The organism is Helicobacter japonicus (genome assembly GCF_000762845.2).
GTDB lineage: Bacteria > Campylobacterota > Campylobacteria > Campylobacterales > Helicobacteraceae > Helicobacter_C > Helicobacter_C japonicus.
Map to the genome: position 1 here is coordinate 115,344 of NZ_JRMQ02000001.1, position 223,097 is coordinate 338,440.

217 protein-coding genes, 9 tRNA genes, 2 pseudogenes and 1 CRISPR repeat array (1 of these 229 only partly in view) are annotated in these 223,097 nt (G+C 35.9%); of the genes and pseudogenes, 122 read left to right on the forward strand and 106 right to left on the reverse strand.

The genetic code is table 11. The features are described from left to right. The 6 genes from uvrB to cas2 all read left to right on the forward strand — a co-directional run. Nucleotides 1–884, forward strand: the 3' portion of a protein-coding gene (gene uvrB, locus LS65_RS00520; protein ID WP_034363056.1) for an excinuclease ABC subunit UvrB. The gene continues 1,093 nt to the left of window position 1, outside the view; the window shows 884 of its 1,977 coding nt (coding positions 1,094–1,977); the start codon falls outside the window, past its left edge; the stop codon is at nt 882–884. Nucleotides 885–1,001: 117 nt separating this feature from the next. Beyond that, on the forward strand, nt 1,002–1,154 hold the full coding sequence (locus tag LS65_RS09755) for a hypothetical protein (protein WP_161976251.1): 153 nt from the start codon (nt 1,002–1,004) through the stop codon (nt 1,152–1,154). A 220-nt stretch (nt 1,155–1,374) separates the two neighbouring features. Next, on the forward strand, nt 1,375–3,498 hold the full coding sequence (locus LS65_RS00525) for a phosphoethanolamine transferase (protein ID WP_236096577.1): 2,124 nt from the start codon (nt 1,375–1,377) through the stop codon (nt 3,496–3,498). 74 nt (nt 3,499–3,572) lie between these two features. Then, on the forward strand, nt 3,573–6,653 hold the full coding sequence (gene cas9 / locus LS65_RS00530) for a type II CRISPR RNA-guided endonuclease Cas9 (protein ID WP_201274299.1): 3,081 nt from the start codon (nt 3,573–3,575) through the stop codon (nt 6,651–6,653). Between the two features lie 21 nt (nt 6,654–6,674). Further along, nucleotides 6,675–7,640: a type II CRISPR-associated endonuclease Cas1 gene (gene cas1, locus LS65_RS00535; RefSeq protein ID WP_052061137.1), complete on the forward strand. Its 966-nt coding sequence runs from the start codon at nt 6,675–6,677 to the stop codon at nt 7,638–7,640. Further along, nucleotides 7,603–7,926, forward strand: coding sequence for a CRISPR-associated endonuclease Cas2 (gene cas2, locus LS65_RS00540; RefSeq protein WP_034327912.1), 324 nt, complete (start codon nt 7,603–7,605; stop codon nt 7,924–7,926). Before cas1 ends, cas2 begins: the two co-directional genes overlap by 38 nt. Nucleotides 7,927–8,185: 259 nt before the next feature. Further along, nucleotides 8,186–10,202: direct repeats of the CRISPR family, unit length 36 nt; unit sequence ATTTTACCATAAAAGAATTTAACAAGCGGCTAAAAC. Nucleotides 10,203–10,217: 15 nt separating this feature from the next. Here the strand turns inward: cas2 and LS65_RS09760 are convergent. Further along, nucleotides 10,218–10,394, reverse strand: coding sequence for a hypothetical protein (locus LS65_RS09760; RefSeq protein WP_161976252.1), 177 nt, complete (start codon nt 10,392–10,394; stop codon nt 10,218–10,220). Nucleotides 10,395–10,599: 205 nt separating this feature from the next. Here LS65_RS09760 and LS65_RS00545 point away from each other — a divergent pair, with 205 nt between their 5' ends. Then, complete coding sequence (locus LS65_RS00545) at nt 10,600–12,768, forward strand: TonB-dependent receptor domain-containing protein (protein ID WP_138129723.1); 2,169 nt, start codon at nt 10,600–10,602, stop codon at nt 12,766–12,768. A gap of 12 nt (nt 12,769–12,780) precedes the next feature. Here the strand turns inward: LS65_RS00545 and LS65_RS00550 are convergent, their stop codons facing one another. Genes LS65_RS00550 through LS65_RS00575 form a run of 6 tightly spaced genes read right to left on the reverse strand, consistent with a single transcriptional unit; the run spans nt 12,781 to nt 19,158 of the window. Beyond that, a complete protein-coding gene (locus LS65_RS00550) occupies nt 12,781–13,437 on the reverse strand; it encodes an energy transducer TonB (protein ID WP_034363726.1) in 657 nt (218 codons plus the stop codon). Then, entirely contained in the window at nt 13,422–14,198 is a 777-nt protein-coding gene (locus tag LS65_RS00555; protein ID WP_052061175.1) for an ABC transporter ATP-binding protein, read from the reverse strand. Before LS65_RS00555 ends, LS65_RS00550 begins: the two co-directional genes overlap by 16 nt. After that, nucleotides 14,188–15,189: a FecCD family ABC transporter permease gene (locus LS65_RS00560; RefSeq protein WP_034363729.1), complete on the reverse strand. Its 1,002-nt coding sequence runs from the start codon at nt 15,187–15,189 to the stop codon at nt 14,188–14,190. The genes LS65_RS00555 and LS65_RS00560 overlap by 11 nt, the downstream gene beginning before the upstream one ends. Nucleotides 15,190–15,232: 43 nt before the next feature. Further along, a complete protein-coding gene (locus tag LS65_RS00565; protein ID WP_052061176.1) occupies nt 15,233–15,976 on the reverse strand; it encodes a class I SAM-dependent methyltransferase in 744 nt (247 codons plus the stop codon). Between the two features lie 28 nt (nt 15,977–16,004). After that, nucleotides 16,005–17,093, reverse strand: coding sequence for an ABC transporter substrate-binding protein (locus LS65_RS00570; protein WP_138129724.1), 1,089 nt, complete (start codon nt 17,091–17,093; stop codon nt 16,005–16,007). A 31-nt stretch (nt 17,094–17,124) separates the two neighbouring features. Then, nucleotides 17,125–19,158, reverse strand: coding sequence for a TonB-dependent receptor (locus tag LS65_RS00575; protein WP_034363731.1), 2,034 nt, complete (start codon nt 19,156–19,158; stop codon nt 17,125–17,127). Nucleotides 19,159–19,391: 233 nt separating this feature from the next. Here LS65_RS00575 and LS65_RS00580 point away from each other — a divergent pair, with 233 nt between their 5' ends. Continuing rightward, a complete protein-coding gene (locus tag LS65_RS00580; RefSeq protein WP_034363734.1) occupies nt 19,392–20,960 on the forward strand; it encodes a glycosyltransferase family 2 protein in 1,569 nt (522 codons plus the stop codon). Nucleotides 20,961–20,968: 8 nt separating this feature from the next. On the opposite strand, the gene LS65_RS00585 is transcribed toward LS65_RS00580, so the two are convergent. The 5 genes from LS65_RS00585 to rpsU form a co-directional block, all read right to left on the reverse strand. Further along, a complete protein-coding gene (locus LS65_RS00585) occupies nt 20,969–21,139 on the reverse strand; it encodes a helix-turn-helix domain-containing protein (protein WP_138129725.1) in 171 nt (56 codons plus the stop codon). Beyond that, entirely contained in the window at nt 21,115–22,971 is a 1,857-nt protein-coding gene (locus tag LS65_RS00590) for a phosphoethanolamine transferase (RefSeq protein ID WP_138129726.1), read from the reverse strand. The genes LS65_RS00585 and LS65_RS00590 overlap by 25 nt, the downstream gene beginning before the upstream one ends. Further along, complete coding sequence (locus tag LS65_RS00595; RefSeq protein WP_034363044.1) at nt 22,968–23,681, reverse strand: hypothetical protein; 714 nt, start codon at nt 23,679–23,681, stop codon at nt 22,968–22,970. Before LS65_RS00595 ends, LS65_RS00590 begins: the two co-directional genes overlap by 4 nt. Further along, nucleotides 23,678–24,421 (reverse strand): ABC transporter ATP-binding protein, encoded by a 744-nt coding sequence (locus LS65_RS00600; RefSeq protein WP_034363041.1) that lies wholly within the window; start codon nt 24,419–24,421, stop codon nt 23,678–23,680. Before LS65_RS00600 ends, LS65_RS00595 begins: the two co-directional genes overlap by 4 nt. Before the next feature lie 90 nt (nt 24,422–24,511). Then, nucleotides 24,512–24,724, reverse strand: coding sequence for a 30S ribosomal protein S21 (gene rpsU, locus LS65_RS00605; RefSeq protein WP_011115619.1), 213 nt, complete (start codon nt 24,722–24,724; stop codon nt 24,512–24,514). A 134-nt stretch (nt 24,725–24,858) separates the two neighbouring features. Between rpsU and LS65_RS00610 the strand changes: the two genes are divergently transcribed. Beyond that, a tRNA-Arg gene (locus tag LS65_RS00610) sits at nt 24,859–24,935 on the forward strand. 209 nt (nt 24,936–25,144) lie between these two features. Here the strand turns inward: LS65_RS00610 and ftsZ are convergent. The 5 genes from ftsZ to LS65_RS00635 all read right to left on the reverse strand — a co-directional run bounded on the left by ftsZ (nt 25,145) and on the right by LS65_RS00635 (nt 30,550). Beyond that, complete coding sequence (gene ftsZ, locus LS65_RS00615) at nt 25,145–26,299, reverse strand: cell division protein FtsZ (RefSeq protein WP_034363038.1); 1,155 nt, start codon at nt 26,297–26,299, stop codon at nt 25,145–25,147. A 16-nt stretch (nt 26,300–26,315) separates the two neighbouring features. Continuing rightward, the gene (ftsA, locus tag LS65_RS00620; protein ID WP_034363036.1) at nt 26,316–27,686 is read right to left on the reverse strand and encodes a cell division protein FtsA; all 1,371 of its coding nucleotides are present in this window, start codon (nt 27,684–27,686) and stop codon (nt 26,316–26,318) included. Nucleotides 27,687–27,694: 8 nt separating this feature from the next. Next, nucleotides 27,695–29,203 carry a peptidylprolyl isomerase gene (locus LS65_RS00625; protein WP_034363031.1) on the reverse strand — a complete coding sequence of 503 codons (1,509 nt, stop codon included), beginning with the start codon at nt 29,201–29,203 and terminating at the stop codon, nt 27,695–27,697. Nucleotides 29,204–29,369: 166 nt separating this feature from the next. Further along, a tRNA-Ile gene (locus LS65_RS00630) sits at nt 29,370–29,446 on the reverse strand. After that, on the reverse strand, nt 29,408–30,550 hold the full coding sequence (locus tag LS65_RS00635) for an FtsW/RodA/SpoVE family cell cycle protein (protein ID WP_201274300.1): 1,143 nt from the start codon (nt 30,548–30,550) through the stop codon (nt 29,408–29,410). Before LS65_RS00635 ends, LS65_RS00630 begins: the two co-directional genes overlap by 39 nt. Nucleotides 30,551–30,605: 55 nt before the next feature. Between LS65_RS00635 and LS65_RS00640 the strand changes: the two genes are divergently transcribed. The 11 genes from LS65_RS00640 (at nt 30,606) to LS65_RS00690 (ending at nt 40,371) form a co-directional block, all read left to right on the forward strand. Then, entirely contained in the window at nt 30,606–31,697 is a 1,092-nt protein-coding gene (locus LS65_RS00640; protein ID WP_034363030.1) for an RluA family pseudouridine synthase, read from the forward strand. Beyond that, nucleotides 31,627–32,886 (forward strand): fibronectin type III domain-containing protein, encoded by a 1,260-nt coding sequence (locus tag LS65_RS00645; protein WP_034363028.1) that lies wholly within the window; start codon nt 31,627–31,629, stop codon nt 32,884–32,886. The genes LS65_RS00640 and LS65_RS00645 overlap by 71 nt, the downstream gene beginning before the upstream one ends. After that, complete coding sequence (trmB, locus tag LS65_RS00650; protein ID WP_034363026.1) at nt 32,886–34,073, forward strand: tRNA (guanosine(46)-N7)-methyltransferase TrmB; 1,188 nt, start codon at nt 32,886–32,888, stop codon at nt 34,071–34,073. Before LS65_RS00645 ends, trmB begins: the two co-directional genes overlap by 1 nt. A gap of 3 nt (nt 34,074–34,076) precedes the next feature. Continuing rightward, nucleotides 34,077–34,745, forward strand: coding sequence for a cell division ATP-binding protein FtsE (locus LS65_RS00655; protein ID WP_034363024.1), 669 nt, complete (start codon nt 34,077–34,079; stop codon nt 34,743–34,745). Continuing rightward, nucleotides 34,732–35,541 carry a hypothetical protein gene (locus LS65_RS00660; RefSeq protein ID WP_034363023.1) on the forward strand — a complete coding sequence of 270 codons (810 nt, stop codon included), beginning with the start codon at nt 34,732–34,734 and terminating at the stop codon, nt 35,539–35,541. The genes LS65_RS00655 and LS65_RS00660 overlap by 14 nt, the downstream gene beginning before the upstream one ends. A 7-nt stretch (nt 35,542–35,548) precedes the next feature. Further along, nucleotides 35,549–36,754 carry a murein hydrolase activator EnvC family protein gene (locus LS65_RS00665; RefSeq protein ID WP_034363021.1) on the forward strand — a complete coding sequence of 402 codons (1,206 nt, stop codon included), beginning with the start codon at nt 35,549–35,551 and terminating at the stop codon, nt 36,752–36,754. Between the two features lie 58 nt (nt 36,755–36,812). After that, on the forward strand, nt 36,813–37,202 hold the full coding sequence (locus tag LS65_RS00670; protein ID WP_034363020.1) for a FlaG family protein: 390 nt from the start codon (nt 36,813–36,815) through the stop codon (nt 37,200–37,202). A 71-nt stretch (nt 37,203–37,273) separates the two neighbouring features. Beyond that, a complete protein-coding gene (fliD, locus tag LS65_RS00675; protein ID WP_034363017.1) occupies nt 37,274–39,322 on the forward strand; it encodes a flagellar filament capping protein FliD in 2,049 nt (682 codons plus the stop codon). 10 nt (nt 39,323–39,332) lie between these two features. Beyond that, on the forward strand, nt 39,333–39,716 hold the full coding sequence (gene fliS / locus LS65_RS00680) for a flagellar export chaperone FliS (protein ID WP_034363014.1): 384 nt from the start codon (nt 39,333–39,335) through the stop codon (nt 39,714–39,716). Further along, entirely contained in the window at nt 39,700–39,933 is a 234-nt protein-coding gene (locus LS65_RS00685; protein WP_034363013.1) for a hypothetical protein, read from the forward strand. Before fliS ends, LS65_RS00685 begins: the two co-directional genes overlap by 17 nt. 150 nt (nt 39,934–40,083) lie before the next feature. After that, nucleotides 40,084–40,371: an HU family DNA-binding protein gene (locus LS65_RS00690; RefSeq protein WP_034363011.1), complete on the forward strand. Its 288-nt coding sequence runs from the start codon at nt 40,084–40,086 to the stop codon at nt 40,369–40,371. 32 nt (nt 40,372–40,403) lie between these two features. Here LS65_RS00690 and LS65_RS00695 read toward each other — a convergent pair whose 3' ends face one another. Both LS65_RS00695 and LS65_RS00700 read right to left on the reverse strand, forming a co-directional pair. Further along, nucleotides 40,404–41,339, reverse strand: coding sequence for an NAD(P)H-dependent glycerol-3-phosphate dehydrogenase (locus LS65_RS00695; protein ID WP_034363010.1), 936 nt, complete (start codon nt 41,337–41,339; stop codon nt 40,404–40,406). A gap of 38 nt (nt 41,340–41,377) precedes the next feature. After that, complete coding sequence (locus tag LS65_RS00700) at nt 41,378–42,046, reverse strand: hypothetical protein (protein WP_034363007.1); 669 nt, start codon at nt 42,044–42,046, stop codon at nt 41,378–41,380. A 225-nt stretch (nt 42,047–42,271) separates the two neighbouring features. On the opposite strand from LS65_RS00700, the gene gatB reads away from it, so the two are divergent. The 7 genes from gatB to LS65_RS00735 all read left to right on the forward strand — a co-directional run bounded on the left by gatB (nt 42,272) and on the right by LS65_RS00735 (nt 53,727). Beyond that, nucleotides 42,272–43,696, forward strand: coding sequence for an Asp-tRNA(Asn)/Glu-tRNA(Gln) amidotransferase subunit GatB (gatB, locus tag LS65_RS00705; protein ID WP_034363005.1), 1,425 nt, complete (start codon nt 42,272–42,274; stop codon nt 43,694–43,696). 417 nt (nt 43,697–44,113) lie between these two features. Beyond that, nucleotides 44,114–47,119: a helicase-related protein gene (locus LS65_RS00710; protein WP_268903694.1), complete on the forward strand. Its 3,006-nt coding sequence runs from the start codon at nt 44,114–44,116 to the stop codon at nt 47,117–47,119. Next, nucleotides 47,116–48,318, forward strand: a complete 1,203-nt coding sequence (locus LS65_RS00715; protein WP_034363002.1) for a hypothetical protein — start codon at nt 47,116–47,118, stop codon at nt 48,316–48,318. Before LS65_RS00710 ends, LS65_RS00715 begins: the two co-directional genes overlap by 4 nt. Further along, complete coding sequence (locus tag LS65_RS00720; RefSeq protein ID WP_034363000.1) at nt 48,216–50,426, forward strand: Eco57I restriction-modification methylase domain-containing protein; 2,211 nt, start codon at nt 48,216–48,218, stop codon at nt 50,424–50,426. The genes LS65_RS00715 and LS65_RS00720 overlap by 103 nt, the downstream gene beginning before the upstream one ends. Nucleotides 50,427–50,681: 255 nt before the next feature. Then, entirely contained in the window at nt 50,682–51,983 is a 1,302-nt protein-coding gene (locus LS65_RS00725) for a pentapeptide repeat-containing protein (protein ID WP_138129727.1), read from the forward strand. Between the two features lie 117 nt (nt 51,984–52,100). Then, the gene (locus LS65_RS00730; protein WP_034360831.1) at nt 52,101–53,168 is read left to right on the forward strand and encodes an AAA family ATPase; all 1,068 of its coding nucleotides are present in this window, start codon (nt 52,101–52,103) and stop codon (nt 53,166–53,168) included. 1 nt (nt 53,169) lies between these two features. After that, complete coding sequence (locus tag LS65_RS00735; RefSeq protein ID WP_034360833.1) at nt 53,170–53,727, forward strand: DUF3226 domain-containing protein; 558 nt, start codon at nt 53,170–53,172, stop codon at nt 53,725–53,727. A gap of 484 nt (nt 53,728–54,211) precedes the next feature. On the opposite strand, the gene LS65_RS00740 is transcribed toward LS65_RS00735, so the two are convergent. Both LS65_RS00740 and ispG read right to left on the reverse strand, forming a co-directional pair. Beyond that, the gene (locus tag LS65_RS00740; RefSeq protein ID WP_236096578.1) at nt 54,212–55,468 is read right to left on the reverse strand and encodes a glutamate-5-semialdehyde dehydrogenase; all 1,257 of its coding nucleotides are present in this window, start codon (nt 55,466–55,468) and stop codon (nt 54,212–54,214) included. Continuing rightward, nucleotides 55,468–56,532, reverse strand: a complete 1,065-nt coding sequence (ispG, locus tag LS65_RS00745) for a flavodoxin-dependent (E)-4-hydroxy-3-methylbut-2-enyl-diphosphate synthase (RefSeq protein WP_034360835.1) — start codon at nt 56,530–56,532, stop codon at nt 55,468–55,470. Before ispG ends, LS65_RS00740 begins: the two co-directional genes overlap by 1 nt. Before the next feature lie 88 nt (nt 56,533–56,620). Here ispG and hypA point away from each other — a divergent pair, with 88 nt between their 5' ends. From hypA to LS65_RS00785, 8 genes are all read left to right on the forward strand, one after another. Continuing rightward, nucleotides 56,621–57,025, forward strand: coding sequence for a hydrogenase/urease nickel incorporation protein HypA (gene hypA / locus LS65_RS00750; RefSeq protein WP_052060994.1), 405 nt, complete (start codon nt 56,621–56,623; stop codon nt 57,023–57,025). A gap of 16 nt (nt 57,026–57,041) precedes the next feature. After that, complete coding sequence (locus LS65_RS00755; RefSeq protein WP_236096579.1) at nt 57,042–57,500, forward strand: coiled-coil domain-containing protein; 459 nt, start codon at nt 57,042–57,044, stop codon at nt 57,498–57,500. Between the two features lie 2 nt (nt 57,501–57,502). After that, nucleotides 57,503–58,636: a lipid-A-disaccharide synthase gene (lpxB, locus tag LS65_RS00760; RefSeq protein WP_034360837.1), complete on the forward strand. Its 1,134-nt coding sequence runs from the start codon at nt 57,503–57,505 to the stop codon at nt 58,634–58,636. A gap of 133 nt (nt 58,637–58,769) precedes the next feature. After that, entirely contained in the window at nt 58,770–59,483 is a 714-nt protein-coding gene (locus LS65_RS00765; protein WP_420537000.1) for a glycosyltransferase family 2 protein, read from the forward strand. Between the two features lie 2 nt (nt 59,484–59,485). Further along, entirely contained in the window at nt 59,486–61,330 is a 1,845-nt protein-coding gene (locus LS65_RS00770; protein ID WP_034360841.1) for an LIC_10190 family membrane protein, read from the forward strand. A gap of 28 nt (nt 61,331–61,358) precedes the next feature. Further along, nucleotides 61,359–61,688: a hypothetical protein gene (locus LS65_RS00775; RefSeq protein ID WP_034360844.1), complete on the forward strand. Its 330-nt coding sequence runs from the start codon at nt 61,359–61,361 to the stop codon at nt 61,686–61,688. Beyond that, nucleotides 61,682–61,993, forward strand: coding sequence for a class I SAM-dependent methyltransferase (locus tag LS65_RS00780; RefSeq protein ID WP_034360845.1), 312 nt, complete (start codon nt 61,682–61,684; stop codon nt 61,991–61,993). Before LS65_RS00775 ends, LS65_RS00780 begins: the two co-directional genes overlap by 7 nt. 9 nt (nt 61,994–62,002) lie before the next feature. Next, nucleotides 62,003–63,427 (forward strand): hypothetical protein, encoded by a 1,425-nt coding sequence (locus LS65_RS00785; RefSeq protein ID WP_034360847.1) that lies wholly within the window; start codon nt 62,003–62,005, stop codon nt 63,425–63,427. A gap of 23 nt (nt 63,428–63,450) precedes the next feature. Here the strand turns inward: LS65_RS00785 and LS65_RS00790 are convergent, their stop codons facing one another. Then, a complete protein-coding gene (locus LS65_RS00790; protein ID WP_052060996.1) occupies nt 63,451–65,469 on the reverse strand; it encodes a BspA family leucine-rich repeat surface protein in 2,019 nt (672 codons plus the stop codon). 1 nt (nt 65,470) lies between these two features. Continuing rightward, nucleotides 65,471–66,400, reverse strand: a complete 930-nt coding sequence (locus LS65_RS00795; RefSeq protein WP_138129728.1) for a BspA family leucine-rich repeat surface protein — start codon at nt 66,398–66,400, stop codon at nt 65,471–65,473. 157 nt (nt 66,401–66,557) lie between these two features. Here LS65_RS00795 and LS65_RS00800 point away from each other — a divergent pair, with 157 nt between their 5' ends. The 11 genes from LS65_RS00800 (at nt 66,558) to LS65_RS00855 (ending at nt 74,398) form a co-directional block, all read left to right on the forward strand. Further along, nucleotides 66,558–66,938 carry a GtrA family protein gene (locus tag LS65_RS00800; protein WP_052061109.1) on the forward strand — a complete coding sequence of 127 codons (381 nt, stop codon included), beginning with the start codon at nt 66,558–66,560 and terminating at the stop codon, nt 66,936–66,938. Nucleotides 66,939–67,030: 92 nt separating this feature from the next. Then, complete coding sequence (locus LS65_RS00805; RefSeq protein WP_236096584.1) at nt 67,031–68,422, forward strand: sodium-dependent transporter; 1,392 nt, start codon at nt 67,031–67,033, stop codon at nt 68,420–68,422. Between the two features lie 25 nt (nt 68,423–68,447). Then, the gene (gene ilvD, locus LS65_RS09995; protein ID WP_034362446.1) at nt 68,448–70,280 is read left to right on the forward strand and encodes a dihydroxy-acid dehydratase; all 1,833 of its coding nucleotides are present in this window, start codon (nt 68,448–68,450) and stop codon (nt 70,278–70,280) included. A 98-nt stretch (nt 70,281–70,378) separates the two neighbouring features. Beyond that, complete coding sequence (locus tag LS65_RS00820; RefSeq protein WP_052061108.1) at nt 70,379–70,564, forward strand: hypothetical protein; 186 nt, start codon at nt 70,379–70,381, stop codon at nt 70,562–70,564. After that, nucleotides 70,548–70,898 (forward strand): hypothetical protein, encoded by a 351-nt coding sequence (locus tag LS65_RS00825; protein WP_052061107.1) that lies wholly within the window; start codon nt 70,548–70,550, stop codon nt 70,896–70,898. The genes LS65_RS00820 and LS65_RS00825 overlap by 17 nt, the downstream gene beginning before the upstream one ends. Beyond that, the gene (locus tag LS65_RS00830; protein WP_138129729.1) at nt 70,852–71,220 is read left to right on the forward strand and encodes a hypothetical protein; all 369 of its coding nucleotides are present in this window, start codon (nt 70,852–70,854) and stop codon (nt 71,218–71,220) included. Before LS65_RS00825 ends, LS65_RS00830 begins: the two co-directional genes overlap by 47 nt. Before the next feature lie 52 nt (nt 71,221–71,272). Next, a complete protein-coding gene (locus LS65_RS00835; protein WP_034362444.1) occupies nt 71,273–71,701 on the forward strand; it encodes a GNAT family N-acetyltransferase in 429 nt (142 codons plus the stop codon). Then, nucleotides 71,698–72,069: a hypothetical protein gene (locus tag LS65_RS00840; RefSeq protein WP_034362442.1), complete on the forward strand. Its 372-nt coding sequence runs from the start codon at nt 71,698–71,700 to the stop codon at nt 72,067–72,069. Before LS65_RS00835 ends, LS65_RS00840 begins: the two co-directional genes overlap by 4 nt. Continuing rightward, nucleotides 71,996–72,649, forward strand: coding sequence for a hypothetical protein (locus tag LS65_RS00845; protein WP_138129730.1), 654 nt, complete (start codon nt 71,996–71,998; stop codon nt 72,647–72,649). Before LS65_RS00840 ends, LS65_RS00845 begins: the two co-directional genes overlap by 74 nt. A gap of 366 nt (nt 72,650–73,015) precedes the next feature. Beyond that, nucleotides 73,016–73,924: an SPFH domain-containing protein gene (locus LS65_RS00850; RefSeq protein WP_034362438.1), complete on the forward strand. Its 909-nt coding sequence runs from the start codon at nt 73,016–73,018 to the stop codon at nt 73,922–73,924. 57 nt (nt 73,925–73,981) lie between these two features. Beyond that, nucleotides 73,982–74,398: an NfeD family protein gene (locus tag LS65_RS00855; RefSeq protein ID WP_034362436.1), complete on the forward strand. Its 417-nt coding sequence runs from the start codon at nt 73,982–73,984 to the stop codon at nt 74,396–74,398. A 24-nt stretch (nt 74,399–74,422) separates the two neighbouring features. Here the strand turns inward: LS65_RS00855 and LS65_RS00860 are convergent, their stop codons facing one another. From LS65_RS00860 to fliW (LS65_RS00895), 8 genes are read right to left on the reverse strand one after another with little or no spacing between them, the layout of a single operon-like run. After that, on the reverse strand, nt 74,423–75,850 hold the full coding sequence (locus LS65_RS00860) for a hypothetical protein (RefSeq protein WP_034362434.1): 1,428 nt from the start codon (nt 75,848–75,850) through the stop codon (nt 74,423–74,425). Nucleotides 75,851–75,887: 37 nt separating this feature from the next. Beyond that, entirely contained in the window at nt 75,888–76,643 is a 756-nt protein-coding gene (locus LS65_RS00865) for a tRNA1(Val) (adenine(37)-N6)-methyltransferase (RefSeq protein ID WP_034362432.1), read from the reverse strand. Continuing rightward, on the reverse strand, nt 76,631–77,659 hold the full coding sequence (ribD, locus tag LS65_RS00870) for a bifunctional diaminohydroxyphosphoribosylaminopyrimidine deaminase/5-amino-6-(5-phosphoribosylamino)uracil reductase RibD (RefSeq protein ID WP_034362431.1): 1,029 nt from the start codon (nt 77,657–77,659) through the stop codon (nt 76,631–76,633). Before ribD ends, LS65_RS00865 begins: the two co-directional genes overlap by 13 nt. Beyond that, on the reverse strand, nt 77,646–78,119 hold the full coding sequence (locus LS65_RS00875; RefSeq protein WP_034362430.1) for a ribosome maturation factor RimP: 474 nt from the start codon (nt 78,117–78,119) through the stop codon (nt 77,646–77,648). The genes ribD and LS65_RS00875 overlap by 14 nt, the downstream gene beginning before the upstream one ends. A 9-nt stretch (nt 78,120–78,128) precedes the next feature. Continuing rightward, nucleotides 78,129–78,476, reverse strand: a complete 348-nt coding sequence (gene rbfA, locus LS65_RS00880; protein WP_034362428.1) for a 30S ribosome-binding factor RbfA — start codon at nt 78,474–78,476, stop codon at nt 78,129–78,131. Then, the gene (gene tgt, locus LS65_RS00885; RefSeq protein ID WP_034362427.1) at nt 78,466–79,608 is read right to left on the reverse strand and encodes a tRNA guanosine(34) transglycosylase Tgt; all 1,143 of its coding nucleotides are present in this window, start codon (nt 79,606–79,608) and stop codon (nt 78,466–78,468) included. The genes rbfA and tgt overlap by 11 nt, the downstream gene beginning before the upstream one ends. 10 nt (nt 79,609–79,618) lie before the next feature. Beyond that, entirely contained in the window at nt 79,619–80,485 is an 867-nt protein-coding gene (locus LS65_RS00890; RefSeq protein ID WP_052061105.1) for a pyrroline-5-carboxylate reductase, read from the reverse strand. A 9-nt stretch (nt 80,486–80,494) separates the two neighbouring features. Then, a complete protein-coding gene (gene fliW / locus LS65_RS00895; RefSeq protein ID WP_034362426.1) occupies nt 80,495–80,938 on the reverse strand; it encodes a flagellar assembly protein FliW in 444 nt (147 codons plus the stop codon). A 154-nt stretch (nt 80,939–81,092) separates the two neighbouring features. Between fliW (LS65_RS00895) and LS65_RS00900 the strand changes: the two genes are divergently transcribed. From LS65_RS00900 to LS65_RS00910, 3 genes are read left to right on the forward strand one after another with little or no spacing between them, the layout of a single operon-like run. Continuing rightward, nucleotides 81,093–81,734 carry an outer membrane protein assembly factor BamD gene (locus LS65_RS00900; RefSeq protein ID WP_052061104.1) on the forward strand — a complete coding sequence of 214 codons (642 nt, stop codon included), beginning with the start codon at nt 81,093–81,095 and terminating at the stop codon, nt 81,732–81,734. A gap of 8 nt (nt 81,735–81,742) precedes the next feature. Then, nucleotides 81,743–84,148 (forward strand): endopeptidase La, encoded by a 2,406-nt coding sequence (gene lon, locus LS65_RS00905; RefSeq protein ID WP_034362425.1) that lies wholly within the window; start codon nt 81,743–81,745, stop codon nt 84,146–84,148. Between the two features lie 23 nt (nt 84,149–84,171). Beyond that, on the forward strand, nt 84,172–84,366 hold the full coding sequence (locus tag LS65_RS00910; protein WP_094777079.1) for a hypothetical protein: 195 nt from the start codon (nt 84,172–84,174) through the stop codon (nt 84,364–84,366). On the opposite strand, the gene LS65_RS00915 is transcribed toward LS65_RS00910, so the two are convergent. Continuing rightward, a complete protein-coding gene (locus tag LS65_RS00915; protein WP_034362422.1) occupies nt 84,331–85,521 on the reverse strand; it encodes a glycosyltransferase family protein in 1,191 nt (396 codons plus the stop codon). The genes LS65_RS00910 and LS65_RS00915 overlap by 36 nt on opposite strands. A 182-nt stretch (nt 85,522–85,703) precedes the next feature. Between LS65_RS00915 and LS65_RS00920 the strand changes: the two genes are divergently transcribed. Further along, nucleotides 85,704–85,778 (forward strand) — tRNA-Asn (locus tag LS65_RS00920). Between the two features lie 96 nt (nt 85,779–85,874). Here LS65_RS00920 and cysK read toward each other — a convergent pair. After that, the gene (cysK, locus tag LS65_RS00925) at nt 85,875–86,777 is read right to left on the reverse strand and encodes a cysteine synthase A (protein WP_034362421.1); all 903 of its coding nucleotides are present in this window, start codon (nt 86,775–86,777) and stop codon (nt 85,875–85,877) included. A gap of 87 nt (nt 86,778–86,864) precedes the next feature. On the opposite strand from cysK, the gene LS65_RS00930 reads away from it, so the two are divergent. The 3 genes from LS65_RS00930 (at nt 86,865) to LS65_RS00940 (ending at nt 89,311) form a co-directional block, all read left to right on the forward strand. Next, nucleotides 86,865–87,302: an energy transducer TonB gene (locus LS65_RS00930; RefSeq protein ID WP_034362420.1), complete on the forward strand. Its 438-nt coding sequence runs from the start codon at nt 86,865–86,867 to the stop codon at nt 87,300–87,302. 142 nt (nt 87,303–87,444) lie between these two features. Beyond that, entirely contained in the window at nt 87,445–88,983 is a 1,539-nt protein-coding gene (locus LS65_RS00935; protein WP_034362418.1) for an ankyrin repeat domain-containing protein, read from the forward strand. Between the two features lie 19 nt (nt 88,984–89,002). Next, the gene (locus LS65_RS00940; protein ID WP_337954978.1) at nt 89,003–89,311 is read left to right on the forward strand and encodes a BspA family leucine-rich repeat surface protein; all 309 of its coding nucleotides are present in this window, start codon (nt 89,003–89,005) and stop codon (nt 89,309–89,311) included. A 117-nt stretch (nt 89,312–89,428) separates the two neighbouring features. Here the strand turns inward: LS65_RS00940 and alaS are convergent, their stop codons facing one another. The 8 genes from alaS to LS65_RS00980 all read right to left on the reverse strand — a co-directional run bounded on the left by alaS (nt 89,429) and on the right by LS65_RS00980 (nt 98,759). Then, nucleotides 89,429–92,107: an alanine--tRNA ligase gene (gene alaS / locus LS65_RS00945; RefSeq protein ID WP_034362413.1), complete on the reverse strand. Its 2,679-nt coding sequence runs from the start codon at nt 92,105–92,107 to the stop codon at nt 89,429–89,431. Between the two features lie 54 nt (nt 92,108–92,161). Then, a complete protein-coding gene (locus LS65_RS00950) occupies nt 92,162–92,737 on the reverse strand; it encodes a phosphatase PAP2 family protein (RefSeq protein WP_052061152.1) in 576 nt (191 codons plus the stop codon). 67 nt (nt 92,738–92,804) lie between these two features. After that, nucleotides 92,805–93,749 (reverse strand): 4-hydroxythreonine-4-phosphate dehydrogenase, encoded by a 945-nt coding sequence (gene pdxA / locus LS65_RS00955; RefSeq protein WP_034362412.1) that lies wholly within the window; start codon nt 93,747–93,749, stop codon nt 92,805–92,807. After that, nucleotides 93,737–94,534 (reverse strand): pyridoxine 5'-phosphate synthase, encoded by a 798-nt coding sequence (locus tag LS65_RS00960; RefSeq protein WP_034363289.1) that lies wholly within the window; start codon nt 94,532–94,534, stop codon nt 93,737–93,739. The genes pdxA and LS65_RS00960 overlap by 13 nt, the downstream gene beginning before the upstream one ends. Before the next feature lie 56 nt (nt 94,535–94,590). Further along, nucleotides 94,591–95,073 carry an acetolactate synthase small subunit gene (gene ilvN / locus LS65_RS00965; RefSeq protein WP_034362410.1) on the reverse strand — a complete coding sequence of 161 codons (483 nt, stop codon included), beginning with the start codon at nt 95,071–95,073 and terminating at the stop codon, nt 94,591–94,593. Further along, the gene (locus LS65_RS00970) at nt 95,073–96,788 is read right to left on the reverse strand and encodes an acetolactate synthase large subunit (RefSeq protein ID WP_034362408.1); all 1,716 of its coding nucleotides are present in this window, start codon (nt 96,786–96,788) and stop codon (nt 95,073–95,075) included. Before LS65_RS00970 ends, ilvN begins: the two co-directional genes overlap by 1 nt. 223 nt (nt 96,789–97,011) lie before the next feature. Continuing rightward, nucleotides 97,012–97,707: a formate dehydrogenase subunit gamma gene (locus tag LS65_RS00975; protein WP_034362406.1), complete on the reverse strand. Its 696-nt coding sequence runs from the start codon at nt 97,705–97,707 to the stop codon at nt 97,012–97,014. Next, a complete protein-coding gene (locus LS65_RS00980) occupies nt 97,704–98,759 on the reverse strand; it encodes a 4Fe-4S dicluster domain-containing protein (RefSeq protein ID WP_034362404.1) in 1,056 nt (351 codons plus the stop codon). The genes LS65_RS00975 and LS65_RS00980 overlap by 4 nt, the downstream gene beginning before the upstream one ends. Before the next feature lie 212 nt (nt 98,760–98,971). Between LS65_RS00980 and LS65_RS00985 the strand changes: the two genes are divergently transcribed. The 3 genes from LS65_RS00985 to LS65_RS00995 all read left to right on the forward strand — a co-directional run bounded on the left by LS65_RS00985 (nt 98,972) and on the right by LS65_RS00995 (nt 101,806). Beyond that, nucleotides 98,972–100,849: a DUF262 domain-containing protein gene (locus tag LS65_RS00985; RefSeq protein ID WP_034362403.1), complete on the forward strand. Its 1,878-nt coding sequence runs from the start codon at nt 98,972–98,974 to the stop codon at nt 100,847–100,849. 39 nt (nt 100,850–100,888) lie between these two features. After that, entirely contained in the window at nt 100,889–101,374 is a 486-nt protein-coding gene (locus LS65_RS00990; RefSeq protein WP_034362402.1) for a hypothetical protein, read from the forward strand. Between the two features lie 174 nt (nt 101,375–101,548). Then, complete coding sequence (locus LS65_RS00995; protein ID WP_034362400.1) at nt 101,549–101,806, forward strand: zinc ribbon domain-containing protein; 258 nt, start codon at nt 101,549–101,551, stop codon at nt 101,804–101,806. 16 nt (nt 101,807–101,822) lie between these two features. Here LS65_RS00995 and LS65_RS01000 read toward each other — a convergent pair whose 3' ends face one another. Continuing rightward, nucleotides 101,823–102,338, reverse strand: a complete 516-nt coding sequence (locus LS65_RS01000; RefSeq protein ID WP_034362397.1) for a DinB family protein — start codon at nt 102,336–102,338, stop codon at nt 101,823–101,825. A 189-nt stretch (nt 102,339–102,527) separates the two neighbouring features. Here LS65_RS01000 and LS65_RS01005 point away from each other — a divergent pair, with 189 nt between their 5' ends. Next, nucleotides 102,528–102,920 (forward strand): DUF4878 domain-containing protein, encoded by a 393-nt coding sequence (locus LS65_RS01005; RefSeq protein WP_034362395.1) that lies wholly within the window; start codon nt 102,528–102,530, stop codon nt 102,918–102,920. Further along, the gene (locus LS65_RS01010; RefSeq protein ID WP_084707935.1) at nt 102,889–103,536 is read left to right on the forward strand and encodes a YiiX/YebB-like N1pC/P60 family cysteine hydrolase; all 648 of its coding nucleotides are present in this window, start codon (nt 102,889–102,891) and stop codon (nt 103,534–103,536) included. The genes LS65_RS01005 and LS65_RS01010 overlap by 32 nt, the downstream gene beginning before the upstream one ends. A gap of 3 nt (nt 103,537–103,539) precedes the next feature. On the opposite strand, the gene LS65_RS01015 is transcribed toward LS65_RS01010, so the two are convergent. Genes LS65_RS01015 through LS65_RS01030 form a run of 4 tightly spaced genes read right to left on the reverse strand, consistent with a single transcriptional unit; the run spans nt 103,540 to nt 107,624 of the window. Beyond that, nucleotides 103,540–104,943, reverse strand: a complete 1,404-nt coding sequence (locus tag LS65_RS01015; protein WP_034362393.1) for an FAD-linked oxidase C-terminal domain-containing protein — start codon at nt 104,941–104,943, stop codon at nt 103,540–103,542. Nucleotides 104,944–104,956: 13 nt separating this feature from the next. Further along, on the reverse strand, nt 104,957–105,733 hold the full coding sequence (locus LS65_RS01020; protein WP_034362390.1) for a plasminogen-binding N-terminal domain-containing protein: 777 nt from the start codon (nt 105,731–105,733) through the stop codon (nt 104,957–104,959). Nucleotides 105,734–105,762: 29 nt separating this feature from the next. After that, a complete protein-coding gene (locus LS65_RS01025; RefSeq protein ID WP_034362388.1) occupies nt 105,763–106,407 on the reverse strand; it encodes an NUDIX hydrolase in 645 nt (214 codons plus the stop codon). After that, the gene (locus tag LS65_RS01030) at nt 106,404–107,624 is read right to left on the reverse strand and encodes a peptidoglycan DD-metalloendopeptidase family protein (protein ID WP_052061102.1); all 1,221 of its coding nucleotides are present in this window, start codon (nt 107,622–107,624) and stop codon (nt 106,404–106,406) included. The genes LS65_RS01025 and LS65_RS01030 overlap by 4 nt, the downstream gene beginning before the upstream one ends. A 207-nt stretch (nt 107,625–107,831) precedes the next feature. Here LS65_RS01030 and LS65_RS01035 point away from each other — a divergent pair, with 207 nt between their 5' ends. The 5 genes from LS65_RS01035 to LS65_RS01055 all read left to right on the forward strand — a co-directional run bounded on the left by LS65_RS01035 (nt 107,832) and on the right by LS65_RS01055 (nt 111,342). Continuing rightward, nucleotides 107,832–108,023 (forward strand): hypothetical protein, encoded by a 192-nt coding sequence (locus LS65_RS01035; protein ID WP_034362387.1) that lies wholly within the window; start codon nt 107,832–107,834, stop codon nt 108,021–108,023. A gap of 72 nt (nt 108,024–108,095) precedes the next feature. Next, the gene (locus tag LS65_RS01040) at nt 108,096–108,308 is read left to right on the forward strand and encodes a flagellar biosynthesis anti-sigma factor FlgM (RefSeq protein WP_034362384.1); all 213 of its coding nucleotides are present in this window, start codon (nt 108,096–108,098) and stop codon (nt 108,306–108,308) included. A gap of 66 nt (nt 108,309–108,374) precedes the next feature. Next, on the forward strand, nt 108,375–108,800 hold the full coding sequence (locus tag LS65_RS01045; RefSeq protein ID WP_034362383.1) for a hypothetical protein: 426 nt from the start codon (nt 108,375–108,377) through the stop codon (nt 108,798–108,800). 9 nt (nt 108,801–108,809) lie between these two features. Continuing rightward, nucleotides 108,810–110,630, forward strand: coding sequence for a flagellar hook-associated protein FlgK (gene flgK, locus LS65_RS01050; protein ID WP_034362380.1), 1,821 nt, complete (start codon nt 108,810–108,812; stop codon nt 110,628–110,630). Nucleotide 110,631: 1 nt separating this feature from the next. Continuing rightward, on the forward strand, nt 110,632–111,342 hold the full coding sequence (locus LS65_RS01055) for an EI24 domain-containing protein (RefSeq protein WP_034362378.1): 711 nt from the start codon (nt 110,632–110,634) through the stop codon (nt 111,340–111,342). 12 nt (nt 111,343–111,354) lie between these two features. Here LS65_RS01055 and LS65_RS01060 read toward each other — a convergent pair whose 3' ends face one another. Together LS65_RS01060 and serS are read right to left on the reverse strand one after the other, a co-directional pair. Beyond that, entirely contained in the window at nt 111,355–113,886 is a 2,532-nt protein-coding gene (locus LS65_RS01060) for a tetratricopeptide repeat protein (RefSeq protein ID WP_034362376.1), read from the reverse strand. A 10-nt stretch (nt 113,887–113,896) separates the two neighbouring features. Then, on the reverse strand, nt 113,897–115,165 hold the full coding sequence (gene serS / locus LS65_RS01065; RefSeq protein WP_034362374.1) for a serine--tRNA ligase: 1,269 nt from the start codon (nt 115,163–115,165) through the stop codon (nt 113,897–113,899). A 180-nt stretch (nt 115,166–115,345) separates the two neighbouring features. Here serS and tatB point away from each other — a divergent pair, with 180 nt between their 5' ends. From tatB to LS65_RS01100, 7 genes are all read left to right on the forward strand, one after another. Continuing rightward, complete coding sequence (tatB, locus tag LS65_RS01070; RefSeq protein WP_084707934.1) at nt 115,346–115,897, forward strand: Sec-independent protein translocase protein TatB; 552 nt, start codon at nt 115,346–115,348, stop codon at nt 115,895–115,897. After that, the gene (gene tatC / locus LS65_RS01075; protein WP_034362373.1) at nt 115,890–116,663 is read left to right on the forward strand and encodes a twin-arginine translocase subunit TatC; all 774 of its coding nucleotides are present in this window, start codon (nt 115,890–115,892) and stop codon (nt 116,661–116,663) included. Before tatB ends, tatC begins: the two co-directional genes overlap by 8 nt. Next, nucleotides 116,660–117,751 (forward strand): tRNA preQ1(34) S-adenosylmethionine ribosyltransferase-isomerase QueA, encoded by a 1,092-nt coding sequence (gene queA, locus LS65_RS01080; protein WP_034362372.1) that lies wholly within the window; start codon nt 116,660–116,662, stop codon nt 117,749–117,751. Before tatC ends, queA begins: the two co-directional genes overlap by 4 nt. Next, nucleotides 117,748–118,344 (forward strand): 16S rRNA (guanine(527)-N(7))-methyltransferase RsmG, encoded by a 597-nt coding sequence (gene rsmG, locus LS65_RS01085; RefSeq protein WP_034362369.1) that lies wholly within the window; start codon nt 117,748–117,750, stop codon nt 118,342–118,344. Before queA ends, rsmG begins: the two co-directional genes overlap by 4 nt. Nucleotides 118,345–118,383: 39 nt before the next feature. Beyond that, nucleotides 118,384–118,620: a PP0621 family protein gene (locus tag LS65_RS01090; protein WP_034362368.1), complete on the forward strand. Its 237-nt coding sequence runs from the start codon at nt 118,384–118,386 to the stop codon at nt 118,618–118,620. Next, nucleotides 118,617–119,033, forward strand: a complete 417-nt coding sequence (locus LS65_RS01095) for a hypothetical protein (RefSeq protein ID WP_034362366.1) — start codon at nt 118,617–118,619, stop codon at nt 119,031–119,033. Before LS65_RS01090 ends, LS65_RS01095 begins: the two co-directional genes overlap by 4 nt. A gap of 7 nt (nt 119,034–119,040) precedes the next feature. Further along, nucleotides 119,041–119,128 (forward strand) — tRNA-Ser (locus LS65_RS01100). 33 nt (nt 119,129–119,161) lie between these two features. Here LS65_RS01100 and LS65_RS01105 read toward each other — a convergent pair. Continuing rightward, on the reverse strand, nt 119,162–119,812 hold the full coding sequence (locus LS65_RS01105; protein ID WP_034362365.1) for a PoNe immunity protein domain-containing protein: 651 nt from the start codon (nt 119,810–119,812) through the stop codon (nt 119,162–119,164). Nucleotides 119,813–120,059: 247 nt separating this feature from the next. Here LS65_RS01105 and LS65_RS01110 point away from each other — a divergent pair, with 247 nt between their 5' ends. Continuing rightward, nucleotides 120,060–120,683: an HAD family hydrolase gene (locus LS65_RS01110; RefSeq protein WP_034362364.1), complete on the forward strand. Its 624-nt coding sequence runs from the start codon at nt 120,060–120,062 to the stop codon at nt 120,681–120,683. A 30-nt stretch (nt 120,684–120,713) separates the two neighbouring features. On the opposite strand, the gene LS65_RS01115 is transcribed toward LS65_RS01110, so the two are convergent. The 5 genes from LS65_RS01115 to purB are packed head-to-tail and all read right to left on the reverse strand — an operon-like array spanning nt 120,714 to nt 125,112. After that, nucleotides 120,714–121,373 carry a DNA-methyltransferase gene (locus tag LS65_RS01115; protein ID WP_034362363.1) on the reverse strand — a complete coding sequence of 220 codons (660 nt, stop codon included), beginning with the start codon at nt 121,371–121,373 and terminating at the stop codon, nt 120,714–120,716. Nucleotides 121,374–121,386: 13 nt separating this feature from the next. After that, nucleotides 121,387–122,337, reverse strand: a complete 951-nt coding sequence (locus LS65_RS01120) for an HTH domain-containing protein (RefSeq protein WP_034362361.1) — start codon at nt 122,335–122,337, stop codon at nt 121,387–121,389. A 40-nt stretch (nt 122,338–122,377) separates the two neighbouring features. Continuing rightward, a complete protein-coding gene (locus LS65_RS01125) occupies nt 122,378–123,223 on the reverse strand; it encodes a DNA-methyltransferase (protein ID WP_034362360.1) in 846 nt (281 codons plus the stop codon). Further along, nucleotides 123,220–123,762, reverse strand: a complete 543-nt coding sequence (locus tag LS65_RS01130; RefSeq protein ID WP_034362358.1) for a PD-(D/E)XK nuclease superfamily protein — start codon at nt 123,760–123,762, stop codon at nt 123,220–123,222. The genes LS65_RS01125 and LS65_RS01130 overlap by 4 nt, the downstream gene beginning before the upstream one ends. A gap of 21 nt (nt 123,763–123,783) precedes the next feature. Further along, complete coding sequence (gene purB / locus LS65_RS01135; RefSeq protein WP_034362357.1) at nt 123,784–125,112, reverse strand: adenylosuccinate lyase; 1,329 nt, start codon at nt 125,110–125,112, stop codon at nt 123,784–123,786. A gap of 172 nt (nt 125,113–125,284) precedes the next feature. On the opposite strand from purB, the gene LS65_RS01140 reads away from it, so the two are divergent. Next, nucleotides 125,285–126,223: a UDP-glucuronic acid decarboxylase family protein gene (locus LS65_RS01140; protein ID WP_034362355.1), complete on the forward strand. Its 939-nt coding sequence runs from the start codon at nt 125,285–125,287 to the stop codon at nt 126,221–126,223. A gap of 8 nt (nt 126,224–126,231) precedes the next feature. Further along, nucleotides 126,232–127,236, forward strand: coding sequence for a glycosyl transferase family 90 (locus LS65_RS01145; protein WP_034362353.1), 1,005 nt, complete (start codon nt 126,232–126,234; stop codon nt 127,234–127,236). A gap of 74 nt (nt 127,237–127,310) precedes the next feature. Here LS65_RS01145 and LS65_RS01150 read toward each other — a convergent pair whose 3' ends face one another. Continuing rightward, complete coding sequence (locus LS65_RS01150) at nt 127,311–129,074, reverse strand: L-lactate permease (RefSeq protein WP_034362352.1); 1,764 nt, start codon at nt 129,072–129,074, stop codon at nt 127,311–127,313. Between the two features lie 354 nt (nt 129,075–129,428). Between LS65_RS01150 and LS65_RS01155 the strand changes: the two genes are divergently transcribed. The 10 genes from LS65_RS01155 to LS65_RS01200 all read left to right on the forward strand — a co-directional run bounded on the left by LS65_RS01155 (nt 129,429) and on the right by LS65_RS01200 (nt 141,107). Then, nucleotides 129,429–130,160, forward strand: coding sequence for a (Fe-S)-binding protein (locus tag LS65_RS01155; RefSeq protein ID WP_034362351.1), 732 nt, complete (start codon nt 129,429–129,431; stop codon nt 130,158–130,160). A gap of 1 nt (nt 130,161) precedes the next feature. After that, entirely contained in the window at nt 130,162–131,601 is a 1,440-nt protein-coding gene (locus tag LS65_RS01160; protein ID WP_034362349.1) for a LutB/LldF family L-lactate oxidation iron-sulfur protein, read from the forward strand. Then, a complete protein-coding gene (locus LS65_RS01165) occupies nt 131,594–132,253 on the forward strand; it encodes a LutC/YkgG family protein (RefSeq protein ID WP_034362346.1) in 660 nt (219 codons plus the stop codon). Before LS65_RS01160 ends, LS65_RS01165 begins: the two co-directional genes overlap by 8 nt. A gap of 17 nt (nt 132,254–132,270) precedes the next feature. Beyond that, entirely contained in the window at nt 132,271–132,660 is a 390-nt protein-coding gene (locus LS65_RS01170) for a winged helix-turn-helix domain-containing protein (RefSeq protein ID WP_034362343.1), read from the forward strand. A gap of 52 nt (nt 132,661–132,712) precedes the next feature. Then, a complete protein-coding gene (locus LS65_RS01175) occupies nt 132,713–136,537 on the forward strand; it encodes a type IIG restriction enzyme/methyltransferase (protein WP_034362340.1) in 3,825 nt (1,274 codons plus the stop codon). Between the two features lie 55 nt (nt 136,538–136,592). Next, nucleotides 136,593–137,363 (forward strand): molybdate ABC transporter substrate-binding protein, encoded by a 771-nt coding sequence (gene modA, locus LS65_RS01180; protein ID WP_052061101.1) that lies wholly within the window; start codon nt 136,593–136,595, stop codon nt 137,361–137,363. Between the two features lie 91 nt (nt 137,364–137,454). Next, nucleotides 137,455–138,114, forward strand: coding sequence for a molybdate ABC transporter permease subunit (gene modB, locus LS65_RS01185; RefSeq protein WP_084707966.1), 660 nt, complete (start codon nt 137,455–137,457; stop codon nt 138,112–138,114). Then, the gene (locus tag LS65_RS01190; RefSeq protein WP_034362335.1) at nt 138,111–139,001 is read left to right on the forward strand and encodes an ATP-binding cassette domain-containing protein; all 891 of its coding nucleotides are present in this window, start codon (nt 138,111–138,113) and stop codon (nt 138,999–139,001) included. The genes modB and LS65_RS01190 overlap by 4 nt, the downstream gene beginning before the upstream one ends. 73 nt (nt 139,002–139,074) lie before the next feature. Beyond that, entirely contained in the window at nt 139,075–139,758 is a 684-nt protein-coding gene (locus LS65_RS01195) for a hypothetical protein (RefSeq protein WP_034362332.1), read from the forward strand. 17 nt (nt 139,759–139,775) lie between these two features. Continuing rightward, the gene (locus LS65_RS01200; RefSeq protein WP_034362329.1) at nt 139,776–141,107 is read left to right on the forward strand and encodes a peptidase U32 family protein; all 1,332 of its coding nucleotides are present in this window, start codon (nt 139,776–139,778) and stop codon (nt 141,105–141,107) included. A gap of 34 nt (nt 141,108–141,141) precedes the next feature. Here the strand turns inward: LS65_RS01200 and LS65_RS01205 are convergent, their stop codons facing one another. From LS65_RS01205 to LS65_RS01215, 3 genes are all read right to left on the reverse strand, one after another. Continuing rightward, nucleotides 141,142–141,429 carry a hypothetical protein gene (locus tag LS65_RS01205; protein ID WP_138129731.1) on the reverse strand — a complete coding sequence of 96 codons (288 nt, stop codon included), beginning with the start codon at nt 141,427–141,429 and terminating at the stop codon, nt 141,142–141,144. A 156-nt stretch (nt 141,430–141,585) separates the two neighbouring features. Continuing rightward, nucleotides 141,586–142,167, reverse strand: a complete 582-nt coding sequence (locus LS65_RS01210) for a hypothetical protein (protein WP_034362323.1) — start codon at nt 142,165–142,167, stop codon at nt 141,586–141,588. Between the two features lie 74 nt (nt 142,168–142,241). Next, nucleotides 142,242–142,673 (reverse strand): hypothetical protein, encoded by a 432-nt coding sequence (locus tag LS65_RS01215; protein WP_034362320.1) that lies wholly within the window; start codon nt 142,671–142,673, stop codon nt 142,242–142,244. 160 nt (nt 142,674–142,833) lie between these two features. Here LS65_RS01215 and LS65_RS01220 point away from each other — a divergent pair, with 160 nt between their 5' ends. The 5 genes from LS65_RS01220 to miaA all read left to right on the forward strand — a co-directional run bounded on the left by LS65_RS01220 (nt 142,834) and on the right by miaA (nt 147,828). Then, nucleotides 142,834–143,043 carry a hypothetical protein gene (locus tag LS65_RS01220; protein ID WP_034362319.1) on the forward strand — a complete coding sequence of 70 codons (210 nt, stop codon included), beginning with the start codon at nt 142,834–142,836 and terminating at the stop codon, nt 143,041–143,043. 109 nt (nt 143,044–143,152) lie between these two features. Beyond that, entirely contained in the window at nt 143,153–144,730 is a 1,578-nt protein-coding gene (gene pseH / locus LS65_RS01225) for a UDP-4-amino-4,6-dideoxy-N-acetyl-beta-L-altrosamine N-acetyltransferase (protein ID WP_034362318.1), read from the forward strand. Then, nucleotides 144,727–145,755, forward strand: a complete 1,029-nt coding sequence (gene pseI, locus LS65_RS01230) for a pseudaminic acid synthase (protein ID WP_034362316.1) — start codon at nt 144,727–144,729, stop codon at nt 145,753–145,755. Before pseH ends, pseI begins: the two co-directional genes overlap by 4 nt. Nucleotides 145,756–145,813: 58 nt before the next feature. Beyond that, nucleotides 145,814–146,929, forward strand: a complete 1,116-nt coding sequence (locus LS65_RS01235) for a pyridoxal-phosphate-dependent aminotransferase family protein (protein WP_034362314.1) — start codon at nt 145,814–145,816, stop codon at nt 146,927–146,929. Continuing rightward, nucleotides 146,926–147,828, forward strand: coding sequence for a tRNA (adenosine(37)-N6)-dimethylallyltransferase MiaA (miaA, locus tag LS65_RS01240; RefSeq protein ID WP_034362313.1), 903 nt, complete (start codon nt 146,926–146,928; stop codon nt 147,826–147,828). Before LS65_RS01235 ends, miaA begins: the two co-directional genes overlap by 4 nt. A gap of 83 nt (nt 147,829–147,911) precedes the next feature. On the opposite strand, the gene LS65_RS01245 is transcribed toward miaA, so the two are convergent. From LS65_RS01245 to LS65_RS01260, 4 genes are all read right to left on the reverse strand, one after another. Continuing rightward, nucleotides 147,912–148,604 carry a Bax inhibitor-1/YccA family protein gene (locus tag LS65_RS01245; RefSeq protein WP_034362311.1) on the reverse strand — a complete coding sequence of 231 codons (693 nt, stop codon included), beginning with the start codon at nt 148,602–148,604 and terminating at the stop codon, nt 147,912–147,914. 123 nt (nt 148,605–148,727) lie between these two features. Beyond that, nucleotides 148,728–149,630, reverse strand: coding sequence for a methylenetetrahydrofolate reductase (locus LS65_RS01250; RefSeq protein WP_034362309.1), 903 nt, complete (start codon nt 149,628–149,630; stop codon nt 148,728–148,730). A gap of 45 nt (nt 149,631–149,675) precedes the next feature. Further along, nucleotides 149,676–151,943, reverse strand: a complete 2,268-nt coding sequence (metE, locus tag LS65_RS01255; protein WP_034362307.1) for a 5-methyltetrahydropteroyltriglutamate--homocysteine S-methyltransferase — start codon at nt 151,941–151,943, stop codon at nt 149,676–149,678. 231 nt (nt 151,944–152,174) lie between these two features. Beyond that, nucleotides 152,175–153,017, reverse strand: a complete 843-nt coding sequence (locus tag LS65_RS01260; protein ID WP_034362305.1) for a phospholipase A — start codon at nt 153,015–153,017, stop codon at nt 152,175–152,177. Nucleotides 153,018–153,121: 104 nt separating this feature from the next. Between LS65_RS01260 and glmS the strand changes: the two genes are divergently transcribed. The 4 genes from glmS (at nt 153,122) to LS65_RS01280 (ending at nt 157,172) form a co-directional block, all read left to right on the forward strand. Further along, nucleotides 153,122–154,918 carry a glutamine--fructose-6-phosphate transaminase (isomerizing) gene (gene glmS, locus LS65_RS01265; RefSeq protein WP_034362303.1) on the forward strand — a complete coding sequence of 599 codons (1,797 nt, stop codon included), beginning with the start codon at nt 153,122–153,124 and terminating at the stop codon, nt 154,916–154,918. Between the two features lie 114 nt (nt 154,919–155,032). Next, the gene (locus LS65_RS01270) at nt 155,033–156,061 is read left to right on the forward strand and encodes a cytochrome-c peroxidase (protein ID WP_138129732.1); all 1,029 of its coding nucleotides are present in this window, start codon (nt 155,033–155,035) and stop codon (nt 156,059–156,061) included. 93 nt (nt 156,062–156,154) lie between these two features. Further along, nucleotides 156,155–156,370: a hypothetical protein gene (locus tag LS65_RS10000; protein ID WP_034362299.1), complete on the forward strand. Its 216-nt coding sequence runs from the start codon at nt 156,155–156,157 to the stop codon at nt 156,368–156,370. Between the two features lie 124 nt (nt 156,371–156,494). Beyond that, the gene (locus LS65_RS01280; RefSeq protein ID WP_268903697.1) at nt 156,495–157,172 is read left to right on the forward strand and encodes an alpha-1,2-fucosyltransferase; all 678 of its coding nucleotides are present in this window, start codon (nt 156,495–156,497) and stop codon (nt 157,170–157,172) included. Nucleotides 157,173–157,177: 5 nt separating this feature from the next. Here the strand turns inward: LS65_RS01280 and LS65_RS01285 are convergent, their stop codons facing one another. The 18 genes from LS65_RS01285 to LS65_RS01370 form a co-directional block, all read right to left on the reverse strand. After that, nucleotides 157,178–157,903, reverse strand: a complete 726-nt coding sequence (locus LS65_RS01285) for a tetratricopeptide repeat protein (RefSeq protein WP_034362297.1) — start codon at nt 157,901–157,903, stop codon at nt 157,178–157,180. Further along, nucleotides 157,903–158,889: a tRNA dihydrouridine synthase gene (locus LS65_RS01290; protein WP_034362296.1), complete on the reverse strand. Its 987-nt coding sequence runs from the start codon at nt 158,887–158,889 to the stop codon at nt 157,903–157,905. The genes LS65_RS01285 and LS65_RS01290 overlap by 1 nt, the downstream gene beginning before the upstream one ends. Continuing rightward, the gene (gene nspC, locus LS65_RS01295; RefSeq protein WP_034362294.1) at nt 158,890–160,110 is read right to left on the reverse strand and encodes a carboxynorspermidine decarboxylase; all 1,221 of its coding nucleotides are present in this window, start codon (nt 160,108–160,110) and stop codon (nt 158,890–158,892) included. It lies immediately after the preceding gene. Between the two features lies 1 nt (nt 160,111). Continuing rightward, on the reverse strand, nt 160,112–161,083 hold the full coding sequence (locus tag LS65_RS01300) for a chemotaxis protein (protein ID WP_034362292.1): 972 nt from the start codon (nt 161,081–161,083) through the stop codon (nt 160,112–160,114). A gap of 56 nt (nt 161,084–161,139) precedes the next feature. Continuing rightward, nucleotides 161,140–161,868 carry a CDP-diacylglycerol--serine O-phosphatidyltransferase gene (gene pssA, locus LS65_RS01305; RefSeq protein ID WP_034362291.1) on the reverse strand — a complete coding sequence of 243 codons (729 nt, stop codon included), beginning with the start codon at nt 161,866–161,868 and terminating at the stop codon, nt 161,140–161,142. Beyond that, nucleotides 161,858–162,511, reverse strand: a complete 654-nt coding sequence (locus LS65_RS01310) for a phosphatidylserine decarboxylase (RefSeq protein WP_034362289.1) — start codon at nt 162,509–162,511, stop codon at nt 161,858–161,860. The genes pssA and LS65_RS01310 overlap by 11 nt, the downstream gene beginning before the upstream one ends. 9 nt (nt 162,512–162,520) lie before the next feature. Further along, nucleotides 162,521–164,422, reverse strand: coding sequence for an ATP-dependent zinc metalloprotease FtsH (gene ftsH, locus LS65_RS01315; protein WP_138129733.1), 1,902 nt, complete (start codon nt 164,420–164,422; stop codon nt 162,521–162,523). 19 nt (nt 164,423–164,441) lie between these two features. After that, nucleotides 164,442–165,419, reverse strand: coding sequence for a 50S ribosomal protein L11 methyltransferase (locus LS65_RS01320; protein WP_034361305.1), 978 nt, complete (start codon nt 165,417–165,419; stop codon nt 164,442–164,444). A 13-nt stretch (nt 165,420–165,432) separates the two neighbouring features. Further along, nucleotides 165,433–165,807, reverse strand: a complete 375-nt coding sequence (locus LS65_RS01325; protein ID WP_034361306.1) for a chemotaxis response regulator CheY — start codon at nt 165,805–165,807, stop codon at nt 165,433–165,435. Nucleotides 165,808–165,913: 106 nt separating this feature from the next. Further along, a complete protein-coding gene (gene hisA, locus LS65_RS01330) occupies nt 165,914–166,630 on the reverse strand; it encodes a 1-(5-phosphoribosyl)-5-[(5-phosphoribosylamino)methylideneamino]imidazole-4-carboxamide isomerase (protein WP_034361308.1) in 717 nt (238 codons plus the stop codon). Further along, nucleotides 166,630–167,487, reverse strand: coding sequence for a hypothetical protein (locus LS65_RS01335; protein WP_034361310.1), 858 nt, complete (start codon nt 167,485–167,487; stop codon nt 166,630–166,632). The genes hisA and LS65_RS01335 overlap by 1 nt, the downstream gene beginning before the upstream one ends. 16 nt (nt 167,488–167,503) lie before the next feature. Next, nucleotides 167,504–168,658 carry an N-acetylmuramoyl-L-alanine amidase family protein gene (locus LS65_RS01340; protein WP_201274296.1) on the reverse strand — a complete coding sequence of 385 codons (1,155 nt, stop codon included), beginning with the start codon at nt 168,656–168,658 and terminating at the stop codon, nt 167,504–167,506. Nucleotides 168,659–168,666: 8 nt separating this feature from the next. Continuing rightward, nucleotides 168,667–169,752, reverse strand: a complete 1,086-nt coding sequence (locus tag LS65_RS01345) for a nitronate monooxygenase (RefSeq protein ID WP_034361311.1) — start codon at nt 169,750–169,752, stop codon at nt 168,667–168,669. A gap of 12 nt (nt 169,753–169,764) precedes the next feature. Beyond that, a complete protein-coding gene (gene tyrS / locus LS65_RS01350) occupies nt 169,765–170,973 on the reverse strand; it encodes a tyrosine--tRNA ligase (protein ID WP_034361313.1) in 1,209 nt (402 codons plus the stop codon). 13 nt (nt 170,974–170,986) lie between these two features. Beyond that, entirely contained in the window at nt 170,987–173,137 is a 2,151-nt protein-coding gene (locus tag LS65_RS01355; RefSeq protein WP_034361314.1) for a RelA/SpoT family protein, read from the reverse strand. A gap of 9 nt (nt 173,138–173,146) precedes the next feature. Next, the gene (locus LS65_RS01360; protein ID WP_034361316.1) at nt 173,147–173,380 is read right to left on the reverse strand and encodes a DNA-directed RNA polymerase subunit omega; all 234 of its coding nucleotides are present in this window, start codon (nt 173,378–173,380) and stop codon (nt 173,147–173,149) included. Between the two features lie 63 nt (nt 173,381–173,443). Then, complete coding sequence (pyrH, locus tag LS65_RS01365; RefSeq protein ID WP_034361317.1) at nt 173,444–174,154, reverse strand: UMP kinase; 711 nt, start codon at nt 174,152–174,154, stop codon at nt 173,444–173,446. 190 nt (nt 174,155–174,344) lie between these two features. Beyond that, complete coding sequence (locus LS65_RS01370) at nt 174,345–175,136, reverse strand: hypothetical protein (protein ID WP_034361319.1); 792 nt, start codon at nt 175,134–175,136, stop codon at nt 174,345–174,347. A 184-nt stretch (nt 175,137–175,320) separates the two neighbouring features. Between LS65_RS01370 and LS65_RS01375 the strand changes: the two genes are divergently transcribed. After that, nucleotides 175,321–175,728 carry a helix-turn-helix domain-containing protein gene (locus LS65_RS01375; protein ID WP_034361320.1) on the forward strand — a complete coding sequence of 136 codons (408 nt, stop codon included), beginning with the start codon at nt 175,321–175,323 and terminating at the stop codon, nt 175,726–175,728. Nucleotides 175,729–175,869: 141 nt separating this feature from the next. On the opposite strand, the gene LS65_RS01380 is transcribed toward LS65_RS01375, so the two are convergent. The 5 genes from LS65_RS01380 to LS65_RS01400 all read right to left on the reverse strand — a co-directional run bounded on the left by LS65_RS01380 (nt 175,870) and on the right by LS65_RS01400 (nt 176,867). Beyond that, nucleotides 175,870–175,946, reverse strand: a tRNA-Asp gene (locus LS65_RS01380). Between the two features lie 56 nt (nt 175,947–176,002). Further along, a tRNA-Val gene (locus LS65_RS01385) sits at nt 176,003–176,078 on the reverse strand. A 35-nt stretch (nt 176,079–176,113) separates the two neighbouring features. Then, nucleotides 176,114–176,188, reverse strand: a tRNA-Glu gene (locus LS65_RS01390). A gap of 14 nt (nt 176,189–176,202) precedes the next feature. Then, nucleotides 176,203–176,278, reverse strand: a tRNA-Lys gene (locus LS65_RS01395). Nucleotides 176,279–176,342: 64 nt separating this feature from the next. Beyond that, nucleotides 176,343–176,867 (reverse strand): CinA family protein, encoded by a 525-nt coding sequence (locus LS65_RS01400; protein WP_034361322.1) that lies wholly within the window; start codon nt 176,865–176,867, stop codon nt 176,343–176,345. A 99-nt stretch (nt 176,868–176,966) separates the two neighbouring features. On the opposite strand from LS65_RS01400, the gene ppk2 reads away from it, so the two are divergent. Continuing rightward, nucleotides 176,967–178,064, forward strand: a complete 1,098-nt coding sequence (gene ppk2 / locus LS65_RS01405) for a polyphosphate kinase 2 (protein ID WP_034361324.1) — start codon at nt 176,967–176,969, stop codon at nt 178,062–178,064. Nucleotides 178,065–178,177: 113 nt separating this feature from the next. On the opposite strand, the gene LS65_RS09915 is transcribed toward ppk2, so the two are convergent. Both LS65_RS09915 and LS65_RS01410 read right to left on the reverse strand, forming a co-directional pair. Further along, complete coding sequence (locus LS65_RS09915) at nt 178,178–178,324, reverse strand: hypothetical protein (protein WP_162549573.1); 147 nt, start codon at nt 178,322–178,324, stop codon at nt 178,178–178,180. Between the two features lie 162 nt (nt 178,325–178,486). Beyond that, complete coding sequence (locus tag LS65_RS01410) at nt 178,487–178,678, reverse strand: hypothetical protein (RefSeq protein WP_034361326.1); 192 nt, start codon at nt 178,676–178,678, stop codon at nt 178,487–178,489. 73 nt (nt 178,679–178,751) lie between these two features. Between LS65_RS01410 and LS65_RS01415 the strand changes: the two genes are divergently transcribed. The 3 genes from LS65_RS01415 to LS65_RS01425 are packed head-to-tail and all read left to right on the forward strand — an operon-like array spanning nt 178,752 to nt 180,135. Beyond that, a complete protein-coding gene (locus LS65_RS01415; RefSeq protein WP_034361328.1) occupies nt 178,752–179,081 on the forward strand; it encodes a rhodanese-like domain-containing protein in 330 nt (109 codons plus the stop codon). A 38-nt stretch (nt 179,082–179,119) separates the two neighbouring features. Then, nucleotides 179,120–179,794 (forward strand): glycerol-3-phosphate 1-O-acyltransferase PlsY, encoded by a 675-nt coding sequence (plsY, locus tag LS65_RS01420; RefSeq protein ID WP_034361330.1) that lies wholly within the window; start codon nt 179,120–179,122, stop codon nt 179,792–179,794. Then, nucleotides 179,791–180,135 carry a dihydroneopterin aldolase gene (locus tag LS65_RS01425; protein WP_034361332.1) on the forward strand — a complete coding sequence of 115 codons (345 nt, stop codon included), beginning with the start codon at nt 179,791–179,793 and terminating at the stop codon, nt 180,133–180,135. Before plsY ends, LS65_RS01425 begins: the two co-directional genes overlap by 4 nt. A gap of 19 nt (nt 180,136–180,154) precedes the next feature. Here LS65_RS01425 and LS65_RS01430 read toward each other — a convergent pair whose 3' ends face one another. After that, the gene (locus tag LS65_RS01430) at nt 180,155–181,195 is read right to left on the reverse strand and encodes an MBL fold metallo-hydrolase (protein WP_052061035.1); all 1,041 of its coding nucleotides are present in this window, start codon (nt 181,193–181,195) and stop codon (nt 180,155–180,157) included. 196 nt (nt 181,196–181,391) lie between these two features. Between LS65_RS01430 and LS65_RS01435 the strand changes: the two genes are divergently transcribed. Together LS65_RS01435 and LS65_RS01440 are read left to right on the forward strand one after the other, a co-directional pair. Further along, entirely contained in the window at nt 181,392–181,985 is a 594-nt protein-coding gene (locus LS65_RS01435; RefSeq protein WP_034361333.1) for a heme-binding protein, read from the forward strand. Nucleotides 181,986–181,990: 5 nt separating this feature from the next. Beyond that, on the forward strand, nt 181,991–184,471 hold the full coding sequence (locus LS65_RS01440; RefSeq protein WP_236096585.1) for a molybdopterin guanine dinucleotide-containing S/N-oxide reductase: 2,481 nt from the start codon (nt 181,991–181,993) through the stop codon (nt 184,469–184,471). Between the two features lie 128 nt (nt 184,472–184,599). Here the strand turns inward: LS65_RS01440 and LS65_RS01445 are convergent, their stop codons facing one another. Next, on the reverse strand, nt 184,600–184,845 hold the full coding sequence (locus tag LS65_RS01445; protein WP_034361337.1) for a helix-turn-helix domain-containing protein: 246 nt from the start codon (nt 184,843–184,845) through the stop codon (nt 184,600–184,602). Nucleotides 184,846–184,947: 102 nt separating this feature from the next. Between LS65_RS01445 and LS65_RS01450 the strand changes: the two genes are divergently transcribed. The 8 genes from LS65_RS01450 to LS65_RS01485 all read left to right on the forward strand — a co-directional run bounded on the left by LS65_RS01450 (nt 184,948) and on the right by LS65_RS01485 (nt 193,168). Further along, complete coding sequence (locus LS65_RS01450) at nt 184,948–185,223, forward strand: YkgJ family cysteine cluster protein (protein WP_034361339.1); 276 nt, start codon at nt 184,948–184,950, stop codon at nt 185,221–185,223. A 58-nt stretch (nt 185,224–185,281) separates the two neighbouring features. Beyond that, nucleotides 185,282–186,301, forward strand: a complete 1,020-nt coding sequence (locus LS65_RS01455; RefSeq protein WP_034361341.1) for an ATP synthase subunit B family protein — start codon at nt 185,282–185,284, stop codon at nt 186,299–186,301. Nucleotides 186,302–186,324: 23 nt separating this feature from the next. After that, nucleotides 186,325–186,834, forward strand: coding sequence for a hypothetical protein (locus tag LS65_RS01460; protein ID WP_034361343.1), 510 nt, complete (start codon nt 186,325–186,327; stop codon nt 186,832–186,834). Between the two features lie 57 nt (nt 186,835–186,891). Further along, nucleotides 186,892–188,547 carry a hypothetical protein gene (locus tag LS65_RS01465; protein WP_052061036.1) on the forward strand — a complete coding sequence of 552 codons (1,656 nt, stop codon included), beginning with the start codon at nt 186,892–186,894 and terminating at the stop codon, nt 188,545–188,547. An 81-nt stretch (nt 188,548–188,628) separates the two neighbouring features. Then, nucleotides 188,629–189,498, forward strand: coding sequence for a class I SAM-dependent methyltransferase (locus tag LS65_RS01470; protein WP_084707891.1), 870 nt, complete (start codon nt 188,629–188,631; stop codon nt 189,496–189,498). A gap of 121 nt (nt 189,499–189,619) precedes the next feature. Further along, complete coding sequence (gene aroQ / locus LS65_RS01475; RefSeq protein ID WP_034361345.1) at nt 189,620–190,096, forward strand: type II 3-dehydroquinate dehydratase; 477 nt, start codon at nt 189,620–189,622, stop codon at nt 190,094–190,096. A 3-nt stretch (nt 190,097–190,099) separates the two neighbouring features. Further along, nucleotides 190,100–191,158 carry a M24 family metallopeptidase gene (locus LS65_RS01480; RefSeq protein WP_034361346.1) on the forward strand — a complete coding sequence of 353 codons (1,059 nt, stop codon included), beginning with the start codon at nt 190,100–190,102 and terminating at the stop codon, nt 191,156–191,158. A gap of 15 nt (nt 191,159–191,173) precedes the next feature. Further along, nucleotides 191,174–193,168 carry a motility associated factor glycosyltransferase family protein gene (locus LS65_RS01485; protein WP_052061037.1) on the forward strand — a complete coding sequence of 665 codons (1,995 nt, stop codon included), beginning with the start codon at nt 191,174–191,176 and terminating at the stop codon, nt 193,166–193,168. 4 nt (nt 193,169–193,172) lie between these two features. Here LS65_RS01485 and LS65_RS01490 read toward each other — a convergent pair whose 3' ends face one another. From LS65_RS01490 to ffh, 7 genes are all read right to left on the reverse strand, one after another. Further along, nucleotides 193,173–193,730 carry a hypothetical protein gene (locus LS65_RS01490; RefSeq protein WP_034361348.1) on the reverse strand — a complete coding sequence of 186 codons (558 nt, stop codon included), beginning with the start codon at nt 193,728–193,730 and terminating at the stop codon, nt 193,173–193,175. A 60-nt stretch (nt 193,731–193,790) separates the two neighbouring features. Then, a complete protein-coding gene (rplS, locus tag LS65_RS01495) occupies nt 193,791–194,147 on the reverse strand; it encodes a 50S ribosomal protein L19 (protein WP_034361350.1) in 357 nt (118 codons plus the stop codon). Beyond that, nucleotides 194,144–194,848 carry a tRNA (guanosine(37)-N1)-methyltransferase TrmD gene (gene trmD / locus LS65_RS01500; RefSeq protein ID WP_034362000.1) on the reverse strand — a complete coding sequence of 235 codons (705 nt, stop codon included), beginning with the start codon at nt 194,846–194,848 and terminating at the stop codon, nt 194,144–194,146. Before trmD ends, rplS begins: the two co-directional genes overlap by 4 nt. Before the next feature lie 3 nt (nt 194,849–194,851). Beyond that, nucleotides 194,852–195,391: a ribosome maturation factor RimM gene (gene rimM, locus LS65_RS01505; RefSeq protein ID WP_034361352.1), complete on the reverse strand. Its 540-nt coding sequence runs from the start codon at nt 195,389–195,391 to the stop codon at nt 194,852–194,854. A gap of 34 nt (nt 195,392–195,425) precedes the next feature. Beyond that, nucleotides 195,426–195,665 carry a KH domain-containing protein gene (locus LS65_RS01510; protein ID WP_034361354.1) on the reverse strand — a complete coding sequence of 80 codons (240 nt, stop codon included), beginning with the start codon at nt 195,663–195,665 and terminating at the stop codon, nt 195,426–195,428. A gap of 33 nt (nt 195,666–195,698) precedes the next feature. Continuing rightward, nucleotides 195,699–195,929: a 30S ribosomal protein S16 gene (gene rpsP / locus LS65_RS01515; RefSeq protein WP_034361356.1), complete on the reverse strand. Its 231-nt coding sequence runs from the start codon at nt 195,927–195,929 to the stop codon at nt 195,699–195,701. A 63-nt stretch (nt 195,930–195,992) separates the two neighbouring features. Beyond that, on the reverse strand, nt 195,993–197,336 hold the full coding sequence (gene ffh / locus LS65_RS01520) for a signal recognition particle protein (protein ID WP_034361359.1): 1,344 nt from the start codon (nt 197,334–197,336) through the stop codon (nt 195,993–195,995). Nucleotides 197,337–197,501: 165 nt separating this feature from the next. Here ffh and LS65_RS01525 point away from each other — a divergent pair, with 165 nt between their 5' ends. Continuing rightward, nucleotides 197,502–197,915 (forward strand): Fur family transcriptional regulator, encoded by a 414-nt coding sequence (locus tag LS65_RS01525; RefSeq protein WP_034361361.1) that lies wholly within the window; start codon nt 197,502–197,504, stop codon nt 197,913–197,915. A gap of 61 nt (nt 197,916–197,976) precedes the next feature. On the opposite strand, the gene LS65_RS01530 is transcribed toward LS65_RS01525, so the two are convergent. Both LS65_RS01530 and LS65_RS01535 read right to left on the reverse strand, forming a co-directional pair. Beyond that, nucleotides 197,977–198,645, reverse strand: coding sequence for a rhodanese-like domain-containing protein (locus tag LS65_RS01530; RefSeq protein WP_094777057.1), 669 nt, complete (start codon nt 198,643–198,645; stop codon nt 197,977–197,979). Nucleotides 198,646–198,664: 19 nt separating this feature from the next. Next, nucleotides 198,665–201,406, reverse strand: coding sequence for a valine--tRNA ligase (locus tag LS65_RS01535; RefSeq protein ID WP_052061038.1), 2,742 nt, complete (start codon nt 201,404–201,406; stop codon nt 198,665–198,667). A 76-nt stretch (nt 201,407–201,482) separates the two neighbouring features. On the opposite strand from LS65_RS01535, the gene fliW (LS65_RS01540) reads away from it, so the two are divergent. Both fliW (LS65_RS01540) and LS65_RS01545 read left to right on the forward strand, forming a co-directional pair. Next, on the forward strand, nt 201,483–201,905 hold the full coding sequence (fliW, locus tag LS65_RS01540) for a flagellar assembly protein FliW (protein ID WP_034361362.1): 423 nt from the start codon (nt 201,483–201,485) through the stop codon (nt 201,903–201,905). Nucleotides 201,906–201,923: 18 nt separating this feature from the next. Further along, nucleotides 201,924–203,954 (forward strand): ATP-dependent helicase, encoded by a 2,031-nt coding sequence (locus tag LS65_RS01545; RefSeq protein ID WP_034361364.1) that lies wholly within the window; start codon nt 201,924–201,926, stop codon nt 203,952–203,954. A 30-nt stretch (nt 203,955–203,984) separates the two neighbouring features. On the opposite strand, the gene LS65_RS01550 is transcribed toward LS65_RS01545, so the two are convergent. From LS65_RS01550 to LS65_RS09745, 6 genes are all read right to left on the reverse strand, one after another. Then, nucleotides 203,985–205,271, reverse strand: a complete 1,287-nt coding sequence (locus tag LS65_RS01550) for a tetratricopeptide repeat protein (RefSeq protein ID WP_034361366.1) — start codon at nt 205,269–205,271, stop codon at nt 203,985–203,987. Beyond that, nucleotides 205,268–205,660, reverse strand: a complete 393-nt coding sequence (locus tag LS65_RS01555; RefSeq protein ID WP_034361368.1) for a YkgJ family cysteine cluster protein — start codon at nt 205,658–205,660, stop codon at nt 205,268–205,270. The genes LS65_RS01550 and LS65_RS01555 overlap by 4 nt, the downstream gene beginning before the upstream one ends. Further along, complete coding sequence (locus LS65_RS01560) at nt 205,650–206,885, reverse strand: type 1 periplasmic-binding domain-containing protein (protein ID WP_034361370.1); 1,236 nt, start codon at nt 206,883–206,885, stop codon at nt 205,650–205,652. Before LS65_RS01560 ends, LS65_RS01555 begins: the two co-directional genes overlap by 11 nt. Then, the gene (locus LS65_RS01565) at nt 206,882–207,511 is read right to left on the reverse strand and encodes a uracil-DNA glycosylase family protein (RefSeq protein ID WP_236096580.1); all 630 of its coding nucleotides are present in this window, start codon (nt 207,509–207,511) and stop codon (nt 206,882–206,884) included. The genes LS65_RS01560 and LS65_RS01565 overlap by 4 nt, the downstream gene beginning before the upstream one ends. 10 nt (nt 207,512–207,521) lie before the next feature. Then, complete coding sequence (locus LS65_RS01570; protein WP_034361372.1) at nt 207,522–208,277, reverse strand: exodeoxyribonuclease III; 756 nt, start codon at nt 208,275–208,277, stop codon at nt 207,522–207,524. A 38-nt stretch (nt 208,278–208,315) separates the two neighbouring features. After that, nucleotides 208,316–208,391, reverse strand: a tRNA-Glu gene (locus LS65_RS09745). 103 nt (nt 208,392–208,494) lie between these two features. On the opposite strand from LS65_RS09745, the gene LS65_RS01575 reads away from it, so the two are divergent. Both LS65_RS01575 and LS65_RS01580 read left to right on the forward strand, forming a co-directional pair. Then, the gene (locus tag LS65_RS01575) at nt 208,495–209,598 is read left to right on the forward strand and encodes a CapA family protein (protein ID WP_138129734.1); all 1,104 of its coding nucleotides are present in this window, start codon (nt 208,495–208,497) and stop codon (nt 209,596–209,598) included. Nucleotides 209,599–209,615: 17 nt separating this feature from the next. Beyond that, complete coding sequence (locus tag LS65_RS01580; RefSeq protein WP_034361374.1) at nt 209,616–210,227, forward strand: LysE/ArgO family amino acid transporter; 612 nt, start codon at nt 209,616–209,618, stop codon at nt 210,225–210,227. Here the strand turns inward: LS65_RS01580 and murG are convergent. Then, nucleotides 210,202–211,251 carry an undecaprenyldiphospho-muramoylpentapeptide beta-N-acetylglucosaminyltransferase gene (gene murG, locus LS65_RS01585; protein ID WP_034361376.1) on the reverse strand — a complete coding sequence of 350 codons (1,050 nt, stop codon included), beginning with the start codon at nt 211,249–211,251 and terminating at the stop codon, nt 210,202–210,204. The genes LS65_RS01580 and murG overlap by 26 nt on opposite strands. A gap of 130 nt (nt 211,252–211,381) precedes the next feature. On the opposite strand from murG, the gene gltX reads away from it, so the two are divergent. Next, the gene (gene gltX, locus LS65_RS01590) at nt 211,382–212,773 is read left to right on the forward strand and encodes a glutamate--tRNA ligase (protein ID WP_034361378.1); all 1,392 of its coding nucleotides are present in this window, start codon (nt 211,382–211,384) and stop codon (nt 212,771–212,773) included. Nucleotides 212,774–212,816: 43 nt separating this feature from the next. Continuing rightward, complete coding sequence (locus LS65_RS01595; protein WP_034361380.1) at nt 212,817–213,782, forward strand: ankyrin repeat domain-containing protein; 966 nt, start codon at nt 212,817–212,819, stop codon at nt 213,780–213,782. A gap of 7 nt (nt 213,783–213,789) precedes the next feature. Here LS65_RS01595 and mnmA read toward each other — a convergent pair whose 3' ends face one another. Then, entirely contained in the window at nt 213,790–214,824 is a 1,035-nt protein-coding gene (gene mnmA / locus LS65_RS01600) for a tRNA 2-thiouridine(34) synthase MnmA (protein WP_236096581.1), read from the reverse strand. Between the two features lie 152 nt (nt 214,825–214,976). On the opposite strand from mnmA, the gene LS65_RS01605 reads away from it, so the two are divergent. The 8 genes and pseudogenes from LS65_RS01605 to LS65_RS01635 all read left to right on the forward strand — a co-directional run. After that, the gene (locus LS65_RS01605) at nt 214,977–215,852 is read left to right on the forward strand and encodes an ATP phosphoribosyltransferase regulatory subunit (protein ID WP_034361382.1); all 876 of its coding nucleotides are present in this window, start codon (nt 214,977–214,979) and stop codon (nt 215,850–215,852) included. Between the two features lie 11 nt (nt 215,853–215,863). Further along, nucleotides 215,864–217,108: an adenylosuccinate synthase gene (locus tag LS65_RS01610; RefSeq protein WP_034361384.1), complete on the forward strand. Its 1,245-nt coding sequence runs from the start codon at nt 215,864–215,866 to the stop codon at nt 217,106–217,108. Next, nucleotides 217,109–217,540, forward strand: a complete 432-nt coding sequence (locus tag LS65_RS01615; protein ID WP_236096582.1) for a flagellar export protein FliJ — start codon at nt 217,109–217,111, stop codon at nt 217,538–217,540. It begins immediately after the preceding gene. Continuing rightward, nucleotides 217,537–218,310 (forward strand): MotE family protein, encoded by a 774-nt coding sequence (locus tag LS65_RS01620; protein ID WP_052061041.1) that lies wholly within the window; start codon nt 217,537–217,539, stop codon nt 218,308–218,310. The genes LS65_RS01615 and LS65_RS01620 overlap by 4 nt, the downstream gene beginning before the upstream one ends. A 157-nt stretch (nt 218,311–218,467) precedes the next feature. Then, nucleotides 218,468–219,898: an aspartate ammonia-lyase gene (gene aspA, locus LS65_RS01625; RefSeq protein ID WP_034361385.1), complete on the forward strand. Its 1,431-nt coding sequence runs from the start codon at nt 218,468–218,470 to the stop codon at nt 219,896–219,898. A 15-nt stretch (nt 219,899–219,913) separates the two neighbouring features. Next, nucleotides 219,914–220,678: pseudogene (locus tag LS65_RS10435) on the forward strand (anaerobic C4-dicarboxylate transporter family protein); the annotation flags it as partial. 363 nt (nt 220,679–221,041) lie between these two features. Next, nucleotides 221,042–221,638, forward strand: a pseudogene (locus LS65_RS10440) (anaerobic C4-dicarboxylate transporter family protein); the annotation flags it as partial. 227 nt (nt 221,639–221,865) lie between these two features. Beyond that, the coding region (locus tag LS65_RS01635) for a cache domain-containing protein (RefSeq protein ID WP_138129735.1) at nt 221,866–223,097 on the forward strand (1,232 nt) is incomplete at its 3' end.

Genomic DNA, 223,097 nt, shown 5'->3' on the forward strand with positions numbered 1-223,097 from the left:
AGTATGGTTTTAGACTACCAAGTGCGCTTGATAATCGCCCATTACGATTTGATGAATTTATTAATAAAGCCCCACATTTTCTTTTTGTCTCTGCAACTCCCGCCCAAAAAGAATTAGAGCTAAGTCAAAAACATATTGCCGAGCAGATTATCCGCCCTACAGGATTACTTGACCCACTCTATGAAGTGCGGGATTCTGATAATGCAGTGCTTAATTTATATGATGAGATTAAACTTAGAATCTCAAAAAATCAACGCGTGCTTATCACTACACTTACAAAAAAAATGGCAGAAGAGCTCAGCAAATACTATGCAGAGCTTGGCATTAAAGTGCGCTATATGCATAGCGATATTGACGCTATTGAACGCAATCATCTTATTCGTTCCTTGCGATTGGGAGAATTTGATGTGCTTATAGGTATAAATCTCTTGCGTGAAGGGCTTGACTTACCTGAAGTGAGCCTCATTGCCATTATGGACGCAGATAAAGAGGGATTTTTACGCAGTGAAACAAGCCTTATACAAACGATGGGAAGGGCGGCGCGTAATGTCGAGGGAAAAGTTATTTTATATGCCAAAAAAATCACAGGTTCAATGCAAAGGGCATTTGAGATTACAGATTATCGCCGAAAAAAGCAAGAAGAATTTAATCGTTTGCATAACATTACACCCACATCGGTGCAAAGAAATGTAGAACAAGAGCTTAAAATAGAATCAAGCGGACTAAGCAAACTCTATGAAAAAAATGCTAAGAAGATTCCAAAAGGTGAGCGCAATGCGATTATAAAAGAGCTAAGCCTCAAAATGCACCAAGCTGCTAAATCTTTAGAGTTTGAAGAAGCTGCTAGAATCCGCGATGAAATCGCTAGAATCCGCAATATGTAGATTTATTGAGAGGCGACAACAGCAAGGTTTATTTTAAGAGAAACACAAAAAGATTTACTATACAATACTTAAGCTATTTTGCAAATCTTTATAAAACTTAAAATATAAGGAGAGATAATGATTTTTTCTCTAGATTCTTTCTTGCGCATACTGCGATTTTTACCTTTAATAGAATCTGTGCTTAATAGGCGATTTTGGTATGTGATTTGTGTCAATACTCTTGTTTGGAGTATCGGTTTTTGGCTTCTAACGGGGGGGGGGGCAGTATGAAACAGATTCTATCAGTTATTACACAATCAAAAATATCCTCGCTAATTTTATGCTATGGTATTGCGTTTTTTATGTTATTCAATTTATTCCCTTTAGTGTTATTTTAGAGTATTTTCTTGTTACTTGTTTTTTCCTCATAGGTCTTTGTGATATTTTTTTAAGTCTTGCTTTTAATGCCCAGCTTAATACTATATTTTTTACCATAGTCCTTTCAAGCAATTTGTTAGAGGCAAAGGAATTTTTACAATTTTATGCTTCGTCAAAGGTAATTTTTGCCCTTAGTGGATTTATTCTTGCAAGTTTTATTTTTTTATATCCTCAATACACATTACGCTTTATTCAATACAAACCTAAGCCCTATATTCATCGCATATACGGTGCATTGCTGTTTCTTGTATGTCTTTTTCTTTTTACATCTAAACTTTATTCCGTAGATTCACAAAATGCGTGGCTTGAAGAAAAAAATGCACTCTTTCGTTATGCTAATATTATTATAGAATCTATCACAGAGCATACCTCATATATCACTCAATACAAAAATCTCACCCAAACCTTAGACCAAAATCTTACACTAAGACAAGAAGATGAGATTCTAGACAACACACTTCATCTTCCTACCATTGTGCTCATTATTGGAGAATCTACCCAGCGCAACTATATGTCGCTTTATAATTATGCTCTGCCAACCACTCCTCAACTTGATGCACTTTTACAAAGTGGCAATCTTATTGTATTTAGCGATGTAGTATCTCCTCACTCACATACAAACGAATCCTTGCAAAAAATACTTACTTTTAGCAACTATGAAAATGCTCAAACTCCGTGGTTTATGCAACAAAACCTTATTGATATCTTAAATCTTGCAGGATATAAAACCCATTGGTTAAGCAATCAAGAAGCCATTTCTATTTATGGAAATGTCCCTGAAGTCTTATCGCAAAGAGCTAAATATACTCATTTTAGCTCCATAAACGATAGTTATAATGCAGGCAAAGCAGCTGATGGTATATTAATTCCTCTATTAGAGCAAACTTTGATGTCATTTAACCAGAAAGAAAAAAACTTTTACACCATTCATCTTATGGGAACACATTTAGACTATAAGCATCGTTACCCAAAAGCATTTTCACACTTTTCTCCACAAGATTTAAAAACACATCAACTTGATACTTTTTTTCACTCACAAGAGAAGCTTAATAATTCTCAACTTGAAACAAAATCTCACTATCTCAACGCAATTTTATACAATGATTATGTCGTAAGATCTATCATAGAATCTTTTGCAGACAAAGAAGCTTTGGTAATTTATCTAAGCGACCACGGCGATGAAGTTTATGACTTTCGCGATTTTGTCGGGCATACTGAAACAATGGGTTCGCGCTTTATGATAGAAGTGCCTTTTATGGTGTATATGAGTGAATCTTTCAAGAAAAAATATCCTGATATTTTTGCAAAAGTGCATCAAGCAAAAGATAAACCCTTTATGAGTGATGATTTTATTCACTCTTTCCTTGATTTACTCGGCATTGTAAGCAAAGATTCTATAAGTTCCCGCTCTATTTTTAGCCCAAGCTATAATCAAAATCGAGCGAGAATCTTTAGTGGAAGAGATTATGATAAAGATTTAAAATTTGAACACTATAAACCCTTTGTCCCATCTCGCTTATGGCTTCATCGTGTCGATGAGGTGGAAAAATTTGAGGATTTCAAAGAAAAATATCGTGGTTTTGAAATTGATGTGCATTTTTTATTGAATCCTAGCCCACATTTTGATGTCGGACACGATGGCGTAGATTCAAGCATAGGGCTTAATCTTGCAGATATGTTCTCTCTCGTGCAAAAGCAGAATATGGAGCATTTAATGGGGGGGGGGGATATAATAAAACTTTGGATTGATTTTAAGAATCTCAGTGAAGAAAACAAACACCTTGCCCTTACACAAATGCAACATCTTTGCTTAACTTATGACATCTCACCTTCAAATCTTATCATTGAAAGCCATAATTACAAATCTCTTGATGTTTTTAAACAACAAGGATTCTTTACAAGTTATTATGTGCCTTATTATGAACCTAAACATTTAAAATCTCAAGCCCAAACAATCCGTGATGAAATTAATACAATTATTCAAAGTGGCAATGTGAGTGCTTTAAGCTTCCCCTTTTATCTCTATGACTTTATTATAGATTCGCATTTTCAATATTATCAAGATAATGAATGGATAGATATGCCATTACTCACTTGGAATGAGGGAGCAAATTGGAAAGAAAATATACAAACAAAAGCTTTCTTCAATCCCCAAATAAAAGCTATTCTTGTGGGAGAAAAAGGCTCATATAGATAATATTGCTGGAATTGTTATAAATTTTTAGGTTTTTTATATTAATATTGAAGACAATTGCAAAATTGGGGGAGCAAATAATGAAAATTTTAAGTTTTGATATAGGCATTACAAGCATTGGTTGGGCTTTTGTAGAGGGAGAGGAGCTAAGAGATTGTGGGGTGAGAATCTTTACCAAAGCAGAGAATCCAAAAAATGGCGATTCACTTGCTGCACCGCGCAGAGAAGCACGAAGCACAAGGCGCAGACTAGCAAGGAGAAAGGCTAGGCTGAATGCGATTAAAAGATTGCTTTGTAAAGAGTTTGGGCTAAATTTAAGTGATTATTTTGCAAATGATGGGGAATTACCAAAGGCATATGAGACAACCAAAGATACCAAAAGCCCCTATGAATTGCGCACTTTAGCTTTGGAGCAAAAGTTAGAGCCTAAAGAGTTAGCAAGAGTGATTTTACACATTGCCAAGCATCGTGGCTATGGGAACAAACACGCAAAAACAGGAGGCGATAAAGATTCTGGCAAGGTGTTAAGCGCGATTAAAACCAATGAAGCAACGATGAATGCGAAGAATTATAAAAGTGTGGGCGAATATCTCTATAAAGAATTTTATCAAAAGCTAAGATTAGAAAGTGAGAAAAAAGGTAACAATACTACAAAAGAATTTAAAAATGTGCGCAATAAGGGCGAAAATTATGAGCATTGCGTGGCACAAGAACAGGTAAGGGCAGAGTTAGAGCTGATTTTTAAAAAGCAAAAAGACTTTGGGGCAACTTTTAGCGAAAATTTTGAATCCCAAATTTTGGAAACAGCCTTTTACCAAAGAGATTTAAAGAGTTTTGAAGATAAAGTCGGCAAATGTGTGTTTTATGAAAATGAAAATCGCGCACCCAAAGATTCCTTAAGTGCTATGGAGTTTGTCGCACTCACGCGCATTATCAACACCTTAAAAAACCTTGAGGAAAAAAGTAAGAATCTTGGTATTGGTGAAACCTATGGCAAAGATAAGATTCAAGAGATTCTAAAAATCGTGCTAGATAAAGGTGAGATGAGTTATAAAAAATTGCGTGATATTTTGCGCCTTGATATGCTATCGTCTGCGGATTCTAAGCTTGATGAGAAGGTAAAGTTTATTGAGCCAAAAAGGCTAAAGAATCTTAAAGATTTTAGAAAAGCAATGGGTGGAGACTTTAGCAAGTTTGATCGTGAAGAGCTAGATAAAATCGCTACCGATATTACCCTCATTAAAAGCAAAGAAAGTTTAGCTAAAAAATTGCAAGATTATCCCGCATTAAGCAAGGAGCAAGTAGAAGCCCTAAGCAATCTTAGCTTCTCTCAACATATCAACTTAAGCCTTAAAGCACTCTACGAGATTCTACCCTTTATGCGTGAGGGGTTGCGCTATGATGAGGCGGTGCAAAAGGCAGGATTGCAAGAGCATAGAAAGTATAAGCAAAAGGGCGAGTTTTTAATCCCACTAAAAGAGTATGAACCCTATTTGGCAAATCCGGTTGTGGCAAGGGCATTAAGCGAATATCGCAAGGTGCTCAACGCGCTTTTAAAAAAATATGGAGCAGTGCATAAGATTCATTTAGAATTTACGCGTGAGGCAAAACTAAGCGCAAAAGAGAGGCAAAAGTATGAAAAAGAACAAAAAGAGCATTTTGAGGCGAATGAAGAGGCAAGAAAAAGATGTGAAGACTTTGGGTTAGAAGCAAATGGGACAAATATCCTTAAATTAAAACTTTGGCAAGAGCAAAAAGGTGTTTGTGTTTATAGTGAGCAAAACATCACAAGAGGACATTTGCTAGATTCCAATGCCTTACAAATTGACCATATTTACCCTTACTCACGCAGTTTTGATGATAGCTATATGAATAAGGTGCTTGTTTTTTCAAAAGAAAATCAAAACAAGCTTAATAAAACACCCTTTGAAGCCTTTGGAAGCAATAAAGAGAAATGGGATAGGATTCTAAGCTTTAGTGCAAAACTTCCCAAGCAAAAGCAACGCAGAATCAGCAATACAAACTTTAAGGATAAAGAGGGCGGATTTCTTGCAAGGAATCTTAATGACACAGGTTATATTGCACGACTTGCTAGTCAATGGAGCAAGGATTGTTTGGAGTTTTTGCCACTAAGCGAAAATGAAGTAAGCATTGCAGGAGAAAAAGGTAGCAAGAAGCATATAGAGGTAATAAGCGGAAGCTTGACTGCAACTTTGCGGCATTATTGGGGCTTAGGTGATAAGGATAGAAACAATCACCTCCACCACGCAGTTGATGCAATCATCTTAGCCTACGCGAATGCAAAAACTATTCAAGCGTTTGCGGATTTTAGGAAAAATCAAGAACAAAATAAAGCAAAATTCTATGCTAAGCAAATTGCAGAATCGGAATACAAGGCTAAAAGAGCATTTTTTGAGCCTTGTAAGAATTTTAGGCAAAGAGTTGAAGAAAAAATTAAAGAAATCTTTGTCTCCAAGCCTCCTAGAAAAAGGGTTAGAGGGGCTTTGCACCAAGAAACTTTTTATCCTTTTGAAAAATTATGCAACGATAAAGAATATTCTGAAAAATTAAAAATGGATTATGGCGGGGAAAAGGGTATGCAAAAGGCGATTGCTCTTGGGAAAATCCGCCAAATTGGCACAAAGATTGTGAAAAATGGTGCAATGGTGCGCGTAGATATTTTTAAAGACAAAAAAGGCAAATTCTATGGTGTGCCAATCTATACAATGGATTTTGCGCTGGGAATCCTGCCTAATAAGGCAGTAGCCACAGGCAAGGATAAAGACGGAGTGATTAAGGATTGGATAGAAATGGATTCCAATTATGACTTTTGCTTCTCACTTTTTAAAGATGATTTAATCTTGGTGCGGAAAAAAGAAATGAAAGAACCGGAGTTGTGCTATTTTGTAAGTTTTGGTGTTTCAACCGCAAGTATTCAAGTAGAAAAGCACAACAATAAATTTGAAGGCTTAAGTGAGAATGAAAAGATTCTCTATTCTAATGCTACACAAAAAGAGGTAGCGGGCAAAAGCATAGGAATCCAAAATCTCAAAATCTTTGAAAAATGGCAAGTCTCGCCTTTAGGAGAAAAGCAAAAGGCAGAGTTTGAAACCCGCCAAGAGATTAAACTCAAAAGCAGTCCTAAAAGAAAAGGCTAAGATTTTATAAGGAGGGTAGGAATGTTTGATGCTGCCTTTCGCACCTTATTTTTAAGCACACCTGCTTACTTAAGCCTACAAGACAAACATCTTTGCATAGCCCAAAAGGACAAAGAAAGCGTAAAGATTCCACTTGTGGATATTCTCTGCGTGATGTTAGAATCTCATCAAATCACGCTTACTAATGCGCTGCTAAATGCGTTTGCTCTGCATAAAATCGTTGTTTTTACCTGCGATGAATCCCACCTACCAAGTGGGCTATTTATGCCATTTTTGGGGCATTTTAGAAGTTTTAGTGTGCTGCAATCCCAAATTAACTTAAGCAAACAAAGAAAGGCGATTTTGTGGCAGCAAATAGTGAAAGCAAAAATTCACAACCAAGCCCTTTTGCTAAAAATGCTGCATAAAAAAGAAAGTGAAGAATTAGAAACTTTAGCTAAAAGTGTGAATTTAGGAGATTTAAGCAATAACGAAGCTAAAGCCGCAGCAATTTATTTCAAAGCTCTTTTTGGTAAAAACTTCTCCCGCAAAGTGCAAATCTTTGAAAATGGCAAAATGGGAACGATAAATGCTGCACTAAATTACGCTTATGCAATTATGCGAGGAGTGATTACAAGAAGCCTTTGTGTGAGCGGACTAAATCCTGCACTTGGGGTAAATCATAAAAATCAGTTTAATGCTTTTAATCTAGCAGATGATTTGATAGAACCTTATAGAATCTTTGCGGATTCTGTTGTCGTGCAGATGGTTGAAGTTGGGGAATTAGAGGAGAGCTTAAGTTTGCAAAACCGCGTGAAGCTCGTAAGTATTTTGCAGAGTGCGGTTATCGTAGAAAATAAGCTTTATCCACTTACTCGCGCGGGTGTGGTGAGTGCGCAAAGTGTAGTGAAATGCCTTGAGAGAGAAAATCTTAAGCTTAAACTGCCGCTATTTTGCGAGGAAAAGAGTAATGGAAGAGAAATTTATGAGAGTGTTAGTGATGTTTGATATGCCAACTTGCAGCAAAAAAGAGCGTAAAGATTATGCGAGATTTCGTAAGAATCTTATCAAAGATGGCTTTATGATGTTGCAATATAGCGTGTATATGAGAATCTGCAAAGGTGTAGCAAGTGCCAATAATTATTTGGATAAGGTGGGTTTGATTGTGCCTCCCAAAGGGCATATTCGGGCATTAATCCTTACTGAAAAACAATTTGATAATATGCGATTATTGCTAGGCAGTAGAAGTGAGAATGAAAAAGCTAATGCGCCAAGACAACTTACGCTTTTTTAGAGTATCGCCAAGCTATAAGAACAAAGATTCTAAAGATTCAATCGTTAAAATGTTTGAAAATGTTTGTTAGAAAAGGTTTAAGTAGATTCGGTTTTGAGGGATTGTAACCCTGCGGAGACCGAAAACTCCTTATTTTAGCCGCTTGTTAAATTCCTTAAATGGGATTATATCTTAGATTTTCTTAAAAATCACTCATTTAGGATATTTTACGCCCTTAAAGCCTTTCAAATACCGCAAAATACGATAATTTGGAAAGTGGATTTTACCATAAAAGAATTTAACAAGCGGCTAAAACCGGTCATTACAACAATACTCTCTAATGTCCATTTTACCATAAAAGAATTTAACAAGCGGCTAAAACCAACAAGAAGCTTTAGAAGGTGCTCGTTTGATTTTACCATAAAAGAATTTAACAAGCGGCTAAAACTTTCATAAGATTAAAGAGACTTGCGCGACTATTTTACCATAAAAGAATTTAACAAGCGGCTAAAACCCCCTCAGTCAAGCAGTGGTTTTGGACTTGATTTTACCATAAAAGAATTTAACAAGCGGCTAAAACCTTTTGTGAATAACAACCCTACTGCGTTTTATTTTACCATAAAAGAATTTAACAAGCGGCTAAAACTCATCCGCAAACCTAATCTTAATCAAATTTATTTTACCATAAAAGAATTTAACAAGCGGCTAAAACCTCGCAAGTCTCTTTAATCTTAATCTTATGATTTTACCATAAAAGAATTTAACAAGCGGCTAAAACTTGTATTCTGAGGATAATCGTATTCTTTGCATTTTACCATAAAAGAATTTAACAAGCGGCTAAAACAAGTATGCGCTCCGGGCAATACCAATATTGATTTTACCATAAAAGAATTTAACAAGCGGCTAAAACTTGGATGAGAATGATGCTACTGGTAAAAATATTTTACCATAAAAGAATTTAACAAGCGGCTAAAACTTCATAAGCATCAATGATACCTTTATTTAAATTTTACCATAAAAGAATTTAACAAGCGGCTAAAACCTTGGTAGCTGGTTTGGCTCAAAAGAGCAAATTTTACCATAAAAGAATTTAACAAGCGGCTAAAACCTCCCCAATCTAGTAGTGGTTTTGGACTTGATTTTACCATAAAAGAATTTAACAAGCGGCTAAAACGCGCCCGGAGTTTCATTAGAGCTCAACCTAATTTTACCATAAAAGAATTTAACAAGCGGCTAAAACATTGCGTTGCAAATGCTACACATAATAATGATTTTACCATAAAAGAATTTAACAAGCGGCTAAAACAGCTGCGTGAGCCGCCTTTTCATCGATGCTATTTTACCATAAAAGAATTTAACAAGCGGCTAAAACTAAAAATAAGATGACACAAGATGAAATGAAATTTTACCATAAAAGAATTTAACAAGCGGCTAAAACTTCAACATTAGGAACTTCCAGGCGAGGCTTAATTTTACCATAAAAGAATTTAACAAGCGGCTAAAACAATGAAGCGCTTGAGGAGATTATGCTTAAAATTTTACCATAAAAGAATTTAACAAGCGGCTAAAACAATCTTTCTCAAGCCACGCATATGCAACGTATTTTACCATAAAAGAATTTAACAAGCGGCTAAAACCAAGCTAGTGGCGATGAGGCTCAATATTATATTTTACCATAAAAGAATTTAACAAGCGGCTAAAACTTGCGCCGCTATATGCGCGGAATTGACATAATTTTACCATAAAAGAATTTAACAAGCGGCTAAAACTGGAATATGGTTCAAAAGTTTAGCTCTCCGATTTTACCATAAAAGAATTTAACAAGCGGCTAAAACACCTCTAACAATGATAATATTCTTTTTGGTATTTTACCATAAAAGAATTTAACAAGCGGCTAAAACCAGCTGGTTACTCTAATACCGCGCTCTCTCATTTTACCATAAAAGAATTTAACAAGCGGCTAAAACCGACACATTCTACATTAGTGCTAGGAGTTTATTTTACCATAAAAGAATTTAACAAGCGGCTAAAACCTGGGTATGTCGGCAAGAAGCTCCCTCCTAATTTTACCATAAAAGAATTTAACAAGCGGCTAAAACTATTCACTAGGTCTAAGTTTCAATTCTTGCATTTTACCATAAAAGAATTTAACAAGCGGCTAAAACGAATTGTTTTTCTCCCTTTTTTGCACGTGTATTTTACCATAAAAGAATTTAACAAGCGGCTAAAACAAGGAATTGACAGAGCTTGGTCGCGTGAAAATTTTACCATAAAAGAATTTAACAAGCCTAAATTGCTATTGATGCTTGAGCTTACCTCTTCTCATACCCTGCTCTATTCCGTGAGCCAAACGCATTGTTATAGGGTGCGTCCTGCCAATTACAAAAATCAAGTGAATGATTCATTCTACAATCCGCATAGGGCTCTTTAGTAGGGCTTAACCCACAAGCACAAAACAAAAGAGAAACAAAAAAGATAAATATCCTCATTGCTTATCTCCCAAAATTAAAGATTATGCTATCAATCTTACATCACAAATCATAAAAATAACTTAAAGAAAAAACTATGCTTAAACTCTTAATTCTCAAATAATTATTTATATTTTAGTAATTATTCCTATAATAAATTTTATTTTAAGTTTTATTTATCTATAATCCCATTTCACACATAATTCACACTTAAAAAGGAAACAAAATGAGAACAATAAGTAGAATACTAATGGGGGGGGGGATTACTTGCTGTTTATCTCTTCTCGGATATGCTGATGAAACACAAAAAAATGAGGATATTCAAAGCCAAAATGTTACGCGCAATGTAAAATTACAGGCTTCAGTCGTTACTGCCGCTTCAGGCAGTGAAAAAAATGTAGTTGATGCTCCTGCTTCTGTTAATATTGTTACCAAAGAAGAATTAGAGCAAAAACCTTTTAGGGATTTGGGCGAGGCACTCAAAGAAGTGCCCGGGGTTAGCCTTGATGAAACTTCTAACAAACTCGGTGCTTCTGCTATTTCTATTCGCGGTATGCCATCAGGTTATACACTTTTTTTGGTTGATGGCTTAAGGCAAAACCCTAGTGGCGATGTCGCCACTGCAAATTTAGGTGCTGGTGTATATAATACTTTTATCCCTCCTATGGGTGCGATTGAGCGTATAGAGGTTATTAAAGGACCTATGAGCACACTCTATGGAAGTGATGCGATAGGTGGTGTTGTCAATATCGTTACTAAACCTATCACAGATAAATGGCATACCTCATTTCAATCTCAAATCATTGTGCCTGAATCTTCTACTTTTGGCAACACTTATCAAAACTCACTTTGGACGCAAGGCAAACTTACAGAACATTTAGGATTGACTTTAAGAATGCGTCAGATTCATAGAAACCCAAGTGATAGACCTAAAAATGACTTAGGGCAAGATGTCAATACTTTTTTTGGCACAAAATTTGACTTACTCAATGTAGGCACAAGGCTCACTTGGTTGCCTAATAGTAAAAATATGCTCTATGCCGATGTAGATTATACAACCTCAACTTATGATAATCGCAAAGCAGAAATAGGCACACTTGGTGTAGATCTTAATGGAAGAGGAGGATATGAAAAAGATGTAGGTGTAGATAAGATTCTTGGGGCTATTGGGCATAAGGGTTCTTATGATTTTGGGACTTGGAAAAATACCTTGCAATTTATGCGAACAAATAATACAGGACGACTTGTAGCAGGGAATATTGCTTCCCCAAATCTTGGTAAAAATAGAGATATTGCTTCTAATGATGTCATTGCTGATACGCGACTTTTACTTCCTTTGGGTGATAGCAATATTCTCAATATAGGCGCAGAATATCGCTTTGAAAATTATCACGACTTAGCTGCAACTCCGGCAAGTCATAATCGCAACACTTTCGCACTCTTTGCTGAAGATGAATACAATATCTTTGAACCACTTACATTCACTCTTGGGGCAAGATATAATTATAATGATAAATTTGGTTCAAATGTAAGTCCTCGCGCATATCTTGTATATGAGATTCTTGATGGCTTTGCTTTAAAAGGCGGAGTAGCCACAGGATACAAAGCCCCTTATGCTAATCAACTCATTGATGCTGTCTATGGCTACGGAAGTCAAGGCACACTTGCCTTTCTAGGAAATCCAAATCTTAAACCAGAAACTTCAGTAAGCTATGAAATAGGCACAATCTTTGATGGGCAATATATTGATTTTTCTTTAATGTTTTTCCGCTCAAATTTTAAAGACAAAATTGAAAGCACAAGGGTGAGCAAAACTAACACTGACCCAAATTATAGCTATACTTGTGCCACCTATGGAGGGAGTAATCCTCAATGTAGTCTCGCTATTAATGCAAATACTGCATTTTCTCAAGGTATAGAATCTAGCTTTGGTATAAAACCAATTTATGGCGTAGGCTTTGATGTGGCTTATACCTTTATAGATTCTGAAATTACTTCAGGAAGTAATAAAGGCAGACCGCTTTCAAGTGTAGCAAAGCATAATGTTGTCTCTAAACTCTCTTACACACATAAGAAATTCCATATTTACTTGCAAGGGCAACACAAAGCAGGTTTATTAAATACAAGTGCATTAGGCGATACTGCCGCCGCAGTAGCCATTAGAAATACGCTTGGAGGCACATATTATAAACCATACACGATTATCAATCTTGGTTTAGGTTATAAAATTACAGAATCTATCCGCTTAAATGGTGGTGTGTATAATCTCTTTGATACAAATTTTATTGATTTTAGAAATTATACATATGGTAATCAAAATGGCAATGTCAATATGCACGGAGCGCATATTCAAGAGGGACGCAGATATTGGGCAAATATCACACTTGATTTTTAATGGCTTAAATTCTTATCTATGTTTCCTCTCTCCCACGCCAAGTGTTACACTCATTGTGTATTCCTTGCTTGGCTTTTTTAGCTCTTTTTCTATGCTTTTTATCGTGGATATTGCCACTTCATCAATCTGTGAATTTTGAGAACTTTTGCGTATGTAAATATTCTTTATCATTCCTTGCGTATCAATGCTAAAGATAAGGCTCACTTCTCCCTTTATTGTCGCATTTTTTAAAGCACTTTGGCGCATAGAAGCTTGAGTTATAAGCGTATAGACATATTTCATATAGGAATCTACCTCCGCCACATTACTTGAGCGAGATTGCACACTTTGAGTTTGATTGATAGCAGATTCTTGCGCACTCTCTAGCAAAGTCTCATCTTTGCTTTCAAGTTTCTTTGATAGAGTTTTGCTCTGTGCCTTTTTGGTATCTAATGCTTTGCTTTTGTCTTTTTGCTTTTTATCTACTGCCTTAGAATCCTCGCCTGCGTCATTATTAAAATATTGTAAGGAGAGTAAATACATCTTTTGCACCTCTCCAGCAGCATTAAAATACGCACGCGCATAGTTATACCCTAGAAACATAAGTGCATAAAGCACACTGCAAAAGCAAAAGCTTACAATCATAGAAAAGCGATTTGAGGGGATTTGTTTCTCTATATTTTTGGGCAAAAATATACTCCGCCATTAGGCAAAGGCACCTTTAAAGATTCTATGCCATATAATGCCTTGATACCACTTTCATTTAGCACATCTGCATAATCCCCATAAGATAAAAGTCGCGCGTCTTTTAGCAGCGCAATTTTATCGGCGATATAGCACTGCTCTGGGTGATGAGAAGTGAGGATAATGCTCTTTTTAAGATTTTTTATTACATTCAGTAACGCAAAGCTATGCGACATATCAAGCGCACTTGTCATCTCATCAAGTAAAATTATCTCACTTTTTTGTGCAAGAGCTCTTGCTATAAGCACAAGCTGCTTTTGTCCGCCACTTAGCTCACTATAAGACTTTTGGCTTAAATACTCTATGTCAAGAAGCGCTAAAGATTCTAACGCCTTTTGCTTATCATCTTTTGAATAAAAAAACCGATGATGTGCAAATCTCCCCATAAGCACCACTTCAAGCACACTAAAAGGAAAACTAATGTGATAATTTTGCGGGACATAACTACATATTTTTGCCCGATGTCGCACACTAAGATTCTTTGCATTTTGCCCCTCTAAATAGAGCTCCCCGCTATAATCAAAATAGCCTAAAATCATTTTGAGTAATGTGCTTTTGCCACTGCCATTTGGACCCAAAACACACAAAATCTCGCCCTTTGCCATTTCAAAGCTTATATCTTGAAGTAATGGTAGCAAAGGTGGCTTAGGAAAGTGCAAGGTGATATTTTTACAACTAAGAATAATTGAGGAGTTTTTAAGAGACACTTTTTGCCCTTTTGATTAAAAGTGCGGCAAATATAGGAATACCAATAACCGCACTCACAATGCCTAGCGGAATTTCCACATTAAAACTACTTCGTGCTATACTATCGCACACAAGCAAAAAGAATGCACCAAATATCACACAAAAAGGCAGCATAAGGCGATGATTTGCTCCCATCACAAAACGCGCAATATGCGGCACTACAAGACCTACCCAGCCTATAAGTCCGCCCACAGCCACAGAAGCACTTGCTAAAAGTGTGGCTACAAGCACAAAAAAAAGACGCATATATTTAATGTGAATCCCAAGCGATTGCGCACTTTCCTCATCAAGATTGAGCACATCAATATAAGAAGACAAAAGCACAGAGACAATAGCACTTAACACAAAAATCACACAAAGCAATGCTAAAGGTGCATCTTGCGTGAAAGCAAGAGAACCCATAAGCCAAAAAACAATATTTGGCAAGGTATTATAAGGGTCTGCTAAAAGCTTTAAGCAACTCACAAGCGCACCAAAAAGAGCTGCACTTATCATACCACCAAGGATAAGCATTAAGATACTCATTCTCTTATCAAACGCATAGGCTAAGGCTATGGAAACGCCCATAGCGATGATTCCAAAGATAAAACATAAGCCTTCAATGCCTAAGATAGATAAACCTAGCACCATTCCAAGAGCTGCGCCAAAACTCGCTCCATTTAACACGCCAAGTATGCTAGGGCTTACTAAAGGATTGCCGATAATGCCTTGATACAAGCCACCACTTAGTGCTAATGCCCCACCCACACATAGAGCTGCGATAATACGCTTTAGTCGCTCCTCTACAAAAATGATAGAATCTATGCTTTTACTCACACTATTAAAATATTCATTCACAAGGGCAAACATATCGCTATAGGCAATATCAAATCGCCCAAGCCCTAAAGCAATGATAAAAGCACACACAAGAAGTGCAAATACGCCACAAAGAAAAAATATCTTTTTTCTCATTTTACACCCACATCACTTAAGTCATCACCTAAATATGTATGCTTTAAATGCGTGGGATAAAGCAAATCCCTACTTCGCGCTTTTGCTCATAGCTCACATATCCATTGACTTGCTTTTTATCCACATAGGCTTTGATTTTCTCCTCATCTGGCTCACCTTGATGCATACTAATATGCCATTTTATGTCATTTATGGCTTTTTGTATGTCTGATTTATAGGTATATCCTGCCTCTTTATAACAATATGTAGGCTCTTTATATCCTAGCTCTTTAAGCCATTGCAAAGCTTGAGGCAACCCCACAGGAAGCTCAACCTTGATATTGTGTGCTGCAAAAATCTCATCTAAAAACGAGCTTTCTCTCACTCTGCCCCAGCCTATATAGCATAGCCCCTCTTTGCCTACACCTAAAGCCTTTTTGAATCCTGCAAGATTATTGAGTGCGGGAGTCATAGAAGCAAAGGCAATATCAATCTCTCCCAAAGATTCTATATTGAACTCTTCCCACGAGCTTACAAATGTAGTGATATTCTCTAATCCCAAACCTCTTGCATCTTCTTGCAAATGTGAAAGCATTGTTTGGGAAATATCTGTGGCATAAATGTGCTTTGTTTCAAAAGCAAGTTGCAAGGCAAATCGCCCATTTCCTGCACCAATATCAAGCAAAGTTTTATCCTTAAATGCCACATTTTGGGCACGAAAGAAATCTAAGATTTCTAAAGTATCCTCTGTATCTTTTTGAAAGCGCGGAAAAGTCTGTGCCTTTTTATCCCATAGCTGCTTACTCAATTGTTGCTCCTTTTTGCAAAATCTAAACTCATAAACCTTGCAATCTGTAATACTCCTCATCACTTAATGGCTCAAGAAATATCTCATAAAATTTTTGTGCGTGTGTCTTTGCCACCTCATCACTAATAAGTTCAGGGTGAATCTTGCTATACGCCCACACTAAACCCACACTTTGCATTATACTTGGCGGACGCATAAGCCAATTACTCGGCGTTGAAGGCGCATAAAATACCTTCTTATTTTGCAACGCGTTTAAGGCTTGCCATTTTTCATTTGGATTTTCAAGCAATTCCTTAAATAATGGAATCTCACGTACAAAAATCACTTGTAGATTGACTTTAGCCAAAAGCTCAAAATCAATTTGAGTTTGTTGCTCTGTGCTTATCATATCACAGCTTATAGCATTTACCCCGCCGATTTGATAGGCTAAGTCTTTTTTATCTTCACTTGCACTACATTGTGTTTTAAGCCCATCAAAGCCTTGTGCAAAATATATACTCGGGCGCACAGAATGAGAATCTTGTGTTGAATGTGCTTCTTGTGTTTCATTAGATTCTAAAGCGTGTTGCGCATTATGCAAAAGCTCATTGCTTTGTGCTAGAAAATCGAGTAATCTTTCACCTCTTGGCTTGATAAGCTCACTACAAGCTTCATTTTTACTTAAAGATTGTGTAATTGCTTCAATCGCATTTTTAGATTCCTCATAAGAAAAAAGTGGGACTTTCACAGCTTCTATACCGATTTTTGTATAAGGTTCAATTACAGAATCTAAAGTATTATCAGCAAAAAATATCACATCAGGCTTTAGTGATGCAATTTCCTCAAAATTGAGATTCTTGCCTGTGTGTCCTAAAATAGGTAACTCTGCTGTGCCCTCTGGCATAAAAGGTATATCTTCAGGGTATGGCTTATAGTTAAGCCCTATCAAACCTTCTGGATAAAGTATCTCTAACATCACAGTAAGAGCAGGGTTTGCACCAAAAACTTTTAACTCACATTGTTTTTGTTCCTGCTCTTGTTTTTCTACTTCTTGTGTTACCTCTTTGGACTGCTCTTGTTTATCGCCACAAGCTACAAATACTAATGCCGCACATACTATCATAAACAACTTACGCATATTTTTCTCCTTAATCACTACATTTAAGAATCTAAAACTTATATTCCACACTTGCCATTACCCTACGTCCTGCCATATAATAGCCACTGCCATAGAAGTAATTTTTATCAAGCAAGTTAAACGCCCCAAGTGAGAGTTGCAAAGGCTCAATCGGACGATAATTTGCCTTTACATCAAGGAGAAAAATATCGTTATTTTGCCCATAGGCTGTAGGTGGGCTGTTTCTACTTCCACCAACGCTATAATATTGCTTACTTTGAAATGTCGCTAAACCTATCAAATCAATCTGTTTTATAGGTGAAATCACCAAAGTCGCATTGGCAATATGATTTGGATAATCTAAAATGCGTGAGCCATCAACCCCATAGCTTGTTCCTGCAGTATTTGTTGCCTTACGCTCCACATAAGAATAATTTATGCCAAAGTTTATTTTATCCTCTAAGAATCCTTGCTTTAAGCTCACTTCTGCTCCATAAGAATAGCCCTCTTTGGCATTTTCTAAACGCATACACTCGCTTCCTATAATACAACTACTATCAGGTGCGCTAACAGATAAAAGCATATTATTTAAATCATTATAAAAAGTAGCAAAAGATATTTGTGTAGATTCATAGTTAAAATCTACTCCTACTTCATAGTTTATAGCACTCTCATTTTGTAAGCTAGGATTTGGCGCACGATTGCCCCACATCGTAGAATATCGCTCTTTTAGAGTTAAAAGTTTGCTTTTTCGCCCAATATTAAGATGCAAAGTCGTGTAGTCATTTAAACTTGCATATCCAATACCTTGCAATGTCCAACCATAAATGCTATAAGTTTTATCTTCCACATCTGCAATTTTTACTTTAAGCATATCATTTCTATCATAGCTACCATTGATAGCAAAGCGGAATATACTATTTAAAGTTTGAGCGTATTCGGCAAAGATTGAAGTAGAAATATCTTTGAGTTTATCATCACTTCGAGTAAAAGTAGAGTTATTGCTTGTCCAACGCGTAAGCGTGTTGTTGTGATTATCTTGTCTAACATTAAGCCCAACTTTGAGATTCTTATATTCATCAAAATCAAAATTGAGTGTCTCTATAAGCCCTAAAGTAAAATCATCATAAACTGATGTGTAAGGCTGAGTAAGAGATACACTTGAACCTGCCCAATTTGTTTGAGAGATACTACTACCATTGTAACTTCCAATTACCTGAAGTTTATTATCAAAGCTATCATAATATAACTTTGAATTAAGAGAAAGGACATCATTAAACTTAGAATTTCCTAGTATATATGCGGTTATCTTGTCATAATTAGGCCAATTCCACCAATTCGTGCTCGTGTCATTAGCATTCATCATACCGCCTTTTTCACCCTTTTGATAAACAAGATTCAAAGAATATTCGTGATTCTCATTTGGTTCAAAGCCTACTTTTGCGCGCAAAGTATGATTTTTGTAATTTGAATTTACTTTGTCTTTGGTAGGTTGTAGCTGTGTTGGAGTAAATTTAGCTGAAAGTGGCAAAGAATCCCTATCGGTATAAGCATAGCTTAGCTGATAATACACCTTGCCTAAATTACTTCCTATGGATAAAGCAGCCTGATTTTCATTGTTACTTACAAAGCCATATTTAGCACTCACTTCTAGCTTGTCCTTAGGTTTAGAAGTTACTATATTTACTGCTCCACCGAGTGTATTCACTCCATAAATAGGGCTTGTATAGCCTTTGCTGACATTAATTTCAGAGATACCAAAAGAACTAAATTGACTCCAATCACTTTGTCTATCATAAATACTATGCACAGGGATTCCATCAATAAACAACCCTATATGAATCGTGCTAAATCCTCGTATGCCAAGCATTGGCTCACCTCTACCTGCTGCTGGTGGCTGATAAAACACTCCGGGTGTATAGCGCAAAGCACTTGCAACATCGTTTGAAGCAGTATTTGCAATATCCTTGCTTGTGATAATTCCTAAAGTGGCATTAGTATCCGCTTTTTTACTTGTTGTTATCTCAATGCGCCCCAAATCATAGACATCTTCTGCGACAGAGAGCTCACACAAGCAAGTAAGCAACAGCCCCCCCCTAAACTTAGTCTAGTATATTGAGACAATAATACATTCTGCATACTCTTTCCCCCTGTATTAAAAAATATATTTCGATAATTCTAAAAGATAAGAACTTAAATATATATTAAAATTATATAAAGAGCATAGGTTGAAAATCAAAATAGAGAAAATGACAAAAAAACATAAAATGTGCTACAATATTGCACTTTATGAGCTTAAACTTACACAAAAGAGAGAGAATGAATACACTTCCCATAAGCGTAACAATCTTAGTCAAAAATGCACAAGAAACATTGCAAGAATGTTTAGAATCTCTAAAGCGATTTGATGAGGTGATTTTACTTGATAATGGTAGCACTGATAAAACTTTAGAAATAGCACGCAACTTCTCTAATGTGCGGATTTTTGAGAGTGAATTTATCGGCTTTGGTGCGTTGAAAAACTTAGCGATAAGCTATACCAAGCACGATTGGATTTTGAGTATTGATTCTGATGAAGTGCTTGAATCTAGCACACTTGCTCTCATTGAATCTTTAGAACTCAATTCCCATACAATTTACGCACTGCCGCGTAAAAATCTCTATAATGGAGAGTGGATAAAGGCGTGTGGGTGGTATCCAGACTATGTGTGGCGACTTTTTAATAAAACTTTCACGCGCTTTAATGATAATTTTGTTCATGAAAGTGTGATAATCCCCAAAGATGCACACACACTCAAACTCTCAAGCGGAATAAAACATTATGCTTATGATAATATCGCTCATCTGCTTGAAAAACTCCAACGATACTCAAGCCTTTGGGCAGAGCAAAATACACATAAAAAATCAAGTCCATTGAAAGCAATCACGCACGGATTTTGGACATTTTTTAGAGATTATTTTTTCAAAAAAGGTATTTTTTATGGATATAAAGGCTTTGTGATTGCTACTTGCAATGGATTAGGCACTTTTTTTAAATATATGAAGCTTTATGAGCTTCAAAGCACGACCCCCCCCCAACTATCTTCGCTTATCATCACTACTTATAATCAAAAAGAAAGACTAGCCTTAGTGCTAGATTCTGTAAAAAATCTTGCGCTTTTGCCAAGTGAAGTGCTTATTGCCGATGATGGCAGCACAGAGGATACAAAAGCATTGATAGAATCTTATGCAAAAGACTTTCCTTGTCCTTTAAGACATATTTGGCAAGAGGATAAGGGCTTTCGCTTAAGTGAGATTCGTAATCGTGCCATAAATGCGGCAAATGGAGAATATATCATTATTATTGATGGCGATATGATTTTAGATTCTCATTTTATAAAAGAACATCTACACTTTGCAAAAAAAGGTGTATTTTTGCAAGGCTCTCGTGTGATTTTAGATAAAAGCACCACACAGAACATTATGGATTCTCACGCAAAAGACGCATTTACTTTGGCTTACGCACGAGGTGGATTCAAAGCAAGGAGATGTGCTTTGCTCTCATCATTTGTTTTCAACACTTCACGCATTAGGGCGGATTTTTTTGACAAAAAAGACTTTATCAAAGGCATTCGCGGGTGTAATATGAGCTTTTATAAGGCTGATTGTGTAAGCATCAATGGCTTTAATGAATCATTTATTGGCTGGGGGAGGGAAGATTCTGAATTTGTAGCAAGATTTTTATTTAATGGCGGAGAGATGAGGCGGCTAAAATTTGCTGGCATTGCCTATCATCTCTATCACCCTGAAAATCCCCGCACGATGCTAGAATCTAATCATAATATCTACCTACAAACCCTAGCAAATAAAAATCGCTATTGTGAAAAGGGCATAGAAAGCAACGAGTAGGATAATATTTAGACATTTTGTGTATTTTCAAAGCGTGCTACTGCACTTTGTGCTACATTCATCTTTTGCGCTATTTCTTTTTGTGTCAATTTAGAATCTATTCTCGCCTTTATGAGTTGCTCTTGAATATTAGAATTTTTAACTTTAGCTCCTCTTAGTTGTTTCCTTGTATGCTGCATTTACCTTGCTCAAGATAGCTTTTTTGTGTTTTTAGCTCTTTATCATAATCTTTTACATTACTCTTATCTCCCACTTTACGCATTCTACTCTTAAGAAAGGCTTTGTTTGTAGCAAGGAGACTTCTTTGGGATTCATAGCCATTAAGGCTAATCCCTGCAATATCTAAAAGTGTGTGCATTAAATCATCATTCATATATTTTTGATTTTGTGCTTTTTGTATTCTTTTATAAAGTTGTGGGTGCTTTTGTATAAAACTATCACTTACATAAATAATAAAAGGAATCTCCACCATAAAACGCGAGATTTTAGAATCTGAATGTCCTATGAAATTTCTAAAGTCATAGATTTCTTCTCCGTGGTCGCTAAAATAAATCACTATGCTATCGCTTCTTTCAAATCTTTTGATAATCTCACTTAAGATAAAATCACCATAGAGGGTGGCGTTATCATAGTGCATATTTTCCTCTATATTTGCACTTTTTTGAGGTGAATTATCCTCTTGGCAAAGCATATCTTTTGGCGTAAAATGTGCGAAATTGGTTGGATAGCGGTTATAATATTTGGCGTGATTTCCCATTAAATGCAGGGCATAAAATATAGGCTTTGTGTGAGTTAGGCTAGATTCTAATTTTTGCTCTGTATTTTCATCTGCACCTTGTTGCAAACCTTCTTGCTCTAGCTGCTCATTTTTAAGAATCTCTAGAATACTCTCATCAAATTTTGTCGTGCTCATCTTATCATTGACATTGACAAATATTGCCTCATCTGCGCGTTTTAATATCGTAGCTGCCGCATTGCCAAAGAGACTTACAGGCTCTTGATTTGATATGCTAATGGTGTGATAGCCCCCTAGCTTAAAAGCATCAATGATGTTTAAAAACTCATACCATTGCTTTTTTGAAAATTTTTTATGTATTGTTTGAATGCCTTGTGAATCTTGATTTGCCAATGTTAGACTAAGTGAAAGGCTTTCGTGAGTTTGGGCGTGAGGAGAAATAACATCACTAAACACAAAAAGATTATTTGGTTTAGAATCTTTAAGATTATCTAAAAGTGGTGTGGTAGGTAATGGATATCCATAAAGGCTTAATTTACCTCTTTGGGTAGATTCTCCAATGACAAGCACAATATTATCAATATTGTTCTTTGCTTTTTTGACTTGCAAGGATTGAGCAAGATTATCAAAATTGGCGTTTAGTTTTTTATATTCCTTTATGAATCCTCGAGTGTTTTCAATGGCACGATAGATTTGCTTTGTGTAGTTATATATCATATCACTCCAATCCTCATTGAGCGGCTTTGTGTGTGTGAAAATCATCGCCAAAACAGCGCAGAGGAGACATACAAATACAGCGTAGATTCTGTATAGAATCTTTTTGCTCGGGCTAAATGGCTTTATCTTACGCCACAATAGGATAATCATTAGCCCAAAAAACGCATAAAGCACACAAAGCGAAAAAGTGATATAATTATGTAAAAATTCCGCACTCTCCTGTGGGTTTGTCTCTAGAGCAACTATGACGAGGTAAGAATTGAGATTGCTATCAAAAGTGTAAAGCAAAAATACATCGATGATAAAAAAAAGTAGGCTAAGCACAAAAATTGTGTAGGCGATAATGCGTGAGAAACTATGAGGGAGCAAAGAGAGTAGAGAAAAAATGAGAAAATAGCTTACGCAAAGCAAACTTTCTCGGTAAAAAAACGAGCTAAACCAATATAAATCCCAATGCTTTGTATAAACATAATACTGTGAGCCTAGCAACACAATGGTGTTGAGCACAATGAGAATGACAAAGATTCTAAAAAGTGTGATGTTGGCAAAAAGCTTCATTCAAGTTCCAGTTTATACATAATCAAATACCGCGCGGCAAAGTAAAATATGATACTAAGAAACAATTTATCTATATTTAAAAAACTAAAAAAAGGGGTTAAAATTGCAAATGGAATCCATATAAGATGAATAACAAGTGCGATTCCAAAGCCTTTAAATAGCACAAAAGTGCGCACTTTGAGAGCATTAAGCAAAGCCGTAATAAAGAGTATAAGCGTTATATAAAATATAACTATAGTCAATGTATGAAAAAATATTATCAAGACTTCTTGTGTGTATATAACTGATAAGAGTCTTACAAAAGATTCTGGGTCATAAAGTATTTTCATAGAGACGGGGGCAAAATAAATTCCAAATACCGCCCAAAAGGCAAGAACGATAATCTTAGAGAGCAAAATAGCATCAAGACTAAGAGGCAAAGTAAGTGTCAAATATCCCCTACTTCCAAAAATCTCTACCCAAAAGCTCTGAAATGCACGCACTATAAGTAATGCACCAAAAGCAATAAAACTGCCTACTATAAGAGTAATAAGCAACACTTTCATCACATCATTAGCCAAAAACAATTCATAAAAAAACCATTTTCTTGAAAATGATATTTCACAAAATTCTAATAATAATAGGGCAAGTATTCCTATCCCATAAGTAAAGGCAAGAGGCATAGCACTTGATAAAAATTCATATTTAAAAAATGTGAAAAATCCTTTCATTTGCCTTCTCCATTTATGAAATCTCCTGCAAGAGTATCTAAACGTGATATTTCAGCTTTAAATGCTACTTGGAGATTTTCATATTTATCTGTGAGCGATTCCACACTTTCATAGTGTAACACACGCCCTTGATATAAAAATATCACATCATCTAAAATAGGTTGCACATCATTGACAAGATGCGTAGCAAGAATCACACTTGAATGCTTTGGAACATAACTTTTAAGTAATTCAAAAACTTTCTCTCTTGAGTAAGGATCAACTCCGGCAATAGGCTCATCAAGAATATAAATCTTCGCTTGACGCGCAAGGGCAAGGATAAGATGTAATTTTTCAATATTCCCTTTGGAGAGGCTTTTAATAGAAGATTCTAAAGGAATATGTAAAATCTCACACATTTGCCTTGCCTTATTTTCATCAAAATCAGCAAAAAAATCTGTAAAATATCTCATACATTGCACTGCATTCATTCTTGGATTTAAGATATTTCTATCAGGCAAATATGCAGTGATTTGTTTAGTATAGAGGCTTGGTTTATGTCCATCAAGTAAAACTTCACCTTGATATTGACGCAAAAGCCCTACAAGAATCTTAATCAAAGTGCTTTTGCCGCTACCATTTGGTCCAAGCAAACCAACGATTTTACCTTGAGGAATGTTGAGATTCACATCGCACAAAGCATTGATGTGAGTATAAGTTTTGCTTAAATGTGTGATTTGGACAAGATTAGATTCATTCATCTCTCACTCCATTTTTGTGTATGAGAATAATAAGGAAACAAGACTAGCTCTCCTTGCTCTTTAAAAGAGAAGAAGAGTAGATATTACGCATTAGAGTTTAGACTCGTAACGGCGGAGCATATAAAGTCGTTTAAGCATTTTTTTCTTTGCATTGATTTTTTGTTTTTTACGCTTTTCAGTTTTAGATTCAAAAAATCTCCTTGCACGCACTTCAGTTACGACAAGGTTGCGGTCGGTTTGTTTTTTGAACTTTCTGTATGCTTCTTCAAAAGATTCGCTTTCTTTCACTTTAATACCAGGCATTACCTTTCACCTACTTTCTTTTAAGATTAAGGCGGTATTTTACTTTGATTTTGTTGTAAATTTTCTTAAAGATGCAAACTCATAAAGTGAGTTTTAAGAAAATTTCGCTAGAATGCCAAGCTTACTTCACATTTGTGCTCGTAGCTCAGCTGAATAGAGCAACAGGTTGCGGTCCTGTAGGTCGGGGGTTTGAATCCCTCCGAGCACGCCATTCTTCAACATAAAAACAATACTTTTTAAGACTTATTTTCTCACACTATGCTTTTTTGTATATAGCTAGAAAGATTGCAATAATTTGGAAAATTTTAAAGTAAAAATAGTCAAGGGGAAAAACGCATTAGAGAAATGCAAAATGTTTAGTTCAAACCTTTTAACCAAACTTTTTGCATTATATTTGATATTTGGCTCTGTTTAAAAAGATTAATCTCTTGCTGCACGCAAATATGTAGGGACTTCTAGCTCATCTCCAAACAAGCCATTTTCTTCTTTAAAGTTTCGAGAGACAATACGGAAACTCTCATTGATTTTTTGAATCCCCTCTTCTTGTGCTGTTTTAGTCTGTGCTTGTGAATTGCTACTTGTAACAATTTCTTTTTCAAAGCCTGTAGCAATCACGGTAACACGCACATAATTTTCATCTACATCTGTGCGAGTATGTGTGCCATAAATCACATCTGCATACTCATCAGCAACAGAATGGATAATCTCCATTGCTTCATTTACACCAAGAAGTGGATGATTTTCGTGAAATTCAAAGCTTACAAGCACACCTTTTGCACCCTTAATAGAGATATTATCAAGCAAAGGAGATTCTGTTGCTTCACGCATAGCATCAATAGCCGCATTATCACTTGTAGCCTCACCAATACCCATAAGTGCCAAGCCTTTATAACTCATAACTGTTCTTGCATCAGCAAAATCCACATTAATGTCTTTTGGTCCATGGTTTAATATCATATTTGACATACCATTTACAGCACGAGCAAGCACATCATCAACAATTTCTAAAGATTCTTTATAGCCAAGTCGAGGGGGGATAATAGAGAGCAATCTTTCATTTGGAATCACTACAATACAATCACTTTCTGCCTTAAGATTCTGTAAGCCTTCTTCGGCAAATTTTGCACGTTTATTTCCCTCCGATTTAAAAGGTTTAGTAACAACAGAAATTGTGAGCGCACCTATTTCTTTTGCAGCTTTAGCAATTACAGGTGCTGCACCTGTGCCTGTGCCTCCACCAAGTCCTGCGGAAACAAACACGATATGTGAGCCACTTAATGCTGCTTTAATCTCTTCATAAGTCTCTAGTGCTGCTTTTTCACCAACTTCTGGTCGCATACCTGCACCCAAGCCACCTGTAAGCTTCTCGCCAAGAATCATTTTCACATCTGCATTAGCCGTATATAAATCTTGCATATCTGTATTAGCCGCAATAAGCTTAACTGCCTTATGTGGATTTGTATTTGCAAGATGACTTATCATATGAGAGCCACCGCCACCTACACCAATCGTTGTAATCACTACGCCTTGTGGTCGTGGCTGAATTTCTTGAATGTCAATAACATTATTATTCATTTATGTTCCCTCTCTTTCAGAATAATTGGCTAAGCCATTTATAGAATCTTACGAGATAATTCCCGTGTTTATCTTCACTAGAAGTCCTAATTTCTGACAAATCATCAATTTGTGTAATTCTTGAAGTCAATGTTTGCTCCTCAATAGCATTTTTAGGCAATTCGATATTATGTATGCTTGTATTGTCTGTAGTGATACTATTCTTTTTATAAAGAAGTCTCCTCTCACAATCCATTTCATAATTCGTATGCATACCTGCACCATAGAGTATTAATCCCACTGCTGTGGCACCATCTGTGCCCCTTAAGCGGTCAAAAAGCCCATCTACAGCTATGGGTTTTGAGATTCTCACAGGTTTGCGGAAAATACTTGATGCACACTCTTGCATACCCTCAAGGTTTGCCATACCACCTGTAAGCGTAATACCTGCACCAATTTTATCTTTTAATCCACTTTTTTCAATACTTTTTGCCAAAAGTTTCAAAGTCTCCTCAACACGTGCAAAAATAACTGCGTGGATAATTTCTAGGGTTACAGGCTTTGCTACATTTTCGCCTGTCATTATTGATACCTTAATTGATTTTGTCTTATCTTCATCACTTAAAATAAGCTTACCACATTCTATTTTAATCTCTTCGGCTATGCTTGGGTGAGTATTAAGTGCTATAGTTAAATCCATAGTAATATTATGTGAGCCCACACTCAAAAAATCACAATAACGCATAGAGTATCCACTATAAATCATCAAATCACAAGTTTGTCCGCCCATATCCAAACACGCTACACCAAGCTCTTTTTCTTCGTTGCTTAAAACTGCTATTGATGAAGCATAGGCACTTAAAACAATATTTTCAATCTCTAATCCCGCCTCTTGCACAGCGCGTTTAAGATTCTCTAACGCTGTCTTTTTAGCCGTAACAATATGCACAAAAGCTTCGAGGCGCGAGGCACTCATACCCATAGGATCTTCAGCATAACTTTGTCCATCAAGCCTAAACTCATAAGGTAAAGCGTGAATAAGTGTGTGATCTTCAGGGATAGCTGCATTATAAATTGCTGTTTGCATAACGCGGTGAATCTCTTTTAACCCAATTTCATTATTTGGGGCATTCACAATAGCAGACTCACGAATACTTTTTGTGTAAGCCCCAGAAAGTGAAATAATGGCTTTATCAATTTGTTCGCCAGAAACCATTTTAGCATCATTCACAGCATTACGTATCGCTGTTGAAGCCTGCTCAATATTAGTAATAGAGCCTTTACGCACACCTTCGGCTTTGTGCATACCAGTCCCAACAATATGTGGAACACCATCATCTTTGATTTCAGCGATAATAGCACAAATCTTTGTGCTGCCAATATCAATACCTAAAATAATTCGACTCAACTTTTGCCTCACTTGCTTACATCAATGTAAATGGTGGTTTTATAAGTTTTTTCAAGATATTCCGCTAATGCATAAGAAATAGCTTGAAACTTTGCACCTTTAGCCGCTAACTTTATTTCATTAGCATTTTGATTTTGACTAAGCGGCTTTATACTCTGCTCTAGCACACGATATAATACCACTTTATCATCAAACAATACATAGCCTTCTGATTCTTGTGAATCAAAAACACGCGCAAGCAAACGCATTTTTTGGCTTTCTTCAAGTGTAGGTATAGTATGAGGATAGAATCTACTTACAAAGCCAATATCTATGCCACTAAAATTTTTTAGATTCTCTTTTGCAAGGCTTAGAAGGGTTTCTTTTATTTTTTGTGCTTTAAACATTTTTTCTGCTTCTATCTTAGCCTCATCAAAGCTTTGATTAACACTCTCTTTTTTGTGCAAGATTTTCAAAGTTACAAAACCATCATCAACTTCAATAGGCTTCAAAACCTGACCTTCTTGGGCTACTTTCAAATCTTCCACAACTAAATCTAAGCCATTTTGTATCAAAAATCGCTCATTTTCTCTAAACTTACGCACAATACCGCTTTTGTTACCATTTTTTAAGTCCCGATATTCTCTTTTGGCGATACTTTCTGCTTCGACTTTTTGCACATCGTGTATGAGTTTATCCATACTTTGCTCCATACTCATCAAATGCCCATTCTCGTCCAAATAATCACTTTTAAAATTTTCATAATGCTCACTTAATGCTTCTTGTGTAGGGTTACGCTCACTAAAAGGAACTAAAATATATTCAATTTCAAACTCCATAGGTGTTTTCCAATTATCTGCATTAAGTTCCCAAAAAGCCTTCAATTCACTCTCATCAATACTTACCTTTACTTGCGTAGCTGGAATGCTCTTAATCATCAATCTATCATTTATGCTATATGCCATTTCTATCGCATTCTTTTCTGCGCGTGTAGCAGACCATAAAGAAACAGAATCCTCTCTTATATTCATTAAATCTAGCATTTTCCGCGTAAGAAGCATATTGCGTATATCTTCTTCAAATTCACTCGTGCTAAGCTGCATTTCACGCAAGGCTGCTCTATAGATATCTTGACTGAAGCGTCCATTTTCATCGACATATACATTTGCATCAATAATTTCTTGCCCTATCTCTTCATCACTCACTACTAAGCCCAAATCTCGAGCAAAGTTCCGAATCTGCGCTTGTTGCACAATCTGCTGAAGTGCAACTTGAGGTATTCCGAGCTGCTTAGCTTGAGCTTCATCAAGTATGCCTCCAAGCTGTGGAATCTGTGAATATTCTCTAAAGATTCTGCTATATACCCTTTGATATTCAGGCAGACGAATATCAATATCTCCAACTCGTGCCACTTTATCATTATTTAAGCCAAATCCATAAGAACCCCAATTTACCATTCCAGCACCAATAAAAGCAATAGCACTAATCCAAATAGTAATAACAAGCCATTTCTTATGTTTCTGCATCCAAGTAATCATTAATTTATGTAACCTTTAACTTTGTGTGGCAATCTATATTCGTAATTATATCATAAAATAAATGCACTAATCAATTTACAACAAGCATTTTTCATAAGTTTTAATCATAAAATTTACTTATAGGATAAATATTCATACATTGCTTATAAAAAACAATCAAATCAAGTGGTGGACCTTGCAGGATTCGAACCTGCGACCAATCGGTTATGAGCCGAGTGCTCTGACCAGCTGAGCTAAAGGTCCGGATTTGGAGGTGGTATTATACTCAAAAACAAATCTAAAGGCAAGGACACTCTCAAGGATTGTAAAAAGTGTCATAAAAGTAAAAAAACTTGTCCCACCATAACTCATTAATGGCAGGGGAATCCCAACCACAGGAGCTAAACCTATCGTCATACACACATTAATCCCCACATACAAAAAAAGCAATATGGCAATATAGCCCGCCACAACGCGTAAAAAATAATCCTGTGCATAAGCAAAACCTAAACTCAAAATATGCACAACTAGGGCGAAAAAGAATGCCAAAAGTCCAAATGCACCCACTAAGCCAAATCTCTCTACAAAATAAGCAAAAATAAAATCTGTATTGGCATAAGGTAAAAATTTTAATTGAGATTGTGTGGCTTTTTCTTTGGAGTTCCCAAATAAACCGCTTGAACCAATGGCAATGAGAGACTGATTCACTTGGTAGGGGGATTTATCTGATATAAAATCTACAATGCGCTTTTTTTGATAGTCTTTTAGTGGATCTATCACATAAGCAACAGGTGCAAGAATGACAACAACAAGCCCTAATGTAATCCAAATTTTTTTATTCACTCCAATAAAAAAAAGTGTGCCAAATCCAGTGAGTAAAATTACCATTGCTGTGCCTAAATCAGGTTCTTTAAGAATAATAACAAAAGGCAAGAGAATGAAAGAGCTAATAACACAAAATTCTCTTGTGCCATAGCCATTTTTTGGCGGTGGATTCACCGTAATATATGATGCTAGAAACAACATAAGGGCAATTTTCATAATTTCACTTGGCTGAATCGAAAAACTTGTAAAGGGAATATCTACCCAACGTTGCGCTCCTAACTTTTGTGTCCCAATAAAATGCACAAGGATAAGCAAAACAATACATACACTATAAATAATTACAATAAAGCCGTGAATTTGTCTAAAAGGCACAAAAAAAACAAAAAACATCAAAACACAACTTAAAACGATATATTTCACTTGTTTCGCAAACAAAACAGAATCTAGCTCATTCATCAAAAAAAGAGAAAACCCAATAAGTGGAATAAGAAAAATAAATAAAATATAGTCAAAATGTGCTAGAATCCGTCTATCAATCACAATTTTTCCTTAAAATATAGAAATTAAAGTTCTCTTTACATTATGAGGCATAAATAAAATGCAAAAATTTATTATATCAGAGATTGACTTAAATAATGACAAGCTTCGACTTGATTCATTTCTTAGTGTCAAACTTCGTAGCAGTAAAAATCAGATTCAGTCTCTTATCAAAAATAAGAAAGTATATTTTAATGGCACACTTTGCACTAAAAATGGCATATTACTTAAGGCTAAAGATTGTATTGAATTAGACATCTATGAGGATTCTCATATACAAGGTTTGGATACAAAGTCCCAACTTATAGAATCTGCAAACAAACCGCAATTACCTTTTAACCCACAAGATAAGTCTTTTGACATTGCTATTCTCTACCAAGATGAAGATATTTTGATTATTAACAAACCTCCTCATCTTGTAGTTCATCAAGCACCAAGCTTAAAAGAAGCTACACTAACAGATTGGCTTAAAGCTAATGCGCATATTCTGCATACACTAAGCGGAGAAGAGCGATATGGTATTATTCATCGCCTCGATAGACAAACAAGTGGGGCTTTGGCTATTGCTAAGTCTCGCCTTGCTTATACTCTCTTGCCTCAAGAATTAAAAAGCCGTGAAATGGGGCGATACTACCTTGCCGTTATCGATATGCCACTTAAATCCAATCAGCAGGTGCATTGCTTTATGGGACGCAATCCACACAATCGCCTTAAAATGAGTAAGATTCATATTAAAGAAAACGCACCTATCCCTAAAGGAATCCGAGATTCTAAAAGCTCTTTTATAAAGCTTGCCACTGCAGATAATGGTAGGTGTGAGCTTATTGCTGCAAAACTCCATACAGGGCGCACTCATCAAATCCGCACACATCTTGAAACGCTCTCTCGCCATATTCTTGGCGATACACTCTATGGTTACAAAAGCCACGCTCAAACTTATCATTACCAAAATAGAATCTTGCTTCATTCATATATACTCTATCTTAAACACCCAAAAAGTGGAGAAAATTGCACTTTTAAAGCCCCGATTTTAAGAGATATGCTAGAATTTCTCCAAACACACTTTACAAAGGATTTACCTAATGACTGCCAAAATATTATGGACTTACTTGAAGTTAATAGGATTATACGCGCCTTTGAGCATTTTTCTTAACGCGTGTGTTGCCTCTTTAAACAATACACCATTACAAGAAGATACCTCCTTGCCACCTCTTAATTCTGTAAAAACAATTCCTGATGTCTCATCTATAGCTTTTGAATGGAAATTTATTCAAAATGATAATATTACAGGCTTTGTGATTTACCGCGCTAAAGCAAATGAAACAAATTTGCAAAAAATAGCTACGATTAAAAATCGCTTTGCAACACATTATTTTGATACAAATCTCACACCACAGACAAAATATACTTATGCCTTTGCAACCTTAGGAGAAAACAATACCATTTCTCCTAAAAGCAAAATCTCTGTCCAAACATCATTTATTGACCCAGTAGAAAGTGTTTTTGCGCTCAACAATCAACCACGCACTATTAAACTTATTTGGTCGCCACACCCCAATCCGAGCATAGATTCTTATCTTATTCAACGCCTTAATAAAGCAGGTGAATTTAAAACAATCAAAACAATCCCTCATCGCTTAAGTGTAGAATATTTTGATGATAATCTACAAGATGGGGAATCTTATACTTATCGTATCATCGCCCAAAATTATGAAGGCACTAAAAGCAAACCTTCAGAAAGCATAAGTATTAAGACAATTCCTCAACCCGCGCCTATCGAAGATATTCGAGCAAGCACAGACTTGCCACGCGCAATTTCTATCACTTGGCAAGAAGCACCAGATACGCAAGGTGTAAGTAAAAAGCAATACAAAATTCTCTATTCACAAAATGGTAAAAATTACAAAAAACTTGCCATAACCAACCAAACACAATATTTACATAAACTCAAGGACAAAGAAGATGGCATAAACTATTATTATCAAGTCGTGCTTTTAGGCGACAATGATTTACAAGGGCATTTTAGTAGCCACCCAGCTAAAGGTTTTAGCCTACCACCACCAAGCAAGCCCACACATTTTGAAGGTAAAATGCTTGATAATAAAGCAACGCTCTCGTGGCAAATCCCAAGCGATGATCGCATCGTGAGTTTTATTGTTTATCGTAAGGAAAATGGATTATGGACACAAAGTATGCGCTTTGTGGATATACATAATGGTAGCTTTATTGACAAGGAGATGGAGGAAGGCAAAGTTTATACTTATAGTGTGGTAAGTGTAGATAAAAATGGTATAGAATCTGCCCACACAGCAGAAATTACTCTTCAAAAAGAAAAAAAATAATGCCTCACTTTCTTGCTTCAGAGATCACTTTGCCACCCTTGCCTTTTATACAAGGGGAATTTACCTTTGTCTATGAAGCCACACAATACAATAACAAAAATCAATCACTTATTCTTGTGAAGTATAATCAACAAGAATTTTTCCTTCGAAAACAGCATAGAGAAACAAAAAACAATAGTATTCTTAAATGTGAAAAAAATAGTGCCAAAGGACATAGCGGAGTCATTAAAGATGCGCTTAAGATTCTATGTCAAAACCAAGATTCACTTATTAGTCATAATCTTAGTGATAACTCACCTAGACAAAAACTTCAGTCTCCTTATTTAAAAAATATAGACTTTTTTTTGGATTTTACACAGCCCTATCTTATGGAAATAGGATTTGGCTCAGGGCGACATCTTTTGCATTTAGCACAAAGCAACCCTCATCTTATCTGCGTTGGTGTAGAGATTCACACGCCTTCTATTGAGCAGATTCTAAGACAAATTGAACTTTTAAATTTGCAGAATCTTTTTATCGTCAAGGCTGATGCACGCACTCTACTTGAAATCCTCCCCTCGCATACAGCACGAGGCATTTATTTGCACTTTCCTGTGCCGTGGAATAAAAAACCTCATAGACGCGTATTTTCACAAAAATTTTTAGAGGAATCTTTACGCGTTTTAGATGAAGGTGGGATTTTACATTTACGAAGCGATGATGAGATTTATTTTAAAGATGCTCTAAATCTTGCCCTTAATGCACCAAAAATAACACTCGAGGTGCATAAAAATTCCAAAATACCTATTATAAGCAAGTATGAAGCACGTTGGGAAAGGGCGCAAAAAGATATATATGATATGAAAATTTTTCAGCAAAAAGTGCAAAATATCACAAAAAATACACAAAAACACCAAAAATATTTCACTTTTGATAAAATTCTAAGAAAAAATGTGGATAATTATAAACATTTTCTATATAAAAAAATTGCTAAAGATTGGTTTTTACATATTGACAACTTATATTGTGCGGGAGATGTATATGTATTGGCATTGTGTTTTGGAGACTTTTTTCAGCCTCAAAATGCGTTTTTACAGATTGCATTTTACCCTACACAATCCGCACATTATGTCGGTGGCAATCCTATCCCTACACAAGCGGCTATCAAAGCACATACGCATTTGATGCAAATTTTAACACAGGAGTAAAACTTGAGTGCAATTATCGAAGCAAAGAATCTTAATCTTGGTTACAATGATGATCTTGTCATCAAAGATGCTACTTTCAATATCAATGCCAAAGAATTTGTGTTTATTACAGGAGCTTCAGGTAGTGGAAAAAGCACAATTTTAAGTTCATTTTTTGGGCATTTAGGAGTAAAAAGCGGGCATTTAAATGTATTTGGCGTAAGTATGCAAAAGGCTTCAAAAAATCGCATCAATCATTTGCGCCGCAATATTGGTATTGTATTTCAAGACTATAAGCTCATCAAAGAATGGAATATCGAACGCAATGTAATGCTCCCTATGGTGATTAATGGATATAAAAAAGAAGTATGCAAGTCTCAAGTAGAAAAACTTCTCGTGCATATCAAACTTTCACATAAAGCAAATAAATTTCCCCTTGAACTTAGTGGTGGTGAGCAGCAACGCGTAGCAATGGCACGCGCACTTGCACATAACCCAACCATTATACTTGCTGATGAGCCAACAGGTAACCTTGATGACTATTCAAGTGAATTGATTTGGAATCTCCTTAAGGGCGTAAATGAACAGCTTGGTATCACAGTAGTTGTCGTAACGCACAGAATGCCAGATAGGCTCAATATCCCATACAGACGATTACATATTGAAGAAGGAGTCGTTTATGAATTTGCTTAGGAGACATTTAGCACTCATCATTCCGCTTTTGGCACTTCTTTTTAGTCTTGAAAGCATTATGCTCGTCAATCGCGCAGTTAGTAAGCACGAGAATAAGCTTTCTGATAGTTATTCTATTGTCATTGCATCTCAAAATGCACTCACACTTGATAAGATTCAAAGTTTTATCCGTGAAGCAAAGGAGCTAAAAGCTATTACACCTGATTATTTAATGAATGAACTTAAAAAAGATCTTAGTCGTGAAAGTCTTGAAACATTGCAGAGAGAATTACCATTTTTTTATTCCCTCAAGCTCTCAAATTTTCCAGATGAAGAGCGATTACAAAAAATCAATACTATACTTTCAAAACTTAATGGCGTAACTAAAGTTGAATCTTTTACCAAAAGTCACTCACAAGTCTATAAACTCCTCCTTATCATCAAAAGCTCTATTGTAGTGTTTGCTTCACTTATTGCAATTCTAAGCTATATTTTGATGATTAAACAAATTGAGATTTGGAAATTTGAACATAGTGATAGAATGGAAATTATGGCGTTTTTGGGTGCTCCAGCGTGGATGAGAAATGGTATTTTATTCCGCCTTGCTTTCATAGATTCTATCATTTCCACAATCGCCATTGTTGTAGGTATGACCTATATCATTAACCATAGTAAAATGCAAGAAGTAATGCACACGCTTGAAGTAACAAGCGATATATTTCGTATAGGAAGTGATTTTATCATTCTTCTTTTTACCTCAATACTCGTATCGATCATTTCGGTGGTTTTTGTTATCATCAAACAAAAAGATTTGTGATAGATAAATGAAGGGTTTTGGCTACCTTACACTCTGTGTTGTTGTCAATATATGTATGGCGAATATTGACCCAAATACCACAAAAAATAAGCTTGAAAATGCCAAATCCCAAGAAGCAGCCATCAGTAAAAAACTTGATGTTTTGGGCAAAGCAATCAATACCAAGAATCTTGAACTTACCCAGCTTGGCAAACAAATTAGCTCTTTAGAAAAAGACATTACACAAAATCAAGGCAAATCTCTCACTCAAGAAAAAACACTCAAAGATTCTCAAAAAAAACAAAATATGCTTTTAGAGCAAAAGAAAAAAAGTGAAGCCCAACTTGTCAAACTTGTAACACAAAATATCGCTTTTAGTATGATTATTGCTCGCTCTGCAGAAGTGGATTCTGTTGATGGAGTAATAGAGCATTATATTTATCAGACTTTACATAAGAACACAAAAGATGCGATAAAAATTCTTAATGCAAAGCAAAATATCCTCGATAATGAAATCAAAAAAATCACAAACACAATCTCACAGATTCAAAACTCTATCAAAACACAAACTAATAAAAAAGAAAGTCTAGAGCGTGCTAAAGAACAGCAAAAAATAACTCTCAATAAAATGCAAGCTGAACTCAAAGTATATGATCAGCAACTCAAAGATATAGTCAAAGAGCGTAAAAATCTTGATGAGATTCTCTCAAATCTTAATATTGTTAAAGAACAAAAAACTAAGAATACTAATCAACAAGCCTTTATCAATAATCAAAAGAATCCAAATAACATCAAAGCACCCAAACAATTTGGCACCTCATACCGTGATGTGCCTACTATTGCCTATAAAGGGGCAAAGACTTTTCCACCACTTGAACATTATGTGATTGAAAAAAAATTTGGACCTTATTTTGACCCTGTATATAAATTTAAAATTTTTAACGCTGCAATTATGTTTAATCCCAAATCACCAAATGCAAATGTTAAAAGCGTGCTTGATGGCAAAATAGTCTATGCTAAAGAAGCACCCGGACTTAAAAAAGTAGTCATTATAGAACATCATAACGCTATTCACACTATTTATGCTTATATGGATAAAATAGAATCTTCAATCAAAACAGGTATTACTATCAAAAAAGGCACAATTATCGGCAAAGTCAATGAACGCCTAAGTTTTGAAATCACACAAAAAGATAAACATATAAATCCTGCAGATTTTATTAAATTACATTAAAAAAAATCTTCTTAAGTCGATATTGTTTTACTTTATTTTGAACTTTAAGGAGGAAGTTATGATTAACACTCGCGATAAGATTGATAATACCGATGCAATCAGAACACAACTTGTTAATATGGTTAATTCTAGTGGAAGGATAGCTGTAGAAGACACTCGTCCATCCGAAGTGCGTAGGCAAGAAGAAACTGCTCAATACCAAGACAAAGAAAACAAAAAACAGCTCGAAAATGAATTGCGAGAACTAAGCAAAAAGCTTAATGATGAAATGAAGCGCGTTGGCACAGACCTTAATTTTTCATATAATGAAAATATTCCGGGTTTAAAAGTAACAGTGAAAGAAAGTAATAGCGAAAAAGTGATACGCGAGATTCCCTCAAAAGAAGCTATTGAGCTTATGAAAAGAATGCGAGAAGTTATTGGTGTGATTTTTGATAAACAAGGCTAGTTGCAAATCTTTACATAAGCATAAATATCAATTTTTGCTAAAATTTTAATTTTTAAAGAAAGGAGGTGGTTATGGCACTTGGCACATTAAGTTCGCTTGGGCTTGGAAGTAAAGTTTTAAATCACGATGTGATTGATAAACTAAGAGAAGCTGATGAAAATGCACAAATCAAGCCTATTGACAAAAAAATTGAACAAAATGTTGAAAAACAAACCGAGCTTGTTGCCATCACTTCTTCTTTGCGTGGATTAAAATCAAGCACAAGCATACTTGCAGATTATTCTACCTATTTGGGACGCTCAAGCAATGTCATTGGAGATGCACTTAAAGCCACTATTTCATCAGGTGTGCCTACACAAGATATTAAAATTGATATAGATTCTATCGCAACTTCAGACATTAATGAAATAGGCTCAAAATATGAAAGTAGAGAATCTGTATTTAGCCAAAAAGATTCTGTGTTGAAGTTTTATCACAAGGGAAAAGATTATAAAATTGATATTAAAGCTGGTATGGAGCTAGGTGAAGTGGCACAACTTATCACTGATACAACAAAAGGTGAAGTAATGGGGATTGTTATGAAAACAGGTGGCTCAAATCCCTACCAACTTATGGTTAATTCAAAAGATACAGGTGAATCTTCACGCATTTATTTTGGCTCAACCACAAGTGGTTCTGCTATGCCTTCTGGGGCTTTTACGCTAGGTGATGGGGACTTCAATATTATACTTAAAGATAAGAAAGGTATTGAAAAAACTCTTTCTATCAAACTCCCTAAAACTGCCACAGAATCTAAATCCCAAGATAATGCAGAAGCTCTTAAAGAAGCAGTAATTACTGCTATCAAAAATGATTCAGATTTTGATGGAATGCTTGATAATGACATTAATATTGGTATAGGTGGAGCAAATAGTGATATGCTTACTCTTAATGATAGACGCGGGTATAGCGTTAAAATCGAAGGTGCAAAATCTCAAATATTAGGTTTTGATGCAGATAATAAAAATGCCGATAAAGAAGATTTAATAGTAGCAACCAAGAGTATAGGAGCAGGTAAGCTCAAAGGAACTATTAATATAAGTAATATTCCGCTTGATTTAGCAACACTCACAAAAGAGAAAAATACAGCTGCTCAAAATGCGCAGGCTATTGCCGAAGCGATTGATAATATTGCTGGAATCCACGCTTCTGTCAATAAAGATGGTAAGCTTGTAATCAACTCTGATACAGGAGAGGTAAATATTTTTGCCGATAATGACCCTGAAAGCAAGAAAGCACTTGAAGATTTAGGGCTAAAATCTGGCACAATAATGGATTATACTAAAACACAAGAAGAGCTCTTTAAGATACGCAAAGTGCAAAATGCCCAAGATGCAAAGTTTTCATACAACAATATTTCAATGAAGCGTCCTACCAACAATATTGATGATATTGTTAGCGGTGTGAATATCGAGCTTCTCACAACTACCGAGCCGGGAAAACCTGCGGTCATCAATATTACACGCAATGATGAAGAAATTGTAGAAAATATCAAGAAATTTGTAGAGACTTACAATGAGCTTGCTTTGAAGCTTGATGAAGTTACGCGCTATGATGAAGATTCTAAAGTTGCTGGTATATTTAATGGTAATAGTGATATTCGTATGATACGACCTAGTCTTAATCGTATTTTTTCTACAACTATTGCAACAGAAACAGAACTAAAAGGACTTGCAAAATATGGGCTTTCTCTTGATGAAAAAGGTGTGATGAGTCTTGATGTGAGTAAGCTTCAAATGGCTTTAAACTCTGACCCACAAGGCACACAAGATTTTTTTTACGGAAGTGTAAAAACAACAGAATTTAGGGAGGTGCGGACAGATGGTGTGTTTAAAAAATTTGACCAAGAACTTGATAGGCTCTTAAATGGTCAAAATGCAAGACTTAAGGTGCTTGAAGAAAATCTCACAAGAGATGATAAAAAATTGCGTGAAGACCGAAAAAAGGCAGTTGAACAGCTCAACACACGTTATGACATTATGGCGCAGAGATTTGCAGCTTATGATTCTCAAATCTCTAAAACCAATAATGCTTTCAGCAGTGTGCAGTTGATGATTGACCAATCTGTAGCTAAAAAATAAGGAGTAACCTATGTATGGAAATAATGCTTATAACCTCTACCAACAAAATTCAGTTTCTGTAGAATCCCCTGTAAAGCTCGTAGAAATGCTCTATGAGGGAATTTTAAGATTCTGTGCTCAAGCTAAGCGACATATGGAAACAGAAGACATTGAGAAAAAAATCTACTATATCAATCGCACGACTGATATTTTCACTGAACTTCTTAACACACTTGATTACGATAAAGGTGGTGATGTGGCAGTATATCTCACAGGACTTTACACCCATCAAATCAAGCTCCTTACTCAAGCCAATGTCGCTAATGATACAGCCAAAATTGATATAGTGATGAATGTAGCAAGAGGACTTCTAGAAGCTTGGAGAGAAATTAATCAAGATGAATTGGTTAAATAATCTTAAAGTTGCTCTTTTGAACGAAGATGACCAAGCGGCTTTTCTCCTTGTTGATAATCTCCCACAAGAGCTTGAAAATGAATCACTTGAAATAAAACTTCAAGCCCTTGAACTTATCAAACAAACCAAAACTCTCTTAGAATCTAAACAATTTAAAATCAGAATCAATATGGAACAAATCAAGGCAGCAAAACAATTTCTTGAAAATGCTAATTAAGTAGCTATTAATGGGGGGGGGGGTATAATAATAATACTTAATATTCCATTTTGTAATAAATTTATGCAAAACTATCCGCGTATTATTGACTTAAAGATAAAAAATATATAGAATAGCTCTGTTCAAAATTTTTAAAACGAGGAGTTTGCAATGAACAAAGCGGAATTCGTAGAGTTGGTTAAAAAAGTAGGAGACTACAACACAAAAAAAGAAGCTGAGCAAGCAGTAAGTGCTTTTACAAGTGCAATTTCTAATGCTCTTTCTAAGAAAAAAAGTGTAGAGCTTGTTGGTTTTGGTAAGTTTGAAACAGCTATCCAAAAAGCTAAAACAGGCAAAGTTCCAGGCACAAACAAAACATATAAGACACAGGAAAAATCTGTACCTAAATTTAGACCAGGAAAAGCCTTGAAAGATCAAGTAGCAAAAGCTAAAAAATAAGTTTTTCTATGTAACAATTCCCTATGGAATTGTTACGCCATTAATGACTTTAGACTTTCTTTCACACTCTTACCTTCAAGAATTAAACTAATCTCTTTTGCAATTGGTGTATAAATATGTTCTCTTTGCCCTATCTCTGTGATAGCTTTTGCAGTAATCACACCTTCGGCAACTTCACCAAGCTCTTTTAGAATCTCATCTATTTTTTTTCCACCTGCCAACCCAAGTCCTACACGATAATTGCGCGACATTGTAGAATTTGAAGTCAAAAACAAATCCCCAGCCCCTGATAATCCTAAAAATGTCTCCATTTTAGCACCAAAATGTTCCCCAAATCGGCTCATTTCCACAAGCCCACGAGCAAGAAGAGAGGCTTTTGCATTCATACCAAATGCTAAACCATCACAAATCCCACCTGCAATAGCGATGACATTTTTATAAGCCCCAGCAACTTCTCCACCTACTACATCGGGACTTGCATAAGTTTTAATAAAGTGTGGCATCAAAGCTCCAAATTCGCGACTTAGATTCAGATTGCGGGAATGAATAACAAGCGCACAGGGCAAAGAACACACCACTTCAGAAGCAAAACTAGGACCACACAAATAAGCAATACTTTTATGTGGAATATACTCCTCCATAATATCACTTACAAAAGCTCCACTGCCAGATTCTATACCCTTGCTTGCACAAAGAATTTTTATTTTCTGTGGCAAATGAGCTGTTTTTAGCCACTCTCGCAATGCACTTGTAGCTATTGCCATAACAAAGTATTGCGAGTTAAGTGCTTGGTGGTGAGCAACTTGCTGGATTGGTGTGTGATTATTAGCTATAATTTTTTCATTAAGTGGTGCAAGAAGTGAAGTGATATCACGCCTTGAAACAATATATACTTCATTTTTTTCAGCTAATGCAAAAGCTAATGCTCTTCCCCAAGCTCCACCGCCAAATACACTCACTCTACTCATTGTGGTAACACCTCACTTATTGTTTAATGAGTATCATATCAAAATACATAGCTATATGTTAAAAAAATCTGTGTAGTAATTGCATAAAGATTATAATTATTTGGAACTACTTGAGAAACATTACTCATAATAGGTATTCCTATACCCTGCGGATTCATTGCTAACAGCATATCATTAGTTGAAAGCTGGGTTTGTTTTAATGTAAATACAATACGATGCGCATTCAGTATTGTAATTGCCATACCAATGCTATTTGCCCATACAGGATACATCACTTTACTACCATAATCATAGGTATTTTCTTCATATCGTTGTGTGTCATCATAAGCCTTAACCTTGCCTCCACGTCTTTGAGTATTTATCTCCAAAGCATTTGATAGAAAAAAATTTAGCTTCACGCGTGAATCGGGCTTGAAAGAATAATCAAATTTTATACCTGCACCATATCGGGACATTGACGCTTCAAACTCATTTAAGTTTGCCTTACCTGTCTCAAGCTCAAACTCTGAATATCCTTCATTTGCAATTGTATTAACTTTAATTGAGAAATTTTTACTCGCCTGCACATTTGCTACAGAATCTTTATGAGACTCGTTACTTATATTTTTTGTATCAGAAAGAGTCTTATGTGCCTCCAATGATTCTAATTGATGAAGCTGTGAATCTTCAGCCCATATTAAGCCTAAAACAAAACTTAATAATAGCATTATCACCTTTATACTTTTCACTTGCCTCACCCCTAAAATCTCTTTGAAAACCTCGATAAAATTACTTAAAATATCGGTATTTTCTATTTTCTGTAAAAAGATTGTTTTAAAAACCTTAAACTATAATTTTATATTAAATATTGTTAAAAATTTATAAATATTTTATCGGATTTAGCCTATACTAGCATTTTGTATTCCATATTTTCTATATAAAAGGCTATGAAAATGTCAGCTTACGAAACAATTATCGGTTTAGAAGTCCATGTCCAACTTAATACTAAAACAAAAATTTTTTGCTCTTGTGCAACAAGTTTTGGCGATGAGCCTAATAAAAATGTTTGCCCTACTTGCTTAGGATTACCCGGTGCGCTTCCTGTGCTAAACATTGAAGCGGTAAAAAAAGCCATATCATTTGGCACAGCAATTAATGCCACAATCAACCAAAACTCTGTCTTTGCACGCAAAAACTATTTTTACCCAGACTTGCCAAAAGCATATCAAATCAGTCAATTTGAGATTCCTATCGTAGGACAAGGACGCATTGATATTGAAGTCAATGAGCAGACAAAGAGCATAGGCGTTACACGTGCGCACCTTGAAGAAGATGCGGGCAAAAATATCCACGAAAATAATTACTCAAAGGTAGATTTAAACCGCGCTTGCACGCCATTATTAGAGATTGTGAGCGAGCCTGATATGAGAAGTTCCGATGAGGCAGTGGCTTATCTTAAAAAGTTACATTCTATTGTGCGATTTTTGGGCATAAGCGATGCAAATATGCAAGAAGGAAGCTTTAGATGTGATGCGAATGTCTCCATTCGCCCTAAAGGAGATTCTAATCTTTACACACGCGTGGAGATTAAGAATCTTAACTCCTTTAAATTTATCCAAAAAGCCATTGAATATGAGGTAGAGAGACAAATTGAAGCGTGGGAAAATGGCACATACAAAGATGAAGTCGTGCAAGAAACAAGACTTTTTGATACAGCCAAAGGCTCTACACGCTCAATGCGTGGCAAAGAAGAGGCAGCAGATTATCGCTATTTTCCTGACCCTGACCTTTTGCCTGTATTTATTGATGAGAATCTTATGCGTGAGGGAGCGAAGATTCCAGAAATGCCCGATGAAAAAAAGGAGCGATATATCAATACCTTAGGGCTTAAACCTTATGACGCAGGCGTGCTTACAGGTAGCCTTGAGCTTGCACTTTATTTTGAATCTATGCTTGAAGAGGGTGCAAGTGCTAAAGGTGCGCTTACTTGGCTTACTACAGAGCTTTTAGGGCGATTAAAGGGAGAGAACACATTGCAAACTTGTGGGGTGGATTCTAAAACTTTAGCTACACTTGTTAAACGCATTGAAGAGGGTAAAATCAGCGGAAAAAGTGGCAAAGAGATTTTAGATGTGCTTATAGAAAAAGTAGGTGATGTCGATAACCTTATAGATTCTATGGGATTAGCCCAAATTAATGATGATGGTGCAATTATTGCAGTTATAGAATCTGTGTTAAGTGCTAATACCGATAAAGTCGCGGAATACAAAAGTGGCAAAGACAAACTCTTTGGATTCTTTGTCGGGCAAGTGATGAAAAACTCTAAAGGCGCGAATCCAGCAAGAGTAAATGAGCTTTTAAAAGAAAAATTAGGATAGTATCAACAATGAAAGAGAATATTATAGCTTTTAGCGGGGGGGGGGGATAGAGAAAATTCTTCTACATACCCGCAAAATCTCAAATTCACCACAAATCAAGGTCAAAATACACTTTTAAATCAATTCAAAAACGCTCTAAGTGATAACAACACACAGAATCTAAGCTTTCTTATTGGGTTTTTTCGCATAAGTGGCTTTATCCATTTACATAAACTTTTACAAGAAAATGAAAACTATGCAAGATTCAAAAGTATTCGCATTTTAGTTGGACTTAATGTAGATTCTCTCATTTATGAACTTTCACAAAAGGATTTAGATTGTGTTTATCAAGAGGATAAATTCCGCAATCTCTTTAAAAAGAATCAAAAAAAAGCATTAGAGAAAGAAAACTACGATAAAGAAGTAGATGATTCTATTATTTGCTTACAAAATGCTTTAGAACTAGAACAACTACAAATTCGTATAGTGCGCGATAAAAATTGCCACGCTAAATTTTATCTCTTCACCTCAATGCCAAAGACAAATCACGCACACAATATGCAATTTTGTGAAGGCTCTCTCATCGTAGGTAGCTCAAATCTCACGCATAATGGCTTAGAGAAAAATTATGAAGTCAATCTCCTTACTAAAGAAAGCGCAGATATTAACTACGCATTAAAAGAATTTAACAAACTTTGGGAAGATTCCATAGAGATTACAAAAAATGATATTGATGAATGTGTAAAACAAAGCTATCTAGAAATTTTAAGCCCAAAAGATATTTATTACAAGCTCCTTTTAACGCATTTTGGCAAAGACTTTTTGGTGAAAGATAATGAAATTCCCGCTCTTTTTAAGGACTATATCGCGTATGATTATCAAATACACGCCGTGCAAGAAGGATTGCAAAAGCTTAAAAAATACAATGGATTCTTTCTTGCAGATGTTGTTGGGCTCGGCAAAACACTCATTGCGTCTGTTATCGCTAAAAAATGCCGCATAGACAATCTTAAGGGCAAGATTCTCATTGTTGCTCCACCGAGCGTTAAGAAATCGTGGAAAAAACATTTTGATGATATAAATATTGCAAATTATGAAATTTACACTCACGATAGCTTGCATAAAATCCCAAAAGAAACAAGAGAGGATATAGAGCTTATAATTATTGATGAAAGTCATAATTTTCGCTCCAGCACTTCAAACCGCTATAAAGAGCTTGAAAATATTTGCAAGATTCCATTTAATGGCGCACATAAAAAAATTATTCTCCTCTCCGCTACTCCTCAAAATAACTCTCCAAAAGACTTAGCAAATCAAGTCTATCTCTTTTGTAATAGGCGAAATTCTCTCATTGAAGGCTTAAACAACTTAGAAAAATTTTTTAGCGACCTTCAAGCAAAATTTGAAAACTCAATGAAAGAGCTAAAAATCATCAACCAAAACACAAATTTATCCATACAAGAAAAAGAATCTGCACAAAATAAAGAAAAGAAAAAGCTAGAAAATATTGCCAACACCTTACGTGATAAGCTTTTATCTCATATTATGATTCGCCGCACTAGAGGTGATATAGAGCTACTCTACAAAGATGATATGAAAAAGCAAAATCTCACTTTTCCAAAAATTGAACCCCCTAAAGATTTGCTTTATGATTTAGATTCTAACTCGCATAATCTTGCAAAAGAAACAATTGCTTTTCTCTCAAAGAAATACAACAATATAGGCACTTTTTCCTATGTGCGCTATCTCATATTCCCAAATCTCACCCAAGATGGACAAGAGGAGTTTTTATCGCAATATGGTGAAGATGAAAAAAGCAAAGGTTTTTATAATGACACAGCAGAGCGTTTGAGTGTGCTTATTCAAAAGATTCTATTCAAACGATTTGATTCAAGCATAGACGCATTTAAAGCCACACTTTCAAATCAAATCACATCTCACGATGCCCTTATCGCAATGTTTAGCAAGGGCACTATCACACTCCCAAAGGGTTATAATTCAAGAGAAAAGCTATATGAGGCTATATTGTCTAATGATAATGAGGATTTTCTCAACTTCTTAGAGAGCAAGGGAGATAAACTTATACATTTACAGCCTCATCATTTTAAGAGCGATTTTTACCAAAAGCTACAAAATGATAGAGATGCTCTAGAAAAATTACTCAATGCGTGGGAGAGCATACAAGGAGATTCTAAACTTGATAAACTCAAAGATTCTTTAGATAAATATCTACCACAATCACAAAAAATAGTGATTTTCACAGAAGCAGCGACAACCGCAAAATATCTTGCTAAAGAGCTTGTTGCATATACAATTTTGCAAATTGATGCAAGTAATCGTGAAGAAAACGAGCAAAAGATTAAAGAAAACTTTGACGCAAACTATCCTCAAGAGAAACAAAAAGATGAGTTTAACATCATCATTACAACCGATACATTAGCAGAAGGAATTAACCTTCATCGTGCAAATATTATCATCAATTATGACACGCCTTATAATTCTACAAGGCTAATGCAAAGAATAGGGCGCATTAATCGTATAGGCACGAGCTTTGAAAAAATCCATATTTATAATTTCAAGCCTACGCATTTAGCCGATGAGATTATCAATATAAACTCTATCGCCTCGGGCAAACTGCAAAGCTTTCACTATACATTAGGGGAAGATTCGGCAATTTATGATGATGAAGAGATTGTAGGGAGCAAAAATCTCTATTCTCAAATCGATAAAAACAATCAAGAAACAAGCAAAGATTCACAATACAAAAAAGCATTACAAGATTTCTACAAAAATCACAAAGATGAATTTGATAGGATAGAGCATCTCCCACTTAAATCACGCACGATAATACAATCTCATCAAACTCAAAGTTTTGCTTATATTCGCCACATTTCTAGCCACAATCACGCACACTTTTATCCATATCATATTACGCCAAGCCAAAACTTACTCCAAGAGCCACAAACACAAGAATGTGATTTTTATGAAATGGCAGACTTTTTGAAAGCACATTTAGAATCTCAACCTCTCAAAAAGGCAGATATGAGTGTGCATTATACGCATATCCAAAGTGCAATGCAATCCTACAAGCAATCTCTAAAATCCAGCAATACGCCTAATCCAACAAAAAAAGAGCTTAAACCACAAGAAACAACAGCTATAAGCAAAATCAACTCTTGCCAAGAGTTAGATTCACAAGTAAAGAAAAGCCTTAGTGATTTGATAAAAAACGGACACCCCAAGCTTACCCAAGAAATCAATGCGTTAAAGGCTAAAAATAGTGCGGATTTTGCAAGAGAAGTCCTTGTCATCAAAGAAAAATTTGCTCCAAATGCAGATTCACAACTTATCAAAGGGCAAGATTCTAACACAATAGATTCTGCCACCCACACAGAGCCTCAAATCCAAATTAGCATTACAACAATTTCAAAGGAGATAAAATGAGTGCAGTAGAATCTTCAAAGACTTTAGATATTTTTCTTAAGAATCCCTATAAGCACGAATATTTTAAAAACTTCATCATAGAATCTTTTGGGAAAAATATTGACATAAAAACCGAGCAACGCACTCCTTATGATAAGCATAATAGCATTATCACTTCCTATTCACAAATGTGTGAAAATATCGCCCTAGATTCACAAATCTTAAGCATTTATGCCTTTGAAACAACATCAATTAATGCCAAAATCACCCTCCATAAAGAAATTGCTGAAATCATCAAAAATCAACCAGAAACAAACGCAATGCTTGCAGTTTTTTATGATAAAAGCAAAGAATTTAGACTAAGCCTTGTAACACAAGGTTTTGATTATGAAAAAAATAAAACAACCTTTTCAAATCTCCGCCGACAAAGCTTCACACTAGGGGAAAATACAAAGACAAAAACAGCCAAATTACAACTTCAAGGATTTTTAGATAAAGAAAAAACTTTAAAAAATCTCCAAGAAGCTTTTAGCACAGAGCCTATAAGTAAAGAATTTTATGGACATTATGAAAGGCTTTATAAAGATTTATCGCAAAAATTATGTCAAAACCAAGCCACTTTCAATGTTTTAGACAATTATGAAGGCTTAAATGGAGAAAAAGCAGTCAATGCCTTTGTCAAAAAACTTCTAGGGCGCATTGTGTTTTTATACTTTTTGCAAAAAAAGGGTTGGTTAGGTGTAGCGCACAATGATTCTTATGGCACAGGCGATAAAAACTTTTTGTTTTCACTTTTTAGCAAAGCCACGCAAAATAATGAATCTTTTTATACAAAATACCTTTGTCCTTTATTTTTTGAGACACTTAATACAGAGCGCAAAGACCCCCAATTTGGTGAAGGCTATTCACCCCACTTTGATTGCAAGATTCCATTCCTTAATGGTGGGCTTTTTGAAGAGTGTAAAGACAAGCAGGGTAAGGGCATAGAGACAAACTTTATCCTTACACAAAGCCTAGAAAATACTGATTTTAAAGAAATTTTTGATGTATTTGAAAACTATAATTTTACGATTGAAGAATCCACCCAGATAATCAAGAAATCGGTATTGACCCTGAAATGCTTGGCAAAGTGTTTGAAAACCTCATTGATTATAATAAATCAAGTGGGGCTTTTTACACGCCTAGAGAAATTGTGCATTTTATGTGTAAAAATGTCCTAACCCGCACATTACAGGAGAGAATCTTGCACGATGAATCTCACCTCACACAAGATACAGAATCTCCACACGCACACAAAGATTCACTCTATAACTTTATTTTTTATAAACAAAGCGATGATTTTATTGCACAAAATGCCACTACCATCACGCACACGATTACAAGCCTTAAGATTTTAGACCCAGCTATTGGCAGTGGTGCTTTCCCAATGGGAATGCTAAGCGAGATACTAGAGGCTCTACACACGCTCAATCCCTCTTTATCAAGGCAAGACATCGCAAGGCTCAAGCGCGAGATTATCGAGCAACAAATCTATGGAATCGACATTGATGCTGATGCGATTGAGATAGCAAAACTCCGCTTTTGGCTCTCAATCGCCGTAGATGAGGACACACCTAGCCCACTTCCAAACCTTGACTTTAAATTTATGCAGGGCAATGCTCTTATAGAAAGCATTAATAGCATTGAAATTATGCCAAGTGATTTGAATGCGCCACAACATCAAAAAGACCTTTGGGGCAAAACGAGCAATGCCAATGCGTCTTTATTTGACAAATCACAAACCAATAAGCTAGAAGCACTTTTTTTGCAATACTATGAGCCAAATGCACAAAAAGCACAACTCAAAGCAGAGATTTTAAGCATAATGAAAGAAGCCTTTGATGAGCGTATCAAGCAAATTGATGAGAATATTCAAAGCATAAAGGCAAATCCAAAATCTAAGCCAAAAGAAAGAGCTAAACAGCAAGAAGAAATACTTTTATACGAATCTTTTAAGCACGATTTAGACACACTCCTTAAAGACTATAAAGAGCATAACTTCCACACCGACAAGCTTTTTTTATATCGCTTCTTTTTTGCACCTGTCTTTCAAAATGGTGGCTTTGATATAGTCATTGGTAATCCGCCGTATATTTCAGCAGAAAATATGCCCCAAATCATTAAAGATAATCGCCATTTATTTGATACTACCCACAAGAAAACAGATATTTATGTGTATTTTTATGAGCTTGCATTAAAGATTCTAAAAAATAAGGGCATAGTAAGCTACATCACCTCAAATAAATTTTTATCCCAAGAATATGGACTAAAACTAAGAGAGCTGTTACTACGCAATCACATACATAGTATTGTAAATTTTTATATCAATATTTTTGAAAGTGCGAGTGTGGATACTTGCATTTGCCTTGTGAGCAAACAACACACGCAAGATAATGTTATAAAGGTGCAAAATATACAATCCTTTGAGGATTATTGGCGTTTTGAAAAAAGGGTGTTTGAAAAGATTAAACAAGACATATTTTATAGCCTAGAGCATTATAACTTTAGACTAACCCTAAATGAAAGCAAAATATCGCTTTTAGAATCTATTCAGCGTAAATCACATCGCTTAAGTGATATATGCCTTGTGAGCTATGGTGTCCGCCCTTGTGGCAATAGCAAATATCCCAATCTTAAGAAAAAGGATTTTATCCACAAGATTCCAATAGGCAATGCCAAGCCTTATATCGAAGCAAAAAGTGAATATATCGCTCCCTACACTATCCACCACCACGATTATTTAGACTATCAACAAGATAAAATGTATAACGCAATGTTTGAAGCCCTTTTCACTCCGCCTAAGCTTATGGCAGGTTGCACCCTAGCCGATGTGAAACATATTAATTTTGTCTATGATGATAAGGGTAGATTCTGTAATCATTCTATGTGTGCTATCGTGCTATGGCAGGATTTAGAGAGTGCCACACACCCAAGCCCCAAAAAGCATATTAATAAAGATAAAATTACTTTATCTAAACAATATTCTTTGAAATTTTTGCAAGGTATTTTAAACTCTAACCTAATAAGATTCTATGTCAAAGAGCTTTTACACGATGGATTGCATTTCTACCCCGAACATCAAAAGCAACTCCCTATCCCCCAAATCACAGATTCTAATCGCCACATCGCCGATAGGATTATCGCTTTAGTTGATGAGATTCTAAATCTCAAGATAAAAGATTCTCATTGCAATACTTCGCATTTAGAAGCTCAAATTGATACTTTGGTGTATAAGTTGTATAATTTAAATAATGAAGAGATAAAAATCATAAATGGAGGCGTGAGATAGATAATTTACACAAAAACATACTGATTGGCATTAGCGGTAATTGGCTTAATTGGATTGGCAACAATGGATATTATGAAATAAAAACGGAAGAGAATATGAAATTCCTTGAACAGCTTTTTAAGCTACAAGCAGAAGGGTATATCAAGATTGAATACGAGCACTTAAATATGCTATCAAATATCGCTATAAGATTTACAAATATGCAGCTTACACAAGAGGGTAGGAACACTATCAAATCTTTGAAAGGAGAATAATTTGAATACAATAGAAATTATCGCTAAAGAATTGAATATTGAGGCGGATAAAATAACTTATGATAAGAAGAATAAACTTTACATAGTGCAAGATGTATCTTTGATATTAAATGCTTTTAATTGGAATTTTGACATACATTTTAAGCAATGTAATTTTACAGAATCAATAATATATGAAAACAAAACATTTCAGTATAAAATTAGATTTGAAGCGTGTAATTTTCAAAAACAAGTTATATTTGACGATGCACATTTCCAACAGGACATTAGCTTTGGTGGTGTAGTCTTTGAAGCTGGTGTAGATTTTTTGAAAACAAACTTTGGCAAAGAGGTATCGTTTCACGAATCGGAGTTTAAAGATGATACATTTTTTACAAGCAATATTTTTAACAACAAAACAAACTTCGTATCCACTCATTTCTTTAAAAAAATAAGTTTTGAGGGAAGCATATTTAAGCAAGAATCATTATTTCTTAAATGTGTTGCGAATGATTTTCTCTCTTTGTTTCAATGTAAGTTTAACATACTTCCCAACTTTTCTGGAGCAATGATAGATAAAATCAATCTAGTCAATGCTGACTTTAACCTGCAAAAAATAACTTATTCTAATACTATCAAAAATATACAGAGATATTATATCCTCACAAACAAAGAGCAGACATTTACAGAAAACACAATAATATTTCGCGATTCTTTTCGGCTTTTTAAAAACGCACTGATTAAAGAAAATAATCTTTTAGACGCTTCGCAATGGCATAAACTAGAGCTATACACTAAAGAAATAGAGTTAGATTCTAAAAAACCTAAAATATTTAGCAAGGATTGGATAGATAAATGGGTATTAAGATTTTACCGCCACACCTCCGACCACCACACTGATTTGGTGAGAATTATACATTGGGTTATAATTTTAATTGGGTATTTTTCTCTTACTTTGTTTTTAGGTAAATACAATTGTCATTTAGAGATTTTTTTCAATAATCACTCAAACAATATGCCTATAAACTTAACAAATGACTTTATCAATACTATGGTGGAATCAAAATTAATTTATTTAATTTCATTTATCGCCTATATTGGAATATGTTTAAAGCCAATAAGGCTATTAATAGGCTATATAGGAACTTTCCTTATCATTACAATAAACCCAAAATATATTTTTGGTATAGCAAATATATTTAGTAACAAATGTCATTTTACTTATATAGAAAATATTATTATTGCAATTTACAGCATTTTAATGTTTTTACTCCTTTTCTCCTTGCAAAAAACCGCGCGTAAGAACTCTATTGTGCCGCACTAAATAAGTATTATGAGATAAACTGAAGTGATTAAGGTTTATTAATAAAAATTTCTTATACTTTACCTATAAGGAACTTTTTTTGCTACTTCTTAAAAAATCAATACCTAAAGGCTCAATGTGATAGAAAGTATAGAGATTAAAAACTATAAAGTATTGGATTCAATAGAGGTTGAAAACCTAGCACAAATAAATATTTTTGTAGGTAAAAATAATTGCGGTAAAACCTCTTTGCTTGAGGCTATATTTCTTAATTTTCAGCCAAGCAATCCTATGAATATCGTATCGGTTGTGTCTAATTTTATAAGACAAATACAAGTGAGCCACGATAATTTGGATTATTTTTTTAATCAGCTTGATATGACTAAACCTATTAAAATCACATCATCTTATAATCATCAAAAAATGCACTTGCAAATCACACCAAAGACAACAAATGATTTTACCCAAATACTGCCAAATGATATAAATCCAAATGATATAAATATGGATATCGATAAGGTTTTAGATAAAAAAACAGGTGCTTATATCACAGGCTTAAATTTTGATATACAATTTAATGGAAGTCCTGCAGTAAGAAGTAGCTTTGATATTCGCAGAAACAATATTAATAATGTTATCCAAGTAGATTATCCCTCATTTTCAGGTATGATTTTTCCAAGCCATATGGCACTTATGGACGCAGCCTCAATTTTAGCTAGATTACGAATACTTAAAAAAGAGCAAGAATTATTAGCCTATCTCCAAATCTTTGATGAGAAGATTCAGGGGATAGAAGTAATCAATGGTGAAATAATGATAGATTTAGCAGATATGCCTAAAAAAATTAGCCTTAATACTATGGGGGAAGGCTTAAAAAAATATCTAGCCATTTTGGCAAGTGTCATTGTGGGGGAATATAAATATATCTGCATTGATGAAATTGAAAATGGACTTCATTTTGAATCAATGCACAAATTGCTTGAATCTGTCATTAAACTAGCTCAAAAAACCGATATACAACTCTTTGTCTCCACCCATAGCTATGAATTTTTAGAAATTCTTAATGCAATCTCTAGTGAGAATCAATACGAACAAATTGCTATTTTTAATATTGCAAGAACCAAACTTAAAGGTTTGCAAACTTATAAGTATGATATGAAAGATTTAGAGAATTTACTCAAAACTAAAACAGAATTTAGGGATTAAAATGACTTTATTTGTTGTAGAGGGTAAAAGTGATAAGGTATTTTTAGAGCAGTATATATATTGCAAAAACTCTACTTTTGAATATGAAATTATAGAAAACGGTAACAATAATCTTCAAGATTCGACATTAACACAGATTAAAAAAGCATTAGATAAGAACAATAGAGTTTGTATTATTTTTGATGCCGATTTAGATTGTAATCAAACACGACAGAGCATTGAAAATAAAATCAGAAATTATAAAGATATGGTAGAAATCTTTTTATTTCCAGATAATAAGAATAAAGGTAATCTTGAAACTTTGCTTTCTGATATTGCTAAATATAAAGAAATAATAGAATGTTTTGAAAAGTATGTTAAATGTTTAGAATCTCATTCTAAACATTTTGCAGATAATATTTACAAAAAGTCAAAAATGTATGCCTATCGTGAAGCAAGTGGTTTAGAAAAAAATATGAAATCAAATAAAAATGCACTTAATAAGGATATATTTAGTCAATATTTTGATTTTGATTCACCCTATCTCCAACCTCTCCATAGTTTTATATTTAACCTATAAATTCTTTAAAATTCTAAACTCTACTATCTTGTTTTAGCCAAATAATCTCTTTTGCTCAAGCTCCTACAAATCTCATTAAGCAGATATAATTTTAGAATCAAAACCCACAGATTCTCATTTTGACACTTCTGCTTTGCAATCCCACATTGATACATTGGTGTATGCGTTGTATAATCTCACCCAAGCAGATGCACATCATAAATATAAATAATGTGCTATAACATTCAATGTAAAGGAGCAAATAATGAATCCAAAATGCGCGATTATTTCTCACTAACACACTTCTTAAAATTGATTTTTTAAGGAGGATACAATGGTTTTGCATACATAAATAAATAGATAACTTCTACTTTTAAAATATCAAAGCTAAAGGAATGCGTCAAACCTGTCTTTTAAGACAGGTTGTCCTATCAAAACATACCATAATACAAAGCAGAGTAAAATTAAGCCACAAAATATTCCATTGCTTTTTTAAGATTCTTATTTATCTCACTTGTCCATTGCCTTGAATGCAATATTTATAGCTTAATAGAGATTCTATACCCATAGGACCTCTAGCGTGAAGTTTAGAAGTAGAAATACCCACCTCTGCTCCAAAGCCAAATTCTCCACCATCACTAAATCGTGTAGAAGCATTGACATACACACACGCCGCATCGACCTCACGCATAAAAGTTTGTGCCACTTCCTCATCTTGTGTGATAATACATTCAGAATGTGAAGAACCATATTTTGCAATATGCTCTAGCGCGTCCTCAAGTCCGCTCACTACCTTAAGATTCACAATTTTATCGCCCCACTCTTTGCTAAAATCAGCTAAACCCTCATTAGCAATGCCCCATTTTTTGAGCCATACTCCATTTTCAAACATCACACGCACATCTGCCTCTCTTAATTTTGTAAGCAATGTCGGCAAAAATGATTCTACAAGCACCCAATCAAGCAAGATACACTCACACGCATTACACGCAGCAGGATAGCTTATTTTTGCATTGAGCGCAATACGAAGTGCTATATCTAAATTGGCATTTTTATGGATATAAGTATGGCACACGCCTTTATCGTGCTTGATGATAGGAATTGTTGCATTATGTTTGACAAATTCTATTAATCCCTCGCCTCCTCGTGGTATAAGCAAATCCACATATTTATCCATTTTGACAAACTCTAAAATACCCTCTTTAGAGGTATCATTGAGCATACTTACACACTCTTTGGGGAGATTATGTTTCTGCAATGCCTTATGCAAGGCTTTATGTATAGCTACATTTGAAGCAAACGCCTCCTTGCCACCTTTAAGCACACATACATTTCCACTTTTAAAGCATAATGCACTTACATCGCTTGTAACATTAGGACGAGATTCATAAATGACACCAATGACACCAAGTGGCACACTCACTTGCGCAATCTCTAATCCTGCCTTATTTTTCCAGCTTTTTATCACCTGCCCTACACTGCAAGGAATCTTTGCAATATCGCGGATAGAATCTGCCATAGAGCGCACTTTTGCTTCATTTAATTCTAATCTTTTACGCATTGCAAGGGGGAGATTCTCTGCTGCACTCATATCTTTAGCATTTGCCTCACAGATAAAAGCGCATTGGGATTCTATCTCATCTGCCATAGATATAAGCACTGCACTTCTCTCCTCATTACTTAATCGCTCTAATATCCTTGCACTTTTTTTTGCACAAAGGAGTAAATCTATCATATCTTGTTTTAATTGCATCTGCTGCATTATGCTTCCTCTCTTTGCTTAGCAAGTTCCTCTACTTCTGCGATAAATCGTTCAAGCAATTCATCTTCTTTGAGTTTGCAGAGAATTTTCCCTTCTTTGATAATCAATCCATCTTTATTTCCAAAAGCAATCGCAATATCTGCGTGTTTGGCTTCACCCAGAGCATTGACAGCACAACCCATTACACTCACTTGTAAAGGCGTTTTAATGTGTTTAATGCGAGATTCTACCTCCTGCACCATTTGCACAAGATTTGCTTCAATCCGCCCACAAGTAGGGCAAGATACGATGGTAACTCCGCTTTTTTGTCGCCCACTATATTGCAATATCATACGCGCGACCTTAATTTCTTCTTCAAGCTCACCTGTAATAGAAACCCTCATCGTATCGCCAATACCCTCCATAAGTAGCCCACCAAGTGCCATAGCACTTTTTACCATAGAATGAGGTAAAGTCCCAGCCTCTGTAACGCCCAAATGAAAAGGATAATCCACCAATGGACGAAGCATTCTATATGCCTCCATTGTGCGTAACACATCACTTGCTTTGAGCGAAACTTTAATGTTTGTAAATCCAAAATCCTCTAAAAGATTTATGTTATACAATGCAGATTCCACCATACCTTTAGGAGTTGCACCATATTTTTCCTCAAATTGCTTCTCTAAACTCCCACCATTTACACCAATACGAATAGGTATGCCTCGTGCATTACACGCATCTGCCACAGCTTTAACCCTATCTTTTGAGCCAATATTGCCCGGATTAATGCGGATACAATCTACGCATTCAGCTGCAATAAGTGCAAATTTATATCGAAAATGAATATCAGCGATAAGTGGCAAGGGCGAGATTTTTTTCAAATTTTTAAGTGCTGCTGCATCTTTTGGGTCGCTCACTGCTACACGCACCATATCAGCCCCAGCAAAATATAATCTGTCAAGTTGTGCTTTGGTTGCTTCTATATCGCAAGTTTTGCTAAAAGTCATACTTTGCACACTAATAGGCGCATCACCGCCTACTGCCACATCTCCTACGAAAATTTGTTTTGTTTTTACTCTTTGCACTTCAAATTCCTTTATGAATTTTTGCTTATTTTATCACTTCTTGGGTAAAATTCTACCTAAATAACTTTATAGAATCTCAAGGATAAAAATGCACGAATACTCTATTGTTTCTTCACTTATACAAATGTGTGAATCTCACGCAAAGCAATATAATGCTACTTCTGTTGCTAAAGTCTGTATTGCCATTGGTGAGCGAAGTGGAGTAGATAGTGCGCTTATAAAAAGTGTCTTTGAGACTTTTAGATTAGAATCTCCACTTTGTAAAAATGCAAAGATTGATATAGAATATCAACCTGTTGTTTTACATTGTCAATCTTGCGGACACGACTTTAATGGAGAAAATCTCACATATAGCACTTGTCCTTTCTGTCAAAGTCAGCAAGTAGTCATCACGCAAGGTAGAGAATTACATCTTCTTAACCTTGAACTTGATATAGAAGATTCACAAGATTGCACACAAACTCAAGAATCTTGTATAATGTCATCATCTTAGAGAATAAAGGATTTTTATGCACACACAAGATAAGCCATTAGCTCAAAAAATTGATGAACAAGCATTTGAAAAACTTCTCAAATACAATCCGCAAACGCAAAATCTTTGGGATATTGTAGGATTTTTTGAAAACGAGCGAGAGAAAATGCGCCTTGAAGTTGCGCAATATCACGAAGAAATCAAAACTTCCAAAGCCAAGCTCAAAGAATTAAGAGAGCATATTACCCTAGCACAAAATGCAATCAAAGCATTAGAGCAAAAACACGCTCAAATGCCACAAGATTCTCTAAAAAATGAAGTGCAAGATGAACTCAAAGCACAAATTAATGAACTTGAATTAGAAAACTCCAAATTACGCGTGGAATTAAGAGATTTAAAAAGTGAATATCAACTTGAAGAAAATCTCTCTCACATCGCATATAATCACTTAAACAATGAGAATCCTGCTCAAAATCCAGAAGAAACAAAAGAATAGCTATGTTCAAATCTAAAAGACTTTTTGTGAGTGCGTGTGAGCCAAGCGCAAACATTCATTTGCAGTTTCTTGCCAAAAATCTTGACTCCTCTGTGCAAGTTTGCGGTATTTTTGAACCAAATGTATTTGCTCATTTTCCCAATGCAAAAGCCTCATATACCCTAGAAAATTTTGCAGTTATGGGGTTTTTTGATGTTATAAAAAAAATTAATTTTTTTAAAGAAGCTATCAATAAAATGATTAAACTTGCAGAAGAAAGTGATGTCGTATTGCTTATGGATAGCTCAAGTTTTAATCTCCCTATCGCAAAGGCTTTAAAGAAAAATGGCTCAAAAGTGCCTATTGTATATTATATTTTGCCACAAGTGTGGGCGTGGAAGCCTTGGAGAGCAAAACAAATAGAATCTATATGTGATTATCTCTGTGCGATTTTACCATTTGAGCTTGCTATGTATCCACGAGCACAAAAAGAAAAAAGGATTCAATATGTAGGACACCCTTTGCTTGATGAGATTCCTGCACTTAAAGAACAACCTTTGCCCCTTGAAAATGGCAAGATTGCCTTTATGCCCGGCAGTCGTAAAAGCGAGATTCAGAGAATCTTCCCCGTTTTTGTCAAAGTAGCAAAACAACTACCAAACAAAAAAGTTCTTATTATTCCCGAACATTTTAAGAAACTTGAATCTTATGAATTAGCTCAAATATATGGAAATGATATAGAAATGTTTGAGATAAGCTATGATGCAAATACGGCACTTTATGAAAGTAGTTTTGCCTTTATTTGCTCTGGCACTGCCACACTTCAAGCTACGCTTATTGGCACACCTCTTGTGCTTGGCTACAAAACGCGTAACACCGATATATTGTTTGCTCGTATCTTTGTGAGGCTTAATCACATAGGACTTGCCAATATTCTCTACAATGCCCTACATTTAGGTAATTCACATATTGGCACTAAGCAAATTCACCCTGAATTAATACAAAGCAATCTCACTGCAATCAATCTTCTTAAAGCCTACAATGATACGCGTCCAGAATTATTTTTCTCTCAAGTAAAAGAACTTAGAGATTATCTTCAACACGGCAGCGCAGAGAAAGTAGCAACTCTCCTCACCAAGCTTTTACATAAAAATTAAGATGAAATTACAAGAAACTTTGTTAGAATCGCGCATTTTTATGTTAAAAACTAAGGAGTTTTTATGTCTTCACTTTTAGGCAATAAAATAATAGGGGGGGGGGCAATATAATTCTTATATTCCTACACTCTCAATTATTATCCCTTGTTTTAATGAATCTCAGACTATCACACATATTGTAGAATGTGTAAAAAATGTTGCTATTACTTATCACAAAGAAATTATCATTGTTGATGATTTTAGCACTGATGGCACAAGAGCAATACTTCAAGATTTAGAATCTATTGAATCTAAGCAAGAGAATACCCCCTATACTACAACTTTAAAAATCTTTTATCACTCACATAATCAAGGTAAAGGTGCAGCCCTACGCACAGGTATTGCAAGAGTAAGTGGCGATATTGTGCTTATCCAAGATGCGGATTTAGAATATGACCCTAATGAATATCCAAAACTTTTGACACCATTTGAAAAAGGTGTGGCTGATGTGGTTTTTGGCTCACGTTTTGTAAGCGGAGATTCTCATCGTGTGCTATATTTTTGGCATAGAATGGCAAATGGCTTACTTACACTTTTATCAAATATGATGACAAATTTAAACCTCACAGATATGGAGACTTGCTACAAAGTGTTTAAAAGAGAGATTATCCAAAATATTCATATAGAAGAAAATCGCTTTGGCTTTGAGCCAGAAATTACTGCAAAAATCGCTAAAATCAAACATATTAGAATCTATGAAGTGGGTATCTCTTATTATGGTAGAACTTATGATGAGGGCAAAAAAATTGGTGTCAAAGATGGGTTTAGGGCTTTATGGGCAATTATAAAATATAGATTCAAGGGGTAAAAATGGAGTGGATAATCACGAATGGACAAATTGCCTTTGTGCTTTTATTGTGGATTTTAGCAACCTTTGGCTATGGTGGAGCTATGTTTTATTTGTATGAGAAAACATGCGCTCCTGCTGTATCTCTACAAGATGGGTTAAAATTTTTTACTCAACTCATTTTAGGAATGTTGTTTTTATGTTTTATCACTCAAGTAATAAATATTTTTCTCCCTATTCATAGCTTTTTTGCATATTTTTTCTTAACTCTCGGTATTATTTTTTGCCCATATTTTTGCAAAGATTTTTTTAGAGACAAGATTTTCCTCACTGCTGCTTTACTTGCTTTTTGTATAATCGCACCCCTTAGTTTCTTAAGCGATTCGATAGGTGATAGCATTAATTATCATATACAAATCGTTACTTGGATACAGCAATCTCCTCTTATTTTTGGACTCGCAAATATTCACGGCAGGCTAGGCTTCAATGGACTGATTTATAACTTTTATGCCTTAAGTGATGTAAGCCTTATTTTTCCACATTTACGAAGCTTTATTGGTAATGAAATTGTATATTTCGGTTTCTTAGCAGGTGCGTTTTATATGCTTTTAAAGCGACAATTTGCACCTTTTTACGCACTTTTTATTATTTGCTCCCTCCTTCCCTTTCCATTTATCATTTTATGGGCAGAACTTCAAGCCCTGCATTGTGAGGGCATAGGTGCAGTGCTTGGCATACTTGTCTTTGCGCTTTTACTCTACACTATCACTTATAAAGAAGTAAAAGTGCTTATTCTTTGCCTCTTTGTAAGCCTTTTTGCAGTGATGATAAAAATTGCTAATTTCGCCCTTGTGCTAAGTGTATTCTTGGTATATTGTATTATATTTAAAGAATATATCTTTAAACAATCCATAAAAACCTATCTTACACTTGCTTTACTCTGCTTTATTTGCGTTTTGCCTTGGGCGGTAAAAGGCATAATGACAAGCGGAATGCTTGCTTATCCTGCAAATGTTTTTTATATAGAATCTTTACCTTGGGCGGTAAGTGATACTCAAAGACAAAATGAAGTGTGTTGGATTATGAGCTGGGCTAGAGCACCGGGTAAAAATTGTGTAGAAGTGCTATCAAATTATGCGTGGATGAGTGATTGGTTTGCGATGAAAACGCGTTATTTTGGGTGGTATTTTAAATATTTTGTATATAGCTTTTTTGCTTGTATTAGTATTGCTCTTATGCTTATACTATTGCATAAAAAGCAAAAGATTAGCCTCTCGCAAAGCCTTACACAACTCCCATCACAAAAAGGATTCATAAGCATAACTCTTGCTTTACTTTGTGGCATTATTTTTTGGTTTGTAAGCGGTCCTGACCCTCGCTTTGGTATGGTATATATTGTGCCTTTACTTGGATTCTTATTTGCATTTAATCTCACTTTTATTTGGAATATTAGCCATAATAATATGCGCATTATCTTTCTTGGGCTTTTTGTATTAAGTGTATTACCTATGTTTTTGAATATGCGTCCAGCTTTTATAATTATATGGCTTATATGCTTACTTTTACCGCTAAGGTATAAAAGATTCTATATGCCTTTTGTGATTATTGCATCACTCCTTTGTGTGCCTAATCTCTATCGCAAATATATTGATGCAATGAAAGAAGTGCCAAAGATTCGACCTATTTTTATTGAAGAAAAACTCACACATTTTGGTGTAAAAATCTTTGTGCGTAAAGACAATGCAAATAAATCCACACAACCTTTTGCCTATGAGCCACTCCCTAGCGGTCCATACTTCAACGAAAGTGTTGCAAACATCAAAGAAGAAACAATTTTTGGACGCAAGGCTTATATAATCAATAAATAGGTATATATTTTATTCAGAGGGAAGAAAAATGAAAGAAGCCATATTGGAACCACTTTTACGCAAAATGCGGTTAAGTCGGGTATTGCCAACTATCAAAAGCTTTAATAAGCCTAATGTGCTTGATGTAGGTTGTGGTTGGGAAGCAAAGCTTATTCAAGAAATCGAGCCTTTTATTGCTAAAGGTGTGGGCGTTGATTTCAAAGCCCCAAGCATACGAACAGACAAGATTCATACCTTTTCTTACTTTTTTGAATCCAAAGATTCTGTGGCTTTTAGCGGGGGGGGGGATATGACACAAATTCTCAAACCTCAAAAAATTGCCACCTACCTTTTGAAAATGAGAGTTTTGAAGTGGTAACCTTGCTTGCAGTTTTAGAACATCTCAACTATCCACTTGATATGCTTAGAGAAATTGCTCGTGTATTAAAACCAAATGGTATTCTACTCTTAACTGTGCCTAGTCATCTAGCAAAACCTGTGCTTGAGTTTCTTGCATATAAACTAAAAATTGTGAGTGAAGACGAAATAAGGGATCACAAAACTTACTACAATAAAAAAGATTTAACAAATCTTATTCAACAAACTCCTAACCTCTGCCTACACAAGCACAACTACTTTCAATTAGGAATGAATAATTTTGCCATTATTCGCAAAATTCTTTAAGGAGAGGGAATGAAAAAAGTGCGGATTTACTTTGGTGCTGTCTTTGTATTATTTATGTTATTTTTTGGCTGTGCTTATCCTATTGTGCCATTTTGGGGAGATGATTGGCAAATAATGAGTGCATATGGCTCTTTAAAACCTATTGCGAGCTCTTGGATTCCTGCTCGATTACTTCCACCCATAATACAAACAGCTATGGGAATTGTGAGTGCCTATATCGTAATGCCTTTAAGTGGTTTAGACTTTGTCGATTCAATCACACTCACAAGTGCAGTTACTTTAAGCAGTGTCTTTACGACACTGAGCTATGCGATTTATCGTTTAATGCTTACTCTTACGCAAACCATATCGCTTGCGCTTTTCATCACAAGCATTTTTATTATGGGTGGATTTTGTGCGACAAAAACACAGGTAATGCCCTTATTTTTACCCGCCGACCTCCAAGCCGAAGGTATGGGCTATATTTTCACACTTATTAGCTTTTATATTATTCCTAACGCACTGAATCTTGCCTTACTTTGTGGGTTGTTTTACTATCAATACACACATTCACTATTGATAAGAAAACCCTACATAAAAGAAATATGGCTTTTAGCGGGGGGGGGGGTAATAATACTTTATCTTGCACAATTTTCTATGACAAGTGCAAGTTTAATCCTTTCTAGTTATTGTGGAGTAAGCTTATTTGTGGAATTATTTTATTTTTTTATACTCCATAAAAATAGAATCCTTTTTCATTTTATCAGAAATAATTTTGCTTATATAGTCGGACTTGTGCTTTGTGTAACATTCTGGTGTATTGCTGCAATATTTGATATGCACTCTGGCAGGGCACAATATTGTGGCGATTTTAACCTCTCCTTTGGTGCTTCTTATACATATTCAAGTCTCAAATTTATGCGAAGCGGATTCTATACACTTTTTGTGCTTACACTCATTGGTATTGTGATAAAAGCTTACAAAGACAAATCGTTAAGAAAATGGTTATTCATACACATTCTTTGGCTTATATGCCTCATTGTTGCTTATGTTTTACTCGTATCAAAATGCGGTGCGAAATATTATCTTATGAGCGGACTTTTAATGTGTATATTATGGATAATGTGTGTATGGATAGCCCTCATTTTTAAAGATTGCAAAAAACTTCTTGGGATTCTTAGTTTTGTAGCATTTGTAGCATTTTTGCACCCTTTTGAGCCATACAAAGAGCGTCCTAGGGAATCTTATCTTTTTCATAGAGAATATGCAAAATTATGGGTAAAAACAGCACAAAAAGCGAGTCAAGATGGCTTAGATTCTGTAACCATTCAAGTGCCACGCACTTTTCCTCATTGGCAATGGGAAGGGTGGTTTTTTGAGGGATTTGCGCATACTTTAAAACATTATGGCATTATTCAAAAACCTATCAAAGTGCGATTTGAGCCAGATTCATAAATGAATATTAAATGCTGTTTGAGTTAAGAATCTTCACCCTCGCATTCTCCAATATGCGTCTGATAACGCATATCTTTAAAATGCAGTGTCATTGTCTTAGCTTGAGGCACTTTTATAGAATCTAAACACACAGAGATACTTTTATAAATATCTTTTGTGCGCTTTTCATCGCTATATTCCGCATAAGGCAAACATATATGTGTAAAACCACCTTGTTTATCCCCCTTAAAGAACTTTATGTTGTTCTCCTTAAAAGGTAGTTCAAATCTCACTTTATCTGCCTCACACCCTAGCCCAAATTTAAAGCAAGAAGAAACTTCTGCTATCAACTCCTCATCATTTATAGTATCCTCTCCATACCATTTTGGCAAAAAAGGAGATTCTGGAGAAAACGCATCTGCGGTTTTTACTTGAGTTCTATCAATTTCCCAACTATCAATATTTTGCAAAAAGCTCTCACTAAACATTCCTTGCATATTTTTAAGACTTTTTACCTGCCATTTATCAAGAGGCTGATTAAAAACTCGCGAGTGAAACATTTTGCTCATATCTTCCACCTTTTGCACATTCCAATTATTGATAGGTTGATTAAAGGCTGAATCTGCAAACATCGCACCCATATCTTCTACATTACTCGTATCCCAAGAATCTAAGGGCTGATTGAAAGATTGAGCATAAGAAAACATATAACTCATATCTTTAACTTGAGAGACATTCCAACTATTAAGCGGTTGATTGAAAGATATTGCTTCTTTAAACATACCCGACATATTTTCTACACTGCTTGTATCCCATTTATCTAAGGGTTGATTAAAATCATACAACCAAGCAAACATTCCACTCATATCACGCACCCTAGAAACATTCCACGCATTTAAAGGTTGATTAAAACCTGAAGTAGAATCTACCGCACACAAACCTCCAAAAAGATGTCTCATATTCTCTACATTACCCACATTCCACGATTGTATATTTTGATTAAAGCTAAGTGCGCAGTAAAACATCTCTGCCATATTTTTCACACGACTTGTATTCCACTTATCTAAAGGTTGATTGAAGCGAAAATTATGGGCAAACATCGCCTCCATATTTTCCACTCTGCCGACATTCCACGCATTAATATCTTTATTAAAATTACTCATAAAAAACATATAGCTCATATCTGTGACCTGAGAGACATTAAGATGTGTAACCCACTCTTGTATTTCCTCACTCAACGCGTAATTTTCAAAAAACATTCCTTGCATATTCTCTACATTGCTTGTATCCCAATGTAGCTCTGCCTTAGTTTCAGCTTCTTGCCCATAATCATTGCCTAACAATTCCCACGCAAAACCTTTGGCAAAAGTAAAGCTCATATCCTTAACATTTTTCGTGTTCCAATGCACGATAGTCCCTAACCTCTCTAATAAATGGCTTAACTGACCTTCCAAATCGACCTTTTGCACCTCAAGCGAGGGGATACGCTCTCCATCGTCTGCATTTTCCAAAAAAATGCACGATTTATTTTCTTTGATAACCTCATTGCGCACTTGCGCTCTCTCTTTATCATTTAAAGTTTTTCTTTTGACATATTCTCTACTATGCTCATCAAAAAATCCCTCTTTACTTTGAATCCGCCATTGTATTCTAGGTGCGATAAAAGCCTCAAAATCATTCTTGCACTGCTCCTCTTTTTTCAGTGCAGATTCTATATTGTAAATCTGCAAAGTAATGTCTGAAATTTGTTTCTTAATTGCGTGAATTTTATCCAATCGTTTTATGCCTGTATTTTTACATTTTTCTAAATATGGAGTAAGTAAATCCTCTTTATGCCACCCCAATGTATCATCGCATTCCTCTCCCAAATGCGCAAAAAGAAAGCTAAAATCCCTAACCTTACTTGTATCAATTTCACTTAGATTCACATTTTCATCATTAATAAGATTGACTAGCTCTGTCCTATCCTTTGGCTGATAGGTGTAATTTTTAGAATCTTCGCACCCATTTAGTGCAAATATACCTATGAGCACAAAAATCCATACAAAAAAAATAGTTTTCATCTCATTCCATTATTTGCTTGTGAAATCGAGTTATTTTAAAATCTAGCTCCTTATACCATTTGGGCGGATTAGATTCTAGAAGTGAATCTTTGAACATTAAATGTGTTTGAACTTGAGGATTAAGCCTCTGCCCCCAACTCTCAAGATTTTGCTTAAAACTTTTAGCATTTTGAAACATAAAATTCATATCTACAACCTGTGAAATATCCCAATCATTCAAAGGCTGATTAAAATGTGTGCTTTCATAAAACATAAGTGTCATATTCTTTACTTTACTCACATTCCAAGTGTTAAGTGGTTGATTAAACGCGCTCTTACCAAACATCGCACCCATATCCTCCACATTACTCGTATCCCAAGCATCTAAAGGCTGATTAAATGCAGTTCCTATAAATATACCATTCATATTTTGCACAGAAGAGACATTCCAAGTGTTAAGTGGTTGATTAAACTCCTCCACACCGCCAAACATATAGCTCATATCTTTTACTTTGCTCGTATCCCAAGAATCTATCCCGCTAAAATCTATTCGCTCCCTCGCATTATAAATACACTTTTGCTTCCTTGTTTCCCATTGCGCTATGAAGTTATTTTTTATATTTTCTCTGTCTGTATCTGTGGGAGCATAACTCTCTCCTTTTTGTGCTGCTTGCTCCTCAATAGCAAGAATCACAAAAGATTCTATATGTTTAAAAAACTCTGCAAATACGTCGTGGCATTCCTCTGTGCTAAAATGAGCAAAAAGATAGCTCATATCTGTGATAGCACTCGTATCGATTTCATTAAGTTTTATACTCTCATCACGCACAAGTTCTACTAGCTCATCTCTATCCTTTGGGTGATAGGTATATTTTTGAGAATCTGTGCAACTAGTGAGCGCAAATGCCCCCAAACATATTGCGAAAATACACATAATCTTACATATTTTCATTTTACCCTCCTAGTTGGTAATTGCGCACCACTTTTATACTCGATTATATAAAAATTATATCAAAAAAATAGTTTTGACACAAACTTTAACCTCAAGTGTGCTTGAAGCGAGATTCATAAATAAATGCTAAAATGATATTTTTATTATGAGGATAGCAATGAATCAATATATGAATAATTTTTTCAAATATCTCCTTGTTGGTGGAAGTGCAGCACTTATAAATTGGCTAGTATTTTTTCTGTGCTTTTATCACTTTGGCATATATTATCTTTTTGCAGGAGTGATAAGTTTTATTATCGCTACCCTATGGAATTTTCTTTTTGCCAAAAAATTTATTTTTCGCTCCTATAATCAATCTATCTTTAAAGAAAGTGTGCTGATATATTTAGTCAGCTTTGGAGGCTTACTCATTGATATAGCTATGCTTTATGTATGTGTGCAATGGCTTGGATTATATGAAATAATAAGCAAGATTCTAGCCACAGGTGTGGCATTTGTATTTAATTTTGGTATGCGGCAATTTGTTATTTATCGCTGATTTTAACCCTCATTCAACCATATTTAACCAAAAACAAGTAGAATACATTATGCAACAAACATTAACTTGTATAAGCAAAGCAACAAAGGTTTATAATGAATAATTTTAGCAAAATTGGTTTTATCCTCGCCGCACTCGGAAGTTCTATCGGCTTAGGACACATTTGGCGTTTTCCTTACATCGCAGGGACAAATGGGGGGGGGGCATTTGTTTTGCTCTATTTATTTTTGGCACTCTCACTTGGTATTGCAATGCTTGTTGGTGAAATGCTTATCGGAAACAAAGGTGGGGGTGCAAATGCTGTCAAAAGCTATGAAAACCTTGATGTGAGCCCAAGTAAAAAATGGCGTTTGGCTGGATTTACACTTATTGGTGGTCCTATTATCTTATCCTTTTATGCTATCGTGCTAGGCTGGGTGTTTTACTATCTTTTTATGGTAAGTTTTAATCTCCCTGAAAATATGCAAGATTCCCAAACAATTTTTAATACTCTCTATACAAATGGATTTGTGCCTCAAACACTTGGTTTGCTTTTTGTTATGGGAATTACAGCGTGGGTTATTTCACGTGGTGTGAAAAAAGGCATTGAAGCTTTGAATCTTATCCTCACACCACTTCTTTTCATTATATTTTTTGGCTTACTACTCTATGCAATGAGTATGGATTCTTTTAGTAAGGCGTTACATTTTATGTTGAGCTTTGATATAAATGAAGCAAAAAAAGCACTCTCTCTTAATGTATTTATTGATTCTCTAGGGCAAGTATTTTTCTCCCTCTCACTTGGAGTGGGTATCATCATTACTTATGCCGCCTCATCACAAAGCAATCAAAATCTCTTTAAAAGTGCGCTTTGGGTAGTGTTATCTGGAATTTTAATCGCTATTATGGCTGGACTTATGATTTTTACATTTGTATATGAATATAATGGCGAAGTAGGTGGAGGTGCTGGACTTATCTTTATAACTCTACCTGTTATGCTCTCTCACCTTGGAATCTTAGGCAATATCATCGCTTGTTTATTCCTTGTAGCCTTTAGTTTTGCGGGGATTACTTCTGCAATTTCACTCCTTGAACCCGCCGTTATGTATGTATGCGAAACTTATCATTGGAGCAGAGCAAAAGCAACTTGGAGTATTGCTGGAGCAATTATCGCACTTGGTATGCTTATCATTTGCTCCATTTGCACACCTATGGCGGATTATCTTACTATTGGTGGTAAAACGCTTATGGATAGCATTGAATTTCTCTCTGCAAATGTTATTATGACACTTGGGGGACTTTTGGCAGTTATTTTTATTGGTTGGGCTGTGCCAAAAAATCAATTACAAGCATATACTGCGCATTTTTTTAATAAACTAACATTTACTCTTTGGTATATCATTATGCGCTACATTGCTCCACTTATTACTATTATGATACTTATAGCTGTAAGTGTGGAATTTTTCACAGGGGAAAATATTGCAACCTTTCTCTTTGGCGAGTAATTTACATCAAACATAAAGGAATCTTATGCGAAGCGACACCATTAAAAAAGGCTATCAAAGAGCTCCACACAGAAGCCTATTGCGCGCCACAGGGCTGAAAGACGAGGATTTCAACAAGCCCTTTATCGGCATTGCAAATAGTTATATTGACATTATTCCCGGGCATTTTTTCTTAAACCGCTATGCACAGATTATTAAAGAGGAAATTCGTGCTGCGGGGGGAGTGCCGTTTGAGTTTAACACAATCGGCGTAGATGACGGAATCGCAATGGGGCATAGCGGTATGCTCTACTCCTTGCCAAGCCGCGAGTTGATTGCGGATTCCATTGAAACGATGATGAACGCGCATAGTTTAGACGCGATGATTTGTATCCCCAACTGCGATAAAATCGTGCCCGGAATGCTTATGGGTGCGTTGCGTGTGAATGTGCCAACGATTTTTGTGAGTGGTGGTCCAATGAAAGCCGGGAAGCTAGAGGACGGCACAATACTAGATTTAAACTCTGCCTTTGAAGCGGTGGGCGCGTTTAGCGAGGGCAAGATTGATGAGAAAAGACTACACGAAATAGAATGCAATGCGTGTCCGGGGGGTGGAAGTTGTAGCGGAATGTTTACTGCAAACTCTATGAATACACTTTGTGAAGCTATGGGCGTGGCATTACCCGGAAATGGGACAATTCTAGCCCTTAGCAAGGAGCGTGAGGAGCTTTTACGCAAGGCAGCGCGTAGAATCGTAGAGATTGCGCTTGATGAGGCGCAAAGTGAGCGATTCAGATTCTGCAATATTTTGAATCATAAAGCCGTGCATAATGCCTTTGTCGTGGATATGGCAATGGGTGGCAGCACAAATACAATCTTGCATATGCTCGCAATCGCCAAAGAAGCGGAGGTGGATTTTAACCTAGATTCTATCAATGCGATTGCCTCTCAAGTGGCGCATATTGCTAAGATTGCCCCCGCGTTAAGCACGATTCATATGGAGGACATTAACCGCGCGGGTGGCGTGAGTGCCGTAATGAATGAAGTTAGCAAGAGGCATTCGGCTTTGAGCGACTTTTCAAGGAGTGCAGCAGACGCTTCATTGCGGAGTATGTCTAATACGCCTCATTCGCTTACCTCGCACAACCTTGAAAATTCATCTCAAATCTTAGAATGCCAAGATTCTAACCTAAATCCACAATCCATTCTTTATCTTGACGCGCTGACAATTACAGGCGAGACTTTGGGAGAACGCATTGCAAGCGCACAAATTGTGGATTCTAATGTTATTCGCCACAATGAAAATGCGTATTCGCAGGTAGGTGGGCTAAAGATTCTTTATGGCAATCTCGCGCGTGAGGGCGCAGTGCTAAAAGTCGCCGCAGTGGCGGAATCTATGAAAGAGTTTGAGGGAAGTGCGGTATGCTTTAACTCCCAAGAGGAAGCGATTAAGGGCATTGCAGGAGGCAAGGTAAAGGCGGGAAATGTTGTCGTGATTCGCTATGAGGGACCCAAAGGGGGACCCGGAATGCAAGAAATGCTAACACCCACAAGTCTCATTATGGGAATGGGCTTAGGAGAATCTGTCGCACTCATTACAGACGGACGCTTTAGCGGGGCAACGCGTGGGGGCTGTATCGGGCATATTAGCCCCGAAGCTGCAGAGGGGGGCTTGATTGCGCTCATTGAGGACGGAGACAAAATCGCAATTTCTGTTTCAAAAGGCACATTGGAATTGCTCGTAGATTCTAAAACTTTAGAATCTCGCCGCGCACAATGGAAACCCATCAAAAAAGAAATCAAAAGCAAATGGCTCAAACGCTACTCTTTGCTTGTGAGCAACGCAGCAAATGGTGCAGTGCTAAAAACGGATTTGTAGGGGTTTGGAATAAAAATTAAATAAAAAACATTAATCTTTGGTTATGGTATCATTTAAATCATAAAAATACAAAGACACACAATTTAAAGGAGGGTAATTTGCAAAAAAAGTATTTATGCAGTTTTGGCGATATGAGGCTTAATTTATCTGCTCTTAGATACTATCAGCAAGCATTGAATATGAATGTTTTTGATGATATTTTCATCTACAATGAATGCAGTCTTAACTTGAATTTTAGAAATAAAATGAAAGATAAAATGTATATTAATGCTGGGGGGGGGTAGTATAGATTCTGCAAAATCTTTAGCAAACAGAACTCCTACTCGCGGCTTTGGGTATTGGTGCTGGAAACCCTATATTATCCTTAAAACTTTAGAACAACTTGAAAATAATGACATCTTGCTTTATGCAGACATTGGTTGCACATTTCACCCAAAATATAGAGAGAAACTCCTTGATATGATTTCGCTTGTAAATCAAAACGAGATTATGGGCTTTATGATGTCATATCCTGAATACCAATACACAAAGTATTACAGACACGGGACAAGTAGCTGGTGGGTTGATTTATATGAAAAAAACGCCTTTAAGCCTAGAGGTTATAAACAAATGGCTTGATGTGTTTTACAATCATTTTCATCTTGTCGATGATTCTCAAAGTGTAGTGCCAAACCACAAAGATTTTATAGAAAATCGCCACGACCAAAGCGTTTGGAGTGTGCTAAATAAAATCTATAGCTTAAAAAACTTTGATTATCACAGCCATATCAATGAATCCTCCCCTATTTTTGCTAGCAGAAGCAAAATATTTATCCAAAATATGCAGTCACAACCCATAGACAAAGTGCTTTTATTTTGCAGTAGATTTTTTCCAAATAGAGTGGGTAGGCGCAGGATAAGAGAGGTGTTTCGCATTTTTAATATGCCAAATGATAGTTAAAAGATGTAATAATACAACATACAATAATTTTACATTACAAAAAGGGGATTCTATGCGAGAACTCAAAGACACAAAAGAATTAGAATCTGCTTATGTGCTAATGAAGCAGTTGCGTCCCCATTTAAGCAAAGATGAATTTGTCTCAAGAGTGAAGCAGCAGCAAAAAACTATGCACTACCGCCTCTTTGCATTCTATGACAAACAAAATCTTGTGGGACTATGTGGCGTAATGCCCTTTGATGTGCTGTATCGCGAGAAATGCCTTTATATTTGTGATTTGGTGATTGATTCTAATTTAAGAGGGCAAGGCTTTGGGTCAAAATTTTTGCAAAAAATTGAGAATCTAGCGCATATTGAAGGCTATTTACAAATCGAATTAAGCTCGGGATTCCCGCGAAAAAAGGCACATCAATTTTATGCTAAAATGGGTTTTGATAAAACAAGCTATGTATTTGTAAAAAATGTAGGAGAGCAAAAATGAAAGATAAAATGAGAGTTTTTGAAATAGTCATTTGCCTTAAAAAACTTGATAGCGCAATTTTTGCAACAATGCTACACTATGTAGAATCTTGTATTCAACCTAAAGGCATAAGCATTATTACCCAAAAAGATTCTATTATGCAATACAGACACATCTATTCTCGCATTCATTTTATTGATGAAGATTCGCTTTATCCCAATCTTAGTTACCACGCTGTGCAAGATAAGCTCTTATCGCTTGGTTGTAGCAAAAATCACGCAGGGTGGTATTTGCAACAATTTTTAAAAATGGCTTATGCTCAATTTGCTTCTAGCAGCAATGGGGGGGGGGTGCTATCTTATTTGGGACGCGGACGCGATACCCCTTAGTGCATTAGAGTTTTTTAATGCAGATTCTCAAATTCTTGTTGAGAAAGCCACAGAATACCACAAACCTTATTTTGATACATTAGACAATCTTAAAATTCCTATTGGCAAAAGCGTATATCTACACAAAGCCGCACCTTTTAGCTTTATCGCTGAAAATATGATGATAGAATCCTCTATAATGAATGAGCTTATTTCTCTCATAGAGCAAACTCATCAAAAAACCTTTTGGGAGGCAATTTTAGAGCATATTAATCCCGAAGATTTAGGTGCTTCTGGCTTTAGTGAATATGAGAGCTATGGGAATTTTATCTATACAAAATATCCACATCGCATTCAATGTATCACACGAAAAAGAGATAGGTTTGCTAAAAGGCTTATTGGAGAAAATCCTAACGAAAGCCTACTCAAATGGTATAAGAGAAGCTATGAAGTTATAGGTATAGAATCGTGGGATAAGACAAGCTTCTTATATCCATTCATTAAAGAATATAAAATCTTTAGAATCCTCCCACCAAGATTCTATATCGCTTTATTTGATTTTGTAGATAGGATTAAATCTTATCTATCGAGTATTGTCTAAATCTTTATCGCTGATTTTCCTGCCTTTTTTTTGCAATAAGGATATTTTGTAGTGCTTCTAGTGCTTTTTGGTAAATCCCCACATAGTAAGCTATCTCTCTATTGCTCTCTGCACCCTCGATCGATAAAGACACAAATTGACTTAATGTCTGTAATCCCTATATTATTCCTCCTGTGAAGTTCTTTGTGTCTGCGCACTATATTGTTTTTTTTGTAAATGCAAGATTGAATATCTAATCATAATAAATTGTATGAGTTTAAAGTATTAAACTCACTTCTTTAAATACTTTATAGATATTTATTAGCGTAAATTTGTGATAAAAAATGTTATAATTTTCGCATTTTTTGAATTTTCAAAGGAGACTTTATGCTTGGTTTTGCGTTGATTGTGTTAGTTTTATGTGGGGTAGTATTATTCTTTGGAGTGAAAATTATCTCACAAACAGATATTGCAATTGTAGAGCGATTGGGGAGATTCCATAGAGTGCTTGATGGAGGCTTTCATTTTATTATTCCTGTGATTGATAGAGTGAGTGCAGTAGTGAGTGCAAGGGAGCAAATGATAGATATTGGGCGACAGCAAGTGATTACCAAAGATAATGTGAATATCAATATTGATGGAATCGTGTTTTTAAAGGTATTTGATGCAAAATCTGCCGTATATAGCGTAAATGATTATAAAAATGCGATTGCAAATCTTGCCACCACAACACTTAGGGGTGAAATAGGGCGCATTAATCTTGATGATTCTCTCTCATCTCGTGATAGATTAAATGCTGCTTTGCAGGTTGCATTAGGCGATGCAGCGAATAATTGGGGTGTGAAAATTATGCGTGTTGAGATTAGTGAAATATCTGTGCCAAGAGATATTGAGGCGGCTATGAATCTACAAATGAAAGCAGAGAGGGAAAAAAGAGCCATTGAGCTTAAAGCTCAAGCGGAAAAAGAAGCACTTATTCGCAATGCTGAAGCCTTAAAACAAGAAAAAGTATTACAAGCTGAAGCGATTGAGAGAATGGCAGATGCGAAAAAATATGAGCAAATTGCATTGGCACAAGGGCAAAGCGATGCGATGGAACTTATTGCTGCTCAAATGGCAAAAAATGCACAAGCTGCGGAGTTTTTACTTACAAAAGAGCGTATAAGTGCATTTAATGAGCTTTCAAAGAATCCGAGTAAAGATAAGGTCATTATTCCTTATGAAACAAGTGAATTTATCGGTGGCTTAAGCGTTATGAGCGATTTTTTAGGCAAAACCTCTCATTCAAAATCATAGACTTTAAATGCTTATGTAAGGAGGGAGCGTGAATAATAGAATCTGCAAGGAGAGAAAATGTCAGCTCTTATACTTTTAGCTATTGGGATTGTAGCGATTATTGTTGAAATATTTTTTGGTTCATTTTTTCTATTATTTTTAGGCATTGGGTTTTGTATAACATCGGCTATTGAATTTTTTATTGGTTTTCATCACTTCGGAAATGCTTTTGTGTGGCAGGCTGTGAGCATTTGTCTTTTTTCGCTCCTTTCACTTATAGCACTAAGAAAACCCATAAAAAGCTGGTTTAATCGCTCCCAAACTTATGATGAAACTATGCTTTATGCTGGTGGTGAGGGCGAGATACGAGAAGGTATGGTGTATTTTAAAGGCACTTTATGGGCGTATGAAGATTCTCACCATATATTTAAAGAAGGTGAAAAAGTCAAAGTAAAAGAAATAAAAGACAACAAAGCTATTTTAGAATCTCATTAAAATTGCTTTTATAAATTATTATGCTTACAATGCCATACGAATGCAGTCATAAAGCATATCCATATTTTGCTCTGGCACAAATTCTACACCCATTAATTTACCTTTAGAGATGAAATCACGAGGTGGGAGTTGCTGCACAATGATGCAAAAGATAATTTTAGGATTTGCATTCTTGCTTGCCTTGTAGGTTTTGATAAATCCTAATGCGCTTGCATTACCAATTTTTTCATCAATCACAACAATATCTTGCGGATTCTGAATAAGATTTTTAAGCGCATTGATAGGGTCGCTATCTGTTGTAATAAGAAGACTAGAATCAATTTTTTCAATCACTTGTCGGTATTTTGCAATATTTACTGCACTTTCACGCACAATAAGAAGGTTTTTACGATTAGTCGTTTCAAGATAATGGAGCAAATCAAAGAGTGCTTTTGAACGCGAAGAAAGCTTTGTTTTATCTAATCCACGCAAAAAATAACGCAAAAATGTTTTAGAGCTAAAACTTCCTTCAATGCGTGAATTACGGAAGAAATTAATAATATGTTGGCTATGTTTTGCCCTACTCCATAAAGTTGTATCAAAATCATACGCTTTTGTATCAAGCAAAGTAATAAAGCGATTTTTGAGTTCTTCAGTCATTGGCACATACACGGAATTAAAAGCTTCAAGATGTTCTTCTTTAAATCGCTTCATACGCGCATTTTCTGTTATAAGTGCATCTTTTTGATTTCCAATAAAATTGAGCAAATCTACATACCGCTTACGCATTGCTTTTACTTCTTTTTCCATTTCTGTGTGTTCTTTGCTTCCTTTATCATTGTGCTTAGCCAAAGATTTCTCACCATCTGCAAGTGCATTACTCAGGGAGTTTGTTTGTGCTTGAGCATTAGCAAGTGAGATTTGAATCTCCTCAATATGCGTAATTGTGCGATTATACTCTACTTGACGCGCAAGAAATATCATTTCAAAAGCATAATTCAAGGAGTATTGAGTTTTTTTGCAATAATTTTCATATTCTTTAGAGAGATATAATATTTCGCTTTTAAGCTTTTTAAGTTCATCGTTTTCAATATTTGCATCCATTGCAACAAGATCATTGTATGCAGTAAGCAAAAAGCGACGCATACGGATAAAATCAAGTCTCAAACGCCCTGTTATATGTTCTTTATATGAATCTATAATTTTATTTTCGTGTGCAAAATATTCTTCAATACAAGTGCGTGCGCTCTTGGTTACAGGGATTTGGTCAGGGTCTATAGGTTTTGGCTTAAGATGAATTTTGGTGATTGCTTTCATCTCCACAATAAACTCTACCTCTACCCCCTTTTTAAGCTCACTTAGTTCATCTCCCCACATATCAAAGCTAAAATCAAAAACACGTTTATTCAACTCTTGCTCAACTTGAGCAATTTGTGTCTTTGAATCTATATTGATAATTGTCCCATATAACATAATCTACCTTTTTTGCATTCTAAGTTGATATTATACCTTAGCTTTTAAAATCTAAACAAAACCCTAAGGCTTCTTGACTAATTTTAATACTTCGTGTCTGCGCCCACGCATAAATTTCTTTTAATTCTAACGTATTATCACTTTGCGCTGGACTTAAATGAGTAAAAAGTGGGGGCAAGACGCGTAAAGGAGATTTTGATTGAATTTGTGCTCTAAAGACTATCAAATTTGCCTCTCTATCACAAAGAGAATGCACAAATCGTGCCACATCAATATGCAACCCATTCTTCTTTGCTTCATAAAAAATTTCCGCACATAATCGCGCATCATAGCACATACATAGCGTTCCATTTGGTTTTAAGACGCGTTTAATGTGCATAAACAATGATTGTGGAGGCAAAAAATGCTGGAATCTTGCCATATTTTTGCGTTCATTATCTCCAAGCAATGCACCTTGAGTATAAAAAGGTGGATTACTGATAATAAAATCAAATTTTTGAGAAGGTTTAAAATCTAAAAAATCAATACAATGTGCCACACCATTAAATGGCGCACTATTTTTACGCGCTAGAGCACTCATTAGCTCATCTTTTTCTACAAGGTGAAGTTTTGGATTTCCTCCCAAAGCGCAAATCTCTCTCGCACAGAGGATTCCTAAAATCCCACTACCTGCCCCAATATCCAAAATACTATAAGATTTTTTGAGGAAGTTTTTGGCAAAATATGCCAAAATGAGGCTATCTGTATTGTAGCAGTAACCATTTTCAAGCTGATAAATATCTATTTGAGCCATAATACAATATCTTTCCCAATATGCGCTTGATGGAGAAGGCTAAAACATTCATCAAAGCCTAAATGATTTTCTTCATTTTGAATACAATGTGGAGATTCTAAAAGCAAAAACATATCAATCTCTTCTCTTATATTATGCAAAAAAGCAAAACCACCCTCCACGATGACAAAACCTTGTAGCTCTCTCAAGATATGGGTATTTTCACAAAATTGCACACGATTATGAAGAGCAGGATTGGGTGCAGGCAATGCACGCAATGTGCGTGAGAAAACAAGCACTTGAGGTGTGGCAGTATTGTTATAAGGATAAGTGGCATAACGCGCATTAAGCTGTGGATTATCCGCTCTTAAGGTTGCACCAGAAATACATATATAATTACATACACTTCGCTGATTATGTGTAAAACTTTGTGAATCTTGACTTGATATGCGTCCATTTTTATAGCTTCCATCAAGTCTTTGGGCAAGTTTAAAAAGCACAAAACGTCCTTTGGTGCGTAAAGTATCAAATGGCAAAAGCAAGGACTTTGCATAATGTGCAATTTTGGGAGAGGGCAATATAAAAGCATTGATTTTTTGGCTAAGGAGGTAGGATAAACCACCAGTGGCAAGTGTATGAGATTCAGATATAGCGATACAGACTTTAGCAAATTTAAGATGCGCTATAAGCGTCGCACAAGGCGGTGTTTTGCCTTGATGATTGCAAGGCTCTAAGCTCACATAAAGGCTACATTGTGTAAAAAGATTCTGATGAGAGGCAAGTAAATACTGATGAATACTCTCACTACTTTGGCACGATAGAATCTGTTCATCTTTAGTAAGGGTATAATAAGCTTTTTGTATCGCAAGCACTTCGGCGTGGGGACTTCCTGCAATGATATGCACTCCCGTGCCCAAAATCTCTCCATTAGCAGATACCACTATCGCGCATACGCTTGGATTGGGTAAAGCAAGACTTTGGTGCTCCCACGCTAATTCACAACAATGCCATAATATTAATTCATCAAGAGAACGCAAAAGTAACCTTTGTCTTTTTTATATCCCCAAAAGCTATATATTGTATTTCATTTTGCACTTTTACTTCTATGCCATTTTCACTAACATTGTGCAAAATGCCTTCAATAATACTTTTATCCATAAGTCTTACGCTTACCATTTCACCAAGTGAAAAAGTATAGTGTGTGTGGGTTTTTAAAATACGCTCTAGCCCGGGTGAGCTTACTTCAAGAAAATATGGTGGAAGATTTGCTTCTTCTACATCAAGCAAAGGTGAGATAACCTCACTTAAATCTTGACAATCTTGCAAACTCACCGCATTGCTATTTTGTGAATCTAGCACCTGCATAGGGGCTTTGCGCGTAATGCTTATGCGTAAAATACATTGTTCATTTTCTTTTAACATTGCAATATCATAAATGTAGAGCCCAAAGGTTGAAGCCATTTTTGCTATTTTTTCTTGTGTGTGAAGTGAAAGCATTTATGTTCCTTAATGTTTGTCTTTAGCAAGTTGTGCAAAAATAGAATCAAGCGTATTAGCATTTTGCAAAGTATCATCAAAGCTAAAATGTAAGATTGGTGCGCGAAACCATTGCGTAGAACTTAGCACATATTCTTTCAAAATGCCTTGTGCTTTATTGAGTTTATGTAAAATAAGTTTTCTCTCATTTTGCGCAATATCTGTTGCTTCAATAAAAACTTCTGCACTTTGCTTACCCTTAGAGCATTTTACACCTGTGATACTTAGGCTATTAATCTGTGTATCACTCAGCTGTGAAAGTGCCTCGCTTAAGACTTCTTGTAGTAAAGATTCTACTCTTTGGTGTTTAATATTCATTGGGTGTCTCCATTTCTCTTAAATCGTAAAAACGGGTGCGATATTCTTTGAATCTACCTGCTAAAATCGCCGCTCTAGCACCTTTTGTGAGATGAAGATAATAATGCAAATTATGCAAAGAGGCAAGGCGATGATAGGTAATTTCATTTGCACGAAAAAGATGCCTTAAATAGGCACGACTAAAGCGTTGGCAAGTGTAACATTCACATTGAGTATCAATAGGTGATTTATCATCTGCATATTGTGCGACTTTAATGTTGATTTTACCAAAATGCGTAAAAAGTGTGCCGTTTCTTGCATTGCGCGTAGGCATCACACAATCAAACATATCCACGCCAAGATTGATAGATTCTATAATATTTTCTGGTGTGCCTACACCCATAAGATAACGTGGTTTATGTATCGGCATAAGCTCTGTGGTATGAGCGATACACCTATACATATCCTCTATATTTTCACCCACAGCTAAACCACCAATAGCAAACCCATCAAAATCACCCATATTTGTGAGGCTATTTGCTGATAATGTGCGGAAATGTGTATCTGTGCCACCCTGAATAATTGCAAAAAGATGGTTACTTAAACCTCTACCCTCTTGTTTCATTTTTTGATGATAATTTATACTTCTTTGCGCCCAATCACTCGTGCGCCGCACAGAATCTGCCAAACGTTCAACACTTGCAGGCAACCCTACTAAATCATCAAGCACCATCATAATATCGCTATTGAGTGCATATTGAATATCGAGCACAAATTCTGGTGAAAAAAAATGTTTTGAACCATCAATATGAGATTTAAAACTTATACCTTCTTCACAAATTTGTGTGTTTTGATTGAGGCTAAAGGCTTGGAATCCTCCACTATCACTCAAATAACTCCCATTAAAATTTGCGAAAGAATGAATACCTCCAAAGCCCTTAAGTCGCTCTATTCCTACACGCAAATACATATGATAGGTGTTTGCAAGGATTATTTTTGCTCCTAGAATCTCAGATACATCATTGCTATCAAGGGCTTTTATACAACCTTGTGTGCCAACAGGCATAAAAACAGGAGTTTGCACTTGGGCTTTAGCTAGACTAAGATTCAAGGCTCTTGCTTTGCCTTCTTGCGCTTGAAGTGCCACTTGCATAAAAAGTCTCTTAATGTTTAAGCTTTTGTGATTGTAGTGTATGTGATTTTGGCTCTTTAGTTTTATTATGTGCTATGCAATCTTTTGCATATTGTGCAGCAATATGTGCAGCATTGATAAATGCACCCCGCACCCCGCTTTGCTCAAGTGCATTGATACCCCTTATAGTTGTGCCACCTGGACTTGAAATAGCGTATTTAAGCTCACTTGGATTCCTATGTGCTAATTCTGCACTAAATCCCACAAAACATTGCTTAACTAAAGCTACACTTTGCGCGTATGTGAGACCCTCAAGCACTCCTGCGTCAATTAGTGATTCAGCGACAAGAGCTAAAAAAGCAATACCACTTCCGCTTGGAGCAATGCTTGATTCTATAAGTGATTCGCTATCTACTTGCACAGCACTACCAAAAGATTCTATAAATGGAATCACTTCTTTATGGAGAATACATTGAGATGTGCTTGCGTTCTGTGTATAGTAAAAAGCAGTAGCAGAGAGCTTACTATGAGCGGCGATATTAGGCATAGCACGCACGATATAAGTAGATTCTATATATGATTGTATCTTTTCTACACTCACTCCCGCCAACACACTATACACACATCGTGCCTTGCCCTTAAAAACAAAACTTTCCATTCCTTTTGGTTTTGTGCAAAGAAGCAAATCTTTTCCCTCGCAGTCAATTTCATAACGACCTTGTTTATCGCATTGAGTTTCTAAAATGCGTGCTTTTAAAGAATGAAGAGAGATAAAATCTTGTGCTTTTTGTGTTTCACGTCCTGCAATGAGCAACTCATAATGTTTTGTAATAAAAGGATTCTTGACCAATATAGCTTGTGCTATATTGCCATATCCTACAGCAAGGAGAGTTTTCATAAGTTGCTACTATTTTGATTTGTCATCATTTCGCACTGGTGCAGACTGCTCCCCTTTTTGAGCCTCTTTTTGATTGTAGTATGTGTCAATAGGTTCATCAAGGTGATACATTGGATATTGTGTGCTATCAAGAACGACTTGCGCCATTGTGAGATTATCAAAATTAAAAATTAATGGAGCAATAAAGTTAATAGTAGATTTTTCAATAGGCTTTTTAATTACCATAATATTAGCAATAAGCAGATTCTTTGCATTGCTCAAATCAAGTAGAATTTTAATATTTGAAGGGACATCAAACTCATATTCCCGAAGTAAAAATGGATTCACAAGTGTAAAATTAGGCACATCATTATCAACATTAGAAAGCTTCATAAATAAATCATCAATCTTTTCAAGCTTCATTCTTTCTACTTGCTCAAAACCTAAAATTGGCAACTTGACTTCAAAAATCATATTCTACTCCCATTTTTCTCTCATCAAACCTAAGTAGTCGCAACTAGATTCTTAATAAAAGTATAGATTATAGCATAAATCTGTATTTTTATACTAAAATGATAAAATGTAAAGTGTATAATACATTAAATTTATTTTGAATCAAAGGTTGTTAATGAAAATATATTCCTTTATAAGTGTATTTTTTGTAATTTTCCTGCTTTTTGGTTGTGCAAAAAAAGAAGTAGAATATAATAAACCCGCTTCTTATTGGTATGAATCTATTATCAAAGAAATCAATTTTGGGAATCTTGAGGGCGCAGATGGATTCTTCTCATCTTTGCAAAGTGAGCATATTAATTCCCCACTTATTCCTGAAGCAATACTGATACTTGGTGAAGCACATATGGAGAGAGATGAATACCTTTTAGCAGCCTTTTATTTTGATGAATATCTTAAACGTTACTCATCTTTTGAGAATCAAGATTATGCCTCTTATTTGAAAATTTTGGCAAATTTTTATGGATTCAAAAATTATAGTAAAGACCAAGAATTTATTGCACAAAGCATTAATGAAGCGCAAACATTTTTACAGAATTATCCACAAAGTCGTTATGCGCCCTATGTAGAATATATTGCTCTTAAATTCCAACTTGGGCAAATTGAACTTAATCGAGCCATAGCTCGTGTGTATAAAAAACAAAAGAAAAGTGAGGCGGCAGAAGAGTATTTAAGTCGCAATGATGATGCACTTTTTACACATCTTAACCCCAAAGCATCGCATATTCCTTGGTATGTGCGTATTTTTAACTGGTAGGAGAAAGAATGAATACTTTACAACACGATGAATTTCCGATGATTATACCTGTTATTACAAAAGATGAATTGATATATCCTTTTATGATTGCGCCTATTTTTCTTGATGATGAGGAGCATATTAAAGCTGCACATAAAGCAGTAGAAGGCAATAGCCTTGTGTTTATTGGGTTTGAACACGATGATGAGAATCAACAATTTTCATTTTACAATATAGGCATTATAGGAAGCATTATGCGCGAAGTAATGCTTCCAGATGGACGCGTGAAAATACTTTTTAAAGGTTTATATCGGGGTAAGATTCTATCTGTATTGCAATCCCCTACAGAGCCACTCCAAGCAGAAGTTGATATATTCACATATCAAGAATATGATAAGAGTAGAATAAGTGCTCTTGTGCAGGTATTGCACGAAAAGGTGCTTCACCTTGCAGAGATTGACGGGAGATTCTCACCTGATATTATTAAAACCATAGAAAATAATAACGAGCCAAATCGCATTGTGGATTTTGTTGCTTCAGCAATGCGACTTTCAAGCAAACAAGCTTATGAAATTTTTGCTCAAGATGATGTTGAAGAACGTGTGCTTGGGCTTATTGATATAGTGATTGAGGAAACACAAGCTAAAAAGCTCCAAAAAGAGATTAAAAACAAAGTGCATAATAAAATGGAGCAAGTGAATAAAGAATATTTTCTCAAAGAGCAGTTAAAACAGATTCAAAAAGAACTCGGCACAGAAAATATGCGCGATGAGGAAATAGAGCAGTATGAGCAAAAGCTTAATGCTCTTAAGCCCTATATGAGCGAAAATGCCTATAAGGAAGTGCAAAAACAAATCAAACGTCTCTCTCGTATGCACCAAGATAGCGGTGATGCAAATATTTTGCAAAACTACATAGAATGGGTGCTTGAGATTCCATTTGATAAATATGCGCGTCAAAAACTCTCTATTCAAAAAGTTGCAAAACAGCTTGATGCTGACCATTATTCATTGCAGAAGCCAAAAGAACGCATTGTAGAATATTTTGCAGTCAAAGAGCTTGTCGCTAAACGCGAGGCAGATTCACAAAAAAATGATAAAAATACAAAAATACAAAATAATAGTGCTAAACAAGAAAAAGGCACTATCTTATGCTTTTATGGACCTCCGGGTGTAGGTAAAACAAGTCTTGCAAATTCTATTGCAAAAGCCATTAAACGACAACTTGTGCGTATAGCCCTTGGGGGGTTAGAAGATGTGAATGAATTGCGAGGACATCGCCGCACTTATATTGGGGCAATGCCCGGGCGCATCACACAAGGGCTTATCGAAGCAAAAGAAATGAATCCTGTTATCGTGCTTGATGAAATTGATAAAGTCGGAAGAAGCTATCGAGGCGACCCTACAAGTGTGCTCCTAGAGATTTTAGACCCAGAGCAAAATCACGCCTTTAGGGACTATTACACAAATTTTGATATTGACCTTTCACAAGTTATTTTTATCGCCACAGCAAATGATATTTCTACTATTCCTGCACCATTGCGTGATAGAATGGAGTTTATTTCTATTTCATCTTACACGCCGCAAGAAAAATGCGAAATTGCAAAAAAATACCTCATTCCACAGGAATTACAAAAGCACGGCTTAAGCCAAAATGAACTTAAAATCACTACTCCTGCGTTAAAAAACATTATAGAATCTTATACACGTGAAGCGGGAGTGAGAAGCTTAAGGCATAAAATCGCCCAAATTATGCGCAAAAGTGCAACTATGATTTTAAAAGGTGAAAAAAGTGTTACGATCACACCTCATAATGTTGGAGATTTTTTAGATAAAATCGTATTTGAGATTTCTCCAGCGGATAAAAAAAATATTGTCGGTGTGGTGAATGGTTTAGCTTGGACAAGTGTAGGTGGCGATGTGCTTAAAATCGAAGCACTAAAAATCAAAGGTAAAGGCATACTCACACTCACAGGAAGCCTAGGCGATGTAATGAAGGAATCTGCTCATATTGCACATTCTGTGGTAAAAGTCCTCCTTGATAAAAAATTTCTCAAAGCAAAAGAACAGAACAAAACGCCTATTTACCAGCTTTATGACATTCATTTGCACGTGCCAGAAGGTGCTACACCAAAAGATGGACCAAGTGCGGGAATTGCTATGGCGTGTGTCATTGCCTCTATTCTTACAGATTCTAAAATCTATGCGCATATTGCGATGACTGGTGAGCTGACTTTAAGGGGTAATGTGCTTGCTATTGGTGGATTGCGCGAGAAACTTATTGCCGCACATAAAGCAGGGATTAAAACTGCACTTATTCCACAAAAAAATTATGAACGCGATCTAAAAGATATACCGCAAGAAGTGCTTGATAATCTAAAGATTATCGGTGTAAGTGATATTAAAGAAGTGTTTGATATTGTGCTTGTAAAATGATGAATCCCAAAATAGATCTTTATATGGCACTTCTTTTTTGCGCACTTGGGTGGTTTGTGTGGATTTTAGGCTTTGTGTTTTTTCCGCTAAGCCTTTTTTTTCTTACGCGCTCAAATCATAGTCAATTACTTTTTATCATACTCGTTACTCTTAATATCACAGGACTTACTCTGTCATTATTTTTAATCGTCCATACTATCACAAAGCAATTGCTTTAATACCTTAAGATTCTCACCAAGATGCCATTTTTGAGCGGCTTTATGTGCTGAAATTTTATAAGAATCAATGTCTTTATATGACAAACAAGAAAACACATCAGCAATATGGGCACTTTCAAAACCTTTTGCGATAACCCCACAAGAATGCGCTCTAATAAAATTTCCTACATCATAAAGTGGTGTAGAGACAATAGCTAGTCGTGCTTGAACATACTCAAAAAGCTTATTTGGCATACAATGGGCAAGATTAAAGGTTGTAGGTTTAAAAGGAATAAGTCCTATATCATATTGTGTGCTTTGTGGGATAATTTCCTCTAGGCAAACAGGCAGCACGATTTCAAGTGATGGTATCTCGTGAGCATTCGCACAAAAAGATTCTAAAAATCCTTTTTGATTGCTTAAAACCATAGCATAAAGTTTATAAGGCGTATTAATAAGCAAACGCGCTAAATCTAAAAGCTCCATAGAACTTCTATCAGGGCTTATGAATCCGTGATATAAAATCTTAATTTCTCTTTTGTTTGTAGGTGTAGGAGTGTAATCAAAAAATGGTGGCAAGGAATAAAAAAGAGAGCAAGAGAGATTAAAATCATTTTTATATCGCTCACATAATCCCTCACTCACACTTATTGCTACATCTACACAAGGCAAATATGTCTCGCATAGATATAGAAAAAATCGCCCCAAACCTTGCAACCACTTTTCATCATTTTCATATTCAAGTGGATAAAACTCACGCAAATCAATGAGAATCTTGCAGGTTTTATGCGCTTTTTTATATGCACACGCAAAAGGCAAAAGTGTAATATCCTCCACAATCAGCATATCTTGAAGTGGCAAGGAATCTAAAAGATTTGGGATAATTTTACGATTTGGTGTATAAAGGAGTGCTTCAAAATTACCTATTTGACAATTATGCAAAAGTTCATCATTTTCTTGCTGTGTGCGCTCTTTACTTGATTTATCTTTTGGAAAGCAAAGCAGATGAGATTGCATACCCAAAGCATTAAATTCATTTGTATGACAATCTTTACTCACTACGCTTAAGGTAATTTGCGCGCCTTCTTGCCTCAATGTATGCAAAAGTTGTAGCATACGACTTGAGCGAGGCTTTTTTGTGATATTATGGTCGCAAAGCAAACTGATATGCTTCATTTTTTTCCTTATCTTAGAATCCTAAGAGCTATTTTACTCTTTAAGAAAGCTTTTAGGCAAGTATATTTGTATTCTTTTTGTGAAAGGTGCAATGTTTATTTTCTTGACAAAAAAAGCGGTTTTGGTTATAATTGCGCCTTTTATCTAGGTAGGCGCAAAGCGTAATAATAGATTTATAATATTCCGGATTAGCTCAGCGGTAGAGTAGGTGGCTGTTAACCACTTGGTCGCAGGTTCGAATCCTGCATCCGGAGCCACTTACAATCCTCACAAAATCTTTTCAGTAGCCCTTAAAATTGTAATCTTACCCTTATAACAATCTAGTATTATTCCCTCCATTTTTTAAATTATACTTAAAGCGTATTAAACAAATCTGTTGAAAGGTATCGCTCTGCTGTATCATTAAGCATAGTAAGCACTTTTTTATTTGGATTATTTTTAGCAATTTCAAGTGCAGCTACGACATTTGCGCCACTAGAAATTCCAACCATTACGCCGATTTTGCCTAAATTTTGAGCCATTTTGATAGCGGCTTCATTTTCTACAACTTCAATAGAATCTATCACATCACGATTAAGAATTTTAGGGACAAAGTTTGCACCAATGCCTTGAATCTTATGTGGTCCTGCTTGTCCTTTGCTAAGCAGTGGTGAAGCAGCAGGCTCTACGCCAATAATTTTAATAGATGGAATCTTCTCTTTAAGCACTTCGCCTACACCGCTAATTGTCCCACCTGTGCCAAATCCTGCCACAAAATAATCCAAACTTCCCTCAAAGCTTTTATAAATCTCTAGTGCGGTAGTGCGTTTGTGCATTTCTTTGTTAGCGAGATTCTCAAATTGACTTGGCATAAATGAGTTTGGTGTGGAATCTAAAATTTCTTGTGCTTTATTGAGCGCACCTTGCATACCCTCACTTGCAGGAGTAAGCACAAGATTCGCGCCAAATAAAGCTATCATCTTGCGTCTTTCTATGCTCATAGATTCTGGCATAGTGATGATGATTTTTAGTCCAAGAGAAGCACAAATCATAGCAAGAGATATGCCCATATTGCCGCTTGTGCATTCTACAATAGTTGTATCTTTTGTGATTTTACCTGTCTTTAGAGCTTCATCTATCATTGCATACGCGGGGCGGTCTTTAACAGAATGGCTTGGGTTTAAAAACTCGCATTTGCCATAAAGATTGGGAGCAAATTGCTGAAGTTGTAAAATTGGAGTGTTGCCGATAAGTTCGGTAATATTTTGAGCTATCATTGAAAATCCTTTGTTCGCACTTAAGCGTGAATTTGGTATTTAAAGCTTAGAATTTAGCAATTTTTTTATAAAAAATCAAGGAAAATAATGCAAATTTTATTCTCTCATTTTTTTATTATTTATATGATATGTCAATTCTTTATTCCACTTCAAGCAGCAGATTCTTATATACAAGTAAATAATTTCAACGAAAAAGCATTGGGTCAAAAAGCCACAGGTTGTATTATGCAACATTTGCTTTATCCTAAAGAAGCTAAAATCGATAAGATTGAGGGTGTTACAAAAATAATAGTAAGTCTTAAAAATAATCAAATATATAAACTTCAAATCATACAAAGCAGTGGCTACAAAATCCTTGATGCAGCTGCTTTAAGAGCAGTTGAAAAATCTAAAATATGTTTGCAAAATGTGTTTGATACTTATTTTAATAAGATAATCTTTGAATATGCTTTCATAATGCCAATAGAATTTAGATTTGCAGATTCTAAAAAGCAAGATATTGAAGTGCAAAAAATAAATATCTAAAAATATTTAAAGAAGTGAGTTTCATACTTTAGACTCATACAATTTATGATGATTAGATATACAATCTTGCATTTACAAAAAAAAAAAAAATGATATAATGCGCGGACACAAAAATCCACAAACAACTTACAAAAGGACACTAATGGCAGAAACGCAAAAAGATAACACTAAACTCGCACAAAAGCTTGAACAAGCGATAGAAAATTACAATCTCGAGCAGTTAAAAGAGATTTTGCACACAATGGAAGTAGAGAAAATAAAACTAAACAGCATAACGCTTGGAAAAAATCAATCAGTTTTTGGCTTTGCCTTGTATTCTATGGTCCATACAAGTAGCATTTGGAAGAAATGCAGAGAGCGATATGAGCCGCTCATCTCTGTGCTTTTAGAATTAGATGCGATTGAAGATTCAAAAGATTTAGAAGATGCGGAAATTTTAGAATTTATCATTAGGGAAATGCCGCATTTGGTGGTTTTATATGTCAAAAAAGGTCTTATTTTACATCGGGAGATTCTAATCCAAGGATATTTGCCCGAAGAAGATCATGGCGTGTTTAATCTCCTTGCTTTTGCGGTGGTAATGGACGCGTATTGGTGTTTAAATAATCCAAATGAGCCAAATTCTCACAGGGAGCTTATCAAGGTGCTTTTGGAATCTGGCGTAAATCCCAATGAAGTCGCACTTACGCAAGAGGATTTCAGGGACAATCGCGGCAAGGGTGCGATATACTACACATTATCCTACAATGAGACACTTCTACCACTTTTACAACAATATGGCGCAACAGATGAGGATATATTCTTAGCTGTGATGAGTTGCTCGCCCAAAAAGCAAGAGAAATATTTAGAATCTTATATGAATAAGGTGGATATAAACTATATCAGCTATGACAGCGCACTACATAGGGTGAAGAATCTTGCTTTAGCGCAACGTCTTATTGATAAGGGCGCAAATGTGAATGCGCAAAATATCAATGGTCAAACACCTCTAATGGCACACTATCACGATGTAGATATGTGGAAACTCTTACTTGATAATGGCGCAGATATACGCATCAAGGACAATGTGGGCGATACACTCGCATTTTATACCTTAAAACGTGAGTGGGATGGTAGAGATGGCGATATGAGCTTTTTAAAGACCCTAAAACTCCTCATAGCAAATGGGCTAGATGTCAATGAATGCGACAAAGACGGGCATAGTTTGCTCTACCTCGCCGAAGAGAGAATATTTGAAGAATCAAGTGAATTTTTGCGAGAAAATGGGGCAAAAATGACGCAAATTGATGAACAATTACAAAGAGAAAAAAATAAAAATAAAGAGTTAGTTGAAGTGCTTTCTAGCTGTATAGTTGCACCAAAAAAGGAATTAGAATCCTTAAAAGCAAAAGTCCTTGCACTTATTGAAAAAGGTGCGGTGATAGATGAAGAAAAGATAAAAGAGCTAGAAGTTTATGTTAGCGATTTAGAGCAGGAGTATTGGGACGATAGAGCCGTGTATGCAGGACGCAGCGTGAAAGACAGCGAGGAATATAGACTTTTGCAAGTTTTAAAAAAGTTTCACAAAGCAAAAGACAAGACAAAGGCATTTGATTCACTCTTTATGCCCGTTACAAAATCTAAGGGCGTAACTCATCAGCCACAAAATAGGGCAGAGCTTAAAAAACCTCGTAAAAGATAAAAAGATTTACTTAGGTGATATTGATGTGAGTAAAGTAAGAGACTTTACCAGTTTATTTGAAAAGAGCAGGAGAAAGGATTTTAGTGGGATAGAATCTTGGGAGACAAGCCACGTAACGACTATGAGAAAGTGCTTTTGTGGTGCAGTTCATTTCAATGAAAATATAGAATCTTGGAATGTCTCAAAGGTAAAAAATATGAGCCAAATGTTTATGGCTACAGATACTTTCAATCAGCCATTAAACAAATGGGATACTTCAAGCGTTACGAATATGAGCGAAATGTTTGAATCTGCCACAAGCATCAACCCCTTGATAAATGGCAGGTGAGAAGTGATTGCGATGTGAGGTATATGTTTGAAGGAACGCCTTTAGAAAACAATCCGCCCAAGTGGTATAAGGAAAGAGTAGATAAGAAATAAGTATAATCCCTTAACATAATATTCTTTATTGCAAAGCCTTTGTAGCAATGTCTTTTGCAAGATTTAAAGCTTGTGAGATTTTGTCTATATCTTTACCTCCAGCAGTGGCAAAGTCATCTCTGCCCCCGCCATTGCCTCCTAATTCTTGTGCAACTTGTTTTACCCAAGCTCCTGCTTTAAGAGGTGCATTTTTTACCCCTGCTACAATACTTATTTTATTATTAGATTCACTAAGAAGCAAAATGGCTACACTTTCACTTTCGTTTTTGCTTCTATCAATAATTTCTTTTGCCTCATTTGCACTTACAGAATCAAGTTTGAGCACAATCAGCCTCACACCATTTATCTCCTCATAATCGAGACTTTTTACACTTTGTTTTGCTTTGTTTGCTTTCTCTTTTGCCTCATTTAACTGCATTTTTATTTTTTCAATACCCTGCAAAATATCTTGTGCTTTTAAAGATTCTCTTGCCCTACTTAGTTCAAGCAAAGCATTCTTGCCATAATGATATGCTGCATTCCCACACACTGCTTCAATGCGGCGCACACCACTACTTACACCAGATTCTTTTACGATATAAAAACTACCAATTTCAGCAGTGTTATTCACGTGAATCCCACCGCATAACTCAATAGAATCTCCAAAGCTCACTACACGCACCCTCTCTCCATATTTTTCGCCAAAAAGTGCTTTTGCACCTTTTTCTTTTGCTTCTTTGATGTTCATAGTCTCACATTTTTGATGACTTGCTTTTAGAATCTGCTCATTGACAAGATTTTCAATGTGTGTAACCTCATCATTTGTCAAAGCCTTTGGGTGAGAGAAATCAAAGCGCAAACGATGCGGCTGCACAAGGCTACCTGCTTGAGCAATATGACTCCCTAACACTTGGCTTAGTGCAAAATGCAGCAAGTGCGTAGCCGAGTGATGCTTGGCGATTTCAAATCGCATAGAATCTACTTCTGCCATAACTTCTTGCCCTACTTTTAAAGCACTTAAAACTTCGATTTGAGAGAGATTTAATCCAAAAAATTTCTGTGTATCAAGCACTTGTGCAAACTTCTGTGTTTGGATAGATTCTAAAGATTTATTTGTAGAATATAATGCGCCTTTATCACCCACAGGACCGCCGGATTCAGGATAAAAAGGCGTAATATCAAGCATCACCCAACCTTGAGAGCTAGGGCTTAGAGTATCCACCATTTTAAATTGAGAATCAAGCAAGGCTTTAATCTTGCAAGTTTCTTTATTGCTCTCATAGCCAACAAATTTATTTTCTCCAAACTTGCTTAAAAGCACATTGAAATCACCCTCTTTTAAAGCGTCCCCGCTACCTTTCCAACTCGCTTTAGAGCGACTTTTTTGCTCATTCATACATTGCTCAAAAGCTTGCATATCCACTTGTATATGCCTTTCTCGCAGCATATCTTGAGTTAAATCAAGTGGAAAACCATAGGTATCATAAAGCTTAAATGCTACCTCTCCACTAAAAAATATCTCTTGTTTTTTACTAGAAGCTACACTTTGCAGATTCTCTAGCTCTGTATTAAATAATACCATTCCAGATTCTATGGTTTCAAAGAATCTCTCTTCCTCTGCTCTACATTGCTCTTTAATCGCTCTCTTGCGCTCTTGTAAATAGCTATAATGCTCACCCATACATTCACATACCACACCCACAACTTCATATAAAAATGGCTTTTTAAGCCCTAATAAATAGCCGTGTCGCACTGCTCGGCGTAAGATTCTGCGCAAAACATAGCCGCGTCCCTCTTTATCAAAATTCACCCCTTGTGCGAGGAGAAATGCTACACTTCGTGCGTGGTCAGCTATCACGCGAAAAGAAGCTTGAATATTTTTTATTTCAACAATCTGTGCTTCTTGCAAATCAAGTCTATCAAAAATTTCATCATCTCCATAATATGTTTTATGTGTAAGTTTTTGAAGACATTGCATTAGAGGTGCAAAAAGGCTTGTATCAAAATTATTTATCTTGCCCTCTTTAAGTGCAATGACGCGTTCTAGCCCCATACCTGTATCAATGCTAGGCTTTGGCAAAGGTGTTCTCACACCATCTTTTTGCTCAAACTGCATAAAGACAAGATTCCATATTTCTAAGAATCTATCTCCCTCGCCGCCAAAATAATCCTCTTTGGTATGAAAATATTTCTCGCCTTGATCTACATAAATTTCACTGCAAGGTCCGCAAGGTCCGCTATCACCCATTTGCCAAAAATTATCCTTATCGCCCATTCTTTTAATACGACTTGGCTCAATGTGTTCGCACCACAGCTCATAAGCTTCATCATCGCTCTCGTGGATTGTTACATATAGCACAGACTTATCAAATTTGAGAATCTGAGTTACAAACTCCCAAGCATACGCGATTGCTTCTTTTTTAAAATAATTGCCAAAGCTAAAATTACCAAGCATTTCAAAAAGCGTATGATGTCGTGCCGTGTAGCCAACATTTTCTAAGTCATTATGCTTCCCACCTGCACGGATACACAGCTGTGAGCTTGTAGCACGAGGTGGTGTGGGGATTGGAATCTTGCCTGTAAAAATATCCTTAAATTGCACCATACCCGCATTTGTAAAAAGCAAACTTGCATCATCTGGCACAAGTGGCATAGAATCATAAATTTTGTGAGATTTAGAAGCAAAAAAATCAAGATATTGCTGCCTAATATCATACTGCGCCATAAAAATCCTTTATTGACATAAAATATACTCCATATTATAGCTAAAACTTTAATCCTAAAAAGTATATCGCACATTGAGGCTTAAAGAAGGATTGCCTTGTAAATCCGTATCAACATTTGGCATAATCATTGTATTTTTAGGCATATACTTATTTGTAAAAATATATGAAAATCCCCACGCAAGCAGTGCGCCCACACTCACTTGCAATACAGAATGCTTCTTTGCCTCAACTCTTGAAGCAGCAGTAAGGACAGCTAAGATTCCAACAGGAATAGCAGGTTTCCACCCATAACGATAATACACATATCCAGCTGCACTAAAAGCCCCTGCTGAATGTCCGCTTGGCATACCTTGATAATTATCACAACAAGGACGTTTAGCAAAAGCTACACTATTACCATTTTTATGCGCGGTGTTAAAACCATATTTAATACCCTCTACAACAAGTTGTGTGCTTAAAGTGCCAAGTGCAAGCTCTCCCGCACCCTCATAATCTTCAATCGCTACAGATACAATCATCACATAAATAGGCAAAAATCTAAAAGCATCGCCAAATTGCTCAAATTGACTTTCTCTTGCTTGCACTGGGGGGGGGGAAGCAAAATAAAAGATTAAGAATGCAAATTGCATAAAAACATATCGCCACATAAAATTCCTTAAATCATACAAAATAAAATGCTATTATAAGATTCTATCCTTAAACTGCACCTTGTGCAAAATTATAATTTAGAGCATACTGCACTGCGTTAAAATAGCTTTGCAAACTAATACTACTTCCTTTTTTATATGCCCTATCATATGCCACGCCGTGATCTACTGAAGTGCGAAGTATAGGGAGATTTAAGCTCACATTGATACTCTCTTCAAAATAAAGTGCCTTAAGTGGAGCTAACCCCACATCGTGATACATACTCACAAAATACCGATATTTTTGCCTATTAAATGGTGAAAATGCACTATCAGGTGGATATGCACCAAAAAATACCTCTTTATGTAATTGCATATTTGCTTCTTGCACTGCGAAGCTAATATCTCTATCCTCATTCCCCATAATACCCTCATCTCCACAATGTGGATTAAGCCCTAGCACACAACAAGGCTCATTTAAAGAAATAGCCTTAGCAAAGCGCACAAGAAATTCTCTCACCCCCTCCTTGCTTACAAGCCTACTCACCTCACTTAATGCGATATGGTCAGTAAAAAGTGCGACAAACAAAGATTCACAGCCTAGCATCATAATGCTTTGTGCTTGAAAATATGAGGAGAGCGCATCAGTATGCCCAATATAGCTAATTCCAGCCTTTTGCCACGCTTTTTTATGGATAGGCAAGGTTACCAACGCCGCACATTCACCACTTTTGGTAAGATTCACACCTTGTATAAAGCTTTGGTAGCTATACACACCACTTCGTGAGCTTACTAAGCCCGGTGTGATGAGATTCTGCAAATCATAATCAAAATCCCCTACACACTGCATACCTAAGGGTATAGGATAACCTAAAAGCGCACTTGCAGATTCTAAAACTTCCCTATGAGTGCAATAAAGTGGCTCACACCATTGCACAATATGATGATGCGCTCTTAATGCGATTTCAAGCCCTATGCCATTGACATCACCAATGCTAATAGCTATCTTTGGCACATTGCCTCTCTCATTTGAATAATCGCACGCTCTAACCCTACAAACACAGCCCTTGCAATAATACTATGTCCGATATTTAATTCACTAATTTGTGGAATCTGCGCTATTTTCCCTACATTCTGATAATTTAGTCCGTGTCCTGCAAAGCATTCAAGGGTGCGAGTGTCTATGCTAGAAGTAGCCAGTTTGGCACATTGTGTAATATCATCAAGTGTATGTGTCATCTCCTCATATATCTCTTGAGGAGCAAGTTTCAAAGATTTGATAGAACGATGTGTGCGAGAAAGATTGCTATAAGCCATAAGATGCAAATTCGCATATCTTCCTGTGTGAAGCTCAACTGCTTGTGCTCCAAGCTCACGCGCAAGAAAAATTGATTCTTTTTTAGAGTCAATAAAAAGTGCTGTGGCGATGCCATAAGATTCAAAAGTTTTAAGCACATCACGAATGGTATCATAATGAGATTCTATATCTAGCCCACCCTCTGTGGTAACTTCCTCTCGTTTTTCAGGCACAAGCGTAATACGTTGTGGTGCAAGAGCACAAAGGTAATCAATAATCTTCTCATCAAGGGCAGATTCTATATTTACAGGTAATGGACTTGATTGGACAATGCGTTTTACATCACTATCGTGGATATGTCGTCTATCTTCACGCAAGTGCAATGTAATTTGATGCGCTCCTGCATTTTTGGCAATAAATACTGCTTCAAGTGGGTCAGGCTCATAAATAGCCCTTGCTTCACGCAAGGTTGCAATATGGTCAATATTCACACCTAATCGCATAAACATATCTGCTCCTTCTTAATAATCTTATTTTATTCTTTCTATCCACAAATAATTTATCTTTCCATTGCTACAACGCCGCTTCTTATAATTTCTTTTGGATTAAATACCCTAATAGCTGTGATAAAATGACTAATGGCAGAGGGTTTATCTGTCGCCATAACAATAACATATTTGTCATTGGCATTTGTAATCTTGCCATTATATGCCTTACAAAGAGTTTCAATATCCGCTAATCGCTCACCAATAGGAATTTTCACAAGCACTGATTCCATTTCAAGTAAATTATCACTTGAAATGACATTCATCACAGGAATAAGCTTGTGAAGCTGCTTAATAATCTGCTCAATCACAACTTCCGAGCCTTGCGTAACTATGGTTATGCGAGAGAGATTGCTATTAGGAATTGGCGCGGTTGTAAGAGATTCTATATTATAGCCTCGCGCAGAAAAAAGCCCTGAAATTCTTGCTAAAACGCTATGCTCATTAATCACATTGATACAAATACTCTTTTTTAATTCTCTAGCTTTTGTTTCCATTATTGCTCCTCTTTTTTAAAGGATTTATCCTCACTTGAGAGAATCATTTCATAAATTGCCCCTCCTGTTGGGACCATTGGCAACACATCTTCATATCTATCTATTATGACTTCAATAAATGCCACTTTTTTAGAATCTAATGCTTTTGTCAATGCTTCATCAAAATCACATTTACGTTCCACTCTAAAACCTACACCACCAAAAGATTCTATAAGTTTGATGAAATCAGGCTGCAAAGTTAAGTCTGTATGGGAAAAACGATGCTCATAAAAAAAGCTTTGCCATTGTCGCACCATTCCTAAATAATTATTATTTAAAATAATATTTACAAGAGGCACTCCATACGCAACACAAGTCATTAGCTCTTGAATATTCATTAAAATTGAACCATCACCTGTAATATTGATAATCGTCTTGTCCTCACAAGCAAGCTTTGCCCCAAGTGCTGCGGGTAAGCCATAGCCCATTGTTCCGAGTCCTCCACTACTCAAAAACTGACGTGGAAAGCTGAAAGGATAAAATTGTGCTGCCCACATTTGATGCTGCCCTACATCAGTTGTAATAATTGCACTATCACCCAAACGCTCCCCAAGCCTTTGAATCACCCATTGTGGTTTAATAGAATCAACACTATCTTCAAAACCCATAGGGTGCTTAAGCGCATAAGAGCGTAAATGTTCTTTCCATTCCATAATTTTTTGCGTTTCATAACCACTTAATTCAATCATCATATCTGATACAATATGCTTTAAATCCCCAACAATAGGATAATCCACTGCTACAATTTTACCAATAGAGCTCGGGTCTATATCAATATGCGCAATTTTTGCATTTTTTGCAAATTCACTTAACTTACCTGTAACCCTGTCATCAAAACGCGCTCCAAAGCATACTAATAAATCACATTCGCTTATCGCCATATTTGCAGCATAACTTCCGTGCATTCCAAGCATTCCAAGCAAATTTTCATCATCATATCTTAATACTCCTCTTGCAAGGAGCGTTTCCGCGCAAGGAATCCCTGTGCAATGCACAATTTCACGGATAATTTCACTTGCATTTGAAAGGATTGCGCCACCACCAATGTAAAATAAAGGCTTTTTAGCACTATGAATAGCCTCACAAAGTCTTTTTATTTGACGAGGATTACCCTTAATGGTAGGCTTATAACTTTGCAATGCAATAGATTCTGGATAGTCAAATGTTCCTAAAGTGCCTGTAATATCTTTTGGAATATCAACAAGCACGGGACCTTGTCTTCCACTACGAGCAATATAAAAAGCCTCTTTGAGGATTCTAGGTAGCTCTGCAATATTGCGCACTAAAAAATTATGCTTTGTGCAAGGACGCGAAATGCCCACCGCGTCAATTTCTTGAAACGCATCAGTGCCAATTTGTGTAATAGGCACTTGTCCGCTAATTATCACAAGTGGAATAGAATCTGTATAAGCTGTGGCGATACCTGTAATAGCATTTGTAAATCCCGGACCTGAAGTGATAATGGCTACACCCACCTCTCCGCTACTACGCGCATAACCATCAGCCGCGTGAGTTGCACCCTGCTCGTGTCGTGTAAGAATATGTGAAAAATAATTTTGTTTATAAATCTCATCATAAATATGCAAAACTGCACCACCCGGATAGCCAAAAACAACCTTTACACCCTCTAAATGTAAGGCTTCTATCACCATTTGCGCACCCGTTAGTTGTTTCATCACAAAACCCCTTTCTGCTTTGTCGCTTATTGTATTAATAAAAACTGCAAATCATATCCAAACAATTCTAAAGTAAAAATTTAAGCCTTAAATAAACTCTCTTAATAGCTCATTTTTCCCTTGATTACATTACTTTATGATACAACTTTTATTCTAGGGTTTCTCTTTTAAATAATAAACTCCCTTGCTTTTTATAAAAATTATAGGATTATGTAATCAAATCCTACCTAGATGATTGAGATGGTGTTTGTTCTAATGCCTTTTTTGCGCGTTCCACTCCATTTTTCCATAGCCTATGCCTATGCAAAATATACTTTGCGCTTACTTTTCCGCTAAACATTCCACTAAACAAAGGACGATTTGCCTTAAAAATAAACGCGGCTAAATGCCCAATAATTGCCAAAATCATCAAAAACATTCCCAAATTATGCAGCTGCGTAACCCAAAACATTACTCCCTCACTTAGATTAAATCCCGCTAGGTTTTTATAGGTTTTTATCATTCCTGTAATGACCAAAAGCAAAATCACCATCGCAATTCCCGCATAAGCAAGTCTTTGCTCGGGTAAATATTTCTCACTTGGTGGCTCTTCTCCTTTAAACAACATTGCCTTAATCACAGCAATACTTTTACCAAAATCGCCCTTTTTAGGGAGAATATCAAACTCCTTGCGCCCAAAGTGAAACATCAAATGGAATCCCACAAAGAATAATAAAGCAATCGCAAACACATAATGCACAACCAAAGAGATAGAATAATCCCCGCTCCAAGCCATTAAAGGCAATTCATTGAGCATATAACGCTTACTGATTGGCATTTGCAAGATTCCGCTAAAAATAAGCCCAAAAATGCTGATTGCAACGCCCCAATGCACGATTCTATTTTGCGCACTTTGCCGTGTTATTTTTACTTCTTTCATTTACTCTCCTTTTTATCGGCTCTATTTGCCTTTGCCACAGCAATACCTCCTGCGACAACTCCTACAAGAGGGGCTAAAAGCACACTTTTAATCAAAGCAGAATCCTCACTCACAAAGTTTTTAATCTCTAAATTCATATGCGGAATCCCCATTTTTTGCGGTTGCTCTTGTGTGAAATTGTGTTTTGCATTTAAAGATTCTTGTATGCTTTCAAAAGACACAGGCGAGACATAAAAGGTGGAAGTGCCGCCATTTTGCTTATCTCCATAGAGATAAGTCCCCTCTTTCTCTCCCTTATATGCTTGTGCTAACGCCTTAGCCTTTTGCAATATCTCTTCTCTATCTCCAAAAATTATAGCTTTTTTAGGACATTGCACCTCACAGGCTGGTTTTTGATTTTTTGCTAACAAATCCGCACAGCCATCGCATTTATACATTGCCCCTCCACCTGCAAGTTTGGGTGCGATTTTCAAATAGATTCCAACTCCCGCTTGTCTTTGTGGAATCCCCCAAGGGCATACATCTCTACATTTTGCACCGCCAAAGCAATACTCATCATCAATTTTTACCGCACCATTAGAATCCTTAGAAATCACGCCAAAGGGACAGAGCTTTTGACAAGTCGGGTCATCGCAGTGCATACACCTTCTAGGCACAAAAATCTCCCTATCCTCAACCTTTAGAGATTCCACATAAGTCCAATTATAAGGCGTTAGTCGCTTGATATTTTCTCTATTTTTAGAGTAATCCTCATAGACTTTTCGTGGGAAATAATAGGGAATCTCCGCTATGGGTTCGGGGAAATTTGTCATATTTTTTGCTTTACACGCAGAGACACAAGCGGGAATCTCCCTATCTCTGCACCCATCACACAATCCCAAATCTATAATGGAAGCCATTTTGTATTGAAGATTGTGTGCGGGAATAGAAGCTTTAGAATCTGCGGGTTGTGCCGCATTCACACTCACCGCACTCACACTTGCCACGCCTAGAAACTTTAAAAAGCTCCTACGCGATGAATTTGTTTGATTGTTTTCTTTAGTTTTTTCCATATTTTTAACCTTGATTTCACCTTAAAATATGGAAGTATATAAAATTACAAAGAATTTAAAAGTGATATTATCACAATTTACACTAAGAAAACTTGTCCTCTTTGATTGCTTTATTTTGGCTTTGAATCTGCATAAATCCACTTGCAATTTTGTTTTTTTTTTTTTTTGATAAAATACGAGTTTGGAAATTACATAAGAAAAAAGGAGAGGGAATGAGTTTGAAACCAAAAGATAAAAATATTGCCGAAGTATTTAAGCAAGTTGATTATGAAATTGATTTTTATCAGAGAGAATACAAATGGAATGATAAAGAACTGCACTATAAACCTGTGCAGTCTTTACTTGAATATATATTTTATCGTTTTAATTTGGACTACAAGAAAGATTTAGATCCAACACCAGAAAATCTTAATAACTATGAATGGTATTATTTAAACACTTACATTACCAATGAAATTAATGGTAAAAAATTTATTGTTGATGGACAACAAAGACTTACTACCCTTACATTAATTCATATTGTACTTTTTCATCTCGCAAAAGAGTATCAACTTCCAGATAATCTTATAGATACATTGCAAAGGTCAATCTATGACTCAACTGATTTTGGAGTATGTTATTGTATGGGGGTCGGTGATAGAAAAGAAGCAATAGAAAATCTATTCAAAAATAATCTGTCAAATCTTAAAGATAAAAGCCAATATGCAAGTTTGTCTGAAAGAAATATTTATGAAAATTATCAAATTATCGTTAAGTTTTTAAAGAAAGAGATTTTAAACAATGAAGATATAAAAAATAAACTCCATTTTTTTATTCTTTATTTTAGAAATAAAATCTACTTAATAGAAATTCAGATTCAAAAAAGTAAAGATGTGCCTATGGTATTTGAAGTTATCAATGATAGAGGTATTCCACTTGAGCCTTACGAAATTCTTAAAGGTAAGATTCTTGGGCAAATTGATAAAAAAGAAATTCAAAAATATTTAAAGATTTGGGACAAACAAACCAATCAATTAGCAGAATACTTTGAAGATCATATTGATTTCTTTTTTAGTGATTATTTTAAAAGCAAATTTGCCGATAATCCAAATCAATATGATGAATTAGGTAATGAAAAATATTGTAGAGTTATATTTAATGATGAATTTAATCAAAAAATTAACCTAAAACATAATCCAAAAGAAGTTAAAAAATTTATAGAATACGACTTTTTATACTATTCACAAGTTTATGTTTTGCTTTTAAAGAAATATTGGGAATATGACAAAGATTATCAAAACATATACTTTAATAAATTAAATGACATAGATAAACAATTCCCACTTATTCTTTCTGCCCTCACTTTTAATGACACGCAAGAAAGTGAAAAAATAAATCTTGTTGCAAAATTATTTGATAGGAACTTTGTAATTCTCAACCTCACTAATAGCTATAATTCAAACAGGTTCAATGACTCTATGATTAACTTAATAATAAACATTAGAAATAAAGATTTTGAGAGTATAAAGGCTTCATTTGATAAACAACTTTTAAAAGATATAGCCTACTCAAAAAACCTTGATAATATTCAAGAGCCTTTCCAATACGAGTTTTTTAAAAATGTCGGATATGAAAATTTAACTAAAAAATTTTTGCGTTATTTTTTTGCAAGAGTTGAACATTATCTTGCTGAAAACTCTAATCAAACTGTTAAAAGTTACAAAGAGTTGGTAGAACAAGGTGGTAAAAATGCTTACCATATTGAACACATATTGTCAAATAATGAAGAAAATTTAAAATTATTTAATGATGAGGAAGAATTTAGAATCCAAAGAAATCGTTTGGGTGGTTTGTTGCTTTTTAAAGGCAAGGATAATCAATCTTCAAGCAATGAAACTTATCAAGAAAAACTATGTTCTTATGGTGTAAGTGGCACACTTTTTTCACAAACCCTTATAGAAAATTTCTATAAAAGCAATGTAGATTTTAAGCAATTTATTCAAAGAGAATGTCTTAATTTTAAACCTTACAATAAATTCGGCAAAGATGAGGTTGAGCAAAGACAACAGCTTTTGTTTGAAGTTGCAAAAAAAATTTGGTTGTGTGATTAATTTTTTGATAAAATGCAGGATTAGCAAAAAGGAGGGTTGATGATGAGAATCATATTAATTTGTTTGGGCGTGTTTTTTATATCGGGTTGTGCGGTGTTAAAACCTGTAGAAGCTAAGAGGTTTGGTGATGTAAGTGCGTATCAATTTGTTTTTATTTCACCAACACAAACTTTGAGTTCTGGCACAGGTGGTGGCTATATAGGATATGGCACAAGTGGAGGATTTTCCTATATGGCATCTAAAAGCATTAATCCTGCAGATGTTATCTCTGGTATTTTAATGAAAAAAGGATTTGTTGTTGTAGAGAACATTACTAATCCAACCCAAACACTAATAGTCAAATATGGGCAAGGCGACAAAAGAGAAGTATTAGGGGGATTAGGAGGCTATACCCTTGAAGTATCTATTCAGATTCTAAATGCCACAACTCAAGAACCATTATTCCTTTGCACTGCTGAAGGACAAGGAAGCACAGAAACTGATGACATAAGAGAAGCAATTACAAGATGTTTGCAAGAATTATAGAATCTTATAAACACAGAGAATACGACTAAAACTAGGGACACCCAATGCGCTACTTCATAGCTATAGCGTCAAAACCCTATTGAAATAGGACAAGCAGGGGGATTTTGCCAATTCTAACATAAAATTATCTTTGGCAAAGTCGCACCGCTTAAAAAACGAAGCAAAGGATTCTTAATGCAAAATACAATCTGTCAAAGTTGCGGTATGCCCCTTAATTCAAAGGAACAAATGGGTTTAGAAAAGGACGGAAGCGTGAGCCGTGATTATTGCAAGTATTGCTATGAAAAAGGCGAATTTATCCATAAAGTCTCACTGCAAGAGTATATACAAATGTGCTCAATGTATGGCGCACAAGCAGGAATGAGCAATGAACAAATGAAAGCACACTGCACCAAGTTATTCCCGACACTAAAAAGGTGGCAAACTTCTTAAAAACAAACTCCAACGCCTACATTCCAAGCATTCCATTAAAATCATTTTCAATCTTTAGTATATCTAGAGCACCCGCAATCTGTCCGCGATGATGTGTCGCGTGGTTTAAAAGCGCAAGTATAAGGAATCCGCGAGATTTTTTAAACTCCACACCCGGAAAAGTAAGCGTTTCAATACTTTTAAAATCCTCCATAGATTCTATTAATTCTATCATTTTGCTATCTACCTTACTTCGCAATGCCTCAAACGCGCTTATATCCTCATAGATTGCACTTTGTAGCCTATGCTCTGGGCTAAGAGTTTGCAAAATCTCCTCCACACCCTCTAAAGGCTTAGGTGCAAATGCGCTAAACCTGCCCAAAACAATGCCAATATCGCCACAGAGAATATGCTCTGCCATTTGCATCACACTCCCATAATACAACCCACAATTCTTATAAAGCACTTCCTTTGGAATTTTTTTAAAAGTCGCAAACATATTTGCATTTGCAAACTGATTATATTGCGCCTGAAGCAATAAAGTCTCTTTCATTTTTTCTCCTTTTTATATAAAATCTGTGCCATTATACCATTTAGAATCTACACTTTAATAATTGGTAATCTTGCAAAAATTGCGCTTTATGCAAAAATGAGAAATTTCCACTGCGTCAGTCGCTATTGACTTTACATATAAATTCGCTAAAATAAGTATTTCAAATTTTATACTTTTAAGGAGTAGTAAATGCTAAAAAAGTTAGCGATTTTGGCTTTAGGTGCAACTCTCGCACTATTTTTTGTTGGCTGTGGTGAAAAATCGCCAAAAGATGTAGCAGTATCTTTTGTAGAAGATGTATATAAGGGCAATGGTGATAGTCTCATTAAATATGTGCATCTACCTGAAGCGCAAAAAGCAGGGGCAAAAGAATTGATTGAGGGCAAGCTTAAGGCTGGTGCAGAAATGGCAGAAGAAACAGCTAAGGAAGCAGGTGGTTTAAAAAATATTGAGGTTATATCTGAAGAAGTCAATGAAAAAAATGCAACTATTAAATTACGCGCAAATTTCAAAAATGGTGAAAGCAAAGATGAGTATGTAAAACTCATAAATGTCGATGACAAGTGGAAAGTTAAACTCTAAAAGATTCTATATTTGCGCATCAAGTGCCATTGTAAGCATTGTAGCACTATCTGCTATAATGCTATTTTTTATGTCTCCCACCTCTATAACTTCCACACTTTTACATAAAAATTTACACTCACTCCCTACACTTGAAGTAGGTGATATTATTTTTCGAGAAGGCATAGGCGTAGAAAGCATTATCATTCAAAAACTAAGCAAACACAACTATACGCACATTGGTTTAGTCATTAGCACAAAACCTATCATCATTCTTCACGCTACGCCTGATGACAATCCCAAAAAACCAAATCAAGTAATTCTAAGCTCTTTTGATGAGTTTCTCTCGCACGCGCAGCATATCGCAGTTAAACGCTTTTCTTTTAGTCCAACTACACGAGAGCAAATCGCCTCACAATCAATACTTTGGCTTGGCAAACCATTTGTGCTTCATACAGATCCAAATGCGCTATATTGCACTACATTGCTTGAGCGGATTCTATCACCCTTTGTTACATTGAATCTAGTCTATGATACTATTGATGTTCCTGCCTTTAGAGGTGCATATCTCTTTCCAAAAGCCTTTTTTGAAGATACACATTCCACGCTCATTTATGAAAGCAAAACACATTTATAGAATCTAGCTATTTTCTCCCATATTTAATCCCATTTTCCCCGGATTGAGAATATTATTTGGGTCAAATGCTTTTTTGATACGAGCAAATAAACTCATTTCTGCCTCACTAAAAGCTAATCGCATAAAAGGTGCTTTTGATAAACCTATGCCGTGTTCGCCACTTAATGTCCCCTCTAAAGCAATAGCAATTTTAAAAATCTCCTCAATACACTCATAACCTTTCTTAAGCATAGCTTCATCTTGTGGGTCTGGCACCATTACATTAACATGCACATTGCCATCTCCTGTATGTCCAAAGCAAGGAATCTTAAAATTATATTTTTCACTTAGTTGTGTTATACGCGATAAAAGTTCAGGAAGCGCAGAACGAGGCACGGTAATATCTTCATTAAGCTTTTTCTTACCATAGATTGTAATACTTTGGCTCACATTACGCCTTGCAAACCACAGATTCTGCGCTTCTGTATCATTTTGGGCAATTCTAAAATCAATACAACCATTTTCCTTGAATTTTGCCGATAAAACTTCAAGCTGAAAATCAAGTTGTTGCTGCAAATCCCCATCGACTTGAGTAATGAGAATTGCTCCTGCATCTATGGGTAAGCCTTTAGCAAATCGCTCCTCCACCGCTCGAATGCTTAAATTATCCAAGAACTCCATTGCCACAGGCGTAATGCCACTTGCCATTGTTTTATATACCGCATTCATAGCAGATTCTATACTCGTAAATACACCCATTGCCGAGCGTGAAAATTTTGGTTTTGCAATGAGTTTAAGTGTGATTTCAGTAATCACAGCAAGACTTCCCTCACTTGCTATTAAGATTCCTGCGACATTAAAACCTGCAACATCTTTAATTGTTTTTTTTCCTGCACGGATTATATCTCCATTTGGAAGCACTGCACGCAATGCCATAACATAATCCTTTGTAATGCCATATTTTGCCGCACGCATACCACCTGCATTTTCGCTGACATTGCCTCCCAATGTGCTATATTCTTGGCTTGCTGGGTCTGGTGGGTAGAATAAACCTTTTGCCTCTACAGCTTCTTGAAACATTTTATTGACTACGCCGGGCTGCACGCGCGCAATAAGATTTTTTTCATCAATTTCTAAAATCTTATTAAAATGTCGCTCTAAAGCTAAAACAACCCCGCCATTTACTGGCAAAGCTCCACCGGTAAAGCCACTCCCTGCACCTCGCGGTATAATTGGAATCTTATGCGTATTGCAATAAGCTAAAATTGCACTTACATCTTGTTCATCGCGCGGAAAAACAACTGCTTCGGGTTCATATCTTTCTCTTGTGGCATCATAGCAATATGCTACCAAATGTGCCTTATCATCATAACAATTCTCTTCTCCAACAATATGCTTTAAAGCCTCAATATGGGATTTATCTAGCATAGCCACTCCTTCATTAATTTGTGCCTGTAAGTTTCTCAAATAATTTCAAACTCGGACCCAGCAAATTATCATAATAAGAAAAATATTGACGCGATTGTTTTGAGCGCAATTTGCTTGCGAGTGAGCCTGTATCTATATTAGGAATGCGTGAAAAAAATGGTGCTTGTGTGCTTTCAAGCTGTGGTTTTTCAAAGGGTAGCACTTCAAGAATACTAAAACTTTGACAATCAAGCACATTAACACCATTGGAAGCAAAAATATACACTAAACCCACGCTATAAATACTACAAAATGCACTCAAATGTTTAGGCTTTGGGTCATTAATGCCATCTTTTGCTAAAAATGCGGCAAACATATCAATATGCAAAAAATGCGTTTGATTATGTGGAGGCAAACTCTCATTGTAGGCAAGAATTTGATTATAACTCATCTGATCTGGTGCTATGACTATGGCTTTATTATAGAATCCACCAAATAGCACCTCATCGCCTTCTTTAGGTGTAGCCATAGGCGTAGGGAGATATTTTTGTTCAATGCTTGTAAAAGGTGTGTATTTTGCATAAGCAATATTATCTTGAATCTGCGCAATCAAGACATTAGCAATAATCACATTATAGCCCTCTTTATGTGTGATAACAATACCACTTTGCCCTACTTTTAGATTCCTTGCAGGAAAGCTTACATCTTTTGCACTCACTTCGCTAATGCGCTCTTTTATGGGAGTTGTATCAAGTCCATAAAGCAAGCTTGCACACATCAATCCCAATAAAACTCGCATTATATCATTCATCATTGCTCCTTCAAGTCTTGTGCTTCTCTTTATTTTGCCATATTTACTTGTGATTTCAATTGCTCATAATGACGCAAAAACCATAACGCACCAAAAGCCAAACCAGGCGTTTTAGTAATACTCAAATTATACACAAACTCTTCCACTTCACTTGCTCTTATAAGCACAGATTCTATAACCTCGCCATCAACGCCACCACCTGCATTTACCCTATCATCTTCATCTATGCACGCATAAAATAATGTTTGCTTCGCACCGCTATGTCCTACTGCTGTGGAAAAAGTCGTAATGAGCTCAAGTGAATCTACCTTGTATCCACATTCTTCTAACACTTCTTCTTGTGCAATTTGTTTTAAACTTTTACCTACCTTATCTACCAATCCAGCGCATAACTCATAAGTATAACCCAAAGTTTGAATATGTGAATCTACGCATTTTAAGGAACTTTCATCAGGGAGCATTCTTGCAAATACCGCAGGACGAAATTGCTTCACAAAAAGCAGACTATCCTCCTGCTTGTGATAAAGCACAATAGCCACAGAATCTAAACTTTGAATAAAATCCCACGAGCGTGCTTTTCCATTCTCATTATAAAGCATACGGCGAGGCTTAACATAAATAGAATCTACGCATTCGCAAAAACTTACATTGCTAATGCTTGATACATCTTTCATAATGCGTTAGCCTGTGTCTGCGTAGATATATCCTGCTGCCCTTGTATAGACACTTCTATCTCTCCTGGCAAATTAAAATCTTCATTAGGAGTAATTGCATTCACACTCCTATTCAATGCATTTTGCAAATAAGGCATAAAGTGTTCTGTTAGGGCGATAAAGGATTCTTTTTCTTTACCTTGTAATTCTTTGCTTACAGCTTTTACACTTGAAAGAGGATTAATTGGCACATTATTACGATAAAGCCCAAAATGCAAATGTGGTCCAGTGCTTAGTCCTGTTGAGCCTACGCGTCCAATCATTTGTCCGCGCTTGACTTTTTTACCAGTCCTCATACCTGTGGCAAAAGAATTCATATGGGCATAGAGTGTTTTTAAATTATTTTCGTGGCGAATTTCAATGAGGTTTCCATATCCTCCCCTTTTTCCTGCAAAAATAACCACACCATCAGCAGCAGCTACAATAGGTGTGCCTTTTGGTGCAGCATAATCTACCGCATAATGCGGGCGAATTGTGCCAAGTATGGGGTGCTTTCTCCCCAAAGAGAATCTTGAACTTATCCTCGCTCCAGCCACAGGAGTTTGAAGCAAAAATCCTTGAATCTCTTTCCCCTCTTTATTGTAATAGCGTCCATTATTAAATCTAAAAATATAATGCGGTTTTTTATTAATTTCCACAACAGCAGCTTTAATACTTGCATTCTTAAGGGGTTTGCCTAATCGATATTTGCGCTCATAAATAATAGCTAATTTGTCATTTTTCAAAATACTTCGAAAATTGACACTATTTTTATAAGCATTTAAAAATTCACCAACCAAGCCACTATCATTTGTCATTTCAAGCAAATCTTGATAGGGAGACTTTTGAATAGAGAGGCTAATAGTTTGCTCTTGCTCAAAATAAATCATAGGTGTAAAATCAAGTATATACGCATCATCACGCTTAAAAATATGAATCTGCATACCATCGCCTATGGGAATGAGTGCTTGAATCAACTCATCATTTTTGCCTAAAAGTGTATAATAAGTTACTCCTGCATAAATTTCTGAAGTAAGTTCTTTATCTTTAGGAGGAAGGTCATAATACACACTCGTTGGAATGCCATATTTTTGAAAAAATGCAAAAAGTGTGTAGCCAGATTCCCATACTTGAGAATGAGCCACCGCCCCAAAACATAAACTACCCCATAAACCCATAAGCATACATATTTTTCTCATTACAGAAACCTTGAAACATATTGCGTATTTTCTACATAATTAAAATAAATGCGCCAAAAACCGAAATTCTAATATAAAAAGCTTAATAAAAGATGTTAAAATATGTGTTCTCAATTATTTGGCACTATTTTTGCATATATTTTAATAATGCTTAAAACTTGTGAGAATCTTATTGAGATTCTCACCTGCATCTATTAAGGAGTAAAAATGAGCACAGGCTTAAAAAATTGGCTATTTCCAACATTAAGCTTTTTAGCATTTATATATGTTTTGCTTTTGCTCGGTATTTGGACTTATCGCATTGATACGAGTAAGCCGATTTTTAGCTCTGATAATGCGTCTAAAGGTGTAACATCACTTAAAGACTTTAAGCAAGAAATGCAAGGATATGTAAAATAATGCTAAAATATTTTTATATTTAGTCGATTTGACAATAAATCAAAATCACTTAGATTAAATAAGGGGTGTCCTATGGTAAATGGTGTAAATACAAGTATTGTTGCAGCAAAAACTCTTAGCAGAGAAACACTCAACAAACAAAATGAAAGCACTGAAGTGAAAGAAAAAGAACAAGTGCAACTTTCACGTGCAGAGCAAATCAAAGAGCAAATCAAAAATGGTGAATACAAGATTGATTTGCAACAAACTTCAGAGAAAATGGCATCAAATTTGCTTAACCTATAAAAAACTCTCCATTGTATAGAACCGTATAAAAGTTATTTTATACGATGGAGTATATAGGATTTGGCTATGCTACATACTTACATTAATGGTGCGATTGCAGATTTAAAAGCATTAATCGAACTCACACAGCTTGATAATGCAGATATACAAATCGCAAATCACGAAGCAATCTTTGAACGATTAGACCAAAAAAATACGCTTGTAAAAGCATTTGAAGACAAAAAATCCCTTATCCAACAAGAAATGCTCATTTTGTGCAACAAGAATCCGCATAAATCGCTCCAAGACTTGCTTGATGAAGAAACAAATAATCTCCTTGACATTATGCGTGATACGCTTAGTGAGCTTAAAACTATCAATAGCAACTACGCACGCAGTGTATTTGCTGTGTCAGAATTTTATAATTCACTCATTCAACGCGTCATACCTCACGAAAACGATGGCTATGACCAGCACCGACAGCAAAGTCATCTGCTTAAAATCCAAGCATAAGGCATAGTTATGGGTGGCATTCTTTCCTCTCTTAATACCTCCTACACAGGTTTGCAAGCACATCAGCTTATGGTCGATGTAACGGGCAATAACATTGCTAATGCAAGTGATGAGTTTTATAGTCGTCAGCGTGTCCTTGTGCGTCCAGAACGACCACTTTATTATCAAGATTACAATCTCGGCAGGGGTGTAAGTGTTGAGACAATTCAACGCATTCACGATGAATTTGTCTTTAATCGTTATCGCAAGGCAGCAGAAGAAGCGCAATATTATGATACACATTTTACAACCTTGCGTGAAGCATCAGCATTTTTTCCCGAAGTCGATGGTGTTGGAATCTATAACGATTTAGAGGAATATTTTAACTCGTGGAAAGATTTAGCCAAAAATGCTACCGACCCAGCACAAAAGCAAGTTTTAGCCAAAAATGCACAAGTTTTAAGTAAAAATATCCAAGATACGCGCTTCCGACTTGTGCGATTACAACAAAAAACAAGTGAAGAGCTTGAAGTAACAATTAATGAAGTCAATCGCCTCGCAAAAGAAATAGCGCATATTAATGGCAAACTCAAAGAAATGGAAGACCAACGTGAACTTAAACAAGCTAATGAATTACGCGATAGACGTGATGAGCTAGAATATAATCTCCAAACCCTTATTGGTGCAAATGTTTTCAAAAATCACCTTGATTCTAACGCCTCTATTCACCCTAAACTTGCTGATTTTGATGATGAATATGTGCTTAATATCGGTTTTGGATTTAATATCGTAGATGGCGCAATGTATCACCCTATCGTGCTAAAAAAAGATGATAATCACCTCAACCTTAACCGCGTATATTTTCAAGGCGATGATTTTAAAACCGTTGAAATCACAGATAAAATTATTCAAGGCAAAGCGGGTTCTCTCATTAGCCTTTATAATTCAGGTGAGGGTGGCACACGTGTAGGGAAGATTCAAGATTATATCAATCAGCTTGATATTTTTGCAAAAGGCTTCATTGAAGCAACAAATGCTATTTATTCTCAAAGCGCAGCAACACAAATTCGTAGCGATAAGCTTGATGTATGGAGTTTAAATGCTTTAGTAGATAGTAACTACAATATCAAAAAAGGGAGCTTTGATATTGTAGTATATAGCTCACAAGGCGAAGAAATTGGACGCAAAAGTATTTATATTGATGAAATTACGACAATGAATGATGTAGTTCGCGCTATTAATGCAAATACAGATGATAATAAAGACAATAATGCCCTCAATGATATTGATGATTACTTCCGCGCCTATTATGATAATGGCACACAAGAATTTAATATCTTAGCCAAGAATCCTTCTCAAGGTTTATATGTCGCCATACAAGATAATGGCACAAACTTCACTGGTGCATTTGGGTTAAATAAATTTTTTGATGGCAATGATGCGCATAATATCGCTCTAAGCTATGAATACGCCAAAGATGCCACACTTATACGCCCTTGGCTTGCGCCTGTGAATGGAAATTTTGATGTAGCAAATATGATGCAACAACTTCAATATGAAGATGTAGATTTTTATGTCAATAAATATGAAACAAAACAAATGCGTATATCAGAATATTATCAATTCCTCTCCGGACGCGTAGCAAACCAAACTGAAGCTACACAACGCACTAAAGAGACAAAAGATTCTGTACTTTCTGCGGTGAAAAAAGAGCATTTAGCTATTTCACAAGTAAGCCTTGATGAAGAAATGGTGAATCTTATCAAGTTTCAAGGTGGTTATGCAGCAAATGCCAAAGTCATCACAACCATTGATAGAATGATAGAAACTCTGCTTGGTATTAAGCAATAAAATGCTCAAGATTCTTAAAAGTAGCCTTGAAGATTTTTTTACATTTAAGATTTTAAGCCTTGTTTGTGTGCCTTTAATACTTAATCTTTTGCTTATAGGCAGTGTGCTTTATTTTTGTGCCACTCCTTTTTATGACTTTATCCTAAGCCATACTCCGCAATGGATTCAAGACATCAATACAAATACTGCCCTTTGGGCGAAAGTGGTAAGCTTTATATACAGCCTAAGCGTGTATCTTATCTTAGGTTTGGGCGTTGCGCTCCTTGCCTTATTGTGCAATCTTTTCTTCTCTCTCTTTTACACACCTTTAATTGTGCGATATGTGCATAATAAAGATTTTTCTTTTATCAAACTTAATCCCTTTGGCTCAATGTGGGGCGATACCCTTAGCTTTACTAAAGATTTATGTATATTTGCAGCACTTTTTATACTTTGCATTCCTTTGTATTTTATCCCAATATGTGGCACATTCATACCCTTAATACTTGGATTTTTCTTTTTCAAAAGACGCACCTTTTATGATGTGGGAAGCTACATAATGGATAAGACACAATTTGATGCCTTGCAATCCCATAGATTCCAAAACTCTATGTGCGCACTTCTTAGCTTTCTATTTAGCCTTATTCCTTTTGTGAGTTTTTTTCTTATGCCCTTACAAATTCTTATCATTACACGATACATATTTGACAAATTACACTCTCATACTATATAGTTTTGTCAAGTATCAAAGTGGAGGTGAATTTGCCTGACTTATGTCTTTAATATCAAGCAAATAACTTGTATCAATCTCAAAATCAAAAAATTCAGATTCAAATTTGCTATTAGCGAGTTTATCATAATGTTGTGTGGCAGCTTTCATATTTTTTGCCTCTTGATAAAGCAATCCCAAAGCATAACGCGCTTCAAAATTTGTAGCGGATTCTACCTTAACAAGCTGTAAAAGTGCTACAGCATTTTCGTGGCGGTCTGCACCCATAGCAGAAATAGCCGCATAAAAACGTGTTTGGGAATCATCTTCGTGTAAATCATCAAGAAGCGAGTTATAAAGTGCGAAAGCCTTTTCAAAATCATTACTATAAATATTTGAAAGTGCCAATGCTTGCAAAATACCATTACTTGTGCGCGTTTCTACAATAAGTCTTGCCTCTAACTCCTCTTGGATAGAACGCAAAGAGCCTGTTACAAAGCCAACATACACATACAATTCACGTGCAAGGGAAGGTCCATAATAAATTGAGCGCATATCAAGATTCTTTTCTTTATAAATTACATTCATTTGTAGAGCAACATCTTTAAGATTTACTCTAAAGCGTTTGCCGAGCTCATACATCGTATTTGCTACCACATCTTTTGTATAGATTTTTTTCAAATTTTCAAATGCCCTTACCACTTGTTCTTCGTTTCCTGCAGAAATTCCATACACTGCTTGAAGAGCATAATAGATGGGTTTTCTTTCATATACAGACTGCTTTTGCATATCATTAAACCAATCAAGTGAATCTGCTGGGGAATCGCTTGTGTAACGAAAAAGTGAAAGTAAAAATTGATGCTCAATATGATTGGTAAAATTAATTTCTGCCAAATCATTAGAAATAGAGTTCGTCAAACGCGCCCTATCTCTGTAAGTGAGCTCTGCACACATTAGAGCAAAAATACCTGCTATCGTATTATTAGAATCTAAATGATACGCACGGATAAAATGCACATACGCATTGTCAAAATCATTCATTTGCGCATAAAGCAACCCAACATTGTAATGCAAAACAGAATGGTTGGGATAAGTTTTTAATGATTTTTCCATTGATTTAATCGTTTCACGTATATCCTGATTTAATGCCAAAGCACGCAAATCCTGCGCAAGTAAGCTATTAATCTGTGAAACCCTCTGCCCTTCTTGTAAAATACTTTTTGCACTTTCTATATTACTTGAATACGCATTTAAATTCCCATCATCAATAATCTCTAAAGCTTTCTTAGCATCAAATACCAAAAAAGGCGCGTAGTAAAAAAGTAGTTTATATCCTAGCATTTTGTTATGTTCAAAGCGACGATTCCAAAAGTCTTCTTGAGCAAGATTAACATCAAATAAATCATCACGCAACTTTGCCTTAATAGGATATTGTTCAAAAACCTTTGCATCATCTTCTTTAGCATTAAGCCTATCTAAAATGAGTGCGCTCTCTTTAAAATTTCCATCTTTTAGCTCAATGAGTTGTAAAGCCATAAGTGCTTGCGCGTTGCCAACATATGAGCCAAGATATTCATAAAGATACTGCTTTGCTTGAGTATATTCCCCAAGCCTTGCGTGAAGAAGTGCGATAGCAAAATTATCCTCCTTTGTTGCTACTTGTTTAAGCTGTGCAAGAGCATTATACTCATCACCAAAAATCAAAAACACCTCTGAAGCCATTTTCTTACTTTCATTGGCATAACTATTAGAGCTAGGATTCAAAAATGGCGAAAGGGATTCAAAATAGAATCCTTTGTAATACTGCAACAATCCATAGAGATAAGAATAAAGTGGCTGATTAGCCGTATGATACAAATAACTTGAACTAATACCTAAATAATATTCATAGAGATTCATATCGCCAAGCATATACGCGCTATATGCCGCATTAAAGGCACTTACGCTTATATCTTCCCCCACATTAATTGCCCCATCAAAAGAACTAATCGCCTTTTTGTAATCACCCTCTTTAATTTTAATTACACCCAAATTGTAATATGCAATGGATTGAGAATAAGCCGCAATATTTTCAAAGATTCCTAATGCTTCGAGTTTATCACCCTGTGCATAAAGAATATTTGCTTTTTTAATCATATTGCCAAGCTCTGTTTCATCAACTTCAAGACGCTTTTGACCACCAAGAATTGGAGCAGGCTGGATAATCTTGCGTGAAACAGGAGCAGGTGAGGCTTCTTCTTTTTCTTTAGGAGAACCCATAAGAAGAAACACGATAAGCAAAATGATGAGTATAAAAAAAAGTGCAACAATAGCAATCAAACCTATCATTAAGGGTTTATTATCTTTGATATGCTGTATTAAAGGCTGAATCTTATCTGTAACTTGTGCAACAATAGCCTTAACTTTATTTAGTTTTGCTTCGCTTGAAGCATTACTTTCCCCTACACCCTCTTGATTATCGGAAGTATTTGATTGAGCAGAATCTGTTCGTTCTTGTGTTGTTGATGTGCCTTCTTGGTTATCTTGAATTTCTAAGCCATCATCAAGATTAATAGATTCTTCTGCCATAATTTGCCTCTTACAAATACTTTCTTAAAACTTCAGGAATGACTATGTTTCCATCGGCTTGTTGGTAATTTTCCATAATAGCAATAAGTGTGCGTCCAACCGCTAAAGAAGAGCCATTAAGTGTATGCACAAGAGCATTTTTTCCATTTTCTTTATAGCGGATTTTTGCTCTACGCGCCTGAAAATCTCGTGTATTTGAAACAGAACTAATCTCCCGATAGCAATTTTGCCCAGGAAGCCACACTTCAATATCAATGGTATTACTTGCACTAAAACCTAAATCCCCGCCACACAACTGCACTAAACGATGAGGGAGTTTAAGCTCACTCAAAATGCCACTTGCTGTTTGCACCATTTTTTCTTGCATAGCTTCACTTTGACTTGGGTGAGTAATGGCGACAAGCTCGACTTTATCAAATTGATGCTGTCGTATCATACCTCGCGTATCTCTCCCCGCACTTCCAGCTTCTTTACGAAAACAAGGCGTATGTGCAGTGAGCATAATGGGTAATTTTTCACTAGAGATAATGCTATCTTGATAAAGATTAGTAAGTGTGATTTCAGAAGTAGAGATAAGATACAAATCGTGCTCACTTTGTTCATCATCAAATTGTGAATCCACCTTAAACATATCATCTTCAAACTTAGGCAACTGCCCTGTGCCAAAAAGCGCACGAGCATTAACAATTACAGGCGTTAGGACAGATTCAAAACCTGCTTTTTCATTATAATCCAACATAAAATTGATAAGCGCACGATTGAGCTTTGCTCCCATACCACGCAAGACAGAAAAACGACTTTTGGCAAGTTTTACTCCTGCTTCAAAATCAATCCAACCATTTGCAACGCCTAGCTCCCAATGCTCTTTAGGTGCAAAATCAAATTGTGGTGGGGTAAGCACTTTTTTTATTTCTACATTGTCATTTTCATCTTCACCTTTTGGAGTAGCAGAATCTGGAAGATTTGGAATATTGTAAAGAAAATCTTGCAGTTTGGTTTCTGTAATATTTAAAGCAGATTCTGCTTTATTTATAGCGATTTTATTTGCATCAAGTGCGGCTTTTAACTCGCTTATATCTTTTTGTTCTCTTTTATACTCACCAAAAAGCTTTGAAGTTTTATTTTGAAAAGCTTGCAAACCCTCGAGTTCTTGTTTGCAGGATTTATATTCAAGAGCAAGATTTTTGAGATCACTTAAAGTATTTTCACTCACTTTTTTAATGCTAAGCTGTTTGCTTACTTGCTCAAAATCATTCACCAATGCCTTTGTATCAATCATCACTTTCCTTCTCTTTACAAAATCATCATATTGTAGTCAAAAAGCATTTTTTATTCCTAAAACATAAGCAAAATGTCTTGCAAAATTACTAAGTTATTATAAAATGCGAACTTAAATCTATAGAGTGATATAAATGCGTCTCACGAGCAATTTTTATAGTAAGCTTAATAAGGTATGCTGATGTTTGGTGTTGGTATTTTTGAAGTCTTAGTGATTCTCATTGTGGCTATCATTGCACTTGGTCCCAATAAACTTCCACAAGCTATTATTGATATTGTCAAATTCTTCCGTGCTGTCAAAAAAACTATGGCAGAAGCAAAAGATACTTTTGATAAAGAAATTCAACTCTCTGAAATCAAGCAAGAAGCCCTCAAATATAAAGACACACTCACAAGCGAAGTCGATAAACTCACTAAAGATATGCAGCTTGATGAATTGCGTCAAATAAGTGTAGATTCTGTAATAAAACCCTTAGAAGAGGGACAAAAGAGTTTGCAAGAACACACTCAATCCTTACAATCTACGCTTCAATCCTTAAACAATGAAGTAAGCTATGAAAGTATGCAGCAAACAGAGGTAGATAAATCTCTCTCCTCTAATACCATTTCCAATAACGCAACCCCTACGGATTCCCCCTCATATACATCTAGCACACCTCCTCTAACTACTATGACAGAAGAGAATCCTACTATACAATCCCATATGGATAAGGATAGCAAAAACAATGCTTGAAGATTTAAAGCCTCACATTCAAGACTTACGCAAAAGGCTTATAATTAGCATTGCTGTGCTGTTTATAGCTTTTATTGTATGCTTTTTGTTTTGGGAACATATTTTTATCTTTATCAAAGCACCATTAGATTCTGTGCTAGGACACGATGTGCGTGGTAAATTCATCGCTTCAGGTATGATAGAAGGGGTTTTTATTGCGATGAAATCTGCTCTTTTTGCTGCACTTGTTATTTCTATGCCTATTATTTTCTGGCAAATATGGATTTTTGTCGCTCCTGGCTTATATAAAAATGAAAAAAGAGTAGTTATTCCTTTTGTTATTTTTGGCACAACAATGTTTGTCGTTGGTGTCGTATTTTCCTACTATGGTGTGCTTCCTTTTATCATAAAGAATATTTTGCTTTTTGGCAATGACCAATTTGAAGCCTATATTACCGCAGAAAACTATTTTACTTTCTTCACTCGCCTTGTTATCGGCTTTGGTATTGCTTTTGAACTTCCTGTGCTCTGTTTTTTCTTAGGCAAAGTAGGCTTAATCACTGATGAAAGCTTAAAGAATTTCTTTAAATATGCAGTAGTGCTTATTTTTATTATTGCTGCACTGATTGCTCCACCTGATGTTATTTCGCAGATTCTCTTAGCTATTCCACTTATTGGATTATATGGTATTTCTATCCTCGTGCTTAAATTTGTCAATCCCGCCTCAATCCAAGAAAATTTTGATGACGAGGATATTGATGATGAAAAAAAAGAACACAATGTATGAGCCAATATAGCCTAATTTCAAATGACTTTTTGCTTGAAAGTTATGACTACACATTGCCACAAAATGCCATCGCACAAAATCCCGCAAATCCTAGAGAAAGTGCAAAACTCCTTGTATATGAGAGACAAAGTGGGCGCATTACACATAGCAATTTTTATCATTTTTGTGATTTTATCCCTCAAGGAACACTCATTGTGCTTAATGATACAAAGGTAATACAAGCTAGAATCTATGCACATAAAATTAATTCCCTCACGCAAGGCTTAAGCCAAAAACACTACGAAATATTTTTTCACAAACCTCTAGATTCTATAAACCAATCCACACTCTTTCTTGCGCAAATAAAAGGACGCGTAAAAAAGGGGGATAGGCTCATTATCGCAGATTCTATATCAACTCAAGCCTCTATTATCGTAGAAATCAAAGAATGTCTAACAAATGGCTTACGCATAGTGAAATTTATACAAAATAATCAAGACTTGAATTATCCTTTAGTGCTTAATATGCTTGAAAAATATGGGCATATTCCACTACCTCCTTATATCAAGCGCAATGATGAAAAAAGTGATGTGCTCTTTTATCAAAGTGTCTTTGCCAATCATCTTGGTTCAATCGCTGCTCCAACTGCTTCTTTACATTTCAGTGAAAAAAGTTTAGAATCTATGCGCAAACACTTTGAACTTTGCTTTATCACACTTCACGTGGGTGCAGGGACATTTATGAGTGTGGAGAGTGCGGATATTCGCCACCACAACATACATACAGAATCTTATTCACTCTCGATAGAAAGTGCTAAAGCCTTGCAAAAAGCAAACAAAGTGCTTTGCGTTGGCACGACAAGTGCGCGATGTGTAGAGCATTATATGCGTCATAAAGCATTGAATGGAGAATGTGATATATTTTTATATCCAAGTGTGAAGTTTGAACGCGTGGATTACCTGCTGACTAATTTTCACCTCCCCAAAAGCACTTTACTTATGCTTGTGAGCGCAATGATAGGGCGAGAGAAATGTTTGGAACTTTATCAACTTGCTTTGCAACAAGGCTACCGCTTTTATTCTTATGGTGATGGGATGTTAATACTATGATACATTTACAAGAACGACTAAATAGCCACCGCATTAGGCTTTCTGATACTTGCTATCAGCAATTTAAAGTTTTTGGTGAGGAACTTTTAAAGTGGAACAAGATTCATAATCTTACAGGTGCAAGTAGTATAGAATCTGTATCTGAAAATATCTTTGACTCGCTCTATCCGCTAAAATTTATTGATGATTTTAATAGCTGTATGGACATAGGTTCAGGCGGAGGATTCCCTGCTATTGCTCTAGCTATTGCTTGTCCTCAAGCATCTTTTACACTCGTTGAACCAAGACAAAAACGTGCATCTTTTTTGCAAAATATTGCCTCACATTTAGGATTAAGCAATGTGCGTGTCAAAACAATGGCGATTCAAGATGTGCCAATTGCTGAAGTTAATAATCTTGACCTTGTTACTTCACGTGCGCTTATGGACGCAAAAACACTCATTACCTTATCGCGTAAATTTCTTAAAAGTGATGGCTATTTTTTGCTCTACAAAGGCACACAATTTCGTAAAGAAATGCCAAATATGAGTGTAGAAGAATGCTTTGTGCGGGAAAATCGCATTTATTATTATAAACATAGCCGCGATATTTAGGTTAGATTCTATATAAAAGCACAAACTAAGGAGAAAAAAATGAAATTTCTTATCATACTTCTTGCTCTTGCTTTACTCGTTTATATGATTACTCGCTCTTTGATACGAAGCAATGTGTCTCACAAAAATACAAAGACTAAAAATAAGCAAGATGCTGTTGAAGAAATGTATCAATGCGCACATTGTGGTATCTATGTCTCTCAAACAGAATCTATACTTGCCGATGGTGTGCATTTTTGCTCAAAAGATTGTTTGAAAAAAGGAGCAAAGCAATGATTATCATCGGACATAAAGCAATCCCCCATCAAGCATTTACCAAAATTACAAATATAGCAGATATACAAAATACACACCCTTCTTGTATAGTATGGTTTGATACAGGCAAACTCACACAAGAGCAAGGCTTTGCATTAGGCAAACACTGCCTTGACAATCAAGTAAGTTATGCAGTGATGATACATTCTCTTGAAGAGCTCCTTATTTATGCTAATCTAAGCGCACATTATCTTATTCTGCATAAAAACCTACAAAATCAAGCTCAATCTTTTCAATCTATTATAGAGCATTACTTGCTTGATTGTAAGCTTTTGTGTGTGATTAAAGCAGATTCACAACTTACAAAAATTGCTCAACTTGGCATTGATGGGGTGATTTTTAAGCAAGTTTTAGATAATATCCCCTCTTCTTAAACTACATAGAGAGGTGTCCGAGTGGTTGAAGGAGCACGCCTGGAACGCGTGTAAAGTGCAAGCTTTCGAGGGTTCGAATCCCTTCCTCTCTGCCATAGTTTCTGCATAGCTTATATCTGTTGTTTTAACTAGAGCAAGTCATAAGGGAAAAATTCATAGTTTTTAAATTCCTCTTTGTTGAGTTTCATTATTTTTACAACAGCAGCTGCTTGAATATTCCAAGGATTGAGTTTATTATATGGGCGTAATTTAGCCCATCTCTCCATATATTGGTGAAGATATCGATTATCTTTGGTCATTACAAATTCTTTAATGAAATTATATTCCTTAGCAAAATATATACATTTGCGTTTTTCATTAAGATTCTCTCCCTTAGAACCTACAAAATGCAAAAACCAATCCTTATAATCGGCATACTCTCCCTTTTCTTCTTCCTCCTTTATGATATTAAGGAGATAAGATGTATCCATATCTAACAGTACTCTAATACAAAATTCAGTCGCATTATTCATATAATTAGCATTATACTTCACTTCTAAGCGATAGTCTTGCCATTCAAGCATCACTTGTTCTAATTCTTTTTTGACTTCTCCTATATCATCGCCACGAGCATATTTACACATAACCTTGTCTAATTTACTCCTCCCCAAAGAATGATAAATCCGTCTTTTATCACAAGCTGGATTTTGTGAGAGTTGTGTTGTTATTCTTTCAATTTCTTTTTCACACTCTGCAATAAGCCCATCATAATACTCTTGAATTTTACGAGTATCTCTCATCGCTTCTACTCCTTTTGATGACTTATTCATATCAGCTTTATTTAATTATTTAAATAAAAAAATACTACTACTTTCCTAAAAAAGACTTTTTAGGAAAGAAAAAAATTATCTATTTTTGAAGTTTTGTCTCTAAACCTCTCTATAAAATTATAAGTGCTTTTTATACTTACCAAATTTTTAGATTCTAAAACATTCATATGTTACAATTACACAAACCTAATCTTAAAAATATGATATAAGGAATCTTATGCTTAATGTCATTTTTGATATGGACGGCACGCTCATCGATAGTGAGAATGCAATTTGTGCAGCGATTAATGAAATACGAGCAGACAAGAATCTCCCACTACTAGATTCAGAATATATCAAGCAAGTAACTCACACACCTGCCCTTAATTGTCCTAAAATTTTTTATGAAATTGATAATTTTCCCCACCCAAGCTATAAAGTAGGTTTTGAATCTTATTTTCGAAAACATTATGAGCAAAGTGCAACTCTTTTTGATGGAGTAGAATGGCTCTTACAACGATGCAAACACAAAGGTTATTTTTTAGCTATTGCCTCAAATGCCCCACACGATGAACTTCCTACAATTTTACAGCGGCACAAAATTGCGCATTTTTTCGATGAAGTTTTAGGTTCAAGACAGGGAATAGAATCCAAACCAAGCCCAATGATGATAGAAATGATTGTGCAAAAATCTCCCTTTAATCAAAGCGTTTTTATAGGAAATGGTGCAAAAGATAGAGGTGCAGCACAAAATGCTAAGATTCCATATTTTCACGCTAAATGGGGAGAAAACTCCATCAAAAGTGATGAATTCTCTGATGCAAAAGAACTTTTTGCATTGCTACAAAAGCTAGAGAGCTAGTATCTTATTCTTAAATCTTTGACATATTTCTTACCGCAGAATCTTTGGTTTATAATCAGTCCCTATAAAATTTCTCCCCAATTCCTTACAACATTCCAATACACTAAAGCTCCCACTTGCAGGGTCAAGCACTAAATCTCCCTCCTTAGTGCAAGATTCTATCAGTGCTTTTTGTAAGCCTTTTGGTTTGCTATGCGGGTGTAGCTTTAACTCCTCACTTGGTATCTTTTCGCTCCATATATCGCGTATGCTATGGCTTTTCCAAGTGCCTTTAGCTTTAATGGGAACTTTTTGTAAGACTAGCAAATATTCGCATTGTTTGCGCGTGCGATAACCCATACCCATTTTACCTTTATCCCAAGTGATTAAATCAACAATTTGCAATTCTGTCCCTTTAAGCCATTGCTTAATCCCCTCGCATAAATGAAATTTATCAATCCAAAGCATTAAATAGCAACTATTCTTTAACACTCGATCAATCTCTGCGATAAATTCTATAATTGTCTCATTACTCATTTGGTGGAGTGTTGCTCTGCCTTTTTGTCTCTCTCCCTCATTGCCATACTTAAGTTTATCTAGCACACCTCTATACTGCGGGTCAAAAAAGCATAAATCTACACTTTGGGATTCTAAACTTTGCATAAGTTCTAAGCCATTGATTGTAAGCTTGGTGTTTTTTTTAATACGCATTAAAATCTATTCGCTACATTATCTTTTTGTCTGCTATATGTTTTTCTAATGCCTCATCATCAAGCACCTTGTCATAAGAATCTTTAAGAATTCTTCTTTTATCATTAGTTTCCACATCTTCATTAATGGTCTCTATAAACTCCTTAAAGTTAAGGTTTTTCTCTACAAGCATATCAATGGTTTGAAAATCTAAATGCCTCTGTGCAGAGGGCAAAAGCACTTCTAATTCAGTAATCCCTAGCTTTATAAGCCCAATACCAAAGCTTTGATTCAGTCTCCTTAATTCATCAAGCACTTCAGAATCTATCTCGTTAAACACTACTAGATAACCCTCATTTGCAAAGCTAGAATTAGATACAGCCTGAAAATAGCTTTCTTTTAAATTGCCAAAATCTAATGCAACCTTTAGTTCAAAAGAATAGATTTTGAAATCGTGGCGATACAGATTCTGTGCCAACCTTAGTGCCTCCTCATTGTTATAATCATTAAAAGCAAAATGTACGCTCACAATGTCAGGATAATTCCATTTGTCTTTCCCGCTTTGCGTCTTTTTGCTTATCTCGTGATAGATTGTCTTGGAATACGCATCAAACTTATCCTTGACAAAGCGCACAAGCAAGGGGTGCAAATCCCGCTCCATAAAGGTTCTTCCTTTTTGCGATTTTGCCTCTAAGGCTTGATTCTGTAGTGCATTGTGCAATGTTTTTAACTCTTCTTCCCTTTCTTTTAGCCAAAAAGTCGTTGGTCTTCTTGAAGTTACCATAAAGAGAGAATCTCGCCTATCTCGCACATCAACATAGAGTCGTGCTCCAATTGATTGGTCTGGAGTTTTGCCAATACTTTTAAGATTCTTATCTAATCCTAACTCTTTTGCCCTCTCCCAAATCAGCCTATAGCCTAGTGGAGCTTCTGCTTTTTGTAATACTTCCTTTGCTATATCTAAATAAGTCATCATTTTTTGCATATGCACTCCTTTAAATTCATCATTTTATACAATCATCGCTTTATTTCTTTTCAAGGCTATTATAAAACCTCACATCATTAATTTTAGATTCTATCTCTTTATGTTTAGAATCTAGTTCATTTTTACGCTTTATACTCAAATCTATAAATTTATTCTCTTTTTCAATGCCTACAAATTGCCTATGCAAAAGATTAGCGGCTATTCCTGTCGTAGAGCTTCCACTAAAAGGATCGCAAATAATAGAATCCTTATCACTTGCCATTAAAATCAATCGCGTCAAAAGAGCTAGAGGTTTTTGCGTTGGGTGTTTGCCAAAGATTTTCTCCCAAGGTGCAATAGCCGGGAAACTCCATACATCACGCATTTGTTTGCCTCCATTGAGTTTTTTTAAAATCTCATAATTAAAAATATGTTTATGTTTTGGGCTTTTTCTTGCCCAGATGATTTGCTCTGTTGAATGCGTAAGATAGCGACAGCTAAAATTTGGTGGTGGATTGGTTTTTTGCCAAGTGATGATATTTAGAATCTTGAAGTCGAGTTTTTGTAACGCCCTACCAAGTGAAAAAATATTATGATAAGTCCCGCTTATCATAATACTACCTGTAATCTTTAAGGCTACTTTTGCATTAGCTATCCACTCCATATTGAACCTATCAATATCATCTATATCATTACCCCTATCCCATTCACCCTTATTGACGCTCACGATCTTGCCACTCTGTATGCTTAAGCCATCATTTGAAAGAAAATAAGGTGGATCGGCAAAAATCAAATCAAAAGTTTCTTTCATTTGGGGCAAGAGCATATTGCAATCCCCCTGATAAAGACAAAATCTAGAATCTAAGCTTGTAAAATCAGGTTTTAACTTGTGAAAACTAACAGTCATTGTATTTCCCTAGAATCCGTTGGGATTGGTAAGCCTAAAACTTGAAGTGGGATATATTCAAAATAATACCTACAATTCACGCTAATAATGTAGTCTAAAACATCTCGATATCCTGCTTGTTGAAACCAATTGCTTAGCAAATATATATACTCTACCTCCATATTGAGACTAGATAAGAGTTTTTGATATTGTTTTTTCTTAAAATCACAAGTTTGCAGTTTCTCATCAACAGAACCTGCCACTTGTTGAAACTTGCATTCAATAATGAAAAAAGTGTTATTAATAATGACATATATACTGTCATCGGGCAAAAGTTTTTTAGAGATAATATTTTTCCAATCTACATCGCGTTCTTCTAAAAAATTATAGAATTGATGTTTTTTAAAAATTCTCGCTATGAGTTCATCTTGATAAAAAACATTGCCAACACTATCTACTTTATATCCATTTTGTCTGGATAAAAAAGTTGCTAAATCCACCTTTCCTTCAAAAACCAATCCTGTTTTTGTATTTGATCCGCCAATACCATTTGCTATCATAAAATACTCCTAAATGTAATTTTATCCAAACACCCTCTTAAAAATAGAATCCACATTTTTTGTATAATAACCATACTCAAAGCATTCCTTGATAGCTTCCTCGCCAATAAGCTCCACTAATTCAGAATCTGCAAGCAAATACTGCAAATATAAGCTTTCTCCTCTTTCATTCACCGCTGCCTTACCCTCTTGCAAGTCTTGCCACACTTTCATCGCGTTGCGTTGCACGATTTTATACGCATCTTCACGCGATACACCCTTTTTAGGCAATTCTAATAGAATCCTTTGTGAAAACACAAGCCCACCTGTAAGATTAAGGTTTTTCATCATATTTTTAGGATAAACAACAAGCTTTTCAATAAGCCCCTTAAGACGCATAAGCATAAAATCCGTAGTGATAAAGCTATCAGGCAAGATAAATCGCTCTACGCTACTATGGCTAATATCACGCTCGTGCCAAAGGGCGACATTCTCCATAGCAGGAAGCGCAAAAGAGCGTATCATACGACAAAGTCCGGTGATATTCTCACTTAGCACCGGATTGCGTTTGTGTGGCATTGCACTACTGCCTTTTTGCCCTTTTTCAAAATATTCCTCCGCTTCATACACCTCTGTGCGCTGCAAATGCCGCACCTCAACAGCAATTTTTTCACAACTACTAGCCAAAAGGGCTAAATCACTCATTAATCTTGCATATCTATCCCGCTGAATGACTTGATTACTCACAGGCGCGGCTTTCAATCCTAAATCCTTGCATACAATCTCCTCTAGCTCCATAGGCGTATGGGCGAGATTTCCCATTGCGCCACTTAGCTGCCCCACAGAAATGACTTCTAAAGTAGATTCTAAAGCCTTTAAATGTCGCTCTAACTCATCATACCAAATTGCTAAAACAAGCCCAAAGGTAATAGGCTCACCGTGGATTCCGTGAGAGCGACCTACCATAAGCGTTTGCTTATGCTCTATTGCGCGTTTTTTAATCACCTCTCTTAACTCCTCCACATCGCACAAGACAATCTTTAGTGAATCTCGCATTTGTAATGCCACAGCAGTATCAATGCAATCACTCGAAGTTATCCCATAATGCACCCAACGCGATTCTTCACCCAAAGATTCCGCAACACTTGTAGTAAAGGCGATTAAATCGTGCTTTGTAACCTTTTCTATCTCATCAATTCTTGCAATATCAAACTTCGCATTCTTGCATATTTTTTCACAATCGCTATCAGGGATTAGCCCTAGCTTGTTCCACCCACGCACTAAAGCTTTTTCTACCTCTAGCCAAGCAGAATATTTCGCATTTAAATCCCATAAACTTTTCATCTCTTCTCGCGCATATCGCTCTACCATAGAATCTCCTTTGCTATAAATAAAAGCAGATTTTAGCCAAATTTATCTAAAAGCTTTTTGCTTAAAAACGCAAATACTTTAAAATACTAAAACTTTCTTGCCCTAAGTTTATAACATCATAAAAATTTTTAACTATAATTAGCAGATTCTAAAATCCATAAAAAGGATAACGATGCTTAATAAAAAAGTTTTAGTTACTGGTGGAGCAGGGTTTTTAGGCTCACATCTATGTGAGAAGTTGCTAGAGAGAGGCGATGAGGTGCTTTGTGTGGATAATCTCTTCACTGGCACAAAACAAAATATAAGACATCTGCTCTCTAATCCACGATTTGAATTTATGCGCCACGATGTAACCTTTCCTCTTTATGTGGAGGTCGATGAAATCTACAACTTAGCTTGTCCTGCCTCTCCTGTGCATTATCAATTTGACCCAGTGCAAACGACTAAAACTTCTGTAATGGGTGCGATTAATATGCTAGGATTAGCTAAAAGAGTAAAAGCCAAGATTCTCCAAGCCTCTACAAGTGAAGTGTATGGAGACCCAGAAATCCACCCACAAACAGAATCTTACAAAGGCAGCGTCAATCCTATTGGTATCCGTGCGTGTTATGATGAGGGCAAACGATGTGCAGAGACATTATTCTTTGATTATCAAAGACAACATAACCTTAATATTAAGGTAATGAGAATCTTTAACACCTATGGACCTAGAATGCACCCAAATGATGGGCGTGTCGTGAGTAATTTTATTATTCAAGCACTCAAAGGCGAAGATATTACTATTTATGGCGAGGGACGCCAAACTCGTAGTTTTTGCTATGTCGATGATTTGATTAATGGAATGATAAAACTTATGGATAGTAGAGATGGATTCTATGGACCTGTGAATATCGGTAATCCAAATGAATTTAGTATGATTGAACTTGCAAACGCAGTGTTAGAACTTACACAATCTCAATCTAAGCTTGTTTTTTTACCCTTGCCTCAAGATGACCCAAAGCAGCGACAACCCGATATTAGTCTCGCTCAAAGTGAGCTAAAATGGAATCCGAGTATTGAATTAAAAGAGGGATTAACAAAGACGATTGCATATTTTAGAGGACTTTTATAGGCATTTTTATGAAAAATAATTACTTTCTCTACAACCTTAAAGGTATCGCACGTTCCTTTACACCTGCGATATTTTTACCCAAGAATCGTGAGAAGATTCTAAAAGATGTGCTTGCACGCCCTGATATTGAATATATTAAATCACGTGTAGATTATTATTGTCAGCTTGATAGCCCTATCACACTCGATGATGAAGCGAAAAATCTTAGCTTTGTGCGATTTACACGCAAGAAAAGCGTGTATTTTTTTGATACCTATGAATACACAAGATATTTTCCACAAGATTTTAAGGCACATTTTGAATTTGGTGATGTAAATTATATCTGCCCTAAGCCATCTATTACAAAATCTCGCCCTATACAATCTTATGCTACATCACTACAAGGTGCTGGGGGGGGGGAATTAATAGAATCCAATCCACCATTTTCTAATTCTACCTTGCTTAATCTCGAAAAAGTGCGGCATTTTACTTTTATCAATGACCCTTATACCTTTGAAAACAAGCAAGATAAACTTTTTTATCGTGGTGGCATTTATCAATCTCATCGCACAGCATTTTTTGAGAAATATTTTAATCATCGACTTTGTGATTTAGGGCATACAGGAAGTAAGACTATCCACAAAGAATGGCAAAAAGCCAAAATTGGCATAGCCAAACATTTACCTTACAAATTTTTACTCTCTTTAGAGGGAAATGATGTCGCGAGCAATCTTAAATGGGTGATGAGCTCCAATTCTCTTGCAGTTATGCCAAATCCAAAATTTGAAACTTGGTTTATGGAGGGCAGACTTTTGCCAAATATTCATTATATGCAAATTCGTGATGATTATGCTGATGTAGAAGAAAAGCTAATTTTTTTTATCAAACACCCAAATGATGCTAAAGAGATTATCCACAATGCCCACAATTATATTAAGCAATTTTTTGATAAAAAGCGTGAGGCTATTATCTCACTTCTCGTGCTTGAAAAATATTTTTATTACACAGGACAAATTGATACACTTAGAATCTAAAAACTAAAGCAGATTTTAATAATATGTTATTTAAGCCCCACCTTGTGGGATTTTACAAGGTGGAAGTTTATACCTTAAAGCGCGATTGGCGCAGGTATGATGGCTGGTAAAAACATAGCAATGATTGCTGTCCAAATACCAATAAGAATGATAAAGGCGATTGAGTATTTCAAAGTGAATCTAAAGAGTTCAGATTCTTTACCCACTAAGCCCACCGCTGCACACGCAATAGCAATACTTTGAGGACTTATCATCTTACCTACCACACCACCTACGGAGTTTGCAGCCAAGAATAAAGTTTCTTTCACACCAAGCTCTTGTGCGGTAACTTGTTGAAGCGGACCAAAGAGGAGATTTGAACTTGTATCACTTCCTGTAATAAATACGCCAAGCCAACCAATCACAGGGCTAAAGAATGCAAAGGCATCGCCTGTTTTTGCAAAAGCGATTCCCAAAGTCGTGCTCATACCACTATTTTTTGAAATAAAAGCAAAGGCAACGACAAGACCGATTGTAATACAAGGGATAGCCATTTCTTTTAATGTATCTCCAAGTGCATCTTCTACGATATTTGATTTTATCCTTAAGAATGCTATGCTCAAAAAAGCAGCTATCAAAATAGCTGTTCCTGCTTGAAGTGCAATAAGATTCATTGTCAAATCAACTTTTACAGGCTTACCATTAGGGTCAAGTATAGTTCCAGTAAGAGCGTTAAAAGTCATAGTTACTTGTGTATAGTTTAATGCCCCGATTTGATGATAACCTATGATTGCTCCTGCTTCATCTGTAATGGGTTTTATACTAAAGAAGAAGCTATCTTGTGGTAAAGCAACAGCGGCATTTAATAAATCTGCATTTTCAAATAAGATTTTCTTGATTTCAAATACTGCTTTAAACCAAGGTTGAGTCCAAATAATAACACAAGTAATGAGCAAGATAAAAGGAAGCCACGCTTTAAAGATTTGTCCAACACTCAATGTATTTGTGTGTGAAAAATTCTTCTCATCATCTAACCTAAAGATATTTTTAGGTTGCCAAACGCGCAAAAAGAGAGTTGTGCAAGCAAGTGAGACGATTGCTGAAACAATATCTGGTAATTCCGCCCCTAAGTAATTTGAGCTATAAAATTGTGTCGCTGTGAAACTTAATGCCGCTACCAAAATAGCCGGGAAAGTTTCTTTCACACCCTTCAATCCGTCCATTAAAAATACAATAAAAAATGGGATAGTCAAGCTAAGTGGCACAAGCATTCTACCTACCATAGCTGCTACGGCGTGCTGCTCGATGCCTACAAGGTTACACATTGCAATAATTGGAATCCCAACTGCACCAAATGCCACAGGAGCGGTATTTGCAATTAAACAAAGTCCAGCTGCATATAATGGACGAAGTCCTAAGCCCACAAGGAGTGCTGCTGTAATGGCAACAGGTCCCCCAAACCCAATCGCTCCTTCCAAGAATGAACCAAAACAAAATCCAATCAAAATCACTTGGATTCTATGATCTGGCGTGATAGACATCACACTTTGTTTAATCACCTCAAAAGAGCCGGATTTCACAGAAAGTTTATAGAGGAAAATTGCCGCGATAATAATCCAAGCAATAGGCCACATTCCTTGTGCGAAGCCTTGCACAAAGCTCTCCCCAATGAGTGAAAAAGGCATATTATAAACATAGAATGCTATTAAGGTTGCCACAACCACAGTAATAAAACCTGCCTGATAACCTTTTAATTTAAAAATCAAAAGACAAGCTAAAAAACAAGCAATAGGCAAAAATGCAATAAGCGCACTCAACCATATATTTGATAATGGATCATAGACTTGCTGCCATACCATACATACTCCTTCAAAATTTAATACAAGCAATTCTTTATATTTGCTCACTGGGATAGTATATAGAAAAAAGCTTAAGGCATAGCAAAAATGTAACTATATTTTAGCCCCAATATGTAGAAATCTCACATTATTAAAAGCAATGATATTCCAGAAGAGATAAGCTATAAATATTTTTTACTCATTCAAAAAAGTAAAGCAAAAGTTTATGATTTTTGAATTTATCAATGAGCATTTTTGAAACATTATGAGAAAAGAAAAAAATTTCAATTTTTAGCCTTTAATGTATTTTTAAATCTCTAAGTCTATAATTACGGGATATATCGAAAATATGGCAATTTAAAGGAAGGAGTAAAAATGCGAGTATTTTTTTTCTCAACTTGTCTAGGCAGTGTAGCGTATGCTGATACTTGTGTAAATGCAATCAAATTACTACAAAAAGAGGGTTGTGAGGTAGTTTTTAAAAAAGACCAAACTTGCTGCGCACAGCCAAGCTATAATTCAGGTTATTATGAGGAAAGTCGTAAGATAGCCTTGTATAATATAGATCTTTTTAAAGGAGATGAGCCAATTATCGTGCCATCAGGTTCTTGTGCAGGTATGATGAAAGAGGATTATCTTGCACTTTTTGAAGGCGAAAGTGAATTTGAAAGAGTAAAGCAATTCAGCAGTCGCGTGTATGATTTAGGTGAGTATCTCCACAAGATTCTAAAAGTTAAGTATGAAGACAAAGGTATGCCGACAAAAGTTACTTGGCATAGTAATTGCCACGCTTTACGCACTTCCAAAGTAGTAGATAGTGCAAAAGCACTTATTCGTTCATTACAAAATGTGGAACTTATCGAGCTAGAGCGTGAAGAGGAATGCTGCGGTTTTGGTGGAACTTTTAGCATCAAAGAACCTGAAGTTTCAAATGCAATGGTAAGCCAAAAAATTGAGGATATTCTTTCAAGAAATGTAGAATATGTCATCTCTGCAGACGCAGGGTGCTTACTCAATATCAGCGGCGCGATGAAAAAACAAAATATTGCGCTCAAGCCTATACATCTCTATGATTTTTTAGCCCAAAGAATCGGATTAGGAGCATAATATGAGTCATCAAGAACACACAAATATTGTCCATACCAAACTCAACGATAAGCAATTAAGGAAAAATTTAAAAAGCGTTATGGATACGCTCAAAACTAATCGCAAGAATCTTATCACCTCTCGCTACACAGATTGGGAAGCTTTGCGCGAGCAAGGCAAAGCAGTCAAACAAAAATCCCTCTCACAGCTCAACATTCTTCTTGAAAGATTTGAACAAAATGCCACAAAAAACGGATTCATTGTGCATTGGGCAACTGATAGCAAAGAAGTCAATGAAATCATTTATAAGCTTATGCAAGAAAAAAGAGTGAATAAAATTTTAAAAGGCAAATCAATGGCGAGCGAAGAAACGCATTTAAATGCCTTTTTAAAACAAAAAGGCATTAATCCTATTGAAACAGATTTAGGCGAACTTATCATTCAGCTTATTGATGAACCACCAGTGCATATTGTCGCCCCAGCCATTCATAAAAATCGCTACCAAATTGGTGAGATATTCCAACAAAAACTCGGTGCGAATTTAGAATCTGAACCAGAAAAACTCAATGAAATTGCACGCGTGCATTTGAGAAAAGAATTCCAAGAATTTAAAATGGGACTAAGTGGCGTTAATTTTGCCATTGCGAACGAAGGTGCAATTTGGCTTATTGAAAATGAGGGTAATGGGCGTATGAGCACTACTGCAAGCGATATTCATATTGCTATTTGCGGTATTGAAAAAATTGTTGAGAGTTTTGAAGACGCCTCTATTCTTGATGCACTTCTTGTGCCTTCAGCCACAGGCGCACCTATTACTTGCTACAACAATATCATCACTTCCCCGCGTAAAGAAGGTGAGCTAGATGGACCAAAAGAGGTGCATATCATTATGCTTGATAATAATCGCTCCACAATGCTTAAAGATTCTCATTTTTACCGCGCACTCTCTTGCATTCGCTGTGGAACTTGTCTCAATCATTGCCCTGTGTATGACAAAATCGGAGGACACGCATATCTTAGCACCTATCCCGGACCCATTGGTGAAGTGATTTCACCTCAACTCTTTGGTATGAAAAATTTTGGACATATGGTGAATCTTTGCTCGCTTTGCGGGCGATGTAGTGAAGTATGCCCTGTGAAGATTCCACTTGCAGAACTTATTCGTGATTTACGCAGTGAAAAGGTAGGGCAAGGGCGCAAGAATCTTAAAAATAATGATGATTCGTTGCGCGACAAAAATGAAGAATATATGATGAGGCAGTTTGCTAAGGCTGCGACTAATGGTAATAGTTGGCGTAAATTATTAGACTTACCAAGCAAACCTCTACTTATGCCACTAGCAAAGATTTTTAGTAGTTTTATACCTGGGCTTAAAAATTGGGTGGCTTATCGCACTTTCCCTACATTGAATGGGAAACTCCACAAAAAAGTATCAAATATGAAAGGAGTAATCTATGAGTAAGCAAGCAATTTTAGACAATGTTAAGGCTTCATTGCAAGCTAATCCTCTTGCCACGCAATCTTCGCATTATGTTAATCCAATGAAAAGCACAAATACCGATAAAATACAAGAATACATCACCTTGCAAAATGCTAACAAGGCTATCGTGATAGAATCTAGCCCTGATGCACTCATACAAGATATACATAAGGCTCTTGTGGAAGCACAAGCACACAAGATTCTTTATAACCTCAATATCAAAGATACCTGCAATATTGAATCCTTGCGCGGCTTAAAAGATACAGATTCTATGGAATTTATTGCATATGAAAAAAGCGTTGATGAAAACAGAGCGCAATTATTTCAAATTGATACTTCTATTATCCACGCAAATTGTGGTGTGGCAAATCTTGGCGTTATTGGTATCGCATCACATAAAAATGCGCCGCGACTTTCCTCACTCATTACAAGAACTTGTATCGTGCTGCTTAAAAAATCTACCATTGTGCCACATTTTTATGATGGCGTATGCGCACTTAAAGCTCAAAGTGAAAATGGTATCCTGCCGACTAATATGATTTTTATCGCTGGACCTTCGCGCACTGCGGATATTGAACTACAAACCGTCTTTGGTGTGCATGGCTCATTACGCACTTATGTAATTTTATATTAACTTTTGAAGGAGCATATATGAATGTTTTTGCACGATTTTGGTTTGAAAAAGATGATAAAAGCTACATTGGCGTAGGGCGCATTGAGCTTCTCACACGTATAGCAGAATCTGGCTCTATATCAAAAGCTGCAAAACAAATGCGTATGAGCTATAAAGCAGCGTGGGATAGCGTAGATATTATGAATAAACTTTCCCCCTCTCCACTTGTGCAATCTAACAATGGTGGTAAAGGTGGAGGTGGCACAAAGCTCACACCACTAGGACATAAAGCTATTGAAACATTCAATGAAATTGAGAGGGTGAAAAATATATTTTTTGATTATTTGGATAACTCACAAGATTTTGATGAGATTCTCTTAAAATTATCACATTTAGAATCTGCTTTAAAAGATTTTAAAAACTCTTAACTCATTAGCTTAACTAGGTTTTATACTCATTTCGCAAATTATAAGGAGAAAAATGCACATTTCACTCTTTAACCCTAAAGATTTTTTCAATCCCTTTTATTACAATAAAGAAATTAAAGTGGATGAGCTTTTAGGCTTTGTAAAGGCTTTGAAGAAATATAAACAAGATTTAGGGGAGGCACAAGCAATTGATGCAGGTGAAAGGCATATTGTCGCCCAAACACTTAAACCTTTTTTAGAATCGCTCAATTTTGAAACAAAAATAGAGCAAAATCAAGAGGGAGCAGCAAAAAATTCTGCTATTGACTTAGCAATTTTTGGGTGTAAAAATGAAAGTGTAAAAAATGAAATGCAAATTGAGGTAATTTTTGAAGCAAAAGATTCCGCCCAAAACAAAGGAAATTTTCCTTCTCTCATAAATAATCATACAGCAAATGCTTCTTGTAAAGCCCTCTATGAGACAATATTATATTACTTTAGAGAACGAGAATTAGGAAACAATAGCCTTAAATTCATTATTTTATGTGATTTTTATCATTTTTATTTTATTCGCTCAAGCGAGTTTGAAAGTCTTTTTTACCAAAATAAAATAATAAGGCATTTTTATACAAATTTCACAGATAAAGATTCTCTTTTTAAAGGCAACACAAAAGAGTTTTATCAAGAGCTCTCTAAGATTCTAGATTCAGATAAATATAAAAACTCTTTCAAAAAACAATCTCTTTTTGAAAGAGAAGAAAATGGCGATTATTCCTATGCCCCACATCTCAAAGCATTACATTTAGATTTAAGCCCCCTTTTGCAAGGAGAGATTCTTAACGCACATATTGATGAAAATTTTATTAATGATAATTTCACTACCTTAAAACCTCTTTTTAAAGCCTTTCACAGCGATTTTTTATTAGGAAATTTTAACCCCAATGATGCTAACTCTTTAAGTGATAAGTTTTATAAAGAACTCCTCTATATTTTAGGGCTTTGCGAGAGAGATGAGAAAGGCAAGACTATCAAAGAAAAAAGCCAAGGTGCAAGATTCATTAAAGAGAGCCAAGAGAGCTTAGAACATAAAGGCACACTTTTTTATGCCACCCAAAAGGTTTTGCAAAATAAATTCCCAGATGAGCCTCATAAAAGCGATTTTGAATCTACACTTTCATTAATGATTCTATGGCTTAATCGTATGCTTTTTCTTAAGCTTATTGAAGCAAATTTGGTGCGTTTTAATGGTGGTAATAAGACATTAAAATTTTTAAATTTTCATAAAATTCCTACTTTTAGCACTTTGAACACACTTTTCTTTGAAGTTTTAGCCAAAAAAGATAGGGATAATGGAGGCTTTAGCTATTTACCTTATCTAAACTCTAGCCTTTTTAACCGCAATGAAAAAGAAAAGGCTTTATGCGAGATTTCAGCCCTTGATGACACTTTGACTCTTGCATATTTTGAAAAAACTTCCCTTAGAGATAAAAATTGTAAGCCATTAAAAGGTGAGAACAAATTACTTGCTTATCTTTTTAAGTTCTTAGATGCCTTTGACTTTGGAGCACAGGAGAGCGAGAGTGAGCTTAGCGCACAAAAAGATTTAATCAATTCTAGTGTTTTGGGACTTGTCTTTGAAAAACTCAATGGCTATAAAGAAGGGAGCTTTTATACACCAAGCTTCATTACAAGCTATATGTGTGAAGAATCTTTACATAGAGTTGTGGTTGAAAAATTTAATGCGAAATTTAAAGAGTGGAATGTGCGCAATATTGAAGAACTTGCAGAGGAAATTCACGGGCAAATTCGCAAAGATAGAACAAACAAAGAAGTATTCAAAAGCCAATGCAAAGATATTTTACAAAGTGTAAGAATCTGCGACCCAGCAGTAGGTAGTGGGCATTTTTTGGTCTCTGCACTCAACACGATGATAAGTATTTATGATACTTTAGGGCTTTTTGAAAATTATTTTTTTATAGAACTTGAAAATGATGAGTTAAGAGTAAGAGACCGACTTGATAATTTGATTGAATATCAAAGACCAAATAATGAAAATGAAGCCCACAAAGTGCAAATGGAGCTTTTTGAGCTTAAAAAATCTATTATTGAAAATAATCTTTTTGGCGTAGATATTAATCCAAACTCTTGTGAAATTACCAAGCTTAGATTATGGATAGAGCTACTCAAGCATAGCTACTATTTGAATTATACTACTTCACACGATAGCAAAATCCATAGATTAGAAACTTTGCCAAATATTGATATAAATATTAAATGCGGAAATTCTCTCATATCTCGCTTTAGTTTGCAAGACACATTAAAAACTATCCCAAATATCGCAAGACAAATCAATGATTATAAAGATCTTGTTAAGGATTATAAAGAGCCTCAAAATGCAAAATTTCACATTTCAAAAGATGAGATATATAGCAAAATAGAATCCATCAAGCGCACCTTTAGTCTCACACTCAAAGACCCAAAAACGAAAAAGGAGCTTGATAAGGCTATAAAAAATCATATTGTGCAATATGGCAATTTTTTACTTGATAATGAAAGCTTACTTGACGCTCTTAGTTTAGGTCATAGCAATCTTTTTAATGATGAAGTTGTGCAACAATTAACTAAAAAGCAAGAAGCTGAAGCGAGCGTTTCGTTTGGTAAAATTACACTTTTGCGTAATAAACTAAATTTAGCTTTAAGCGGTAAGGAATATAAAGATGCTTTTGAATGGCGATTTGAATTCCCTGAAGTGCTAGATTCTAATGGCGACTTCCTAGGTTTTGATTTGGTGATTGGGAATCCCCCTTATATTGATTATAGAGATATAAACAAAAATACACTTAATAAAACAAAACATTACACAATCAATAAAGATTCAAATCGTCCTAATATTTTTTGCTACTTTATTGAGAGAGGAATTGATGTTCTAACACAAAATGGTATTTTAGCTTTTATAAATCCTATTGCTATGCTTCAAGCGAATTTTGCATATGGAACAAGAAAATTATTATTAGAAAAAGGCTGCATTGATTATATAGTAGATTGCTCATACATTAAAGTATTTGATTCTGCTTCTACATATACAATGATGTGGGGATTTAGCAAAAATAAGCCACAAAATTGTGCAAATGTTATGGTATGGCAAGATAACGAATTTAAGTATAGCCATAGTATTAAGTCTTATTTAGACAACGAACATTTTATAATCAATATATCAAAAAACAAGATAAACTTTAAAAAGAATGATTATACAGCTCTGGAAGAACTAGGCACATTAAAATGGGGAACTTCACAAAGTGGCTATGGCAAAAAGAAAATTACACTAGAGGATTTTTCAAAATTAAACAGAGTCAAGCAAAAAGACTATAAGCCAATAATACAAACAGCAGATATTAAACGCTATTTTATTGATTGGCAAGAAGAATATATACCAATAGAAATTTATTCACAATCAATTCAAAGCGATTTTAATAAGCCAAAAATCGTTATTGCTAGAATGACAAAAAAAATTCAAGCAAGTTTTGATGTAAATAAATTTTATATGGGCAAAGCAACTTTGATTGTGGATTTAAAGCTCAATCCGTGCTATATTCTTGGAATCTTAAATTCAAAACTTGCAAGTTTTTGGTATCTCTATCATTTTGAAACTACACACTTAGCAAGTGGTTATTTAAGGTATGATATTCCATATTTAAAGCAGCTCCCTATCCCAAAAATCACCAAAGCAAACCAAAACATCGTTGATAGAATCATCACTTTAGTCGATGAGATTCTAAATCTCAAGGCAAAAGATTCCGCAACCAACACAAACGACTTAGAAGCTCAAATTGACACATTAGTCTATAAATTATATAGCCTTACAAATGATGAAATACAAAAAATAGAAACACATAATTAGCTGTGGTTATATAATATAGTATATAATTTTACTATTTGAATCTATGGAGGGTGTTATGACATTTATTAAAAAAATGCTCAATATATGTATTCTAAGTGCTTTTATATGCGTAGGTGCAGTGGCTGAAGAGATTAATGTCCTTGCCGCAGCAAGCCTCAAATATGTGCTTGAAGATATTAAAAATGCGTATTTAAAAACGCATAAAAAAGATAAGATTCAAATTAGTTATCTTTCATCAGGTAAGGCGTATGCGCAGATTAAAAATGGTTTTCCTGCTCATCTTTTTATCGCAGCAGATGTAAGCTATCCACAAAAGCTTTATGATGATAAACTTGCACATTCACAACCCATAAACTACGCTAAGGGCAAGCTCGTGCTTTTTAGTGCTCATTCTGCATTTAAAGTGCAGAACATTGATATACTACAAAATGACACTATCACTCATATTGCTATCCCAAATCCCAAACTTGCGCCTTATGGCAGAGCAGCAGAGGAGTTTTTGACATCTCAAAAACTCCACAAAAAGCTTAAAAACAAACTTAGCATAGGAGATTCTATCGGGCAAGCGACAAGCTATGTGCTTACAGGGGCTAGTGAAATTGGCTTTAGCGCACTCTCGATGGTTATCAAAGATAAAACACCAAATCTTACCTACATACTTATTGATGAAAGCACTTATAAACCTATCAATCAAGCACTCATTATCCCTACATTTGGTGAAGATTCTAAACTTGCTAAAGATTTTGCAAACTATATTATTTCATCAGAATCTGCACAAAAAATATTTAAAGAATATGGATATGACAAGGCGGATAAGAACAAATAGCTTTCAAAAATATGAAGCTTATGAATAAAATCCGCCTATACGTATTTTTTGTTTTACTTGAAAGGAAAAGTTAGTGGATTTTTTTGAAACAATGCAGCTTACTTTCTTAGTTGCTACACTCACAACTCTTATCTTACTTCCTATTGGTATAGTATTAGGTAACTTTCTTGCTTTTTCCCACAATCCTTTGCGCCCTGTATTAGAAGTGCTTGTATGGATGCCTCTTGTGTTACCACCATCTGTGCTTGGATTCTATCTTTTGATTACATTTAGTCCTACAAATGCTTTAGGTGCATTTTTACTCAAATATTTTCACATAAAGCTTGTATTTAGTTTCGAGGGGCTTATTCTAGCAAGTGTTATTTTTTCTTTGCCTTTTATGTGCAATCCCATTAAAAGCGCACTCTCTAGCCTCTCACCCACACTTAAAGAAGCAAGTTACACACTTGGTAAAAATAGAATCTACACACTTTTTTTTGTCTTGCTTCCTAATATTAAACCAGCACTTCTCTTAGGCTGTGTTACAAGCTTCGCACATACCATAGGGGAATTTGGCGTAGTAATGATGATAGGAGGCAATATCCCAAATCAAACGCGCGTAGCAAGTATCGCTATTTATGATGAGGTAGAATCACTCAATTATGCCCTCGCACATCAATATGCCTTTAGCCTTTTTGCTCTATGTTTTGTGCTACTTTTGGGTATTTTTTATCTCAATAAGCACTTTTATCACTCAAAAGGAAGTATATGAGTGATATTGTTTTGCGTTTTTGCAAAAAATTGCTTGGGAGTAAGGGGGAATTTCAACTTCAAGTCGATAAACAATTAGCATTTGGCGAATTTGTAGCACTTTTTGGTAAAAGCGGGGCAGGCAAGACAAGTATTTTACGCATTCTAAGCGGACTTGAAAATGTAGAAAATGGCTATATTCGCGTAGGTGATAGTGTATGGCTAGATTCTGCTAAAAAAATTAATCTCCCACCACAAAAGCGATGCATTGGCTTTGTCTTCCAAAATCACGCGCTTTTTCCTCATCTCAATGTATATGAAAATATCTGCTTTGGGCTAAAAAATAGGCAAGATAAAGTTTTTGCTAATGAGCTTATAGAACTTATGGATTTGACACATTTAAAAAAGAGTAATATCTCTCGCCTTTCTGGCGGACAATCTCAACGCGTAGCTCTTGCTCGTTCTCTCGCTTCACGTCCTCAAATTTTACTACTTGATGAGCCATTTTCAGCTCTTGATAATGCAATGAGTAAAACTTTGCAAAATACTTTAAAAGAGATTCACAAACATTTTAAACTCACAACTCTTCTTGTAAGTCATAATGTAAGCGAAATATTCTCTCTTGCTTCCCGCACACTTGTATTACAAAATGGAGAAATAATCCGTGATGGTAGCAATGATTCCATTTTTATCCAAAAGAATCTCAATGCAAAAATCAAGCTTATGGGAGAAATTGTCAATATACACATAGAAAATCTTATAGCTACCATTAGTATATTATGTGAAAATGAAGTGTATAAAATCACATACGACCCCACTGAAGCAGCAAGATTCAAAATAGGAGAACAAGTAATCCTTGCTGATAAAACCTTTAATCCTGTGCTTTATAAATACCGCATAGAAGATTAAAAAAAATTAATGAATTTCTTAAAAGGAATAGAGTATAATACTCTTTCACTTTATGCCAAAAGAGGAAATATTAATGACTCAAGAAGAGCTAGATTCCCTTATGAATGGGGAACCTGATGTGGGCGAGATAGATAATACTTTAGATGCTAGCGAAGAAGATGAAGAATTCCAAAAAATAACGGTTGATCCAAATGACTTCCGTGCAGAAGCAGATAAAAAATGGCCTCCTCCTCCTCCAACAGAAGATCATAAAATCGTTCATCAGCTTGATGAAGTAACCAAAGACACAGAGGTTAAAGGCACACAAATTTTTGACCAGCTAGAAGTAATGAGTAATGGCGCAGATCAAATTTCTAAACTTGCTAAAAGTATTGAACTCTACCTCAATGAGCAAGAAGAGCTATTTGGTAAGCTTTGTGCGACCTTTCCTCATATCCAAACCTTTCAATCTGCTTTAGAATCTACAAAAAATACAAAAGAGCATAATAAAAACATTATAAATGCGACAAATGATATAAGTGATGCTGCTATGCAGGCAATGGATCTTATGCAATATCAAGATATTCATCGCCAAAAAATTGAACGCGTTATTAATGTAATGCGTGCCCTTGCACAATATATGAATTCTCTCTTTGAAGGTAAAATTGATGATAGCAAACGTGTGAGCTCGGCTGTCTTTATTGCAGGTGATGATAAAGAAGATGTAGTAAATGAAGATGACATTGAAGCAATGATTGCCTCATTTGGTGCAAAATAAGCAAGATTTCGATTACAATGTCTCTTTCATCTCATAAAGTCCAGCTCCTCTCCCCCGCAGGAAATCTCACAAAGCTTAAAATCGCCCTTGCCTATGGGGCTGATGCTGTGTATGGAGGGGTGAGTCATTTCTCATTAAGAACACGAGCAGGAAAAGAATTTAGTTTTGAAGACTTTGCTCAAGGTGTAGAATACGCGCATAGTTTGGGCAAAAAAGTATTTGTTACCATTAATGGATTTCCCTTTAATTCTCAACTTAGTCTTTTAGAATCTCATATTGAAAAAATGGCAAAACTCAATCCCGATGCTTTTATTGTTGCCGCTATTGGTGTTGTGCGTCTAGCTAAAAAAATCGCCCCGCACATTCCTATCCACCTCTCTACTCAAGCGAATGTGCTCAATGTCCTTGACGCGCAAAGCTACTATGAAATGGGTGTAAAACGCATTGTGGCAGCACGAGAAATAAGTCTCAAAGATATTAAAGAGATTAAAAAGCAACTCCCCGATTTAGAGATTGAAGTTTTTATTCACGGCAGTATGTGTTTTGCCTTTTCTGGACGATGTCTCATCTCTGCCTTGCAAAGTGGGCGTGTGCCTAATCGCGGAAGCTGCGCGAATGACTGCCGATTTGATTATGAATATTTTGTCCGAAATACGCAAAATGATGAGCTTATTCCTTTTAATGGTAAAGAACTCTATGTCAAAAATCCTGATAATGGTGTGATGATGAGGCTTGAAGAAACTGAAGGTGTAGGAACACATATTTTTAATTCTAAGGATTTAAATTTAAGCGCATATATCCACGAGATTCTGGAATCTAATGTCATTGATGCACTCAAAATCGAAGGACGCACAAAGTCGCATTATTACGCAGGAATCACTGCTAGAGCATATCGTGCGGCGATTGATGATTTTTATGCGGGGAGAAAAAATAGTGCCTTTTATGAAAATGAACTCAATACGCTTAAAAATCGTGGATTTACCTCCGGCTACCTCATTCATCGCCCTTATGAAAAAAATAACACACAAAATCATCTCACCGCTATTAGTGATGGCAATTATCAAGTGAATGCTGAAGTGCTTGAAAATGGCTTATATGCGGTGTGTAAGCATACAATCGCACAAGGTGATTCAAAAGAAATTGTGTTACCATTTGGTGCAGATGTTGCCTGTGGCAAAAGTGAGCTTGGTGAGATTTATGAAGAAAATGGCAAAAAAATGATGCGTTTTGATAGAATCTGCTTAGAGAATGGCAAGGAACTTACTTCAATCCATAGTGGCAATACAAATGCTTTTAAGCTTCCTTTACCATTGCCTCCTTTTAGTTTTTTACGCCAAAAAACAAGCTAGAGATTAAAAGAGAAACTGAAACTACAAGTATCCTTTATGCCAAGGAACAAATATATTCAAATTGCTCTTTTGTCGTAGCAAAATATGTCCCAAAGAGTAAATTATTTTTACTTTCATTAAATGGAGCATATTTATCTTTACCATATTTGTCTTTGTTGTTATATTTAAGAATCCGATGATAATGCTTTTTATCAGTAATCATATCCAAAGGCACACCAACTTTGCGCTCAAAAGATAATATCATTTTTTGATTATTTTCAAATTTATCTTTTACTTCAAGCACTGCCTTAAAAATATGTGCTTTAGCCTCGTAGCACAGCACCTTATCGCCCTCTCTCATAAGCTCAAAGCATACAGAATGTTTCCTTTCGCTCTCTCCCCAAAATTTTCGCCATTAACATTCCTCGCCATATATCTCTTTTTCATAAGGATAGTTTTCCTCCCGACATACACAAATCCAATAACGCATAAATACTCCTTATTTGGCAATATCGGCTTCTATCATTAAATCACCATTGCCATTATCATAAGTCCTATATGCTAAACCATACGTGTGCAAACCTAATGCTATTGCCCCAATACCTAAAAATCCTGTAAGAGTATCGCTTGTCATTTCTTCCTTTGGAATTTTAAGATTTTTTAAAAGTTCTCCACCTATCATTCCACTAACCATTCCATCTGCCCCTGCATTAAGACTAAGACTCAAAGTAACAAGTGCATCTGTTACCTCATCTACCTCATCACGAACAGGAAATTTGCCTGTTTTGCGCATTTCTTTAAATATCTCTATCGCATTTTCAGCACTCTTATTGATAATATTTGCCTTACAAATGCTTGATTTTTTATCTTTATCAAGTTTCATTAAAGTAATTTCACCTACCTCAAACCCTAAACTTTTTAATGTAATTTTTTTATCATTTTTTCCCTCTGCATTTCCAAAGAATAAGATATTAAGGGCTTGTTCAGCATAGTCTTTGCTATCGCATTTATAATCATTTCCACACCCACTCAACAAACCTACCAATACTACACTTCCTATCAAGGTAACAATTTTTCTCATCTTCTCTCCTTTCATTTTTATATACCAAACATCATAAGCTGATTAGAAATCTTATTAAGATTATCTTGCTTTTTTCATTGAGGCAAGATTGAAAGCAATTTATTTAAGTTTTGCTTTCTTAACTTTTTGCCAACTAAGAATAAATCTACAATGTTCCAAACCATAATAATGAATAGGCATAATGACCCTAATCTTGCTAATACAGAATTAGAATCACCTGCAACAATCACTGAAAAAACAAAGAAAATAACAACAAGTGCTAATCGCACTCCACCTAAAACCATATCCCCAATCATAAATCGAGCAACGCCTAACCAACCAAAACAGAAATTTGCTATCCAAAAAACAAATGCTGGCGATTTTAATCCAAGCATAGGAATCTTAGCCATAAACTCATCACGCGACTTTTCATCAAGGCTATCAAGCTTCTCTTTGAGTTGTTGTTGCTCAAGAAAATCTTTTGGCAATTTGTCTTGCACACTCATTAATATCATATTTGAATCCATATTTTCCCCTTGTTTTAAAATTGAAATTGAAATAATACGATATATTTTCTTAAAAATTTATTTATATATGAAATATATTCGTAATTTGAAATCAAGATAAAGTTGTATTTAATTCGCCTATTACAACTTACAAATCCATAGAAGCAAATAAGGAAAACTGATGAAATATACGCAACAAGATAAGGCGAGAATCTTACGCATTACGACACGCACATTGCAGAGGTGGAAATATACAAAGCCTGAATTGTTTGCCCTCATTGAAGCTGGATTTAAAATGCGTGAGAGAATCTATACGCAAGAAATGTATAATGAAGAAATACAATCTCTTGTTAAATCCATTGACCCGCATACTCTTCCTTCATCTCACTAAGCTTTTGGCACAAATAATCTAGCCCTTTCATATTTTGTTTATCTTTACACTTTCTTATTTATGGAATCAACTTTGCTACATCATCAAAACTTTAAATTGAAGGAAAGGTATGCGCGTTGATATTTTTTGTGAAAGTGGGGAGAAATATGGATTAGGACATTTTTATCGCTGTTTGAAACTTATAGCAATCTGTGGGAAAATTCCGCAAGTAAATGCTATCACTCTCCATAATCGCGGAGACTTTACCCCTCCACCATTCAATGATTTGCTTGATGAGAATATGCAAGATTCTGTAATCTTAGAGTGCAAAAACTATGAATGGCTCTCTACCCAGCCACAAATGCTTGATGTCGCCATTGTCGATAGCTATGAAACACAAGAATGGTTTTACTATCGTCTTAAATCCCATAGCAAAGCACTTATATGCCTTGATGATACACTAAGAGATGTATATCCTCCACAAAGCTATATCCTCAATCAAAGCTCACAAGAGCATTTCTCATCACAAAAATATCACCTTTGGTGCGGACAAGAATACATCATACCGCCTATTATTTTGCCCGAGCATTCCCCCTCTCATACACATAATAAACAAATCTTTATAAGCTTTGGTGGAGTAGATAGTGGAAATCTCACACAAGAGATAGTTCATCATATTTCACAATTCATTGCTTCAAATGACTTCGCACATTGCCATTTTCATATTGTCTTAGGCAATGGCTACACTCATCAGCTCTCTATTCCACCAGAAATTAGTCCTTATATCACTCTCTATTCTCATCTATCGCCAAAAGATTTTTTACACAAAGCTAGTGTTTGTGATTATGCGATAAGCGCAGGTGGTGGAAGTATGTTAGAATTAATAATGCTCAAAATTCCAAGCATCATTATAGAATCTGCCCCAAATCAAAGGATTCAAATTACGCAATGGGAACAAGCTGGTGCAATAGCTCTAGCTCAAAACCCCTATGACGCGATTCTTCTTTTGCACTCTTGGTGTGAAAATATGCCATCTTCATATAATAAAGATACTATCAAAGCTACCTTGCATAGCCTTTCTTTAGGCACTTTGCTCCCTAAAGCCCTCTCTACCCTTTTTGCACAAGTTGCAGAATCTGAACAGATTCAATCCCATAACTTTCATAGACACAGCACACAAAAAGATAAAACAAATCTGGATTCTCTCCTTGCCTTATCTTTCAATGAACTTACACAAGAAGAATCTCATATTGTCCTCTCTATGCGTAATCACGAGCAAGTCGCACGATGGATGTATGCTACACATATTACCTCCTCATCACATCACACATTTTTACAAGAACTCAAAAATGACCATTCAAAACGATATTGGCTTTTTAAATACAATGGTGAATACATTGGTGTAGGCTCACTTACACGCATAAATCTTACACATAAACACGCATTTATTGGTATCTATACAAATCCCTTTTGCACTCAAAGCAATAAAGGCAAACGCATTTTGACATTTTTAGAATCTTTTGCCACACAAAATCTCGCTCTCCACACATTACATCTTGAAGTTTTAAGCCATAATGAACGCGCATTACGATTCTATGAAAAATGTAATTATATCCGAGAGGGCGTATTGCGTGATTTCATCTTGTGTAAAGAATCTCCACAAAGACGATATTATGATGTGATTTTAATGTATAAGGAATGTCAATGAAAACACAAACGCCCCTTATCATTGCTGAACTTAGTGCAAACCACAATCAAAGCTTAGAAATTGCCAAAGATTCTATTCGCGCTATTGCTGAATGCGGAGCTGATGGAGTGAAACTTCAAACCTATACACCAGAATGCCTTACTCTCAACTCAAATGCACCACAATTTTGTATTAGTGGTGGAACTTTATGGGATAAACGACAACTCTATGAACTCTATCAGGAAGCACAAACTCCTTGGGAATGGCATCAAGAGCTTTTCTCTCTTGCTAGAGAGCTAGGCTTAATTGTCTTTAGCTCACCATTTTCAGTAAAAGGTGTTGCATTTTTAGAATCCCTACAATGCCCCATCTATAAAGTAGCAAGTTTTGAAGTAATGCACTATGAGCTTATAGAAGCTATTGCCAAAACTAAAAAACCTATTATTATCTCCACAGGAGTGGCTACACGCAAGGAGCTCAAAACTACACTAGAGATTTGCCATAAATATGGCTGTAAGGACATTACCTTGCTTCATTGTATAAGTGAATATCCTGCCCCATTAGAATCTGCAAATCTCCTTGCTATGCCTGAACTTGCTAAAACTTATAAAAAATATCACATCAAATATGGCTTATCTGACCATACACTTGGCGCACTTTGCCCGAGTATTGCTACAAGCTTAGGGGCAAGTATGATTGAGAAACATTTTATCCTAGACAGCTCACTTGGTGGTGTAGATAGTGCATTTAGTATGGATAAAAAAGCATTTAAAGAAATGGTGGAGCAAGTGCGTAATACCTCTCAAGCACTAGGAGAGAAAAAACCAAAAATTTCAACAGCAACAATAAAAAAAAGACGACAATTTGCGCGAAGCATTTGGGTAAGCGCAGATATTAAAAAAGGTGAAAAATTCACGCATAAAAATCTCTGTGTCTTGCGTCCTAGTGGTGGGGCACACCCACGACATTTATCTAAGATTCTAGGCAAAAATGCAAAAAGAACTATCAAAAAAAGTGAGCCTCTAAGCTTAGATGATGTCAAATAATCAAGAGTAAAGTTATTTCAAGTATAATGCACTTCTAATTTTACACTAAGGAGAGAGTATGCTACTTTTTACGCCCGGTCCCACACCTGTGCCAGAATCTATACGCAATGCGATGAGTGAGCCTACCCTGCACCACCGCACACCAGAGTTTGAATCAGTTTTTGCAAAAGCAAGAGAGGGGCTTTTAAAAATGCTGAAAATGCCGGAGGTGCTTATGCTTGCAAGTAGTGGTAGCGGTGCTATGGAGGCGTGTGTATGCACCTTCACTCAAAACAAAATGCTCAGTATCAATAGTGGTAAATTTGGTGAGCGATTTGGCAAAATTGCTAAAGCACACAAGATTCCCTATAAAGAAATCATAAATGAATGGGATACTCCTGCGAGTGTAGAGAGTGTGCTTGAGATACTTAAAAATGAAAAGGATATAGACTGCTTTTGTATTCAAATGTGTGAATCTGCAGGAGGGTTGCGCCACAATGTAGAGGAAATTGCAAAAGCTATCAAGGCTTACAATCCACGCATAGTGGTGGTAGTAGATGCTATTACTGCAATGGGTGTAGAAGAAATTGATATTAGCCATATTGACGCACTCATTGGTGGCTCACAAAAAGCCTTTATGCTACCACCGGGTTTAAGTATTATAGGGCTTTCTCAATATGCTATAGAACTTGCAAATGAGCGGGATAGAGGCTTTTATTTTAATCTCAAAACAGAGCTTAAAAATCAAACCCACAATACCACTGCTTGGACTGCGCCTACGACCATTATCACAGGATTGGCAAAGTATTTTGAACTTGTAAATGGAGATTTTAAAGGTATTTATAAAAAAACCAAAGCACGAAGCCTTGCCACACACAAGGCTTTAGAATCTTTAGGGCTTAGGATTTATCCTAAAAATCCTGCTCTTGCAATGAATACTATTTATGATGAGGCTAATGCTGCTTCTCTTAGGAAGATTCTCAAAAATGAATTTGACATAAACGCTGCAGGTGGGCAAGATAAGCTCAAAACAAGTATTGTGCGCTTTAATCAAATGGGGCTTATTCCGCTTAATGAAAGTGTGTGGGTTGTGAATGCAGTTGAACTTGCATTAGATTCTCTTAAGCTACGCTCATTTAATGGAGAAGCAAACAAAGTCTTTTTGCAATCTTATTATGATTTGCTTAAAAAATGAGGCTTATTGCCATAATTGGTGCAAGTGGAAGCGGTAAAAGTGCTCTCGCTCACCGCATAGCAATAGAACAAAATTGCGAAATTTTTAGCCTTGATTCTTTAAGCATTTATAAATATATTGATATTGCTTCTGCTAAACCTACACCTTTAGAGCAAGCACAGGTGCGTTATCACGCACTAAATCTCTTAGAACCAAGTCAAAAAAGCAATGCTATGCTTTTTAAGAATCTTTTGCTTCAAACGCTTACATATTTAAAAGAAAATGCTCCGCATACACCTTTACTCATTGTGGGCGGGAGTAGCTTTTTTCTTAAAAGCATTATTGATGGCTTAAGCCCTATGCCTCCTTTGCAATCCTATGAAAAATGGGTAGATTCTCTAGGTGATTTAGCTGCAAAATACAATGTTCTATGTGAAATTGATAGCACTTACGCTCATAACATTAAACCAAACGATTCGTATAGAATCTGCAAAGCCCTAGCACTTTTTAAGGCTACAAATATGCCACCAAGCGTATATTTTGCAACACATAGAAAAGAGCCTTTGGGCTATGATATTGAGATTTTTAGCCTTGAATGCGAACGCAACGAGTTAAGAGAGCGCATTGCTAAGCGCACAAAAGCAATGATTCAGCAAGGGATTGTAGAAGAAGTGCAAAAAGTATTAGAATCTTATGGCACACAAGCCCCTGCTTTAAGAGCTATCGGCACAAAAGAATGTGTCGAGTTTTTACAAGGTAAAATACCTTCGCTTCAAAAACTGCAGGAACAAATCTTTTTTCATACTTGCCAACTCGCCAAACGTCAGCGCACCTTTAATCACACTCAATTTAGCCGTATCACGCATTTGCAAGAATATGATTTAGAAAAAGCACTTATTCGGCTACTACAAGAAAACTAATCGTTTCTTATCTATAAAAATATTTGAATCTGTAAAATTAAGAAAAGAGGAAGAGGATATGCCCTGCATACCCTCATAGAGTATTAATCTCTGCTTGTAAAACCAATAATTGAAAGCAAAGACACAAAAATATTATAAAAATCAAGATACAAATTAATTGCTGCATCAACGGGGCTAGTATATAAACCACGAATAATATTTTGTGTATCATAGGCTACATACAAGCTAAAGAGTATTGCTGCTGCACTTGAAATCAATACTTGAAACATAGAGCTTCCAAGAAAGAGATTTACAAGTGAGCATACAACTACAACAATAAGAGCAATAAAGAGCATTTTGCCCATATTAGCTAAATCTTTTGTAGTTTTAATACCAAAAATACTCATAACGCCAAAAATAATTGTTGTCATAGCAAACGCCATTGCAACTGCACCAGCACCAGCCTTATACGCTACCATAGCTATAAGAGGCGTAATCGCCAAACCTGTAAGCGTAGTAAAAATAAAGAGCATAGCAATATTTAAGCCTGGCTTTGAACGAGAAAACATAAGTCCAAAGAGAGCTGCAATTTCAGCAATAAAAATAAAAAGTCTATATTGCACTACAAGTTCTAAATACATAAACCCAAACATTGCACCAACAAACGCAAAAAACAAACTTGCACCAAAAAATTTGTAGGTTGTTTTTACAAAATTTACTAATGCACTATCGCGTTCTGCTACTGCTTCATTCGCAAACTGCGCATTATTTGTATAATCTCTATCATAAAGTCCCATTTTTTTCTCCTTAATATCTAAAGATAGAATTAGGATAAAATTCTATCATATCTTTACTAACAAATTTTATACGCTCTTAACACACTGCTATACTTAACTTCTCTTATTTATTAGAAACAGATTCTATATAAATTCTTTAACCAAATTTGGCTTATTTGCACTCATAAAATGAAATTTATTATGCACTTTTTGAATTTCTTGCATTAATACTAAAGAGTTTTCTAATCCAACCTTGTTTTCTTCATCTATCCCTTTATGATGAGCTTTTTCAAGCTTTTGCACCCATTCATTTGGAATAAATACACCCGGAAGCTTATCGCGCAAAAAAAGTGCTGTTTTATAGCTCATTACAGGGAAAAATCCTAGCACAAGCGCACAATTACTCTTATTTTGTGCATTTAATGTCTCTATATTTGTAAGCAAAAATTCCGCTGCCTTAGCAGAATATACAGGCTGTGTAAAAAGTGCCGATATATGAGAGGCATTAAGCTTTTTTTGCATTTTGTTTATAATGCTTTGGGGATTATTCGCATACGCATTTATCACTTGAAAATTATAAATTGTATCCACTTTTTCTTTGAGAATCTTACCATTTACAGCTTTGCCCTCATTAAGATTATCAATAATCATTCCAAGCTTTAAAGAACTATCTTCAAATACACCCTTTGCTTCAAGACAATCTCCATTTTTAATGCTATCACCTGTAAGTGTAAGAAAAGTGCGCAATCCAAACTCATTTGCTGCTAAAATATCTCCACATAAAGCAATAGAGTTTCTATCTCGCATTGAAAGTGTGCAAATCACAGGCTTTTTGAGTGCTTGTTGTAATTTAATTGAATTGAGAATCGACGAAGGCTTAAAACGAGCTAAGGGAGAATCTGTGCAAACAAAAGCATCGACCTTTTGTATATCTTGAAGTTGCTCGACAAGCTGCTTATCGAGCTGTGCGCTTACACTTGGTGACACTTCCAGACTCAAAAAAGATTTACAAGAACGAAGCTTCTCTATCATAAATTCAATATTCATCTCCACCCCTTAGCTCAAGTTTAAGTCTTTAAAAATTTATGAATTTTATAATGACCCACGCACACTTTGCACTGCCTCTACGATATTTTTGAGGCTTGGCTTGACTTCTTCCCATTTACGCGTTTTAAGCCCACAATCTGGATTTATCCACAGCTGCTCTTTTGGCAAAACCTCTAAAAGTGCTTTAATTTGTGTTTTAAGCTCCTCTACACTTGGGATTCTAGGACTATGTATATCATACACACCCGGTCCCACTTCATTTTTATAACCCACTTCTTTAAAGATTTTAAGCAATCTATTGCCACTTCGTGCGGTTTCAATGCTTATCACATCGGCATCAAGGGCTTCAATAGTTTTGATAATATCATTAAACTCGCTATAACACATATGCGTGTGAATCTGTGTTTGGGATTCTGCAATCGCAGTCGCGCTTCTGAAGCATTTTAATGCCCAAGTTTCATAATCTTTAATATTTTCCGCGCGCAAAGGATAGCCCTCCTTAAATGCCGCCTCATCTACTTGAATAATCTTAATTCCCCCTTTTTGCAAATCATCAATTTCATCAGCGATACAAAGTGCGATTTGCTCACACACTGCACTGCGCGCTAAATCATCACGCACAAAGCTCCAATTTAGAATCGTAACCGGACCTGTAAGCATTCCTTTCATCACCTTTTTTGTAAGGCTTTGTGCAAATTTGCTCCACTCTAATGTCATAGGCTTTGGACGAGAAACATCACCAAAAATAATCGGTGGCTTCACGCAACGACTGCCATAGCTTTGCACCCACGCATTTGCACTAAATGTGAAGCCCTGAAGCTGCTCACCAAAATACTCCACCATATCATTGCGCTCTGGCTCTCCATGCACAAGCACATCTATGCCAATATCCTCTTGAAACTTTACACAATCTCTAATGTATTCCTTAATGCCCTCTTCATATTCTGCTTTATTAATTTGCCCTTTTTTGTAATTTAAACGCAATGCTCTAAGCTCCGGTGTTTGTGGAAATGAGCCAATCGTGGTGGTGGGCAAAATAGGAAAATTAAAATGCTCTTTTTGAATCTTAATGCGCTCATTGAAAGGTTGCGCTCTCTGTGTTTTTGTGTAGTTTTTCACACGCTCACGCACTGCTTTATCGTTTGTTTTGGTAGAATTTTTACGCGCGGCGTTAATCTTTTTATTTTCTTGTAAAAAGCTTTGAATTGCACTATCTGCATTGCCCCTAAAGAGCTTTTCTAGCACATTAATTTCTTTAATTTTTTCCTCTGCAAAGCTTAGCCACGAGAGAATTTGAGAATCTATTTTGTCTTCACCCTCTTTGCTAAAAGGCGTATGCAAAAGGGAACAAGAGCTACTCACCACGATTCTGTTTTTTGGAATCACATTTGCAATAGATTCTAAAAGTGCGAGTTTAGATTCTAAATCTGCCACCCAAATATTGCGCCCATCAATCACCCCAGCATACAGCACTTTATCACTTTTTGCGATAGATTCTAAACTCTCAATGTTTTTGCTCCCCGCGACAAAATCAAGCCCAATTCCATAGATATTTGTTTTTAATAGAATCTCTGTGAGTTCCTTGCTATGCTCAAAAAATGTGCTGACAATAACTTTAATGCCTTTTTTAGTGATATTATCATAAATACATTGTATTGCACTTCCTCCTTTGGAACATTCTAAGCCAAAGATTCCCGCGTCAAAGCCTTTTACAAAAATAGGCTCACTAAATTCTACGACCACTTCAGAATCTAGCGTTGCAATTTGCTCTATTAAATCAAAATACGCACTTTTAACTTTTTGAAATATATCTTCTCTCTGCCCTTTTACAACCTTACTTAATGCCAAAAATGTAAAAATACCTATAAGTTGAATTTTAGGCTTATACCCTAAGCTTAAAGCCTCTTTATATTGCGCAATAATTGCACTTGCATCGGCTTTATATTCATCATCAATGCTTAATTCTGGCACAACATAATGATAGTTTGTATTAAACCATTTTGTCATTTCACAAGCCACACCCTCTTTATGTCCTCTTGCCATTGCAAAATATCCTTCTAAACCGCTTAAATGTTTGAATCTAGCAGGTTTGCAACCAAGCGCATAGGCAAGGTCAAGCACATTATCATACAAACTAAAGTCATTCACGCACACATAATCAAGAGATTTTTGCACATTCCAATGCTTAGCACGTAAGTCCTTTGCGACAGATTCTAATTCTTGATGACTGCATTTGCCACTCCAAAAGCCCTCTAAAGCCTTTTTTAATTCTCTGTTTTTCCCAATGCGTGGGAATCCTAAAATATTACTCATTCATATCTCCTTCATTAAATTTCTGTATTTTTACATAAAATTTATAAATACAATATGTAATTTTAATTTTTTGTTAAAATTTATAGCTTTTATACAAATAAAAGTCGCTGCAACGCCCTTGTTATAGTCATTATAAAAAGAGATACAAAAAGTAACAAATACAATATGTAATTTGATTTTTTCGTTAAATAAGATTCTAAAAAGAAAGTTTAAAAAAATAAATGTTGTTTTTTACTTATCCCATAAGCGAAACCCTATGCCTATGCGCTCGCTACGCATTTGATATTCAAACATATTATCCCCATATCCATTAACATATTGAGCATAAATCCCTAGATTGTCGCTTATGCGCAATGTATAACTTATCTCAAAATAAGGATAATATCTCCTCGCAATAGGAGGACGCATATAAAATTCTATCAAGTTACGATTGCCCTTATAATAAAGCCATATATCATTATATCCACGATAAAGGGGCAAATGGGGATTATCTTGCATAAAGCCATCGGCATATTTACCTATATACACCCACGCACCGAGTTTTACGCCAAATGCACCATAGTTTTGTGTATCATATTCCCATCGCATATTGAGTAAAAGGCGATTTTGTGTGCGTGAGCGCAATGCCCTCTCACCATTTGAAATGTGATTATATCCAAAGGAAATATCCTTAAAAAAACCGCCCAAAAAACTTATAGGACGATCATAGGTATAGAAAAATTCGGGCTGATAGTCTATATCTCTAAAGGGACGAGAATCTTGTCTATTATAGTTTTGAAACCACGAAGTTTGCGTATAGGCAAAGTATAGATGTCCATAAGGAGAAAAAAACTTATTAATTATGGCAAGTTTGAAGCTAAATTGGAATTTAGTTTCTGTGTCTTTATTGCCCTGCATAGGAGTGCTGAAGCTGTGATAAAAGGGTAAAATATATACTGCTTTATGGGGATAGAGTTGCATATAAGAGTGAGTGTCTTTTGACTCTTTTGGCACACTATTTTCCATAGAGAATGCAAATGCTAAATGAGTAAAACTACCACTTAATACCAAAGCTAGTATAAGATATTGCTTCATCTTTTATCTCCTTTAAAAGGGTAGATTCTAGAATTGCATAATAATGCGTGAATAATTTTAGTGTAAAATATGCAAAAAATAAATTAATTTTATAAGGAGTAATAATGTGCGGTATTGTAGGCTATATTGGGCGAAATGAAAAAAAACAAATCCTTTTAAATGGCTTAAAAGAATTAGAATATCGTGGCTATGATAGCGCAGGAATTGCAGTATTAAGTGAAAATGAACTGCAAACATTTCGCGCAGTAGGGAAGCTAAGCAATCTAGAATCTAAATGCAAAGATTTTAGCTCTTTAGGTTTTGGTGTAAGCATAGGACATACGCGCTGGGCGACACACGGCAAACCTACTGAAGCAAACGCTCACCCACATATAGCCGCTTTTAGCAATGTCGTCCATAATGGCATTATTGAAAACTACCAAGAAATCAAAACACATTTAGAATCTAAAGGACATACATTTCTCTCACAAACTGATACCGAAGTGATTGTGCATTTATTTGAAGAATATACAAAAACTATAAACGACTGCCTTGAAGCATTTAAAGCAACTATTGCTGAACTTAAAGGTGCTTTTGCTGTTTTACTTATTACCAAAAAAGCACCAGATTGCATATTTTATGCCAAAAATGGCTCACCACTTATCATTGGCAAAAGTGCGACAAAGCAAGATGAGATTTATTTTGCAAGCTCTGATGCGCCTCTTATTGGGCTTGTAGAGAGTGTAGTATATTTGCAAGATGGCGATATAGGCGTAATGAAACTTGGCGCATTTAGCACACTCAAAGGTGCAAAAAAACTTGATAGCACCAGAGGTTACGCACAAAAAGAAGGGTATCGCTACTTTATGGAAAAAGAAATTTATGAACAACATAAAGTTCTCCTTGAAACTATGATGGGACGCGTGAGTGAGGGAGATATTGTGCTCAATGAAATAGAATCTAATTTTTTTAATGATATACAAAGCATTAGCATTTGTGCGTGTGGGACAAGCTATCACGCCGGATTAAGCGCAAAATATTTATTTGAACGTTTGGCAAAAATAAAAACAAATGTGCTTATTGCAAGTGAATTTCGCTATTCTCAACCCGTGATGAATAAAAATGAGCTTTTTATTGCAATTTCACAAAGTGGTGAAACTGCTGATACGCTTGAAGCTTTAAAACTTGCTAAAAAAAATGGCTTAAAAAGCCTCGCTATTTGCAATGTAGATAATAGCTCTATTGTTAGAGAATCTGATGTTTCACTCCTCACACGTGCAGGAATTGAAAAAGGTGTAGCAAGCACAAAAGCATTTGCAACGCAAATGATGTTGCTGTGGATTCTAAGCGTGTATATAGGCAAAACACGCGGACACATTGCACAAAAGGAATTAAAAACTCATATTGCACAAATGGTTGCTTCAGCAAAAAAAACTTATATAGAATCCGATATGCACGAACACATTAAACGTCTATCAAAGCGATATTTACACGGACACGGATTTTTCTTTATCGGGCGAGATGTGTTTTATCCTCTCGCACTTGAGGGTGCACTTAAGCTGAAAGAAATTAGCTATCTTCACGCTGAAGGCTACGCAAGCGGAGAAATGAAGCACGGACCTATTGCACTAGCAGATTCTGAGCTTTTTACCCTTGCTCTTATGCCTACACATTTACTTTTTGATAAAATTAAAAGCAATGTAGAAGAGCTAAGTGCGCGTGATGCAACTATTTGTGCAGTAAGTGCGCAACCCATTAAAGGCGTTGATGATATGATTCTTATCTCACCTTGCCAAAGCTATATGGAGGAGTTTTTTGCGATGATGGTAGTGCTTCAGCTTTTTGCACTTGAAGTAGCAATCAGATTAGGAAATGATGTAGATATGCCACGCAATCTTGCTAAAAGTGTTACGGTGGAGTAATGTTACTATTTTATACAAATATTTTTAACTTTTTTATCCTTTAATAATTTTTATTCATATTTAAGCCCTATAAGCATAAGTTATAAATTGAAATCATCAACAAAGGAGTTAGATATGAAAACTGCAAAGTTACTTGTGGCATCTCTAATGGTGCTTGGATTATCCAGCGTGCTTAGTGCAAATCCTCTCATCAATGAAGCCAAAAAAGCAGGGTTAGTGCCTTTGCCTAAAGATCAAAAGGGTGTGGATAAAATATTGAAAGACAACAATATTAAAACAACACCTTTTTCTCAAGCAAAAGCAGAATTGGGTAAAAAACTTTACTTTGACCCACGACTTTCAAAAAGTGGTATTATTTCTTGTAACACTTGCCATAATCTTGGTTTAGGTGGAGCTGATGGAATCGCGGCTGCTGTGGGACATAAATGGAAAGCTAATCCTAAACATTTAAATTCACCAACCGTATATAATTCAGTATTAAACACAGCACAATTTTGGGATGGGCGCTCAGGAGACTTGGCAGACCAAGCAAAAGGTCCAATTGAAGCAGAACCAGAAATGGCAACTCCTGCAAAAGTGGCAGTAGAGAAAGTTTCTTCATTACCAGAATATGTTAATGAATTTAAGAAAATCTACGGTAGCGTAACTTTTGATAATATCGCTGATGCGATTGCAAATTTTGAGCGCACATTGCTTACACCTTCTCGCTTTGACAAATTCCTAGAAGGAGACGGAAACGCACTAACAAAAGCAGAACAAGCAGGTCTTAAGACTTTTATCGATAAGGGTTGTGCCGCTTGCCACAATGGTGTAAATCTCGGTGGTTCAATGCAAGCATTCGAAGTAGCAGGTAAATACAAATTCGCAAAACTTGGCGGATTCAAAGGTGATAAGAATGGTATGGTCAAAACTCCTACATTAAGAAATGTTGAAGAAACAGCTCCATACTTCCACAATGGTGCAATTTGGTCGCTTCAAGATGCTATCAAAGAAATGGGAAGCACACAGCTTGGTATCACTATTTCTGATGATGAAGCAAAAAGTATGGAAGTATTCTTGCGCTCACTTACAGGCAAAAAACCAGCGATTACTTACCCTCAACTTCCTGTATCAACAGAAAAAACACCAAAACCACAGCTATAATCTAGGCTAGGTTTAGTTTGATAGGGATAATGATTTACTTATTATCCCTATAATCCTTATCTTTTACCTCCATAGGAAATCCAAAGGATATATGTGAAAGTTTTATTGCAAGGTGGCTTAGGAAATCAAATGTTTCAATATGCTTTTGCACGTTCTTTGGCTCATCGTGGATATGAAGTCGCCCTTGATGCCGCGTGGGGATACACTAAATATTCTCATTTCTATCCAGATTCTATTTTTAGTCTAATAGGTAAGAAATTAATGGGGGGGGGGGATAAAGCAACAAGTAGAACATATCCGCAGTCTTGAATTAACGCGTTTTGCAATCTCTTTACCCATTCTACGCTTTTGCCTCCCTAAACCATATAGCAAAGATTATTATGACCTTATTCTTACAAAAATCTTTTCACATCTCTACCATTCCCACCCTTTTATAAAATCCTTATCGCGTTATTTTTATACCTATGATTCACCCACACTTTTGACACAATTTTGCGCACATAAAGCGTTTTCTCCACGCACTTATTTTAATGGATACTTCATTCATCTTCAATATTTTTTAGAGATAGAACACATACTTCGTAAAGAGTTTTATCCTATTTCTTTAAGTAAGCACACAAAAGCTCTTAAAAATCACATTATTGCCACGCCAAAATCTACATTTTTACATATCCGCCGAGGAGATTTTTATCTTGATAAACATTGGGAGTATGTAAAACTTGGTAGTGCATATTATAATGCTGCACTCAAAGCACTTATAAAGAAAATTAATAATCCTGTGATATTTATTTTTAGCGATGATATATTATGGTGCAAAGAACATTTTACACAATACTTGGATTCTATGCTTTATCACCAAGTAGAATTTGTATTTGTAGAAGGTAATGATGAGGGTAATGCAATCGAAGATCTCACACTTATGCGAAGTTGTCAAAATGGTATTATGGCAAACTCCACTTTTAGCTATTGGGCAGCGTATCTCATCGATAATCCCGATAAGTTTATTTGTGCGCCTATACGCTTTAATTACAATCCACGCCGTTACATATCGCATCATATACCACATTCGTGGAAAAGAATTGATGATGTATGGGGCGCACAGATAAATTAAGAATCTTACTTTAATTTTTGCACATAATCACAAGCAAACTGATTGTCTAGGCTACACGCACGGCGATACAAATCTTTTGCTTTATTCAAATCTTGAGGCACACTTAATCCCTGCTGATACATCTCTGCACTTAGCACACAAGCGTATTTCTTGCCCTCATCACATTTTTGAATATCTAAATTCAAAGCCTTATGGTGCAAAGTCTGTGCCTTTTGTAAATCCTGTATCGCACTCACACCATAAAAATAATAAGAGCCTAACATAAAACACGCATTTTCAATATTATGTTCGCACATCACATTAAGATATTCTAAACCCTTCTCCACATCTTTTGATACACCGTGCCCATCAATCAGTGCAACTGCCTGTATCGCGCACCATTGTTCCCCACCAGCTCCACAAGCCTCTAGACTATAATCATAACCTAACTGATAGTATTGTTGAGATTTATTCAAATTGTTTTGCGAATCTCGTTTATCTTGAGCCTTAACCTCATAGTAATTTCCAAGATATAAGCACGCTCCTGGGTGCTTTTTATCGCAGGCACGATGAAGTATCTTGCTTGCCTCATCAGCATTTTTTACCCACATTATTACACCTTGATAAAAATCAGAATCCGCATTTTCTATACTACTAAGCAATGCAGATTCTCTCTCGTGTGTATCTGCCTCGTTTCCCCATATATTCATTGCAAAAAGCATCGCAAAAAAATAGAGTAAGTATCTTTGCATTAACTCGTCCTTTTATTAAGATGCACGAGCTGGGGAAAACTATGTGCCACTAACTGACTATATGAAAAAAAATGTTCTATTTGATTTTGCACCTCATCAACACTGCTTAGTCTATTGACAAGATTCCGAAATTCACTCGCCCCTTCGTGTCCTTTAGCATAAGCGTGAAGATTCTTACGAAACATAATGACTCCACGTTCTCCATAAAATTCTACCATTTTTTTAAAATGCTCCATAACAAGTTCTCTTTTAATGATAGGTGGAATATCTTGCGTGTGATTTTTAATCTGCCAAAAAATCCACGGCGAAGTGATAGCTGCCCTACCTATCATCACGCCATTTGCTCCAGTGTGAGAAAGCACTTCTTGAGCTTTTGCAGCACTATCAATTTCACCATTAGCAATCACAGGCAATGAGATTTGGCTTTTAATCGTAGCAATTGCATCATAATCAATACGCTCTTTTTTATAACCATCTGCACGCGTTCTCCCGTGTATCACTACAAAGTCTGAATGCACATCTTTAAGGGCTTGGGCTATTTCATTTGGAATCTTTTTATCAAAACCTAAACGCACCTTAAGGCTTGTATAAGGCGTAGTAGCCGTGTCTTTAATGAGATTTGCAATTTTTACAAGCAGTTTTAAATCTTTCAGTAAGCCACTACCATTGCCGTGGTTTGCTACTTTTGGAGCAGGACAACCACAATTTAAATCAATAATATCTATACCTTTTTGTGTATTAAGAATCTCCACTGCTTTCTTAATAATTTCTTCTTTTGAGCCAGAAATTTGCACACTATAAGGCTGCTCCTTTGGAGATTTTTCAATCATCTTAAGAGTGCGAGTATTATTATAAACAAGAGCGTGAGAGCTTATCATTTCACTCACTGTAATATCCACACCAAAACCCTTTACTACACTACGAAAAGGCAAATCTGTATATCCTGCAAGGGGTGCAAGCATAAGAAGATTATCGAATCCTATCATTTAGTTTCTCTGTTTATAGTCTTCATAACCAAAGCTTTTAAGGAGTCTCCATTCTCCTTTGCTATCAATAACACCAAGTGAAGGAAGCGGCACGCCATTAAAGGTATTGTTTTTAACAATACTATAATGGAGCATATCTTCAAAAATTACTCTATCGCCTCTACTTAGAGGTGTATCAAAGCTATAATCCCCTATCACATCTCCTGCAAGGCAAGTAGGACCACCAAAGCGGTAAGAATATACCCCAACTCCCTCACCTTTATCAGCTTCTAAACCTGTTTGTATGGAAAGTTTTGTAACTGCTGGGCGATAAGGCATTTCAAGACAATCGGGCATATGTGCTGCGGCACTTACATCAAGTATAGCAATTGACATCTCATTTTCTACAATGTCTATCACTTCGCCAATTAGAAATCCAACTTGCCACCCTACCGCTTCGCCTGGCTCTAAAAACACATCTATATCATTATATCTTACTTTAAAATTCTTGATAAGCGAGATAAGCAAATCTATATCATAATCTGTCCGCGTGATATGATGACCGCCACCAAAATTAATCCACTTTTTACCCTCTATATATTGCCCAAAATACTTTTCAAAATGTGGTAATGTGCGAGAAAGTGCTGCACTATTTTGCTCACAATGTGTATGAAAATGTAATCCACTAATACCATCTAATCCATATTGTGCTACACCTTTTTGAAATTCACTCGGTGTAATCCCCAAACGAGAACCAGCGATACAAGGATTATAAATAGGTGGCTCTACTTCGCTATAAAGCGGATTCACACGCAAACCAATTTCAATAGGAGAAAGATTTTGAATCTTAAGTTGCTGATTTCTAGATTCTATAAGTGGCTTAAAATTCTGCCACTGCGCAAAAGAATTAAAAATAATATGTGTTGCATAATCTAAAATAGCCTCAATCTCTACTTTTTTATATGCAGGAGAAAATACGCATATATCCTTATTTTGCGCTCTTCCACCTATTTCTTCAAAACCTAATCGTGCCTCATATAATCCGCTTGCTGTGCTGCCATTCAAAGTTTTTTTAAGATTCTCAAATACGCGCCAAAAAGCGTAACCCTTAAGCGCAAGAAGGATCTTTACCCCGCTTTGCTTTTGCACAGAATCTAAAAGTGCAAGATTAACATTAAGCTTCTCTTCTTCAAGCACATAGCAAGGGGAAGGAAGTGTGAATAGTGTAGAGATTTGACGCATTTTACTTAAGAATAAATCGCCTTACTGCAGCTTCAATATCTACAGGGTTAGATTTAGAAACAAACTCACTTGCATTGAGAGAACGAGCCATATCTTCATTACTGCTACCACTCATTGAAGAATTAACTACAATCGGCAAATGTGCCGTAGCAGGATTTGCTTTAACTTGCTTAATCACCTCAAAACCACTTGCTTCTGGCATTTCAAGGTCAGTAATAATCATACCTACTGAGTCAATATCCGTAGTAGGTGCAAAAAGATAATCAAGCAAATGTTTGCCATTAATGAAATCGTGATGCACTACACCAAGTTTATTAAGAATAAGTTGCATCGTGCGTAACACCGTTGGACTATCATCTGCAAGAAGTATGCTTTTATTTGTTTCTACTTGAGAAATTTTTGCAATCCCTTCTTCTTTATCTTTTTCAATCCAAGGAAACACATCAATAAGCATTTTTTCAATATCTACTACTTGCACTAAACGTCCGTCATAGTAGCGAGTGCGACTAACCAACTTACCATTATGCCCACCGCCACCTACGCCTACACCTTGCTCAATTTCTGTCCATTTTTTGTTAAGGATTCTATCTGCTTCATAAATTCTCACACCAATTGTCCAACGTGAAAATTCACAAATCATAATAATATCCTCTTCACCCGGCTCTCGCTTAACCCCACAATCACGTAGATTCTTAGTTTTGTTGTTGCTATCATAAAAAAACCATTTACGCATATCTATGAGAGGCACAGTCAATTCACGTATAGTAATAAGCCCTTCCACAAGGCTATTGTTTTCGTGTGTAACAACGGTGAGCGCACCTTTATATTTTATCACTTCACGAATCTTAAATACATTTACAGCGTATAAATCCTTTCCTTTTTCTAGGCGAAAACAAAGGAGCTGTAATTCATTATTCTTATGAAGACTTGTTACCTGATCAATATTTGCCATACTCGTTTTAGACTTAGACATACCCTACACCTCATTCAAAAATATTCAATCCTAGCACAAAATCGCTAAATCTAAGTTTATTTGTCAATGCTTCTTTGATTAGATTTTGTGCTTAAGCGCATTTTAGCCACAATCACAATCCAACGCACAACACCATACACAACATAACCACTCATTAAAACACACAAAGTTTCTTGTGGCTTTACAAAAACAATGCCAAGCAACAAAATAACTGCAATAAAAGATTTAAAATTCCATTGCATTTTTTTAAAACTTGGATACCGAATATTGCTTACCATAAGGACACTAATGATAAAGCTTCCTATCAACATCATATATTCATAACCATAAGTTTCAATAAGACCATATTCTAGATCAATAAGTATCCACAACATCAAAACAACAGCGGCAGAAGGTATAGGCAAACCAATAAAGAAATTAGGCTCAGAGCTTGAAGTGATATTAAAACGTGCCAAACGCACTGCACCAAGTATCACAAAAAGTGCTGGCACACTCATACCTACACGCCCATAATCTATGCCAATATAAAAATAAAGCAAAAAAGCTGGAGCTACACCAAATGCAACTATGTCGGCAAGAGAATCAAATTCCACACCAAACTTGCTTGAAGTGTTTGTAAGTCGAGCAACTCTACCATCAAGCCCATCAAGCACCATAGAAAATAGAATAAGCCAACAAGCATTCTCAAAATTCCCTTTTGAAGCAAAAACTACACTCAAAACTCCTAAAAAAATACTCCCAGCAGTAAAGAGATTAGGCAGAATAAAAAGTGGATTAAACTTCATAAAAGTATCCTATGACACTTTGCAATGCTTTCACTCTATCACCAACACTCACTTTTAGCTCTATCTCTGCAGAATCTGCAGACTTTCCTCGCTTTTGAGGGATTTGGGGAATATTAATGCGTGTCATACCAGCTTTCATAAAACCTATGCGTTCTCCAATATCTAAATTACTTGAAACAAACAATTCTTGAGAAGAGAAGAAGATTGGATAAAAATCAATAGAAAATCTCCTATCTTGCAAACTTTCAAAATGCATAGTAGCATTTAACTCATTGCGCTTATTTTTACTACAACACGCAAGGCTTAAACCTTTTTTTGCACTACATTTTCCTTCTACAATATCACAAGGAGCGCGTATCACGCCCACATCAATAAAGCGTGTTTCAATAAGAATACTTACCTGCCCATCACCTGAAGTAATATCTCTTATGATTCCATCAACAGGTGATACAAAAGCATTATTTTCATCAATATTTGGGATTCTTTCAGGATTACGAAACATTGCAAGCCACAAGAAAAGTCCTACAAACAATACAAATGCACATATACTCCAACCAAGCCACGCCGTAAGCAAAAATGCTATAAGCAATACAAATGCTCCTACCCAACCCTGCTTTGCAATAATTTGCGTAGTCGTTGCCATTATATCCTCCTATGCTTCTTCTTCAAGCGGAATAAGTCGTGTTTGTAAGTTATGCTCTGCCTCATATTCTTCAATAATCTCTCGCACACGCGCACCATCAATTACTTCTTTGTCAAAAAGTTCTTTTACCATATTTTCAATTGCTTCTCTATAATCCCTTAAAAGATTCTTAACATAAGTATAACGCTCATCAAGCGTATTTTTAATGTGCGTATCTATCTCTTGGGCAAGCTGTTCACTAAATTCTCTCTGTGCGCCACCACCACCAAGGAAAGTATTACGTTGTTTTTCAAGCACCATAAGTCCGCTCACATCTGTCATACCATAATAGCTGATCATAGATTTAAGAATCCCCGTAGCACGTTCTAAGTCATTGCTTGCACCCGTGGAAATCTCTCCCAAAAACACTTCTTCAGCTGCACGTCCGCCCAAAAGCACATCAACTTCTGCCATAAGTTCGTGTTTTTGCATAAGATAGCGATTTTCCTCAGGCGTATGGAGTGTATAGCCAAGTGCTGCCATACCGCGAGGAATAATAGAAACTTTATTTACCCTATCAGCACCCTTAGTCATTTCAGATACTACTGCGTGCCCACTTTCGTGATATGCAACAATTTTCTTTTCTTTAGGAGAAATACGGCGCGATTTTTTCTCTAATCCTGCAATACCCCTTTCTACTGCTTCTTTAAGATGTTTTTGACTAACCTCTTTTTGATTTTCACGCCCTGCAAGAAGTGCTGCTTCATTAATAATATTTGCTAAATCTGCTCCAGCAAGTCCAGCGGTAAATTTAGCAATTTCGTGCAAATCCACATCACGTGCTAAAGAAACATTCTTAATATGCACTTTTAGAATTTCAAGTCGTCCTTCAAAATCCGGTTTATCCACAAGCACTTGCCTATCGAATCGTCCAGGACGCAATAATGCTGGGTCTAGAATCTCCGGACGATTTGTCGCTGCAAGCACAATAACAGGTGCAGATTCCGAACCAAAGCCGTCCATTTCTGCAAGCAATTGGTTGAGTGTTTGTTCGCGTTCATCATTGCCACCCACCATACTTCCAGCGGCACGACTTTTTCCAATAGCATCAATTTCATCAATAAAAATAATGCTTGGTGCATCTTTTTTTGCCATTTCAAATAAATCTCTCACGCGACTAGCCCCTAAACCCACAAACATTTCAATAAAACTACTTCCACTCATTGAGAAAAATGGCACATTCGCCTCTCCTGCCACAGCTTTTGCAAGAAGTGTTTTACCTGTGCCCGGAGGTCCAACTAATAACACACCTCGTGGAATCTTCGCGCCCACAGCAGCATAACGTTCAGGATATTTAAGAAAATCTACAATTTCTACAACTTCTTCCTTTGCTTCTGCATTTCCAGCCATATCATCAAATCGCACATTTGGCTTTTCTGCATTTACCAACTTTTTGGCATTTCCCATACCAAAAATACCTCCTCCCATACTCTTTTGCATACGAGCAGTAAGGAACATCCATAAAGCAATAATGATAAATATGGGAAGAAGCATATTCACTAAATCTCCTAAAAAGCTGCCCTCACTAAAGCCGCTATATTCAATTTTTTTCTCATCAAGTAAAGGCACAAGCCCCAAATCAGCAACTTTTTTAGTCGTATAGAGGATTCTTGGTGAAGTTTGGAGAGAGTAGGCTTTAATATAAGTTTGTCCTATGCTCACTGAAGCAATTTCACCCTTTGAAATAAGCTCTTTTAACTCATTGTAGGTAATCTCTTTGGTGATGCTTCCTCCCAAAATTTTATCAGTCAAAGAATCTCCTCCATTAGGCGAAAACATCTTAAACAAAAGCAAAGCAAGAATCACAAAAACAGCAAAAACAAGAAAAGGATTCTGCTTGAAAGGTGGTTTTTTATCATTTTGGTTTTCCATAAATTGTCCTTTTATTACATTACAAAGTTAATTTCAAGGCGACCCATCCGTCTTTAGAACGAGTCTCCAATACATTAAAATCATCAAATGCCTTTATTATATCAAATTTATACTCATCTAGTATCCCTGAGAGTATCAAAAGCCCATTTTTTGCACATTTTGTCTTAAAATCATTGTGTAAAAGCTTCACAACAAAGGCTATAATATTTGCCACAATCACATCATAGTGCTTAGGTGTATCAGATGGGGATTGTGCGATACTCCCCTGCCATACATTCTTAAAACGCACATTGTTTAATATGGCATTTTTTTGACACTCGTGCGCAGCAGTCTCATCGGTATCACAAGCATACACCTCTGCGCCAACCTTACACGCTGCAATACCTAAAATACCGCTCCCACAACCTACATCAAGCAATGTCTTACCTCTTAAATCCATTTGGCTTAAGAAATCTAAACACATCGAAGTACTCGCGTGATGTCCCGAGCCAAAGGCAAGGGCAGGATTGATAATAATCTCTTTATAATCATTTGTTTGATTATTATCTTTTAAAGCAGATTCTTTCCATAATGGACGTATATAGAATCTCCCACATAGCACAGGCTCTATCGAATCTTCATACGCCTTTATCCAATCACAATTTGACTTTTCTTCAATGTGATAACAAAAACCAACTTTGTCCTGCATTGTTTGGCTAAGTATTGAAGCAAACTCACGTAAAGAATGCAAAAAAGCTTGTATATCGATTATATTTGAATCTATACGACTAATAATCTGAGTAGTTTGTGTAGATTGCTTAGCTTGCCATATATCAAATCCCACACTCTGCCATAAATGGTCTTCATACATAATGGCGAAAGGATTTGATTCTATTGAGATGTCAAGATATTCAATAGCACTAGAAGTTTTTTCAGTAATAAAATCAGCAAATAATTCTAAAAAATTGCTTGGATGGATAATAATTTCCCAATATGTTTGCTTATCCAACACATTCATAAAGCTCTAAGCCTTATTCATTCACACCTAAAACAACTTCGAGTTTTTCTTTAAGCACTTGAGGAGTAAAAGGTTTTACAATATAATTATTCACCCCAGCTTTAAGCGCAGTAATTACCTCTGCTTTACCGCCTTCAGTAGTAACCATAATAATAGGAATAGATGTATATCGCTCATCAGCGCGCACTTTTTTGACTAAGTCTAAACCATTCATTTCAGGCATATTCCAGTCGGTAATAAGTATCTGTATTCCCTCTGTGGTATCCATAATTTGCCACGCTTCTACGCCATGTTCAGCCTCTAGAATATCTTCATACCCCAAACGTTGAAGGGTATTTTTTATAATTCTTCTCATTGTGGAGCTATCATCAACAACTAATAGTTTCAAGTTATCTCCTTAATTTAAATACAACTACAAGCAAAAATGGCATTCTAGCATATTTTTGTTATAAGTTATAGACTAATTCTTACATTTTTTGATTTTTTTGTATTTCTCATCTTCTGTAAAGCTCTAGAATCTCTTTAAGGTCTATTTTCCCCTCATAAAATGCTTTGCCTATAATAACACCACCGATATGAGGATTCTCACTTAAAACCTCTAGCTCATTTGAATGAGCAAATCCACCACTTGCAATTGTGTAAATACCACTAGAAGCGGCAATATTTTGTGTAAAAGATACATTAATTCCACTTAATGCACCATCGCGGTTAATATCTGTGCAAATAATTGCCTTTACCGCACTTCCTACAAATTTTTGTGCTAATTCATTTGAATCCACATCACTTTCTTGAGCCCAACCTTGTGCAGCTACCTTACCATCGCGAGCATCAATACCAACAGCTATTGGATAAATTTGTGCCATTTCTTTGACAAATGTCCAATTTTTTATTGCTATCGAGCCAAGTATCACTCTTGATATACCCATTTGTGCATAAAGCTTAATAGTCTCTTCACTACGAATTCCGCCGCCAAGCTGCACTTTAAGCGATGTTGTTTGTAGAATCTGCTCGATTACATTTAGATTCTGAGGTTTGCCTGCAAAAGCTCCATCTAAATCCACAATATGTAAATATTTTGCACCCATATCTTCAAATTTTTTAGCAAAATCTATTGCCTCACCATACACAATAGCACTCTGCATCTCACCTTTAAAAAGTCGCACTGCCTTGCCTTCTTTTAAGTCAATCGCTGGATAAATATCAAGTGCCATTATTCTTCCTCAACAAGACCTAGATTCTCATACATCCATTCAACACACCAACCTATAAAACCAAGGACTAAAAATGCATAACGCGCATTGAAATAATTATCAGACACAGATAGCACAGAAGTGCAAACAAAACAAATAAGAATACCCAACATCAATAAAATACAATTTACATATTCATAAAAAGAAAAAAACTCCCTATGCTTTATTATTACCCATATGAGCAAGCCTACACCCACAAAAAGTGCAATAACATCAAAATAAGCATACAGATTATCACGATAATAATAAGGTTGCAAAGCAAGTCCAAAAAGCATAACGACAACGACATTTATTGATGGTCGCATATTATAGAGTGCTTTACCAAGCTGACTATTTTGATTTGGACGCAAGGAAAAAATCTCAAACAAAAGTGGTAGATATACAAAAAATATATACGTGCAAGAAAGAATTACAATGCGTGGTAAATAGTCTATGACAAGTTCAAAAAAATTGCGATGGTAAATGCTCCCCTCAATGGCAAACATATCCATAATATCCTCTGTTTCAGGTACATAAGTTATTTTTAAAATTACAATATAAATAAACACTACACCTAGTATCAGCACCATTATGCGTTGTAAAGCGTTACCTAACTGATACCAACTACTCAAAATGACAAATGCACTGCTTAAAATAAATCCACAAAAAAAGAAAAATGTGCTTAAATGGTCAAAAAGCTGATTTTCACGAATAAAAATCAAAAATAAATGTGAAAAAGAATGTGAGAATTGCGAAATAAAAAGTGTCAAATTAGTAAAAACAAAAAAAGAAAAAAATAAAAGAGAAAATGCTATGGTAATGCGGGTATGTTGCTTCATTCTTAAATCCTTAAAACTAATAGTTTCTCAAAAAATATCCGTCTATGCCATCAGCTATACCTTTAGCAAGAAGCTTTTGATATTCTTTTTTAGCAATGAGTTTGCCTTCATCTTTGTGTGAAGCATAGCCAATTTCAATTAATACAGAGGGCATAAGTGCCCCTGCCAAAACCCAAAAAGGACCTTCTCTCACTGCCCCATCGTGAGTATTGTAATGTGTCCGCACTTGATTGAGTATGCCTGATTGAATCTCAATAGCCAACTTGTGTGAAGCAACAAGATGAAAAGCACTGATAGTATTTAAAAAAGATTTTGTTGCAAAATGACTCATTGTTTCTATATCACCTTGATTTTCTGCTTTAGCTACTTGTTCAGCACGCTCACTTCTTGCAGGAGACAAAAAATAAGTCTCTACTCCATTAGCTGTTTTTGCAGAAGTTTTGGGGATAGAATTTGCATGCACAGAAACAAACAAATCTGCACTTTTGGTATTAGCAAACTCTGTGCGCTTACGCAAATCAATATATACATCACTATCACGTGTCATATAGACTGCATATCCACGACTTTTAAGCTCATCTCTTAGAATCTTCGCTACACTAAGCACAATCACTTTTTCACATATATTCTCAACACTCTTTGTGCCACAATCCTTACCCCCGTGTCCTGCATCAACAACTATTTTTTTTGATTTTTGCTCTACCTTTTGGGGTGGATTTTTTGCTATTTGCTCTTGTTTGTGTTGTGAGGTTTGTTTATCATCTATTTGTGATTTGGTTGAAAGATTCTCTTTTGGAGATTGTGCGACTTGTTTAGAATCTCCCTTTGGTTTTATAAAAATATAGAGATTCTCTTTTTCTTTGACAACCTCATAAGTTGATTTTGGATTTGTAGCAATAACTGCGCGAACAACTTGGGGTGTATTTTGCGCAATTTGCAATGTAGAATTATCTTTAAAAATAAAATTGCGACGGGGAATAGTAAGATTTGCTTCAAAATCTATAAAACTTTTGTTGCCCTGCAAATTTTTTATCTGCCAAGTAAGATCACTGATATCTTGAGCAAACACGATTTTTACATTTCCATCACCAAAAGGCACCATTCTAATGATGCGGTTCTCACCCCACAAACATAAAAACAAGAGGCACAAACTTGCCACAATCCGCAACATTTATGTCCTTATTCTTGAACTAATTCAGCAATAATTTCTCTAACAGGTTGAATTTTTTGGATTCTATATCCATTTGCACCTGTAAAATATAAGCCATATTCTCTATCACCCATATGAGCGCGTCCCAACGAATCAGCAATACAATATCCTACTTTTTTTGCTTCAACTCCTCTATGACAAGGCGAAACACAATTGCTAATACAGCGAATCTTTGGTGCATTACCTTTTGACATTGCTTCAAGCACACCTGTTTTTACTGCACGAGCAGGATAACCCACAGGAGATTTAACAAGCTCAATATCTTCTTTAGATACAGAAGGCATCAAATCACGATAAGCAATAGCATCACATTCCTGAGAACCAAGCCATCTTGTTCCCATTTGCACTCCACTTGCACCCAAAGCAAGCATTCTATCAATATCTTTTCTATCCCAAATCCCACCAGCAGCTATAACTGGGATATTTCCCCATTTTTTTGCCTCATCAACAACCTGTGGCAATACATTTTCAAGCTGATACTCTTCCTTAAAGCAATCCTCATAGCTAAAACCTTGATGTCCCCCGCTTAAAGGTCCTTCTACCACTACAGCATCTGGCATTCTTGCATATCTATCCACCCAACGTCTGCAAATAATCTTGAGTGCCTTAGCAGAAGATACAATAGGCACAAGTGCTACATCAGGGAAATTTTTAGTAAATTCAGGCATATTTGTAGGCAATCCAGCACCTGTTACAATAATATTTGCTCCTGCTTCACACGCATCACGCACCACACGCCCATATTCATTAATTGCATATAGAATATTTGCGCCTAATGGGTTATTACCACATATTTTGCGTGCATTTTTAAAAATCTCATTAAGTGCGTGTTTTGAATAAAAATTTATAGCCTCAAAAGGTTTAGAATTAGTAATTTTCTCAACAAACTGCATTTTTTGATAATACCCTGTGCCTACTGCGCTAATAATACCAAGCGCACCTTCTTTAGAAACATTACCAGCCAGTTTATCCCAACTGATGCCTACACCCATACCCCCTTGAAAAATTGGATATTTAATTGTATGTTTGCCTATTGTAAGCGGTTTCAATCCCATCTCTGTATCCCCCTATGATATAATCACTTTTGCAAAACGTCTTTTGCCAATCTGTATAATATATTCACCTACTGATAATTTTAAATCTTCATCTATCATCTTTTCCTTATTGATCTTTAATGCCCCTGCGCGAATATCCCTACGCGCCTGTGAAGTAGATTCACATAACTTTGCATTTACAAGCACTTTAGCTATCCACTCGCCATTATTGCAAGTAAATGTAGCTAAATCTGTAGGTATTTCATCTTTGCTAAACACATTATCGAATTCTATTTTAGCTTGTTTTGCTAAATCAGCGTTATGATAACGCGCAGTTATTTCTAAAGCAAGTTTTTCTTTGATTGCTTTAGGATGTGCTTTTCCTGTATCTACCTGCTCTTTCATATCCACAATCTCCCGTAAAGAAAGTGTAGAGAGCAACTCATAATATCGCCACATCATCTCATCACTAATACTTAGAATCTTAGCATACATCGTATTGGCGGATTCTGTAACGCCTATATAGTTATTGAGTGATTTACTCATTTTTTGCACTCCATCAAGACCTTCTAAAAGGGGCATTGTCATTACTGATTGCTCTTTATTGAGTCCATACGCTCTCTGTAAATGCCGCCCTACTAAAAGATTAAATTTTTGATCATTTCCCCCCAACTCAATATCACAATTTAAAGCAACAGAATCATAGCCTTGCAAAAGCGGATACATAAATTCCACCATAGAAATAGGCTGATTATTATTGTAACGCTTAGTAAAATCATCACGTTCAAGCATACGCGCAACAGAGAATTTTGAAGTGAGCATAATCATTCCTGCCGCTCCTAGCTCATTCAACCATTGAGAATTAAAACATACTTCTGTATATTGCGGGTTAAGCACTTTAAACACCTGCTCTTTATAAGTAATGGCATTAGATTCTACTTGTTCCCTGCTTAAAGGTTTCCGCGTCTCACTTTTTCCACTTGGGTCGCCAATAGTAGCAGTAAAATCACCGATGAGAAATTTTACATTGCCTCCATATTGCTGAAATGTAGCAAGTTTTTGCAAGAGCACGGTGTGCCCTAAATGCAAATCTGGTGCAGTAGGATCAAATCCTGCTTTTACACAGAATCTCTCTCCTGTGGTAAAAAATTTCTCTACCAAAGTAGTGATGTATTCTTCCCCGATAAATTCCACACAACCACGTGAAATCTCTTGTAAAGCCTCTTTGGTCTGTTCTCTCATTCCCTTATCCTTTCTATCCCGAATACACATCTTTAAGATTCTTAAATTCAATAATCTTATATTTTTTATAAAGTATATCTTTTAATGCCTTAATATCGTGCATTTTACTCTCAAAACATATTTCACAATATGTGGAAAACTGCCGATTAAGCACATCGTAATCTACACTTACAATATTACAATTATATTTTGCAAATATGCCACATAGTTGTGCCAAAGCACCTCTTTGATTCTCAATAGCAATAATTGCCTTATAAGTGCTTTTTTGCTCACTTGCCCATTGCACAAAAAGCATTTCACACCCCTGCTCTATTTCATCGAGTGCTCTCTCACACATTTTATGATGAATATATGCTTTTTGTGTGGTTTTGATAGCTAAAATATTATCACCATATTTAGGGTGGCAGCAGTAATCAAAAATCACTTCATTGATATTGCGATTAGTTTGTAAAATAATATTATCAAACACAAGAGGCTTAAGTTTTAACATATTAATTTTAATCTTACCTAAGAAATTTGCTTCACGTGCAAAGATTCCTTTAATATTGTTTTTTACCTCTTTTAAAAAGACTAAATCTGATGCTACTCTGTGAATATGTGTATCAAGCTTTTTCTCTTTGAGATAACTCATAATTGTATAAGCAGAGCTATCAAAGATTGTTTGCAAAATGCGCAATGCGATTTTTTTGTCAATCTCTTTTAACTTCGCCTGACATTGAATCCTAATATGATTCTTAGCCCTTGAAGTCTTAACTGCATCAATCCAAGTGCAACGTGGCGGAATCTTTTCACCATTTTGCGATACAACAATGCGCACAATATCGCTATTTTTAAGTGGTTGCAATAAAGAAGCTTTTTGATGGTTAATAAACACTTCTTTGGCATTATCACCTATATCACTATGCACAGCATAAGCAAAATCTAATGCTACTGCACCCACAGGGAGATTATAAATATCACCTGCCGGAGAAAAAACAACCATATCTTCTTTATACAAATCATTTTTTGCCAATTCATAGAATTCTTCAATCGTATCATTTTGATATTGCAAATTATTGAGCCATTCAAGATTTGGCTCTCTCCCACCACTTTTATATTTCCAATGCGCTGCTACGCCATATTGTGCGGATTTGTGCATATCAAAAGTGCGTATCTGCACTTCATAAATACTCGAGCCTTCAAAGATTGTTGTATGAATTGTTTGGTATCCATTTTCTTTGGGAATGGCAATATAGTCTTTAAAACGAGAAACAACTGGTGTGAGCTGTAAATGCAAAAGCCCAAGCACCTTATAACATTCAAGACTTGTTGGCACGATAATCCGCACTGCAAGCAAATCAAGTATCTCATCAATGCTCACGCCTTTGCGTTGCATTTTGAGAAAAATAGAATAATAACGTTTCACACGACTTTCAATAGCAAAATCTTTTTGTGTAAATCCATTTTGTAAAAGAATTGTTGTTATTTTTTGCGTAAATTCATTAAGCTTTAAAGTAATAGACTGATTATTTTCATTGATATAACAGAGAATCTTCTCATATTCTTGAGGAAAAATATAAAAAAAGCTTCTATCCTCTAACTCATTCTTAAGCGAAGAGATTCCTAATCTATGGGCAATTGGTGCATACACCATAAGTGTTTCTTCAGCAATACGTTTTTGCTTGTGGGGAGGAAGTGCATCAAGAGTAAGCATATTATGCATTCTATCGCTAATTTTAATCACAAGCGCACGAATATCTTTTATCGATGCAAGAAGCATTTTACGAAAGCTTAATGCGGAAGCAGTGAGTTTGCTATGAGAATTGCTGCTAAACTCCTCATTCCGAATCTCAACAATCTTTGTCAATGCATCGACCAAATGTCCCACATCCCAATCAAATTCTCTCTGCACATCTTCAAGCGAATAATAAGTATCCTCTACAACATCGTGCAAAAGTGCAGCACACAACATTGTCTCATCACCACCATAAAATGCCACTATACAGGCTACACAAAGTGGATGCACAACATAAGGAATCCCGCTTTTACGAAGTTGCCCCCTGTGGGCATTTATCGATACATCAATGGCTTTTTGCACATTTGGAGTAATTTCTGTAAGAGACTGAAGTTTAGCAACAGCAGACTCTATAGTATCAATTTCAGCAATTTGGGGAAAAAAATTCAAAATCTCTCCCTATTCCCTATCCTCAATTGATGAGAGTTCAATTTTTCCTTCAGCAATTTCTTGCATTGCAATATCTGGCAATTTATGTGTCTTAACATCCATATCTACAAGAGGTTTGGCTCCTTCTCCGAGTTCTTTAACGCGTTCAAAAACAAGGCTTGCAAGTATATATCTATCATCATTTACTCTTTTTAGTGCTCTTGCGGCAATTTCTTCTGTCCGTTCTGTGTGTAATGCATCCATAAACCATCCTTTTAGATTCTAAAATGTGAATTGTATCGTTTTTTTATTTGTTTTTGCTTTGATTTATTGAACAATGGAACAAACACCCTTGTTAAACTTTACCAAATCAAGCAAATTATCTTTTTTAAACATATTGCATACAAGAATGGGGAGTTTATTATCCTTTGCAAGAGCAATTGCAGTATCGTCCATTACCTTAATATGATCTCTTAGTGCCTCATCATAGCTAATACTCTCAAGCATTTTTGCATCGCTAAATTTATGTGGGTCTTTGTCATATATGCCATCAACTTTAGTTGCTTTGATAATCACATCTGCACCAATTTCTACTGCACGCAAAGTCGCTGCACTATCAGTTGTAAAGAAAGGATTCCCTGTCCCTGCTCCAAAAATAACCACTCGTCCTTTCTCCAAATGTCTAATAGCTCGGCGATAAATATAGCTTTCACATATTTCTTTAATTTCTAAAGCACTTTGCACCCGCACATCTACGCCTAAATATTCCAAAGCTTCTTGCATAGCGACTGCGTTAATAATTGTCGCAAGCATACCCATATAATCCCCACTTGTGCGGCGGATAATCCCACCTTGTGCGGCGGATACACCTCGTATGATATTGCCTCCACCGATAACGATACCCACTTCAATGCCATTATCAACAAGAGATTTAATTTCATTTGCAATATATTCTAGAATCTTGACATTAATTCCAAATCCACTATCTCCCGATAATGCTTCGCCTGAAAATTTCACTAGCACACGTTTATAGCCCATATCCTATCCTTTTGTTTGAAGTGTGCTATTTTAACGCAAAAGCTTAAATACATCTTATATACAAAGGAGAATCAAAGAAAACTAAGCTTTAAATAGAATCCACTCTATAATTATTGTTATACAATTTTAGATTCTAAAATATGTCAAATTCGTGTATAAAAAGATTTGAGGTTACATCTGCGCTATTATCTTACACCACTACTACACCACAGAGCAATATAAAAGGCATATATTCATCTTTGGTATAGATATGGTAGATATCCTCTTGATTTGTGCCAATGCTTGTACACAAATCAAGTACAGCGCAAAGCACCCCAAATTGCTTTTTGTCACCTAAAAATTCTGTAACTGTTTCTTTAAGTGAATCTAGCACATATTGAGGGGCATCTTTTAACTCTTCATCGCTAGGAAGCGAACTTTTTTTGCAATACACATTTACACTAAAAAGTGCAAGTTTAAAATCGTTCCACTCAGAAAGTCTTTTTTTCTTTTTTAGTTTCTCTATATCTTGAATCTGCCCTAATGCCTCTTTAATACGCTCTTTATTGCGAGCATTAAACTCTTTCCTTGCTCTTTTAGCTACATTAAAATATAAATGCTTAAACTCTATCCATATATCATATTTTTGATTTTTTTCAGAACACCAAAAGTCAATTCTTCGTCTGTTTTTTAGCCTCTCTCCCAAATCCACACCTCTACAATCAGCACCATACTCACTTATCACATAGGGTGTAAGACGAGATAGCGCAATAGCAATAGTAGCCTTATTACTTTCTTCATTATGCACAAGAGGAAAATGCTTAACATCATCTATATATGTAAGATTTATGTCAAAAACATATTGACAAAATTCATCATAAAATTTTTTCAAGCTCCTTCCACCTCCGCCACCTTTAGTAGATATGCTATCAGACTTATAATGCGTATCTATCAAGTAATATTTGTAAGGTGCCGCATCATTAAAGAGTTTATTCATCTCCATATTTTTTATCCTTTTAGGTTTTAGAACTTGCCTTTATTTCATTAATGCTATCCACGATAATGCCAATTATCATAAGCAATTAAAATTAAACTCAAATTTATAGCTTATCAATACGTAATATTATACTTCATCTATAAAATAAACGATTAAAATTATAAGTTACATATAAACCAAAGAGAAAATAATGAAAGTCGTAGAGAGAATCAACGAAATCTTAAAAGAAAAAAACCTAAGCAAAAAGGAAATTGCGAACCGTTTGATTGATTTGGGTTTGCGTGCAAGCAAAACAGGTGAAACACCCACTATTTCAAGCATTTATGCCTATCTCAATGGCAATATAGAATTAAAAGCCGATATGATACCTTTTATCGCTGAAGCATTAGGCATATCCGAGCAAGAGTTATTTAGTAGCACAGATTCTCATAGAATCTTACGCAAAATCTATGCACGCAATCCACTTTATAGTAAATATAATCATATTATAGAACTTCTTGAATATATCTCTCCAAAATCCCTTGAAACACTTGAAAAAACGCTTCTTAGCTATAAACAAAAGACGTTAGAACTCAATCATATTATTGAAAAAATATAAGTTGAATAATATTGAATAATAATAATTGACGAGATGTTATAATTTTTTACGAATCTTTTAATTTCATTAAGATTGTGAAGCAATATTGAGGTGTGATTACAGATTCTAAGATTTTATAATGAACCCAAATAAATTATCAGGTGGCGGAGCGGACGGGGCTCGAACCCGCGACCCCCTGCGTGACAGGCAGGTATTCTAACCAGCTGAACTACCGCTCCATAGTCTTTGTATAAGCAAATCCCCAAACCCACAAAAAGTAGATTCTAAACAAAAGTGGTGGTCGCTATAAGACTCGAACTTATGACATCCACCTTGTAAGGGTGGCGCTCTACCAACTGAGCTAAGCGACCGAAAATTTGAAGCAAAAGTAAAACAAAAATAAAAGTGGTGACCCCGAGGGGACTCGAACCCCTGTAGCCACCGTGAAAGGGTGGTATCCTAACCGCTAGATGACGGGGCCACTTTTATCTTTGATGGTGACCCGTGTTGGATTCGAACCAACGGCCCATTCCTTAAAAGGGAATTGCTCTACCAACTGAGCTAACGGGTCATCTTTAGCTAAATCTTGTGCCACAATTTTGACACAAAAGAGCGCAATTATAGTGAGTTTGCATTTATTTGTCAAGACTTAAAAGCATAAGTAACATTTGTAATGCCTTAGCACAACTTTGAGACTGCACAGCATATCTATCACCGCCAAACTGATAACGTTCCACTAATGCTTTTTGTCCTTTTATTTGTGCGCCTATATATACGCAACCCACAGGCTTTTGCACACTTCCTCCAGTGGGACCCGCTACTCCACTTGTAGCAAGAGCTACATCTGCGCCACTTTGCTTGAGAATCCCCTCACACATTCCTCTTACCACAGGTTCACTTACCGCGCCATAGGAATCTAAATCCAATTTATTTACACCAAGCCAAGAGTGTTTTATCTCGTTTGCGTAGCTTATCATTGCTCCATCAAGCACAGAAGAAGCACCACTAAGTGCAGTGAAGTGATAGCTTAAAAGTCCGCCGGTGCAGCTTTCTGCTATACCTATTTTGTATTTTTTCACGCATAAAAGATTCAGTAATTCCTCTGCTAGAGCCAAATTTAAACATATATTCACAGAATCTAAGGTATTTTCTTGCTTCATTTGGTAATCCTTTCAGGACAAAAAGTGCCTTTACCTTTATTTTTTGATAAAAAAATACTATACTATGAGTTTATTAGATTTTTCTTAAAGGAGGGTTTTATGGGTAAGCAAGAGAGACACATTGTCATTCGACCAGAAAATGAGGCAAATATCAAGGATATTTATAAACGCAAAAGTGGGCGTATGAAAGAGGATTTTTATCTTCACGAGCTTACAAAACTTCAAATTGAGCTTATCAAGTTACAAAATTGGGTAAAAGCGACAAATCAGAAGATTGTTATCATTATGGAGGGACGTGATGCAGCAGGAAAAGGAGGCACAATAAAAGCCCTTACAAGCCGTATGAATCCACGCAGTTGTAGAATCGTTGCGTTACCTAAACCAACAGATGCAGAAAAAACAGAATGGTATTTCAAACGCTACATTAGCACATTGCCAAGTGGTGGTGAGATTGTATTCTATGATAGAAGCTGGTATAACCGCGCAGGGGTAGAAAGAGTAATGGGATTTTGCACACAAGAGCAATATAAAGAATTTATCACTCAAGTTTCTAACCTTGAGCAAATGCTTGTCTCAAGCGGAATGCTCATTTTTAAATATTTTCTTGATGTAGGACGCGAAGAGCAAAAACGTAGAATCTTACGCCGCAAAACAGACCCTTTAAGAATGTGGAAATTAAGCCCAATCGATAATAAATCGCTTGATTTATGGGAAGAATACACAGAAGTGTTTGAAAAAATGTTTGCACGCACACATACGCACATCTGCCCTTGGACAATCATCAACACAAATGACAAAAAACGCGCACGATTAAACATTGCTCGTGATATTTTAAGTAAAATTGACTATGAAGGTAAAGACCAAACTAATGTATGCCTCTTGCCAGACCCAAGCATTGTATGGACTTATTCCCAATATCAGCTAGCTCATATAGACCCCACAGAGGAAGTGAGAAAACAATTTGACGAAGCAGAAGAAGCTAAAAAAGCGAGAAAAAAAGCACAAAAACTAGCCAAAGAGGCTAAAGAAAAAGAAGAAAAAGAAAAAACTAAGCTAGAAGCAAAGGCAAAAGAGGAGAAGCAAAAAACCAAAGAAAAAGAAATTAAAGCTGAAAACAAACTCAAAAATGAGTCTAAAGCTAAAAGTGTCACCAAAACAGAATCTGCTAAAGCTGATACTACGCCCACAAAATCATAAATTTCTCTTTTAATCCTCCTTGAAACAAAAGAGGGCTTACTCAAAAGCCCTCGAAAGCATATTTTATCTGCTACCCTTACTTTATATTTTGCAACAAACTCATTTCATTATGTTTATTTATCTCTCACCATTTGTGTATATTGCATTATGCTTTGAGCGATTGAGCCTACATCAATTACAGGAAGATTTGCTTGAGCTATGCTAAAGCTTATGCTTAAACAAAAAGTAATGTGAAGTAGTTTGTGTTGAATAGATTTCATCTTTTCCCCTTTGTCATAGAGTAAAGATGAGCCATTATCTCTTTTAATGTCGGCTGGATTATAGCATAAAAAAGACTTAGAAGTTAAGTAAAGAAATAAACTATCACGCTTAGAGAAATCACATTAAGAGATGTAATTCTTAAGCGTGGATATAAAGAAGCTTTATTTTTTATCGTATTTTTCTGTTTCTTTATCAAGTTTAGAGTGGTCATCTGCTTTAAGTGTTTTTGATTCAGTGAGAATAAATTTACATAGTGCGTGATTATCAAGATTCTTTTTTGAATGTTTAGATATATCAAAGTCTTGTTTTTCAAGCTCTTTTGTTTCATTCTTTAAATATTGTGATACGAACACTCTAAAATCTTTTATATATTTTTAATAAAGATTCTTATGTTACAATACGCAAAACTATTTTTTAAGGAATCCTATGGAATTTAAAGGAAAAAATAATTCTAGTCTTGCTACACCACTTTATGCTAAAGACCTTGATGAAAATTTTTGCATTATTGATATGCGCTATCCCGAAGATTATGCTCTTTGCCACATTAAAGATTCATATCAACTGAACAATCCCTACGACATCTACGCCCTTATTAAAAAAAATCCAGATAAAAAATATGCCCTTGTGTGCTACTCCGGACATATGGCAAGTATTCTAGGCACAGAACTTGTGCAAGAAGGATTAAACAATGTTTATTTTTATGATGATGAATTCTACACACTTGAAGGAGCAAATATCACGCTTATCACCAAATAATGTTATAATTACCGAGTCAATACTCATAAAGGAAAAGAATGGATTTTTTATCAGGTATGCTTTATGTTTTATCAAATATTAATGTGATTTTTTATTTCCTTGCCTTTATCATTGGGGGGATTCCATTTGGGTGGCTTTTAGTCAAAATACTCTACAAAGTAGATATTCGACAAATTGGCTCGGGTAGTATTGGAGCAACTAATGTCTATCGTGCAATAAAAGAAAAAGACGAAAAAAAGGCAAAGATTCTATCCATTCTCACAATTATACTTGATGCAACAAAGGGCTTAATTATAGTAGCTATCGCTAAAATAATGGGGCTTAGTTATGAAACACAATGGACAATCGCACTCTTAGCCATTATAGGACATTGTTACAGCCCATTTTTAGGATTTAAAGGTGGCAAGGGTGTGGCTACTGCGATTGGTTCTGTGATTTTGCTTATCCCCATTGAGGGCATTTGTGGGCTTATCGTGTGGGGTATTGTGGGCAAAGTCTTTAAAATCTCATCGATTTCCTCACTCGTGGGTGTGCTAAGCGGTATCGTGCTCACTTTTGTTATCCCCTATATTTTACCATTGCCAGATAATATTTCAATTGTCGCACAGATTCATACGCACACGCCTGTGGTGCTTATTGGGCTATTTATCATCTATACGCACATTCCTAATATCAAGCGACTTTTAAGCGGACAAGAAGGTAAAGTGCTGTGAGAGAATCTATCTCTCTGCACATTGAGAATCTCGCTATTAAAGCTATTATAGGCGTATTACCAGAAGAGCGATTAAAAGCACAAAACATCATCGTAGAAGCACATATTACTTATGAATATGATAACACACACGATTACCTCAACTATGCACATATTTGTGAATATATCACTCAATGCCTACAAAATGGCACATATGAACTTTTAGAATCCGCCCTTACAGACATAGCAAATAAGCTTAAAAAGCATTTTGCGTGTATCACACATCTTACGCTTTGTATCAAAAAACCTGATATTCTCGCTCCTTGTGTAGTTGGTGCAAGTATTTCACGCGAATTTACTTAGATTCTATCCTATACAGAATCTAAGTAGTCTGCTCCCACCAACGCGTAGTGCTAATATCTTCCCAAAGTGGCAAAATTTCACCAATACGAGGTGTCAAAAGCAAAAATGGGTAATCTTTTTTTTCCAAATCATAGAGTGCGCAAAGAGATTCTAAGGGTTGTGCAAAATGATGAGGAGCAAGAGCAAACTTGCTATTATGAATAGGCATAAGCCTCTTGCATCTTATATCAATGGCAGCTTGTAGGGTTTGATGAGGAAAGAGATGATTCTGCGCCCAGCGCATATTGTATTGTCCATTTTCAATAAAGGCAAAATCCATATTCTGAAACTGCTCTCCAATCACTCTAAAATGTCCGCCATAACCACTATCACCGCTACAAAAAATATTTTTATATCCATTTCTTTCATCTCCACCTTGCACGACAAAACACGCCCATAAGCTTGTATTTTTATCAAAAAATGAACGTGCAGAATAATGTTTGCTTGGCAAACAATGAATCTTGAGATACTCAAAGCTAATATTTTCACCCCAATCTAGCTCCACAATATGATGAGAGCACATACCCCATTTACGCAATATCTTGCCTATGCCAAGTGGAACAATAATACATTTTATTTTATCCTTGAGAGCAAGAATACTTGCCTTACTCAAATGGTCGTAGTGATTATGAGTGATAATAAGATAATCAATACTGCCAAAATCACCTGCACTAAAAATATCAGCCCCATTAAATGCGCGAAACATATATGGCAGGGGTGAAGCATTGTCCCCAATTAGTGGGTCAAAAAGTATGCTTTTGCCATTAAGCCATAGCATATATGAAGAATGTCCAAACCACACAAAGCTATCTTGTGTAGGTATATTGCAAATATTACTTTTTATACTTGGTATAACAATATCTTTATGAGGGAGAAAAGATTCAAGCAAAAATCGTAGTATAGAATCTTCATAATGACTATAAGATTCTCTAATGCACTGCTCCTTAACACTATAATCCTTGCTCAAATCTATCGGGTTTGCTATATTATGATTTTTAACTTTATGAGATATTTTTGACATAGATTCCTCTTACGCATTATATTTAATGTGATTATATCAAGTTTAAACCAAGCGCATAAATACATAAGGCTTCTATCAAAAGCGTTATATTATAAAAAGATGAATGCTCGTATATTACACTATTCAAGCTATTTTTAAGCTGTTTTATTTTTATAATTTCATTGCTATTCAAGCTATTTTGCTATTAAGGAGGAATATGAAAATGTTTGCGAAAATAATTTCGCTTATGGCGTTAGCATTTGTATGCACACAAGCAGGTGAAATGCTCTACGCTTCTAAGGTCAAATCGCTCTATAAAGGGGGTGATGATAAAGTTGTAGGTAGGCTTTTGCCAACAGCCAAAGTTGAGGTGCTAGAGCGCAAGGATAATAAAGTGCTTTTGCGTATCAAAGGATATACGCAAGTAGGTTCTCAAGTAGCCTTATATTTTGCACCCAATCGGCGGATTCTTAATGCTGGATTTTCTAAAAATGCTGGAGTGGCTTTTAAAAATATAGAAACTTTTAAGGAAAGCGAAACAAAGCAAGAATGGGAACTTGCTAGTGTAGATTTATGGAGTGATGATAAAGATTTAGTTCAAAGTGTTGAACCGCTTTTTAAAGAAGCACAAGAACTTTTTGCAAACTGCTCTATTTGCCACGCCTTACACCCACCAAAAGAATTCAGCGCAAATGCGTGGCCAAGTGTTGTAAAATCAATGAAAAGTCGTGTTGGGTATGATAGCAATCAAGAATATTTAGTATCCCAATACCTCCAAAAAAATGCCAAAGATATGCCAAAGGAGAAATAATGAATATGCTTAGTAGAAGACAAGTGCTCCAAGCGATGGGGAAAGGTTTAGCAATATTTGCCCTTGTGCCTTTTGTAGGTTGTGATAACGAAAGCAAAAAAGCAGTTATAGAATCTGGTGTGAAAAGCTTTAGTGAAAATCTTGTGTTTGATGGAGAAGTGATTACAGGCGCACATTGGGGAGTTCTTAAGGCTAAAATTAAAGATGGCAAAGTTGTTTCAAGCTCAAATGCGCTAAAAAACTCTGTGTCTAATCCGCTTCACAGCACAATTCCTGATTTGATTTATGCGCCTACACGTGTTAAATATCCTATGGTGAGAAAATCTTACCTTGAGAATCCTGCAAATCCAAAACCTGAATTGCGTGGTAGCGATGAGTGGGTAAAAGTGAGTTATGAAGATGCGATTAAGCTTATTGCTAAGGAGCTTAAAGCTACTTATAAGCAAAAGGGTAAAGAGGGTGTCTTTGCTGGAAGCTATGGCTGGAAAAGTAGCGGTAACTTGCATAATGCTAGAATCTTATTGCAACGCTTTATGGGTATGGCAGGTGGCTATGTGGGTGTAAGTGGGGATTATTCTACCGGTGCTTCACAAGTTATTATGCCTTATGTAGTGGGAAGTATTGAAGTATATGAGCAACAAACTTCTTTTTCTTCTGTGCTTAACAATACACAAGTGATTGTTATTTGGGGTGCTGACCCTATGATAACTTTACGCAATGCTTGGACACTTAATGAGGGCACAGGGCTTGACTTTTTTGAACAACTCAAAAAATCTGGCAAACATATCATTAGTATCGACCCAGTGCGAAATATGAGTTGTGATTATTTGGGTGCAGAGTGGATTGCTCCATTACCAAACACTGATGTCGCACTAATGCTTGGCATAATGCACACTATGCTTAAAACTAACCAATATGATAAGGGATTCTTAGAAGATTACACAACAGGATTTGAACAATTCAAATCTTATCTTTTAGGTGAGAGTGATGGCATAGCAAAAGATGCTACTTGGGCTTCTAAAATCTGTGGTATCCCTGCTCAAAAAATAGAATCTTTAGCAAAATTATTCTTCACAAATCGCACGATGCTAATGTCAGGCTGGGGAATGCAACGCGCTCATCACGGCGAACAAACTCATTGGGCTTTAGTAACCCTAGCGTGTATGATAGGACAAATTGGCTTACCCGGAGGAGGCTTTGGGCTATCGTATCATTACAGCAATGGTGGCTCTCCCACAGCAACTGCTCCTGTGGTTGGTGGTATTAATCTCGGTAATGCTGAAAGTGGTGGTGCAGAATGGCTTATGCAAGGAAGTGCGCATAACTTCCCACTTGCTCGCATTTCTGATGCGCTTCTCAATCCAGGTAAAACTATCCAACACAATGGAAAAAATATCACCTACACAGATATTGATTTTATTTATTGGGCTGGAGGCAATCCGCTCGTGCATCATCAAGATACAAACACATTTATCAAAGCGTGGCGAAAACCTCGCACAATCGTTGTAAATGAGATTTATTGGACACCTACTGCACGCCTTGCCGACATTGTCCTACCCATTACTACAAGTTATGAACGCAACGATATTTCAATGAGTGGCGATTACTCAAACTTGCATATTGTGCCAATGAAACAGCTCGTAGAAAAACAATTTGAATCTGTTGATGATTACAAAGTGTTTTGCGATTTGGCAAAGGAATTTGGCATTTATGATAAATTTAGCGAAGGTAAAAGCGAAATGCAATGGTTAAAAGAATTTTATGACCAAGCATTAAAACAAGCGCAAGGGCTTATGGTTACAATGCCTGATTTTGAAAGTTTTTGGGAAGCAAATGAACCATTGAAGTTTGAGATTCCAAGTGAATCTGAAGAGTTTGTGCGTTATGCAGAATTCCGCGAAGACCCTATTCTCAATCCACTCGGCACAGATTCAGGATTAATTGAAATATATTCTCAAAAAATTGCAAGTTATAATTATGCAGATTGTCCTCCGCACCCAACTTGGCTTGAGCCTATTGAATGGCTAGGTATGGAGAATAAACCTGCAGAATTTGCACTTATCACTTCTCACCCTGCATTACGTTTGCACTCTCAATGTGCAAACACCTCATTGCGAAAAGATTATGCGATTGCCGATAAAGAACCCATTTGGATAAATACCAAAGACGCAGCAAACAAGGGAATTAAAACCGGAGATGTGGTCAAGGTAAGCAATAAACGCGGTTCTGTCCTCGCAGGTGCTTTCGTAACAGATGCAATTAAGCAAGGTGTAGTGAGATTATGTGAAGGAGCGTGGTATGACCCTGAAGTCAAAGGACAAATTGGTAGCACTTGTAAAAATGGTTCGGCAAATGTGCTAACCATTGACTTGCCCACTTCTCCTCTTGCAAATGGCAATATTGCTCATACAGGACTTGTCAATATTGAGAAATTTAGTGGCGAATTAAAAGATGTGTGTGTCTTTGAAGCCCCACAAGGCGCATAAACATCATTTATAAATTCTTTATTTCCTTATATTCCTACTCTTCAAAGGGTAGGAATATCTTTGTTTTTCTTCTTGTAATACTCAATCATTTATTTATCGTGGAATACTTACATAAACTTAATTTAAAGCTACAAACCTTCAAAGAAACTTTGTATATTCACTTCTAAAGCTTGAGCGATTTTAAGCAAATGCTCTATATTAAAATGCTGCCTTTTGTGGTAGATTTCAGCACAAGATACAACGCTGACTGATTTATGCCCTATGGCTAAGGAGAGTTCAAGCTGTGTCAAGCCCCTTAACTCCCTTGCTTTTTTGACATTTAAGCCTATGATTCTATACGCATTGTCTATATATTTATCTTGTATTTTTTTCATTTTTTAACTTGTTATAATAAGGTAAGTTTTATTTTAATTTGATAGAATGTGTTTATCAACTTGTTATAACAAGGTGATAAATTAAAAGAGGACAAATAAATTTTGATAACAAATAGTTTTCCTTGCACAAATTGTGGTGTGTGTTGTAAAAATATTGGCGGTATTAAAGAGCTAAAATCTTTTGATTTAGGCAATGGAATCTGTAAATATTTAGACATTCAAAACAATTTATGCAGGATTTATCAGAATCGTCCAGACATTTGTAGGGTTGATGTGATGTTTGAAAGAGTATATTTTAAGCATTGCACCAAAGAGGCATTCTATAAGATCAATATGCAATCTTGCAAAATATTGCAAGAAAAAGAGCGTATAGATTAGAAATGTAGAATCCTGTTTGGATTCTTAAATAAAAAATAAAAACTTATAAGGAGGCAATATGCCATTACCATTGATACCTATTGCAGTAGCAGGAGGGACTTTATTAAGCGTTATATTTGCAGGAAAAAAGGGAAAAGAGGCTTACGACAATTACAAAAAAGCTGGAGAGTTAGTCAATCAAGCGACAGAAAACTATAATAAAGCCGAAAGCGCACTCAAAAAGGCGCAAGAAAATGTTGCAGATGAGTTTGATGAACTAGGATTTCTACAAAAATCCATCATTGAAAATAGCCTTGAGCGATATAAGAATCTTATAGACCAACTAGATATTAAAGATTCTAAGGAACTTCAAGAAATCATCGGAAAAGAAACTATTGAGAATATCGCACAAATAGAACAAGTCATCACAGCCTTAAAATCCGCATTAAGCGGAATCGTAGCTGGTGGATTCGCTGGAAGTATGGCTGGGTTTGGTGCAGTAGGTGGAGTGGGACTGCTCGCGACTGCTGGGACAGGCACAGCGATTAGCACACTCTCTGGTGCCGCTGCGACAAATGCAACTCTAGCGTGGCTAGGCGGCGGGACACTCGCAAGTGGTGGGCTAGGTATTGCTGGGGGAATGTGGGTGCTAGGTGGAATCGTAGCCGCGCCTCTTGTGGCGATTACTAGCATTGTGATTGCAATGTTTTCAGAAGGCAAATTAAATGATGCACGTGCCTATTCGGATTCCTTTAAAGCACTTGTAGAAGCAGTAAAAGGTGAGCAATTATCTTGGAAAGAGATGATGAGCAAAATTAAAGAAAAGGCAAAAATACTTCAAGAAACAGATGTTTCTTTGAAGTCTCAAATAGACAAGGTTTTTACTGCCTTTGTGCAAAAAGGTAATAGCGTAAGCAAATGGGAAACAAAAGAGCAAGAAAATCTAAAATCAATGATGAATCTTGCAGACATAATTGTCAATACCATTAATGCGCCCCTAATGAACGATGAAGACCCATTAACGCAAAAGATAATGGCACACCAAGCAAAAAGCAAGAAGTTGATTGAAGAAATCAACGAAAAATGGGGAGAGAAATAAAAGTCAAAATTTAAGGAATGAGAATGTTGGATAAAATAAAAAAGTTAGGACTTAAGGTAAAATGTGGTATTGGTTGGCACAATGGAACATATGCACACATAGCAGGTGAGCCACAATGTTTTTTCGCAAAAACATGTCCTGATTGCGGCAAGTATATTACAGAAAAAAGACACAAATACGGGGAATGGTTTTACCCATATCAAGATCGTTGTGAGCAAGTTCGTGAGTGTGTATATTGTCAAGACAAAAAGACAAGAACAGAACATCAATTTGCTCAATGGGAATATTATGAATTCGGTAAATGCAATCAAATAAGGGAATGTATTCGTTGCCATAAAAAAGAGACTAGAGTTGAACACGATTATCAAGAACACCACAAAGATAGTCAATGCAGGATAATAAAAGTTTGCACTCGCTGCAAAGATGAGCAGCTAGGCAGCATAGAACATAACTGGGTTAAAATTCCATTCAGCAATAACGATTTGAAAGTTTCTGGTAAAAGAAAATGTAGAGATTGTGGATATATTGGATAAATAAACCGCTATCCTAGCCTTAATCCACTAGGCTAGGATTCTTAAAAAGGAGAGAAAATGACACAAACACTTTCAAAAACAGAAACTCAAGATTTTATTAAACTATATTATAGTAACCCACACAATGCACGTTTTGAACAAATGATACAGGAATGCAAACAAAGCGTCATTCAATCCATTGTTATTCCATTTGGATTGGGAAAAATTATAGCAGCCTACGATAAAGTAGGCGGCAATGTGGATACAATACATAATTCACGACAAGGGGTATATGCAACAGATAAAGAGAAAGAAAACTACAAACAAAGAGGCGAATATGATAGCGACAAATATCATAGTCATAGCAAATATATAGAAATCAATAAAAAACAAACTGAATTTAAAGAATCTGGGCAACTTAAAGACTATATGACAAATGAAAAAGTAGCCAAAAATGCAAAAACAGATTTAGACCATATTGTTTCGGCAAAAGAAATTCACGATGACCCTGGACGTGTTTTAGCAGAGATTGATGGAGCAGAACTTGCCAACACAGAAACAAATCTCAAAATGACAGATTCAACTATTAATCGTTCAAAAAAAGCAGATTCTATGGAATCTTTCCTTAAAAAATGCGACGAAAGACTACAAAAAATTGAGAAATTACGCAATAAAGAAAATCTTACACAAAGCGAAGAAAAAGAATTAAGAAAACTTGAAAAATTGCAAAAAATTGATAAACAAAAGGCAATGGATGCAGATAAACAAGCACGAGATGAAATCAACGCAAAGATCAATAAACAATACTACACAAGTAAAAAATTTGTATTCAATTCTGCAAGAACTTCCGTGAATGAAGGTTGCAAAATGGGAATACAACAAGCATTAGGAATTGTTATAGTTGAATTTTTTACCGCTGTATTAGAGGAGGTTGAGGATATTTTCAAAAAAGGGTTTTATACTTGTGAAAACTTCTTTGAGAGCTTGAAAATACGCTTGAAAAAAATTTCAGACAAAGTAAAACAAGCATTAATTGGTAAATATAAAGAAATCACCAAATCATTTGGCGATGGTTTTATATCAGGAATTTTATCTAATCTTGCTACCACAATCATTAATATTTTTGCAACAACCTCCACTAGACTTGTAAGAATCATAAGAGAAGGCATATTTTCTTTTTTTAAAGCAATCAAGTTGGTTTTATTTCCACCAGAAAATTTAACACAAGAACAAGTTTGGTATGAAGCAAAAAAACTCATTGTAAGCGCAATAATTGTTGGACTTGGCGTTTTGATAGAGCAAGGCATAGAAGCATTTTTAATCTCTCTTGGACTTGGATCTTTTGCAAATGTATTAACAAGCGTTTTTATCGGTGTGCTAACAGGAATTTCTCTTGCTATGGCAATGTATTGGCTAGATACACATCAGAAAAGCATAGAACAAATGCGCTATGAGGCTATTTCTAAACTCTGCGCAGAAAACCTCCCCCAACTCATAGAGGAAAGAGAGGAAATAGAAAAACTAATAGAATCCACGCATAAGGAGCGGTTAATCACGCTTGAAAGCTCGTTTGCAGATTGCGCAATCGCAATAGAAAATAACAATGATGTCGCTTATACTGAAGCATTGCAAGAGATTAATAAGCTCTGGGGAGCGGAATTAAAAATCAAAACAATAGATGATATGAAAGAGAGTTTGGAAAAACCAAATAGAACAGGTAAATTGCAGTGGTAAAGTATAAATGTGATATGTTATTGTATTGATAAGAACTAAAATCTTATATAATAACAAATACTAATTTGCAAAGGAGTAACAATGAGAGAAGAAATGATAACACACCCACTTATTGCGCAATATTCGGAAATGGTGGAACGTGAGAGAGCGTTTGTATTAGAGCAGATTCAAAAATATAAGCCAAAGAAAATCGTTGAGATAGGCATTGCGGCTGGAGCAAATAGTGTATTAATTTTAGATTTTCTTTTCTCTAACAACCTTTTAGATTCTACTTCACTTTATGCACTTGATTATAATACAACATATTATCGTGATTTATGCGGGGGGGGGGAGTATAATAGAAAAAGTGGATTCTTAGTCCAAGAGATTATCCCTCACCTTAGCTCATACTATCATCTTTATACTGGTGGATTTTGTGCAAATCACTTAGATAAAATCGGTGGTGAGATTGATTTTTGCATTATTGATACAGTTCATTCCGCACCTGGAGAAGCTTTTGATTTTCTTATGGTTTTACCCTATCTTGCGCCTAATGCAGTGATTATTCTCCACGATATTGCTTACCATTGTCTTGCCCCTAATAAATATTCTCATATTTGTGCTCTTTTATTTCTTTCTCTTGTGGGGGAAAAGAAGATTCCTAGCCAATATGCACCTTATGAAAATATATTCCAAAATATTGGTTCTTGTGTGTTAGCCTCACAACAAAATGATTATCTTGATTTATATTTTAGGATTCTCCATATGCCTTGGGAATATATGCCTTCAGAAGAGGATTTATCTATATTTAAAAATCACATCTTAAAGCATTATGGGGAAAGTTTTGCTACTGCTTTTGAACACATTGTTGCCTTGCAAAAGAAATGGTGGTCGCAAAAACCAAAATTACCATTTTTTAAAAGGTTGCGCAGAAAAATAAAGAGAGAAATACAGAATCTCCTTACACATTGACGACTAAAGATTAAACCTCAATCCTAGCTTCTTAAGAAAACTCTCCACATTATTTTGTAAATTTAGCTATAATGTGCGCTTTTAAACAATATTATTTGTGGATTCTACAAAAGGAGAGCAGATGAAAATCTTAGTCATTCAAGGACCAAATCTCAACATCTTAGGGCATCGTGAGCCACATATTTATGGGAATTTTACACTAGAGCAGATTCATACTAACCTCCAAGCTCAAGCTAAGCAAAATAATGCGGAGTTAGAGTTTTTTCAAAGCAATTTTGAGGGTGAAATCATTGATAAACTCCAAGAGTGCATTGGTGGAGAATATGCAGGCGTGATTATTAATCCTGCTGCTTTTACACACACTTCTATTGCCATTGCTGATGCGATTGCAAGCTGCGGTGTGCCGGTGATTGAAGTGCATATTAGCAATATCCACGCTAGAGAGGATTTTCGCTCAAAAAGTTACACTGGTGCAGTAAGTGCGGGTGTCATTACAGGTTTTGGGGCATTTGGCTATCATCTTGCTTTAATTGGAATCTTACAGATTGCAAATGAGATTGCTGCTCTTAAGGCACAACAAAATAATCAAAATGCTTAAGCTATGAGTAATTCTATCCCAAAAAATATTTATCTCACACTTGATGAAAGTGCGCAATATTACGAATGTGGCTTTAGTTGCGATAATGCACTTATTTTACGCATTAAAGATGAACGATATTTTATTACAGATTCTCGCTATACTCTTGAGGCTAAAGAGTTATGTAAATCACATACAGAAATTATAGAATCTGCAAACTTTATTCAAAGTGCGCAAAATGTGTTAGAAAAACTCAATGTGCATAAAATAGTATTTAATCCTCAAGAGCTAAATGTAGCAATGTATAAAAAGCTTAAAACTGCTCTTGAAACAATCAAATGTGAGCTTATCCCGCAAGAAAATTTTCACCAAAAACTTAGAATCTATAAAAATGAGCAAGAAATCGCCCTGATTGCCACATCGCAAAAACTCAACAAAAAGGCATTTAAATGCTTTGCACTTTATCTACAAAAGATTCTCAAAAAAGCCCCGAGTGAAAAGCAGCTTCACTATCAGGCAATGCAGTTTTTAAGCAACTTTGGGAAATATGAGTTGAGCTTTAACCCAATCGTTGGCATTAATGCTAATGGAGCAAAACCCCACGCCCTACCCTCATCACAATGCCTTTTGCAAAAAAATGATATTTTGCTTTTTGACGCAGGGATAAAGTATAAAAGATATTGCTCTGATATGACACGCACGGCAGCTATGAGAGGAGAAATACATTTTGGCAAAAAACAGAAATTTAAAAATAATAAACATCAAAAAATTTATGATATTGTTTTAAAAGCCCAAGAAAATGCTATTTTAAAGGCAAGAAGCGGTATGAAAGCCAAAGAGATAGATGCTTTAGCACGTGATGTGATTGAAAAAAGTGGTTATGGAACATATTTCGTGCATAGCACAGGACACGGTGTAGGGCTTGATATACACGAGTTGCCACGCATTTCACGCCTAAGTGATGAGTGTGTAGAAGATGGTATGGTATTTTCTATTGAACCAGGTATTTATCTCCCACAAGAATTTGGTGTGCGGATAGAAGATTTAGTTGTGATGAAAAATGGACGCGCAGAGGTATTATAAGTTTATGGATATGCAATGAATAATATATATTCACAACAAGCTGCGACATTAACACATATCTGTCAAAGCGGTAATTTGCAACTTTTACAATCTTATACCGCCAAGCGATATGCGCTCAATATGGATTTTTTCGCTTCAATCAACCCTAAGCTTTTTGAAGAACTCAAAGCCCCAATCAAACAATACAATCTATACCTACACAATCAAGAGTTAAATATTATTAATGTGCATTCTAAGATGTTTGTATATCCTGTGAATGAGCAAAATAATGCACCAAAACACGCTATGTTGGAACAAAATCTCGCCCTAGCCGAGAATCCACTTAATAATCCAGCTTATACAATCCATACCAATCACCTAGCCCTCCATAAGCTTGATGAAAAAAATCTCCCTCTCACCGCCAATGCGTGCAATCCAATCATTGAACTTATGATGAAAGATTTTAATGGTGCAAATAGATTCCATTTGCCCACACACTTTTTACCAAATCTTACGATATTTGGGCTACTTGGCGGAATGTTTTTGCAATTTCTACTAGAAAAAGGTTACTACTTTCACTCACTCTTGCTTTTTGAAGAAGACATAGATTTGTTTAGAATCTCACTTTATTTTGTAGATTATCCACTACTTTTTGAATCTGTGAATGAACGCTCTTGTTATATTTTTGTGAAAAGCCTAGTGCAGAGGGAATTTGTGCAAAATTACTTTACACACAGACGCATTACAAATAATTTTCTCCGCTTAGAACTATGTCTTTATGATAGTCCAAAACTTAAACAAGCACAAGATGAGGTTGCACAAAGCTATGCTATGAATGCAAGAGGTTGGGGTAGCTTTGATGATGAGATGATAGGTGTGAAAAATACTTTTGTGAATCTTGGCAAAGAAAGAAAAAGCAAATACCCCATTTTGCACCTGCCAAAACGTGTAAATGCGCCTATTTGTGTTGTAGGTAATGGTGCGAGCCTGGATTCATTGCTTCCTTTCATCAAAGAAAATGCAGATAAAATGATTATTTTTAGCTGTGGCACAGCACTTAAACCACTTAAAAATGTCGGCATTGAGCCTGATTTTCATATTGAAATTGAACGCATAGATTATCTAAAAGATGTTTTAGAATCTGCTCCACTAGGAGAAACCACACTTTTATGTGGCAATATGGTGCAGCCAAGTGCATTAGAACTCGCAAAAGAAGCATATATATTTATGCGTGGTGGGAGCGCAAGTGCATATTTTGGCTATCCCAAAAGCGTGATAGAATTTGCCGCTCCCTATGTAGGCAACGCTGGATTTGCTCTAGCGTGTCTATTAAGTGAAGAGATAATAATGTGTGGGCTTGACTGCGGATACATTAAGGGTAAAACAAAACACGCCAAAGACTCATATTATGGCGATGAACAAAGTCATATTCCTAAAAATGCTTATATCGTGCAGGGCAATAGTGAATATGAAGTGTATGCAGATGCACTTTTTAGCCTATCTAGTGCGATGATGACTAAGGCGATTCATAGCTTTACCCCACGACTTGTAATGAATCTTGGCGATGGTGCTTATATATATGGCACACGCTCTACTCGCCCCGATGAATTTATCTTACGTGATATTGATAAAAAACATTATATTACAGAGCTTAAAAGCTATATGTGTGCGGATAAAAGCGTGGTATTTACTCATAAGCAATCTTATACAGATGAAATAAATGCCTACAAAGAGGAGATTCTTAATGCACTAAAAAGAAGTGTGAGCGGACAGAATCGTTTAAATAAAAGGGAGCTTTTTTCGTGCATTGATTCCATACACGCTTTAAGCCTTAAGTATTCTGCGAAGACGCCATTTGTCGGTGTGCTTTTTGAGGGGAGCATTTCTCATATTTTACATACAATGATGTTATGCGCTCTGCATATCCCTCAAGATGACATCACACTTTTTTACGCACGATGTATAGAAATTATAGAATCTGGATTGAACAAGATGGTTATGAGCTATAAGCTCATAACTCTAACGCGTTAAGTTTCTACACAAAGGACATTGCGCCAAAAAAAATAACAGGCAAGAGGATAAGGCTTATTAAAAATAAAGCCGGGAGAATCTTTTGTATTGTGCGTAAAAATATGACAAAAAGCCCGATAACACACCATAATATAGCACCTATCTCTCCATATATGTATATATTCATAACATACTCTTGAAATGCGGGGAGATTCGTTATACCCATTTCTATTCGCTCTTCATCAAAGATTCTATCATTAAAAAGCTGCTCGACAAACCACTCTATACTTTGCTCATCATTTACAATGATACCATTCAAAAATAAGAGTGAATACACACAGCAACTTATAATCCATATATAGGACATAAGCATTCCTGCCTTGCATAGCCTACCTTTTTGGAGAACAAGAATAACTATAGCTGCGATACCAAGTGAAGTAAGCCAATTAGGAATTTGGGGGATATGATAAAGTCTCCAATAAAGATTTATAAGAAATAAAGGCACAATAGCAAGATACAAACATACATATTGAAAACTGCTAAAAGGTTTAGTGTCTTTATAATCCACAGAAAAATCAAACATAAAAAATATCGTTTTAAGAAAGTTCAAATGTTTAACTAAAACTTCAAAAAATAATCTGCATTACTTGCGTAGTTCTTTAATACGCGCAGCCTTGCCTTTTCTATTGCGTAGATAGTAGAGTTTTGCTCGGCGGACGCGTCCCATACGCAATACCTCGATACTCTCTAAACTTGCACTATAAAGAGGGAATGTCTTTTCGACACCGATATTATTTGCGCCTATTTTTCTTGTTGTAAATGTTCTATCTACACCATTTCCACGAATAGCAATACATACACCCTCAAAATATTGTGTCCTACTTTTATCACCTTCTTGAATCTTAATACCCAACTTTAAAGTATCTCCTGCTTTAAAATGTGGTGCTTTTCTATCGCCAATTTGTGCTTCATTAAAGCTTTGTATATAACGATTTCTCATAGCTTTCCTTTCTCTCGCCCTAAATATGTATGATATACTTGATACAAATCTGGTCTAAAATACTTTGTCTTACATATCGCCAAGCGTTTTTTTAAGTCGGCGATTTTACTATGATTTCCCTTTAAATATACTGAAGGGGCAGGTGAAAATGATGTATGAGAAGAAATTTTAGCAAAATTTGGTGCTTCAAGCAAAGAAGATTCAAAGCTTTCCTCACGCAAAGAATCTGCATTACCAAGCACTCCATCAACAAATCGTGAAATACTATCACACAACATAAGTGCAGGTAGCTCCCCACCTGTTAAGATAAAATCACCAACACTAAAAATCTCATCAGCCCATTCTTCAATTACTCGCTCATCAAAGCCCTCATATCGCCCACATACAAAGGTTATATGCTTTTTACTACTTAATCTCAAAGCATCAGAATGATTAAAAGGTTTGCCACAGGGGCTTAAAAAAATAATATGAGAATCGCGCACAGATTCTAAAGCAGCAGAAAGCACATCGGCTTTCATCACTTGCCCTGCACCGCCACTTATAGGTGCTTCATCGACTTTTTTATATTTATCAAGGGCATAATCACGAATATTAATACTCTCTACGCTGATAAGATGATTATGAATTGCTCTTTTAAGAATAGAATCTGTGAAATAAGACTCTATAAGCGTAGGAAAAAGTGTAAGAAAAGAAAATCGTATCATTTAGCTTTGCTCAAGTATTGCTAGAGCATTGCGCGTAAAAATACCTTCTGGCGAGAGGGAGAGCACAAAATGCGGAATATTTGGGATAAGAAATTGCTTTTTGTATCCTCTTTGTATAAGTGCTATATCTGTGCTTACAAGCAAATAATCGAGTGTGCCAATGCGTTCAATATCTGTAATTACGCCAAGATTCATATCACTCGTATCACCCTTATCACACACACTCACGCCTATCATTTCTTGCCATAAAAACTCTCCCTCTTGTAACTCACACATAGCCCTACTTTCTTCAAATGTAGAATAAATTTCACAATTTACGAGCCTAGCAGCACTCTCACGCGAAGTATAATTTTCAAAACGGATAAGATTTTTTATACAATCAAAAGATTGAATACAAAGTGTGCCAAGAGAGTGTGTGTGAAATGTAGCTTTTGGCACAAAAATAGAAGGAAAATCACTCACAATATGAATCTTTAAATCTCCGCGCACACCAACAAGCCGACCAATTTTAGCGACCAAAAGATAAGGTGTGTCTTTCATCTAAAATCTTTATACAATATTAATTACAAGTAATTTAGTGAGCTTGCACGGCGATTCTATAATTTTTACCATTTTTAGCTTTTGTGCCTGAAATGAATGTTTTAAGCGAACCCACCATTTTGCCATCACGTCCTATGAGTCGTCCCACATCTTGTGAGTCAGCAAGTATGAGAATCTCACGGGTATTGTCTTCTGCATCCTGTATTTGTATATCTATTGCTTCAGGTTTATTGACTATTTTTTTTGCATATTCTCTAATAAAATCTTCAACCATAATTAATTCACTTCTTTTCTACTTCACTAGTGGCTATTTTGAGGTAAGTTTTGCTACTCTTTCGCTCATTTTTGCTCCTACATTTTTCCAATACTCTAACCTTTGTGCATCATATTTAACAAGTGCTGGTTCTACAAGAGGATTATAATAACCCAAAGATTCTATCCAGCCACCATCACGTTTCTTACGAGAATCTGTTACAACAATACGATAAAAAGGCTTTTTCTTGCGTCCCATTTTTGTTAATCTAATTACCGTTGCCATTGTCTCTCCTTAAAATTAGCGTTTTTGAGTAGCGCATTATAGTCTATTTTGCTTAAATCCTTATTATTTTGGGATTCTCATATTGCCCATAAGACTCATAAGCTCCTGCATACCACCTTTTTGTGATATTTTCTTAGCAAGTTTGGCTGCTTGGTCAAATTGCTTCACAATGCGATTTATATCACTTACTTCTAAACCGCTCCCTTCTGCTATGCGTTTGCGCCTTGAACCATTAAGTAAAGTTGGATCTTCTCGCTCTTTTTTTGTCATAGAATTAACCATTGCGCGGATATTTTTTACCTCATTTGATTTATCTAAATCCACATCCTTGAGCGCACTTGCCATATTACCCATTCCCGGAATCATAGAAGCAATTTGCCCAAGTGAGCCAAGCTTTTTCACATTTTCTATTTGAGCAATAAAATCCTCAAATCCAAACTGCCCTTTTTTAATTTTTTTCGCAATATCTTTAGCTTCATCTTGACTCATAACATTTGCGCTTTTTTCTGCCAAAGTAATAATATCTCCAGCTCCCATAAGGCGCGAAATGATTCTATCAGGGACAAAAATATCAAAATCTGCCACCTTTTCCCCACTCCCTATAAACTTTAGCGGAATACCAATCTGATACGCAATTGATAGGGCAATGCCTCCCTTGCTATCACTATCAAACTTAGAGAGTATCACCCCATCAATACCAATTTTTTCATTAAAATGTTCTGCGGAGCGGATACCATCTTGTCCGCTAAGAGAATCTGCCACATAAATACATTCTGTGGCATTTGTAACCTTTTTAATCTCTTTTAATTCTTGCATTAAATCTTCGTCTATACTTAAACGCCCTGCACTATCGACAATCACTATATCATAGTGCTCGTTACTCGCCTTTTGCTTTGCTTCTTTAGCTACACATACAGAATCTTCAGGTTTGCTCGCAATATCTGGTGTGAAAATATCTACCTCAATGCTTGAAGCGAGTGTGCGAAGTTGGTCAATAGCTGCTAAGCGGTGTAAATCACAGGCGACAAGTAATACCTTTTTGCCCTTTTGCTTAAGATAAAGGGCAAGTTTAGCACTTGAGGTAGTTTTACCACTTCCTTGCAACCCCATCATTACAATTACACTTGGGGGTGTAGGCGAGAAGCTAATACCATAACTTTTTGAAGCACGCAAAACCTCTGAGATAGCATATTGTAGCGCATCACTAAAACTTTGCTTTCCTATTCCATTTTGCTTTGTGCGCTCCTGCACAATCTGCACAATATGCTTCACAGCTTTATGATAAACATCATTTTTAAGTAATGTCTTTTTAAGCTCATCACACGCTCTTTGTAATGCCTTTTCATCATCTGTAAAACGAATTTTATTCATAATACCCTTAAATGAGCTTGTCAAAGTATCAAACATACGCTTCTCCATATAATTTTGTATAGAATCTTAAAATATAAAAGGGGTATTGTATGCAAAAATCTCTTTTATTATGCTTTTATTTGCTTCAAGCTTATAATATTCATTACTTTTAGAATCTTTAAATATTATATATAAATTTTATATTTTCAAAGGTTGTTTATTATGATGAGTTTTGAAAAACATCTCAAAGAAAAACAATTAAAAACCACACCGCAACGTATCGCTATACTTAGTCAAATTTATAGCAATGGGCATATGAGTGTGGAGGAGATTTATGAGCAAATCAGGTCTGTATATCCTTCCATTTCACTTGCTACGATTTATAAAAATATCAACATGCTTTGTGAAGCTAACATTTTGCGAGAGATTAAAGCACCCAAAGACAAGCAAAGATTTGAACTAAGTAGTGATAGGCATTTGCACGTATATTGTGAAAAATGTGGGAAACTTGAAGACATTAAGCTTGAAACAGACTATTTAGAGTATGACTGCGGGCAAAAGAGTGGGTATAGCATTTCTGATATTTCAGCGGTGCTTATTGGCTTATGCCCTACCTGCAAGGAAGTTGCTCAATAACTTTTGTAATCTTTAAGATTCTATGCGCCATATTTGGTTTTAGAATCTTAAAGCAACCTACCTACATTTCACAACAATGAGGCTTTTCTGTAGTAACAGGCAATCCCAGATCTTTCCACGCGCTAAACCCGCCAACGAGTCGATAAAGCTGTGTGTAACCCAGATGTTTTGCCCACATAATGGCTATATGGGCACTTCCCATAGGTGCGTATATATGCTCTCCGCCATCATAGAATAGAATCTTCGCATTCTTATCATCTCCAAGCAATTGAATAAATTCTTCTTGTGGGCGCGAAAGCGCATCAGCCTCCCAATTCCATTCACTTCCATCTGCATTCAAAGACGGACTTAAAGCGAATTCAAAATGTTTTGAAGTAGGAATAAGCCCAAGATTATAAATACCGCGAGGCAAGGTAGAAATAATAATATAATCATCAAGCTTCCCTTTAATATCATTTGGCAAAACAAGCTCATATCCACTTGTGAAAGCGCGTGTAATAAGCGAAATATTATCATCAATAATATTTTGTCCCACCCCTGCTTTCAAAATTGAATCTTGCACTTGTGTAGCACCTTGCATATCGCCCGCTGCTCTTTTTTCAATGATTTCTACCACCTGTGGATAAGATTCTACAAGCAGCACTGCATCACTCTCGTTATTATGGGTATGCGTAGAATCAGAACAAGCCCAAAATACAAAACATAGTCCAAATATAAGTATTTTTTTCATCTATTCTCCTTAAAAAATCTTATAGATTTGTAAGCGCATTTAACTCAGTGCAAATCTTATCATATTTTTCTTGTGTATTTTGTAAATTTACCCTATTTTGCTCCAATACTGCTTTTGGAGCATTTTGGATAAATTTTTCATTGTTAAGCATAGATTGTAGTTTTTGTAATTCTTTCTCACATTTTTGCTTTTGAGATTGAAGACGAGAAATAATTGCGCTTAAATCAATACCTTCAAGCTGAATATAACATTCACAAAATTCCCCCACATCGCCCACACTTGCCTTTGGTTTTGTCTGCGTAATACATACAGATTGCACTTTAGCGAGTTTGCATACAAACTGCTCAAGCAAAATATTATCAATAGAATTATTGAGCTTAATGTAAATACTCTCAATAGATGCTAAACCAAGTTCAAGCATTGCCCTTAAGCGGCGAATACAAACGATAACATCTTGTATGACATAAAAATGCTGCTCCAAAACCTCATCTTGCATATCGTGTGCTTTGGGATATGCACTTATCATTATAGAATCTGAAGAATCTATATCATTTGCGCTAAGACTATGCCATAAAAAATCTGTAATAAAGGGCATATATGGGTGCAAAAGCAAGAGAGCAGACTTAAAGATTGCTCCTAGCTCATAAATAGAATCTTTACTCGCTTTTGCAAGTTCAATACCCCAATCACAAAATTCTCCCCATAAAAAACGATACAAAATGCTAGCTCCCTGCTCAAATCGATACTCTTCTAGCGCAGCTCTCACTTCATTTATTGCCTTATTCAAACGCAAAAACATATAGCGTCCAAGTGCCGTTTTCATCTCTAAATCTGCAAGATTTGCAAATCCTCTTTGTTTTGCTTCTTCGCCTCCGAGTTGCTCTAAATACATATTAAGAAACTGCGTAGCATTATAAAGCTTGTTTGTGAAGTTTTTACTATTTTCAAGTGTTTGGGTAGAAAGCTTCACATCGCGTCCCTGCGCACAAAGAATTGCCAAACTAAAGCGCAAAACATCAGCTCCATAAGTCTCAATCATCTCAAGCGGATCAATAATATTCCCTTTAGATTTGCTCATCTTTTGCCCTTTTTCATCTCGCACAAGTGCGTGAAGATAAACATCTTTAAAGGGCAATGCCCCAAGCAAAGATTCTCCGCTTAAGAGCATACGCGCCACCCAAAAGAACAAAATGTCAAAACCTGTAATAAGCAAAGAATTGGGATAAAATTCTTTCAAATCAGAATCTGTATAGAGTGTGTAAAGATTCTCTGTATTTTGAGATTCTTTTTGTTCTTCATCTTTTGCATTATTCTTACATTGCTCTTTTTCATTTCCCCAACCAAGCGTGCTAAAAGCCCATAATCCAGAGCTAAACCAAGTATCAAGAACATCTTCATCTTGCTTTGTGATAGGGATTTGGCATTGTGGGCAGATAGGATTAGGAGATTCTGAAGCAATCTTTTTACCACATTCACAATACCATACAGGGATTCTATGCCCCCACCAAAGCTGCCGAGAAATACACCAATCTTTAAGTTCCCTCATCCACGCGTTATAGTTATTAAGCCATTGAGGAGGAAAAAATTCTAGCTCCTTATTATTTACTCTTTCTATCGCTTTTTGTGCCACTTCTTTTTTAACAAACCATTGCTTTGAAATATATGGTTCTACAATATTGCCACAACGATAGCACTTGCCAACTTGGTTCGTATAATCTTCTATTTTTTCAATGAATCCCTCTTCTTGCAGTTTTTGCACAATGAGTTCTCTAGCCTCGAGTCTATCTTTGCCTGCAAATTCCCCTGTTTGCTCATTTAAGATACCCTTTTCATCAAAAACAATAATCGATTCAAGCTGATGCCTCTTGCCAACTTCGTAATCATTCACATCGTGTGCTGGTGTTACTTTCACGCAACCACTTCCAAAACTCATATCAACATAAGAATCTGCAATAACAGGTATTTCTCGCTCTATTAAAGGCAAAACAACACTTTTTCCAATAAGTTGCTTATACCGCTCATCATCGGGATTTACCATTACAGCACTATCGCCAAAAAATGTCTCCGGACGTGTGGTAGCTACAATAAGGGATTGAGCAGAATCTTTAATAGGGTAACGCAGATAATAAAGTTTGCCATAATTTTCTTCATATTCTACTTCAATGTCTGAAAGTGCGCCATCGTGTATGCACCAATTCACTATATAATAGTCTTGCACGATAAGTCCTTGATCATACCACTGCACAAAAGCCTTTTTCACTGCATTTTGTAAGCCTTTATCCATAGTGAAACGCAAACGCGACCAAGCTGGGGTAATACCAAGATGACGCATTTGGTTAAGAATCTGCCCTCCGCTTTGTTCTTTCCATTCCCATACTTTAGCAATAAAAGCATCTCTGCCTAAAGATTCTTTAGTTATACCTTGTGCCAAAAGCTGTTTTTGCACAACATTTTGAGTAGCAATTCCTGCGTGGTCTAAGCCAGGTTGGTAGAGTGTTTTAAAGCCGTCCATTCGCTTAAAACGCGTGATAATATCCTGCAAAGTAAAGGTAAGGGCGTGTCCTATATGAAGCACACCTGTAACATTTGGTGGTGGCATCATAATGCAAAAGCATTGTGGTGTCTTGCTTTGCCAAAGGGATTTATTGCCTTCTATTTCAAAGTATCCTCGCTCCTCACAAAGCTGATAAAATCTTGATTCCACACTCTGTGGGTCATACCCCTTCTTCACTTCTTGTATATTTTTCTCTACAGAATTCATAAAATGCCTCTATGGTATTTAATTTGCTTTATAAATGTATTATAATACCACAATGTAAAACAAAATGGAGGTAAATATGACTTATGAGCTAAAGATGCCTATTTTGGGCTTTGAGAATGTAAAAAAAATTGAGTTGGAAAAAATTGATGAAACTTTTAGTAAAATTCACTCACTTGATGGAGACAAACCATTTGAAATCACTCTTGTGAATCCATTTTCTCTCTGCGACTATAATTTTACAATTCCCACAGCTGATGAAAAATTGCTTGACTTGGATGAAAAACGAGGTGATAAGGTGGAAGTATATTGTGTTGTTGTTGTGCAAAAACCTATTGAAAATTCTATCGTGAATCTTATGGCACCTTTTGTGTTTAATCCAGCAAATGCTTCAGCTCTTCAGGTTACAACTTTACCCGTATCTGAATATCCTCAATTCAGCAAAGTGCAACCTTTGAAAGAGTTTTTATCAAACGAGATTCTCCAAACTCTTAGTAAATAATTCTAAAATCTCTGCCTTATGCCACTCTCTCAACTCAATGCAGAACAAGCAGAGGCAGCAAGCGCACCGAGCGGATATAATCTTATCATTGCTTCAGCAGGCACAGGCAAAACAGCTACAATTGTAGGGCGTATTGCATATCTTTTAAACAAAGGATACGCACCTAATGATATCCTTCTGCTTACTTTTACCAACAAAGCAAGCAGTGAAATGATTGTGCGTGTGGGAAAAATATTTGGTGAAAAGTTGGCAAAAAATATCGAATCTGGCACATTTCACGCTGTGGCTTATCGCTACCTACGCGCACATCACCATATCCACCTCAAACAACCAAAAGAATTGCAAATACTTTTTAAAAGTTTGTATGATAAAAGAATCTTTATGAATGATGACCCTAAGCCTTATGCTGCTCAATATCTTTACGAATCTTATTCTCTTTTTATCAATTCTGCCACAACCTGCACTTTTGGCACTTGGCTCTTAGAAAAAAATCCCAAGCAAGAGCCTTATGTCGCAATTTATGAAGATATATTTGCAGAATTTAATGAACTCAAAAATACGCACCATTATGCTGATTACAATGATTTACTCTTGCTTTATAAACAATCTTTGAAGAAACTTCAAGAACCACTTTTTAAGGAAGTGCTATGCGATGAATACCAAGACACTAATCCTTTGCAAGATTCTATACTTGATGCACTCTCTCCACCTAGTCTCTTTTGTGTGGGAGATTATGACCAAAGTATTTATGCCTTTAATGGAGCAGATATTAGTATCATTAGTGGATTTAAGCAAAAATACCAGAATGCACGAGTTTTTACCCTAAGTAAAAATTACCGCTCAAGTAAGCATATTCTAGCCCTTGCAAATAAAGTCATCGAAAAAAATGAGCGCATTTACCCTAAACGCTTAGAGGTGATTAAACAAGGCGATTTTACCCCACCAAAGCTTATTGGTTATGATGAACTATTTTTGCAATATCAAGGCATAGCAAAGCATATTGCTCTTAGTCATCGTTCCTATGAAGATACCGCAATCATCTTCCGGAATAATTCGAGTGCTGATGGGATTGAAGCAAGTTTAAGAGAGCTTAATATCCCTTCTAGACGCAAAGGAAGTGTTAGCTTTTTTGATACCAAAGAAGTAAGTCTTATGCTTGATATTTGTTCCATTGTCCATAATCCACGCGATATGATGGCATATATTCACACTTTAAGTTATGGTAAAGGGATAGGTGAAGCAATTGCAAAAGATATTTATGAAGCACTTTTCATATTGGGTGATGGAGATTGTTTAAAGGGTATGTTTAACCCAAACGAGCAAATAAAAGCTTATAAACAAAGGCATAAAAATACCCAGCTTGGGCTTTTTGATGATTTTTTCACTCTAGAATCTCAAGGACGTTTTAATGAATACATCACACCATCTTTTGCCTCTCACCCTATCTTACAACACCCTAAGATTCATAAAGATGGGGCAATATTTTTAAGTGATTTTTATGAAATGCTCCACACAATCAACACGATAAAAAATCCCAAAGAGCTTATAAACCATATCGTTAAAGCACCTTTTTTCACTCATATTACACATTCACTTGCTACAACTCGCGCAAAAACAAAAGATGGCACTATTGATAATACGCGTTATGATAATGCTTTAGAATCTATTAAGCGCAAATGCTCTCTCCTCCTTGATTTATCAAAAAATTACAATGATTTAGGCAAATTTCTTAACGCTATGATTCTAGGTTCAAGTGAAGCCACCGAAGGAAATGGGGTGCATTTATTAAGCATACACGCGGCAAAAGGCTTGGAATTTCAAAATGTATATGTTGTAGATTTAATGGATGGGCGATTCCCAAATCGAAAGTTGATGAATAAAAGTGGAAGTCTAGAAGAAGAGAGGCGACTTTTCTATGTCGCTATCACCCGTGCAAAAGAGAACCTCATTCTTTCTTTTGCCAAAAAAGACGCATTGAAAAATATTGACTATACACCATCGATATTTCTTTATGAAGGTGAATTGCTCCATAAAGAAAGTATGATTTAGCTTTTGCGCATAAAAAGCAAACTTTATCCACTAATGGGTGCATTTGTCAATCAAAGCTTTATGTGTTTGCAATTCTTCTTCACTTTCAATATCTTTATGCGGAATAAGCCCAAAGGTTTGCTTTGCACTCACACAATCTTTAAGCTTATAGTATCCCCACGCTAGCGAATCTAAGTAAGCTGGATTAAGCGGGGAAATCTCCAAAGCTTTCTTGATATGCCCCACACCCTCTTTCACATCAATATCATAATCAATCAATAAATACCCTAAAAAATTAAGAAAAAATCCCATTTCGCCATTTTGAAGATTCTGTAATGATGTATTTAGTCGCTCACTTTTTGGTGTATTCTTATCAGGTGTTTGCATAAGAGTAATAGCATTTTTGAGGTTTTTTGCAATAGAACGCACTTTAGCAAGATTTTGTTTGTTATTTAGCGATTCAAAAGCATATACTTGCTCTAATGCTAAAAAATAAGGATTATGATTTTCCTCATAAAGATATTTTGCCTGCAGTGAAGCATTATGATAATCCTTTTGCGCTACATAAAGGTCAAGGAGTATCTGCCCTCTAAATGGAAATTGCGAGGCAATATCAGAAGCCTCTTTAAATTTTCTCTGATAAGTATAAACAAGAATAAGATTGCGTGCATTCTCAATCGTAGGATTCTCATCAAATGCGTGTTTAAAGATAGTCTCTATTTTATCAACTTGAGACAATCGCGCATATACACTAATGCTAAATTCACAAAAATGAAGAGCACAGCCATATTGCTCAATATGACGATTTAAAATCTCCAGTGCCTTGTTTGTGTGAGATTGTGCTAACTCTATGGCAACGATCTTTTGTATAGTGTCCGCACTTTTTGTCTCCCCATAAGCGCGTTGCAAATATATCAAAGCCTCTTTATATGCACCTTTTGTAGCATAAAGTGAGCCTAAAATATCATCAAGCATAGCTGAAGGCTCATCTTTAGCGATGATTTGCGCCTCTTTTATCGCATCTTCGCTCAATCCAAGCTTCAAATAAGAATCTAAAAAAACTTTATGCAAAGTTATATCTTTTTCCCCACCCTGTGCAATATAATCAGTTGCAAAATCAAGTGTAGCAGCCGGATTATCAAGTGCTGAAGAAAGCAAAATCGCTTCTTTGAGATACTCAAGCTTATGTGTTTCTTCATAGAGCACCAAATACAAATCTCGTGCCTTGTCAAATTGTGATTGCGCTTCATAATCAACAGCTTCAAAAAGGTAGCTATCTTCATCAAATGCACTATAACAAAAACACACACAACACATTATGGCTATAAGAAACTTCATTCTTGCTCCTTTTTTACGCTTATACCAGGACATTCTTCTTGAAGTAACGCTATATCGACTTGAGAGAGATTCTTATGAGATTCCCAAAAAGGAAAATTGCGACATTGAGCTGGACGATGAGTATAAATACTACATTTTCCATCAACAAAAAATATACAAGCCAAACCACTTGAATGAGATTTTTCAAGAAATGAAAATCTATACCCTACTTTACGCACATATTGCAAACAAAAAGATTCAAAGCTAAGGGCTAAAAATGCTGCAATATCTTGCATTTCTTTAATGCTTACAAACACATATCCGCTACCTCCTGTGCAACACCTACCTCCACAACTTTTACATTTATCCGCCTCAAAGTTAAAGGGGTAGCTCTCTTTATCAATTCTCATAGAATCTTTTTGAATCTGTTCGATAGATTTTATTAATATATTCAACCTGTGAATCTATAACGCGTTCGGTAAAAAATCTCTTCCCACGATCAATTTGAGCCAAAATAAGTTGCTCTACACCTATTGCCGTAGCATAATTAACCCAATCATAACGCAAATCTCCACCTAAAAGTGAAGCATATTCCACAAGGTGCTGGTTAGGATGATTAATAACATTAGTGATAAAAAGATTTTTACGATCATCTTTTTCAATCATCAAGAGAAGCGATGGATTAAAGTTAATCTGTGTAGAAAGTATTTTATCAGGCTTTTGTGAGGCAAGGGCAAGTTGTGAAGCAATAAGCCCTGTTTTGACAACCGGTGTATTAAAAAATACAATATTTCCACCAATAAATTTTTTATATGTGTTTAGTTTGTCTGCAAAAGTTGTGGCAGATTTAGCATCTACAATTTCTTGAAATACTATTTTATTGCTTTTATTTTGCAACATTGTTCCTAAATTGCGCCCAATGACGCTATTATCATTATAAGCAACAATAGGCTTATCTCCCGCAAAAGAAAGTAACAAATCAATTTGTGCTTCATAGTCAATGCCTCCAAAGATAAGATTTTTTGGAATGGAGCTCGTTTTTACTTGCTTTCTATTAATGGTAGGAATATAGGTAGGGAGGCTAATATCAAGTTTTACAAATTCTTGTGCGCCATTTGGCGTGAGAATAGCAACTACAAAATCATAATCATTTTGCACGATTTTTGTATAAGCGTTATGCAAATTAATAGCTTTCTCATCGCCTGTATCAAAAATTTCAAAGACAAAATCATTGCCTCGAGTCATCAAATATGCCAAAATTGTGTCGATACTACTTGCAGAATAACGTCCTATAATTTTCTTAGGCATTAAAAGTGCAAGTTTAATTTTTGCATTGCTTTGTAAAGTTGATGGAACCATAGAATCCATAATTCCCAAATCTCCAAGCACAATTGAAAGCTTTGAGCGCAATTCAACATCATTTGTATGAGGATCAAAAAAAGCAACAAATGAGAAAAACTGCCCTTTTACAAAAAAATCAACCAAACACGAACTAGAGCATTTAGAAGTGCTAACATTCAACACTTCTTGCTGTGGTAAGGGAACAGGCGAAACAATATAACTCTTTGCACTCATAAAAGATAGGCTTAATGCACAACAACATACCAACGCAAAAATTTTCAAACCAAATCTCATAATTGTCCTTTTACAAGTAAAAAATGATGATGTGCTTCTCCCTTAAGTGAAGGATTACGCACAAGTTCATTGAGTGAATATGTCATTAAAAATTTTCTGTTATTGTGCCATAAAATTCTACCGACTTCTAAATGTGTGCCTAAAATATGCTCCCCAACTTGATTTCCTAGCAAAATACACACTTTTGATGTAATTTTTTCTAATTGAGAGAGGCAAAATCCCATACACGAGAGAATCTCACTTTTTTCAATACGCAAATTATATCCATCACATTTTACAAGCGAGAGAACGCACACCTGTGAAAGCTGGAGCATAAAAACACGTGTGATAATATTTTGCAACATTAATGCACTTTTATTTTGCACAAATTGTCCTTTTTCATCAATAAGAGGAATCTCACTAATAAAGCATATACTTGCTTGTGAATTCACAATCCCTATACTTGGTTCTTTGCAATGTTTAATGCGATTACACAATGAGCAATTTTTGATAAGATATTCTAGATTATTATGAAAAGGTGTTTGAGGTGCTAAACAGCGCAATGGCATAGTATATCGCTCTCCACAAGCATATTGTCCGTAGAGTTGCTTTAATTGAAGAAATTTTAGAATCTGTGTTTTCATCATTCAAGACACTCTATATATCAAGCTCTAAACCAACTGGGCAATGATCACTTCCAAAAATATGGGGATAAATAAACGCATCTTTTAGGTAAGGCTGCAAGCTTTTAGAACATAAAAAATAATCAATACGCCAACCAGTATTATTCTCTCGTGCTTTTCCCATATAACTCCACCAACTATATGCTCCCTCTTTATCGGGATAAAAATACCGAAATGTGTCTATAAAGCCAGATTCCAAAAGCTCACTCATTTTACCTCGCTCTTCATCTGTGAATCCTGCATTACGGCGATTTGTTTTGGGGTTTTTTAAATCAATCTCCTTATGAGCAACATTAAGGTCTCCGCAAATAACTACTGGCTTATGCACACTTAAACCATTTACAAATGCCCTAAAATCATCTTCCCATTCCATACGATACTCTAATCGCTCTAACTCTCGCTTAGCATTAGGTGTATAAACATTTACAAGATGAAAATGTGGATATTCCGCTCGAATAATGCGCCCCTCTTTGTCGTGATGAGCAATCCCCATATCATATTCTACTTTTAAAGGCTCATTTTTGCTTAAAACCACCACGCCAGAATAACCTTTTTTTTCTGCACTATTCCAATATGAGTGATAGCCATCAAAGCAAAAATCAGCCTGTTCCTGCAGCATTTTAGATTCTTGAATACAAAACACATCAGCATTAATTTGTGTAAAAAAATCCATAAATCCTTTATTCACACAAGCGCGCAAACCATTAACATTCCACGATATAAGTTTCATTAAAATCCTTTGTGAGTAAAGAAGCATAATGTAAAGTATGGCGACCCTTGAAAGATTTGAACTTCCGTTTCCACCGAGAAAGGGTGGTATCCTTGGCCTCTAGATGAAAGGGTCGGCAAAAGTATAGCAAACTTATTTTAATTTTTGATACAATGCTATTTTTGTTTGCGAGATAATACACTTAATTTTTACAACAACACAACACTATGGAGGCAGTATGCGTATTCTATGGAAACATTTAGGAATCTATGGTCTTTTACTTATAGCTTTAAGTGGTTGTTTTGGTGATAGGGTAGCACCCAGTCAAGACACACGAGGAGTTGCAGCACAAAAAGATGATATTCTCACACTTAGCTTTGTAGGCGATAATGTGCTAGGGGACTACTATGGAAGCAATGGTGAGACACTGAATTGGTATTTTACAAATAAAATCAACAAAGATTACAGCTACTTTTTTGCTAAAGTCAAACCTATCCTTGATAAAGACGATATGACTTTAGGTAATTTAGAAGGACCGCTCACCACACATAGTGGCGATAGATTAATTAAGCCTTTTGCTTTTAAAGGCGACCCAAGCTATGTGGAGATTCTTAAAAGTGGGAGTGTAGAGGCGGTTAATATTGCTAATAACCACACACGCGATTATGGTATGAAAGGCTTTAACGATACACAAACTCATCTTAAGAATGCACGCATTTTTTATAGCGGAGAGGGAGTTTTAAGCATTTATGAAATCAAAGGAAAAAAAATCGGTATGGCTGGACATCGTGGTTGGAATCTAGGTATCAAAACTCAAGTGGCAAAAGAGATTCGCTCCTTGCGTGATATGGGTGCGGATATTGTCATTTTCACATTTCACTGGGGAGAAGAGAGAAAGAATTATCCAAACAAGATTCAACAAGAAATTGGGCGATTTGCTATTGATAATGGTGCGGATATTGTCATCGGGCATCACCCACACGTTTTACAAGGGATAGAAGAATACAAAGGTAAAAAAATTGTATATAGTCTAGGGAATTTTGTATATGGTGGAGCAAAAAATCCCGCTGATAAAGATAGTGTGATTTATCAAGTGCGCTTTGCCTTTGGCACGAAGCAAAATCAGCTTGAAAAAATAAGCGATGATTTTATTTTTATTAAGAATCCAAAAGTGAAAAAAGTCGCTAAAATGGAACAATGGAGTGAATTACATAGCTTTGTGCCTGTGCTTATTAGTGGTGCAAAAACATATAATAACTATCAGCCAGTAATCGCACAAGGTCAAGATAAAGAGCGCATTATCAATAGACTCAATACTTATAGTGAATCTCTAAGCAAATAACATAAGGCTACCATAATTTGCAGGATTTGATTCAGGGCTTTTTTATTGCCTTTGGGCTAATTGCTGCTATCGGAGCACAAAATGCCTTTGTCATTAAACAAGCCATTAAAAAAGAATACACTTTTATTGTATGTGCCGTATGCGTGCTGTGCGATTTTATCTTTATGAGTATAGGTGTGCTGGGAGTAGGCGCAACACTTGCAGATTCTGCATTATGGAGTAAAATTTTGGCACTTGGAGGTGCTTTGTTTCTCTGCTATTATGGGATATGCTCACTCAAAGCCGCTTTTCAACCACACAAAACACTGATTACACAAAAAGACAATACACATTCATCACTTAAACACACCCTTATTGCAACCTTAAGCGTTACGCTTCTTAATCCTCATATGTATCTTGACACGATGGTGCTTTTAGGAAGCATTGCTGTAAGCACAGATTCACAAATATATTTTCTTCTAGGCTGTGTAAGTGCTTCTATGGTGTGGTTTTCTGTGCTTGGATTTGGAGCAAATGCACTTTCACCCTACTTTAGCTCACCCTTTGCGTGGCGATTGCTTGAAAGTTTTACTGCCTGTGTGATGTTTGGTGTTGCCATAAGCCTTATACTTTTTGTAGCAGGTTATTAATATGTCCTAGTATCTCTTGTGCGCCATAGGGCTTAATTTTATTCATTACTTGCTGTGATTTTTCCCTTAACTTACCTGATTGCATCGTGTCTATAAATGCTAGCACCTCATCAATACAAAGTGCGGATTCCCTCATCAAAAGTCCTAAACTCTCATTTGTAAAATAAAGCGCATTATAGTATTGATGGTCTTTTGCTGCATAAGGATAAGGCACAAAAATACCAATAAGCCCATTTGCACTCATCTCCCACAGACTTGAAGCACCAGAACGCGCAATACATAAATCTGCTTTCTGCACATATTTCACAATATCCTTATCAAAAGCAAATACATCAACCTTATCTAAAATGCCAAGATTCTGATACGCCTCTTTTACACGCTCAAAATCCCTTTCTCCACATTGATGAGCTACTTTTATGCCTCTTTGGAGAATCTGTGGCACGAGATTAAGCGCAAAGTCGTTGATACCTTTTGCTCCTTGAGAACCACCCAAAAAAAGGAGATTCTCTACTTTTTCCCTCACACGAGCTGTGCTAAAAAACTCATCACGCACAGGATAAGAAGTGTGAATAAAGTGTTTTGAATCTGATTCAAAACTCCCAAAAATAGCTTGAGCAAAAGGAGTGAGTATCTCATTAAGTTTGCCCTTAACTGCATTTTGCTCGTGGATAAAAAGAGGAATTCTGCAAAAAAGTGATGCAATACTTGCTCCCCCCGCACTAAATCCACCTACACTGATAACGCAACACACTTGATGATTTTTAAGAATTTTATACGCCTCTTTTACGCATTGAGCCTGTTTTAAGAGAGCTTTGAGCTTACCCAAGCCCCTTTTATTCACTACCCCTACCGAATCTAAAAAATAGCATTGTTTAAAAAGTGCAGAATCTGCAAACCACGCTCTATCCTGCCCTAAAGTCGAGCCAATATAAATAGCCTCCTGATTATTATTTTGTATCGCTTCTGCAAGAGATTTGGCAATGGCTAAATGCCCTCCTGTCCCTCCACCTGTAATCGCAAACATTTCTTATCCTTGAACTAAAATAATAGCCAGTATTGTAATGTCTAAAAATGATATTTTAGTAAGGATTGTAAAATGGTATTAAGTTAAGATTCTATATACTCGCGCAAAATTTTGACAAATGGGAGAAAAAATGGCTCATATCATTACACGTTTTGCACCTTCACCTACAGGATATTTGCATATTGGTGGCTTACGCACAGCATTATTTAATTACCTTTATGCAAGAGCAAATGGTGGTAAATTTTTACTCCGCATTGAAGACACAGATTTGGCACGTAACTCTGCAGATGCAGCAAAAGCAATTATTGAAGCATTTGATTGGGTAGGACTAGAATACGATGGCGAAGTCATTTATCAAAGCCAACGTTTCCCTCTCTACAAACAATACATACAGCAGCTTTTAGACAATAAAAAAGCATATTATTGTTATATGAGCAAGGAGGAGCTTGATGCACTGCGTGCAGAGCAAGAGGCAAACAAACAAACTCCCCGCTATGATAATCGCTATCGTGATTTTAATGGCACACCACCGACAGATAGGCAACCTGTGGTGCGTATCAAAGCTCCACTTGAAGGTGAAATTTGCTTTAAAGATGGTGTGAAAGGTGAAATGAGAATCCAAGCCAAAGAAATTGATGATTTTATTATCGCACGCAGTGATGGCACACCTACTTATAACTTTGTTGTCGCTATTGATGATGCGCTTATGGGTGTTACTGATGTAATACGAGGTGATGACCATTTAAGCAACACACCAAAGCAAATCATTATTTACAATGCCTTAGGCTTCAAGATTCCACAATTTTTCCACGTGCCTATGATTCTTAATCCTCAAGGGCGCAAGTTAAGCAAACGTGATGGCGCAATGGGTGTTATGGATTATAAAACTATGGGTTATATGCCCGAAGCAATGCTTAATTTTCTTGTGCGCTTAGGCTGGAGCTATGGCGATAAGGAGATTTTCTCACTTCAAGAGATGTTAGAATTTTTTAGTCCATTTGCACTTAATAGCTCACCTAGCGCATATAATGAAGATAAATTTCTATGGCTTAATGCACATTATATTAAGCAAAAAGATAATGCCACGCTTGAGCAACTCCTTAGTGCCTTTGATGTGCCAAGACTTAACCCAAAAACACGCGATATTCTCTATCCTGCCCTCAAAGAGCGTTGCAACACGCTTACAGGATTTGCACAAGGCTTTAAAGAAGTAATGAATCCTCCTATTTGTTATGATGAAAAAATGCGCTCAAAGCTTGATAGTAATACTATTAGCACACTTGATGCTCTCTTTAGTGCTACACCCTCGATTATTTGGGAGCAAACACAAGAAATGGAATCTTACTTGCACACTTATGCCACAGATAATGATATAAAAATTGGCAAGCTTATGCCCACATTGCGATGTGCGCTACTGGGAAAAAGTGGTGGTATTGGCGTGTGTGAAGCCCTTGTTATACTCGGGCAAGAAGAGAGTTTGCAAAGAATTGCTACTTTTTTAAAAAAACAAAAAGATTCGTAGGCTAAAGGCTTGTAAGTCTAAAAAAAGAATTATAGAGGATAAAATGCTTATAAAATATATTTTAACAATTTTATGTCTATGCAGTTTTGCTTTTGGAGATTGGTTTGTGAATCAATGGGAAACTCATAATCCCCCTACTCTTGAACAGAGTCTTAGGGCTTTATTGAAAGTGGATTGCAAAAAAGTAGAGTTACTTAAGGGCATTATGCCAAAAGCGCAATACAAAGGCAAACAAGCACAAGAGCAATGCGCGATAGAACAACGATTTTTAAAAGCAATCATTAATGATGACACACAAACTTACCGCCTTATGCGCGACAATGGAACATTAAGCAAATATTTCTTATTCTACACTACTCAATCGCCACGAATTGAAATCACACCCCTTATGGTAGCAATCGTATTTGACTCTTCACAAGTTTTTCAGCTTATCCTTGCAGATTCTGGACAAGAAAAAAGATTTTCTCTCAAAAAACCTTTCTACAACATTAATCGCGTGATGTCTGATGACCATAGAGCACTTGGTGCATTTAAACTAGGAAATGTCATTTACAATGCACACGGAGTTAATGCACTTGATTTAGCTGCAATGTATCATCGATATGATATGTTTTGGGCATTACTTCACAAGGGTGCAAATTACAATGACCTTAAATACCCACTCACAAATGGTATTATCACTTTTGGAGATAAAACTATTTTAGAGTTGATGCTTCACTTTGATAAAAATTTCTTATATGACTTTGGTGGAGGCAATATACTACATTTTGCAGCTCGTGATGGTAATGTAGAGATTATAGAATATCTCATTAAAGACAAAAATATGCCAATTGATGCGCTTAAAGCAGGTGAAACACCACTTGATGCTGCACTCAATGCCAAAAATTTTCAGCATAAACCCCAACTTCAAGCTGCACAAAAGCTCATCGAGCTAGGTGCAAAAGTCAGCGAAGCCAATGCAAAGCGTCTCAATAAACTTACTTCTGAACAGAACAATGAAGAAAAATAAAATCCCTTTACACCTGTGTAATCACTCCTCCACCTAACACACAATCATCTTGATACAAAACTAGAGCTTGTCCTTGTGCTACACCATAAGCAGATTCTAAAAGTTGAGCGTGGATAATATCACCACTAAGCTCAATACGCGCTTTAATTGGCACGGAGCGATAGCGCACTTTCACATCATATATACCACCACTAAAGGCTTGTGGCAGACTTTTGTTTAAAGCCTGTATAGAATCTACAGCCAGTTCTTCTTTAGTGCCAACAATGATTTCATTATTATGTGGATTAATGGATTTTACATAATGAGGTTCGTGCGAGCCAAATACACTAAATCCCTTACGTTTGCCAATTGTATAATGCATATAACCCTTATGTGTGCCAACTGCTTTTCCACTACTATCACGCACTACACCTTCATTATCAACTTTTTCATAAAGACGCAAAATATCAATATAGCTTTGATCTACAAAACAAATCTCTTGAGATTCCTTATAGGTTTGCAATGTGCCAAGAAAGGGCAAAAGCTCAAGAGCAGTTTTCTTGATATTCTCTTTATACATTGCACCAAGTGGAAAAATAATTCTATCAATAGCAACTTGAGGGAGTGCATAAAGAAAATAACTTTGGTCTTTGCTCTCATCAACTGCTTTTGCAATGCGCTTTATCCCATTTACCTCCTTAATCTGTGCATAATGCCCCGTAGCAATATAATCACAACCCAATTCCTTTGCCTTTTCTAATCCCAAACCAAATTTCATAAGAGGGTTGCAAATTGCGCAAGGATTAGGTGTTTGCCCCTCTTTATAGGAGCGCACAAAGGCATCATATACGTTGCGTTTAAATGCCTCTTGTAAATCAACCACATCAAAAGCAATGCCCAAATGCTGGGCAACTTTTTGGCAATTTTGTATATACACATCGTGTTTTTTTTCTTTATTATGCAACTTAAGATAAAGCCCTACAACTTCGTAACCTTGCGATACAAGCAAATGCGCACAATAAGAGCTATCTACGCCACCGCTCATAAGGAGTGCAACTTTCAAACAGAATCCTTTTGTTAAAATTAAAAATGGGCAGTGTAACATTTTGAAGTAAGTCGCGTGTAAATATCTACTAAAAGTGAATTTATGGTATAATCTTAACCCTTAATCATTAAGAAATAATTTTTAATTTTAAGAATATTTGGAGTAAATAAGTGATTTTAGAACACGAACTTCCGCAAGGAAGCAAATTATATTTTGATACATCAGCAAAACTTAAACGCAATATAGAATCTTGTGCTATTAAAGCATTTTATGAAAATGATTATAAGGAAATTGCAACGCCTACATTCACATTTTTAGAACATCAAGATGATATTTTAAATCGCTCTCTTGTGCGCCTAAGTAGTGAAAGCAATCATCAAATTGGTTTGCGCTATGACACAACTTTTGATGCAATGCATATTGTTACAAAACACATTGCACACAGCAGTGAGCATAAAAAATGGTTTTATATCCAACCAGTATTTAGCTATCCTACAACTGAAATTCACCAAATTGGTGCGGAGCATTTAGGGGGTGGAAGTCTATCACCTGTTATGTGTTTAGGTGTGCATATTTTGCAAGAGCTTGGTTTAAAACCTTATTTGCAGATATCTAATATGAATATTCCACTTTTATGTGCTAAGCATAGTGGTATAGATATAGGAGCGTTTGCTTCTCAAGATGTGGGCAAACTTTTAGAAATGGAAGGCTATGTGGCAGATTTAGTGCATATCAAGACAAAAGAAGATGTGCAAAAAGCAATAAATACCGCCCCTATATTTTTACGTGATGAACTTGAAAAACTTCTAGAATGTGCGAGTTATTGTGAGTATGAAAAGAGTATTTTTTCACCACTTGCCTTTTCACCTACTTCATATTATAAAGATTTGTTTTTTAGAATGTTTCTTGGCAATACAACTTTGCTGCAAGGTGGCAAATACAGCGTAGGGGAACAAATCTCGTGTGGATTTGCGATTTATACTGATGAGGTGATAGAATGTCTCATTAAATGCAACGAGCAGGTAGATAGAATCTGCGCATTATAAGGGAGAAAAATATGGCTGATTTAATTGTTGGGATTCAGTGGGGCGATGAAGGCAAAGGCAAAATAGTCGATGCAATGGCAGGAGAGTATGATTATGTCGTGCGTTATCAAGGCGGACATAATGCTGGACACACTATTGTTATCAATAATAAAAAAATTGCTTTACATTTATTGCCTTCGGGAATTCTTTACGAACATTGCAAAAACATTATTGGCAATGGTGTAGTCATCAATCTTGAAGCCCTACTTACAGAAATGAAATCTTTTGATAATCTACAAGGACGACTTTTTATTAGCGATAAGGCGCATATCATTCTTCCTTATCACGAGATGCTCGATAAAGCAAAAGAGAAGAGCAAGGATAAAGCGGCTATTGGCACAACAGGTAAGGGCATAGGACCTTGCTATGGTGATAAAGTATCACGCAATGGTGTGCGACTTATGGATTTACATAATCCTACACAACTCAAAGCAAAAATACAAGCTATTTATGATCAAATACAATATACGCAAAGTCTCTATGATATAACGCTCCCTAGTGTGGAGAGTGTAGTGGAATATATAGAATCTGTCTCTCATCAAATTCTCCCTTTTGTAACAAACACAACACAACTTCTGTGGGACGCTCAAACAAAAGGAGAAAAAATTCTTTTAGAAGGTGCGCAAGGCAGTATGCTTGATATCGACCACGGCACTTATCCTTTTGTAACAAGCTCTACGACTATTGCAGCAGGAGCTTGTAGTGGAAGCGGTTTGGCACCACGAGATATTCAACGCGTAATAGGTATTGCCAAAGCATATTGCACAAGAGTTGGTAATGGTGTATTTCCTACTGAAGAGAAAGGTGCAGTAGGAGAGAAACTACGCGAAGCAGGAAAAGAATTTGGCACAACAACGGGACGCTCGAGACGATGTGGATGGTTTGATGCGGTAGCTGTGCGCTATGCTTGTCGTCTCAATGGTTGTGAAAGTCTAAGCATTATGAAGCTTGATGTGCTTGATGGATTCTCATCAATTAAAGTATGTGTGGGGTATGAATATAAGGGTAAAGAGATTGATTACATTCCTACTGATTATGAATGTGTTAAACCTATTTATCGAGAGTTTGAAGGTTGGGATAAGACTTCTCATATCCGTGTCTTTAGCGATTTACCGCAAGCAGCGCAATATTATATCAAAGAGCTTGAACATATCACTGGCACAAAAATTGCTATTGTCTCTACAAGTCCTGAACGTGATGATACTATTAGGTGTTAGATGATGAAAACAAGATTCAGTGCCATTGTGCATCTGCGAAAAAGAGATATGCAAGAATGTGAGCGCACAATTATGCAGAATGAAAACAAGATTGCAAATAAACAAATGCAAATAGAAAGCATTGCTGATGAGATTGTGGAACTTAAAGCACCGCAATATGGGACATTTTATGCATTTATAGCGTATAATGAAGTAAAACAAATACTTTTTAATCGCCTAAGTGTAGCACAAAATGAACTAGAAGAATTACTCACTCACAAGGCTTTTTTACAGACACAATACAAGCAATATCATATTGAATATGAAAAAATGGCATTTTTAGATAAAAGAGAGAAAGAAGAGATTCTTAAAACTATCAAAAATAGAGAAGAGAAAGAAACTGATGAAATCGCAACGCTGCTTTACAATAATACTGAAGGCAGAGTAATATGAGAATCTTTGCAAAAATATGGCTTTTATGTAGCTTATGCCTTTATACTTTTGCCGATACTTCTAAGCTTCTTGATTGTAGTATTATCTTTGAAGCGCGCAAAGATGAAATTAAAGCTCAACTTGATGAAATTGATGAGCGACAACAAGCCTTGCAAGTCTTGCAAAATGCTACGCAAGTAATTCTTGATGAAAAAGAGCGACAACTCCTCAAAAAAGAAGAAGAAATTAATCAAAAGATTCTTCTTTTTTCGCAAGAACAAGAAAAAGTAAAGGAACAAGAAGAACAAACACATAAGCGTAACCTTGCCGAAATAGAAGAGAAAAACCAAGAAATAGACCAAAAGATTGCCTATAATGAAGAAATTCTCTCGCAGATTAAAGCGCAAAAAGATAGCAAAATTGTCCAAGCATACAAAGGTTTGAAAGAAGCCAAAGCAGCAGCCATACTTGCAGATTTACCTGAAAAAGAAGCGGTAGAAATTCTCTCGCAAATGGATATAAAAGATATGGTCAAGATTCTAGGAAAAATGGATAATCAAAAAGCCGCGAGAATTACTTCATCAATCCGTGCTATTGAGCAACCTAACGCCCCTTCAACAAATCAAAGTAACACACAACCTAACCAAAATCAAAACACAGAGGACAATACGCCAAACTCCACTCCACAAGAACAAAATGATGTGCAAGAAGAAAATCAAGATTCTACACAGGACACATCAAATCAAGAAACACAAGATAATTTAGCCCAAGAATCCCAAAATACACAATAATTATAATCTTACCTTCAAAGCATTATTGCAGCGATTTATCCAGCCCTCATTAACTAAATCTATTATTAATTATTTATATTTATACTATATCTATATAATGCTTCATAAGTTATCTAATGATAACACAATAAATCATTTCATTCTAAAGGAGTTTAAAATGGGAACACGAATAGAACACGACTTTATTGGTGAATTAGAAATTGCTGATGATGTATATTATGGAGTGCAAACCTTTAGAGCCTTACAAAACTTCAACATTACAGGCGATAAACTAAGTGGTTATCCTAGTTTTATCAAAGCATTTGCACAAGTAAAAAAAGCTGCGTGCTTGGCAAATTATGAACTTAAATTGCTTGATGAGCAAAAAAAAGATGCTATCTGCAAAGCGTGTGATAAACTTATTGCGGGTGAATTAAGAGAACAATTTGTAGTAGATATGATTCAAGGTGGTGCAGGAACAAGCACAAATATGAATACAAACGAAGTTGTAGCAAACCTAGCCTTAGAAATTATGGGACACAAAAAAGGTGAATATCAATACTGCCATCCAAATGACCACGTAAATCTTTCACAATCTACAAACGACTCATATCCCACTGCCATTCACGTAGCATTATATGATGAACTTTCAGCCCTTGCCAAAGATATGGAAGTGCTGAAAGCTTCTTTTGATAAAAAATCCAAAGAATTTAAAGATGTGCTTAAAATGGGACGCACTCAACTTCAAGATGCTGTGCCTATGACTTTAGGGCAAGAATTTCATACTTTTGCAGTGATGATGGGTGAAGATATTGCACGAGTGCTTGAAGCTAGAAATCTTGTAACTGAAATCAATATGGGTGGAACAGCCATTGGAACAGGGATAAATTCACACCCTGATTATCCTAAAATTGTCCAAAAGAAACTCTGTGAAGTAACAGGAAACCCATTTAAAACTGCTGATGACCTCATTGAGGCTACACAAGATACAGGTGTGTATGTGCAAGTAAGCGGTGTCCTTAAAAGAGTAGCAGTTAAACTTTCTAAAGTCTGTAATGACTTGCGACTTTTAAGCTCTGGACCACGAGCAGGTTTAAATGAAATCAACCTCCCTAAAATGCAACCCGGAAGTTCCATTATGCCAGGTAAAGTAAATCCTGTAATCCCCGAAGTTGTAAATCAAGTATGTTATGCAGTTATTGGCAATGATGTAACAGTGAGTTTTGCAAGTGAAGGCGGACAACTTCAGCTTAATGTATTTGAACCTGTAATTGCTTATGGGCTTTTCAATTCAATCTCAATGATGAGAAATGCAATGCTTACACTTGCTAGTAAATGTGTTGATGGAATCACAGCAAACGAAAAAGTTTGTAGCGATTTTGTGTATAACAGCATTGGTATTGTTACCGCACTTAACCCTTATATTGGCTATGAGAACTCTGCATCAATTGCTAAAGAATCTTTGCAAACAGGTAAGCCTGTAAAAGAAATTGCACTTGAAAGAAAACTTTTAAGCAAAGAGCAACTCAATGAAATTTTTCAACCAAAAAATATGCTTAACCCTCATATGAGTGCTGAAGATAAAGCAAGATTCAAACAACATTCATAACTTGAAGGATTCTAAATGGAGTTTGTATTACTCATTCTACAATTAGCAGTGCTTTTTGGCGCAATTTTTTTAGGCATTAGGCTAGGTGGTATGGCGATTGGCTATGCTGGGGGCTTTGGCGTGGTGATTCTTTGCCTTGTGCTTGGTATGAAGCCTGGAGACATTCCTTGGGATGTGATTTTAATCATTATGTCTGTGATTGCAGCTATTGCAGCAATGCAACTTGCTGGTGGGCTAGACTATATGGTGCAAGTGGCAGAAAAAATCTTGCGCAAGAATCCAAAATACATTAACTACCTTGCCCCAACGGTTACATATTTCCTTACATTCTTAGCTGGCACAGGGCATACAGCATTTTCAATGATACCTGTAATTGTGGAGGTAGCAAAAGAGCAAAATATTAAACCTTCCGCACCTCTTTCAATCGCCGTTGTCGCAAGTCAGATTGCTATCACTGCATCACCTGTAAGTGCTGCAGTGGTGTATATGAGTGGTGCTCTTGAAGATTTTGGCTGGAACTATCCTACATTGCTTCTTGTATGGCTTATTACAACATTTAGTGCGTGTATGCTTACTGCATTTGTGGTAAGCAAGTTCTTTCCACTTGACTTAAGTAAAGACATCATCTATCAAGAACGATTAAAGGCAGGACTTGTTAAACCTTCTATTGGCGCACAACATATTGAACTCAAAAAAGGTGCGAAATTAAGTGTGGGTATTTTCCTTATTGGTGTGCTTTGCGTGGTAATTTATGCCACTTCAATTTCTGATGTCGTGCGTAAGCCTATGCTAGAATATGTGAGCAAAAATATCCCTGTGTATTTAGACAAAGAGATTGATTCTATCAAGATAGAAGCATTAAGCAAATTACAATCAACAGATGATAAAGAAAATATCATTGCGCCATTAGAATCGCTTAAACAAGCCTTTATAAGCATAAAAGCTCAATTAAAGGCTAATAATGCGCAAGGGGGGGGGCTGAATGCAGCTTTTGAAGAAGCAAAATCTACGCTTAATGCAATAGAAAAAACTCCTAAAAATGAGCAATCTCTTGCTATTATAGAATCTAAACTGATACATTTGGAACAAAACGTGGATTCTATCCTCGCAGATTGGGCACAAAAAGATGGTATTTTAGCAGAACTTAGTAGTATTGTTAAAAGCTACATTGACCCAGTTAAATTACCTCGTGATGGGGCAATTATGGCATTTATGCTAGCTATTGCCACTTGTATTGTGATTTTCTGCAAGGTAGAGACAGGCAAACTCCTTGAAGCAAGCACTTTTAAGGCGGGTATGACAGCCTGTATTTGTGTGTTAGGTGTAGCTTGGCTTGGCAATACCTTTGTCGCCGGATACAAAGAAGAAATCGGAAATTTAGCAAGCGACCTTGTAGGTGATTACCCTGCACTTTTGGCAGTAGCACTTTTCTTTGCGAGTATGTTGCTTTACTCTCAAGCAGCAACAGCAAAAGCTATTATGCCTGTGGTCATTGGTGCGCTTGGTATTACTGCGGCTACTCCAGAATCTTCCTACATTCTTGTAGCAAGTTTTGCAGCAGTTTCTGCTCTCTTTGTGTTACCAACATATCCTACCTTGCTTGGTGCAGTGCAAATGGATGATACCGGCTCAACGCGCATTGGTAAATATGTCTTTAACCATAGCTTTATTGTTCCTGGCACTCTAGCAATCATCTTTGCAGTAGGCTTAGGCTTCATTGTTGCGCCTATATTTGCCTAAAATTTCTCCCTTTAATATGTAAGGATTCAAGTCCTTACATATTGCTTTATTCTCTTCCCTTGCCATAGTAAAACATTATAAATCCAAATCCGCTAGGCGAACATAACAAAATTCGTTGTTAAAACAGCACAGCAAAGATATTGCTAAGATTCTCTTTAACAGATTTGTATTATAATCCGTGCGCTATTACTATCAATAAATTCAAAATATAATATAAGGGGTTAGAAATGTTTAAATATCTCTCACTTAAATTTAAAGTCATAGTGCTTTCAGGTGGGTTAATCCTTAGTTTCTTAGCTCTTGTAGCATTTATCTTGATTGGTGAAAAAAATATTGAAGAACAAAGCACCTCACAGATTCATAGCCTTATCCAAGCAGAAGTGGAGCAAAAAATTAAACTTGCCACAGATTCGGTTGCACAATCTCTTGGCGCACTTGTTAAGGGACTTGACGAAAAGGAGCAGATTGCTATTATCGCTCAAGCCATTGAGAATTTCCGTTTTGAAGATGATAAATCTGGTTATTTCTTTGCATATAAAGAATATGTGCCTGTAGCACACCCTACACGAAAAGATTTGATTGGCAAATCCCTTTATGATGCTAAAGATGCAGATGGTATATTTTATGTAAGAGATTTATTTGACACAGCCAAAACCCAAACACCAGAAGGTAAATTTGTATATTTTGTCTTTTCAAAACCACTTCCTGATGGCACACTTGGCACTGCACCAAAAGTCGCCTATGCGGCATTAATACCACATACAGACAATATTTGGCTTTCTACGGGAGTTTATATCGATACGCTTGAAGTTTATGCAAACAAAAATTCAACATCAATTTTAGATCTTATTCGCTCGACATTAAGCAATGCTCTTCTTTTGGCTTCTTTATGCTTTTTTGTTATTTTTGTGCCTTTAGTTTGGATGTTTTATCACTCACTTATTAAGAGCATAAAAACGTTACAACGCAATATGATAGTCTTTTTTAAATACCTAAATAAAGAAAGCGAAAACATTAATCTTGAACCCCTTACAAATAGAGACGAATTTGGTTCGATAGCAAATAGCATTCAAGAAAACATAGAACATACTTCTCAAGGCTTAGACCAAGACCAAGCTCTTGTTACACAATCTCTCCAAGTGATTGAGCGAGCTAAGCAAGGATATGCTGATACACTCATTGAACTCAAAGGTTATAATCCTCAACTTAATCGCTTAAGAGATTCTATTAATGACCTTTTAGGACTTATCCAAAGTGCAGTAGGAAAGAATCTCCCAGAGATTGTTCGTGTATTTGATAGCTATACACAATTAGACTTTACCACAGAAGTAAAAGATGCAAGTGGTAGAGTAGAAGTTGTTACAAATACCCTAGGAGAAGAAATTAGAAAAATGCTATCAACAAGTGCTGCCTTTGCTCAAACATTAGGTGAAGAAGCTCAAAATCTTCAAGAAGCAGT

Bases quoted from the DNA above. Each gene is read 5' to 3' on its own strand.
- LS65_RS09755 (WP_161976251.1), top strand. From the start codon at position 1,002: ATGATTTTTTCTCTAGATTCTTTCTTGCGCATACTGCGATTTTTACCT.
- cas1 (WP_052061137.1), top strand. From the start codon at position 6,675: ATGTTTGATGCTGCCTTTCGCACCTTATTTTTAAGCACACCTGCTTAC.
- cas2 (WP_034327912.1), top strand. From the start codon at position 7,603: ATGGAAGAGAAATTTATGAGAGTGTTAGTGATGTTTGATATGCCAACT.
- LS65_RS09760 (WP_161976252.1), bottom strand. From the start codon at position 10,394: ATGAGGATATTTATCTTTTTTGTTTCTCTTTTGTTTTGTGCTTGTGGG.
- LS65_RS00545 (WP_138129723.1), top strand. From the start codon at position 10,600: ATGAGAACAATAAGTAGAATACTAATGGGGGGGGGGATTACTTGCTGT.
- LS65_RS00560 (WP_034363729.1), bottom strand. From the start codon at position 15,189: ATGAGAAAAAAGATATTTTTTCTTTGTGGCGTATTTGCACTTCTTGTG.
- LS65_RS00570 (WP_138129724.1), bottom strand. From the start codon at position 17,093: ATGCGTAAGTTGTTTATGATAGTATGTGCGGCATTAGTATTTGTAGCT.
- LS65_RS00580 (WP_034363734.1), top strand. From the start codon at position 19,392: ATGAATACACTTCCCATAAGCGTAACAATCTTAGTCAAAAATGCACAA.
- LS65_RS00585 (WP_138129725.1), bottom strand. From the start codon at position 21,139: ATGCAGCATACAAGGAAACAACTAAGAGGAGCTAAAGTTAAAAATTCT.
- LS65_RS00590 (WP_138129726.1), bottom strand. From the start codon at position 22,971: ATGAAGCTTTTTGCCAACATCACACTTTTTAGAATCTTTGTCATTCTC.
- LS65_RS00595 (WP_034363044.1), bottom strand. From the start codon at position 23,681: ATGAAAGGATTTTTCACATTTTTTAAATATGAATTTTTATCAAGTGCT.
- LS65_RS00600 (WP_034363041.1), bottom strand. From the start codon at position 24,421: ATGAATGAATCTAATCTTGTCCAAATCACACATTTAAGCAAAACTTAT.
- rpsU (WP_011115619.1), bottom strand. From the start codon at position 24,724: ATGCCTGGTATTAAAGTGAAAGAAAGCGAATCTTTTGAAGAAGCATAC.
- ftsZ (WP_034363038.1), bottom strand. From the start codon at position 26,299: ATGAATAATAATGTTATTGACATTCAAGAAATTCAGCCACGACCACAA.
- LS65_RS00625 (WP_034363031.1), bottom strand. From the start codon at position 29,203: ATGATTACTTGGATGCAGAAACATAAGAAATGGCTTGTTATTACTATT.
- LS65_RS00640 (WP_034363030.1), top strand. From the start codon at position 30,606: ATGCAAAAATTTATTATATCAGAGATTGACTTAAATAATGACAAGCTT.
- LS65_RS00645 (WP_034363028.1), top strand. From the start codon at position 31,627: ATGACTGCCAAAATATTATGGACTTACTTGAAGTTAATAGGATTATAC.
- trmB (WP_034363026.1), top strand. From the start codon at position 32,886: ATGCCTCACTTTCTTGCTTCAGAGATCACTTTGCCACCCTTGCCTTTT.
- LS65_RS00660 (WP_034363023.1), top strand. From the start codon at position 34,732: ATGAATTTGCTTAGGAGACATTTAGCACTCATCATTCCGCTTTTGGCA.
- LS65_RS00665 (WP_034363021.1), top strand. From the start codon at position 35,549: ATGAAGGGTTTTGGCTACCTTACACTCTGTGTTGTTGTCAATATATGT.
- LS65_RS00670 (WP_034363020.1), top strand. From the start codon at position 36,813: ATGATTAACACTCGCGATAAGATTGATAATACCGATGCAATCAGAACA.
- fliD (WP_034363017.1), top strand. From the start codon at position 37,274: ATGGCACTTGGCACATTAAGTTCGCTTGGGCTTGGAAGTAAAGTTTTA.
- fliS (WP_034363014.1), top strand. From the start codon at position 39,333: ATGTATGGAAATAATGCTTATAACCTCTACCAACAAAATTCAGTTTCT.
- LS65_RS00685 (WP_034363013.1), top strand. From the start codon at position 39,700: ATGAATTGGTTAAATAATCTTAAAGTTGCTCTTTTGAACGAAGATGAC.
- LS65_RS00690 (WP_034363011.1), top strand. From the start codon at position 40,084: ATGAACAAAGCGGAATTCGTAGAGTTGGTTAAAAAAGTAGGAGACTAC.
- LS65_RS00695 (WP_034363010.1), bottom strand. From the start codon at position 41,339: ATGAGTAGAGTGAGTGTATTTGGCGGTGGAGCTTGGGGAAGAGCATTA.
- LS65_RS00700 (WP_034363007.1), bottom strand. From the start codon at position 42,046: ATGCTATTATTAAGTTTTGTTTTAGGCTTAATATGGGCTGAAGATTCA.
- gatB (WP_034363005.1), top strand. From the start codon at position 42,272: ATGTCAGCTTACGAAACAATTATCGGTTTAGAAGTCCATGTCCAACTT.
- LS65_RS00715 (WP_034363002.1), top strand. From the start codon at position 47,116: ATGAGTGCAGTAGAATCTTCAAAGACTTTAGATATTTTTCTTAAGAAT.
- LS65_RS00720 (WP_034363000.1), top strand. From the start codon at position 48,216: ATGCTTGGCAAAGTGTTTGAAAACCTCATTGATTATAATAAATCAAGT.
- LS65_RS00735 (WP_034360833.1), top strand. From the start codon at position 53,170: ATGACTTTATTTGTTGTAGAGGGTAAAAGTGATAAGGTATTTTTAGAG.
- LS65_RS00740 (WP_236096578.1), bottom strand. From the start codon at position 55,468: ATGCAGCAGATGCAATTAAAACAAGATATGATAGATTTACTCCTTTGT.
- hypA (WP_052060994.1), top strand. From the start codon at position 56,621: ATGCACGAATACTCTATTGTTTCTTCACTTATACAAATGTGTGAATCT.
- LS65_RS00755 (WP_236096579.1), top strand. From the start codon at position 57,042: ATGCACACACAAGATAAGCCATTAGCTCAAAAAATTGATGAACAAGCA.
- lpxB (WP_034360837.1), top strand. From the start codon at position 57,503: ATGTTCAAATCTAAAAGACTTTTTGTGAGTGCGTGTGAGCCAAGCGCA.
- LS65_RS00770 (WP_034360841.1), top strand. From the start codon at position 59,486: ATGGAGTGGATAATCACGAATGGACAAATTGCCTTTGTGCTTTTATTG.
- LS65_RS00775 (WP_034360844.1), top strand. From the start codon at position 61,359: ATGAAAGAAGCCATATTGGAACCACTTTTACGCAAAATGCGGTTAAGT.
- LS65_RS00785 (WP_034360847.1), top strand. From the start codon at position 62,003: ATGAAAAAAGTGCGGATTTACTTTGGTGCTGTCTTTGTATTATTTATG.
- LS65_RS00790 (WP_052060996.1), bottom strand. From the start codon at position 65,469: ATGAAAACTATTTTTTTTGTATGGATTTTTGTGCTCATAGGTATATTT.
- LS65_RS00795 (WP_138129728.1), bottom strand. From the start codon at position 66,400: ATGAAAATATGTAAGATTATGTGTATTTTCGCAATATGTTTGGGGGCA.
- LS65_RS00800 (WP_052061109.1), top strand. From the start codon at position 66,558: ATGAATCAATATATGAATAATTTTTTCAAATATCTCCTTGTTGGTGGA.
- ilvD (WP_034362446.1), top strand. From the start codon at position 68,448: ATGCGAAGCGACACCATTAAAAAAGGCTATCAAAGAGCTCCACACAGA.
- LS65_RS00825 (WP_052061107.1), top strand. From the start codon at position 70,548: ATGCTGGGGGGGGGTAGTATAGATTCTGCAAAATCTTTAGCAAACAGA.
- LS65_RS00830 (WP_138129729.1), top strand. From the start codon at position 70,852: ATGAAAAAAACGCCTTTAAGCCTAGAGGTTATAAACAAATGGCTTGAT.
- LS65_RS00835 (WP_034362444.1), top strand. From the start codon at position 71,273: ATGCGAGAACTCAAAGACACAAAAGAATTAGAATCTGCTTATGTGCTA.
- LS65_RS00840 (WP_034362442.1), top strand. From the start codon at position 71,698: ATGAAAGATAAAATGAGAGTTTTTGAAATAGTCATTTGCCTTAAAAAA.
- LS65_RS00845 (WP_138129730.1), top strand. From the start codon at position 71,996: ATGCTCAATTTGCTTCTAGCAGCAATGGGGGGGGGGTGCTATCTTATT.
- LS65_RS00850 (WP_034362438.1), top strand. From the start codon at position 73,016: ATGCTTGGTTTTGCGTTGATTGTGTTAGTTTTATGTGGGGTAGTATTA.
- LS65_RS00855 (WP_034362436.1), top strand. From the start codon at position 73,982: ATGTCAGCTCTTATACTTTTAGCTATTGGGATTGTAGCGATTATTGTT.
- LS65_RS00860 (WP_034362434.1), bottom strand. From the start codon at position 75,850: ATGTTATATGGGACAATTATCAATATAGATTCAAAGACACAAATTGCT.
- LS65_RS00865 (WP_034362432.1), bottom strand. From the start codon at position 76,643: ATGGCTCAAATAGATATTTATCAGCTTGAAAATGGTTACTGCTACAAT.
- LS65_RS00875 (WP_034362430.1), bottom strand. From the start codon at position 78,119: ATGCTTTCACTTCACACACAAGAAAAAATAGCAAAAATGGCTTCAACC.
- rbfA (WP_034362428.1), bottom strand. From the start codon at position 78,476: ATGAATATTAAACACCAAAGAGTAGAATCTTTACTACAAGAAGTCTTA.
- tgt (WP_034362427.1), bottom strand. From the start codon at position 79,608: ATGCAAGTGGCACTTCAAGCGCAAGAAGGCAAAGCAAGAGCCTTGAAT.
- LS65_RS00890 (WP_052061105.1), bottom strand. From the start codon at position 80,485: ATGAAAACTCTCCTTGCTGTAGGATATGGCAATATAGCACAAGCTATA.
- fliW (WP_034362426.1), bottom strand. From the start codon at position 80,938: ATGATTTTTGAAGTCAAGTTGCCAATTTTAGGTTTTGAGCAAGTAGAA.
- LS65_RS00900 (WP_052061104.1), top strand. From the start codon at position 81,093: ATGAAAATATATTCCTTTATAAGTGTATTTTTTGTAATTTTCCTGCTT.
- lon (WP_034362425.1), top strand. From the start codon at position 81,743: ATGAATACTTTACAACACGATGAATTTCCGATGATTATACCTGTTATT.
- LS65_RS00910 (WP_094777079.1), top strand. From the start codon at position 84,172: ATGGCACTTCTTTTTTGCGCACTTGGGTGGTTTGTGTGGATTTTAGGC.
- LS65_RS00915 (WP_034362422.1), bottom strand. From the start codon at position 85,521: ATGAAGCATATCAGTTTGCTTTGCGACCATAATATCACAAAAAAGCCT.
- cysK (WP_034362421.1), bottom strand. From the start codon at position 86,777: ATGATAGCTCAAAATATTACCGAACTTATCGGCAACACTCCAATTTTA.
- LS65_RS00930 (WP_034362420.1), top strand. From the start codon at position 86,865: ATGCAAATTTTATTCTCTCATTTTTTTATTATTTATATGATATGTCAA.
- LS65_RS00935 (WP_034362418.1), top strand. From the start codon at position 87,445: ATGGCAGAAACGCAAAAAGATAACACTAAACTCGCACAAAAGCTTGAA.
- alaS (WP_034362413.1), bottom strand. From the start codon at position 92,107: ATGGCGCAGTATGATATTAGGCAGCAATATCTTGATTTTTTTGCTTCT.
- LS65_RS00950 (WP_052061152.1), bottom strand. From the start codon at position 92,737: ATGCAATTTGCATTCTTAATCTTTTATTTTGCTTCCCCCCCCCCAGTG.
- LS65_RS00960 (WP_034363289.1), bottom strand. From the start codon at position 94,534: ATGCGATTAGGTGTGAATATTGACCATATTGCAACCTTGCGTGAAGCA.
- ilvN (WP_034362410.1), bottom strand. From the start codon at position 95,073: ATGGAAACAAAAGCTAGAGAATTAAAAAAGAGTATTTGTATCAATGTG.
- LS65_RS00970 (WP_034362408.1), bottom strand. From the start codon at position 96,788: ATGAAACAACTAACGGGTGCGCAAATGGTGATAGAAGCCTTACATTTA.
- LS65_RS00975 (WP_034362406.1), bottom strand. From the start codon at position 97,707: ATGAAAGAAGTAAAAATAACACGGCAAAGTGCGCAAAATAGAATCGTG.
- LS65_RS00980 (WP_034362404.1), bottom strand. From the start codon at position 98,759: ATGGAAAAAACTAAAGAAAACAATCAAACAAATTCATCGCGTAGGAGC.
- LS65_RS00985 (WP_034362403.1), top strand. From the start codon at position 98,972: ATGAGTTTGAAACCAAAAGATAAAAATATTGCCGAAGTATTTAAGCAA.
- LS65_RS00990 (WP_034362402.1), top strand. From the start codon at position 100,889: ATGATGAGAATCATATTAATTTGTTTGGGCGTGTTTTTTATATCGGGT.
- LS65_RS00995 (WP_034362400.1), top strand. From the start codon at position 101,549: ATGCAAAATACAATCTGTCAAAGTTGCGGTATGCCCCTTAATTCAAAG.
- LS65_RS01000 (WP_034362397.1), bottom strand. From the start codon at position 102,338: ATGAAAGAGACTTTATTGCTTCAGGCGCAATATAATCAGTTTGCAAAT.
- LS65_RS01005 (WP_034362395.1), top strand. From the start codon at position 102,528: ATGCTAAAAAAGTTAGCGATTTTGGCTTTAGGTGCAACTCTCGCACTA.
- LS65_RS01010 (WP_084707935.1), top strand. From the start codon at position 102,889: ATGTCGATGACAAGTGGAAAGTTAAACTCTAAAAGATTCTATATTTGC.
- LS65_RS01015 (WP_034362393.1), bottom strand. From the start codon at position 104,943: ATGCTAGATAAATCCCATATTGAGGCTTTAAAGCATATTGTTGGAGAA.
- LS65_RS01020 (WP_034362390.1), bottom strand. From the start codon at position 105,733: ATGAATGATATAATGCGAGTTTTATTGGGATTGATGTGTGCAAGCTTG.
- LS65_RS01025 (WP_034362388.1), bottom strand. From the start codon at position 106,407: ATGAAAGATGTATCAAGCATTAGCAATGTAAGTTTTTGCGAATGCGTA.
- LS65_RS01030 (WP_052061102.1), bottom strand. From the start codon at position 107,624: ATGAGAAAAATATGTATGCTTATGGGTTTATGGGGTAGTTTATGTTTT.
- LS65_RS01035 (WP_034362387.1), top strand. From the start codon at position 107,832: ATGAGCACAGGCTTAAAAAATTGGCTATTTCCAACATTAAGCTTTTTA.
- LS65_RS01040 (WP_034362384.1), top strand. From the start codon at position 108,096: ATGGTAAATGGTGTAAATACAAGTATTGTTGCAGCAAAAACTCTTAGC.
- LS65_RS01045 (WP_034362383.1), top strand. From the start codon at position 108,375: ATGCTACATACTTACATTAATGGTGCGATTGCAGATTTAAAAGCATTA.
- flgK (WP_034362380.1), top strand. From the start codon at position 108,810: ATGGGTGGCATTCTTTCCTCTCTTAATACCTCCTACACAGGTTTGCAA.
- LS65_RS01055 (WP_034362378.1), top strand. From the start codon at position 110,632: ATGCTCAAGATTCTTAAAAGTAGCCTTGAAGATTTTTTTACATTTAAG.
- LS65_RS01060 (WP_034362376.1), bottom strand. From the start codon at position 113,886: ATGGCAGAAGAATCTATTAATCTTGATGATGGCTTAGAAATTCAAGAT.
- serS (WP_034362374.1), bottom strand. From the start codon at position 115,165: ATGATTGATACAAAGGCATTGGTGAATGATTTTGAGCAAGTAAGCAAA.
- tatB (WP_084707934.1), top strand. From the start codon at position 115,346: ATGTTTGGTGTTGGTATTTTTGAAGTCTTAGTGATTCTCATTGTGGCT.
- tatC (WP_034362373.1), top strand. From the start codon at position 115,890: ATGCTTGAAGATTTAAAGCCTCACATTCAAGACTTACGCAAAAGGCTT.
- queA (WP_034362372.1), top strand. From the start codon at position 116,660: ATGAGCCAATATAGCCTAATTTCAAATGACTTTTTGCTTGAAAGTTAT.
- rsmG (WP_034362369.1), top strand. From the start codon at position 117,748: ATGATACATTTACAAGAACGACTAAATAGCCACCGCATTAGGCTTTCT.
- LS65_RS01090 (WP_034362368.1), top strand. From the start codon at position 118,384: ATGAAATTTCTTATCATACTTCTTGCTCTTGCTTTACTCGTTTATATG.
- LS65_RS01095 (WP_034362366.1), top strand. From the start codon at position 118,617: ATGATTATCATCGGACATAAAGCAATCCCCCATCAAGCATTTACCAAA.
- LS65_RS01105 (WP_034362365.1), bottom strand. From the start codon at position 119,812: ATGAGAGATACTCGTAAAATTCAAGAGTATTATGATGGGCTTATTGCA.
- LS65_RS01110 (WP_034362364.1), top strand. From the start codon at position 120,060: ATGCTTAATGTCATTTTTGATATGGACGGCACGCTCATCGATAGTGAG.
- LS65_RS01115 (WP_034362363.1), bottom strand. From the start codon at position 121,373: ATGCGTATTAAAAAAAACACCAAGCTTACAATCAATGGCTTAGAACTT.
- LS65_RS01120 (WP_034362361.1), bottom strand. From the start codon at position 122,337: ATGCAAAAAATGATGACTTATTTAGATATAGCAAAGGAAGTATTACAA.
- LS65_RS01125 (WP_034362360.1), bottom strand. From the start codon at position 123,223: ATGACTGTTAGTTTTCACAAGTTAAAACCTGATTTTACAAGCTTAGAT.
- LS65_RS01130 (WP_034362358.1), bottom strand. From the start codon at position 123,762: ATGATAGCAAATGGTATTGGCGGATCAAATACAAAAACAGGATTGGTT.
- purB (WP_034362357.1), bottom strand. From the start codon at position 125,112: ATGGTAGAGCGATATGCGCGAGAAGAGATGAAAAGTTTATGGGATTTA.
- LS65_RS01140 (WP_034362355.1), top strand. From the start codon at position 125,285: ATGCTTAATAAAAAAGTTTTAGTTACTGGTGGAGCAGGGTTTTTAGGC.
- LS65_RS01145 (WP_034362353.1), top strand. From the start codon at position 126,232: ATGAAAAATAATTACTTTCTCTACAACCTTAAAGGTATCGCACGTTCC.
- LS65_RS01150 (WP_034362352.1), bottom strand. From the start codon at position 129,074: ATGGTATGGCAGCAAGTCTATGATCCATTATCAAATATATGGTTGAGT.
- LS65_RS01155 (WP_034362351.1), top strand. From the start codon at position 129,429: ATGCGAGTATTTTTTTTCTCAACTTGTCTAGGCAGTGTAGCGTATGCT.
- LS65_RS01160 (WP_034362349.1), top strand. From the start codon at position 130,162: ATGAGTCATCAAGAACACACAAATATTGTCCATACCAAACTCAACGAT.
- LS65_RS01165 (WP_034362346.1), top strand. From the start codon at position 131,594: ATGAGTAAGCAAGCAATTTTAGACAATGTTAAGGCTTCATTGCAAGCT.
- LS65_RS01170 (WP_034362343.1), top strand. From the start codon at position 132,271: ATGAATGTTTTTGCACGATTTTGGTTTGAAAAAGATGATAAAAGCTAC.
- LS65_RS01175 (WP_034362340.1), top strand. From the start codon at position 132,713: ATGCACATTTCACTCTTTAACCCTAAAGATTTTTTCAATCCCTTTTAT.
- modA (WP_052061101.1), top strand. From the start codon at position 136,593: ATGACATTTATTAAAAAAATGCTCAATATATGTATTCTAAGTGCTTTT.
- modB (WP_084707966.1), top strand. From the start codon at position 137,455: ATGCAGCTTACTTTCTTAGTTGCTACACTCACAACTCTTATCTTACTT.
- LS65_RS01190 (WP_034362335.1), top strand. From the start codon at position 138,111: ATGAGTGATATTGTTTTGCGTTTTTGCAAAAAATTGCTTGGGAGTAAG.
- LS65_RS01195 (WP_034362332.1), top strand. From the start codon at position 139,075: ATGACTCAAGAAGAGCTAGATTCCCTTATGAATGGGGAACCTGATGTG.
- LS65_RS01200 (WP_034362329.1), top strand. From the start codon at position 139,776: ATGTCTCTTTCATCTCATAAAGTCCAGCTCCTCTCCCCCGCAGGAAAT.
- LS65_RS01210 (WP_034362323.1), bottom strand. From the start codon at position 142,167: ATGAGAAAAATTGTTACCTTGATAGGAAGTGTAGTATTGGTAGGTTTG.
- LS65_RS01215 (WP_034362320.1), bottom strand. From the start codon at position 142,673: ATGGATTCAAATATGATATTAATGAGTGTGCAAGACAAATTGCCAAAA.
- LS65_RS01220 (WP_034362319.1), top strand. From the start codon at position 142,834: ATGAAATATACGCAACAAGATAAGGCGAGAATCTTACGCATTACGACA.
- pseH (WP_034362318.1), top strand. From the start codon at position 143,153: ATGCGCGTTGATATTTTTTGTGAAAGTGGGGAGAAATATGGATTAGGA.
- pseI (WP_034362316.1), top strand. From the start codon at position 144,727: ATGAAAACACAAACGCCCCTTATCATTGCTGAACTTAGTGCAAACCAC.
- LS65_RS01235 (WP_034362314.1), top strand. From the start codon at position 145,814: ATGCTACTTTTTACGCCCGGTCCCACACCTGTGCCAGAATCTATACGC.
- miaA (WP_034362313.1), top strand. From the start codon at position 146,926: ATGAGGCTTATTGCCATAATTGGTGCAAGTGGAAGCGGTAAAAGTGCT.
- LS65_RS01245 (WP_034362311.1), bottom strand. From the start codon at position 148,604: ATGGGACTTTATGATAGAGATTATACAAATAATGCGCAGTTTGCGAAT.
- LS65_RS01250 (WP_034362309.1), bottom strand. From the start codon at position 149,630: ATGAATATTGAATTTATGATAGAGAAGCTTCGTTCTTGTAAATCTTTT.
- metE (WP_034362307.1), bottom strand. From the start codon at position 151,943: ATGAGTAATATTTTAGGATTCCCACGCATTGGGAAAAACAGAGAATTA.
- LS65_RS01260 (WP_034362305.1), bottom strand. From the start codon at position 153,017: ATGAAGCAATATCTTATACTAGCTTTGGTATTAAGTGGTAGTTTTACT.
- glmS (WP_034362303.1), top strand. From the start codon at position 153,122: ATGTGCGGTATTGTAGGCTATATTGGGCGAAATGAAAAAAAACAAATC.
- LS65_RS01270 (WP_138129732.1), top strand. From the start codon at position 155,033: ATGAAAACTGCAAAGTTACTTGTGGCATCTCTAATGGTGCTTGGATTA.
- LS65_RS01285 (WP_034362297.1), bottom strand. From the start codon at position 157,903: ATGCAAAGATACTTACTCTATTTTTTTGCGATGCTTTTTGCAATGAAT.
- LS65_RS01290 (WP_034362296.1), bottom strand. From the start codon at position 158,889: ATGATAGGATTCGATAATCTTCTTATGCTTGCACCCCTTGCAGGATAT.
- nspC (WP_034362294.1), bottom strand. From the start codon at position 160,110: ATGCGTCAAATCTCTACACTATTCACACTTCCTTCCCCTTGCTATGTG.
- LS65_RS01300 (WP_034362292.1), bottom strand. From the start codon at position 161,083: ATGTCTAAGTCTAAAACGAGTATGGCAAATATTGATCAGGTAACAAGT.
- pssA (WP_034362291.1), bottom strand. From the start codon at position 161,868: ATGAAGTTTAATCCACTTTTTATTCTGCCTAATCTCTTTACTGCTGGG.
- LS65_RS01310 (WP_034362289.1), bottom strand. From the start codon at position 162,511: ATGGCAACGACTACGCAAATTATTGCAAAGCAGGGTTGGGTAGGAGCA.
- ftsH (WP_138129733.1), bottom strand. From the start codon at position 164,422: ATGGAAAACCAAAATGATAAAAAACCACCTTTCAAGCAGAATCCTTTT.
- LS65_RS01320 (WP_034361305.1), bottom strand. From the start codon at position 165,419: ATGAATGTGTTGGATAAGCAAACATATTGGGAAATTATTATCCATCCA.
- hisA (WP_034361308.1), bottom strand. From the start codon at position 166,630: ATGGCACTTGATATTTATCCAGCGATTGACTTAAAAGAAGGCAAGGCA.
- LS65_RS01335 (WP_034361310.1), bottom strand. From the start codon at position 167,487: ATGAAGCAACATACCCGCATTACCATAGCATTTTCTCTTTTATTTTTT.
- LS65_RS01340 (WP_201274296.1), bottom strand. From the start codon at position 168,658: ATGTTGCGGATTGTGGCAAGTTTGTGCCTCTTGTTTTTATGTTTGTGG.
- LS65_RS01345 (WP_034361311.1), bottom strand. From the start codon at position 169,752: ATGGGATTGAAACCGCTTACAATAGGCAAACATACAATTAAATATCCA.
- tyrS (WP_034361313.1), bottom strand. From the start codon at position 170,973: ATGAGAGAACAGACCAAAGAGGCTTTACAAGAGATTTCACGTGGTTGT.
- LS65_RS01360 (WP_034361316.1), bottom strand. From the start codon at position 173,380: ATGGATGCATTACACACAGAACGGACAGAAGAAATTGCCGCAAGAGCA.
- pyrH (WP_034361317.1), bottom strand. From the start codon at position 174,154: ATGGGCTATAAACGTGTGCTAGTGAAATTTTCAGGCGAAGCATTATCG.
- LS65_RS01370 (WP_034361319.1), bottom strand. From the start codon at position 175,136: ATGGAGATGAATAAACTCTTTAATGATGCGGCACCTTACAAATATTAC.
- LS65_RS01375 (WP_034361320.1), top strand. From the start codon at position 175,321: ATGAAAGTCGTAGAGAGAATCAACGAAATCTTAAAAGAAAAAAACCTA.
- LS65_RS01400 (WP_034361322.1), bottom strand. From the start codon at position 176,867: ATGAAGCAAGAAAATACCTTAGATTCTGTGAATATATGTTTAAATTTG.
- ppk2 (WP_034361324.1), top strand. From the start codon at position 176,967: ATGGGTAAGCAAGAGAGACACATTGTCATTCGACCAGAAAATGAGGCA.
- LS65_RS09915 (WP_162549573.1), bottom strand. From the start codon at position 178,324: ATGAAATCTATTCAACACAAACTACTTCACATTACTTTTTGTTTAAGC.
- LS65_RS01415 (WP_034361328.1), top strand. From the start codon at position 178,752: ATGGAATTTAAAGGAAAAAATAATTCTAGTCTTGCTACACCACTTTAT.
- plsY (WP_034361330.1), top strand. From the start codon at position 179,120: ATGGATTTTTTATCAGGTATGCTTTATGTTTTATCAAATATTAATGTG.
- LS65_RS01430 (WP_052061035.1), bottom strand. From the start codon at position 181,195: ATGTCAAAAATATCTCATAAAGTTAAAAATCATAATATAGCAAACCCG.
- LS65_RS01435 (WP_034361333.1), top strand. From the start codon at position 181,392: ATGAAAATGTTTGCGAAAATAATTTCGCTTATGGCGTTAGCATTTGTA.
- LS65_RS01440 (WP_236096585.1), top strand. From the start codon at position 181,991: ATGCTTAGTAGAAGACAAGTGCTCCAAGCGATGGGGAAAGGTTTAGCA.
- LS65_RS01445 (WP_034361337.1), bottom strand. From the start codon at position 184,845: ATGAAAAAAATACAAGATAAATATATAGACAATGCGTATAGAATCATA.
- LS65_RS01455 (WP_034361341.1), top strand. From the start codon at position 185,282: ATGCCATTACCATTGATACCTATTGCAGTAGCAGGAGGGACTTTATTA.
- LS65_RS01460 (WP_034361343.1), top strand. From the start codon at position 186,325: ATGTTGGATAAAATAAAAAAGTTAGGACTTAAGGTAAAATGTGGTATT.
- LS65_RS01465 (WP_052061036.1), top strand. From the start codon at position 186,892: ATGACACAAACACTTTCAAAAACAGAAACTCAAGATTTTATTAAACTA.
- LS65_RS01470 (WP_084707891.1), top strand. From the start codon at position 188,629: ATGAGAGAAGAAATGATAACACACCCACTTATTGCGCAATATTCGGAA.
- aroQ (WP_034361345.1), top strand. From the start codon at position 189,620: ATGAAAATCTTAGTCATTCAAGGACCAAATCTCAACATCTTAGGGCAT.
- LS65_RS01480 (WP_034361346.1), top strand. From the start codon at position 190,100: ATGAGTAATTCTATCCCAAAAAATATTTATCTCACACTTGATGAAAGT.
- LS65_RS01485 (WP_052061037.1), top strand. From the start codon at position 191,174: ATGAATAATATATATTCACAACAAGCTGCGACATTAACACATATCTGT.
- LS65_RS01490 (WP_034361348.1), bottom strand. From the start codon at position 193,730: ATGTTTGATTTTTCTGTGGATTATAAAGACACTAAACCTTTTAGCAGT.
- rplS (WP_034361350.1), bottom strand. From the start codon at position 194,147: ATGAGAAATCGTTATATACAAAGCTTTAATGAAGCACAAATTGGCGAT.
- rimM (WP_034361352.1), bottom strand. From the start codon at position 195,391: ATGAAAGACACACCTTATCTTTTGGTCGCTAAAATTGGTCGGCTTGTT.
- LS65_RS01510 (WP_034361354.1), bottom strand. From the start codon at position 195,665: ATGGTTGAAGATTTTATTAGAGAATATGCAAAAAAAATAGTCAATAAA.
- rpsP (WP_034361356.1), bottom strand. From the start codon at position 195,929: ATGGCAACGGTAATTAGATTAACAAAAATGGGACGCAAGAAAAAGCCT.
- ffh (WP_034361359.1), bottom strand. From the start codon at position 197,336: ATGTTTGATACTTTGACAAGCTCATTTAAGGGTATTATGAATAAAATT.
- LS65_RS01525 (WP_034361361.1), top strand. From the start codon at position 197,502: ATGATGAGTTTTGAAAAACATCTCAAAGAAAAACAATTAAAAACCACA.
- LS65_RS01530 (WP_094777057.1), bottom strand. From the start codon at position 198,645: ATGAAAAAAATACTTATATTTGGACTATGTTTTGTATTTTGGGCTTGT.
- LS65_RS01535 (WP_052061038.1), bottom strand. From the start codon at position 201,406: ATGAATTCTGTAGAGAAAAATATACAAGAAGTGAAGAAGGGGTATGAC.
- fliW (WP_034361362.1), top strand. From the start codon at position 201,483: ATGACTTATGAGCTAAAGATGCCTATTTTGGGCTTTGAGAATGTAAAA.
- LS65_RS01545 (WP_034361364.1), top strand. From the start codon at position 201,924: ATGCCACTCTCTCAACTCAATGCAGAACAAGCAGAGGCAGCAAGCGCA.
- LS65_RS01550 (WP_034361366.1), bottom strand. From the start codon at position 205,271: ATGAAGTTTCTTATAGCCATAATGTGTTGTGTGTGTTTTTGTTATAGT.
- LS65_RS01555 (WP_034361368.1), bottom strand. From the start codon at position 205,660: ATGAGAATTGATAAAGAGAGCTACCCCTTTAACTTTGAGGCGGATAAA.
- LS65_RS01560 (WP_034361370.1), bottom strand. From the start codon at position 206,885: ATGAGATTTGGTTTGAAAATTTTTGCGTTGGTATGTTGTTGTGCATTA.
- LS65_RS01565 (WP_236096580.1), bottom strand. From the start codon at position 207,511: ATGATGAAAACACAGATTCTAAAATTTCTTCAATTAAAGCAACTCTAC.
- LS65_RS01570 (WP_034361372.1), bottom strand. From the start codon at position 208,277: ATGAAACTTATATCGTGGAATGTTAATGGTTTGCGCGCTTGTGTGAAT.
- LS65_RS01575 (WP_138129734.1), top strand. From the start codon at position 208,495: ATGCGTATTCTATGGAAACATTTAGGAATCTATGGTCTTTTACTTATA.
- murG (WP_034361376.1), bottom strand. From the start codon at position 211,251: ATGTTTGCGATTACAGGTGGAGGGACAGGAGGGCATTTAGCCATTGCC.
- gltX (WP_034361378.1), top strand. From the start codon at position 211,382: ATGGCTCATATCATTACACGTTTTGCACCTTCACCTACAGGATATTTG.
- LS65_RS01595 (WP_034361380.1), top strand. From the start codon at position 212,817: ATGCTTATAAAATATATTTTAACAATTTTATGTCTATGCAGTTTTGCT.
- LS65_RS01610 (WP_034361384.1), top strand. From the start codon at position 215,864: ATGGCTGATTTAATTGTTGGGATTCAGTGGGGCGATGAAGGCAAAGGC.
- LS65_RS01615 (WP_236096582.1), top strand. From the start codon at position 217,109: ATGATGAAAACAAGATTCAGTGCCATTGTGCATCTGCGAAAAAGAGAT.
- LS65_RS01620 (WP_052061041.1), top strand. From the start codon at position 217,537: ATGAGAATCTTTGCAAAAATATGGCTTTTATGTAGCTTATGCCTTTAT.
- aspA (WP_034361385.1), top strand. From the start codon at position 218,468: ATGGGAACACGAATAGAACACGACTTTATTGGTGAATTAGAAATTGCT.